This is a genomic window from Stappia indica, assembly GCF_009789575.1.
GTDB classification, from domain to species: Bacteria; Pseudomonadota; Alphaproteobacteria; order Rhizobiales; family Stappiaceae; genus Stappia; species Stappia indica_A.
The window spans coordinates 2143699-2327500 of sequence record NZ_CP046908.1; the positions used below are offsets into that span (position 1 = coordinate 2143699).

At 66.9% G+C, this 183802-nt stretch carries 163 protein-coding genes, 1 tRNA gene and 1 other RNA gene (1 of these 165 cut by a window edge); 72 read left to right on the forward strand and 93 right to left on the reverse strand.

Annotated elements, in window-relative coordinates; all coding sequences use genetic code 11:
• Positions 1-163 precede the first annotated feature (163 nt).
• From ybgC to GH266_RS10120, 11 genes are all read right to left on the reverse strand, one after another.
• Positions 164-637, reverse strand: a complete 474-nt coding sequence (gene ybgC, locus GH266_RS10070) for a tol-pal system-associated acyl-CoA thioesterase (protein WP_158193795.1) — start codon at positions 635-637, stop codon at positions 164-166.
• A complete protein-coding gene (gene ruvB / locus GH266_RS10075; protein ID WP_158193796.1) occupies positions 624-1670 on the reverse strand; it encodes a Holliday junction branch migration DNA helicase RuvB in 1047 nt (348 codons plus the stop codon). The genes ybgC and ruvB overlap by 14 nt, the downstream gene beginning before the upstream one ends.
• Complete coding sequence (ruvA, locus tag GH266_RS10080) at positions 1667-2281, reverse strand: Holliday junction branch migration protein RuvA (RefSeq protein ID WP_158193797.1); 615 nt, start codon at positions 2279-2281, stop codon at positions 1667-1669. The genes ruvB and ruvA overlap by 4 nt, the downstream gene beginning before the upstream one ends.
• Before the next feature lie 43 nt (positions 2282-2324).
• On the reverse strand, positions 2325-2843 hold the full coding sequence (gene ruvC, locus GH266_RS10085) for a crossover junction endodeoxyribonuclease RuvC (RefSeq protein WP_158193798.1): 519 nt from the start codon (positions 2841-2843) through the stop codon (positions 2325-2327).
• Between the two features lie 161 nt (positions 2844-3004).
• A complete protein-coding gene (locus tag GH266_RS10090; protein ID WP_158193799.1) occupies positions 3005-4354 on the reverse strand; it encodes a globin-coupled sensor protein in 1350 nt (449 codons plus the stop codon).
• 284 nt (positions 4355-4638) lie between these two features.
• Positions 4639-5388 (reverse strand): YebC/PmpR family DNA-binding transcriptional regulator, encoded by a 750-nt coding sequence (locus tag GH266_RS10095; RefSeq protein ID WP_158193800.1) that lies wholly within the window; start codon positions 5386-5388, stop codon positions 4639-4641.
• Between the two features lie 224 nt (positions 5389-5612).
• Complete coding sequence (locus GH266_RS10100) at positions 5613-6440, reverse strand: TIGR00282 family metallophosphoesterase (RefSeq protein ID WP_158193801.1); 828 nt, start codon at positions 6438-6440, stop codon at positions 5613-5615.
• The gene (locus GH266_RS10105) at positions 6437-7060 is read right to left on the reverse strand and encodes a 5-formyltetrahydrofolate cyclo-ligase (RefSeq protein WP_244953802.1); all 624 of its coding nucleotides are present in this window, start codon (positions 7058-7060) and stop codon (positions 6437-6439) included. The genes GH266_RS10100 and GH266_RS10105 overlap by 4 nt, the downstream gene beginning before the upstream one ends.
• A gap of 74 nt (positions 7061-7134) precedes the next feature.
• Positions 7135-7290: non-coding RNA, 6S RNA (gene ssrS / locus GH266_RS10110), on the reverse strand.
• A 94-nt stretch (positions 7291-7384) separates the two neighbouring features.
• Entirely contained in the window at positions 7385-7762 is a 378-nt protein-coding gene (locus tag GH266_RS10115) for a cell division protein ZapA (RefSeq protein WP_158193802.1), read from the reverse strand.
• Between the two features lie 12 nt (positions 7763-7774).
• Positions 7775-8125 carry a DUF4164 domain-containing protein gene (locus GH266_RS10120; protein WP_158193803.1) on the reverse strand — a complete coding sequence of 117 codons (351 nt, stop codon included), beginning with the start codon at positions 8123-8125 and terminating at the stop codon, positions 7775-7777.
• 412 nt (positions 8126-8537) lie between these two features.
• Here GH266_RS10120 and tkt point away from each other — a divergent pair, with 412 nt between their 5' ends.
• The 12 genes from tkt (at position 8538) to GH266_RS10180 (ending at position 22754) form a co-directional block, all read left to right on the forward strand.
• A complete protein-coding gene (gene tkt, locus GH266_RS10125; protein WP_158193804.1) occupies positions 8538-10520 on the forward strand; it encodes a transketolase in 1983 nt (660 codons plus the stop codon).
• A gap of 117 nt (positions 10521-10637) precedes the next feature.
• Positions 10638-12257 (forward strand): adenylate/guanylate cyclase domain-containing protein, encoded by a 1620-nt coding sequence (locus tag GH266_RS10130; protein WP_425329566.1) that lies wholly within the window; start codon positions 10638-10640, stop codon positions 12255-12257.
• A gap of 194 nt (positions 12258-12451) precedes the next feature.
• The gene (gene gap, locus GH266_RS10135) at positions 12452-13459 is read left to right on the forward strand and encodes a type I glyceraldehyde-3-phosphate dehydrogenase (protein ID WP_158193805.1); all 1008 of its coding nucleotides are present in this window, start codon (positions 12452-12454) and stop codon (positions 13457-13459) included.
• Positions 13460-13525: 66 nt separating this feature from the next.
• Entirely contained in the window at positions 13526-14719 is a 1194-nt protein-coding gene (locus GH266_RS10140; protein WP_158193806.1) for a phosphoglycerate kinase, read from the forward strand.
• Between the two features lie 109 nt (positions 14720-14828).
• Positions 14829-15860 (forward strand): class I fructose-bisphosphate aldolase, encoded by a 1032-nt coding sequence (locus GH266_RS10145; protein WP_158193807.1) that lies wholly within the window; start codon positions 14829-14831, stop codon positions 15858-15860.
• A 122-nt stretch (positions 15861-15982) separates the two neighbouring features.
• Positions 15983-16627 carry a thiamine phosphate synthase gene (locus tag GH266_RS10150; protein ID WP_158193808.1) on the forward strand — a complete coding sequence of 215 codons (645 nt, stop codon included), beginning with the start codon at positions 15983-15985 and terminating at the stop codon, positions 16625-16627.
• 254 nt (positions 16628-16881) lie between these two features.
• Complete coding sequence (locus GH266_RS10155) at positions 16882-17883, forward strand: tetratricopeptide repeat protein (RefSeq protein ID WP_158193809.1); 1002 nt, start codon at positions 16882-16884, stop codon at positions 17881-17883.
• A gap of 220 nt (positions 17884-18103) precedes the next feature.
• Positions 18104-18667 carry an elongation factor P gene (gene efp, locus GH266_RS10160; protein WP_067218707.1) on the forward strand — a complete coding sequence of 188 codons (564 nt, stop codon included), beginning with the start codon at positions 18104-18106 and terminating at the stop codon, positions 18665-18667.
• A 104-nt stretch (positions 18668-18771) separates the two neighbouring features.
• Positions 18772-19566 (forward strand): inositol monophosphatase family protein, encoded by a 795-nt coding sequence (locus GH266_RS10165; protein ID WP_158193810.1) that lies wholly within the window; start codon positions 18772-18774, stop codon positions 19564-19566.
• A gap of 104 nt (positions 19567-19670) precedes the next feature.
• Complete coding sequence (locus GH266_RS10170) at positions 19671-20672, forward strand: flagellar motor protein MotA (protein ID WP_158193811.1); 1002 nt, start codon at positions 19671-19673, stop codon at positions 20670-20672.
• Positions 20673-20758: 86 nt separating this feature from the next.
• On the forward strand, positions 20759-21790 hold the full coding sequence (locus GH266_RS10175; protein WP_158193812.1) for a peptidoglycan -binding protein: 1032 nt from the start codon (positions 20759-20761) through the stop codon (positions 21788-21790).
• Between the two features lie 103 nt (positions 21791-21893).
• Positions 21894-22754: a DUF3800 domain-containing protein gene (locus GH266_RS10180; RefSeq protein WP_158193813.1), complete on the forward strand. Its 861-nt coding sequence runs from the start codon at positions 21894-21896 to the stop codon at positions 22752-22754.
• Positions 22755-22898: 144 nt separating this feature from the next.
• Here GH266_RS10180 and GH266_RS10185 read toward each other — a convergent pair whose 3' ends face one another.
• Together GH266_RS10185 and GH266_RS10190 are read right to left on the reverse strand one after the other, a co-directional pair.
• Positions 22899-23624, reverse strand: a complete 726-nt coding sequence (locus GH266_RS10185) for a DUF1013 domain-containing protein (protein ID WP_158193814.1) — start codon at positions 23622-23624, stop codon at positions 22899-22901.
• A gap of 134 nt (positions 23625-23758) precedes the next feature.
• Positions 23759-24769 carry an NAD(P)H-quinone oxidoreductase gene (locus GH266_RS10190; RefSeq protein ID WP_158193815.1) on the reverse strand — a complete coding sequence of 337 codons (1011 nt, stop codon included), beginning with the start codon at positions 24767-24769 and terminating at the stop codon, positions 23759-23761.
• Positions 24770-24934: 165 nt separating this feature from the next.
• On the opposite strand from GH266_RS10190, the gene GH266_RS10195 reads away from it, so the two are divergent.
• Positions 24935-25129: a DUF1192 domain-containing protein gene (locus GH266_RS10195; protein WP_158193816.1), complete on the forward strand. Its 195-nt coding sequence runs from the start codon at positions 24935-24937 to the stop codon at positions 25127-25129.
• Between the two features lie 432 nt (positions 25130-25561).
• Entirely contained in the window at positions 25562-26101 is a 540-nt protein-coding gene (rcdA, locus tag GH266_RS10200) for a protease adaptor protein RcdA (RefSeq protein WP_158193817.1), read from the forward strand.
• A gap of 173 nt (positions 26102-26274) precedes the next feature.
• On the opposite strand, the gene rpmE is transcribed toward rcdA, so the two are convergent.
• Positions 26275-26499, reverse strand: coding sequence for a 50S ribosomal protein L31 (rpmE, locus tag GH266_RS10205; RefSeq protein ID WP_067218687.1), 225 nt, complete (start codon positions 26497-26499; stop codon positions 26275-26277).
• 276 nt (positions 26500-26775) lie between these two features.
• On the opposite strand from rpmE, the gene GH266_RS10210 reads away from it, so the two are divergent.
• A complete protein-coding gene (locus GH266_RS10210) occupies positions 26776-28695 on the forward strand; it encodes an ABC transporter transmembrane domain-containing protein (protein WP_158193818.1) in 1920 nt (639 codons plus the stop codon).
• Positions 28696-28783: 88 nt separating this feature from the next.
• On the opposite strand, the gene GH266_RS10215 is transcribed toward GH266_RS10210, so the two are convergent.
• From GH266_RS10215 to GH266_RS10230, 4 genes are all read right to left on the reverse strand, one after another.
• Positions 28784-29575 carry an SDR family NAD(P)-dependent oxidoreductase gene (locus GH266_RS10215; protein WP_158193819.1) on the reverse strand — a complete coding sequence of 264 codons (792 nt, stop codon included), beginning with the start codon at positions 29573-29575 and terminating at the stop codon, positions 28784-28786.
• Between the two features lie 174 nt (positions 29576-29749).
• Entirely contained in the window at positions 29750-31663 is a 1914-nt protein-coding gene (locus tag GH266_RS10220; protein ID WP_158193820.1) for a propionyl-CoA synthetase, read from the reverse strand.
• A 229-nt stretch (positions 31664-31892) separates the two neighbouring features.
• A complete protein-coding gene (locus GH266_RS10225) occupies positions 31893-33212 on the reverse strand; it encodes a type II toxin-antitoxin system HipA family toxin (RefSeq protein ID WP_158193821.1) in 1320 nt (439 codons plus the stop codon).
• Positions 33212-33472: a helix-turn-helix domain-containing protein gene (locus tag GH266_RS10230; protein WP_158193822.1), complete on the reverse strand. Its 261-nt coding sequence runs from the start codon at positions 33470-33472 to the stop codon at positions 33212-33214. Before GH266_RS10230 ends, GH266_RS10225 begins: the two co-directional genes overlap by 1 nt.
• Positions 33473-33651: 179 nt before the next feature.
• Between GH266_RS10230 and GH266_RS10235 the strand changes: the two genes are divergently transcribed.
• The gene (locus GH266_RS10235; protein WP_158193823.1) at positions 33652-34416 is read left to right on the forward strand and encodes a sulfite exporter TauE/SafE family protein; all 765 of its coding nucleotides are present in this window, start codon (positions 33652-33654) and stop codon (positions 34414-34416) included.
• Positions 34417-34526: 110 nt separating this feature from the next.
• Positions 34527-36164, forward strand: a complete 1638-nt coding sequence (locus GH266_RS10240; protein WP_158193824.1) for an acyl-CoA synthetase — start codon at positions 34527-34529, stop codon at positions 36162-36164.
• Positions 36165-36286: 122 nt separating this feature from the next.
• On the opposite strand, the gene GH266_RS10245 is transcribed toward GH266_RS10240, so the two are convergent.
• Positions 36287-36466 (reverse strand): YdcH family protein, encoded by a 180-nt coding sequence (locus GH266_RS10245; protein WP_158193825.1) that lies wholly within the window; start codon positions 36464-36466, stop codon positions 36287-36289.
• 416 nt (positions 36467-36882) lie between these two features.
• Between GH266_RS10245 and GH266_RS10250 the strand changes: the two genes are divergently transcribed.
• From GH266_RS10250 to GH266_RS10260, 3 genes are all read left to right on the forward strand, one after another.
• A complete protein-coding gene (locus tag GH266_RS10250) occupies positions 36883-37092 on the forward strand; it encodes a YdcH family protein (protein ID WP_158193826.1) in 210 nt (69 codons plus the stop codon).
• Positions 37093-37218: 126 nt separating this feature from the next.
• Positions 37219-37716, forward strand: coding sequence for a 5-(carboxyamino)imidazole ribonucleotide mutase (purE, locus tag GH266_RS10255; protein WP_158193827.1), 498 nt, complete (start codon positions 37219-37221; stop codon positions 37714-37716).
• A 19-nt stretch (positions 37717-37735) separates the two neighbouring features.
• A complete protein-coding gene (locus GH266_RS10260; RefSeq protein WP_158193828.1) occupies positions 37736-38839 on the forward strand; it encodes a 5-(carboxyamino)imidazole ribonucleotide synthase in 1104 nt (367 codons plus the stop codon).
• Between the two features lie 6 nt (positions 38840-38845).
• Here GH266_RS10260 and GH266_RS10265 read toward each other — a convergent pair whose 3' ends face one another.
• The gene (locus GH266_RS10265; RefSeq protein ID WP_158193829.1) at positions 38846-40234 is read right to left on the reverse strand and encodes an MATE family efflux transporter; all 1389 of its coding nucleotides are present in this window, start codon (positions 40232-40234) and stop codon (positions 38846-38848) included.
• 502 nt (positions 40235-40736) lie between these two features.
• On the opposite strand from GH266_RS10265, the gene rpsU reads away from it, so the two are divergent.
• Both rpsU and GH266_RS10275 read left to right on the forward strand, forming a co-directional pair.
• A complete protein-coding gene (gene rpsU / locus GH266_RS10270; RefSeq protein ID WP_029059436.1) occupies positions 40737-40964 on the forward strand; it encodes a 30S ribosomal protein S21 in 228 nt (75 codons plus the stop codon).
• 290 nt (positions 40965-41254) lie between these two features.
• Positions 41255-42106 carry a tetratricopeptide repeat protein gene (locus GH266_RS10275; RefSeq protein WP_199270497.1) on the forward strand — a complete coding sequence of 284 codons (852 nt, stop codon included), beginning with the start codon at positions 41255-41257 and terminating at the stop codon, positions 42104-42106.
• Between the two features lie 260 nt (positions 42107-42366).
• On the opposite strand, the gene mepK is transcribed toward GH266_RS10275, so the two are convergent.
• The 3 genes from mepK to GH266_RS10290 all read right to left on the reverse strand — a co-directional run bounded on the left by mepK (position 42367) and on the right by GH266_RS10290 (position 48175).
• Positions 42367-44115 (reverse strand): peptidoglycan L,D-endopeptidase MepK, encoded by a 1749-nt coding sequence (mepK, locus tag GH266_RS23605; protein WP_280524825.1) that lies wholly within the window; start codon positions 44113-44115, stop codon positions 42367-42369.
• Positions 44116-44456: 341 nt separating this feature from the next.
• Complete coding sequence (locus tag GH266_RS10285) at positions 44457-46496, reverse strand: L,D-transpeptidase family protein (RefSeq protein WP_209001574.1); 2040 nt, start codon at positions 46494-46496, stop codon at positions 44457-44459.
• A gap of 122 nt (positions 46497-46618) precedes the next feature.
• A complete protein-coding gene (locus tag GH266_RS10290) occupies positions 46619-48175 on the reverse strand; it encodes a sigma-54-dependent transcriptional regulator (protein WP_158193831.1) in 1557 nt (518 codons plus the stop codon).
• A gap of 211 nt (positions 48176-48386) precedes the next feature.
• Here GH266_RS10290 and GH266_RS10295 point away from each other — a divergent pair, with 211 nt between their 5' ends.
• The 7 genes from GH266_RS10295 to GH266_RS10325 all read left to right on the forward strand — a co-directional run bounded on the left by GH266_RS10295 (position 48387) and on the right by GH266_RS10325 (position 56261).
• The gene (locus GH266_RS10295; protein WP_158193832.1) at positions 48387-50249 is read left to right on the forward strand and encodes a M3 family oligoendopeptidase; all 1863 of its coding nucleotides are present in this window, start codon (positions 48387-48389) and stop codon (positions 50247-50249) included.
• Positions 50246-51217 (forward strand): heme-dependent oxidative N-demethylase family protein, encoded by a 972-nt coding sequence (locus GH266_RS10300; RefSeq protein WP_158193833.1) that lies wholly within the window; start codon positions 50246-50248, stop codon positions 51215-51217. The genes GH266_RS10295 and GH266_RS10300 overlap by 4 nt, the downstream gene beginning before the upstream one ends.
• 93 nt (positions 51218-51310) lie before the next feature.
• A complete protein-coding gene (locus GH266_RS10305) occupies positions 51311-52693 on the forward strand; it encodes an ABC1 kinase family protein (protein ID WP_158193834.1) in 1383 nt (460 codons plus the stop codon).
• A 176-nt stretch (positions 52694-52869) separates the two neighbouring features.
• On the forward strand, positions 52870-53154 hold the full coding sequence (locus tag GH266_RS10310; RefSeq protein ID WP_158193835.1) for an aa3-type cytochrome c oxidase subunit IV: 285 nt from the start codon (positions 52870-52872) through the stop codon (positions 53152-53154).
• A 68-nt stretch (positions 53155-53222) separates the two neighbouring features.
• Complete coding sequence (locus tag GH266_RS10315) at positions 53223-54362, forward strand: Re/Si-specific NAD(P)(+) transhydrogenase subunit alpha (RefSeq protein ID WP_158193836.1); 1140 nt, start codon at positions 53223-53225, stop codon at positions 54360-54362.
• 11 nt (positions 54363-54373) lie between these two features.
• Entirely contained in the window at positions 54374-54850 is a 477-nt protein-coding gene (locus GH266_RS10320) for a proton-translocating transhydrogenase family protein (protein WP_158193837.1), read from the forward strand.
• A 13-nt stretch (positions 54851-54863) separates the two neighbouring features.
• On the forward strand, positions 54864-56261 hold the full coding sequence (locus tag GH266_RS10325; RefSeq protein ID WP_158193838.1) for an NAD(P)(+) transhydrogenase (Re/Si-specific) subunit beta: 1398 nt from the start codon (positions 54864-54866) through the stop codon (positions 56259-56261).
• Positions 56262-56351: 90 nt separating this feature from the next.
• Here GH266_RS10325 and GH266_RS10330 read toward each other — a convergent pair whose 3' ends face one another.
• Together GH266_RS10330 and GH266_RS10335 are read right to left on the reverse strand one after the other, a co-directional pair.
• Positions 56352-58331, reverse strand: coding sequence for a putative bifunctional diguanylate cyclase/phosphodiesterase (locus GH266_RS10330; RefSeq protein WP_158193839.1), 1980 nt, complete (start codon positions 58329-58331; stop codon positions 56352-56354).
• Positions 58325-58828 (reverse strand): putative pterin-binding protein, encoded by a 504-nt coding sequence (locus tag GH266_RS10335; RefSeq protein WP_158193840.1) that lies wholly within the window; start codon positions 58826-58828, stop codon positions 58325-58327. Before GH266_RS10335 ends, GH266_RS10330 begins: the two co-directional genes overlap by 7 nt.
• Before the next feature lie 352 nt (positions 58829-59180).
• Between GH266_RS10335 and GH266_RS10340 the strand changes: the two genes are divergently transcribed.
• Complete coding sequence (locus GH266_RS10340) at positions 59181-59444, forward strand: excalibur calcium-binding domain-containing protein (protein ID WP_199270498.1); 264 nt, start codon at positions 59181-59183, stop codon at positions 59442-59444.
• Positions 59445-59551: 107 nt separating this feature from the next.
• On the opposite strand, the gene GH266_RS10345 is transcribed toward GH266_RS10340, so the two are convergent.
• The 3 genes from GH266_RS10345 to GH266_RS10355 form a co-directional block, all read right to left on the reverse strand.
• Positions 59552-59815 (reverse strand): DUF2312 domain-containing protein, encoded by a 264-nt coding sequence (locus tag GH266_RS10345; RefSeq protein WP_067218634.1) that lies wholly within the window; start codon positions 59813-59815, stop codon positions 59552-59554.
• Positions 59816-59986: 171 nt separating this feature from the next.
• Positions 59987-60292: a DUF1244 domain-containing protein gene (locus GH266_RS10350; protein WP_199270499.1), complete on the reverse strand. Its 306-nt coding sequence runs from the start codon at positions 60290-60292 to the stop codon at positions 59987-59989.
• Positions 60293-60338: 46 nt separating this feature from the next.
• The gene (locus tag GH266_RS10355; RefSeq protein ID WP_158193841.1) at positions 60339-61151 is read right to left on the reverse strand and encodes an N-formylglutamate amidohydrolase; all 813 of its coding nucleotides are present in this window, start codon (positions 61149-61151) and stop codon (positions 60339-60341) included.
• Between the two features lie 208 nt (positions 61152-61359).
• Here GH266_RS10355 and GH266_RS10360 point away from each other — a divergent pair, with 208 nt between their 5' ends.
• The 4 genes from GH266_RS10360 to pyk all read left to right on the forward strand — a co-directional run bounded on the left by GH266_RS10360 (position 61360) and on the right by pyk (position 65602).
• A complete protein-coding gene (locus GH266_RS10360; RefSeq protein ID WP_158193842.1) occupies positions 61360-62328 on the forward strand; it encodes a DMT family transporter in 969 nt (322 codons plus the stop codon).
• The gene (locus tag GH266_RS10365; protein ID WP_158193843.1) at positions 62325-63641 is read left to right on the forward strand and encodes a glycerate kinase type-2 family protein; all 1317 of its coding nucleotides are present in this window, start codon (positions 62325-62327) and stop codon (positions 63639-63641) included. The genes GH266_RS10360 and GH266_RS10365 overlap by 4 nt, the downstream gene beginning before the upstream one ends.
• Positions 63642-63752: 111 nt before the next feature.
• Positions 63753-64169, forward strand: a complete 417-nt coding sequence (locus GH266_RS10370) for a DUF1036 domain-containing protein (protein WP_158196143.1) — start codon at positions 63753-63755, stop codon at positions 64167-64169.
• On the forward strand, positions 64166-65602 hold the full coding sequence (gene pyk / locus GH266_RS10375; protein ID WP_158193844.1) for a pyruvate kinase: 1437 nt from the start codon (positions 64166-64168) through the stop codon (positions 65600-65602). The genes GH266_RS10370 and pyk overlap by 4 nt, the downstream gene beginning before the upstream one ends.
• A 49-nt stretch (positions 65603-65651) precedes the next feature.
• Here the strand turns inward: pyk and GH266_RS10380 are convergent, their stop codons facing one another.
• From GH266_RS10380 to cpdR, 5 genes are all read right to left on the reverse strand, one after another.
• A complete protein-coding gene (locus GH266_RS10380; protein WP_158193845.1) occupies positions 65652-66725 on the reverse strand; it encodes an alpha/beta fold hydrolase in 1074 nt (357 codons plus the stop codon).
• A gap of 117 nt (positions 66726-66842) precedes the next feature.
• On the reverse strand, positions 66843-67433 hold the full coding sequence (locus GH266_RS10385; RefSeq protein ID WP_209001575.1) for a tetratricopeptide repeat protein: 591 nt from the start codon (positions 67431-67433) through the stop codon (positions 66843-66845).
• Positions 67434-67598: 165 nt separating this feature from the next.
• Positions 67599-67724, reverse strand: a complete 126-nt coding sequence (gene ykgO / locus GH266_RS10390) for a type B 50S ribosomal protein L36 (protein WP_029059454.1) — start codon at positions 67722-67724, stop codon at positions 67599-67601.
• 273 nt (positions 67725-67997) lie between these two features.
• Positions 67998-68072, reverse strand: a tRNA-Val gene (locus tag GH266_RS10395).
• Between the two features lie 177 nt (positions 68073-68249).
• The gene (gene cpdR / locus GH266_RS10400) at positions 68250-68609 is read right to left on the reverse strand and encodes a cell cycle two-component system response regulator CpdR (RefSeq protein WP_067218617.1); all 360 of its coding nucleotides are present in this window, start codon (positions 68607-68609) and stop codon (positions 68250-68252) included.
• A gap of 261 nt (positions 68610-68870) precedes the next feature.
• Here cpdR and GH266_RS10405 point away from each other — a divergent pair, with 261 nt between their 5' ends.
• A complete protein-coding gene (locus tag GH266_RS10405; protein WP_158193847.1) occupies positions 68871-69761 on the forward strand; it encodes an N-formylglutamate amidohydrolase in 891 nt (296 codons plus the stop codon).
• A gap of 472 nt (positions 69762-70233) precedes the next feature.
• A complete protein-coding gene (gene hisN / locus GH266_RS10410; protein ID WP_158193848.1) occupies positions 70234-71025 on the forward strand; it encodes a histidinol-phosphatase in 792 nt (263 codons plus the stop codon).
• A 268-nt stretch (positions 71026-71293) separates the two neighbouring features.
• Here hisN and GH266_RS10415 read toward each other — a convergent pair whose 3' ends face one another.
• On the reverse strand, positions 71294-72289 hold the full coding sequence (locus GH266_RS10415) for an alpha/beta hydrolase (protein WP_244953804.1): 996 nt from the start codon (positions 72287-72289) through the stop codon (positions 71294-71296).
• Positions 72290-72411: 122 nt separating this feature from the next.
• Positions 72412-72819 carry a hypothetical protein gene (locus GH266_RS10420; RefSeq protein WP_158193849.1) on the reverse strand — a complete coding sequence of 136 codons (408 nt, stop codon included), beginning with the start codon at positions 72817-72819 and terminating at the stop codon, positions 72412-72414.
• Positions 72820-73110: 291 nt separating this feature from the next.
• Here GH266_RS10420 and GH266_RS10425 point away from each other — a divergent pair, with 291 nt between their 5' ends.
• Positions 73111-73572: an Hsp20 family protein gene (locus GH266_RS10425; RefSeq protein ID WP_158193850.1), complete on the forward strand. Its 462-nt coding sequence runs from the start codon at positions 73111-73113 to the stop codon at positions 73570-73572.
• 170 nt (positions 73573-73742) lie between these two features.
• Here the strand turns inward: GH266_RS10425 and GH266_RS10430 are convergent, their stop codons facing one another.
• A complete protein-coding gene (locus GH266_RS10430) occupies positions 73743-74201 on the reverse strand; it encodes a GyrI-like domain-containing protein (RefSeq protein ID WP_158193851.1) in 459 nt (152 codons plus the stop codon).
• Between the two features lie 145 nt (positions 74202-74346).
• Entirely contained in the window at positions 74347-75381 is a 1035-nt protein-coding gene (locus GH266_RS10435) for a threonine aldolase family protein (protein ID WP_158193852.1), read from the reverse strand.
• 673 nt (positions 75382-76054) lie between these two features.
• Here GH266_RS10435 and gltB point away from each other — a divergent pair.
• Positions 76055-80773, forward strand: a complete 4719-nt coding sequence (gene gltB / locus GH266_RS10440) for a glutamate synthase large subunit (protein ID WP_158196145.1) — start codon at positions 76055-76057, stop codon at positions 80771-80773.
• A gap of 15 nt (positions 80774-80788) precedes the next feature.
• The gene (locus tag GH266_RS10445; RefSeq protein WP_158193853.1) at positions 80789-82219 is read left to right on the forward strand and encodes a glutamate synthase subunit beta; all 1431 of its coding nucleotides are present in this window, start codon (positions 80789-80791) and stop codon (positions 82217-82219) included.
• Positions 82220-82459: 240 nt separating this feature from the next.
• On the opposite strand, the gene GH266_RS10450 is transcribed toward GH266_RS10445, so the two are convergent.
• Both GH266_RS10450 and GH266_RS10455 read right to left on the reverse strand, forming a co-directional pair.
• Positions 82460-83803 (reverse strand): methyl-accepting chemotaxis protein, encoded by a 1344-nt coding sequence (locus GH266_RS10450; RefSeq protein WP_209001576.1) that lies wholly within the window; start codon positions 83801-83803, stop codon positions 82460-82462.
• A gap of 111 nt (positions 83804-83914) precedes the next feature.
• A complete protein-coding gene (locus GH266_RS10455; protein ID WP_158193854.1) occupies positions 83915-85117 on the reverse strand; it encodes an SGNH/GDSL hydrolase family protein in 1203 nt (400 codons plus the stop codon).
• A 141-nt stretch (positions 85118-85258) separates the two neighbouring features.
• Between GH266_RS10455 and GH266_RS10460 the strand changes: the two genes are divergently transcribed.
• Positions 85259-85654, forward strand: coding sequence for a VOC family protein (locus tag GH266_RS10460; RefSeq protein ID WP_158193855.1), 396 nt, complete (start codon positions 85259-85261; stop codon positions 85652-85654).
• Here GH266_RS10460 and GH266_RS10465 read toward each other — a convergent pair.
• From GH266_RS10465 to GH266_RS10475, 3 genes are all read right to left on the reverse strand, one after another.
• Positions 85606-86295, reverse strand: coding sequence for an AraC family transcriptional regulator (locus GH266_RS10465; protein ID WP_158193856.1), 690 nt, complete (start codon positions 86293-86295; stop codon positions 85606-85608). The two genes, GH266_RS10460 and GH266_RS10465, sit on opposite strands and share 49 nt — an antisense overlap.
• Positions 86296-86299: 4 nt before the next feature.
• Entirely contained in the window at positions 86300-87535 is a 1236-nt protein-coding gene (locus GH266_RS10470) for a lytic murein transglycosylase (protein WP_158193857.1), read from the reverse strand.
• Between the two features lie 133 nt (positions 87536-87668).
• Entirely contained in the window at positions 87669-89213 is a 1545-nt protein-coding gene (locus GH266_RS10475) for an outer membrane beta-barrel protein (protein WP_158193858.1), read from the reverse strand.
• A 180-nt stretch (positions 89214-89393) separates the two neighbouring features.
• Between GH266_RS10475 and GH266_RS10480 the strand changes: the two genes are divergently transcribed.
• From GH266_RS10480 to GH266_RS10490, 3 genes are all read left to right on the forward strand, one after another.
• Positions 89394-90401 carry a KpsF/GutQ family sugar-phosphate isomerase gene (locus GH266_RS10480; protein WP_158193859.1) on the forward strand — a complete coding sequence of 336 codons (1008 nt, stop codon included), beginning with the start codon at positions 89394-89396 and terminating at the stop codon, positions 90399-90401.
• Between the two features lie 157 nt (positions 90402-90558).
• The gene (locus tag GH266_RS10485) at positions 90559-91326 is read left to right on the forward strand and encodes a motility protein A (RefSeq protein ID WP_158193860.1); all 768 of its coding nucleotides are present in this window, start codon (positions 90559-90561) and stop codon (positions 91324-91326) included.
• Between the two features lie 40 nt (positions 91327-91366).
• Positions 91367-92221, forward strand: coding sequence for an OmpA/MotB family protein (locus GH266_RS10490; RefSeq protein ID WP_158193861.1), 855 nt, complete (start codon positions 91367-91369; stop codon positions 92219-92221).
• 135 nt (positions 92222-92356) lie between these two features.
• Here the strand turns inward: GH266_RS10490 and GH266_RS10495 are convergent, their stop codons facing one another.
• From GH266_RS10495 to hemH, 3 genes are all read right to left on the reverse strand, one after another.
• On the reverse strand, positions 92357-92809 hold the full coding sequence (locus GH266_RS10495; protein WP_209001577.1) for an NfeD family protein: 453 nt from the start codon (positions 92807-92809) through the stop codon (positions 92357-92359).
• A gap of 2 nt (positions 92810-92811) precedes the next feature.
• Complete coding sequence (locus GH266_RS10500; protein WP_158193862.1) at positions 92812-93816, reverse strand: SPFH domain-containing protein; 1005 nt, start codon at positions 93814-93816, stop codon at positions 92812-92814.
• Between the two features lie 168 nt (positions 93817-93984).
• Positions 93985-95061: a ferrochelatase gene (gene hemH / locus GH266_RS10505; protein ID WP_199270501.1), complete on the reverse strand. Its 1077-nt coding sequence runs from the start codon at positions 95059-95061 to the stop codon at positions 93985-93987.
• Positions 95062-95340: 279 nt separating this feature from the next.
• Between hemH and GH266_RS10510 the strand changes: the two genes are divergently transcribed.
• On the forward strand, positions 95341-95844 hold the full coding sequence (locus tag GH266_RS10510) for a response regulator (RefSeq protein WP_158193863.1): 504 nt from the start codon (positions 95341-95343) through the stop codon (positions 95842-95844).
• A gap of 31 nt (positions 95845-95875) precedes the next feature.
• On the opposite strand, the gene GH266_RS10515 is transcribed toward GH266_RS10510, so the two are convergent.
• From GH266_RS10515 to GH266_RS10550, 8 genes are all read right to left on the reverse strand, one after another.
• Positions 95876-96328 carry a response regulator gene (locus GH266_RS10515; RefSeq protein ID WP_158193864.1) on the reverse strand — a complete coding sequence of 151 codons (453 nt, stop codon included), beginning with the start codon at positions 96326-96328 and terminating at the stop codon, positions 95876-95878.
• 149 nt (positions 96329-96477) lie between these two features.
• Positions 96478-97719 carry a phenylacetate--CoA ligase family protein gene (locus tag GH266_RS10520; RefSeq protein WP_158193865.1) on the reverse strand — a complete coding sequence of 414 codons (1242 nt, stop codon included), beginning with the start codon at positions 97717-97719 and terminating at the stop codon, positions 96478-96480.
• 112 nt (positions 97720-97831) lie between these two features.
• The gene (locus tag GH266_RS10525; protein ID WP_158193866.1) at positions 97832-98668 is read right to left on the reverse strand and encodes an ABC transporter ATP-binding protein; all 837 of its coding nucleotides are present in this window, start codon (positions 98666-98668) and stop codon (positions 97832-97834) included.
• Positions 98669-98789: 121 nt separating this feature from the next.
• On the reverse strand, positions 98790-100112 hold the full coding sequence (locus tag GH266_RS10530; RefSeq protein WP_158193867.1) for an ABC transporter substrate-binding protein: 1323 nt from the start codon (positions 100110-100112) through the stop codon (positions 98790-98792).
• 125 nt (positions 100113-100237) lie between these two features.
• Positions 100238-101314, reverse strand: coding sequence for a branched-chain amino acid ABC transporter permease (locus tag GH266_RS10535; protein ID WP_158193868.1), 1077 nt, complete (start codon positions 101312-101314; stop codon positions 100238-100240).
• Positions 101315-101324: 10 nt separating this feature from the next.
• Positions 101325-102278 carry a branched-chain amino acid ABC transporter permease gene (locus GH266_RS10540; protein WP_158193869.1) on the reverse strand — a complete coding sequence of 318 codons (954 nt, stop codon included), beginning with the start codon at positions 102276-102278 and terminating at the stop codon, positions 101325-101327.
• Between the two features lie 5 nt (positions 102279-102283).
• On the reverse strand, positions 102284-103105 hold the full coding sequence (locus GH266_RS10545) for an ABC transporter ATP-binding protein (protein WP_120269661.1): 822 nt from the start codon (positions 103103-103105) through the stop codon (positions 102284-102286).
• Entirely contained in the window at positions 103102-105090 is a 1989-nt protein-coding gene (locus GH266_RS10550; protein WP_158193870.1) for an AMP-binding protein, read from the reverse strand. The genes GH266_RS10545 and GH266_RS10550 overlap by 4 nt, the downstream gene beginning before the upstream one ends.
• 264 nt (positions 105091-105354) lie before the next feature.
• Between GH266_RS10550 and GH266_RS10555 the strand changes: the two genes are divergently transcribed.
• The gene (locus tag GH266_RS10555) at positions 105355-107295 is read left to right on the forward strand and encodes a PAS-domain containing protein (protein ID WP_158193871.1); all 1941 of its coding nucleotides are present in this window, start codon (positions 105355-105357) and stop codon (positions 107293-107295) included.
• Positions 107292-108062 (forward strand): response regulator transcription factor, encoded by a 771-nt coding sequence (locus tag GH266_RS10560; RefSeq protein WP_158193872.1) that lies wholly within the window; start codon positions 107292-107294, stop codon positions 108060-108062. The genes GH266_RS10555 and GH266_RS10560 overlap by 4 nt, the downstream gene beginning before the upstream one ends.
• A 472-nt stretch (positions 108063-108534) precedes the next feature.
• Here GH266_RS10560 and GH266_RS10565 read toward each other — a convergent pair whose 3' ends face one another.
• The gene (locus tag GH266_RS10565; protein WP_158193873.1) at positions 108535-111996 is read right to left on the reverse strand and encodes an indolepyruvate ferredoxin oxidoreductase family protein; all 3462 of its coding nucleotides are present in this window, start codon (positions 111994-111996) and stop codon (positions 108535-108537) included.
• Positions 111997-112400: 404 nt separating this feature from the next.
• Between GH266_RS10565 and GH266_RS10570 the strand changes: the two genes are divergently transcribed.
• Positions 112401-112973, forward strand: a complete 573-nt coding sequence (locus GH266_RS10570) for a TRAP transporter small permease subunit (RefSeq protein WP_158193874.1) — start codon at positions 112401-112403, stop codon at positions 112971-112973.
• Complete coding sequence (locus GH266_RS10575; RefSeq protein ID WP_158193875.1) at positions 112973-114364, forward strand: TRAP transporter large permease; 1392 nt, start codon at positions 112973-112975, stop codon at positions 114362-114364. The genes GH266_RS10570 and GH266_RS10575 overlap by 1 nt, the downstream gene beginning before the upstream one ends.
• 174 nt (positions 114365-114538) lie before the next feature.
• Here GH266_RS10575 and GH266_RS10580 read toward each other — a convergent pair whose 3' ends face one another.
• Positions 114539-115633, reverse strand: a complete 1095-nt coding sequence (locus GH266_RS10580) for a TRAP transporter substrate-binding protein (RefSeq protein ID WP_158193876.1) — start codon at positions 115631-115633, stop codon at positions 114539-114541.
• Positions 115634-116048: 415 nt separating this feature from the next.
• On the opposite strand from GH266_RS10580, the gene GH266_RS10585 reads away from it, so the two are divergent.
• The 5 genes from GH266_RS10585 to GH266_RS10605 all read left to right on the forward strand — a co-directional run bounded on the left by GH266_RS10585 (position 116049) and on the right by GH266_RS10605 (position 119666).
• Positions 116049-116810 carry a gamma-glutamyl-gamma-aminobutyrate hydrolase family protein gene (locus GH266_RS10585; RefSeq protein ID WP_158193877.1) on the forward strand — a complete coding sequence of 254 codons (762 nt, stop codon included), beginning with the start codon at positions 116049-116051 and terminating at the stop codon, positions 116808-116810.
• A gap of 44 nt (positions 116811-116854) precedes the next feature.
• The gene (gene nthA, locus GH266_RS10590; protein ID WP_158193878.1) at positions 116855-117541 is read left to right on the forward strand and encodes a nitrile hydratase subunit alpha; all 687 of its coding nucleotides are present in this window, start codon (positions 116855-116857) and stop codon (positions 117539-117541) included.
• Complete coding sequence (nthB, locus tag GH266_RS10595; RefSeq protein WP_158193879.1) at positions 117538-118197, forward strand: nitrile hydratase subunit beta; 660 nt, start codon at positions 117538-117540, stop codon at positions 118195-118197. Before nthA ends, nthB begins: the two co-directional genes overlap by 4 nt.
• Positions 118184-118582, forward strand: a complete 399-nt coding sequence (locus GH266_RS10600; protein WP_244953806.1) for a nitrile hydratase accessory protein — start codon at positions 118184-118186, stop codon at positions 118580-118582. Before nthB ends, GH266_RS10600 begins: the two co-directional genes overlap by 14 nt.
• A gap of 154 nt (positions 118583-118736) precedes the next feature.
• Positions 118737-119666: a DMT family transporter gene (locus GH266_RS10605; RefSeq protein ID WP_158193880.1), complete on the forward strand. Its 930-nt coding sequence runs from the start codon at positions 118737-118739 to the stop codon at positions 119664-119666.
• A gap of 7 nt (positions 119667-119673) precedes the next feature.
• Here GH266_RS10605 and GH266_RS10610 read toward each other — a convergent pair whose 3' ends face one another.
• Both GH266_RS10610 and GH266_RS10615 read right to left on the reverse strand, forming a co-directional pair.
• Complete coding sequence (locus tag GH266_RS10610; RefSeq protein WP_244953807.1) at positions 119674-120714, reverse strand: nickel/cobalt transporter; 1041 nt, start codon at positions 120712-120714, stop codon at positions 119674-119676.
• Positions 120715-120814: 100 nt separating this feature from the next.
• Positions 120815-121465, reverse strand: coding sequence for a DUF1007 family protein (locus GH266_RS10615; protein WP_158193882.1), 651 nt, complete (start codon positions 121463-121465; stop codon positions 120815-120817).
• A gap of 353 nt (positions 121466-121818) precedes the next feature.
• Here GH266_RS10615 and GH266_RS10620 point away from each other — a divergent pair, with 353 nt between their 5' ends.
• A complete protein-coding gene (locus GH266_RS10620) occupies positions 121819-122895 on the forward strand; it encodes a Leu/Phe/Val dehydrogenase (protein ID WP_158193883.1) in 1077 nt (358 codons plus the stop codon).
• A gap of 33 nt (positions 122896-122928) precedes the next feature.
• Here the strand turns inward: GH266_RS10620 and GH266_RS10625 are convergent, their stop codons facing one another.
• From GH266_RS10625 to GH266_RS10645, 5 genes are all read right to left on the reverse strand, one after another.
• Positions 122929-123837 carry a LysR family transcriptional regulator gene (locus tag GH266_RS10625; protein WP_158193884.1) on the reverse strand — a complete coding sequence of 303 codons (909 nt, stop codon included), beginning with the start codon at positions 123835-123837 and terminating at the stop codon, positions 122929-122931.
• A 37-nt stretch (positions 123838-123874) separates the two neighbouring features.
• Positions 123875-124372 carry a DUF2937 family protein gene (locus GH266_RS10630; protein ID WP_158193885.1) on the reverse strand — a complete coding sequence of 166 codons (498 nt, stop codon included), beginning with the start codon at positions 124370-124372 and terminating at the stop codon, positions 123875-123877.
• A 24-nt stretch (positions 124373-124396) separates the two neighbouring features.
• Entirely contained in the window at positions 124397-125371 is a 975-nt protein-coding gene (locus GH266_RS10635; RefSeq protein ID WP_158193886.1) for a WD40 repeat domain-containing protein, read from the reverse strand.
• Between the two features lie 5 nt (positions 125372-125376).
• Complete coding sequence (locus GH266_RS10640; RefSeq protein ID WP_158193887.1) at positions 125377-126453, reverse strand: CobW family GTP-binding protein; 1077 nt, start codon at positions 126451-126453, stop codon at positions 125377-125379.
• Positions 126454-126596: 143 nt separating this feature from the next.
• Positions 126597-127055, reverse strand: coding sequence for a methylated-DNA--[protein]-cysteine S-methyltransferase (locus GH266_RS10645; protein WP_158193888.1), 459 nt, complete (start codon positions 127053-127055; stop codon positions 126597-126599).
• A gap of 156 nt (positions 127056-127211) precedes the next feature.
• Here GH266_RS10645 and GH266_RS10650 point away from each other — a divergent pair, with 156 nt between their 5' ends.
• On the forward strand, positions 127212-128390 hold the full coding sequence (locus GH266_RS10650; protein ID WP_158193889.1) for a pyridoxal phosphate-dependent aminotransferase: 1179 nt from the start codon (positions 127212-127214) through the stop codon (positions 128388-128390).
• A 16-nt stretch (positions 128391-128406) separates the two neighbouring features.
• Here the strand turns inward: GH266_RS10650 and GH266_RS10655 are convergent, their stop codons facing one another.
• The 12 genes from GH266_RS10655 to GH266_RS10710 form a co-directional block, all read right to left on the reverse strand.
• Positions 128407-128847: an AprI/Inh family metalloprotease inhibitor gene (locus GH266_RS10655; protein ID WP_158193890.1), complete on the reverse strand. Its 441-nt coding sequence runs from the start codon at positions 128845-128847 to the stop codon at positions 128407-128409.
• A gap of 150 nt (positions 128848-128997) precedes the next feature.
• The gene (locus GH266_RS10660; protein WP_158193891.1) at positions 128998-129966 is read right to left on the reverse strand and encodes a 2-hydroxyacid dehydrogenase; all 969 of its coding nucleotides are present in this window, start codon (positions 129964-129966) and stop codon (positions 128998-129000) included.
• 45 nt (positions 129967-130011) lie between these two features.
• On the reverse strand, positions 130012-131127 hold the full coding sequence (locus GH266_RS10665) for a LacI family DNA-binding transcriptional regulator (RefSeq protein WP_209001579.1): 1116 nt from the start codon (positions 131125-131127) through the stop codon (positions 130012-130014).
• Positions 131128-131210: 83 nt separating this feature from the next.
• Positions 131211-132152 carry a DMT family transporter gene (locus tag GH266_RS10670; RefSeq protein WP_209001580.1) on the reverse strand — a complete coding sequence of 314 codons (942 nt, stop codon included), beginning with the start codon at positions 132150-132152 and terminating at the stop codon, positions 131211-131213.
• A 252-nt stretch (positions 132153-132404) separates the two neighbouring features.
• Entirely contained in the window at positions 132405-132875 is a 471-nt protein-coding gene (locus tag GH266_RS10675; RefSeq protein ID WP_158196152.1) for a MarR family winged helix-turn-helix transcriptional regulator, read from the reverse strand.
• A gap of 196 nt (positions 132876-133071) precedes the next feature.
• Positions 133072-133659 carry an NAD(P)H-dependent oxidoreductase gene (locus GH266_RS10680; protein ID WP_158193892.1) on the reverse strand — a complete coding sequence of 196 codons (588 nt, stop codon included), beginning with the start codon at positions 133657-133659 and terminating at the stop codon, positions 133072-133074.
• Positions 133659-134240: an NAD(P)H-dependent oxidoreductase gene (locus GH266_RS10685; protein ID WP_158193893.1), complete on the reverse strand. Its 582-nt coding sequence runs from the start codon at positions 134238-134240 to the stop codon at positions 133659-133661. Before GH266_RS10685 ends, GH266_RS10680 begins: the two co-directional genes overlap by 1 nt.
• Before the next feature lie 10 nt (positions 134241-134250).
• On the reverse strand, positions 134251-135651 hold the full coding sequence (locus GH266_RS10690; protein WP_158193894.1) for an FAD-binding oxidoreductase: 1401 nt from the start codon (positions 135649-135651) through the stop codon (positions 134251-134253).
• Positions 135652-135654: 3 nt separating this feature from the next.
• On the reverse strand, positions 135655-136974 hold the full coding sequence (locus GH266_RS10695; RefSeq protein WP_158193895.1) for a cytosine deaminase: 1320 nt from the start codon (positions 136972-136974) through the stop codon (positions 135655-135657).
• 4 nt (positions 136975-136978) lie between these two features.
• Positions 136979-137854 carry an ABC transporter permease gene (locus GH266_RS10700; RefSeq protein WP_158193896.1) on the reverse strand — a complete coding sequence of 292 codons (876 nt, stop codon included), beginning with the start codon at positions 137852-137854 and terminating at the stop codon, positions 136979-136981.
• A 62-nt stretch (positions 137855-137916) separates the two neighbouring features.
• Entirely contained in the window at positions 137917-138738 is an 822-nt protein-coding gene (locus GH266_RS10705; protein WP_158193897.1) for an ABC transporter ATP-binding protein, read from the reverse strand.
• A 62-nt stretch (positions 138739-138800) separates the two neighbouring features.
• Positions 138801-139826: an ABC transporter substrate-binding protein gene (locus tag GH266_RS10710; RefSeq protein WP_158193898.1), complete on the reverse strand. Its 1026-nt coding sequence runs from the start codon at positions 139824-139826 to the stop codon at positions 138801-138803.
• Between the two features lie 535 nt (positions 139827-140361).
• On the opposite strand from GH266_RS10710, the gene GH266_RS10715 reads away from it, so the two are divergent.
• The 3 genes from GH266_RS10715 (at position 140362) to GH266_RS10725 (ending at position 143207) form a co-directional block, all read left to right on the forward strand.
• The gene (locus tag GH266_RS10715) at positions 140362-140754 is read left to right on the forward strand and encodes a RidA family protein (RefSeq protein WP_158193899.1); all 393 of its coding nucleotides are present in this window, start codon (positions 140362-140364) and stop codon (positions 140752-140754) included.
• 180 nt (positions 140755-140934) lie between these two features.
• A complete protein-coding gene (locus tag GH266_RS10720) occupies positions 140935-142278 on the forward strand; it encodes an 8-oxoguanine deaminase (protein WP_158193900.1) in 1344 nt (447 codons plus the stop codon).
• Positions 142279-142391: 113 nt separating this feature from the next.
• Positions 142392-143207, forward strand: a complete 816-nt coding sequence (locus tag GH266_RS10725) for a creatininase family protein (protein WP_158193901.1) — start codon at positions 142392-142394, stop codon at positions 143205-143207.
• A 9-nt stretch (positions 143208-143216) separates the two neighbouring features.
• Here GH266_RS10725 and GH266_RS10730 read toward each other — a convergent pair whose 3' ends face one another.
• Positions 143217-143564 carry an ArsC family reductase gene (locus GH266_RS10730; protein ID WP_158193902.1) on the reverse strand — a complete coding sequence of 116 codons (348 nt, stop codon included), beginning with the start codon at positions 143562-143564 and terminating at the stop codon, positions 143217-143219.
• Between the two features lie 143 nt (positions 143565-143707).
• Between GH266_RS10730 and GH266_RS10735 the strand changes: the two genes are divergently transcribed.
• From GH266_RS10735 to GH266_RS10780, 10 genes are all read left to right on the forward strand, one after another.
• A complete protein-coding gene (locus GH266_RS10735) occupies positions 143708-145411 on the forward strand; it encodes an adenylate/guanylate cyclase domain-containing protein (protein ID WP_209001581.1) in 1704 nt (567 codons plus the stop codon).
• A gap of 17 nt (positions 145412-145428) precedes the next feature.
• Positions 145429-146589: an acetylornithine deacetylase gene (argE, locus tag GH266_RS10740; protein WP_158193903.1), complete on the forward strand. Its 1161-nt coding sequence runs from the start codon at positions 145429-145431 to the stop codon at positions 146587-146589.
• A gap of 288 nt (positions 146590-146877) precedes the next feature.
• On the forward strand, positions 146878-148461 hold the full coding sequence (locus GH266_RS10745; RefSeq protein WP_158193904.1) for an ABC transporter substrate-binding protein: 1584 nt from the start codon (positions 146878-146880) through the stop codon (positions 148459-148461).
• A 146-nt stretch (positions 148462-148607) separates the two neighbouring features.
• The gene (locus GH266_RS10750; protein WP_158193905.1) at positions 148608-149585 is read left to right on the forward strand and encodes an ABC transporter permease; all 978 of its coding nucleotides are present in this window, start codon (positions 148608-148610) and stop codon (positions 149583-149585) included.
• Between the two features lie 9 nt (positions 149586-149594).
• Positions 149595-150554, forward strand: a complete 960-nt coding sequence (locus tag GH266_RS10755; protein ID WP_158193906.1) for an ABC transporter permease — start codon at positions 149595-149597, stop codon at positions 150552-150554.
• 30 nt (positions 150555-150584) lie between these two features.
• A complete protein-coding gene (locus GH266_RS10760; protein ID WP_158196154.1) occupies positions 150585-151568 on the forward strand; it encodes an ABC transporter ATP-binding protein in 984 nt (327 codons plus the stop codon).
• 8 nt (positions 151569-151576) lie between these two features.
• The gene (locus GH266_RS10765) at positions 151577-152593 is read left to right on the forward strand and encodes an ABC transporter ATP-binding protein (RefSeq protein ID WP_199270580.1); all 1017 of its coding nucleotides are present in this window, start codon (positions 151577-151579) and stop codon (positions 152591-152593) included.
• 171 nt (positions 152594-152764) lie between these two features.
• Complete coding sequence (locus tag GH266_RS10770; RefSeq protein ID WP_158193908.1) at positions 152765-154969, forward strand: heavy metal translocating P-type ATPase; 2205 nt, start codon at positions 152765-152767, stop codon at positions 154967-154969.
• A gap of 65 nt (positions 154970-155034) precedes the next feature.
• Complete coding sequence (locus tag GH266_RS10775) at positions 155035-156834, forward strand: IlvD/Edd family dehydratase (RefSeq protein WP_158193909.1); 1800 nt, start codon at positions 155035-155037, stop codon at positions 156832-156834.
• A gap of 103 nt (positions 156835-156937) precedes the next feature.
• Complete coding sequence (locus GH266_RS10780; protein ID WP_158193910.1) at positions 156938-157219, forward strand: SCP2 sterol-binding domain-containing protein; 282 nt, start codon at positions 156938-156940, stop codon at positions 157217-157219.
• Positions 157220-157318: 99 nt separating this feature from the next.
• Here the strand turns inward: GH266_RS10780 and GH266_RS10785 are convergent, their stop codons facing one another.
• From GH266_RS10785 to GH266_RS10820, 8 genes are all read right to left on the reverse strand, one after another.
• Positions 157319-158725, reverse strand: a complete 1407-nt coding sequence (locus GH266_RS10785; protein WP_158193911.1) for a TRAP transporter large permease — start codon at positions 158723-158725, stop codon at positions 157319-157321.
• Positions 158726-158732: 7 nt separating this feature from the next.
• Positions 158733-159353: a TRAP transporter small permease gene (locus GH266_RS10790; protein WP_158193912.1), complete on the reverse strand. Its 621-nt coding sequence runs from the start codon at positions 159351-159353 to the stop codon at positions 158733-158735.
• Positions 159354-159510: 157 nt separating this feature from the next.
• A complete protein-coding gene (locus tag GH266_RS10795) occupies positions 159511-160512 on the reverse strand; it encodes a DctP family TRAP transporter solute-binding subunit (RefSeq protein WP_158193913.1) in 1002 nt (333 codons plus the stop codon).
• A gap of 241 nt (positions 160513-160753) precedes the next feature.
• Positions 160754-162109, reverse strand: coding sequence for a sigma-54-dependent transcriptional regulator (locus GH266_RS10800; protein WP_158193914.1), 1356 nt, complete (start codon positions 162107-162109; stop codon positions 160754-160756).
• 48 nt (positions 162110-162157) lie between these two features.
• Entirely contained in the window at positions 162158-163960 is a 1803-nt protein-coding gene (locus GH266_RS10805; RefSeq protein WP_158193915.1) for a sensor histidine kinase, read from the reverse strand.
• A gap of 76 nt (positions 163961-164036) precedes the next feature.
• Positions 164037-165644, reverse strand: a complete 1608-nt coding sequence (locus GH266_RS10810; RefSeq protein WP_158193916.1) for a GMC family oxidoreductase — start codon at positions 165642-165644, stop codon at positions 164037-164039.
• Positions 165645-165749: 105 nt separating this feature from the next.
• Positions 165750-166526 carry a tellurite resistance TerB family protein gene (locus GH266_RS10815; protein ID WP_158193917.1) on the reverse strand — a complete coding sequence of 259 codons (777 nt, stop codon included), beginning with the start codon at positions 166524-166526 and terminating at the stop codon, positions 165750-165752.
• Between the two features lie 114 nt (positions 166527-166640).
• Positions 166641-167105 (reverse strand): Lrp/AsnC family transcriptional regulator, encoded by a 465-nt coding sequence (locus GH266_RS10820; protein WP_158196155.1) that lies wholly within the window; start codon positions 167103-167105, stop codon positions 166641-166643.
• Between the two features lie 129 nt (positions 167106-167234).
• Here GH266_RS10820 and hppD point away from each other — a divergent pair, with 129 nt between their 5' ends.
• Positions 167235-168347, forward strand: coding sequence for a 4-hydroxyphenylpyruvate dioxygenase (gene hppD, locus GH266_RS10825; protein WP_158193918.1), 1113 nt, complete (start codon positions 167235-167237; stop codon positions 168345-168347).
• A 77-nt stretch (positions 168348-168424) separates the two neighbouring features.
• On the opposite strand, the gene GH266_RS10830 is transcribed toward hppD, so the two are convergent.
• The 6 genes from GH266_RS10830 to xylF form a co-directional block, all read right to left on the reverse strand.
• Positions 168425-169807 (reverse strand): alpha,alpha-trehalose-phosphate synthase (UDP-forming), encoded by a 1383-nt coding sequence (locus GH266_RS10830; protein ID WP_158193919.1) that lies wholly within the window; start codon positions 169805-169807, stop codon positions 168425-168427.
• A gap of 129 nt (positions 169808-169936) precedes the next feature.
• Positions 169937-171733: a glycoside hydrolase family 15 protein gene (locus GH266_RS10835; RefSeq protein WP_158193920.1), complete on the reverse strand. Its 1797-nt coding sequence runs from the start codon at positions 171731-171733 to the stop codon at positions 169937-169939.
• Positions 171730-172485 carry a trehalose-phosphatase gene (gene otsB / locus GH266_RS10840; protein ID WP_199270503.1) on the reverse strand — a complete coding sequence of 252 codons (756 nt, stop codon included), beginning with the start codon at positions 172483-172485 and terminating at the stop codon, positions 171730-171732. The genes GH266_RS10835 and otsB overlap by 4 nt, the downstream gene beginning before the upstream one ends.
• 83 nt (positions 172486-172568) lie before the next feature.
• Positions 172569-173333: an ATP-binding cassette domain-containing protein gene (locus GH266_RS10845; protein ID WP_158196157.1), complete on the reverse strand. Its 765-nt coding sequence runs from the start codon at positions 173331-173333 to the stop codon at positions 172569-172571.
• A gap of 24 nt (positions 173334-173357) precedes the next feature.
• Positions 173358-174653, reverse strand: coding sequence for a sugar ABC transporter permease (locus tag GH266_RS10850; protein ID WP_158193921.1), 1296 nt, complete (start codon positions 174651-174653; stop codon positions 173358-173360).
• 122 nt (positions 174654-174775) lie between these two features.
• Positions 174776-175810 (reverse strand): D-xylose ABC transporter substrate-binding protein, encoded by a 1035-nt coding sequence (xylF, locus tag GH266_RS10855; RefSeq protein ID WP_158193922.1) that lies wholly within the window; start codon positions 175808-175810, stop codon positions 174776-174778.
• A 306-nt stretch (positions 175811-176116) separates the two neighbouring features.
• Between xylF and GH266_RS10860 the strand changes: the two genes are divergently transcribed.
• Genes GH266_RS10860 through GH266_RS10870 form a run of 3 tightly spaced genes read left to right on the forward strand, consistent with a single transcriptional unit; the run spans position 176117 to position 180461 of the window.
• Positions 176117-177364, forward strand: a complete 1248-nt coding sequence (locus tag GH266_RS10860; RefSeq protein WP_158193923.1) for an ROK family transcriptional regulator — start codon at positions 176117-176119, stop codon at positions 177362-177364.
• A gap of 5 nt (positions 177365-177369) precedes the next feature.
• Positions 177370-178794 carry a cytochrome c family protein gene (locus tag GH266_RS10865; RefSeq protein WP_158193924.1) on the forward strand — a complete coding sequence of 475 codons (1425 nt, stop codon included), beginning with the start codon at positions 177370-177372 and terminating at the stop codon, positions 178792-178794.
• Positions 178791-180461 carry a CRTAC1 family protein gene (locus GH266_RS10870; RefSeq protein ID WP_158193925.1) on the forward strand — a complete coding sequence of 557 codons (1671 nt, stop codon included), beginning with the start codon at positions 178791-178793 and terminating at the stop codon, positions 180459-180461. Before GH266_RS10865 ends, GH266_RS10870 begins: the two co-directional genes overlap by 4 nt.
• Here the strand turns inward: GH266_RS10870 and GH266_RS10875 are convergent.
• The 4 genes in view from GH266_RS10875 to GH266_RS10890 are tightly spaced (at most 16 nt apart) and all read right to left on the reverse strand, a layout consistent with a single transcriptional unit that may run on beyond the window.
• Complete coding sequence (locus GH266_RS10875) at positions 180458-181588, reverse strand: thiolase family protein (RefSeq protein WP_158193926.1); 1131 nt, start codon at positions 181586-181588, stop codon at positions 180458-180460. The two genes, GH266_RS10870 and GH266_RS10875, sit on opposite strands and share 4 nt — an antisense overlap.
• Positions 181557-183005, reverse strand: a complete 1449-nt coding sequence (locus GH266_RS10880; protein WP_158193927.1) for an AMP-binding protein — start codon at positions 183003-183005, stop codon at positions 181557-181559. Before GH266_RS10880 ends, GH266_RS10875 begins: the two co-directional genes overlap by 32 nt.
• A gap of 16 nt (positions 183006-183021) precedes the next feature.
• Complete coding sequence (locus GH266_RS10885) at positions 183022-183582, reverse strand: biotin transporter BioY (RefSeq protein WP_158193928.1); 561 nt, start codon at positions 183580-183582, stop codon at positions 183022-183024.
• 2 nt (positions 183583-183584) lie between these two features.
• Positions 183585-183802, reverse strand: partial view of a CbiQ family ECF transporter T component gene (locus tag GH266_RS10890; RefSeq protein WP_158193929.1) — the end only. 421 nt of this gene lie beyond the right edge of the window; the window shows 218 of its 639 coding nt (coding positions 422-639); the start codon falls outside the window, past its right edge; the stop codon is at positions 183585-183587.

The window sequence follows — 183802 nt, forward strand, 5'->3', positions numbered from 1 at the left end:
ACCATTGGCGCACATGCCGGATCGGTTGCCGGTTGCCCGTATCGATCGGGCCAGTCGGTTTGTCCGCTGATCGACCGCCTCAATGACGAGCGATTTTGGCGAAACTGGGACTGTTTCCGCCGATAACCTGCGGCATTAAGCCAGCGTTAAGGTTACTGTCGCGTTAAGACAGCGACATGTCGCCGGCAAGGCGCGCGGCAAGCGCAGCCGGCAGGCGGCGCGGCCGCCCTTCAGGAGAAATCACGGCGACCGTCACCTCGGCGGCGAAAAGCAGCGCCCCGTCCCGGCGGATTTCCTGGGCCAGGACGATCCGCGCGCCCCGCGCCTCATCGAGGCGCGTTGCGACCTCCAGCAGGTCGTCGATGCGGGCCGGCGCATGGAAATCGATCTCCATGTGCCGCACGGCGAACGCCAGCGGTTCGCCATGCGCGCCGCTCGCCAGCTCGTTGTGGTGAATGCCGCAAAGGCGCAGGAAATCGGAGCGGCCGCGTTCGGCGAACTTCAGATAGGCGGCGTGATAGACGACGCCGGTGAAATCGGTGTCCTCGTAATAGACCCGCACCGGCAGGACATGCCGTCCGCCCTCCAGCCGGCCGGCAAGATCCGGCCAGCGCGGCGACGCCTCATGTGTCGTCATCGGTGAACAGCCCGAGCTGCGGCACGTTGGAGCCTTGCGGCGCCGCCAGGCCGAGATGCTGGAACGCCTGCGGCGTCAGGATGCGGCCGCGCGGCGTGCGCTGGATATAGCCCTGCTGGATCAGATAGGGCTCGACGATCTCCTCGATAGCGTCGCGCGGCTCCGAAAGGGCCGCGGCGATGGTCTCGATGCCGACGGGACCGCCGCCGAATTTCAGGGCGATCTGGTTCAGGTAGCGCCGGTCGAGCTGGTCGAGGCCGGCACTGTCCACCTCGAGCTGGGTCAGCGCCCGGTCGGCAATCGCCGCATCCACCGTCTCCTGTCCGCCGACCACGGCAAAGTCGCGCACCCGCCGCAGCAGGCGGCCGGCGATGCGCGGCGTGCCGCGTGCGCGCCGGGCGATCTCCCGCGCTCCGTCGTCGCTCATTCCGATGCCGAGAATGCGGGCACCGCGCCGCACGATCAGCTCCAGTTCCTCGGACGTGTAGAATTGCAGGCGGACGGGAATGCCGAACCGGTCGCGCAGCGGCGTCGTCAGGAGGCCGAGCCGCGTCGTCGCCGCAACGAGGGTGAAGCGCGCAAGATCGATCTTCACCGAGCGCGCCGCCGGACCCTCGCCGATGATCAGGTCGAGCTGGAAGTCCTCCATCGCCGGATAGAGCACTTCCTCGACGGCCGGGCTGAGACGATGGATCTCGTCGATGAACAGCACATCGCGCTCTTCCAGGTTGGTCAGCAGCGCGGCGAGATCGCCGGCCTTGGCGATGACCGGTCCGGAGGTCGCACGGAAGTTGACGCCGAGCTCACGCGCCATGATCTGGGCGAGCGTCGTCTTGCCGAGCCCCGGAGGCCCGACAAAGAGCACATGGTCGAGCGCCTCGCCGCGCGCCTTGGCCGCGCCGATGAAGACCTTGAGATTGGCGCGCGCCTGCGCCTGGCCGACGAAGTCGTCGAGCACCTGCGGGCGCATCGTCGTGTCGATCTCGTCGCCGCGCAGTTCGGGCGAGACGAGACGGCCGGCGTCCTCGCTCATCTGGCAAGCTCCTTGAGGCCGAGGCGGATCAGCGTGGCGGCCTCGGCCTCCTCGCCTGCGCTCTTGACGGCAGCGGCCACCGCCGCGCTGGCCTGCGCCTGCTGGTAGCCGAGATTGACGAGGGCAGACACTGCATCGCCCACCGCCGTCGGCACAGCGGCCGAGGCCTGCTGCGAGGCCGCGATGGTGCCGGCATCGACGCTGGCAAAGGCCGGCGCCTTGCTCTTCAGTTCGGTGACGATGCGCTCGGCGACCCGCTTGCCGATGCCCGGCGCGCGGGCGATCTGGGCCGTATCGCCCAGCGCCACCGCATTGGCGAGTTCCGACGCCTTCATCACGCCGAGGGCGGCGAGCGCGACCTTGGCCCCCACCCCCTGCACGGTCATCAGCAGCTGGAACCAGGCCTTTTCCGACGCGCTGGAAAAACCGTAGAGGCGGATCAGGTCCTCGCGCACCAGGGTCTCGATATGCAGCACCGCCGCCTCGCCGCGCCCGGGCAGCCCCTGCAGCACGCGCGCGGGCGCAAAGACCAGATAGCCGACGCCGTGCACGTCGAGGATCAGGTGATCGTCGCCGATCTCGTCGACCACACCCTTGAGCTTGCCGATCATGCCTGTCTCCCGGCTCTCTGCCTACCGGCTCCCGTCGAAGGCGTCATCGCGCCAGTTTCTCGGCAATGCGTGCGGCGGCCGGCGTCACCCGGTGCTGGGCATGGCAGATGGCGATGGCCAGCGCATCGGCCGCGTCATCCGAGTTGAACGTCGCCTTCGGCATCAGGACCTTCACCATCATGCGGATCTGGTCCTTCTCCGCGTGCCCCGTTCCCACCACCGTCTTCTTGACGAGGTTCGGCGCATATTCCGCAACCGCAAGACCGTTCAACGCCGGAACCAGCAGCGCGATGCCGCGCGCCTGGCCGAGTTTCAGCGTCGCGCCCGCATCCTTGTTGACGAAGGTCAGTTCCACCGCCGCCTCGTCCGGCGCCTGCTGCCCGAGAACCTCCTGCAGCCCGTCATGCAACTGGCGCAGCCGGTCGGACAGCGGCAGGCGGTTGTCGGAGAGGACCGTGCCGCTGGCCGCGAAGGTCATGCGGTTTCCCTCCACGACGATCACGCCCCAGCCGGTGCGGCGGAGACCGGGATCGATGCCGAGTATGCGAATCGGGAATGCCATGGAACAAATCGGTAACGCCATTCGCCGCGCCTGACCAGCGCGGACATGGCTCCAGCCACGCAAACCAGCAGAAAACCGGGCACCGGACGCGGCAAGGCCCGCCCGGAACGCCGGACGGGCTGCCGTCTATCGAAGCCGGGAAGAAGGACCGGCAGGTCGGCTCATGCGGCCCGGATCGTCGCGATGAGCTCGGTCATGCGCACCTGCAACTCGCGAATGTCCGTGTTGAGGCGGGACGACTGCTCTCCCACCGCGCCGGCCACCTCCTTGCCGCGCAGGGCGGCCTGCAGGATTCCTGCCGTAGATTCGCTGACGCGCATGGTGCCGTCCGACGCCTCGGAGATGTTGCGACTGATCTCGCCGGTGGCCGCGCTTTGCTGCTGCACGGCGGCGGCAATCGCGGTGGCGATGTTGTTCATCGTCTCGATCGTCGAGGAGACGCTGCCGATCGCCTCGGCCGAGTCGCCCGTCGCGGTCTGGATTTCGCCGATCTGCGCAGCGATGTCCGCGGTCGCCCGGGATGTCTGCTCGGCAAGTCCCTTGACCTCGGCCGCAACCACGGCAAATCCCTTGCCCGCCTCGCCGGCCCGCGCCGCCTCGATGGTCGCGTTCAGCGCCAGCAGGTTCGTCTGCCCGGCAATGTCCGAGATCAGCTTGACGATGTCGCCGATCCGCTGCGAGGCGGCCGTCAGCGAGGTGATCTTGTCGTTGGACAGCGCCGCCGCCGAGACCGCCTGCTGCGAGACCCGGCGCGCCTCGTCGGCCTGGCGCGCGATCTCGCGAATGCTCGCGGCCATCTCCTCCGATGCGGCGGCCGCTGCCTGGACGTTGTCGGACGCCTCGCCCGAGGCGCGCTCGGCAAAATGGCTGCTTTCGGCGTTCTTGCTGGAGACCGTCCCCAGCTCCCGCGAGACCTCGTCCATTGCCGCAGCGGTCTGCGCGCAGGTGTCGACCGCGGTCGCGACCGCCTGCTCGAACCGGCCGGCAATCGCATCCAGCGTCTCGCGCCGGTCGCGATGGCCCGCCTCGATATAGACGGAGATCGCAAGGTCCATGTCGAGCAAGGCCGCCGACTGGACCGCCTTCTGGATCGCGATCACCCGGGCGCGCGCATCCCTGGAGAAATAGCTTCCGCGCATTTCCCGCGCCACACCCTCGACCAGCCCGTTGAGCACGAAGTTGTAGCCGCCGATATACCAGCGCGGCTCGAGGCCGAGGCGATTGTGCGCCTCGCCGACCTTCGTCACCGAGTCCGCGTAGTCTTCGGTGAAGCGGGCATCGGCGATGATCGACCAATGCCGCAGCTGCATCTCCTTGGCATGCGCCATGTGGTCCGGCGACTTGAAGAATTTCCGGGCATCCGCAAAGCCGGAAATATGCTGGTAGAACCCATCGAGAATGTCGGGCAGCAACCGCATGATCACCGGCTTCGCCTCGCGAAGCAACGAAAGGGCAGTGTCGTCGAGCCTGTAGAATGCACGCCTTTCGGCAATCGTGTCCCTGGGAGCCATCCGATGTCCTCGCAAGCCTGGCAACGGCAGTCGCGTAAAACTACGGACGTAGAACTACCTACACGCTAATTTACGCAGGGTAAAATTGTCGCGCGACCCTACGGGATTTCCCGTAGAAAGAACGGCGCGATTTCATCTCCCCAAGGCAAAATCCGAAGGACGGGCCGCGCCGCACCGCTCGGTTCCCGGCGGCCCGCGCAGGGCATGCCGAGGCGGCCGGCACGAAAAAGCCCGGCAGGAAGCCTGCCGGGCCTATGCAAAGTGCCAAGCGGAAAAAGCGGCGCTCAGGCAGCCGTCAGGCGGGCCAGCGTTTCCTCGTCGACGTCGAAGTTCGAGTAGACGTTCTGCACGTCGTCGTCGTCTTCCAGCAGGCCGATCAGCTTCAGCATGGTCTGGGCCTTGTCGGCATCGACCGGGGTCAGCGTCTGCGGCTTCCACACGGCCTTGACGGTCTCGGCCTCGCCGAGGGTCTCTTCCAGCGCCTTGGACACATCGCCCAGGTCCTCGAAGGCGCAGGTGATCACGTGGCTGTTCTCGTCGGACTGCACGTCCTCCGCACCAGCCTCGATGGCGGCCTCGAGCATGGCATCGGCAGTGCCGGCCGCGGCCGGATAGACGATCTCGCCGATACGGTCGAACATGAAGGCGACCGAACCGGTCTCGCCCATCGAGCCGCCGCACTTGGAGAAGTAGGAGCGCACGTTGGAGGCCGAGCGGTTGCGGTTGTCGGTCAGCAGCTCGATGATCACCGCAACGCCTGCCGGACCGTAGCCCTCGTAGCGGAGCTCTTCGTAATTGTCGCCGTCACCGGCCTGCGACTTGTTGATGGCCCGCTGGATGTTGTCCTTGGGCATCGACTGGGCCTTGGCATTCTGCACGGCCAGGCGAAGGCGCGGATTGGAGTTGATGTCCGGTCCGCCCATCTTCGCCGCGACCGTGATCTCCTTCGACAGCTTGGAGAAGATCTTCGAGCGGACGGCGTCCTGACGGCCCTTCCGATGCATGATGTTCTTGAATTGGGAATGTCCGGCCATGTCGCTTCCTGGTCTTGTCGGGAACGCCGGCGGTCTCGGCCGCGATCGCGCGCGGCCCGGACACGATCTCCAGGCGCGTTCCTCCTGGATTGATGACGGGCGGGCGGAACGGATCGGTCGCCGCCGAGCCGGGTCCGCCTGCAATCTCAAAAGATCGGCGCGTTATAGGCTGCGGCCAGGAGAAAATCCAGCATCCGCTGGCGCCCCCGGCACGGCCCGTCGCCTCATCCTGCCGTCCAGAACGAGGGCAGCGCCCGGGCCAGCCGTCCGCCCAGCCGCACCGGTTCGATCGCCGTGGCCAGGCCGCTGGCATCGTCCACCTCGACGGCCACCCCGCACACCGTCGCATCGCCCATCGCCGGGGTAAAGCGCCCGGACGGGATCTTGCGCAGGAAGCGGGAGATCGGCTCGTCCTTCTCCATGCCGAGCACGGAATCGTAGTCGCCGCACATGCCGGCATCGCTCATATAGGCGGTGCCGCCCGGCAGGATCTGATGATCGGCGGTCGGCACATGCGTGTGGGTGCCCACGACCAGCGTCGCCCGGCCGTCGACGAAATGCGCCAGCGCCTGCTTCTCGCTGGTCGCCTCCGCATGCATGTCGATGACGATGGCATCCGCCACCTGGCCGAGCGGCGTTGCGTCCAGCACCCGCTCCACCGCGACGAAAGGATCGTCGAGACTGTCCATGAACACCCGGCCCATGACATTCATCACCAGCACCCTTGCGCCGTTGCGCGCGGTGAACAGGTTGGCGCCGCGCCCCGGCGCCCCTTGCGGGAAGTTGAGCGGCCGCAACAGGCGGTCCTGCCGCTCGATATAGACCAGCGTGTCGCGCTGGTCCCACACGTGATTGCCGGTGGTGACGACATCCGCCCCCGCATCCAGCACGTCCTGCAGGATCTCCTCGGTGATGCCGAAGCCGGCCGCGGAGTTCTCGCCGTTGACGATCACGAAATCGATGGAATGGCGCTCGACCAGTCCCGGCAGCATGTCGGTCGCCGCCTGCCGGCCGCTGCGGCCGACGAGATCACCCAGAAACAGCAGCCTCATGCCCGCTCGGGTCCTTCCAGTTGGATGAAGCCGCGCTCGGTCAGGATCCGGTCGAGGCGGCGGTCGTGGTTTTCCTCCGGCACGCTTTCCACTTCCTGCAGCGAAAAGGCAATACCGACAGTTGCCGGCGGCGCTCCGCGTTCCGTGCCGATGCGCGCGATGGCCCGGTCGTAATAGCCCCGGCCGTAGCCGATCCGGCCGCCGCGCCTGTCGAAGGCGGCCAGCGGCACCAGCATGCAGTCGGGCAGCAGGACATCGGCATCGGCCGGCGGTTCGGCCGTCCCGAAGCCGGCCGGCACCAGCACGGTCTCGCGGGTCAGCCGGCGGAACACCAGGTCCCCGTCGACAATGGCCGGCAGGCACAGCGCATGCCCGCGCGCCCGCAGCGCATCCATCAAGGGGCGGGGATCGATCTCGTCGCGGATCGGCCAGAAGCCGGAAACGATGGCGCCGTCAGGAAAGCCGAGCGCCTCCACAGCTTCGGCAAGGGCGAGCCCGCCCTCGATCCGCGCCTGAAAGGGCAGGCCGGCGCGGCGCCCGAGCGCCTCCTTGCGGCGCACGGACTTCAATTCGCGCAGGGCGCGGATCTCTTGCGAAATGTCGGTATCGGGAAAGATCAAGCGTCGCGCTCCCGGATGCGGCGGCCGAAGGGGCTGCCGACGCTCCGTCCAGGGCGACGGCGAACGAGAGAAATGACGTGGCCACCTCGGCCGTTGGAGGTTGCAATCCCGGGAAACCTACAGAGTAGGTGGGCGCCGTATACTCCAGCCCACGGGCCGGAGCAGGAACAGCTCCCTAGGGATGCGTAAGGCCCCGGGGATATGTCTCCTGACGCACCGCGCAGCCACGCCAACCCCGATATAGGGGCGCTTTGCCGGGAAATACAACACACGTTTTCGCATGGCCGGCCGGCGGCGCACGGAACACCCGGCGCGCGCGGCCGGTCAGGCATCGGCCGGGCGCAGCGATCTTGCCAGCCCGTCGGCCAGAGCCTCGATCCGCTCGGCCGCATTGACGATCTTGCCGGCGAGTTCCGCGTCGTTGCGCGCGGAGCTGTCGAGCGCCACGCGGCGCGCCTCGCGCAGGCTGTCGACCTCGTCCTGCAGGGCGGCGAGCCGGCGTTCGCGCTCCACCAGTTCGTCGGTGACCATGATCCCGGCCATCACCGTCAGGCGCAGATCGCCGATCTCGCCGAAACTGCCGCGCAGGCTGTCGATGGCGCTGTCGAAGCGGCGGGCGAGCGCGGTCAGCCGCTCTTCCTCGCCGTCGTCGCAGGCCATGCGAAAACTGCGTCCGTTGATCGTCACGATTATCTGAGCCATCGCCTCGTCGCCTCAGCCGCCATGCGTCTCGAGCACGGAGCGGATCGATTCCATTGCCGACACCAGCCTTCGCGAGACTTCGCGATTGGCATCCTCCAGCCGGGCGACGCGCGCCTCGGCCGTGTCCAGCGTCGCAGCCAGCGAGGAGCGGTCCTCGCCCAGCCGCTGCAACTCTTCCTGCAGCCCGCCCAGCGACATGTCGGCCTCGAGCCGGCGCTGCACCGCTGCATCCAGCCGCGACACGGCGCGGGCCAGACGCTCGAGCGCAGCATCGACGCTGCCGCCGGGCCCTGCCGCGGACGCGACCGGCCGGGTCTCGCCCCCGCCCGACTGCCCCCCGGAAAGTCCCGACGTATCGTCCATTCCAACCCCTTGTGGATTCGCTGCCGGCTTCGGTGCGCGCACCATGCCGCTCGCGGGCGGAATACCCGCTTCCGCCCTTTGCCGCTATACCATTCCTTGCCGCCCGATGCGAGATCGACGGACACACGCCCTCCCCCGGCGTCTCCCGCCATCCGCTTTGTTGACTCGCCCAAGGTTCCTGATATTTGTCGAGCCGCCTCGGCGGGGTCCGGTGAAAACCGGTCGCAACCGCCGGAAAACCGATATCGCCGGCGGCCCGGACACGATCCGCGCCCGCCCGTCCCGACCGGGCGCAGCACCTCCCCGCAGCGCCACCCAGGGACAGGCCGGACGCCGAACCCGGGGCCCGTGCGGTGCCCGCATTACGGACGAGTAGCCCGCGTGGGCCGCCGACAGGGACGAACGGAATCAGATGACCGACCTCGAAAAGCACAATCGCATGGCCAATGCGATCCGTTTCCTCGCAGCAGATGCCGTGGAAGCGGCCAAGTCCGGCCATCCCGGCCTGCCCATGGGAGCGGCCGACATCGCGACCGTGCTGTTCACCCAGGTGATGCATTACGACCCGACCCGTCCGGACTGGCCGGACCGCGACCGGTTCGTCCTGTCGGCCGGCCACGGCTCGATGCTGCTCTATGCGGTGCACTACCTGCTCGGCTCCGAGGACTTCACCCTCGACCAGCTCAAGAAGTTCCGCCAGATCGGCGCGCTGACCGCCGGTCATCCGGAATACGGCCACGGCGCCGGCATCGAGACGACCACCGGCCCGCTCGGCCAGGGTCTTGCCAATGCCGTCGGCATGGCGATCTCCGAGCGCCACCTGCGCGAGACCTTCGGCGACGCCCTCACCGACCACTACACCTATGTGCTGGCCGGCGACGGCTGCCTGATGGAGGGCATCAGCCAGGAGGCGATCTCGCTCGCCGGCCATCTGAAGCTCAACCGCCTGATCGTCATCTGGGACGACAACGGCATCTCCATCGACGGCAAGGTGTCGCTCACCGACAGCACCAACCAGCTGGAGCGCTTCGAAGCCAGCGGCTGGGCGACCGTCGCCATCGACGGGCACGATCCGGCGGCGATCGCCGCCGCCCTGACCAAGGCGCGCGACAGCGACCGCCCGACCCTGATCGCCGCGAAGACCACCATCGGCTTCGGCGCGCCGAACAAGGCCGGCTCCGAGAAGGTCCACGGCTCGCCGCTCGGCGCCGAGGAACTGGCCGCGACCCGCAAGGCGCTCGGCTGGGCCCATGAGGCCTTCGAGGTTCCCAGCGACATTCTCGACGCCTGGCGCATCGCCGGCCTGCGCTCCGGCCAGGCCCGCAAGGAGTGGGAAAAGCGCCTTGCCGCCGCCGACTCCGAACTGCGGTCCGAGTTCGAGCGTCGCCTGCGCGGCGACCTGCCCTCCGGTTTCGCCGAGGCGATGGCGAAGCTGAAAAAGCAGATCGCCCAGGACAAGCCGACCATGGCGACCCGCAAGGCCTCGGAATACGTGCTCGGCACGATCACCAAGGTGTTGCCGGAGACCATCGGCGGCTCCGCCGACCTGACCGGTTCGAACAACACCAGGACGCCCGACACCGCCCCGATCACGCCGGACGACTTCACCGGCCGCTACCTGCACTGGGGCATCCGCGAGCACGGCATGGCCGCCGCGATGAACGGCATGGCGCTGCATGGCGGCACCATCCCCTATTCCGGCACCTTCCTGGTGTTCTCCGACTATGCCCGCCCGGCCATTCGCCTTGCGGCCCTGATGCGCCAGCGCGTCATCCACGTGATGACCCATGACAGCATCGGCCTCGGCGAGGATGGCCCGACCCATCAGCCGGTCGAGCACTACGCCGCGCTGCGCGCGATCCCGAACCTCGACTTCTATCGCCCGGCCGACGTCACCGAGACGCTGGAGTGCTGGCAGCTGGCGCTGGAAACCGAGGAGACGCCGAGCATTCTTGCGCTGACGCGCCAGAACCTGCCGCCGGTGCGCACCAGCTATGAGGCCGAGAACCTGTCCGCCCGCGGCGCCTATGTGGTCGCCGACAGCGACGAGGCGCCTGAGGTCACCATCTTCGCCTCCGGCTCAGAGGTCGAGATCGCCCTCAAGGCCCGCGAGACGCTGGTCGCCGCCGGCACCGCGACCCGCGTCGTCTCCGTGCCCTGCATGGAGCGCTTCGAGCGCCAGTCGGACGACTACCGCGCCGACATCGCCGGCGGGGCGAAGGTCAAGGTCGCCATCGAGGCCGGCATCCGCATGGGCTGGGACTCGATCATCGGATCCGACGGCATCTTCATCGGCATGACCGGTTTCGGCGCCAGCGGCCCCTACCAGGAGCTCTACCGCCACTTCGGCATCACCGCCGAAGCGGTGGTCGCCGCGGTCAACGCCCGCCTGTAAGCGGCGGTTTCCGGTAAAGTCCGGACAGGGCGGCGCAGCCGCGTCGCCCTGTCCTGTCCGTTGCGCTCGCGCAGCGATCGGCTGTAAGAGGTGTCGATCCATCGGGAGATCGCCGTCGTGTCGCCCAGCTCCGGAAAGCGCCGTTCCACCCACGCCCTCTGGCGCTCCATCGCCGAGCGCCCGTGGATTCTCGCTCTCGCAGTGCTCCTGGCGCTCGTGCTGCTGCCGGTCGCCGTCTGGCTCGATCTCAGGAACCTCTCCGACGCAGGCCTGACGACGCAGGCGCGCACCCTCAATGCGATGGTGTCGGAGATCCGCGCCTATTACGGCTCCAACGTCGTCGGCCGCGTCCAGGGCTACACCGGCGATTCCGTCGCCGTTCACAACTACGAGGACGTACCTGGCGCGATCCCCATCCCGGCGACCCTGTCGCTGGAACTGGGCGGCGTGATCGCCGGCCGCGGCGGCGGCGATGTCGATTATCGCTTCGTTTCCGACCTTGCCTTCGCCAACCGGGCGCCGCACAGGCTCGATGCCTTCGAGACCGCCGCTCTGGCGAGCTTCCGCCAGAGCCGGGCGCCGGACGCGGTCGTCACGGACCTGTCGGGCTCGCTGTTCGAACGGCAGATCCGCATGGCCGTCCCGGTGGTGATGGGCCAGGCCTGCGTCTCCTGCCACAACACCCATCCCGAAAGCCCCAAGCGCGACTGGCAAGTCGGCGACGTGCGCGGTATCCAGGCCATCACGGTGCACCAGCCGATCGCCAGGAACCTCTTCTCCTTCAAATACCTGTTCCTCTACTTCGCCGGGGCCGGCGCCTTCGGCGCGGCCTTTGCCGGGTTGCAGTGGCGCCAGGCCAACGACTTCCGCCGGATGAACACGGAGCTGGAGGAGGCGAACGGCTTCCTCGCCTCCATCTCCATGAAGATCTCGAAATACCTCTCGCCGCAGATCTACAAGTCGATCTTCTCCGGCGAGAAGGACGTGGTGATCTCGACCGAGCGCAAGAAGCTGACGATCTTCTTCTCCGACATCAAGGATTTCACGGAAACGGCCGAGCACCTGCAGCCCGAAGAGCTGACCAGCCTGCTCAACGAGTATTTCACGGAAATGTCGACCATCGCCCAGGCGCATGGCGCGACCGTCGACAAGTTCATCGGCGATGCGATCCTCGCCTTCTTCGGCGATCCGGAGACGCGCGGCGCGCGCGAGGACGCCAATGCCTGCCTCGACATGGCCATCGCGATGCAAAAGCGCATGGTGGAGCTGAAGAGCCGCTGGCGCCGACGCGGGATCGAGAAGCCCTTCGAGGTCCGCATGGGCATCAACACCGGATACTGCAATGTCGGCAATTTCGGCTCGGCCGACCGCATGGACTACACGATCATCGGCGCCGAGGCGAACCTGGCCGCCCGCCTGCAGGGCATCGCCCAGCCCGGCGGCATCGTCATCTCCTACGAGACCTGGGCGCATGTGCAGGACCGGGTGCGGGTGCGCCGGCTGGAACCGATCACGCTCAAGGGCATTCCCGGCGAGATCGTGCCTTACGCCGTCGAGGGCCTGCACGAGGTGGAAACCGCCGCTCCGCAGACCATCAGCGAGGAGGACGAGGGCCTCGTCCTCCATCTCGACATCGCCAAACTCGACGCCGACGCCCGGCGCAAGGTCGAGGCCGTGCTCGAAAAGGCCCTCGGTGCGGTCCGGATGCAGGAGCACGGCAAGGGCGACAAGGCCTGAGCCATGCAGACGCATCGGCCAGATATGTTGCTTGAACCCGTTGCATCCGTGACGCGGCTTGGGTAACCAGCCATCGGGCGCCGCGCAGCGGCGCTCCAAAGACGACAGGAGCCGGACAAGACGTCCTTGGATCGGCCGGCTCGACCAGATCAATCGCCCAAGGAATGCGGTTCGCCGCCACAGGAGAGACAAGCATGACCGTGAAGGTTGCCATCAACGGGTTTGGTCGCATCGGACGCAACGTGCTGCGCGCCATCGTGGAGTCGGGCCGGACCGACATCCAGGTCGTAGCGATCAACGATCTCGGCCCGGTCGAGACCAATGCCCACCTGCTGCGCTACGACTCCGTCCATGGCCGCTTCCCGGCGAAGGTGACCGTCGACGGCGACACGATCGACGTCGGCACCGGCCCGATCAAGGTCACGGCCCTGCGCGATCCGAAGGAGCTGCCCTGGGGCGCGCTCGGCGTCGACATCGCCATGGAGTGCACCGGCATCTTCACCGACCGCGACAAGGCCGCCCTGCACCTGGAGAACGGCTCCAAGCGCGTGCTGGTCTCCGCGCCGGCCAACGGCGCCGATCTGACGGTCGTCTACGGCGTGAACCACGACCAGCTCTCCAGCGAACACAAGGTCGTCTCCAACGCCTCCTGCACCACCAACTGCCTGGCTCCCGTCGCCAAGGTCCTCAATGACGCCTTCGGCATCGAGAAGGGCTTCATGACGACGGTGCACGCCTATACCGGCGACCAGCCGACGCTCGACACCATGCACAAGGATCTCTACCGCGCCCGCGCCGCGGCCATGTCGATGATCCCGACCTCGACCGGCGCCGCCAAGGCCGTCGGCCTGGTCCTGCCGGAGCTGAACGGCAAGCTGGACGGCGTGTCGATCCGCGTCCCGACGCCCAACGTCTCGGTCATCGACTTCAAGTTCGTGCCCAGCCGCAAGGTCACGGTTGCCGAGGTCAACGCCGCACTGGTGGCGGCCGCCGACGGCGCGCTCAAGGGCATCCTCGCCTACACGGACGAGCCGCTGGTCTCCATCGACCTGAACCACAACGGGGCCTCGTCGACCTTCGCGCTCGACCAGACCAAGGTCATCGACGGCGACCTCGTCCGCGTCATGTCCTGGTACGACAACGAGTGGGGCTTCTCCAACCGCATGTCGGACACCGCGGTGGCCTTCGCGAAGACCATCTGAATTGGCAGCAGCGGCCGGCGCCCTTCGCGCCGGCCGTTTCACATGAGACATCCAGGCGAGCGATCCATGACCTTCAAGACCCTTGACGATCTCGGCAACCTGTCCGGCCGTCGCGCGCTGGTGCGCGTCGACCTGAACGTGCCGATGGACGGCAACCGGGTGACCGACACGACCCGCATCGACCGGGTGCTGCCGACCATCCGCGAGCTCTCGGACAAGGGCGCACGGGTCGTGCTGCTCGCCCATTTCGGCCGCCCCAAGGGCGCCGTGATGCCGGAGATGAGCCTGGCGCCGGTGGCCGCCGCCCTGACCGAGCGTCTCGGCCAGCCGGTGGCTTTCGCCGCCGACTGCATCGGCGATCTTGCCGCCTCGCTCATTGCCGGCCTGAAGGACGGCGACGTCGCCTTGCTTGAGAACACCCGTTTCCACGCGGGCGAAGAGAAGAACGACGGCGCCTTTGCCGATGCGCTGGCGGCGCTCGGCGATCTCTATGTCAACGACGCCTTCTCCGCCGCCCACCGCGCCCATGCCTCGACCGAAGGGCTGGCCCGCCGCCTGCCCGCCTATGCCGGCCGCACCATGCAGGCGGAGCTGGAAGCGCTCGCCTCGGCCCTGACCACACCGGTCCGCCCGGTGCTCGCCGTCGTCGGCGGCGCCAAGGTCTCCTCGAAGATCGACCTGCTCGAGAACCTCGTGAAGAAGGTCGACATGCTGGTGATCGGCGGCGGCATGGCCAACACCTTCCTCGCCGCGCAGGGCAAGGCGGTCGGCAAGTCGCTGTGCGAGCACGATCTTGCCGACACCGCGCGGCGGATCATGGATGCGGCAACCGCTGCGGGCTGCGAGATCGTCCTGCCGGTCGACGCCGTCGTCGCGCGCGAGTTCAAGGCCGGAGCGGCCAGCGAGACCGTTGCAGTCGATGCCGTGCCGACGGATGCCATGATCCTCGATGTCGGCGCTGCCTCCATCGACAATGTCCGCACCAAGATCGACGCGGCCGCCACCCTGGTGTGGAACGGCCCGCTCGGCGCCTTCGAGATCGAGCCCTTCGACGCGGCCACGGTGGCTGCGGCGCGCCATGCCGCCGAGCGCACCCGCGCCGGCACGCTGACGACGGTAGCCGGCGGCGGCGACACGGTGGCCGCGCTCAACCATGCCGGCGTTGCCGACGACTTCTCCTATGTCTCGACCGCCGGCGGCGCGTTCCTCGAATGGCTCGAGGGCAAGGCCCTGCCGGGCGTCGACGCGCTCGAGAATTAATCCTGTCGACGAAACAGCTTGCGCCGCGCCTTCAAAAGCGCGGCGCTTTTGGTAGAAAGCCGCCAACGCAACGCGGCGATGCTTGCAAGCAAGAAGAGGGTCTCATCGGATGAGTGAACGTCTCGAGGATATCGCACAGGCCATGGTGGCCACCGGTCAGGGCATCCTTGCCGCCGACGAAAGCACCGGAACGATCAAGAAGCGCTTCGACCAGATCGGCACGGAGAACACCGAAGACAACCGTCGCGCCTATCGCGAGATGCTGTTCTCCAGCACCGAGGCGATGAACGACTACATCTCCGGCGTCATCCTGTTCGACGAGACGCTGCGCCAGAAGGCGGCCGACGGCACTCCGCTCGTCGAGATGATCCGCAAGTCCGGCGCCGTGCCGGGCATCAAGGTCGACAAGGGCGCCAAGCCGCTCGCCGGCTTCCCGGGAGAGTCGATCACCGAGGGCCTCGATGGCCTGCGCGAGCGCCTTGCCGAGTATTACGAGCTGGGGGCGCGCTTCGCCAAGTGGCGTGCGGTCATCGACATCAACGAGGAAGACGGCCTGCCGTCCAGCACCTGCATCCAGGCGAACGCCCATGCGCTGGCCCGCTATGCGGCCCTGTGCCAGGAAGCCGGCATCGTGCCGATCGTCGAGCCGGAAGTGCTGATGGACGGCCCCTCCGCCGCCCACGACATCGAGACCTGCTACGAGGTCACGGAGTGGACGCTGAACACCGTGTTCTCCGAGCTGTTCCAGATGGACATCATGCTCGAAGGCATCATCCTCAAGCCGAACATGATCGTCCCGGGCAAGAACGCCCCGATCCAGGCTTCGCCCGAGGAAGTCGCCGAGCTGACCCTGCGCTGCCTGAAGGCCACCGTGCCGGCGGCCGTGCCGGGCATCGCCTTCCTGTCCGGCGGCCAGTCGGACGAGCTGGCGAGCGAGCACCTGCACCTGATGAACGCGTCCGGCCATCTTCCCTGGAAGCTGACCTTCTCCTACGGCCGCGCGCTGCAGCAGGCCGCGCTCAAGGCCTGGGGCGGCAAGTCCGAGAACGTTCCGGCCGGCCAGGCCGCGTTCCTGCACCGCGCCCGCATGAACGGCCTCGCCGCCAAGGGCGAGTGGGCAAAGTCGCTCGAGACCGCCTGACCGGGCACCATCCCGACCGGCAAGCTTGACGAGAGGGGCGGTTTCGCCCCTCTTTTGCCGTGATCGCCCCTCATTCCGGGACGGGTTCCGATTGCCCGGCCCACGAAGCGGAAGGATGCGCCGTGCACCCGCGCCTCTACCTGATTACGCCCGCGAGTTTCGAGCTCGACGGGTTCTGCAAGGATCTCGCCTCCGCCCTTGCCGGCGGCGACGTGGCCTGCCTTCTGATCACCGACGGCGGCTGGGGCGAGACCGGTTTCCAGAAGATCGCCGAGACAATCGTGCCGATCGCCCAGGCGGCAGGCACCGCCGTCCTGGTTCACAACGATTCGCGCGCTGCCGGCCGCAGCCGTGCCGACGGCATCCATGTCGACGCGTCCAGCGATGACCTGAAGCGTGCGCTGGAGAATTTCCAGCCCAAGGGCATCGTCGGTGCAGGCGGCATCCGCACCCGCCACGACGCCATGACCGCCGCCGAACTCGGCGTCGATTACGTCCTGTTCGGCCTGCTGGAGCGCGAGGAAGACGTGGAGCCGCATGCCAAGACGCTGCAGTTCTCGTCCTGGTGGTCGGAGATGTTCGAGACGCCCTGCGTCGCCCTGTGCGGCAGCGATTTCGCCGGCGTCGAGGCCTGCGCCGCGACCGGTGCCGACTTCATCGCCCTGCGCGGTGCCGTGTGGAACCACCCCGAGGGCCCGGAAGCAGCCGTTCGTGCCGCCAACGAGGTCCTGTCGCGCTTTGAGCTGACGGAGGCCGAGAGCGGATGACCGCAGGCGGCGGACGGTTGCAGGCAGGCGCAATGGCGCTGCTGCTGCTCCTTCTCGGAGCCGCGGCCACTCCCGCCCTTGCGCAGGACGGCGCTGTCCCCGCGCCTGCCGAACCGCAGGCGGACGAGCAACCGACTGCCCCTGCTCCGCAGCCTGCCTCCGCCCCCGAGGCGCCGTCCGGCGCGCCTTCGCCATCGCAAGCCCCGGCCGCGGCCGGGGCAGCGCCCGCATCCGATCTTCCCGGCGCAGGCGTCATGCCCTCGGCCGCGGAGATTTCCAAGCGCCTGTCCACCCTGCCGCAGCAGCCGGCGGGCGGCGACCAGGACATTCCCCTTCTCGTGCCGCCGACCAGCGTCGCCCCGCCCCTGCCGCTGGAGATCGACGGCGAAGTGCGCGACTACGCCTATGGCGCCTTCCAGCGCGGCTGGTACCTGACCGCCCTCTCGCTCGCCACCCCGCGCGCGGAAGCCGGCGACGCGGCCGCCCAGACGCTCCTCGGCGTGCTCTACGAGACCGGCCGCGGCCTGCCGCAGGATGCCGAGCGAGCGGCGAGCTGGTACCAGCTTGCCTCCTCTAGCGGCAATACGCGCGCGGCCCTGCGCTACGGTCTCATGCTGCTCAACGGGCTCGGCGTTCCGCAAGACAAGGTGAAGGCCGGCGACATGTTCGAGCTCGCGGCCAATGACGGGATTCCGGAGGCGATCTACAATCTCGCCGGCCTCTATCGCACCGGCGAGGGGCGCCCGCTCGATCCCGACCGGGCGCTGGAGCTGCTGGAAAAGGCCGCCGATTTCGGCGATGTCGATGCCCGCTTCCAGCTCGCCCAGTTCTATCTCGACGGTCCTGCCGACATCCGCAGCGAGACGCGCGCCGCCTTCTGGATGGGCCGCGCCGCCCGCCAGGGCCATGTCGGCGCCCAGGTCCGCTACGCCATCCTGCGCTTCAACGGCCGGGGCGTTGCCCCCGACGAGGCGGAGGCGGCCGACTGGTTCGAGCGTGCCGCCAGCGCCGGCAATCCGGTCGCGATGAACCGGCTCGCGCGGACCTATGCCTTCGGCCGCGGCCGGGATGTGGACCTGGAAAAGGCCGCCGGCTGGCACATGGCCGCCCGCGCCCTCGGCATTTCGGATCTGGAGATGGACGGGCTGCTCGGCTCGATCGACGCGGAAACCCTGGCCAAGGCGATGGCCTTTGCCGAGCGCTATGCGGCCGCAGCCGACCCGACGGTGGTGGAGAACCCCGACAACACGCCCTGAGCCGGCGAAACCGCCTTTTTGCTTGATTGGCAACCGGAAGTGTGGTGGACAGGCCGCGCACCAGACAATGTGCCCGGCCGACGCGACGGCGCCTTTTCCAGGAACCAGGTCCGGATCGGGCTCGGCGACCTCGGCGGCGCCGGACACGCCTGCGGCTGGGGCCAGCGGATGGCCCCCGCGGAGCGATTCGCCGCAGGACCTTTGGAGACGGAACGAGAACATGAAGATCAACGGAAACGAGATCAAGCCCGGCAACGTGCTGCAGCACCAGGAAACGCTCTGGGCCGTGGTCAAGGTCGAGCACGTGAAGCCGGGCAAGGGCGGCGCTTTCGCGCAGGTCGAGATGAAGAACCTCATCGACGGCCGCAAGCTCAACGAGCGCTTCCGCTCCGCCGACAAGGTCGAGCGCGTCCGTCTCGAGCAGAAGGACTTCCAGTATCTCTATCCGCAGGAAGACATGCTGGTGTTCATGAACACCGAGACCTACGAGCAGATCGAGCTGCAGGCCGACTTCGTCGGCGAGCGCGCCGCCTTCCTGCAGGACGGCATGATGGTCACGCTCGAGATGCACGAGGAGCGTCCCATCGGCATCACCCTGCCGCAGTATGTGACGCTGGAGATCACCGAGGCCGACGCCGTGGTGAAGGGCCAGACCCAGTCCTCGTCCTACAAGCCGGCCATGCTGGAGAACGGCGTGCGCGTCATGGTCCCGCCGTTCATCACCGCGGGCGAGAAGATCATCGTCGACACCGAGCTGGTCGAATACGTCCGCCGCGCCGACTGAGCTTGCCTGTTCGCCGGCGGCCCTGATGGTGCCGCCGGCCTCCCGACTTCTCCCGAAGGGCACGCCATCCGGCAGCCCCCGCCAGGAATTTTCCAGGAACCGCCATGTCCCGCTCCGCCATCCTGAATGTCATGGTCCAGGCCGCGCTGAAGGCCGGTCGCAGCCTCGCTCGCGATTTCGGCGAGGTCGAGAACCTGCAGGTCTCGCGCAAGGGCCCGAGCGACTTCGTGTCGGCTGCCGACATCGCCGCCGAGAGGATCGTGCGTGCGGAGCTGCAGAAGGCACGCCCTAGCTACGGTTTCCTGATGGAAGAGTCCGGCGTCATCGAGGGCGAGGACCCGCAGCATCGCTGGATCGTCGATCCGCTCGACGGCACCACGAACTTCCTGCACGGCATCCCGATGTTCAACGTCTCCATCGCGCTCGAGCGCGACGGGGTCATCGTCGCCGGCGTCATCTACAACCCGGCGATGGACGAGCTGTTCACCGCCGAGCGCGGCCGCGGCGCCTTCCTCAACGACCGCCGCCTGCGCGTTGCCGCCCGCAAGGCCATGCCGGATTGCGTCATCGCCACCGGCATTCCCTTCCTCGGCGTCGGCGACCATGCCCGCACCCTGAAGGAACTGCGCCACGTCATGGGCGAAGTCGCCGGCATCCGTCGCTGCGGCGCCGCCGCCCTCGACCTTGCCTGGACCGCTGCCGGCCGCTTCGACGGCTTCTGGGAGCACGGCCTGTCGCCCTGGGACATGGCGGCCGGCCTGCTGCTGGTCCGCGAGGCCGGCGGCTACGTCACCGACATCGACGGCGGCGAGAAGATGTTCGAGACCCGCTCGATCGTCGCCGGCAACGAGCAGGTCCAGGCCCAGCTGCGCGCGCTTCTGAAGAACGCCCGCAGCTGACGGCTGCCCCTGCGGCAGGACGCCCCACCGACATTACGGCTTTTCAGGCCGGTGAAAATCACGCTATCAAGGGCTTGTCCTCAACAGGGAGAAGACAAGCCGTCATGGCGCGTGCCTATGATCCGTACAGCCTGTCCAGTCCCTGGGTCTATCTGATCCGGATGATCATCTTCCTGGCGGTGGTCGCGTTCATCGCGCTGATCCTCTACCGCCAGATCGCCTCCGCCTTCATGAGCAATCCCGGTCTCAACGGGCTGATCATCGGCACCGGCCTCGTCGGCATCCTGCTCGCCATCCGCCAGGTGATCCGCCTGATGCCGGAGGTGAACTGGGTGAACGGCTTCCGGCTCGGAGACCCGGGCATCGAGGTTCGCCGCCCGCCCGTGCTGCTGGCGCCGATGGCGACGCTGCTCGGCAACCGCGCCGGCGACACGATCCTGTCGCCCGCGACGACCCGCTCGATCCTCGATTCCATCGGCATGCGCCTCGACGAGGCGCGCGAGATGGCGCGCTACCTGACCGGCCTGCTCGTCTTCCTCGGCCTGCTCGGCACCTTCTGGGGGCTGCTGCAGACCGTCGGCTCGGTCAACATCACGATCCAGAGCCTCGATGTCGGCTCGGGCGATGCCAATGTCATCTTCGAGGACCTGAAGGCCGGTCTCGAGGCCCCGCTTGCGGGCATGGGCACCGCCTTCTCGTCCTCGCTGTTCGGCCTTACCGGATCGCTGATCCTCGGCTTTCTCGACCTGCAGGCCGGCCAGGCGCAGAACCGCTTCTACAACGAGCTGGAAGACTGGCTGACCACCCTGACCGACATCGAGCCGGAAGACAGCGCTGGCGGTGGCTCCGGCCTCGTCGAGCTGCGCTTTGCCATCGACAACCTGCGCAAGGCCGTTTCCGAAGGCGGGGGCGGCGCGGGACGCAATGCCGCCGTTGCCATGGCCAATCTCGCGGAAGGCATCCAGGGCCTCGTCCAGCATGTGCGCAGCGAGCAGCAGATGATGCGCGACTGGGCCGACGAACAATCCGAGCAGCAGAAGCGCATCGAGCATCTGCTGAAGACCATGTCCACCGCCTTCGAACGGATCAAGGACGAGGCCAAATGAGCCGCCTCGCGGGGAATTGGCGCAAGATCGCCGGCGCCACCGGGCTTCCGATTGGCGGACGCCCGACGCCGAAAGGGCTCTAGACCATGGCCGGCACGCGAATGAGGCGGCGGGACGGACGGACGGACTACTGGCCCGGCTTCGTCGATGCCATGGCATCGCTGCTGCTGGTCATCATCTTCCTGCTGTCCATCTTCGTGCTCGCCCAGTTCTTCCTCGGCCAGCAGCTGTCGGGCCGCGACACCGTCCTCAACCGCCTCAATGCCCAGATCTCCGAGCTGACCGAGCTGCTGGCGCTGGAGCGGGCCGGCAGCCGCGACCTGCAGGACACCATCGCCACCCTCACCGCCAACCTCACCGACGCCGAGGCCGAGCAGCAGCGCCTGCAGGTCCTGCTCGATGCCTCCTCGGACCGCGCCAGCCAGACCGGCGGCGCCCTTGCGGGCATGGAAAGCGCGATGGAGGAAGAGCGCCGGCTCTCCCAGCGCGCCCTGTCCCAGGTCGAACTGCTGAACCAGCAGATTTCCGCCCTGCGCCGCCAGATCGCCGCGCTGGAGGATGCGCTCGATGCCTCGGAAGGGCGTGATCGCGAAAGCCAGGCCAAGATCGCCGATCTCGGCCGCCGGCTGAACGTGGCGCTGGCCCAGCGCGTGCAGGAACTGTCGCGCTACCGCTCCGACTTCTTCGGACGCCTGCGCGAGATCCTGTCCCAGCGCTCGGACATCCGCGTCGTCGGCGACCGGTTCGTGTTCCAGTCGGAAGTGCTGTTCTCCTCCGGCGCCGAGACGATCAATCCGGCGGGCGAGGAAGAGCTGCAGAAACTCGCCGACGCGATCAAGGAGCTCGCCGTCCAGATCCCGGCGGAGATCAACTGGGTCCTGCGCGTCGACGGCCACACCGATGCACGCCCCCTGTCGGGAACCGGACGTTTCCGCAACAACTGGGAGCTCTCCGCCGCGCGCGCGATCTCGGTGGTGCGCTACCTGATCGACCAGGGCGTCGATCCCAAGCGCCTGGTCGCCGCCGGCTTCGGCGAATTCCAGCCGCTGGAGGAAGGCGACAGCGACGAGGCGCTCGCCCGCAACCGGCGCATCGAGCTGAAGCTGACCGAGCGCTGACTTTCGCTGGTCGATCTATATTTGGCGCACCGGAAGTGCGGCAAATCGCGTAATCCATATTATTTTATCCAAAATTCCCGAAGTTTTAACACCGGGGCAAACAATGAGTTGGACGCTTTTTATTGATGAATCTGGACAGGATCGAAGAAGTTCTCCATACGAGGTCCTCGCCGGGGTCGCCATCGAGGACTTCAAGCTATGGCGGCTAATTAAGGCTCTATCACAAGCGCAAAAGCGGCATTTTGGAATCAACCTTTTCGAAGCATATGAGAATGAAGCGAAAGCTACAAAGTTACTCAAGAGAAAGGTATTCAAACATGCGGCACAATTAGATTTATTGCCTCAAGAGGAACGCACAAGGTTGGCTTTAGAGATACTACAGGATGGAGATCGCGCAACTCGCCTAAACCTAACAGCGCTGGCTCAAGCTAAATTAACCTACGTACATGAGGCTTTGCGCCTCACTCGCGAGGCAAATGCAGTCGCTTTCGCATCAATTGTGCCTCAAGTGGCACCTCGACCACGCTTGGATGGACTCCGAAAGGACTATGCTTACCTGTTTGAACGCTTCTTTCATTTTCTAAACACGAAAGAAGATAGGCAGATGGGGTATCTCGTCTTCGATGAATTAGACAAGAGTTCCTGTCATCTACTGCTCGAGCAGGTATCGCGCTATTTTACGCGAACACAAAATGGACGAACTCGGTCACGCCTCATCATTCCCGAGCCATTTTTCGTACACAGCGACCTAACAACCATGATTCAGGTCGCCGACCTGATCGCTTATATTATCAGTTGGGGTATCCGCTTTCAGAATATGAACGAACCATCGCGCCAAGAGCTTAGGCCATTTGCGGAGGAGGTAATGCGCTTGCGGTATACCCACCGAAGTCAGAAGGGATATGACACATTCGGCTTCAAGCTGATCAATGACCTTCGCGCGCGAAATGAGTTGCAACCATAAAAAAAGGCAATGCCGTCGCCAGCAAAGCCTCCAATGAGAAAGATAAGGTCAGGGCCTTAAAGAGTCCAGACATGAATCACGAAATCGGATGCGTGGAGCTGCCGGGGCCTGGCCGACTGCTCCACGCATCGCATTCCGAGCGACTTAATAGTCGTCCTCGTCCTCGTCGCGGGGCTTGCCCTTGAGCGAGTTGAGCTTGGCGAACACCGCGGCGGCGTCGATTTCCTCGTCCTTCGGCTGCGAGGGAGCGGGACGGGCGAAGGCGGCTGCCATCGCGTCCTCCGAGGTGGTCTCGTCGACCGGCAGCAGCGTCTCCTCGTAGTGCTCGCCCTCGGGACGCGGCGGCAGGTTCTTCGAGGCCTTCTCGACTTCCATGTCGAGCTCGATCTGGCTGCACAGGCCGAGCGTCACCGGATCCATCGGGGTCAGGTTGTTGGAGTTCCAGTGGGTGCGCTCGCGGATCGCCAGGATCGTCGGCTTGGTCGTGCCGACCATGCGCATGATCTGCGAATCCTTCAGCTCCGGGTGGTTGCGCACCAGCCACAGGATCGCGTTCGGGCGATCCTGGCGGCGCGAGACCGGCGTGTAGCGCGGTCCCTTGCGCTTGCTCTCCGGCACGCGGGTCTTCGGCTCCTGCAGCTTCAGCCGGTAACCCGTGTCGCCCTGTGCCTTCTCGATCTCCTCGCGGGTGAGCTGGCCGGTCATCACCGGATCGAGGCCCTTGATGCCCTGGGCGGCCTCGCCATCGGCAATCGCCTTCACCTCGAGCGGGTGGAGCCTGCAGAAATCGGCAATCTGGTCGAAGCTGAGAGACGTGTTGTCCACGAGCCACACGGCCGTCGCCTTGGGCATCAAGGGAGTTGTCGCCATGTGTAATGCCTCCTGTTCGCTCCGCCGGGAACCGCACTTGTGAGCGCAGGAGCCGGCAAAGCCAAAATCATCTGTCGCATGGAAGGGGAACTGCAAGGCTTATACGCGCTCCCTGCCATGAAATCAAACATGGATCACGTCGCGGCTCCCGTCAAAAGCACGATCTTTCCGATGTGTCCGGAGCTCTCCATTCGCGCATGTGCCGCAGCGGCTTCTGCGAGCGGAAAGGTGGAGTCCATCACCGGCCGCACCGTACCCGCCTCGATCAGCGGCCACACCTTTTCGCGCAGGCGGGCAGCGATCGCCGCCTTGAAAGCGGCCTCGCGCGGGCGCAGCGTCGAGCCCGTATGGACCAGCCGCTTGACCATCAATCGCGAGAAATTGACGTTTTCGGCAACCCCGTTCAGCGTCGCGATCTGGCAGATCCGTCCCTCGACGGCGGCCACTTTCCAGTTCCGCTCCACATAGTCGCCGCCGACCATGTCGAGGATCACCTCGACCCCGTGGCCGCCGGTCGCCTCCAGCACCGCCTCGACGAAATCGGTCTTGTTGTAGTTGATCGCATGGTCCGCGCCGAGCTTGCGCACGGCCTCGGCCTTTTCCTCCGAACCGACCGTCGTGAAGACCTCCGCGCCGAAGGCCTTCGCCAGCTGGATCGCCGTCGTGCCGATCCCCGACGTGCCGCCATGCACCAGGAACCGCTCGCCCGCCTTCAGCCCGACCCGGTCGAACACGTTGGTCCACACGGTGAAGAACGTCTCGGGCAGCGCCGCCGCCTCGGCCATGGTGAGGCCGGCAGGGACGGGCAGGACGCTTCCGGCAGGGGCCGCCACATACTCGGCATAGCCTCCGCCCGGCACCAGGGCGCAGACCTTGTCGCCCACCGCAATGCTCGAGACGTCGGGGCCGAGCGCCACGACCGTGCCCGCGACCTCGAGACCGGGAATGTCCGTGACGCCCGGGGGCGGGGGATAGTGGCCCATGCGCTGGATGACGTCGGGACGGTTGACGCCGGCAGCCTCGACACGGATCAGCACCTCGCCGGCGGCCGCCGCGGGAACGGGACGCTCCATCGGCACCAGCACATCCGGCCCGCCAGGTGTCTCGAACCCGATTGCCGTCATCATGCGGGGGGTGTCGCTCATCGTGCCAATCCTCCTTTGGGCCGCCCTTTCGGGTCCCGTGCTCGATCTGTCTCGAGTCCCGGTTTAAGACGTCCCGCAAGGCCTGACAATTGACGTGCACGTGCTTGGGTGCACATCCTGTCCCGGGTCGAGGCGCTGCGGGGACGCAAGAGGAGAACGCGCAAGATGCGGGACGAGTTCGATTCGAAGCCGATCACAGTGGCTGCCGTGGTGGTGGTGGGCGAAGACCTGTCGCGACTGTCTGTGGATGAATTGACGCTGCGCATTGAACGCTTGACAGAAGAGATTTCCCGCACCGAACGGGAGCGGGACGCGCGCGGCGGCGTGCTTGCAGCTGCCGACGCCCTGTTTCGCAAATGATCGCGCAACCGGCGACACCATAGTTAACCCACGATATTTACTTCAAATTTGACTTTGAGCGCCCTCGCGTCACGCAAGCAGATTCATTAAAAATTTAGCCATTTACTATTTATTAAGCTTTCTAATTCATAACTGTGGGTATCCAGTCATCTGGATTTCGAGTGGCTCCTGTCCACTCTGTTTGACGCCTCCCTGTTAATGACTTCGAGCCGCGGACACCGCGGCTCTTTTTTTGCCGGCTCCTTCGGTGTATCCCCTGTTGCGTGCTGTCCGCCTGCGCCAGACGGTCTGGCACGCCGATTGCAAGATACACTTTGACCCGACCGCAATGGCCCGATTTGGGACAATTGCTCTGCCAAGGCCTCGCAGAAGCGCCGGCAGGCACCGCGGTCGCCAGGTATTGAGACAAAGCTGGACAGGAGGCACTGGCGCATGACGGACTGGTTCTCATCCACGCGGCGAAGCACCATCGACTTCGCCGACCGGCTCGCCAATTCGGAGATGTTCTCCGCTCTCTTCCGGGACGGAATGGCCCTGGTCGAGGAGACCGCCGCCTATCTCGACGGCGAAGGGCGGGTGCAGTCGAAGTCGCTGCCGCGCGCAGGTTCCCTCGCCTATGCGACGGAATCGATGCGCCTGACGACACGGCTGATGCAGATGGCCTCCTGGCTGCTGCTCCAGCGCGCCGTCAACGAGGGCGAGATGTCGGCCGAGCAGGCCGGCAGCGAGAAGAACAAGGTACGCCTCGACACGCTCTCCTCCACGCGCGGCGGTCCCGGCTGGCAGGAACTGCCCGAGGAGCTGCGCGACCTGATCGAGCGCTCGGTGCGCCTGCAGGAGCGGATCCAGCATCTCGACAGGATGATCTACGAGAGCCGCCACGCCGAGCCGGTCCCGGTCGACAATCCCGTCGCGGTCCAGCTCGATGTGCTCAGCGCCGCCTTCGGCGGACGTCGCAACACGCTCGGCTGAGAGGCCTCTCGGCCAACGGGGCGCGCCCTCGCAAGGGGGCGCTCCTTTTTCGAAAGTTCCCGTCCGACTCATCCGCACCGAAAAACCCGCAACGAAAAAACCCCGGAGCCTGAGGCATCCGGGGTTTTTCGTGTTTGCAACCACCCGAAAGGGCGGAGCTGATTTCCGGGCAATCAGTTGCCCAGGAAACCGGCGTACTTGTTCTTGAAGCGCGAGACGCGGCCGCCGCGGTCCATGAGCTGGCGGTCGCCGCCGGTCCATGCCGGATGGGTGCGCGGATCGATGTCGAGCTGCAGCGAGTCGCCGTCCTCGCCATAGGTCGAGCGCGTGTGGAACTCGGTGCCGTCCGTCATGACCACCTTGATGGAGTGGTAGTCGGGATGAATGTCCTTCTTCATCTTCTCGTCCCCGTGCCTGCGGCTTACACCGGCCCTGGGGAGGCGCGGCGCATTCATGTTGGAGTTGTCGGCGTGTCCCCGTCCGTCCGGCAGGACAGGCGCGCCCGGTGGCGGCGTGTCGCAGCTTCTTGACGAAGTCACGGATTCTTTGGCGGGCTACGCGGGCAAACGCGCAGCACCTGAAACCTTGAGCGCGAGCCTATAGCCTATCCCCCGGCCGAAAACAAGGCCGCAAAGCCGAGTTTCCGCCCCCGCCCGTCCGAGCTGCCGCGACAAATGCGACCGCTTGCGCAGGTTGGCCTTGCCGCCTCGAACCGGTATGGTCCGCCAGGCACCCGGCAGGAACAGAGAGCAAGAACAAGCGTGTCCCGATACGGTTCCCCTTCAACGCCCGATCGCGGCGGAAAACGCGACCTCCGGCCATTGGCCACCCTTCTTCCCTACCTGGTCCGGTATCGGGGGCGTGCGCTGCTGGCGCTGCTGGCGCTCATGGGCGCGGCAGGCACGACGCTCCTCCTGCCGGTCGCCATCCGCCGGATGATCGATTTCGGCTTCGGCGCCGACGACCCGTCCCTCGTCGACAACTATTTCTCGGTGCTCATTCTCGTCGCCGCCGCGCTCGCCACCTTCTCGGCCCTGCGCTACTACATGGTCACCTCGCTCGGCGAGCGGATCGTCGCGGACCTGCGGGCCGACGTCTACAGCCACATCATCCGCCTGTCCCCCGGCTATTTCGACAGCGCCCGCTCCGGCGAGATGGTCTCGCGCCTCACGGCCGACGCCACCCAGGTCAAGTCCGCCGTCGGCGCCAGCGCCTCGATCGCCATGCGCAACCTGATGATGTTCCTCGGCGCCTCGGCGATGATGGTCGTCACCAGCCCGCGCCTGTCGATGTTCGTGCTCGGCGCCATTCCGATCATCGTCCTGCCGCTCATCGCCTTCGGCCGCAGCGTGCGCCGCCGCTCGCGCCATGCGCAGGACACGCTGGCCGACGCCTCCGCCTATGCCTCCGAGACCCTCGGCGCCGTGCGCACCCTGCAGGCCTTCACCAACGAGGCGCTTGCCAGCCTGCGTTTCGGCAGCAGCGTCGAGGAGGCCTTCCGCGCCGCACGCACGGCGATCTTCGCCCGCGCCCTGCTCACCGCCTTCGCGATGTTCGTCATCGCCGGCAGCGTCGTCACCGTGCTGTGGGTCGGCGCCAGCGACGTCTTCGTCGGCCGCATCACCGCAGGCGAGCTCGGCCAGTTCCTGCTTTACTCGATCTTCGCCGCCGGCGCCCTCGGCGAGCTCAGCCAGGTCTGGGGCGAGATCTCGCTGGCGGCCGGCGCCGCGGAGCGCCTGTCCGAGTTGCTGAAGATCGAGCCGGAAATCGCCGCGCCGGCCAATCCGGTGAAGCTGCCGCCGCGCCTGTCGGGTGCGGTCGGGCTCGACAGCGTCTCCTTCGCCTATGGTGCCGGCGGCGGGTTGCCCGTGCTCACCGATGTCAGCCTCGACGTTGCGCCCGGCGAGACCGTCGCCATCGTCGGCCCGTCGGGCGCCGGCAAGTCGACCCTCTTCCACCTGTTGATGCGCTTCTACGATCCCACCAGCGGCAGCGTGCGTGTCGATGGCGTCTCCTTGCGCGACTGCGATCCGCTCGACCTGCGCCGCCAGATCGCGCTTGTGCCGCAGGACACCACGGTCTTCGCCGCCAGCATCGCCGACAACATCGCCTTCGGCCGGCCCGATGCGACCCGCGCGGAGATCGAGGCAGCTGCCCGCTCGGCCTTTGCCGACGAGTTCATCCGTGCCCTGCCCGAGGGCTACGACACGGCTGTGGGCGAGCGCGGCATCACCCTGTCCGGCGGTCAGCGCCAGCGCATCGCCATCGCCCGCGCCATCTTGAAGGATGCGCCGATCCTGCTGCTCGACGAGGCGACCAGCGCGCTCGATGCCGAGAGCGAGACGCTGGTGCAGACGGCGCTGGAAGGATTGATGCAGGGGCGCACCACGCTGGTGATCGCCCATCGCCTTGCCACCGTGCTGAAATCCGACCGGATCATCGTGATGGAGGGGGGGCGCATCGTCGAAAGCGGCACCCACGCCGATCTCGTCTCGCGCGGCGGCCTTTATGCCAAGCTCGCCAAGCTGCAGTTCGAGAGCGGGGCGCAGGCCTTCGACAGCCCGCGCGACGGTCGCAGTTCCGCCGCCGAGTAGAGCGCCTTCAAGGCTCCCTGCGAATACGAAAAGGCCGGACGCTGCGGGCGCCCGGCCTTTTTTGTCGCATCGAACCGAAGGAGCCGGCTCAGTCCTCTTCGGCGACCGGCACCGTGTAGTTCAGCGGCAGGCGCCCGCCATCGGCATAGAGCGTCTGGCCGGTCATGTAGCTGGAATCGTCCGAGGCGAGGAAGGCCGCGACACCGGCGATCTCCGACGGCTCGCCGACCCGGCCGAGCGGGGTGCGCGAGAGCACCCGCATGCGCGCCGCCTTGTCCGAGTTCACCGAGGCCAGCATGTCGGTCATGATCGAGCCGGGGCCGATGCCGTTGACGCGGATGCCGTAGGGCGCCAGCGACAGCGCCGCGACCTTGGTCAGCTGGTTCATGCCGCCCTTGGAGATCGAATAGGGCACCTGGTTGGCGATGGCGAAGACGGCGTTCACGGACGACATGTTGATGATGACGCCGGGCGCACCGCCCGCTTCCACCTTGTCGACCATGTGGCGCGCGACCGCCTGGGTGCACAGGAACGCGCCCTTCAGGTTCACCGACAGCACGCGGTCGAAATCCGCCTCGTCGAGATCCAGGAAGTCGCCGCCGATGACGATGCCGGCATTGTTCACCAGCACGTCGATGTCGCCGAAGGCATCGAGCGTCGCCGCCACCAGGTTGCGCACGTCGAGCTTCTCCGCGACGTTGCAATGCACGTAGCGCACCTCGCCGAGGGCCTTCAGCTCCTCCTCGGCCGCCTCGCCGCGCGCATCGTCCACATCCGCGATGACCACCTTGGCGCCGTCGGAGAGAAAACGGCGCGCAATGGCGTAGCCGATACCGCCGGCCGCGCCGGTGACGATGGCAACCTTGTTTTCCAGGGACACGGGGTTCCTCGCTGCTGTCTGTTCACGCAATTTCGGGACAGGCCGCCCCGGCGGGGCAGCCATCTCAGCGGGCGAACATAGGCCGCGCCGCTGCCCCTGTCGATGCGCGAGCGGCAAAAGCGTCTGGAGAACCGGGCCGCACGCCCGCGCAGGCGGCCCGTATGCGCCCGCCGCTCAGCCGGCGCCGGGCAGGCCGCGCTCCTTCAGCGCCGCGGCGATCTCGTCGATGATCGCCGGATCGTCGATTGTCGCCGGCATCCGGTACTCCGCGCCGTCCGCGACCTGGCGCATGGTGGCGCGCAGGATCTTGCCCGACCGGGTCTTCGGCAGCCGCTCGACGGTGATCGCCAGCTTGAACGCGGCGACGGGACCGATCTTCTCGCGCACCAGGGCGACGAGTTCCTTCTCGATCTCCGAATGCGGCCGGTTGACGCCGGCCTTCAGCACGACGAAGCCGCAGGGCGCCTGGCCCTTGAGCTGGTCGGCAACGCCGATCACCGCGCATTCGGCCACGTCCTTGTGGCTCGCCAGCACCTCTTCCATGGCGCCCGTCGACAGGCGGTGGCCCGCCACGTTGATGATGTCGTCGGTGCGCGCCATGATGAAGAGATAGCCGTCCTCGTCCATCAGGCCGGCATCCGCCGTCTTGTAGTAGCCGGGAAACTCCTCCAGATAGCTGGCGTGGAACCGCTCCGGCGCGTTCCACAGCGTCGGCAGGCAGCCCGGCGGCAGCGGCAGTTTGATCACCACATTGCCGAGCGCGCCCCTGGCGACCGGGTGCCCGGCATCGTCCACCACCTGCACGTCGTAGCCGGGCATGGGCACGGTCGGCGAACCGTGCTTGACCGGCAGCATGCCGAGCCCGACCGGATTGCCGACGATCGGCCAGCCCGTCTCCGTCTGCCACCAGTGGTCGATCACCGGCACACCGAGCTTGTCCTCGGCCCAGGCGATCGTGTCCGGGTCGGCGCGCTCGCCGGCCAGGAACAGGGTGCGGAAGGAGGCAAGGTCGTACTCGCCGATCAGCTTGCCGTCCGGGTCTTCCTTCTTGATCGCACGGAAGGCGGTCGGCGCGGTGAACAGGCTCACCACGTGATGCTCGGCAATCACCCGCCAGAACACGCCGGCATCGGGCGTGCCGATGGGCTTGCCCTCGAAAACGACCGTGGTCGCCCCGTGCAGCAGCGGCGCATAGACGATGTAGGAATGCCCGACGACCCAGCCGACATCGGAGGCCGCCCAGAACACCTCGCCCGGCTCCACGCCGTAATGGTTCGCCATGGTCCATTTCAGCGCCACCATGTGGCCGCCATTGTCGCGCACCACGCCCTTCGGCTGGCCCGTCGTGCCGGAGGTGTAGAGGATATAGAGCGGATCGGTCGCCTTCACCGGGACGCAAGGCACCTCGCGCCCCTGCGCCAGCGCATCATCGGTGAGAGCGCCGAAATCGTGATCGCGTTCGCCTGCCAGCGACGCCTCGGCCTGCCCCCGCTGCAGCACGAACGTGGCCTCCGGCTTGTGCCGGGACATGTCGATGGCGGCATCCAGCAGCGGCTTGTAGGCCACCACCCGGCCCGGCTCTATGCCGCAGGACGCGGCGATGATCGCCTTCGGCGTCGCATCGTCGATGCGGGTGGCGAGTTCGCGCGCGGCAAAGCCGCCGAAGACGACCGAATGCACCGCGCCGAGCCTGGCGCAGGCCAACATCGCCATCACCGCCTCCGGGATCATCGGCATGTAGACGATGACGCGGTCGCCCTTGCCGATCCCGTGATCGGCCAGCACCGCGGCCATCGCATTGACCCGCGCCAGCGTCTCCTCATAGGTGAAGACGGCCTTGGCGCCGGTGATCGGGCTGTCATAGATGATCGCCGGCTGGCCGGGGCGTCCGCGCTCCACATGCCGGTCGAGGCAGTTGTAGCAGGTGTTGCACTCCGCACCCGCGAACCACTGGCCGTAGCCGCCCATCGACGGGTCGAAGACCTTGTCCCAGGGCTTCACCCAGTCGATCTCGGTCGCGGCCTTCGCCCAGAAGGCCTCCGGATCGCGCTGCCACGCCTCGTAGACCTCGTGATAACGGCTGGCCATCTGGATGTCTCCTCCCTGTCGCTTCCGGTCCTGCCGCCGCGCGGGGCGTGCAGGCCGGACCTTGTCCCGCCCGTCGCATGCGCAGGGACCTCCTCGCCCCCGCCCGGCTGCCGGACGTCTTCGACTGCGTATCTGCCGTCACCGAAACGGGGAAGGCAAGCCTTGCGGCCCTATACATTCGGCGAATGGGAAGTTTGCTTAGGTGGGAGGGCGTCGCCCCTCAAGCAACTCACCGTTCCTGCAACAGGCGGGAGATCGCCGCAATGCGCGGCGTGGCCGCGTCCCTGACCGAGGCATGGATCCGCTCGGGAAACCCAGGCGGCAACGCCTGTTCCACCTCTTCGAAAGCGCGCTCAAACCTGCCGGCCACGTGCTCCAGCGCACGCAACGCCGTTCTTTCGGCGACACTGGCCAATCCGGCCGTCTGCAGAAAGTGCCGTGGCTGTATCTCGTCCACATGATAGTGCCGATTGCGGCCGGCAGACATGGCGAGCTTCATCTGCCGTTGCGCGATCTGGCGGGCATCCAGCAGCGGCTGGACAGTGAGGATGTCGTAGAACGGTGTCAGACGAAACGCACCGCCCGGCCTCAGAAAGAGGCTGAAGTTCTTCGCATGCCCGTCCGTTGCCCCGATCGCCCAGAAGAAGAGCTGGGCGGCCAGGAACCGCTCCTGATCCTCAAGCGGCGTATCGCTTCCCTTGAGCAGGTCGAGCACCTCGACCATGCCCGGCCCGCCGTCGCTCTGGCACTTGAGCGTCGGGGGCACCGACAGGGCCTGGCAGCAGTCTTCCTGGGGCAGCCGCAGCAAGCGGCCGTCCCGTGTTCGCAAACGGTCGAAGCGCTCGATCACCAGCGCTTTCGTCTCTCCGAAGCGGCATATCTCCGCCGCGTTGACCGAAAGCCCGAAGGCCTCGGCCAGTTTCAGGCAGTAGAACTCGTTCTCCACGCTGTCGGTGAGGTTGATCCCGCCGGGCAACACGCCGATCTGCGTCTTGAAGATATGCGTCGTCGGCGTTGTTCCATGCGGTTTCAGCCAGCGTCCGTCATGGCGCAGGAGAGCCGTCTTTTCCTGGACGCCGGCAAGCGAGATCCGGAAATCTTCGTCCCGCTCGATACCCAGCGGTGCCCTTGTAAGGTTCTGCAGGACCCGTTCGACGGCAGCCTCGTCCAGGACTTCGCCATTCGAGGGGCTGTCCTCCTTGCGCTCTTCGTCGCCGGCAACGAACTGCAGGGCCCCGACGCAATCGCGGCCGATCCGCGACAGCATGGCGAAGGCATCGATCCCCCGAGCGCCCACCGTCTCGGCCACCCGTCGGCGCAGGGCGTCGGAATCCGGCAGCAGGTTCTCGAACACCGCAAGGACCGGCTCCCCGCGATAGGCATCTTCCCGCAGAGGCAGCGACAAGGAAACCGGGACCGCCTTGGCCCGCTCCAGCCACCCGGCGTCATAGCGGAATGCAACGCCTCCGCCCGGCTCCTTCAGCAGAAGGCCGACGAGGCCTCCGTTCTGATAGACCCGCAGGGGCGGATATGTCGGTCGGCGCCCCATTATCGAAGCAGATCTTCGAGATCGTCGGCAGATGACGTTCCGGCCTCGCGCGCACCGATCCTGAAATCGAGATCGAGCGCCGCCAGGATGGCCAGCAGCGTCTCGATACGTGCAGCCGGATTGCCGGTCTCGATGAGCGAGATCGTGCCCTGCCGAAGACCGGTTCGCTCGCTGAGATCCATCTGGCTCAGTCCCCGCTTCTTGCGGGCACGCCGGATGATGCTGCCGATCTGCTTCGGACTGCGTGCAAGGTCGCTCATGCTGGCCTCCTCGCAACTTTATACGCCAAACCCGATATCCGGTAAATATATGATACAGCGTATAATCTGATTTTATACGCCAAAACGTATATCACGAAATTATACACTTTGGCGTATAGCGTTTGCTTTTCCCGGAAGGGACCTTAGTATGCCCCGCACCCTCCTTCAGGAAGCCCCCCGTGCATCCCGTCACCGACCCCTTGTTCTACGCTTTCGCCATTCCGGCGGTGATCCTGGTCGGCCTCGCCAAGGGCGGCTTCGGCGGGCCGCTGGCGCTGCTCGGCGTACCGATGATGAGCCTGGTGATCCCGCCGGTGCAGGCCGCCGGCATCATGCTGCCGATCCTCGTCGTCATGGACATGGCCGGCCTCATCGCCTATCGCGGCAAGTATGATGGGGAGAGCCTGCGCATCCTGCTGCCGCCGGCGATCCTGGGCATCGGCGTCGGCTATTTCACCGCCGCCCATGTCAGCGATGCCCATGTGCGCCTGCTGGTCGGTGCGGTCGCGGTGCTCTTCACCCTCGACTATCTGCGCGGCGGCGCCCGGCGGAGCGAACCCCGGCCGCAGCGCCCGTGGGCCGGCCGTTTCTGGGGCGCGATCTCCGGCTTCACCAGCTTCGTCAGCCATACCGGCGGCCCGCCCTACCAGATCTACATGCTGCCGCTGCGGCTCGATCCGATCCGCTTCGCCGGCACCACCGTGCTGTTCTTCACCACGATGAACGCGATCAAGCTGGTGCCCTATGCCGCGCTCGGCCAGTTCGACGCGACGAACCTCGCCACCTCCGCGATGCTTCTGCCCCTCGCCCCGCTGGCGACGCTTGCCGGCGTCTGGCTGGTGCGCCGGGTGCAGCCAGCCCTGTTCTACCGCATCACCTATCTCGCCGTCGGCGTCATCGGCCTCAAGCTCTTGTGGGACGGTCTCAGCGCCCTTCTCGCCTGAGGCGCCCTGCCCTTTCTGCGCAGTTGATCGCAAAGGGCTTTGCGGCTTTGATGGCGGAGAAACGGCGACAGCGAAAAACGCCGGCGACAGGGCACCTTCCGGAGGAACGAATGGCCGACAACGGCACCCCCTTCACGCGCGATCTCGACAAGGTCCAGGCGAACTACACACCGCTGTCGCCCTTGAGCTTCCTGGCACGGGCCGCCGCCGTCTTCCCCGGACAGACCGCCATCGTCCACGGGCGCCAGCGCGTTTCCTATGCCGAGTTCTACGCCCGCAGCCGCAGGCTCGCCTCGGCGCTGGCCGCAAGGGGTATCGGCAAGAACGACACGGTCACCGTGATGCTCTCCAACACCCCGCCGATGCTGGAGGCCCATTACGGCGTGCCGATGACCGGCGCCGTGCTGCACTCGCTCAACACCCGGCTCGATGCCGCCATCCTCGCCTTCCAGCTCGACCACGCGGAGAGCAAGGTCGTCATCACCGACCGGGAATTCGCCCCGGTGATGAAGGAAGCGCTTCAGCTGGCGGAGGTCTCGCCGCTCGTCATCGACTACGACGACCCGGAATTTCCGCAAACCGGCGAATTGCTCGGCGAGATCGGCTATGAGGAGTTCGTCGCATCCGGCGATCCCGATTTTGCATGGCAGCTGCCGGCGGACGAGTGGGACGCGATCTCGCTGAACTACACGTCTGGCACGACCGGCAATCCGAAAGGCGTCGTCTACCATCATCGCGGCGCCTATCTGCTGGCCCAGGCCAACGTCCTGACCGCCTCCATGGTCCGGCATCCGGTCTATCTGTGGACCCTGCCGATGTTCCACTGCAACGGCTGGTGCTTCCCCTGGTCGCTCTCGCTGGTCGCCGGCACCCATGTGTGCCTGCGCTGGGTCAGGGCCAAGCAGATCTGGGACGCGCTCGCGGACGAAGGCGTCACCCATCTGTGCGGCGCGCCCATCGTCATGTCGACGGTGCTCAACGCGCCCGAGGCCGAAAAGCGCGACCTTGCCGGGCGCATCGTCGAGTTCTTCACCGCCGCAGCTCCCCCGCCCGAGGCCGTGCTTGCAGCGATGAAGGAGGCCGGCTTCAACGTCACCCATCTCTACGGCCTGACCGAGGTCTACGGTCCTGCCGTCGTCAACGACTGGAAGCGCGAATGGGATGCGCGCCCCGCCACCGAGCAGGCGGCGCTGAAGGCGCGCCAGGGCGTGCGTTACGTGGCGCTGGAGGACCTGGCGGTGCTCGATCCCCAGACCATGCAACCTGTTCCCGCCGACGGCGAGACCCTCGGCGAGGTGATGTTCCGCGGCAATGTCGTGATGAAAGGCTATCTCAAGAACCCGGCCGCGACGGCCGAGGCCTTTGCCGGCGGCTGGTTCCATTCCGGCGATCTCGGCGTCATGCACCCGGACGGCTACATCCAGCTCAAGGACCGGTCCAAGGACATCATCATCTCGGGCGGCGAGAACATCTCCTCCATCGAGGTGGAGGACGTGCTGTTCAAGCATCGCGACGTGATGGCCGCCGCCGTGGTCGCAAGACCGGACGAGAAATGGGGCGAGACCCCTTGCGCCTTCGTCGAGCTGCGCCCCGGTGCGACGGTGGAAGCGGAAGAGATCATCGAGTTCTGCCGTGAGCGGCTTGCCCGCTACAAGGTGCCCCGCCATGTGGTCTTCACCGAACTGCCGAAGACCTCGACCGGCAAGATCCAGAAATTCGTGCTGCGCGAGATGGCGAAAAAGGTCTGACGCCGCCCCCCAGCCTGCCCCCGAACCAGCCGGCCCCGAAACGGCAAAAGCCGCGGCACTGCCGCGGCTTCTGCTGTTGGTGAAGCGACCGCAAGGCCCCTTCGAATGTCAATGCAACGTCTTCAGTGCAGGGTGGAACCGGAGCTAATCCGCTCGATCTCGTCCTTGAGCTGAAGTTTCTGGCGTTTGAGGGTGGCGAGCTCCAGCGAGTCCGCGCTTGGATGGCGCATCGCCTCTTCCAGTTTTCGCTCAAGATCCGAGTGGCGCTTCTTCAACTCGACCAGATGCGACTGAAGGGACATGGATAAACCTCCTTGCCTATTCGCGTTTGACAACAGGAGTGTGACACAGCCTGCCCTGCCTGTCGAACGCTTCCGCAGCCGCCCGGCCCGATTGCGAAAACGCCGTTAGCGCCGGGTTTACGCACAATTCCCCTACGTCATTTTTGCGAGGAATTCCCGGCACTCGCCCCCTGCGACACCCTGCCCCGGCCGGCCTGCAGGCCCCCTGCCTTCACCATCCTGCTCAACGGGTCTACCGCCCGGCCCGCCATCGCGGTATCCTCGGGACGAGGAGCGGTTTTGCCTTCGGGAGGAAGCATTTCCGGGCCAGGAAAGACGATCGGCTTTTCGGAAAGGCCCGGCGTTCCGCCTTGGCTCTTCCGCTGATCTTGCGGGCGTTTGCGCCGGAAGTCTGGAGTAAAGGCATGGATGCGGGCATGGACAGCGAATTCGACGACAAGACGGTGCGCATCGAGCTTGCGCGCCTGCGTCAGGAACACCGGGATCTCGACATGGCCATCGGCGCCATGGTGGAGACCGGGCGCGCCGACGCCTTGCAGCTTCAGCGGCTGAAGAAGAAGAAGCTGTCGCTGAAGGACCGCATCTCGACGCTCGAGGATCGCCTGCTCCCCGACATCATCGCCTGAGGGCTTGCCCGGCCGGCGCCCGCCGCCGTCCCGCGCCCCGCAAGCCCCTTGCGCCCTGCCCGGCTCTGCCTATAGTGCGGGGCCTTCCGGCACGACCGGCAACAGAAACCTCAGGCAGGGGCGCGCATGGGCGAGGCAAATCCGCAAGTGGCGATCATCATGGGCAGTCAGTCCGACTGGCCGACCATGAAACACGCCGCCGACACGCTGGAGGCGCTCGGCGTCTCGCATGAGGCGCGCATCGTCTCGGCCCACCGCACGCCCCAGCGGCTCTACGACTTTGCGACCGGCGCGCGCGATGCCGGCTTCAAGGTGGTGATTGCCGGTGCCGGCGGCGCCGCCCACCTGCCCGGCATGACCGCCTCCATGACACCGCTCCCCGTGTTCGGCGTGCCGATCGAATCCCGCACGCTGAAAGGCGAGGACAGCCTCCTGTCCATCGTCCAGATGCCGGCCGGCATTCCCGTCGGCACGCTCGCCATCGGCCGGGCCGGCGCGGTCAACGCCGCCCTGCTCGCGGCCGCGGTGCTCGCCCTGACCGACAGCGGCCTTGCCGAGCGGCTCGACGCGTGGCGCCAGCGCCAGTCGGACGCCGTCGCCGAACACCCTTCCGACGACGCATGACCAGCAGGAACGACGGCAGATGATCAAGACCGGCGACCGGCCTTTGCGGCCCGGCGACACGATCGGCATTCTCGGCGGCGGCCAGCTCGGCCGCATGATCGCGCTCGCGGCAGCCCCACTCGGCCTGAAGACCCACATCTTCTGCCCCGATCCGTCCAGCCCCGCCTTCGACGTCGCCCATACCCACACCATCGCCGGCTATGACGACATCTCCGCGCTCGACATCTTCGCCGCCTCCGTCGACGTGGTGACCTACGAGTTCGAGAACGTCCCCGGCCCGACCGCCAGCCACCTGGCCGCCCGCGTGCCGGTGCGCCCCGGCCCGCGCGCCCTTGCGGTCTCGCAGGACCGGCTGGAGGAAAAGAGCTTCCTGCAGGCCGCCGGCATTCCCGTCGCCGGCTTCTGGCGCGTCGACAGCGACGACGACGCGGTCGCAGCGCTTGGCCAGGCCGGCGGCAAAGGCATCCTCAAGACACGGCGTCTCGGCTATGACGGCAAGGGCCAGATCCTGCTGCGCTCGGCGGCGGATGCGCGCGACGCCTTCACCCGGCTCGGCCGCCAGGCCGCGATCATGGAAGCCTTCGTTCCCTTCGAGCGCGAGGTTTCGGTCATCGCCGCGCGCGGGGTCGACGGCACCTTGCGCGCCTATGACGTTGCCGAGAACGTCCACCGCGACCACATCCTCAAGACCTCGACCGTCCCGGCCGCCCTGTCGCCGGAACTCGCCGCGCAGGCCCGGCAGATGGCCGAGACCATCTGCGAGCGGCTCGACTATGTCGGGGTGATCGGCGTCGAGATGTTCGTGCTGCCGGAGGAAGCCGCCGGCCCGCGCCTCGTCGTCAACGAGATCGCCCCGCGCGTGCACAATTCCGGCCACTGGACACAGGACGCCTGCCAGGTCTCGCAGTTCGAGCAGCATGTGCGCGCCGTCGCCGGCTGGCCGCTGGGCAGCGCCGAGCGCCATTCCGACGTCGTCATGGAGAACCTGATCGGCGAGGAGGCCGACCGCTGGGAAGAGATCCTCGCGGAGGCCGGCGCCTCGCTGCATCTCTACGGCAAGGCGGAAAGCCGCCCGGGCCGCAAGATGGGCCACGTCAACCGCATCCGTCCGCTGAGGGCTTGAGAGCCCTCAGAGCAGGCCGATCCTCTCGCGCAGCGCGAAGCGCCACATGACGAGGACGGAGACGAAGGCAAGGCCCGCCGCCAGTCCCAGCCAGATGCCGATGCCGCCGAGGCCCAGCGGGAAGCCGAGGACATAGGCGCTGGTCATTCCCACGCCCCAGTAGCCGACGATGGCCATGATCATCGGCACCTTGGTGTCGGACAGGCCGCGCAGCAGGCTGCCGCCGATCACCTGCGCCCCGTCGAAGACCTGGAACAGCGCGGCGACCGCCAGGAAGCCGACGCCGATGGCGAAGACATTCGCCGCATCCGGATTGTCGAAGTCGAGGAACAGGCCGACCAGGGTGCCGGGGATCACCCAGAACGCGACCGCGCAGGCGCCCATGAAGGCCATGCCGATGCCGAAGCCCGTCCATCCCGCGCGCCCGACGCCGGGCCGGTCGCCGCGTCCGGCCGCAAGGCCGATGCGGATCATCGCCGCCTGGCCGATGCCGATGGGCACCATGAAGGTGATCGAGGCGAGCTGCGTCGCGATGCCGTGGGCGGCCAGGTCGATGGTGCCGATCCAGCCCATCAGCACCGACGAGCCGGAAAACAGCGCCACCTCGACCAAGAGCGTCACGGCGATGGGCCAGCCCAGCTTGACGATCTCGGCCAGCTTCGGCCAGTCCGAGCGCCAGATCCGGCCGAACACGCCGTAGCGCCGCAGCTGCCGGTCGTACAGCACATAGCCGACGAGCAGCAGCAGCGTCACCGTCGCGGTGATCACCGAGCCGATGGCCGCGCCCACCAGCTCCAGCCGCGGGAAGCCGAAATGGCCGAAGATCAGCACATAGTTGACCATGGCGTTCAGCACCGCGCCGGCGATGGTCGCCCACAGGACCGCCTGCGCCCGCTCCATCACGGTGACGAAGCTGCGCAGCGCCATCGTCAGCAGCGAGGGCAGCAGCGTGACCATCATGATGCGGGCATAGCCGCCGGCCAGCACTGCGACTTCCGGCTTCTGGCCGAGCGCGATCAGCAGCTCCTCGGTGTGCCACATCACGGCCCAGGCCGGCACGGAATAGAAGGCGACGAACCAGAAGCCCATCCGCACGGCCCGGCGCAGCTCGCGCACCTTGCCCTGGCCGCGCGCCTGCGCCGCCAGCGGGATCACCGCCTGCAGCACGCCCATGCCGAAGAGCCACAGGACGATATAGAGGTTGAAGGCCAGAACGGCGGCGGCCAGCTCGGTCGCGCCCAGCCAGCCGATCATCAGCACATCCGCCGTGTTGACCGCCATCTGCGCCACCTGCGCTCCGGCAATCGGGGCGCCGAGCGCCAGAGTCGGCAGGATGTCGCCGCGCCAAAGGACGGAAAACCGGCCGGCCGCGCGGACCGGAGACGTATCGTTCATCCCATGCACTCCGGGAGTGCCCGGAGCTCACACCGGCGCGTCGACACCGGGCGGAGCTCGGCACGACGCAGCCAGGTCCCGCACGGGCAAAGGACTTGGACACCGGGTGACGCGTCGCCACAAAGGGGCGAAAACCGCGCCAACAACCGGGAAACCTTCCTAGTCGCTCATTACAACCCTGTCCAGAAAAACCGGCCTCTTTCTCTTGCCTCCGCCGCGCGGAAACCCTATGACGATGCGGGCCGGGAACGGCCTCTGCAAAGCCTCGAAACAGTGCATTTCGCGGGTGAATGCAGGTGGACAAGCGCGGTCGCCTCTGCTAACACAACGCCCTGACTGGCGACGCGAGGGCGGCGCAGCCTTGTCTTTGTGCAGGTTGCAGCCCCTTCCCGGATGGCAACCGGTTCCGGTTGCGGTTCGACTTCGCTTCCGCATCACATTGAGATTGCTCCGGCACAGGATGCAGGTCCGCATCCCGTGCAAACACGATGGGAAAAGACGCGTGCAGGTTCTGGTCCGCGACAACAATGTCGATCAGGCGCTCAAGGCGCTTAAGAAGAAAATGCAGCGCGAAGGCATCTTTCGCGAGATGAAGCTTCGCGGCCACTACGAGAAGCCGTCCGAGAAAAAGGCGCGCGAGAAGGCCGAGGCCGTTCGCCGCGCCCGCAAGCTGGCGCGCAAGCGTGCCCAGCGCGAAGGCCTGCTGCCGAGCAAGGCTCCCCGCCGCTAAACGGCCCGGCGCGAACCGTCTCGCGCTTTCTTCAGCCGATCCCTTCGGGTCTTTCGCCTCCTGTTCCGGGCCGACGCGTCCGGCATGGAGGCGAAGCCGTTTGAGCCGGCGAGGATCGCCTGGGAGCAGCTGCCGCCTGGGCGGCCGGCCTTGCCGCGGCAATCGGCGGATCGCCGGGTTTCCGCCCGAACCGGCTGACACCCTCACCCGGGTGGATCGCGGCGGGCGATCATGCCATTGTCCCTGCACGAACCCCGTGGCGAGGACTGGACCAACCGAGGTGGCCGGCATTGCATAAGGCGAAGTTTCGACCCGATCCCTGGAAGGGCATCATCCTTTCCGCAGCTCTGCTCGCGGCAGGCTGTCAGGCTGCTGGCCTGTCTTCCGGTGTTCCGATCGACCGCTCGGCCGGCTCCGCCGCCAATATCGATTCGCTCAACGCGGTGATCGAGGCGAACCCGCGCGATGCGGCCGCCTACAACACCCGCGGCATCGCCTATGGCCAGGCCGGGCGTTTCAAGGAATCGATGGCGGATTTCGACACGGCGCTGCAGCTGTCGCCGAACTCGTATCAGGCCTATGCCAATCGTGCGCTGGTTCATCGGCGCATGGGCAACATCAACGCCGCCGTCAACGATTACAGCGCCGCCCTGCGCATCAAGCCCGACTACGACCTTGCGCTGGTCGGGCGCGGCAATGCCTATCGCGAGCTCGGCCGCGACGACCAGGCGCTCGCCGATTTCGATGCGGCGATCCGGCTGGATTCCAGCAATGCCCGCGCCTACCACAATCGCGGGCTGATCCACCAGGCGCGCAGCAACCACCAGCGCGCCGTCGAGGATTTCGCCACCGCCATCGGTCTCGATCCCAATGCGGCCGAGCCCTATATCGCGCGCGGCATTTCCTATCTCGCCCTCAACGATCCCAAGGCGGCCCTCTCGGACCTGTCCGACGCGGTCAATCGCGACCAGCGCTCGGCCATCGCCTGGGCCAATCGCGGCATCGCCCTGGAAACGCTCGGCCAGGCCAGCGACGCGCGCCGGTCCTACAACCGGGCGCTCGGCATCGACGCGTCCAACGAGATCGCCCGCGAGGGCATCGGCCGGCTCGACCGCGGCTCGCCCAACGTTACCCACAGCTGACGCGGGCGGGCACCCGCCCGCCTCCTGCGTCCGCCGACGTTTCCCTCAAAGACCTCCCCCCAAGCCGCCCGCCCGCCTGCGCCAGCAAAGCAGGCCGTGCCTTGTGCGCGCCTTGCCTGCGCCCAGCAGCGCCGCGTCGCCGCCTCTCCCGTCCACCACCCACCAGGGCAAAACCCTCAAAGACCGCCGAACGCAAAACGGCCGGCAGCGATCTCCTCGCTGCCGGCCGTTTCGGTGTTTTTGGGGGTCCTGCCGGTCGCTCAGTTGAGCGAGACAACCGGAAGCAGCACCACTGCCGGGCCTTCGAACCGGTCCGGGCGCGGCATCTCGCCGTCACGCGCGGACACGCCGAAGCGGTTGGCATAGACCCGGCCGCCCGGTGCCATCAGCAGTTCCAGGCGACGCTGGTTCGGATGCTGCAGCTGGGCGAAGGTCCGGGTGCGGGTGTTGGTCAGGCCCGAGATGATGTCCGGGATTGCCGTGCGGTCCGGCAGCGCCGCGAAGCGGGCCAGCGGATCGCGAATCACCGGCTCGGGCAGGCGGCCGGACACGGAGGCCTGCCGTGCGGCTGGGGCCGCGGAGGCGGCCGGCGCCCGCGTCTGTGCTGCGGTGGAGGTGCCGAGCGCGGAGGCCGAAGCGGTGGCCGGCGCATAGGCCAGCGTCGCCCCGGCAATGTCCACCTGCGGCTTGCGGCCCGGCTGGACACCGGTTGCCGCAGCGATGGCCGACACGCCGTCGGCAGGTGCCGGGCGCGGACGTGCGGCGGCGAGCGGCGCGCCGGTGGCGGCCTCGATCGGGCCCTGGCGCAGCTCCGCCGGCTTGGCAGGCGGTGCAATGGAGGCAACGGTGATCGGCGCCTGCGCGGCGGGCGTCTCCTGCGCGGCGGCGACGCTGGTCGCCTCCACGGCCGGGAGACCGCCGGCCAGCCTGCGCGCCTGGGCATCCAGCGTGCCGCCATTGCCGGCGCCGGCTGCCGCGGCGACGATCGCCGGGAAGTCCTGCGGCTTGAGGCGCGGCATCACCTGGACGATGGTCACCTGTTCGCTGGCCGGGGCGGGAACCGGGGCCGGAGCGTCGGCCGACCTCACGCCCGGGGGCGCCTCGGCGGGAACGGGAGCGGCCGCTGCCGGAGCAGGAGCCGGAGTTGCGCTGGCGACCTGCGTGCGGGTCACCGGCGCCGGCGGCGTCGGCTGCGCCGAGACATCCTCGCCCTCGTCCTCGTCGCCGCCGAAGATGCGGGCAAAGAGGCTCGGACCGCCGGAGCTCGCGCCGCCGGTCGGACGCCGCGTGATGCCGCCATCCTCGATATCGCCCGAACGGCGCACCGTTCCGGGCGACGCGCTGGCCACGGCCGTCGGACGGCTGGACGCACCGCCCTTGTGGCGCGCCAGCGCCTGGGCATATCCCGGCATCTTCTTGCCGTCGGTGGGAACGTGGATGGTATCGCCGCGCGGGAACACCTTGGCCAGCTGCGAACGGGTCATGCGCGGCCAGTGGCGCACCGAGCCGGTGTCCATGTGCACGAAGGGCGTGCGCGAGGTCGGGTAGAAGCCGACGCCGCCGATCTCCTTGCGCAGGCCGATGGCGCGCAGCTTGGAAATGTTCACGCCGGGGATGAAGAAGTCCATCGCCTTGCCGCGCGTGTGCTGGCTGTTCTTGGCGACGCCGCGCGAGCGGCCGCGCAGCATGTTGTTGGTCGCCGGCGAGCGGTAGGAGGAGACGACGTGGATCGCTTCGTTCGTGCCGGCCTGCTGGTACACTTCCCAGATGAGATCGAAGAGCTGCGGATCCATCTTGGTGCTTTCGTTGCGTCGCCAGTCCCGCAGGAACCGGTTCAGCTCGCGAAGCCCCTCGGAGACGTAGCGGCCGTTGCGCTTGAACGTGATCGACACGCGCTCATGCGTATGGGTGTTGTACAGCTTCAGCGTCCGCGTCTCCGCAGACGCAGGAGACAGCGACATGGGCGACAGCAGCGCCAGGGCGAAAGCGGCAAGCGCCAATGCTGGCAACGCGCGATATCGCAGCCGGGAAAACCATGCCTCGAGCAATGTCAGTCTCGCTTGTTTGCCGGCGGTTCCGCCGAACATCGCCCCCCGTCGGACTGATGTAAGGGACCGAGGTTAAGAAGCCTTTACCGTATTCCGAAATGAGCGCAAATCGTGGCAATTGCGCATCATTGTCGAAAAAAATGCCGGTAGGCGGCCTTTTCCCTCATGTGTGGCCCGTCCGTCAAGGGCAGCAGGCCCCTGCGCACCCGCTCGAACGGCGCGCAAGGGACCATCAAGAGACGATTCAGGCGCCGCCGGAACGACTCGCCTGCACGATTTTGGCACGATTTTTTCAGATCTCGTCAGTAGTCGGAGTTCGCCCGCTGGCGACGCATGAACATGCGCTGGCGCTCCGCCGCAAGGTCGACGACCTTCTGCTTCCTGGCAGGCTCGGCCTGCGCCACCGCAGGGCGCGTCCGCTTGACCGGAACCGCCACCGCAAAGCGCTGCCAGTCTTCCCAGCCGTCGATCTCCAGCGCCTTGGTCAGCGTCGCGTTGTGGCCGTAGATGTCCGGCCGGCGCTGCAGCTTGCCGTTCTCGTCGACGAAGGCGGTGAAATAGGCAAGGTGCACCGGCACCGGCCGGGTCAGGTCCGCCCGCTTCTCCTGGCCGCCGATCATCGACTTCAGCCGCGCCGCGGTCCATTCGCCGTCCATCTGCAGCAGGGCATCGGCGAAGTCGAACGGATCCTGCACGCGCACGCAGCCATGCGAGAAGGCTCGGGCAGAGCGGGCGAACAGGCTCTTCGACGGCGTGTCGTGCAGGTAGACCGCGTGCCGGTTGGGGAACATGAACTTGATCTGCCCCAGCGCATTGCCCCCGCCCGGCCGCTGGCGGATGCGCACCTGGTTGAGGTTGACGCCAGACCAGTCGACCGAGGACGGATCGACGACGCGCCCGCCGGCCAGCACCTCGTAATTGCGCTGCGACAGATAGCTGGCATTCGACCTGATCGACGGCAGCAGCTCTTCCGAGGCGATGGAATAGGGCACGTTCCAGTAGGGATTGACGATGACGTGGTCCATCACGTCGGAAAAGACCGGCGTCTGGTTCGACGGCTTGCCGACGACGACGCGGGTCTCGTAGACCTGCGCCCCGTCGCGGAACAGCCGCGCCTTGAACTCGGGGATGTTGACGAAGATGTGGAAGGCGCCGAGGTCGCGCGGCATCCAGCGCCAGCGCTCCATGTTGGCGACGATGTCGCTCTCGGCCATGCCGTCGTCGGAGACCGCGTTCAGCGCCAGCAGCGTGCGCGGGCCGACGACGCCGTCGGCATGCAACCCGTTCTCGCGCTGAAAGGCGAGCACCGCCTCCTTCACCCGCGCATCGAACAGCTCCTCCGCCAGGACTTCGCTCTCGGCAGCCTCGCTCGCCGCGCCCTCGCCGGCAACGGTCGCATCTGCCACGGCTGCATCTGCCACGGACGCGTCCGCAACAGCGTCCTCGGCGGACACCGCATCTGCAACAGCATCCTCAGCAGACACCGCGTCCGCAACAGCATCGGCAGCCGCCTCGGCCTCTGCCGGCGCCTCGGCGGCGGTTTCCACCGCCAGCCCGAGACGGGCCCGCAGCACGGCAACGCGCGCATCGCGCATGCCTTCCTTCAGCGTCGCCCCCTCCGGCACCATCGGCGGCGTCTCGTCCTTGCCGCGCGCGCGGATCTCGGCCAGCGCCTCACGCAGCGCCGCAAAGCCCGGCTGCGGCGGGTTGTAGCCCGCAAGCGTCGCCGCCGGATCGGCGGAGGCGGCAAGGGCGGCCAGCACCTCCTGAGGCTCGGGATGCACCGGGTCCAGCGTCACGTTCCTCGACAGGGAGACCGGCTGCACGCGCCCGGCCTGCGCGTGATCGGCATAGGCAAGGGCCGCGGCCGACAGCAGCGCCTCGAACCGCGCGGCCCGCGCCTCGTCCATGCGTCCGGCCGAGCGGGCCAGATCGCCCGGCAATGCGTAGTCGGCAACCTTCAGCCCGTCGCGGTCGGCCTGCGCGAGACGCGCCACCAGCCGCCGCGCCTCCAGCGTCGGCACGCCGTCGGCGACCCACAGCGGCTCGTGGCCGCGTGCGGCGTAGAACTCGTCCAGCTGCTTGCGCCGCTCCGCGCTCATGAAGGGCAGCGCGTTGTCGGTTTCGGAAAGTCCGGCTCCGCTCTCCAGCAGCACGGCAAGCGCCGGTTCTGGCAGCGGCTCGGGCAGCGGCGCGGCAATCGCGGCCGGCGTCTCGGTATCCGTCCCCGCACCGGAGATCGCTCCGGTCGTTGCCAGCGCCGGCAGCGCGCTCGTCAGCATCAGGCCGGCAAGGGTGGCTGCGGCGATGCGGGCCGGGCGGAAACGAATGCTGCGGGCCATGAAGCTCTTCCGGTTGCCCCACACGGGCGAACCGCGCCCATGCCGAGGTGATTCTGTCGTGTGAGGGCCCAGCAAGCCGCCTGGGTTCCGTCAATGCAAGTCACGTTGCGTCACGGGCAGCGCTACTCGGCCGCCTCCGCATCAGGTGTTGCATCGAGGCCATAGTCCTTCAACTTCCGATAGAGGGTCGAGCGCCCTATCGACAACCTGCGCGCGACTTCGGTCATGCGCCCGCCATAGTGGTCGATGGCAGTGCGGATCATCTCCGCCTCCACGTCCTCCAGCTTGCGCACATGGCCATGATCGTCGAGCGAGCGCATGTAGCCGAAGGGCGTCGCCCCCCCCGCCCCGCCCTCGTTGAGGGCGACACCGGCCGTCTCCGGCGCGCGCGCGGCGGTCTCGTCTCCGCTTTCCGCTGCCGGCCCCGCCTCGTGCGAAAGGACCGGCCGTGCGATGGCGCTCCGCGATGCGGCCGGCAGGCTGCCGACGCTCGCCTGCACCTGCGGGAAGTCGTCCGCAACCAGATGGTCGCCCTCGCACAGCACCACGGCGCGGAACACCGCGTTCTCCAGCTGGCGGATGTTGCCCGGCCAGTCGTAGGCCTGCAGCATGGCGACCGCGTCCGGCGAAACGGTCGAGATGTGCGGGCGCCCCTCCTCCGCGGCAAAGCGCGCCAGGAAGTGCCGCACCAGGTCGGGAATGTCCTCCGGCCGGTCGCGCAGCGGCGGCAGCCACAGCGGAAAGACGTTGAGCCGGTAGTAGAGGTCCTCGCGGAACTGGCCGTCCTTGACCAGGTCGATCAGCCGCCGGTTGGTCGCCGAGATCAGCCGGAAGTCGACCTTCACCGGCCGCCGCGAGCCGATCGGGTCGATCTCGCCCTCCTGCAACGCGCGCAAGAGCTTCACCTGGATGTCGAGCGACAATTCGCCGACCTCGTCGAGGAACAGCGTGCCGCCATGCGCCTCCTGGAACTTGCCGACATGCTTGTCGACCGCCCCGGTGAACGCCCCCTTCTCGTGGCCGAACAGGATCGATTCCACCAGATGCTCGGGGATCGCGCCGCAATTCACGGTGATGAAAGGTTTGGCCCGCCGCTCGCTGGAGCCCTGGATGGCGCGGGCGATCAGCTCCTTGCCGACGCCCGATTCGCCCTCGATCAGCACCGGGATATGCGAGGTGGCCGCCCGCCGCCCGACGCGGATCACCCGCTCCATCGCGTCGGACCGCGTGACGATGTCGTCGAAGGAGAAGGTGCCGCTCGCCTGCTTGTGGATGCGGGTGATCTCGCCTTCCAGCGCCGACATGCGCATGAAGGTGCGGATCGCCACCTCCAGCCGCTCCGGCGACACGGGCTTCACCACGAAGTCCTGCGCCCCGGCGCGGATCGCGTTGACCGCCGCATCGATGCCGGCATGCGCCGTCTGCACGATGATCGGCACGGTCTTCTTCATCTCGCGAAGCTTGGCGATCACGCCCATGCCGTCGAGCTCGGGCATCACCAGGTCGAGGATCACGAGATCGACATCGCCGCCCTCCGCCGAGGCCATCATCGCCACGGCCTCCGCGCCGTTCTCGACGCTGCGCGCCCGGTAGCCGAAGCGCTTGACCGCTTCCTCCAGCAGGCGCCGCTGCACGGGATCGTCGTCGGCGATGAGGATGCGTCCGCCTGTGGGGATCATGCGTTCGCCTGCCTTTGTTCGGAACTGTCTCAATTCGGGTCAGGCTATCCGTGCACCGGTAAACAAAATGTCCACATTTGCCGGCGCGCGGCCTCTTCGCCCCGCCTTTAGCCGTTGCCCTTCACCGACAATCCACAATATCCAAGGGGCAGGACGATACGGTGCGAGTTGGCGCCCGGACACGAGACCACGACACGAAAGCGGAGACCTCATGACGCACGCGACAGGCTGGACACAGGCACGGGGCGCACAGGCACGCGGGGCCCGCTCGGCGGCGGAAGGCGGCAGCGCGGCGAGCGAACTGGGCACCCTGCCGGAGTGGAACCTCGCCGACCTCTATCCCGCCCATGATTCCCCGCAGGTCGCGGCCGATCTCGCCCAGGCGGCACGTGACGCGAGCGCTTTCGAAGAGCGCTACAAGGGCAAGCTCGACGAGATGGCCCGCCGCTCCGGCGCGCAGCTCGCCGGCGCCATCCGCGAGATGGAGGCCCTCGACGACCTGATGGGCCGTCTCGCCTCCTATGCCGGCCTCTTCTATTCGGGCAACACCACCGACCCGGTCCGGCAGAAGTTCTACGGCGACGTGCAGGAGAAGCTCACGACGGCCAGCACCCACCTGATCTTCTTCGCGCTGGAGCTCAACCGCATCGACGACGCCGTGCTCGACGAGGCCGCCCGCGATCCCGAGCTCGGCCACTACCGCCCCTGGCTCGACGACATCCGCAAGGCCCGCCCGCACCAGCTGGAGGACCGCATCGAACAGCTCTTCCACGAGAAGTCGGTGACCGGGGCCGGCGCCTGGAACCGGCTCTTCGACGAGACGATGGCGGGCCTGCGCTTCGATGTCGACGGCACCGAGCTGTCGCTAGAGCCGACCCTCAACCTGCTGCAGGACGCGGACGGCAGCCGGCGCGAGACCGCTGCCAAGGCGCTGAGCAAGACCTTCCGCCAGAACCTGCCGGTCTTCACGCTGATCACCAACACGCTGGCCAAGGACAAGGAGATCTCCGACCGCTGGCGCGGCTTCACGGACATCGCCGACAGCCGGCACCTGGCCAACCGGGTCGAGCGCGAGGTGGTCGACGCCCTGGTCGAGGCCGTGCGCGAGGCCTATCCGGCCCTCTCCCACCGCTACTACGCGATGAAGGCCGGCTGGCTCGGCCGCGATGTGCTCGATTTCTGGGACCGCAACGCGCCGCTCCCCTCCGCCGACAACCGCCGCATCCCCTGGGACGAGGCGCGCGACACCGTGCTTGGCGCCTATGGCCGCTTCTCTCCGAAGATGGCGGACATCGCCCGCGACTTCTTCGACAAGGGCTGGATCGACGCGCCGGCGCGCACCGGCAAGGCGCCGGGAGCCTTCGCCCACCCGACCGTGCCCAGCGCTCATCCTTACGTGCTGCTCAACTATCAGGGCCGCACCCGCGACGTCATGACCCTGGCCCATGAGCTCGGCCACGGCGTCCACCAGGTGCTGGCCGCGCCGAACGGCGCCTTGATGGCGCCGACGCCGCTGACGCTGGCCGAGACGGCGAGCGTGTTCGGCGAGATGCTGACCTTCAAGGCGCTGCTCGGCCAGGCCGAGACGCCGGAAAAGCGCAAGATCCTGCTGGCCGGCAAGGTCGAGGACATGATCAACACGGTGGTCCGGCAGATCGCCTTCTACACGTTCGAGCGCAAGGTCCATGCGGCCCGCCGCGAGGGCGAGCTGACTTCGGCCGACCTGTGCGAATTGTGGATGTCGGTGCAGACGGAGAGCCTTGGCCCGGCAATTCGCCTCGGCGAAGGCTACGAGACCTACTGGACCTACATCCCGCACTTCATCCACTCGCCGTTCTACGTCTACGCCTATGCCTTCGGCGACTGCCTGGTGAACTCGCTCTACGCGGTCTACGAGGACGCCGAGGCCGGCTTCCAGGACAAGTATTTCGCCATGCTGTCGGCCGGCGGCACCAAGCACCATTCGGAGCTGCTCGCCCCGTTCGGGTTGGACGCCACCGACCCCGCCTTCTGGCGCAAGGGCCTGTCGGTCATCGCCGGCTTCATCGACGAACTGGAACGGCTCGACGCATGAGCGGGATCACGGGCGGGGGGCGGGATCGCCCCTCCCCCGCCGGCCCGCCCTTTTCCCATACGCCCTATGACGGCTCGGCCCGGCCCTTCAGCGTCGGCCTGCAGCCGCTCGACCTTGCCGACTGGATCGAGCCCGACGCGCGACTTGCCGAACAGCTGGACGAGAAGGAACGCTTGCTCGCCGGCGGCGGCGAGGCTCCCGTCCTGCTTGCCGAGGACGGAACGCGAGACGCCCAGCAGGAAGTGCTCGACCTCCTGGCTGCGCACCTGCCGCAGCGCTTTCCGGATCTTTATCGCCGCGAGGGTGAGGCGATCCGCATCCTGCCCGCCGGGCGCACGGTTTCGTTGTCCGGCGACGACGACATCCCGCTTGGCCGCGCCGCCTCCCTGGTGCAGGAAGACCTCATTCTCATGCGCGCCTCGCCGCAGGGGTATCGCCTTGCCGCCGGCGCGCTCTGCTTTCCCTCGTCCTGGTCGCTCGCTGACAAGTTCGCCCAGCCGATGACCGCGATCCACGAGACGGTGCCCGGCTTCAACGACGGGCGCATGGGGCCGATGGTCGCACGCATCTTCGACAATCTTCCCGTCGACCGCCCCAGCTGGCGGCTCAACTGGTCGCTCTATACCGGCCCCGCGCTGCACCGCCCCTTCCCCAAGCGGATCGCCGCGGACGGCACCGATCCGCACCGGCTGGCGCGGGACGAGGCTGGCGGCCTGCATGTGCGGGTCGAGCGCCAGACCCTGCGCCGCCTGCCGCAAAGCGGCGATATCCTCTTCACCATCCGCATCCACCACGACCCGGTCGCCGCATTCGCGCGCCACCCGCACGGCGCGCAGCTGGCGCTCGGCCTGCGCCGGCAATTGCTGGAGCTCGACACCGCCCAGACCGCCTACAAGGGGCTGACCGCCGACCGCGACGCCATCGCGGAGGCGCTTGGAAGGCTTGCCGCCTCGCTCGCACCCGAATGAGGCCGCCACTGCCCCGGCCGGATCGATCCACTATATCTGTCGGAACGTAGCAGCAGTTCCGGACTTACCGTCCCGCAACCGGCCGAGGCACGAATGAGCACCCAACCACCCCGCGACCGCGAGCAGAACCGCCTGAGCGCCCGCGTCGGCCGCTATGCCCGCGTCGGCGCCAACATGAGCGGCCTTGCCGCGAAGATCGCCGGTGCGCGCGTCTTCGGCTACACCATCGACAACGAGAAGCAGGCGGCGGAGCTGGCCGCCGCCCTCGGCGGGCTGAAGGGCCCGTTGATGAAGGTCGCCCAGCTCATCTCCACCATTCCCGACGCCATCCCGCCCGAATATGCCGCCGAGCTGGCGCAGCTGCAGTCCGATGCCCCGCCGATGGGCTGGGCCTTCGTCAAGCGGCGCATGTCGGCCGAGCTCGGCCGCGACTGGCAGTCGCGCTTCGCCAGCTTCGACCGCGAGCCCTCGGCCGCTGCCTCGCTCGGCCAGGTGCACCGGGCCCGGGCGCAGGACGGCGCCGATCTTGCCTGCAAGCTGCAATATCCGGACATGGCCTCGACGGTGGAGGCGGACCTGCGCCAGCTGTCGCTGCTCTTCTCCGTCCATCGCCGCATGGGACCGGCCATCGACACCAGCGAGATCGCCCGCGAGATCGGCGACCGGGTGCGCGAGGAGCTGGATTACCGGCGCGAGGCCCGCCACATGGCCGCCTATGCGCAGATCTTCGCCGACGAGCCGCGCATCCGCGTGCCAGAGGTGCGGCAGGAGCTGTCGACCGGGCGCCTGCTCACCATGTCCTGGCTCGACGGCCGGCCGCTGCTGAGCTTCAGAGACCATCCGCTGGAGGACCGCAACCGCCTTGCCGAGGTCATGTTCCGCGCCTGGTGGCACCCGTTCAGCCATCACGGGCTGATCCATGGCGACCCGCATCTGGGCAACTACACGGTCTTCACCGACGGCGATGCGCCCGCCGGCATCAACCTGCTCGACTACGGCTGCATCCGCATCTTCCCGCCCGGCTTCGTGCGCGGCGTCGTCGATCTCTATCGCGGGCTGCTGCATGGAGACGACGATCTCGTCGTCTCCGCCTACGAGCGCTGGGGCTTCCGCGGCCTTACCCGCGAGCTGATCGACATTCTCAACATCTGGGCCCGCTTCATCTACGGCCCGCTCTTGAACGACCGGGTCCGCTCCATCGCCGACGGCATCAAGCCGGCCGAATACGGCCGCAAGGAAGCCTTCCGCGTCCATCAGGCGCTGAAGGAGAAGGGGCCGGTGACGGTGCCGCGCGAATTCGTCTTCATGGACCGGGCGGCCATCGGCCTTGGCGGCGTCTTCCTGCACCTGAAGGCCGAGCTGAACTTCTTCCGCCTGTTCAACGAGCAGATCGACAATTTCGAGCAGGAGACCGTCGCGGCCCGCCAGGCGGCCCTGCTGGAAGGGGTCGGCCTCACGCCGTCGGTCGCCGGCTGATCCGGCCCGCCCGAACCCTGCTGTGATATGGCCGCGACCGGTCTCAAGGTCGCGGCGCGACTGCCCATCCCCCAGCGTGTCCCCCAGCTTGTCCCGCAGCGCAAACTGCGCGTTGCCCGAGGGAAGCTGTCTGCTATAAGTACGCCAAACATCCACCCTGGCTACGAGAGGGATCCATGGCAGACCACAACGCTCCGTCGATGGACTACGCAGAGCACGAGCGCACCTATAACGGCTTCATCAACTTCTCGAAGGTCGGCACCATCGCCTCCCTGAACGTGATGCTGTGCCTCCTCCTCTTCACGTTCGGCGGCGGCGCCGGCACGTTCTTCGGCTGGATCGCGCTGATCGCGACGCTCGCCGCGGCGGCCGTCGGCCTTGCCACCGGCGCCAAGGGCTGGATCCCCTCCGCCGTGGTCTTTCTGATCACCGGCCTGATCGCGATCGTGACCGCCGCCTGACCGGCTTTTCGACGGTCGCAGATTTTTCGCATACTGGCCGATTTTCGTACACTGGGAGGAGACAACCGATGAAGCTGGCTGTGCCACGCGAGAGCGAGGCAGGAGAAACGCGCGTCGCCGCAACGCCGGACACCGTGAAACGGTTCGTCTCGCTCGGCTTCGAGGTCAGTGTCGAAGCCGGCGCCGGCACGTTGTCGCGCGTCGTCGATGCCGACTATCAGGCCGCCGGTGCCACCATCGCCAAGGACGCGAAGACGACGCTCGAGGGCGCCGATCTGGTCCTCAAGGTTCGCCGCCCCAGCGCGGCCGAACTCGGCCTGATGAAGAGCGGCGCCATCGTCATCGCGACCATGGACCCTTACGGTCATGACGACGCGGTCAAGGCGATGGCCGAGGCCGGCATCTCCGCCTTCGCCATGGAGTTCATGCCGCGCATCACCCGCGCCCAGGTCATGGACGTCCTGTCCTCCCAGGCCAACCTTGCCGGCTACCAGGCCGTCATCGACGGCGCCGCGGAATACGACCGCGCCATGCCGATGATGATGACTGCCGCCGGCACGGTTCCGGCCGCGCGCGTCTTCGTCATGGGCGCCGGCGTCGCCGGTCTCCAGGCGATCGCGACCGCCCGCCGCCTCGGCGCGGTGGTCAGCGCCACCGACGTTCGCCCGGCCGCCAAGGAACAGGTCGAGTCGCTCGGCGCCAAGTTCATCGCCGTGGAGGACGACGAGTTCCGCCAGGCGGAGACGGCCGGCGGCTACGCCAAGGAAATGTCGGACGAGTACAAGAAGAAGCAGGCCGAGCTGGTCGCTTCGCACATCGCCAAGCAGGACATCGTCGTCACCACCGCCCTGATCCCCGGCCGGCCCGCGCCGCGCCTGATCACCAAGGAAATGGTCGCCTCGATGAAGCCCGGCTCGGTGATCGTCGACCTCGCCGTCGAGCGCGGCGGCAATGTCGAGGGCGCTGTGCCCGGCAAGGTCGCCCAGGTGGGCGAGGTGAAGATCGTCGGCCACCTCAACGTGCCCGGCCGTCTCGCCGCTTCCGCCTCGGCGCTCTACGCCAAGAACCTGGTCGTCTTCGCCGAGACGCTGGTCGACAAGGAGGCCAAGGCCATTGCCGTGAACTGGGAGGACGAGCTGGTCAAGGCCACCGTCCTCACCCGCGACGGCAAGGTGGTTCACCCGGCCTTCGCGCCGGCAGCCGGATAAGGGGGGACGCCATGTCGGAACTCAACGCCAACGAAACGCTGGAGCGCGCCCGCGCTGCCGCGGAAGCTGCACGCGAGGCGGCCGAGACCGCCCAGGCGGCGGCCGATGCGGCCCGCGGCTATGCGGACCAGATCGCCGGCGGGGCGGGCGATTCCATCGCTCACGCCGCCTCTGCCCTCACGGGCGGGGCGATCGATCCCTTCGTCTTCCAGTTCACCATCTTCGTGCTGGCGATCTTCGTCGGCTATTACGTGGTCTGGTCGGTGACGCCGGCCCTGCACACGCCCTTGATGTCGGTCACCAACGCCATTTCGAGCGTGATCGTGGTCGGCGCGCTGCTGGCCGTGGGCGTCGACCTTGCCGCCGACGGCGCGGCTTACGCACGGGGCTTCGGCTTCCTTGCGCTGATCATGGCCAGCGTCAACATCTTCGGCGGCTTCCTGGTCACCCAGCGCATGCTCGCCATGTACAAGAAGAAGCAGAGATAGGGGGCCGGACACCATGCTTTCCGCCAATGTCACGGCCGTCCTCTATGTGATTTCGGCTGTTCTCTTCATCCTGGCGCTGCGCGGGCTGTCCAGCCCCGAGACCTCGCGCCAGGGCAACATGTTCGGCATGGTCGGCATGGCGATTGCCATCGTCACGACCCTGCTGACCGCCGCACCCGGCTTCAGCGGCCTGGTGCTCATCATCGCCGGCCTCGCCATCGGCGGCGGCGTCGGCGCGGTGATCGCCAAGCGCGTGCCGATGACCGCCATGCCGCAGCTGGTCGCCGCCTTCCACTCGCTGGTCGGCATGGCCGCGGTGCTGGTGGCCGCCGGTGCGCTCTATGCGCCCCAGGCCTTCGGCATCGGCACGGTCGGCACCATCCACGGGGCCAGCCTCGTGGAGATGTCGCTCGGCGTCGCCATCGGCGCGATCACCTTCACCGGTTCGGTCATCGCCTTCGCCAAGCTCGACGGACGCATGTCCGGCGCGCCGATCATGCTGCCCATGCGCCATGTCATCAATGGCGGCCTGGCGGCGCTGATCGTCCTCATGGTCATCGTCTTCGTCGCGACCGAGAGCCACACCGTCTTCTGGATGATCGTCGTCCTGTCGCTGATCTTCGGCGGCCTGATCATCATCCCGATCGGCGGCGCGGACATGCCGGTCGTGGTGTCCATGCTCAACTCCTATTCGGGCTGGGCGGCCGCCGGCATCGGCTTCACGCTCGGCAACATGGCGCTGATTGTCGTCGGCGCGCTGGTCGGCTCCTCGGGCGCGATCCTGTCCTACATCATGTGCAAGGGCATGAACCGCTCCTTCATCTCCGTCATTCTCGGCGGCTTCGGCGGCGAGACCGCTGCGGCCGGCGGCGGCGGGGCGGACGACCGTCCGGTCAAGCAGGGCTCGGCCGAGGACGCGGCCTTCATCATGAAGAACGCCGCCAAGGTCATCATCGTGCCGGGCTACGGCATGGCGGTGGCCCAGGCCCAGCACGCCCTGCGCGAGCTTGCCGACACGCTCAAGGAGGAGGGCGTCGAGGTCAAGTACGCCATCCACCCGGTGGCGGGCCGCATGCCCGGCCACATGAACGTGCTGCTGGCCGAGGCGCAGGTGCCGTATGACGAGGTCTTCGAGCTGGAGGACATCAACTCCGAGTTCGCCCAGGCCGACGTCGTCTACGTCATCGGCGCCAACGACGTCACCAACCCGGCGGCGCGCGACGATCCGACCTCGCCGATCTACGGCATGCCGATCCTCGACGTCGACAAGGCCGGCACGGTGCTCTTCGTCAAGCGCGGCATGGGCTCCGGCTATGCCGGCATCCAGAACGAGCTGTTCTTCCTGGACAAGACGATGATGCTGTTCGGCGACGCCAAGAAGATGACCGAGGGCATCGTCAAGGCGCTCTGAGCACGGCTCTTCGCCATTGCACGCAGTTCGCGGCGCGCTCCCCAAGGGGGCGCGCCGTTTGCGTTTCGCAGGACGAGGGACGTGCGGGGATCAGGAGCGCTGCTGCAGCAGCGGCGTTTCCAGGGCGGGCCGGTACTGCGCCTCGAGCTCCTCGCAGAAGGCCGGAATGGCGCCCGCGGCCATCGGCCGCGCGAACAGGAAGCCCTGCACGATCTGGCAGCCGGTATCGCGGACGAAGCGCAACTGCTCCGCCGTCTCGATGCCCTCGATCAGGGTCTCGGCTCCCAGCGTTTCGGCCAATTGCATGATGCCCTGGACGATGCTGGCCCGGATCCGCTCGTCGCCCTCCAGCACGAAGGAGCGGTCGATCTTCAGCACGTCCGGCTTCAGCCGCATCAGATAGGCGATGTTGGAATAGCCGGCGCCGAAATCGTCGAGCGCCAGCCGGACGCCGAGAGCGGCGAGATCGGCGAGGTTGGCGCCGACCTGGGCACAGTCGATCAGCAGCACCCCTTCGGTGATCTCGATCTCGAACTGCCGGGCCGTCAGGCCGTGGCGGGCCAGCACCGCCGCCACCCGCGCTGCAAGGCCGGGGCTCTGGAAGGTGCGCGGCGACAGGTTGACCGACACCCGCAACCGCCGTCCCTCCGCGTTCCACGCCGCCGCAGTGCGGCAGGCCTCGTCGATCACGAAGCCGTCGAGCTCCGCGATCTGGTCGCCTTCCTCAAGGATCGGGATGAACAGACCGGGCGGAATGATCGTGCCCGTTGCGGCATCGCGCCAGCGCACCAGCGCTTCGACACCGGTCACCGTGCCGCGCCCGACATGGACCTGCGGCTGGAACTCGAGGAACAGGTCGCCGGCCGCCAGCGCCTGCGGCAGCGACGTGCGCAGCGCCTCGGCGCGGTCGCGGCGTTCCGAGATCCCCGCTTCGTAGAACACCTGCCGTCCGCGGCCGCGTGCCTTCGCCTCATAGAGCGCTGCATCGGCCGCGAGCATCGTCGCATCGATGGTCGCCCCGTGCTGCGGCCACACCGCGATGCCGCAGCTGAAATGCAGCGGGATCGGCTCGCCCTTGAAGACCAGCTCCGGCGGGTCCGTCATGCGCTCACCGATCAGCGCGGCCAGGTCCGCGTGCCCGTCCGGCGGCAGTGCGAGCGTTGCCACGAATTCGTCGCCGCCCCAGCGCGCGACGATGCCGCGATCGCCGAACCGCGCCACCAGCCAGTCGGCCGCCGTCTTCAGCAGCGCATCGCCCGCCAGATGGCCGTAGCGGTCGTTGACGGCCTTGAACCGGTCGAGATCGAAGATCAGCAGGGCATGTCCCGGCACCGGCCCGGCAGCGGTTGTCGCCATCGCCCACTCGGTAAAGCCGCGCCGGTTGGCGAGGCCCGTCAGGCTGTCGCGGCCGCTGGCGAGCCGCAGTTCGGCGACCATCCGCCGGTTGCGCCACCGCAGCGCCAGCGAGATGAACGACAGGACGAGCAGCATGGTGACGCTGCCGATCACCTCGAACCAGGCGCCGGCGGAATTTTCCGCCCGTATCTTCAGTGCCTTGTCGATATCCGCCTCGACGCCGCGCATGTAGTCGCCGGTCCGGCGCGTCAGTTCGGAGCTGGTGCGGCGCAGGTCGGCGAGCGACGTCTCATCGATGGGGGTCTTTCCCGAGGCAAGTCGGTCGAGGCCGTCGAGCAGCGCCCAGGCGACCGGCGCCACCCTGGAGTCCGGCTCGACCAGCGGTCCGCGGGACAGGCCGGCCAGGACCTCGAAGCGGATGTGCAGATGGTCGGCCGCGGTCGCGATCAGCCGGCGCGCTTCCGGCGAGGCGGCATCGATGCGCATCGCCTGCAGCATGCCGTCCACCCGCGCGACCTCGGCGAAGGTGTAACGCATGTGGCGCACCATATGCTGTCCGGCATCCGGCTCCGGCTGGTTCAGCGTCGCGACGCCGCGCAGCGCCACCAGCGTCGCCACCAGGCAGGCGCAGGCCACCGCCCCCACGACCAGCCAGGGCTGCATCGGTCGGAGCAGCGCACGTTGCGCGAAGATCCGTCTGAGGCCCTTCACCATTCGATCTCGACGATCAGCCAGACGCTTCGGTCGATATAGGTGCGTCCGTCGAGTTCCGGATAGCGGTCGACGGGGTAGATGATCCGTGCCGGCCCGCGCTGGCGCAGGGTCAGCCGCTCCTGGCCGACGCGGGTCGCGACGACGATGGGCCACCGTTCCCAGTCCTCGCGCGGAATGTCGGCCGAATAGCCGTCGGAGGCGCGTACGATGAGGCCCTTGGCCTCGCCGGCGCCGATCATTTCGACGAGATCGGACAGGAGAACGCCCTGAAACGTGGTCACCGGCTCGTCGGGGCTGGCATTGCCCTGGATCTCGACCTTCGGCAGGCTCTCGATCTCCTCGATCGTCAGGTCGCGCGTCGCTCCGTCATGCCTCAGCAGGATTTGCCCGGCCGTCGCCCGATCCGAAGGCGACGCGCCCGTCGCCTGCGCCGTCACGGGTGCGGCCAGAAGAACAGCGGCGCCGAGAAGGGCTGCGAACATTCGTGCGATAGGCATGAGGTCCTCCGTCCGACGGCCGGCCAGGAAGATCCCTCCGCCTTGCACGACGCCGTATTCTGTCGATGGCGAATATAACCCGCCGCCGTGAAGGCAAGCTTAACCTCTCCGCACTTTTCGCAGGATTCAACGCGCAGCAGAGCGGGGGGGGGGCGGCGGGATCGCGTTGCGGCGCCCGGGATGCGGCAAAGCGATTCGCCCTCAACGCGTGGCGAGTGGCGCGCCTCCCCCGGGGGGCGCCGTTTTCTTGGTACGCCTTTCCACCGCCGGCCTTGCGGTCAATTTCCGGTTGCAGCGGGTTGGTGGCTTCCCCTCGCGCCGCGCGCTTTGATGGGCGCAGGGGACTGCCACGATGATACTCAAAGCACTTTGCCTGATGGGCGCGCTCGGGCCGGCCGGCCCCTATACGCCCGTCGCTCCGCCCGCCGCCACGCTCGTCCAGGCGCGGCGCGGGCTCACCTGCAAGCAGATGCCCGATTGCCGCTCGGCGGTGATCCTGTGGTGCTCCGGCTATGGCCGTGCCGATGGCGACGGCGACGGCATCCCTTGCGAGAACGTGTGCTCCTCGCGGCGCCAGGTCGAGGCGATCCTGCGGGAGATCGGCTGCGACAAGTAGCGGCACGGCACACGCACTCCCTCACCACGAAAAAACCCGGCACGCGGGGCTCGCATGCCGGGTTTCATCAGCTCTGGTGCTGCGGCCGCAAGGCCGCGCCCTGTCGGTCAGGCGTCGTTCGCCGGACCGTTCATGCCGAGCGCATGCATGTAGAGGTCGAGGATCGCGTCTTCTTCCTCGCGCTCGTGCGGCTGCTTCTTGCGCAGCGAGATCACCTTGCGCAGGATCTTGACGTCGAAGCCGGTGCCCTTGGCTTCCGCGTAGACATCCTTGATGTCGTCCGAGATCACCTTCTTCTCTTCCTCGAGACGCTCGATGCGCTCGACAAATGCACGCAGCTGGTCGCCGGCGACGCCGCCTGGATCGGACATGGGTACTCGTCTCCTTCATGGGTGCGGGCCGGGCGGCCTGCGGATCGGGGTGCTCAAACGGGGCCGGGAGGCAAAATGCCTCCCGTGATGCCGATCTGCATGCGCGGAAAATCGGGCAGATGCAAGACCGGGGAACGAAAACGGAACGATATTCACATGGGCCGCGCCGCCTTATTCTTGCGGACGGGCCTTCTCGAAGGCGGCCTGCTGATCGGCGCTCGCCTCGTTCTGGTAGAGGTCCTTCCACTGCGAATACGGCATGCCGTAGACGATCTCGCGCGCGGCTTCCTTGTCGAGGGAAACGCCCTTCTCGTTCGCCGCGTCCAGATACCAGTTGGACAGGCAGTTCCGGCAGAAGCCGGCGAGGTTCATCATGTCGATGTTCTGCACGTCCGTGCGCTTGCGCAGATGCGAGACCAGCCGGCGGAATGCGGCCGCCTCCAGTTCGGTGCGCGTTGCCTCGTCGATTTCGGCCATGTCCTTCTCCATCTCTCGCGGGCCCGATCTCTCAGGATCCGTCCGCTCAGTCGCAGCGCGATCCGTAGTGGCGGATCGTGTTGAGGTCCGGCGCTTCCCTCAGGACCTTCGCGACCAGCGGCACCAGCCGGCGCGTCCACGCGTCGATGCCGGCCGCATCGCCAATCAGGTCCTGGCGGACCTCCAGCAGCGCATGCGCCAGCCCTCGCGCCGTACCATGCCGGTACATGCAGTCGTTCTTCAAGGCCCCGTCATAGGGCTCGTTGTCGCCCACCACCAGATCGGGATCGGAGCGCAATGCGTCAAGCAGCGGCAGCGCGAAACGCGGATCGCTGTCCCACAGGATGCCCGCATGCCAGGGCCGCGGCACGCCGCGCCAGATGGCCGTATAGCTGTGGATCGACAGGATCGCCGGGGGATGGCCTTGCGCGATCGCCGCATCGATCTCGGCCGCCACCGCATCATGATAGGGCCGGTGATAGGCCGCGAGCCGGTGCTCGCGCTCGGCCGCATCGTGCGTCGCATTGCCCGGCACCACGGAGCCGTCCGACAGGCGCATCACCAGCGTCGGATCGTCCTCGCCGCGGTTCGGGTCGATCAGCAGCCGCGAATAGGTGGTCATCAAGGCCGGCACGCCGAAGGCCTGCGCCAGTCCCAGCGTCAGCTCGCGCACGCCGATGTCATAGGCGATGTGGCGCTCGAACTCGCTTTGCGGCAGGCCGAGCGAGCCATAAGCGGCCGGCAACTGGTTGCTGGCATGGTCGCAGAGCAGCAGCAGCCCGCGCGAGCGGTCGCCCTCGACCTTCTCGAACGGTGCCTCGTCGGGGGATTTCGGGGCAGCGAAAAGCGTCTCGGCCATCTCGGCTCCGTTTGCAGGATTTCAGCCCCGCTGTGCACCATATCCCGCGTCCGCTTTCAACTGCATTTTCGCCTCCAGATCGCGATAAGAGCTATCGGCGATTTCTGGCGAGACAGGCCGTCATTGGATGCCTAATCTCCGCCGGGCCTGTCCGCAGGGCCGTTGCTTGCCCTGACCATCCGAACGTTTTCCCGAAAGACCGCAAGGCATGACCACCGCCCCCGCCCCGCTCAGCGCCGCTCCCGACCAGCGTCTTCTGGTCGCCTTCCTCGCGTTGCTCGCCGGGGCCATCGCCATGGGCGTCTCGCCGGTCTTCGTGCGCCATGCCGATGTCGGCCCCTTCGCCAGCGCCTTCTGGCGCGCCGCCCTCGCCCTGCCGCTGCTGGCCGTGTGGGCGCGGATCGAACGGCCCGCCGGCACCCCCGCGCCGCGCTGGAACGCGGCGACGCTCGCCGCCGGCGTGCTCTTCGCCGGCGACCTGTTCTTCTGGCACCTGGCGATCATGAACACCACGGCGGCCAACGCGACGCTGCTGGCGACCCTCGCCCCGCTCTGGGTGATGCTGGCCTCCGGCGCCCTGCTCAAGGAGCCGGTGACCCGCGCGATGGCCCTCGGCCTTGCCGCCTGCCTCCTCGGCGCGGCCCTGCTGATCGGCAGCAGCTTCGCCTTCGCGCCCGAGCGCCTGACCGGCGATTTCTACGGCGTCGTCACCTCGATCTTCTTCGGCAGCTATTTCATCGCCATGCGCTTTGCCCGGCGCGGCAGCACCGGCATGACCCCCGGCCTCTTGGTCTATCGCAGCTCGCTCATCACCGCCGCCGTCCTGTTCGTCGTCGCCCTGATGCTGGAGGAGACCATCCTGCCGTCGTCGCTGACCGGCATCGCCATGCTGGTCGCGCTCGGCGTCGTCGCCCACGCACTCGGCCAGGGCCTGCTGGCCTTTGCCCTCGGCACCCTGTCGGCCGGCTTTTCAGCCCTGGTCATCTTCCTGGAGGCGGTTGCCGCCGCCGCCGTCGGCTATCTCTTCCTCGGCGAGAGCGTCGGCCCGGCCCAGGCGCTCGGCGGTGCCGTCATCCTCGCCGGCATCTACATCGCCCGCCCGCGCGCCGCCCCCGGTCCGGTCGCGCCGGCAGCCGCTCCCGTCCAACCCACTACCCCGACCCGCGAGGCCGAATGACCGACCTTCCCGCCATGCGCGCCCTGCTGCAGGACCTGTTCGCCGCCGCCGTCGATGCCGCCCGCGCCGAGACCTGCCTGCCGGAGCACCTTCCCGCCCCGGCCGACGGCGGCCGCATCGTGCTGCTCGGCGCCGGCAAGGCCGCCGGGGCGATGATGCAGGTCGCCGAAAACCACTACCGCGAGACCCACGGTCTCGGCCCCGACCGGCTCGTCGGCCTCGGCGTCACCCGCCACGGCTACGGGCAGGAAACGCAGCTGATCGAGATGGTCGAGGCCGGCCATCCCGTCCCCGACCAGGCCGGCATCGACGCCACCCGCCGCACCCTGGCGCTCGCGGCCGCGGCCCGTCCGGGCGATCATATCGTCGTGCTCCTGTCCGGCGGCGGCTCGGCCAACTGGATCGCTCCGGTCGAGGGCCTGTCGCTCGCCGACAAGCAGGCGCTGACCCGCGCCCTGCTGCGCTCGGGCGCCACCATCGAGCAGATCAACACCGTCCGCCGGCATCTCTCCCGCATCAAGGGCGGGCGCCTTGCCGCCGCCCGGCCGCACGGCGTGCCGATGACGACGCTCGCCGTCTCCGACGTGCCGCGCGACGAGCCCATCGCCATCGCCTCCGGCCCGACCGTCGCCGATCCGACGACGCTGGCCGATGCCCGTGCGCTGGTCGCCCGCTATGCCCCGGATGCGCCCGAAAGCGTCCATGCCGCGCTGGCCGACCCGGCCAACGAGACGCCGAAGCCCGGCGATCCGCTGTTTTCCGGCACGAGGTTCGAGATCGTCGCCCGCCCCGCCCTGTCGCTGGAGCGCGCTGCGACAATCGCCCGCGAGGCGGGCTTCGAGCCGGTGCTGCTCGGCGACAGCCTGGAAGGCGAGGCGCGCGAGGTGGCCACGGAGCATGCCCGCATGGCCCGCGAGATCGCGGAAACCGGCCGGCGCGCCGTGCTGCTGTCGGGCGGCGAACTCACCGTGACGATCCGCGGCGAGGGCCGCGGCGGTCCCAACCAGGAATATGCCCTGGCTCTTGCCCTTGCCCTCAAGGGCGCGCCCGGCATTGCCGCGGTTGCGGGCGATACGGACGGCACGGATGGCGGCTCCGGTTCGGCAGATGATCCGGCCGGCGCGCTCGTCGACGAGACGACGCTCGCACGATCCGCAAGGTCAGGTCATGATGCCGCCTCATTTCTGGCGAGAAACGACAGCACCGGTTTCTTCGATCATCTCGGGGATCTGCTGAGACCCGGACCAACCTATACCAACGTCAACGACTTCAGGGCCGTCCTCATTGACAAGGCGGAAGGCCGTCGGTCATAAGATGACGCGCATGGTCGTGGCACGAGTAATCGAATGATGAAAAAAGCCGAGAGGCAGCGGCAAACCACGGCAGTCAGAACGATCCGGCTGGGCCTTGCATCCTGCAGCGCGATGGCGCTCACCCTGACGGCCCTCAGTGTTCTCGGCGCGACGCCGGCCCATGCCGAGCTGCGCCTTTGCAACAAGACGGAAAGCCAGGTCGGCGTGGCCATCGGCTATCGCGAAGAAGCCGACTGGGTCACCGAAGGCTGGTGGAACCTGCCGGCAAATTCCTGTGAAACGTTGGTGGCGGGCTCGCTCGTGTCACGTTTCTATTATATCTATGCGGTGGATTACGATCAGTTCGGGGAATGGGGCGGCCGCGCCTTCATGTGCACCCGCGAGAAGGAATTCACCATCCGGGGTATCGAGGACTGCGTCGCCCGCGGCTTCGAGCGGACCGGATTCTTTGAAATCGATACGGGCGAGCAAGCCAGCTGGACGGTCCAGCTGACAGAGCCCGTGCAAGGGGGGACAGGCGGACAATGAAGCGTGACAGGCGGGTCAAGATTCTAGCGACACTCGGACCCTCCTCCTCGGATCCGCAAACGATCGAGAAGCTCTACACCGCCGGTGCCGACGTCTTCCGCATCAACATGAGTCACACCGACCACCCGCGCCTGCATGCGCTGGTGGCGATGATTCGCGAGATCGAGGCGAAGGTCGGCCGGCCGATCGGCATTCTCGCCGATCTCCAGGGACCCAAGCTGCGCGTCGGCACCTTCGAAGGCGATGCGGTGGTGCTGGAAAACGGCGCCAGCTTCACCCTCGACAGCGACAAGACGCCGGGCAACGCCTCGCGCGTCCACCTCCCCCATCGCGAGATCCTGCAGGCGCTCGAGCCGGGCCACCGCCTGCTGCTCGACGACGGCAAGATCCGCCTGCGCGTGACCTCCTGCACCAAGACCAGCGCCAACACGATCGTCGAGGTCGGCGGCAAGCTGTCCAACCGCAAGGGCGTCAGCGTTCCCGACACGGAGATCCCGGTCGGCGCGCTCACCGACAAGGACCGCAAGGACCTCGATGCCGCGCTGGAAGCCAATGTCGACTGGATCGCGCTGTCCTTCATCCAGCGTCCCGACGACCTTGCCGACGTGCGCAAGGTGACGCGCGGCCGCGCCGGCATCCTCGCCAAGATCGAAAAGCCCCAGGCCATCGAGCGGCTGAGCGAGATCATCGATCTCTCCGACGCGCTGATGGTTGCCCGCGGCGATCTCGGCGTCGAGATGCCGCTGGAACAGGTTCCCGGCCTGCAGAAGCAGATCGTCCGTGCCTGCCGCCGCGCCGGCAAGCCGGTGGTCGTCGCCACCCAGATGCTGGAATCGATGATCACCGCCCCGGTGCCGACCCGCGCCGAGGTGTCCGACGTCGCCACCGCCGTGTTCGAGGGTGCCGACGCGGTGATGCTCTCCGCCGAATCGGCCGCCGGCCAGTTCCCGGTCGAGGCTGTCGAGACGATGGACCGCATCGCCCGCCAGGTGGAGCGCGACCCGAACTATCGCGGCATCATCCACGCCCAGCGCCAGGAGCCGGAGCCGACCGGCGCCGATGCCATCGCCGCTGCCGCGCGCCAGATCGCCGAGACGCTGAACCTTGCCGCCGTGGTCTGCTACACGACCTCCGGCGCCACCGGCCTGCGCGCCGCGCGCGAGCGCCCGTCCGTGCCGGTCATCGTCATCTCGCCGGTCCTGTCGACCGCCCGCCGCCTGTCGCTCGCCTGGGGCCTGCACTGCGTGGTCTCGGACGACGCCCGCGACGAGAACGACATGGTCGACCGCGCCTGCCAGATCTCCTTCCAGGAGGAACTGGCAAAGCCCGGCCAGCGCATCATCACCACGGCCGGCGTGCCCTTCGGCACCCCCGGCTCGACCAACATGCTGCGCATCGCCTTCGTCGGCAGCGACGGTCGCGGCGGCCTCTGATCGTCAGCCGCTCGCAGCAGCGGCGGGCCTCTGAGCCTCGCTGCGAGCCTCACTCGCTCGCAGCAGCAGCTTTCGACGACGAGGCGGCCTTGGCCGTCTCGTTTTCGTTTCGGCTGCCCTCATCGCTCCATCCCGCGTCCGGGAAGGTCATCGCCACCACTTTCGCGATCTCCGCCAGCACCGCATCGGTGCGCGTGTGGTGCGGCATGTGGCCGGCCCGCTCCAGCGTCACCAGCCAGGCATTGGGCAGGTCCCGCACCAGCCCGTGCGAATGGATATGCGGATAGACGACGCTGTCCGTCTCGCCGGTGATCACCGCCGCCGGCTGCGTGATCTCGCCGTATCGCGGCGAGGCCGCCTCCACCTCCCCCTTCAGAAAGGCGACGTCCCGCGCATTCTCCCGGAAGGTCTGCGGGCGGAACAGCAGCGGCAGGCCCAGCCGCTCGCCATAGCCTGCCGGCGTCTCGGCCGGGCGGAAGATGCCGTTGATGGCGGAGGGAGCGACCAGCGCCGCGCCGAACGGGGCGAGCGTGTGGGAAAACACCGTGCCGGCGACCGGCAGGGCGGCGGCGTCGTAATACCAGTTGGTGCCGCCCGGCCAGGGATGGGTCGCCGGCGCCAGGAACACCAGACCGGCGAAGAGATCGGCACGCGCCAGCCCCAGCTGCGCCGCCACCGCCCCGCCCCAGGAATGGCCGACCGCGACCGCCCGCTCAATCCCGAGACTGTCGGTCAGTCCGGCGATCAGCGCCGCCTGGGCCGCCGGACGGTACATGGCGTCGCCGCCGCGCTGGGAATAGCCGTGGCCGGGCCGGTCGACGAAGACCAGTCGTGCGGCCTTGCCCTGCTCCGCCGGCCAGTCGCTCAACGGGCCGGCCAGCGCCATATGCGGGTCGCGCAGGTTGGCGCTCGCCCCGTGCACGAAGACCAGCGCCGGGTCGCCCGCCCGCCAGCCGTTGGGCCGGATATCGACATAGTGCAGCCGCACGCCGTCGATCTCGGCGAAGGTGCCGATCGGCGGATAGCGCGCCTCCGCCTCACGCCCGCGCATTTCCGCCAGCAGGGCAAGACCGGAGAGCAGCAGCGCCAGCGCCGACAGCAGGACAAGGGCAAGGGTGGGCATGGGCGGGCGGGTCCGGCTTTACAGGGAACGGTCGAGAGAACGGGAGGGCGGGCGAGTCCTGGGACTTGCCCGATCCTTGCGGCCTGCACGGCCCCGGCAGGGCGCTGAAACGACGCTTCAGATCGGCGAACCGGCGGCCGCCTTTTCCATGTCCTCGACTGCCTTACGCGCGTTTTCGCTGACCGGATGTATCTTCAGCACCTGGCGGAAGGTTTCCAGCGCCTCGTCGTCGCGCCCGATTCGCCGCAGGATGATGCCGAGGCCCGACATTGCGCCCCAGTGGCGCGGCTCCAGCGCCAGCACCCGCTCGATATCGACCATCGAGCGGCCGAAATCCTCGCGCAGGTAATTCACCGTCGCGCGCCGGTTCCAGGCTTCGGGAAAATCGGGGGCGAGCCGCACCGTCACATCGAGCAGGTCGAGCGCCAGCGCATAGTCCTTGGCCTGCATGGCAGCGGCCGCGCGGACCATCAAAAGGTCGACCGTCGGGCTGCCCGAGCGCGACCAGATGCGCTGGATGCGGCCGACCAGCGGGCGGGCCGCCTCGTCGCTCGTGACCTTGGCAAGCTCAGCGAACAGCCCGTCGAGCTCGTTCTTCGGCGTCTCGTTGTCGGTCACGGCGGGAGCCGGACCGGACGGCGGCTCGACCTCGGTGGTCGGCGCGTCGAAATCGTCGAGCGAGGGGGGCAGCGCTTCGGGAGGAAGCACGTCGGGTCTTCCCTCCTGCGCCAGCGCGGAGGCGGAAAGACACAGCAGGAAGGCCAACACCAAAAACGATCGCATCCGGGGAGTATGTCGCCCCGGATGCGATCGTCAATGCCATCGGCAAAATTTGAAAGCAACAGGCAGGCGCGCGGGGCCTGCCGCCGTGCCTCAGCCCTGGCGGGCCTTGAAGCGCGGAGCCTTCTTGTTGATGATGTAGACGCGTCCCTTGCGGCGAACCATGCGGTTGTCGCGGTGACGGCCCATCAGCGCCTTGAGCGAATTCTTGATCTTCATCGTCTCGTCTCCGTCAACGGTGCCACGTTGGCGGCGGCATCCTCATGTTGCGCCGTGCCTGCCGGCCCGGCTGTCTGCTTGCGGACGATCAAGACCGGTGAAGGATCCTTGTCGTCCTGCCGGCTGGCTCTGCCTCTTCGCGCTGGTCCGATAAGACCGCGCGCCGGGGGCGGTGCCCGATCCGCGTAAGGCAGATGCTGGGAAGCAGCTGACCTTGGCGGCCGTTTGCCGGGTTTTGCCAACTGCCTCGTGATCTCGGCAATCTGGCGAAGATGGTGGGCGTGACAGGGATTGAACCTGTGACCCCTACGATGTCAACGTAGTGCTCTCCCGCTGAGCTACACGCCCGAAACTCTTGGATCCGGCAAACTGCCGGAAGGCCGACGCCGACGGGACGGCGCGGTGGGATGCGATATAGCGGGCTTCGATTTTCGGTGCAAGCCCTTCTCGCAAACTAAATTGCCGCTGTCCCGCCCTCGCCCGGCGCGCGGTGGAAAACCTGTTGAGAGGCGGACGGCAGACCGCTCAGGCGGCCAGCATGCGCTCCACTTCCAGCACCAGATCCTTCAGGTGGAAGGGCTTGGACAGCACCTTGGCATCCTTGGGGGCCTGGGAGTCCGGGTTCAGCGCCACCGCGGCGAAGCCGGTGATGAACATCACCTTCAGGTCCGGGTCGAGCTGCGTTGCGCGCCGCGCCAGCTCGATGCCGTCCATCTCCGGCATGACGATGTCGGTCAGCAGCAGGGAGAAAGGCTCCTCGCGCAGGCGCTCATAGGCGCTCTTGCCGTTGTCGAAGGACACGACGTCGTAACCGGCCTTCTGCAGCGCCTTGGCAAGGAAGCGCCGCATGTCGTTGTCGTCTTCCGCAAGTAGGATCCGTGTCATTCGTTGCTTCGTCCCGCTTCGCTCGGCGAATCCGCTGGGCGTTTCGCATTCCGGGCGCCGGCCGCTGCATCGCGCGTCCGAAGGTCCCGTTTTGGCACATCTTTCGGATCGTTATAAGGCCGAATGACGGTAAACATCCAGTGAAAGCGGCGTCCCGCCATCCGGCCGCGCCGGTTACCCACCGCCCGTGTGGACATTAACGCCGATTCGGGGGCTAATAGGAAAATTCAACGAGGCGGCCGGCGGGCGGAGAGCGTGAATATGCAGGTGGTGAGCGGGTTCGAGGACACGAAGCCTTTCGAAGTCCTGCAGCCGGCACAGCAATCCACGCCCTTCGTGTTCAACTCGCCCCATTCCGGGCGGCACTACCCGCTTGCCTTCCTGCAGGCCTCGCGGCTCGACGCCCTGGCGATCCGCCGCTCGGAGGATGCCTTCGTCGACGAGCTGTTCTCCGGCGTCGTCGAGCTCGGCGCCCCGCTGCTCTGCGCCCGCTTCCCGCGCGCCTATCTCGACGTCAACCGCGAGCCCTACGAGCTCGACCCGAAGATGTACGAGGACCGGCTGCCGCCTTATGCCAACAGCCGCTCGATCCGGGTCGCCGGCGGGCTCGGCACCATCGCCCGCGTCGTCGGCGAGGCGCAGGAGATCTATCGCACCCGCCTCACCGTGCGCGAGGCGCTCGACCGCATCGAGACGATCTACAAGCCCTACCACCAGACCCTGCGCCGCCTGCTGGCGCGCACCCATGTCGCCTTCGGCCATGCGGTGCTGATCGACTGCCACTCGATGCCCTCGACGATCCGCAGCAGCGACAACGGCCCGCGCCCCGACTTCATCCTGGGCGATCGCTACGGCACCAGCTGCGCCCGCTCGGTGATCGACCAGGCAACGGACATCCTGCGCGGCATGGGCTACACGGTGGCGCGCAACAAGCCCTATGCCGGCGGCTTCATCACCGAGCATTACGGCCGTCCGGCCAAGGGCCTGCATGCCCTGCAGGTGGAGATCAACCGCAGCCTCTACATGGACGAGGCGCGCACGGACCGCAGCTCCGGCTTTGCCGAGCTGTCCCGCGACATGCGCCGCTTCTGCGAGGAGCTGGTGGCCGGCAGCGATGCCGATCTCGCCCCGGACGCACTGGCGGCCGAATAGCCCTCCCGGACCGTTCGAAAAGCCACGACCACACACGTCCTCAAGCGGCCAGAAAAAAGGGCCGCACTCTTGCGAGGCGGCCCGAGTCTAGGGAGGAAACGCCCAAGGAGGGCGGCGCGACACGGCAAGCCATATCGCACTGCAACAAGTTTCCATCGCGGCGCACAAAAGTCAATATGGCATCCGGATTTTTCTCGCTTTCACAGGCCCCTAGATCCACAAAACGCATATATATCAAATGGATAGTCTTTAATAAATCTTCTTGAATAATTCGCCTGACGGCCCGATTCCGGCACTCCGACCCGCTCAAAAGCGCGCCACTTCCTTATTTGCCTATAATTTCATCACAAGTCTCGCGCCGGCGCTTCGCCACCCTCAAAGATTGCCCGTTCGCCCTTCCCGCGCTATTGCGGGCGGGATCTTTCGCCTACACGCCGCCCTCTCCTCGCCCTCGCTCCGGAAGGACCCGCTCATGCCCACCTCCGACGATCTCGCCGCCTTCTCGGCCGAGCTGTGCCAGGCCTCCGCCGCCGCCATCCTTCCGCATTTCCGCGCGGCCCTGTCGGTGGAGAACAAGCTGGCCGAGGGCTTCGATCCGGTGACGGTCGCCGACCGGGCCGGCGAGGAGGCCTTGCGGGCGCTGATCGAGGCGCGCTTTCCGCAGCACGGCATCCTCGGCGAGGAGCACGGCAGTGTCCGTCTCGACGCCGAGCATGTCTGGGTGCTCGATCCCATCGACGGCACCCGCGCCTTCATCTGCGGCCTGCCGACCTGGGGCACCTTGATCGGCCTGACGCGCGGCGGCAGGCCGGTCTTCGGCGTCATGGACCAGCCCTACGTGGAGGAGCGGTTCCTCGGCGATTGCGAAAAGGCCTGGCTGATCAACCGCGAGGGCACCCGGCGGCTTGCCACCCGCTCTTGCGCGGACCTTGCGCAGGCGATCATGTGCACCACCCATCCCGGCCTCTTCCAGGGCGCGGAAGGGGAGGTCTACCGGCGGATCGAGGGCACCGTGCGCACCGCGCGCTACGGCACCGACTGCTACGGCTATGCGATGATCGCCAGCGGCCAGGTCGATCTCGTCATCGAGAGCGGCCTGCAGCCCTACGACATCGTCGCGCTGGCCCCGATCATCGAGGGCGCCGGCGGCGTGGTGACCGACTGGCGCGGCGGCTCGCCGGCGAACGGCGGCCAGATCGTCGCCTCCGGCGATCCGGCGCTGCATGAAAAGGTGCTGGAGATGCTCGCCTCCGCCGCTCAGTAGCTCTAGGTCGTGAACTCATAATTCTGCCGAGAAACGGTATGCCCGAACCCGATCGGATACAAGGAGCAAGACCGCAGGAAACCATTAGGTTTTCAAGGGCTTGCGACGCTGTTGCCGGCGGGTTCCGGCATACCCGAAGGGCGCCGTTCGAGCATCTCACTGCGGCGTCGGACCGCTCGGCCGGGGGGCCTGCCCCGGCCATCGCGCTCCTCCTGGCATATCATTGCCCGAACGGACGCCGTTTCCGGCACAATTATGAGTCCACGACCTAGGCGGCGGCCGGCTCGCCTTCCGCGACGAAGGCGTCGAAGGCGGCCAGGAACTGGTCGCGGTGGAAATCGTCTTCCATCAGCAGCTCGTGGCGCGAGCCGGCGATTTCCAGATAGCGGCAGGAGCGGGTCTGGCGGGCGAAGCGCTCGCTTGCCCGCGGCGAGACGATCTGGTCGCCGGTCGAGGCGACCAGCAGCACCGGCACCTGCAGCGAGGGGCCGAAATCGGGCTCGAAGAACCGCGTCATCGCCCGGCAGGCCGCCGCCAGCCAGTCGATGGTCGGCGCGCCGACCTCCAGGTCCGGATGGGCGGAGAGCACCGCCTCGTTGCGGCGGAAGCGGACCTCGTCGCTGGTCAGCGGATTGCCCTCGAAGGGCATGTGAAACTTCGCATTTCCGCCCGGCACGAAGGCCGTGCCGAGGCCGATGGAGGACAGCGCCGCCGACAGCGGGCAGATCACCTTTTGCGGCAGCCCCACCTTGCCGAGGCCGATCAGCGGCGCCGACAGCACCGCCCGCTCGATGCGGGTGCGCAGCCGCCCGGCCGCCAGCAGCAACACCGCCCCGCCGGTCGAATGGGCCAGCACATGGTGCGGGCCGGGCATGGCGGCGAGCGTCACCTCGCTCATCACCGTGTCGAGATCCGTGACGAAATCGGCGAAATCGTCCACATGGCCGCGGTAAGGATTGGAGAGCAGGCGCTGCGATCCGCCCTGGCCGCGCCAGTCGAAGGTGACGACGGCAAAGCCGCGCGCCCGCAGGTCGGCGACGGTCTCGAAATATTTCTCGATGAACTCGGCCCGGCCCTGCAGCAGCGTCACCGTGCCCTTGAGCGGGCTGCGGTCGGGCATCCAGCGCGCGGTGCGCAGGCGGATGCCGTCGGGCGTCGTCACCTGCTGGCAGATCGCCCCCGCCGGCACCGGGTTGTCCGGATGATCGTAGAGCTCCATTGCCACCGCGTCGTGCTCCAATCTTACCGGCGAAACCTTGCCCATATCACAGCCGGCGTCGCCGCAAATCCTGCGATCCCCGTGCCCTGACCCATACAGGAGCGGGGCCGCCGGCTCAACTCCGGCGACCCCGTTCGGGTTCCTGCAGGCGGGCAAGCCGGCTGCGGTTACAGGCGGCCGTAACCGCCACGGCCATGGCCGCCCCAGCCGTCACCGCGGCCGCGGCCGATCGGTGCGCGGCCGACGACCTGGCCCGAATAGGCGTCCACCACCAGGCGCTGCGGGATGCCGCGATAGCCGCGGGCATGGGCGACATAGACATGGCCGCGATGGCGCAGGCGGCTGATGTCGCGGAAGCCCTGGCGGTGCAGACGGTTGACGATCTGGCGCGGGCCGAGCCGGTCGAGCCGGTAGCCGCGCCGGTTGTGGCGGTGGCCGACCAGCTGCACCTCGACGCTGGCACCGCTGGAGGCGCCGGCCGGGCCGGAGCCGATGCGGAGGTCGAGCGCCTGGGCGCTGGGAACCGAAAGAACGACGCCAAGGGCGGCGACGGCGGCAAGAAGCGACTTCCTCATGGATCTGTCTCCTGTTGGGGCGCGTCAGCGCCGGTTGACGATCCAAAGATGCGCTCGCCCGCGTGAACCCTCCCGGAAGGCTCCGTTCACCTGCCGTTCAGGTCGAAAATCCGTTTGCCGCGCCGGTCCCGGGCGGCCCCTTGCCGCCCTCTTGAAAGCCGATTTCGCCCTCCCCATCTCGTAAGTCGCGGGCGCCACGAACGGGCCCGCACACGGTTCCCCTCCCGGCCATGACGGCGGGACACAACGGAACCGGCACCATCATCTGTTGCTCAACGAGAGGACACACCGATGCGTCACTTCGATTTCAGCCCGCTTTATCGTTCCACCGTCGGCTTCGACCGCCTGCTCTCCATGCTCGACAGCACCACGGGCCAGGAGACGCCGAGCTATCCGCCCTACAATATCGAGCGCACGGGCGAGAACGCCTACCGCATCACCATGGCGGTGGCGGGCTTCGGCGAGGCCGACCTGACGATCGAGGCCAAGGAGCACACGCTGTCGGTCAAGGGCGAGCGCGCCCAGGAGACCGAAGCCGGCGAAGTGCTCTATCGCGGCATCGCCTCGCGCGCTTTCGAGCGCCGCTTCCAGCTCGCCGACCATGTCGAGGTCAGGGGCGCCAGCCTGGAGAACGGCCTGCTGCATATCGACCTTGCCCGCGAGATCCCGGAGGCGATGAAGCCCCGCAAGATCGAGATCGGCAAGGCCGGCCAGAAACAGATCGAGAAGCAGATCGAGGGCAGCACCCACTAAAGATCAGGCCCTGAAGGCTCCGACACTGACACCCGGCAGGCGCGGCCCTCGCGATCCCCCCTCGGCGAGAGACACGCCTGCCCCCCGCGCCCGGCCTTTCCCAAGGTCGGGCGCTTTTCGTTCTGGCCGGCCTTTTTCAAGGCCGGGCGCTTTTCGTTCGGGACACCCCGTCAGCGCGAGAGTTCGAACTGGATCTCGATACGGTTGTAGCCGGCCTTGCCGCCGCGCCAGTCGTGATAGACTTCCCGGCTCTGACCCGACAGGTGGTGCCGCGTCTCGCCGACGGCGCGCAGCAAGGGCGCGTAGCCCTGCGTGAACAGGGTCCGGACCGGCCCCAGATGCACGGCGGACGCCACCATGATCGGCTCCAGATGCAGAACCTCCAGCGGACCGTCATAGGCACCGGCGTCCGCCACCGGCAGGCAGATGCGCCAGTCGAACGCGGTCTTGCCGTCGCGCGGCAGGTTCTGCGCGATGAAGGTCCACGGCCCCGCCGCCGCAAGGCCGGCGCGCTGGCGCTCCGCCTCGATCTCCGCCGACAGGTCGGCGGCGGCCGATGCCACCTCGGGAATGGTCAGCCTTCGGGCAATCGACAGGACATGCATGTCCTCGGTGGGATGGATCTTCATCGGCAGTCGCTCCGGTCGTCGGGATGAAACCGGCGCGAGGCTAGCCCCGTTCGGCTTTGCGCCAATCCGAAACGCGAAAACGCTTTCCAAATTTCCAGCAAGAAAAGCCGCGCGCGGAGAAAATTCTTCCCCGCAGAGCCGCCCCTTACCCCCCGGCGACCTCCAGGAAGCGCGCGACCTCCTCGGTCGTCGTCGCGAAGGACGTCACCAGCCGCACGCCGGAAAGCCCCTCGCCCGCCTCGATCTCCGGCCATTCGTAGAACGCCGCGCCTGCCTCGCGCAGCCGCGCGATGGTGGCAAGGTCGAGCACCGGAAACACCTCGTTCGCCTCGACGCGATGGGCCAGCGCATGGCCGCAGGCCGTGAGCCCGTCGGCGAGCGCGCTCGCCATCGCATTGGCGTGGCGGGCGCTATCCAGCCAGTGGCCGTTCTCCAGATAGCCGTCGAGCTGGGCCGCGACGAAGCGCGACTTGGAGAACAGGTGCCCGGCGCGCGAGCGGTGCGCGGCAAGATCGCGCAAGGCATCCTGGTTGAACACCACGATCGCCTCGGCGCACCAGCAGCCGTTCTTGGTGCCGCCGAAGGACAGGACGTCGATCCCCGCCTTCCAGGTCATCTCCGCCGGGTTGCACCCCAGATGCACCAGCGCGTTGGCGAAGCGCGCGCCGTCCATGTGGCAGACGAGATCGCGTTCCTTCGCAGCCCTCGTCAGCGCCGCCAGCTCATCCAGCGGGTAGACCGTGCCGCACTCGCTCGCCTGGGTCAGGCTCACCGCCACCGGCGTGCCGAAGCGGCTGCCGGCCGGGTGCTTGGCCAGTTCGCGCGAGAGGCCTTCAGCCGAGATCCGCCCGTTGCGCGTTTCCACCGGCACCATCTTCATGCCGTGCGAGAAGAACTCCGTCGCCCCCCACTCGTCGCACAGCACATGGGCGATATCGCTGGTCAGCACCAGCCCGCCGGGCCTTGCGCAGGCCGCCATGGTCAGCGCATTGGCCGCCGTGCCGGTTGCGGTGAACCAGACCGTGAGGTCGTCCTTCTCGAAGATCTCGCGAAACCGGTCGCGAACCTTGAGGGTGAGCGGGTCCGTGCCGTAGGCCGGCGCGGCGCCCGTGTTGTGGCGGACCATGGCATCCATTACCGGCTGCGAGGCACCCGCCCAATTGTCGCTGGCGAAGATCATGGCGCGATCTAAGACCGCCGCGCGCGGCCTTGCAAGCCCGTCCGCATGCCTCTCCTGCACCCCTCCCCCGCCCTTTGCAGGCGCGGCGGGCACCGGCAACCGACAGATTCTTTCCTTCCCGCCACAACAGCATTGCATTAATGACAAAAGCCCCCGGCCATGGCGCAAGAAATAGTTTTGCGCGGGCTTGCAAGCCGCTTGCTCCCCCACCGGAAATCTGGCATTGTGCGCCTCCGCCAGATAGGACAGGATTACTGTCCCTTTTGGCCGGAAGGGAAGCGGCCGGGGCTGGCCGGCTTCCCGCGCCGCGCCCGCGGCACCCCGTCGGACAGGGCTGAACGCATCCGACGGCTGATCGCAGGCGGCAGCGTGTGCTACAACAGGTCGCGGGATCCGCCGGCGCATTTTCCGGCGTATGACTGCGGCATGCGGGGCATACGCCCTTGCCGGTGCGAAGCACCGAAACGGATTGCCGGCGGATGTCCCGCGAGGGGACGCGAACCGCCGGAACAGGCGGACCGAAAGGGCGGGTCCGCTTCACTGGTCAGCGTCAGGGCGAACGCCCGTTCGACGGACGAGCCGGGCTCCTCGATCACGAGAGAGCGCGACCCGAACGGAGAAGGACGGTCCCGGCGCAGGATGAAAGAGGGCAGACATGAGCAAGACCGAAGCGATGATCGAGGCGCTGGACTTCGTGACCGAAACCGCACCGGCCAAAGCAACGACTGCCCGCAAAACGCTGAACGAGCGACGCGAGGAAGCCGCGCGATCGGGCCTTTACAACCCTGCGCGCGAGCATGATGCCTGCGGCGTCGGCTTCGTTGCCCATCTCAAGGGCGTTCCCTCCCACCGCATCGTCTCCGACGGGTTGCAGGTGCTGGAAAACCTCACCCATCGCGGCGCGGTCGGTGCCGATCCCCTGATGGGCGACGGCGCCGGCATGCTGGTGCAGATCCCGCACGACTTCTTCGTCGCCGAGGCGAAGGATCTCGGCATCGACCTGCCCGAGCAGGGCCGCTACGGCGTCGGCTTCCTCTTCCTGCCGCAGGACCCGGCGCTGCGCCGCGTCTGCGAGGAGATCGTCGAGCGCGTCATCAACGCGGAAGGCCAGGCATGCCTTGGCTGGCGCGATGTGCCGGTCGACAATTCCTCCCTGTCCAAGGCGCCCGACATCGCGGCGACCGAGCCCTGCTCGCGCCAGGTGTTCATCGCCTGCCGCGACTGCGAGACCGAGGACGATTTCGAGCGCCGCCTCTTCGTGCTGCGCAAGGTGATCTCCAACACCATCCGCGCCGAGACCGACGCGGTCGGCCGCGGCTTCTATATCGTCTCCCTGTCGAGCCGGACGCTGGTCTACAAGGGCATGTTCCTGGCCTACCAGCTCGGCGCCTATTACGCCGACCTGAAGGACCCGCGCTTCACCTCGGCGCTGGCGCTCGTCCACCAGCGCTTCTCGACCAACACCTTCCCGTCCTGGGATCTCGCCCATCCCTACCGGATGGTCGCCCATAACGGCGAGATCAACACCCTGCGCGGCAACGTCAACTGGATGGCCGCCCGCCAGGCGAGCGTGTCCTCGCCGCTGTTCGGCGACGACATCTCCAAGCTGTGGCCGATCTCCTACGAGGGCCAGTCCGACACCGCCTGCTTCGACAACGCGCTCGAGTTCCTGGTGCGCGGCGGCTACTCGCTCGCCCATGCGGCGATGATGCTGATTCCCGAGGCCTGGGCCGGCAACCCCTTGATGGACGAGAACCTGCGGGCCTTCTACGAGTATCACGCCGCCCTGATGGAGCCGTGGGACGGCCCGGCCGCCGTCGCCTTCACCGACGGCCGCCAGATCGGCGCGACCCTCGACCGCAACGGCCTGCGTCCGGCCCGTTACGTGGTGACCGACGACGATTTCGTCATCATGTCGTCCGAGGTCGGCGTGCTGCCGGTGCCGGAAGAGAAGATCATCCGCAAGTGGCGGCTGCAGCCGGGCAAGATGCTGTTGATCGATCTCGAGGAAGGCCGGATCATTTCCGACGACGAGATCAAGCGCCAGCTCTCCACCGCCAACCCCTACAAGGACTGGCTGCACCGCACCCAGATCGTGCTGGAGGAAATGCCGGCGGTGCGCGGCCGTGCGCCGGTCGCGGCCGAGACGCTGCTCGACCGCCAGCAGGCCTTCGGCTACACCCAGGAAGACATCAAGCTCCTGATGCATCCGATGGCGACCGTCGGCCAGGAAGCCATCGGCTCGATGGGCACCGACACGCCGATCTCCGCGCTCTCGGACAAGCCGAAGCTGCTCTACACCTATTTCAAGCAGAACTTCGCCCAGGTCACCAACCCGCCGATCGACCCGATCCGCGAGGAGCTGGTGATGAGCCTCGTCTCCTTCATCGGGCCGCGGCCGAACCTGTTCGACCTCAAGGGCCTGGCCACCTCAAAGCGTCTGGAGGTTCGCCAGCCGATCCTCACCAATGACGACCTGGAGAAGATCCGGACCATCGGCGACACCGCCGACAACCAGTTCTCGGCCAAGACGCTCGACATCACCTACGACGCCTCCAAGGGCGCGGACGGCATGCGCGAGGCGCTCGACAACCTGTGCGCCAATGCCGAGAAGGCGGTGGTCAACGGCTACAACATCGTCATCCTGTCGGACCGCCTGGTCAGCCGCGGCCGCATCGCCATCCCGGCGCTGCTGGCGACGGCCGCCGTGCACCATCACCTGATCCGCAAGGGCCTGCGCACCTCGGTCGGCCTGGTGGTGGAGACGGGCGAGGCGCGCGAGGTGCATCACTTCTGCGTGCTGGCCGGCTACGGCGCGGAGGCGATCAACCCCTATCTCGCCTTCGAGACGCTGCTGCAGCTGCATGCCGAGCTCGACTTCCCCGAAGAGGTCGACGCCGACGAGGTCGTCTACCGCTACATCAAGTCGATCGACAAGGGCATCCTCAAGGTCATGTCCAAGATGGGCATCTCGACCTACCAGTCCTATTGCGGCGCCCAGATCTTCGACGCGGTCGGCCTGTCGACCGACTTCGTCAACGAGTATTTCTTCGGCACCGCCACGATGATCGAGGGCATCGGCCTTGCCGAGGTCGCCGAGGAGACCACCCGCCGCCACGCCGTCGCCTTCGCCGACGTGCCGGTGCTGCGCCGCTCGCTCGATGTCGGCGGCGAATACGCCTACCGGGTGCGCGGCGAGAACCACCTGTGGACCCCGGAAGGCGTCGCCTTCCTGCAGCACGCGGTGCGCTCCAACCTGCCCGACCAGTATCGCGAGTTCGCCCGCGAGACCAACGAGCACAACGGCCGCTTCACCATCCGCGGGCTGTTCCGGGTCAAGACCGCCGAGGATACCGGCCGCGCGCCGATCTCCATCGACGAGGTCGAGCCGGCGGCCGAGATCGTCAAGCGCTTCTCCACCGGCGCCATGTCCTTCGGCTCGATCTCGCGCGAGGCCCACTCGACGCTGGCCGTCGCCATGAACCGGATCGGCGGCAAGTCGAACACCGGCGAGGGCGGCGAGGAGCCGGAACGCTACCGGCCGCTGCCGGACGGGTCGCAGAACCCGATGCGCTCGGCGATCAAGCAGGTCGCCTCGGGCCGCTTCGGCGTGACCACCGACTATCTCGTCAACTCGGACATGATCCAGATCAAGGTGGCCCAGGGCGCCAAGCCCGGCGAGGGCGGCCAGCTGCCCGGCCACAAGGTCGACGCGGTGATCGCCAAGGTCCGTCATTCGACGCAAGGGGTGGGCCTGATCTCGCCGCCGCCGCATCACGACATCTATTCGATCGAGGATCTGGCGCAGCTGATCTACGATCTGAAGAACGTCAACCCGGCGGCCGACATCTCGGTCAAGCTGGTGTCGGAAGTCGGCGTCGGCACGGTTGCCGCCGGCGTCGCCAAGGCGCGCGCCGACCACATCACCGTGTCCGGCTATGACGGCGGCACCGGCGCCTCGCCTCTGACCTCGATCAAGCATGCCGGCAGCCCCTGGGAGATCGGCCTTGCCGAGACCCAGCAGACCCTGGTGCTCAACGGGCTGCGCTCGCGCATCGCGCTGCAGGTCGACGGCGGCCTGAAGACCGGGCGCGACGTCATCGTCGGCGCGCTGCTGGGGGCCGACGAGTTCGGCTTCTCGACCGCGCCGCTGATCGCCGCCGGCTGCATCATGATGCGCAAGTGCCACCTGAACACCTGCCCGGTCGGCATCGCCACCCAGGATCCGGTGCTGCGCAAGCGCTTCAAGGGCGCGCCGGAGCATGTGGTCAACTACTTCTTCTTCGTCGCCGAGGAAGTGCGCGAGATCATGGCCGCGATGGGCATCGCCCGCTTCGACCAGCTGATCGGCCGCACCGACCTGCTCGACCAGGAGAAGATGATCGACCACTGGAAGGCGCGCGGCCTCGACTTCTCGCGCATCTTCCACATGCCCGAGGCCCCGGCCGAGGCGAAGCGCTGGACCGAGCGCCAGAAGCACCCGATCGACGACGTTCTCGACCGCCGCCTGATCGCGGCCGCCGAGCCGGCGCTGGAGCGCAAGGAGCCGGTCGTGATCACCGAGACCATCGGCAATGTCGACCGCTCCGCCGGTGCGATGCTGTCGGGCGAGGTGGCCAAGCGCTTCGGCCACAAGGGCCTGAAGGGCGGCACCATCGACGTGCGGCTGACCGGCACCGCCGGCCAGGCCTTCGGCGCCTTCCTGGCGCGCGGCATCACCATGACGCTCGAGGGCGACGCCAACGACTATGTCGGCAAGGGCCTGGCGGGCGGCAAGCTCGTCATCCGTCCGAACCCGAAGAGCGCCGCCGATCCGGACTACTCGATCATTGCCGGCAACACCGTGCTCTACGGTGCGACCGAGGGCGAGTGCTACATCCGCGGCATCGCCGGCGAGCGTTTCGCGGTCCGCAACTCGGGCGCCATCGCCGTCGTCGAGGGCGTGGGCGACCACGGCTGCGAATACATGACAGGCGGTGTCGTCGTCGTGCTCGGCTGGACGGGACGCAACTTCGCCGCTGGCATGTCGGGCGGCGTGGCCTATGTGCTGGACGAGGACGGCTCGTTCCGCAACCGCTGCAACCTCGCCATGGTGGACATCGAGCCGGTCCCGGAGGAGGACGACCTCCTGGAGAAGCTCCACCACCATGGTGGCGACATCGAGCACAAGGGCCGCGTGGACCTGTCTGCCGACATGACGCGGCACGACGACGAGCGGCTTCGCCAGATCATCTCCAACCACATCGCCCATACCGGCTCGGCCTGGGCGCAGGAGATCCTGGAGAAGTGGGACGAGTTCCGCCCGAAATTCGTGAAGGTGATGCCGGTCGAGTACCGCCGCGCCCTCAGGGAAATGGAAGAAAAGCGGCTCGGCCTGGTGGCGGCCGAGTAAGGGAGACGAGAGATCATGGGAAAAGTTACCGGTTTCCTGGAGATCGACCGGCAGGAACAGAAGTACCAGCCGGCCTCCGACCGCATCCGCCACTTCAGGGAGTTCACCCTGCCGCTCGAGGACAAGGAAGTCGAGCGACAGGCTGCCCGTTGCATGGATTGCGGCGTGCCCTATTGCCATGGGCCCGTCGGCTGTCCGGTCAACAACCAGATCCCGGACTGGAACGACCTGGTCTATAACGGCGACTGGGAAGAGGCGGCGCGCAACCTGCACTCGACCAACAACTTCCCGGAGTTCACCGGCCGCATCTGCCCAGCCCCGTGCGAGGAAGCCTGCACGCTGAACCTCGAGGACGTGCCGGTCGCCATCAAGACCGTGGAACAGGCGATTGCCGACAAGGCCTGGGCCGAAGGGTGGATCCGCCCCGAGCCGGCGCCGTTCCGCACCGGCAAGACGGTCGCCATCGTCGGCGCCGGTCCCGCCGGCCTTGCGGCTGCCCAGCAGCTGGCCCGCGCCGGCCACACGGTGCATGTCTACGAGCGCGAGCCGCGCGCCGGCGGGCTGATGCGCTACGGCATTCCCGACTTCAAGATGGAAAAGCACTATATCGACCGACGCGTCGAGCAGATGGAAGGCGAAGGCGTCGTCTTCCATTACGGGGCCAATGTCGGCGTCAACCTGACGGTCGACGAGCTCAAGCAGCGCCATGATGCGGTGCTGCTGACCGTCGGCGCCGAGCGTCCGCGCGATCCCGAGCTTCCGGGCATGGACCTTGCGGGCTGCATGTACGCCATGCCGTTCCTGGTCCAGCAGAACCGCCGCGTCGGCGGCGAGGACGTCTCGGCCGAGCAGCCCTACTGGGCCGGCGGCAAGCATGTCGTCGTCATTGGCGGCGGCGACACCGCCTCCGACTGCGTCGGCACCTCGTTCCGCCAGGGCGCCCTGTCGGTGACCCAGCTCGACATCCGCCCGCGTCCGCCGGAGAAGGAGGACAAGCTGACGGTCTGGCCGTACTGGCCGACCAAGATGCGCACCTCCTCCAGCCAGGCGGAAGGCGCCGACCGCGAGTTCGCGGCCGCCACCCTTGCGCTCGTCGGCGAGGACGGCCACGTCACCGGCGTCAAGTGCGCCCGCGTCGACGAAAAGCGCCGGCCGATCCCGGGCAGCGAGTTCATCCTGCGCGCCGAGCTGGTGCTGGTCGCCATCGGCTTTGCCGGGCCGATGGAAGGCACCTACCTTGCCGAGCTCGGCGACAGCATCGAGCGCGACGCCCGCACCAACGTCAAGGCGAACACCCAGGACTACAAGACGTCCATCGACGGCGTCTTCGCCGCCGGCGACGTCCGCCGGGGCCAGTCGCTGGTGGTCTGGGCGATCCGCGAGGGTCGTCAGGCCGCACGGGCCATCGACCTGCATCTGACGGGCAGCTCGAACCTGCCGCGCTGACCGGAGCGATTTTGCAAGGCTTAGGGCCGTTTAGGACGGGTTTTCGCAAGATCTCGCAAGATTTTGCAAAATCGTCTCAAAAAAAGATGAGCAATATCAAAGGGAAAGGCGCCGCTTGCGGCGCCTTTCTCAATTTCTCGAGGCGGAAAACCGCACTTGTCCCCGCCCGGCCGACGCCGCAAGGCGTCCCTTATCCCCTGCCGCGAGGCAGAGCCGGGCGCTGGTTTATCCCCGTGACGGTCAGGCCGCGCGGATGCTCGACAGGAAGCCGCCGACCTGCTCGCGCAGCGCCTCGGACAGGTGGGCAAGTTCGGAACTGGCGCCGCGGATCTCGTCCGTCGCGGCCCGGGTCGAGCCGCTGGCGCGGCCGAGCGCGTCCATGCTGGAGGCGACATTCTCCGTGCTTTGCGTGGCGAACTCGACGCTCTGGCTGATCTCGCCGGTCGCCGACATCTGCTTCTGCACCGCCTGCAGGATCGTGTCGGAGATCGAGTGGATGCGCTCCACCGTGCCGGCGATGGAGCGGATCGCCCCGACCGCCTGCTCGGAGACCTGCTGCACCGCCTCGACCTGCTGCGAGATATCCTCGGTCGCCCGCGAGGTCTGCCCCGCCAAGGTCTTGACTTCATTGGCAACCACGGCAAAGCCGCGGCCCATTTCCCCGGCCCGCGCCGCCTCGATCGTGGCGTTCAGCGCCAGGAGATTTGTCTGGTCGGCGATCTGCTTGATGAGGTCGACCACCTCGCCGATGGCCCGCCCGCTCTCCGCCAGCCGGCCGACGATGGCATCGGTCGAACGCGATTCCTCCACCGCCGCCCGCGCCATTTCCGCCGCCTGCTCCATCTCCCGGCCGATCGACAGGATCGACTGGGTCATCTCGTCGGCCGCCTCCGCCGCCGTCGAGACCGAGCTGGAGGCCTGGATCGAGGAGCCCGAGGCGTCCTCCACGGCGCTCGCGGCCATGTCGACCGCCCCGTCGAGATCCTTGGTCAGATGCGCCACGCGCCCGGCCGCATCGCCGAGCCGGTGGACGACGCCGACCACCGTCTGCTCGAATTCCGCCGCCACCTGGTTCAGCGTCTCGCCGCGCTGGCGCGCCATGCGCTCCTGCTGCTCCAGCGCCTCGCGCGCGTCCTGCTCCGCCTTTTGCGAAAGCCGCACGCGGAAATCCGCCACCGAGCGGGCGATGGCGCCGATCTCGTCGCGCCGTTCCGCACCGGCCACCGTGATGTCGAAATCGCCGTTCGACAGGGCAATGAGCCCTTCCTGAAGTGCCTTCAGCGGCCGCTGCACCCCCATCGCCAGCCAGAAGGCCAGCGCCAGGAAGGCGATGCCGACGGGCGTGCAGACCAGCGCGATCTCGACCATGTTGTCGAGGATCAGCCCGTCGAGCTTGGCGGTGGCGGCGGGGCCGAGAAACTCCTGCGCCTGCACCGGGTCGCCCAGTGCCGACAGCAGCGAATGGCGGAACACGTAGAAGGCATAGCCCGTGCCGGCCATCATGATGAGCGCCGCGGTCGCGACCATGAGCAGGAAACGGCCCGTCACGGTAAGGGACAAGAAGGCGGAGCGGGAAGATGCCATGTTCGGGACCCGGACTATATTGCGAGGTCGTCAGGCTTCCCGAAAAACGTGAAAATTTAGGTAATTACGTAAATACACGGAGGGTGACGGCCCCGTGGCGGCGGCCACCGGTCAGGGCGCGGCGCTGCGGAAGTCGTCGACCCGCCCGTTCTGCGGCGCAATCGGCGTGCCTTGCACGATCAGCTGGTATTGCGGCGTGTCGACGACCGGCGCGTTCCTGGCGTTCTCGCCGCCGGCCAGCACCGTTTCAGGCGCGCCCTGACGCCCGGTCAGCACGATGAAATTGGGATCGTCCTCGACGCCCTCGAAGGCGAAGGCTCCGGACGAGCCGAGGATGCGGGCAATCGAGCGCTCGGCGAAGAAGGCGATCTTGCGCCGGCCGTGCCAGGTGAAGCCGATGCCGTCGGCCGAGCGCAGCTGCCGGCGCGTGCCTTCGACGTCCGGACCGTAGGAGGTGTAGCCACCGTTCTCGTCGAGGAAGACGTCCCACACGTCCACATAGATGGCATTCGCGGCTTCCGCGCGCTGCTTGGCGACCGTGTTGATATGGGCGAAATCGTTGCGCCGGGCGACGCCCTTGGGCGGCGGCAGGCCGACCCAGACGACCGGCGTGCGCTGCGCCCGCGCGGCTCCGATCAGATCGCCGATCCGCTGGCCGTAAAGGGCATTCCACGCCTTGCTGCGGAACGGCGCGGTGCCGGTCTCCGTCGTGATGTCGCGCACGTCGAGCGAGCCGATCAGCACCACGATGGCCGCAACGCGCCGCCCCTGGATGATGCCGCGGACCCGGTCGCCGAGCGTTGCCGCGCCTGCGCCTGCAAGGCCGGCATCGGCGATGGACAGGCTGTCGACGCGCACCGACGGCACTTCCGAATAGGTTGCCTCCAGCCCTTCCGCCAGCTCGCCGGCCAGCCCGTCACCGACCACCAGGACCACCCGCGCATCGGCCTCCTTCGGCACCTCGACGACGACCGGCCGCGCCGGCTCGCGCGAGGGCTGCAGCCGCTGGCGCGGCTCGCGCTCCTGGATGCGGGTGCGGCGCCGGCTGTTCTCGACGCCGAACAGGCGCAGCAGCGGCGACAGCGGATGGAAGTTGGAGTTGCGCGAATCTCCCGGCTGGACGATGGGCCGGCCGTTCTGCGCCAGGGCCGAAACCGGGCCGAAATCGGCCACGTTGCCGGGCCGAAGATCCGGCAGCAGCAGGCACAGGGCCGCGACCAGCGCCACCAGCGCAGCCAGCCGGAAACGGCCGCGCGCCGAAGGGCGGGCGGGCCTGTCGGGACGGCTCCCTGAGATGGACGCGAAGATCGTCATGGTCTCGATTTTAAGGCCCTTGCAGCAGGAAGGGAACAGATTCCGATTCCCAGGTCGGAATCGCCCGCCTGTCGCGATCCTTCAAGACCGCTGCAGCCGGCCTTGCCATAGCAGGCCCGCACCCACTTTTCGGAGCAGGACATGATCTTCAGATACTCGATCCTCTATGTCGACGACGTCCCGGCGACGCTCGATTTCTACGAGCGCGCCTTCGCCCTGCCGCGCGGCTTCCTGCATGACAGCGGCGACTACGGCGAGCTCGCGACCGGCGAGACGCGCCTTGCCTTTTCCTCCAAGACCCTGATGCGCCAGCTCGGCAAGTCGCCGGCCGTGGCCGATGCGAAAGCACCGGTCTTCGAGCTCGCCTTCGAGACGGAGGACGTGCCCTCGGCCCTTGAGCGGGCGCTGGCCGCCGGCGCCACGCTGGTGCAGGACGCACGCCGCGAGGAGTGGGGACAGACCACCGCTTATGTCAGCGATCCCAACGGCTATCTGGTGGAAATCTGCTCGCCGGTCCAGTTGCCGAGCGCCGGCTGACAGGCAAGCTCCAGAAGGGCGCGATCCCGGCGCAGCCGCTCCGGGCTCGCCCCGAACCAGCGGGCGAGGTCCCGCGTCATGTGTGCCTGGTCGGCAAAGCCGCACGCCGCAGCTATCTCCGCCAGCGGAGCCGCGCCGGCCAGTTGCCCGGCCGCCCTGCGTGCCCGCCCCAGCAGGCGCCAGTGGTCGGGCGGCGGCAGGCCCCGTTCGCGGAACCGCCGCTGCAGCGTGCGCGGCGACAGGCCGAGGCCGCGCGCGGCGGAGGCAAGGGTCTCGCCCGGCAAGGCGAGCAGCACGATCGCGGCGTCCACATCGTCGTGTCCGCCGTGCCGGTCGACCAGCGCATTGCCGAGGATTTCCGCCGCGCCGTCGCCAGGTCCGAGGAGGGCATCGCGGGCGATCGCCTGCAGCACCGCCGGCCCGACGGCGGCGCCCGGCCGCAGCCGGTAACCGTCGATGCGGGTTCCGGCCGCAAGACAGGCCGTCCGCGGCCCCGCGTCGAAATCGGTCAGCACCACGTGCGGCGCCTCGCCGGGCGCCCGCAGCACCAGCACGTCGCGGCAACCGTCGGGAAGGACGGGGGAGCACTCGGCCCCCTCCGCCAGATGCTGCCAGGCGAGGAAGACGGCCCCTTCCGACACCGGCTCAGCGTCCGCTGCGGATGTGCTCCAGCAGCGCCACCGAGGCGTAGCCGTCCGGGATCAGGCCGGCCGCCGTCTGATAGGCGCGGATGCCGCGCCGGGTTGCCGGGCCGACCTGCCCGTCCGCCGTGCCGACGGAAAAGCCGCGCCGGTTGAGCAGCGTCTGCAGTTCCTCCGCCTGCGGCTTCGACAGCGGCAAGGCATCGCGCTGCCACTGGCGGGCGAACGGCTCGCCGCCGCGGATCCGGTCGGCAAGATGGCCGACGGCCAGCGCATAGGCGGTGGCGTTGTTGTAGCGCTTGATGACGAAGAAGTTCTTCAGCATCAGGAAGGCGGGACCCGAGGCGCCGGCCGGCAGCACCAGCTCGGCATTGTCGGAGGGGCGCGGGAAGTTGCGGCCGCCGGGCCGGCGCACCCCGATCCGCGCCCAGTCGCCGAGCGTGCGGTCGGTATCGGCCAGCGTATAATCGAAGCCGCGCGGCAGCTCGACCTCGTAGCCCCAGGTCTTGCCGCCCTGCCAGCCGTGCTTTTTCAGATAGTTGGCGGTGGAGGCGAGCGCATCGGGAATGTTGGTCCAGATGTCGCGCCGGCCGTCGCCGTCATAGTCGGAGGCATATTGCTTCCAGCTGGAGGGCATGAACTGGGTATGGCCCATGGCGCCGGCCCAGGAGCCTTCCATCCGGTCGGGCGAAACGTGGCCGGCATCGAGGATCTGCAGCGCCGTCACCAGCTCGCGCTGCCAGAACTCGCGCCGGCGCGGCGCGGCATAGGCCAGCGTCGCCAGCGCCCGCACCACATAGTGCTTGCCCATGAAGTTGCCGTAGTTGGTCTCCATGCCCCAGATCGCCACGACCGCGTGGCGCTCGACGCCGTAGCGGCTCTCGATCACCGCCAGCTCGCGCGCATAGGTCTGCAGCATCTGGCGACCGTTCTCGACGCGCGTGTCGGAGACCGCGCTGTCCAGGTACTCCCAGATCGGCTTCACGAATTCCGACTGCCGGTTCATGAGCCGGATCGTGTCCTCGTCCGGGGTCATGCCCTGGAACGCCCGGCGATAGGTCGCCTGCGACACGCCGGCCGACCGCGCCGTCGACCAGAATCCGTCGACCCAGCGGGTAAAGCCGGCATCGGCCATCGCCGCGCCGGCCGGCAGGCATAGCGTCAGGGCAAGTCCGAGCGCGCCGGCCAGCCGCCGCGCGGTACGGGCCGGCCCCTTTGCATGGCTCTGAAGCAAAAACATCAACACTCCTGATCGTCTCCCGGTGGAACGGCCTGCTTGCGGTGTGCAGACCCGGTTCCCTCGCCCCCCGACGCCCCGGATTTCCGGACCGGACCGACAGGCCGGCCGCACCGCCCCTGTCGGCAAGTATGCCTCAGTGGCGGAATCTCAACCCCGCCTCGATCGTGTTCGAATTGTAGCTCGATCCCGCATTGCTCGAGATGAAGCGGCGGAATGTGTAACGGCCCTGCAACGCCACGTTGGACGTCAGCGCCCAGGTCAGCGCGGTGGTCGCCCGCGCTTCCTGCTCGGTCAGCACGAGGCCGGTATAGTCGCGCCAGGTGTAGCCGACGCCGACCTCGCCGCTCAGCGCATCGCTGAAGCCGTGCGCCAGCCGCAAATCGCCCGAATAGGCGACCGAGCCCGGCGTTCCGGCCAGCGAGGACGGCGCGAAGCTGGTATTGGCCAGCGCCGTCACCGTGGTCAGCCGGGTCGGCGACCAGACGAGCGAGCCGTCCACCGTCATGCCCTCCAGCCGCGCCAGGCGGGCGTCGTCCAGCGTCTCGCTGCGCCAGCCGACGGCGATATCGCCGGAGATCTTGCCGCCATTGTCGAAGGCAAGGCCCGCCCTGAGGCCATAGCCGGAGGAATCGCGGTCCTCGCACAGCGCGAGATTGTCGCAAGCGTCCATGTAGCGGCGGGCCAGCAGGCTCGCTTCGGCAAAGGGCGTCACCGTCGCGCCGGTATTGCCGTCGACGCGCAAGGTCGCGGTGAACAGCGCATTGTCGCGGTCGCGATTGGCCGCTGCCCCGCCCGCGCCCTGGTAATAGGTCGCATCCACCTCGCCGCGCAGCTCCGCGCCGACGAGACCGAGGTCCCGGCGCAGCGCCAGTCCGCCGCCGAGCGTATGGATTTCCTGGTCGCCGCCGGCCGATTCGGCCGTGCCGCGGTCCTGCATCGACAGACCGTAGCTGCCCGAAATGTCGATCTCGCTGCGCTCGCCGACTTCCAGCCGCAGCAAGGCATCGCTCGACACGTTGGGATCGGCCTCGAGCCCGCTGTCGGGATAGCCGGTATAGCTGCCGCGGAAATTGATGCCGAGGCTGTGCCGCGACCAGTCGGACTGCACCCTGAGGCTCGGCGCGATGCGATAGGTCGCGCCGCTGTCGCCATTGGCATCGCCCGCCCGGTTGTCCGACCAGCCGAGGCCGGTGAACAGTTCCGGATAGAGCAGGAAGGAGCCGACGCGCATGCCGCGCGGCTCGTCCCGCGTCGTGTCGCCGGCATAAGCGGTGTTGGCGATGCGCCCGCCGCCGGCCAGCGCCGAGCGCCTCTGCACCGCGCGCAGCCGCTCGGAAAACGGCTGGACCGGCTCGGCCCGTCCGGTGGTTGCCAGCGCCTGCGGCTCCTCGCCCGCGCCCGGGCCGATCTCGGAAATCGTGCCGCGCGTGCCGGCCCGCCCCTGCGCGGAAACGCCGTCCTCGCGGCCCAGCGGATCGACCCCGTCCTCCGCCTCGCCGTCGAGCCCGGCATCGGTGGGCGCGCCCAGCGGCGCGGAGCCGAACAGCGAACCCGAGCCGGGCGCCGAACCGGAGCCAGAGCCGAAACCGGTGTCCTGCGCCTGGACGCGCGCGGCCATGGGCAGCTGCGCGGAAAGCAGCGCCATTACGGCTAGGGCGGAAAGGGCGGTCCGTGTCATTCTCGATCCAGAAGCGACATGCGGCCGGGCTGCGGCCTACTTTGGCCACGATAATGGTCTGTTAAGGTTAACGGAGCGTTGAGCACGCCGTGGCGGCGCTTCGCCCACCGCCCTTGCGAAAGCCCCCGGCTGGGGGGTAAGACGGGCGCAACCGAACATCGACACGGCCGGATCCGCTTCATGACCGCACCCTTAGCCCTCGACGCCTCCCCCGCCAGCGCCGGCCAGGACGCCTGTGCCTCCGCCCTGCGGACGATCGAGACCGAGGCAGCGGGACTGGCGACGCTGAAGGCGGCGCTCGGCAACGGCCTGTCGGAGCCCTTCGCCCGCGCGGTTGCGACCATCGCCGCCGCGCGCGGCCGGGTGATCGTCACCGGCATCGGCAAGAGCGGCCATGTCGGCGCCAAGATCGCCGCAACGCTCGCCTCCACCGGCACGCCGGCCTCCTTCGTCCATGCGACGGAAGCCAGCCACGGCGATCTCGGCATGATCACCGACAACGACGTTGTGCTGGCGCTATCCTGGTCCGGCGAGACGCAGGAACTGGCCGCGACCATCGCCTATACGCGCCGTTTCAAGGTGCCGCTGGTCGCCATCACCTCGCGCGCCGAAAGCGCGCTGGGAACGGCCGCCGACATCGTGCTGGCGCTGCCCAAGGTCGAGGAGGCCTGCCCGCACGGCCTGGCGCCGACCACCTCCACCATCCTGCAGATGGCGACGGGCGACGCGCTGGCCATCGCGCTTCTGGAGGCGCGCGGCTTCACCGCCCAGGATTTCAAGGTCTATCACCCCGGCGGCCGCCTCGGCGCCAGCCTGCTGCATGCCCGCGACGTGATGCACGGCGGCGAGAAACTGCCGCTCGCCACCCCGGCGACGACCATGCGCGACGCCATCGTGCTGATCACCCAGAAGGGCTTCGGCGTACTCGGCATCGTCGACGAGGCCGGACAGTTGGTCGGCATCATCACCGACGGCGACCTGCGCCGGCATCTCAGCCACGATTTCCTCGACAAGACCGCCGGCGACGTCATGACCCGCGCACCGAAGACCATTCCCGGCGACATGCTGCTGGCCTCGGCGATGGAGTTCCTCAACCGGACCTCGATCACCGCCGTCTTCGTCGTCGAGGACGGCCGCCCGGTCGGCATCATCCACCTGCACGATCTGCTGCGGCACGGTGTCGCTTGAGGCATTCTTGACGCGAAGCGGCCGTCACCCTCGCGATTTTTTCCGATTACGCAGCGAATTTCCCGTCCTCCCTTTAGGGATTGATTAGCCACGCCCTGCCTATGATCGCCTCCAGGTCCGCAACCGGACCACGGGTTTGTTCGGAGAGTGGCACGGCATGGATCTCGGTTCGATCATCGGCATCGTTGCAGCATTTGTGGTCGTCCTCATCGCCATCATGCTGGGCGGCAACCTCACGCAGTTCATCGACGTCCCCTCCATCCTGATCGTCATCGGCGGCGGTTTCGCCGCGACCCTGGTGCGCTTTCCGCTGGCCGGCATCGGCGGCGCCTTCGTGGTCGGCGGCAAGGTCGCCTTCACCCACAAGAAGTCGAGCCCGCGCGACCTGATCGAGGAGATCAGCACCCTTGCCGACATCGTCCGCAAGTCCGGCCCGCTGGGCCTGGAAAATGTCGAGGTGAGCGATCCGACGCTGGCCAAGGGCGTGCAATACATCGCAGACGGCTACGAGGGCGAGTTCATCAAGGACGCCATGGAGCGCGACCGCGATCTTTACCTCGACCGGTTGCAGGAGGGGCGCAAGGTGTTCAAGGCGCTCGGCGATTCCGCCCCCGCCTTCGGCATGATCGGCACCCTGGTCGGCCTGGTGCAGATGCTCGCGACCATGGACGATCCCTCGACCATCGGTCCGTCGATGGCCATCGCGCTGCTGACGACGCTCTACGGCGCCTTGATCGCCAACGTCATCTGCCTGCCGCTGGTCGACAAGCTCGATTCGAAATTCGAGACGGAAGAGGTCAACCAGACCCTCGTCATCGACGGCATCCTGCAGATCCGCGAGAACAAGAGCCCGGCCCTGATCCGCGACATGCTGATCGCCTACCTGCCGGAAAAGGCCCGCGCCGAGTTCGCGGAAGCCGCCTGATCCACGGCACGACACCTCACGCGACGGAGACCGGCGCATCATGGCCAGAAAGAAGAACGCAGGCGGCGGCGGTGCCCCGGAATGGCTGGTCACCTTCGCCGACCTGATGTCCCTGCTCGTGTGCTTCTTCGTGCTGATCATCTCCTTCTCGATCCAGGACAAGCAGAAGCTGCAGATCGTCGCCGGCTCGATGCGCGAGGCCTTCGGCGTCAAGGAAACCTCCCGGCGCACCGGCATCATCGAGGTCGAGGGCATCCCGGTCCGCGACTACATGAAGGACATCACCCAGGTTCCCGAAGAGCTCGATTCCGACTTCTCGCAGGAGCGCCACGAGCAGCGCCGCAAGCAGGGCCCGGAAGCCAACACCCACGACGTGCGCAAGTCGGACATCGAGCATCCGCGCCAGTTCGCCACCGCCGCGGCCTCCCTGCGCCAGGCCTGGCAGGAAATGCCCGACATCACCGAGATCTCCTCCAACATCATCCTGGAGGAGACCGAGGAGGGCCTGAACATCAGCCTCGTCGACCAGGACGGCCGCTCGATGTTCCCGGAAGGCTCGAAATATCCGTACGAGCTGACCCGCCGGCTGCTGGCGAAGATGGCCCCGGTCATCGGCCGGATGCCGAACCGCATCCAGATCACCGGCCACACCACCTCGGGCGGCATCGCGATCAACCCGAGCTACACCAACTGGGAACTCTCGGCCGACCGCGCCAATGCCGCACGCCAGATTCTCACCGAATACGGCGTGCCGGCCGACCGGTTCTACGGCGTCGTCGGCAAGTCCGACAGCGAGCCGCTGTTCCCCAACGATCCCTATCTCGCCGCCAACCGCCGCATCGGCATCCTGTTGATGCGCGAGGAACCGCCGATCCCGCTCGGCCACAATCCGTAAGGGCGAGGGCCGGACGACGGCAGGAAGACGCAGCCGAACACGACGAAGGGCCGGGAATTCCCGGCCCTTTCGCGTTGTTTGCGCTTGTTTTTTTGCGGCAGGCGGTCCGGGCGCCCGTGCCGGTCAGCTCTCGAGTCAGCTCTCGACGGGCGCGACCACCAGCGTGCTGCCGTCGACCCCGACCACGCGGATGCGCGTGCCGGCCGGGCAGTCGAGCCCGCTCACCCGCCAGACGCTGTCGTCGACCCGGACCGAGCCCTGCCCGCCGGAGATCGGCGCGGCCAGCACGAATTCGCGGCCCACCATGCGCGCGCCGCGCTGGTTGAGCCCGGCCTCCTCGCCCTCGGTGCCTTGCCGGCGCATGTAGATGCGCCCCATCACGACGGCGACCACCGACAGCAATCCGAACAGCACGATCTCGAGCTGCCAGGGCATTTCGACCAGGATCGCCAGCGTGCCGACGACGATGGCCGCAAGCCCGAACCACAGGAAGAACGTGCCCGGCGCCAGAACCTCGAGGCCGAGCAGGAGCAGACCGCCGATCCACCAGATCCACGGGCCCAGCTCCATGACCAGACGCTCGATCATGCTCATCCCCGCGGCTCGCTGCCGTCACGCGAAGGCCCGCTGGTCGTGGGCACGCTGCCGCGCGTGCGCGACGACGAGCGGTCGGTGCCGAAGGCCTCCTTGGCGATCTCGGCGATGCCCGAGAGCGAGCCAAGGATGGCGGTGGTCTCGGTCGGCAGGATCAGGAGCTTCTGGTTGGGCGAACGGGCGAACTGGCCGAGCGCCTCCACATATTTGTTGGCGACGAAATAGTTGATCGCCTGCATGTCGCCGGCGGCAATCGCCTCGCTGACCATGCGGGTCGCGTTGGCCTCGGCCTCGGCGGAGCGTTCCCGCGCCTCCGCGTCGCGGAACGCGGCCTCGCGCCGGCCTTCCGCCTCCAGGATCAGCGATTGCTTCTCGCCTTCCGCCTGCAGGATCTCCGAGGCCCGCTTGCCCTCCGCTTCCAGGATCGAGGCGCGCTTTTCGCGCTCCGCCTTCATCTGCCGGCCCATCGCCTCAACGAGGTCCCGCGGCGGGTTGATGTCCTTGATCTCGATGCGGGTCATCTTGATGCCCCAGGGCGAGGCCGCCGCATCCACCACCCGCAGCAGGCGGGCGTTGATCTCGTCGCGGTTGGACAGCAGCTCGTCCAGGTCCATCGAGCCCATGACCGAGCGGATATTGGTCATGGTCAGGTTGAGGATCGCGTTTTCCAGGCCCGAGACCTCGTAGGCCGCGCGCGCCGCGTCCAGCACCTGGTAGAAGGTGACGCCGTCGGCGCTCACCGTGGCATTGTCGCGGGTGATCACTTCCTGCGTCGGGACGTCGAGCACCTGCTCCATCATGTTGATCTGATGGCCGATGCGATCCACGAAGGGAACGATGATGTTGAGGCCTGGGTTCAGCGTCTTGCGATACCGGCCGAAGCGCTCGACGGTGTAGTTGTAGCCCTGCGGCACGGTCTTGACGCCTGCCAGGACCACAAGGACCAGCAGGACGAGCAGCACCAGCACGAGGATATCGAAACCGAAAAGGCCTTCGAGCATCTTGCGTCACCTTCACCAGGGCCGCACTGCCGTGCGGCGGAACGGATTGCAGGCCGGTCGCGCGCAGCCGGACGGCCCGCCGTTACATGTACCCGGCGGGCCCCGATCTGCAAGCGCAAGCGTCATGCGATGGTGAAGAAGACCGCTGCTAACGGCGGGTCGAACGGCTCAGATCCAGCCGGACAGCTCGCGCTGCACCAGGGTCCGGATCACGTTCATGCCGTCGTCGCTGTCGTTGAGGCACGGGATATGCGCGAAATTGTCGCCGCCATTCTCGTGGAAGATCTCCCCGGCCTCGCCGGCGATTTCCTCCAGCGTTTCCAGGCAATCGGCGACGAAACCCGGGTTCATCACCGCGATGTTGCGGGTGCCGGCCTTGGCCATCGCCTCCACGGTCTTGTCCGTGTAGGGCTGCAGCCACTCCTCGGGACCGAAACGCGACTGGAAGGTGATCTTCAGCTTGTCCTCGGACCAGCCGAGCCGCTCGCGCAGCAGCCGCGTCGTCTTGTGGCAATGGCAATGATAGGGATCGCCCTTGCGGAAATAGGACTGCGGGATGCCGTGATAGGAGGCGATCACCGTCTCGGGCTCGAAATCGAGGCCGGCAAGCGTCTTCTCGATCGAACTGGCCAGCGCGTCGATATAGACCGGGTCGTCGTGATAGGGCGGCACGGTCCGCAGCGCCGGCTGCCAGCGCAGCTTCAAAAGCTCGCGGAACACCACGTCGTTCACGGTCGCCGTGGTCGAGGCCGAATATTGCGGATAGAGCGGGAAGACCAGCAGGCGGTCGCAGCCCTCTTCGCGCAGCTTCGCCAGCTTGTCCGGGATCGAGGGCTGACCGTAGCGCATCGCCCAGTCGACCACGATGCGCTCGTCGACGCCGGCCATGGCGGCGGCGAGCTTGTCCGACTGGGAGCGGGTGATCGTGCGCAGCGGCGATTCGTCGAGCTCCCGGTTCCAGATCTCGTCGTAGGCCTTGCCGGATTTCTTCGGCCGCGTGTTGAGGACGATGCCGAAGAGGATCGGATACCACAGCGCCTTCGGCCACTCGATCACGCGCTTGTCCGTCAGGAACTCCTTCAGATAGCGGCGCATGGAGCGGAAGTCGGTGCCGTCGGGCGTGCCGAGATTGACGACGAGAACGCCGATCTTGCCCGCCTTGACGCCGGGATGGCCGGCCGGCAGCTGCACCTTGCCCATCTCGCGACGTCTCGTTTCCCGCTCGCTGTCGTCCATCACGCTCATGCTGTCCATCTCGTTCCCGATCACATTCCGGTCCGGCTGAGCGGCACATAAGGCGCAGAAGCCGGATGGTCTATATCCTAGTTGTTTGTACGCAGGCCCTGCCCGGAAGGTTCATCCGCAAGCGCGACAGGCTGACGCAGGCAAACAATCGCTCCAGCCCTACGTCCGCGTTAACGGTCCTTTCAAAACAGATCGTCAAAATTGTCGATACTACCAAGGCTCGGCCATGGCTCCCGGTTGCGGGAGGTGCCTGCAAGCCGTCTACCGGGAAGAGATGCCGTGAAGAACGAGAAGGTCCTTCTCATCGAGGACAGCGCATTCACGCGCCGGCTGTTGCGCGGCATGCTGAAGGATCTCGGTTTCCAGGCCGTCACCGAAGCCTCCGATGGCCTGGAGGCCGAAAAACTCCTGAAACTGCACCGTTTCGATGCCATGCTGATCGACTGGCGCATGCCGCGGCAGGACGGCGCCGAGTTCCTGGCACGGCTGCGCGCGCACGACAATCCGGTCACCGCCGCGACGCCGGCGATCATCATCAGCGCCCATGTCGACCTGGCGCTGCTGCAGAAGGCGGCAACGCTCGGCGCCCAGTCGGTGGTCGTGAAGCCGTTTTCGCTGCAGGTCCTCAAGTCGCATATCGACGCCGCCCTCGCCCGGCCGATCGACCGCGCGGTGCCCGACGCCAGATCCGGCGCCCGGCCGGCGGCGCAACCCGAGCCCGTTGCCGTTCCCGAGCCGGGGCCTGCCCCGGAAGACGACGCCTACGAAGTCGTCTTCCTCTAGAACCGGGCTAGGCCAGCCAAGTCAGGCCCGTTCACTCGCCGCGATAGCGCTCGGCGACGCGGAACCAGAACTCGACGATGGTGTGCAGCACCTCGCTCATGCCGGCCAGGCTGTCGGCCTTGGTGACGACGGCATTGGCGCCTGCCGCGTAGGCGCGGCGGATGGTCACCGGATCGTCGGCGGTGGTGAAGACGCAGACCGGCACCGCGCTGAGCCGGGCATGCTGGCGCAGCTTGGCCAGAAACTCGGTTCCCGTCATCACCGGCAGGTTGAGATCGAGCAGAATGAGATCCGGCGCGGGAGACCCGGCCGCGACCGCCCGGTTGAGATGGTCGAGCGCCTCGGCACCGTCCGAGGCGACTTCGAGACGCACCGGCACGCTGGAGGCCCTCAGCGACTGGCGGATGATGGTCACGTCGTCCGGATCGTCCTCGACCAGCAACACGAAAGCGCTGTCGGCAGCCTTCTCCGCTTCATCCTGCATGGTATCGCTCGTCCGCACCTGAGGCCGTCCGTCGGCCATCGCCATCGGGTCCCGTGCAACCGGGGTCCCCTTGCATAGGCCAGGGCGTTGCAACTGCGCAAGGGGCGAGGACGACGGCGCCACCTGGAGAGGCGGTCGCCGAAGGGCCTTCAGGCCTCGTAGTTGCGCTCGTCGGCGATCACCTTGCCGTCGTTCGGCAGGGCACCGGGCAGCACGCGCTCGACCTGGCCGGAGAGCTTGGTCACCTCCCGCAAGGTGGCGGAAATCGCCTGGTCGAGCCCGTCGCCATGGGCCTCGGCCTCATAGGCAAGGCGCATGACATCCTGCTCCGCCTGGCGCTCGACGATGAGCCGGGCACGGGTGATTTCCGGGTGCCGGCCGAGCAGTTCGGAAATCTGCTTGGGGTCGACGAACATGCCCTTGATCTTGGTGCGCTGGTCGGCCCGGCCCATCCAGCCCTTGAGCCGCATGTTGGTGCGACCGCACGGCGAGCGCCCCGGCAGCACGGCGGACAGGTCGCCCGTGCCGAAGCGGATGAGCGGATAGGCGCGGTTGAAGTTGGTGACCACGACCTCGCCGACCTCGCCCTCCGGCACCGGCACGCCGGAGCCCGGTCGGACGATCTCGACGATGACATCCTCGTTGACGATCATGCCCTGGTCGGCCGCCGCCTCGTAGGCGATGACGCCGGCATCGGCGGTCGCATAGGCCTGCAGCACCTCGATGCCGCGCTCGCGATACTCCGCCCGCAGGCTGGGGAACAGCGCGCCGCCGGAGACCAGCCCCCGCCGCAGCGAGGAGGCGTCGCGGCCGAGCTCGGCCGCCTTGTCGAGCAGGATCTTCAGGTAGTCGGGCGTGCCGGCATAGCCGGTCGGGCGCAGGGTGGCGATCGCCTCGACCTGCATCTCCGTATTGCCGACGCCGGCGGGAAACACCGCACAGCCGAGCGCCCGCGCGCCGTGATCGAGAATGAAGCCGCCCGGCGTCAGGTGATAGGACAGCGCGTTGTGGACGATGTCGCCGGCGCGGAAGCCGGCGGCGAAGAAGGCGCGCGCAGCCGACCAGGGATCGACCTCGCCGCCCTGCGGTTCCCAGATCGGGCCGGGCGACATGAAGATCCGCCCCATGGCGGACAGCGGTGCCGTCGCGAAGCCGCCGAAGGGCGGGGTCTGCGCCTGCGCTGCCATCAGGTCCGGCTTGCGCAGCACCGGCAGGCGGGCGAGCGCTGCCCGGTCGGCGAGCGAGGCCGGGTCGCATCCCTCGAGGTGGCGGGCCCAGCCGGGCGCCTTCGCCATCGCATCGGCCACATGGCCGGGAAGCCGCGCGAAGAGGTCGGCGTCCCGTTCGCCCGGTTCGCGGGTCTCCAGGGTGTCGAAATGCTCTGCGCTCATGACGCGCTCCTCGTGAACTCTGGGCTGGGCGAAAGGATGGACCTTCCGCGTCTCCGCCGCCGGGTTCCCTGCCCTGCGCCGGCCTGCTGCTGTGGCTGGACGCTGTGCCGGCTCAGGCGAGCCAGCGCTTGCGGCGCTTGTAGTGCTTCACATTCCGGAACGACTTGCGCCCCTCGCCGCCGACGCCGAGGTAGAATTCCTTGACGTCCTCGTTCTCGCGCAGCGCCTTGGCGGCGCCGTCCAGCACGATGCGTCCCGACTCCATGATGTAGCCGTAGGTGGCGTAGCGCAGGGCGACGTTGGTGTTCTGCTCCGCAAGCAGGAAGGACACGCCCTCCTTCTCGTTGAGCTCCTTTACGATCTCGAAGATCTCCTCGACCAACTGCGGGGCAAGGCCCATCGACGGCTCGTCGAGCAGGATCATGTTCGGCTTGCTCATCAACGCGCGGCCGATGGCGCACATCTGCTGCTCGCCGCCCGAAGTATAGCCGGCCTGGCTGCCGCGTCGCTCGCGCAGGCGCGGGAAATAGGCATAGACCTTCTCGAGGCTGGCCTTGACGGCTGCATCGCCGTCGCGCCGGGTGAAGGCGCCGGTCAGAAGGTTCTCCTCGATGGTCAGGTGGCCGAAGCAATGGCGGCCTTCCATGACCTGGATGCAGCCGCGGCGCACCAGGTCGCTCGGCGACAGCGACTGCACCTGCTCGCCCTTGAAGACGATGTTTCCCTTGGTCACGTCGCCGCGCTCGGCCTGCAGAAGGTTCGACACCGCCTTCAGCGTCGTGGTCTTGCCGGCGCCGTTGGCGCCCAGCAGGGCGACGATGCCGCCTTCCGGCACGGTCAGCGAAACGCCCTTCAGCACCAGGATGACGTGGTTGTAGATCACCTCGATGTTGTTCACCGCGAGGATGGTCGAAGCGGACGTCTCGGTCTGCCGTGCATTGGCGTCCATGTCAGTCTTCCGGCGCTGGGCGTTGGGCGGGCCGGCCCGGGCGGATGAGGCGCGGGCCGGCGGGTCTGGTGCCGGTCCGCAGCCGTGCCGCGGACCGGAGTTTTCTCGAAGGCTGCCTGGCTCAGTTGGCCGGGCAGGCGTCCGCGCGGGTCGGCCACGGGGCGTTCGACGTCGCGTAGTCCTTCGAGGCCTGCATCAGGATCGGCGTGACCTCTTCGGTCATCGGCGAGAACCAGTCGGTCGCCGGGATCCACTTCTCGCCATCCCATTCCTGGATGAACAGCGGATGGTGACCGGAGTGATTGGCGCAGGTGATCTCGATCGGCGCGATCATGCCCTTCAGGCCGATGGCCTCCAGGCGTGCCTCGTCGATCTTCAGGTTCTCCAGGCCGACGCGCATGTCCTCGGCGTTGATCACCTTCTTTCCGGTCATTTCCTGGGCGATGCGGATCGCTTCGACCATGTACACCGCATTGACGACGCCGCGGTTGTAGAGGTTCTCGCCCACCGTGCTTGCCGGGGTATGCGACTTGCCCGTATCCACGACCAGCTTCTTGATGTCCTGCAGCGCCGGATAGTCGGCACCGACATTGTTGAAGCTGACGGACTTGTAGCCCTTCGCACCCGTGCCGCCGGCCCGTGCGTCCTCGTCGCCGCCGGCCCACCACACGCCGATGAACTTCGACATGTCGAAGCGGTTCTTCACCGCTTCCTTGATGGCGGTCGGGTTCATGGCGCCCCAGCCCCACATCACGACATAGTCGGGACGGTCGCGGCGGATGGACAGCCACTGCGAGGACTGGTTCTGCATCTCCTTGCCCGGGACCGGGTACTGCAGCACCTCGAAGCCGTACTTCTGGGCAAGGTTCTCCAGCAGCGGGATCGGCTCGCGGCCGTAGCCGGCATCAAGGAAGATGTAGCCGATCTTCTTGCCCTTGAGGCCTTCCATGCCCCCTTCCTGGTCGCCGATATACTTGACGATCGCAGACAGGCCGTCCCAGTACGTGTCCGGCGGATTGAACACCCAGGGGAAGGTGTTGCCGTCGGCCGCCGCCGACAGGCCGTAGGCCATCGACAGGACCGGGATCTTGTCCACCGACGACTTGGGGATCACCTGCAGGGTAATGCCCGTCGACCACGGATTGAACACCAGCGTGTTCTTCGCCTTGGCCTGCTCGTAGCACTCCACGCCCTTCTGCGTGTCGTAGCCGGTCTCGCACTCGTCGAAGGCGATCTTGACGCCGTTCACGCCGCCGTCGCGCTCGTTGATCATCGCCAGGTAGTCGGACATGCCGTTGGCGATGTGGATGCCCGAGCCGGCATAGGGGCCGGTCCGGTAGGTCGGCAGCTGGATGTAGACGGAGTCCTCGGCGAGAGCCGGGGCGGCAAAGGACGCCGCCAGGCCCACCAGGACCGATCCCGCCAGGAGAGTTCTCATTCGCATGTCTTTCCTCCCGTTCGTGCCCCTTGTGGGGCCTTGCCAATGGAGCCTCGCCATTTGGACCGGGTCCGGCTCGCGCCCCGATGGCATGCTTGAGGGTGGCCCCCTCCTGCGCGGATCCTCCCCGATCACGCGTAAGGGAACGGCCAGACCCTGAGCTTCTCCTTGCCGATCGCCCACAGCCGGGCCAGCCCGTGCGGTTCGACGATCAGGAAGAAGATGATGAGCGCGCCGATGACCATCTGCGCGACCTGGAAAACCGTCTCTGCGGCGACATCGACGCCCAGAGCCGGCAGGCCGACGCGCAGCAGGATCGGCAGGATCCAGATGAACGCCGCGCCGAAGAACGATCCCACCAGCGAGCCGAGGCCGCCGATGATCGCCATGAACAGCACCTGGAACGACAGGGTGATCGAGAACACCGCCGGCTCGGAGGCGCCGAGATAGAAGAACACGAACATCGCGCCGGCGACGCCGCACACATAGGACGACACGGCGAAGGCCGAGAGCTTGGCGATGAGCGGGCGCACGCCCATGAGCTCCGCAGCGATGTCCATGTCGCGGATCATCATCCACTGCCGGCCGATGCGGCCACGGATCACGTTCTTGATGAGCAGGGTCATCACCACGACGATGGCCAGGACCACGTAGTAGCGGGCCGTGCCGCTGGCCGCCGGGCCGGTGATCAGCGTCCCGAAGACCTCGCGCCCGGGCACCTCGATCGCGCCGGACGAATTGTAGTTGTACAGCCACGGGATGCGGATGAAGCACCACTCGAGGAAGAACTGCGCGGCGAGCGTCGTCACGGCAAGGTACAGGCCCTTGATGCGCAGCGACGGCAGGCCGAAGACCACGCCCGCGGCCGCGGCGAAGACGCCCGACAGCAGGATGTGGACGATGACGTTCACCTCCGGGAAGATCGTCACCAGCTTGTAGCAGCTGTAGGCGCCCACCCCCATGAAGGCGCCGGTGCCCAGCGACAGCTGGCCGGCATAGCCCGTCAGGATGTTGAGGCCGATCGTGGCGAGCGCCAGGACCAGGAACGGAATGGCGACGGCCGAGAGCGTGAATTCGCTCGCCACCAGCGGCAACAGGAGGGCGACCACGATAATGACGGCAATGCCGATACGGTCCTGGCGGATCGGGAAGATCTGCTGGTCGGCGGCATAGGTCGTCTTGTACTGGCCGGCTTCACGATAGAACATGGCTGGCTCCTCAAATCCGCTCGATGATCTTTTCGCCGAACAGGCCCTGCGGACGGAACAGCAGGAAGATCAGCGCGATGACATAGGCAAGCCAGCTTTCGATACCGCCTCCCACGAGGCCGCCCCAGTAGATCTCGCCGACCTTCTCGCCGATACCGATGATCAGCCCGCCGATGATGGCGCCCGGGATGGAGGTGAAGCCGCCGAGGATCAGCACCGGCAGCGCCTTCAGCGCCACGATCTCCAGCGCGAAGGACACGTCCGAGCGCGCACCCCACATGATGCCGGTGGCCAGCGCGACGATGCCGGCGGCGAACCAGACGATCGCCCAGATCTGGTTGAGCGAGATGCCCACCGACAGGGCCGCCGTGTGGTCGTCGGCGACCGCGCGCAGGGCGCGGCCGATGCGGGTGCGGTTGAAGAACACTGCAAGGCCGCCGACCATCAGCAGCGCGATGACCGCCGCCGCGATGTCGATATGCTGCAATATCACGAGCCCGCGCTCGCCCATCTCGAAAGCCGTCGATCCCGTGGGCAGTCCGAGTTCGGAGGTGATCATCTGCTTCGGCTCGCCGCCGAAGATCACCTCGCCGAAGCCGATCAGGAAATAGGTCATGCCGATGGTCGCCATCAGCAGGATGATGTCCGGCTGGCCGACCAGCGGCCGCATGACGAATTTCTCGATGCACACGGCGAGGATCGCCATGATGCCGATTGCCAGGATCAGGGCGAGCCAGGCCGGCACCCCCTTCTCGTGCAGGCCGACCAGCGACAGGCCGGCGAACACGACCATGATGCCTTGCGCGAAGTTGAAGACACCCGACGCCTTGTAGATCAGCACGAAACCGAGCGCGATCAGGGCGTAGAGCACGCCGGCGACGAAACCTTCCCAGACCACCTGGATCAGGAAGTCCGGTGCGTCGACCATCTGCACGAAGGGGTCGATGAGGATGTTGTAGAGCATGTCCATTAGTGCGGGACCCCGAGATACGCGTCGATCACATCCTGGTTCGACTGCACCTCCTCAGGAGGCCCGTCGGCGATCTTGCGACCGTAGTCGAGCACGACGACGCGGTCGGACAGGTCCATGACCACGCCCATGTCGTGCTCGATCAGCGCAATCGTCGTGCCGAACTGCTGATTCACGTCGAGGATGAAGCGGCTCATGTCCTCCTTCTCCTCCAGGTTCATGCCCGCCATCGGCTCGTCGAGCAGCAGGAGCTCCGGCTCCATGGCAAGGGCCCGGGCCAGCTCCACCCGCTTCTGCAGGCCGTAGGGAAGGCGGCCGACCGGCGTCTTGCGGATCGCCTGGATCTCGAGGAAGTCGATGATTTCCTCGACCTTGCGGCGATGCTCGATCTCCTCGTTCAGCGCCGGCCCCCAGTGCAGGCACTGCCAGAAGAAGTTCTTGTTCATCTTCAGGCCGCGGCCGGTCATGATGTTGTCGAGCGTGGTCATGCCCTTGAACAGCGCCACGTTCTGGAACGTGCGGGCGATGCCGTGGCTCGCCGCCTCATAGGGCTTCATCTTCCGCCGGACCTGGCCGCGCCAGGTGATCGTCCCCTCCTGGGGATGGTAGAAGCCGTTGATGACGTTGAGCATCGACGTCTTGCCGGCGCCGTTCGGCCCGATGATCGCCCTCACCTCGCCCTTGAGGATGTCGAAGGAGATGTTGGTGATCGCCTTCACGCCGCCGAAGGACAACGAGACGTTGTCGACGCGCAGAAGGACTTCGCCCTTGGTCAGGCCGGAATGTCCGGCCATGCCGGCGGGATCGACAAAGGCGTTCATTCTGCCGCCTCCCTGAGGCCGCTGCCTGCGGCCGGATAGGTCTGCATGTCGCGGATCTCGACGGTCGCCTCGATCGCGCCCTTGCGGCCGTCCTCGAAGGTGACCTCGGTGCGCACATGCTTGTTGGTGGAACCGTCGTAGAGCGCCTCGATCAGCGGGGCGTAACGGTCGGCGATGAAGGAGCGCCGGACCTTCTGCGTGCGCGTCAGCTCGCCGTCGTCGGCGTCCAGCTCCTTGTGCAGCACCAGGAAGCGCTTGATCTGCGCCCCCGCCATCATCGGCTCGTTGGCCAGGTCGCGGTTCACCTCGTCGACATGGCTGCGGATCATCTCGTAGACCTGCGGATGCGCTGCCAGTTCCTGGTAGGAGGCGTAGTTGACGTTGTTGCGCTCGGCCCAGGACCCGACGGAGGTCAGGTCGATATTGACGAAGACGCCGCAGAAGTCGCGCCCGTCGCCGAAGGCCACGACCTCTTTCACGTTGGGATAGAACTTCAGCTTGTTCTCGATGTATTTCGGCGCGAACAGCGAGCCATCGGTGAGCTTGCCGACGTCCTTGGCACGGTCGATGATCTTGAGATGGCCGTTGTCGGCGATGAAGCCCGCGTCGCCCGTCAGCACCCAGCCATCCTCGGTCTTGGTGGTGCGGGTCGCCTCGTCGTTCTTGTAATAGCCGACGAAGACGCCCGGCGAGCGATAGAGCACCTCGCCGTTCTCGGCGATCTTGATCTCGACGTCCGGCGCCGGCATGCCGACCGTGTCGCCGAAGATCTCGCCGTCCGGCTGCATCGTGATGTAGACGCTGGCCTCGGTCTGGCCGTAGAGCTGCTTCAGGTTGAGGCCGAGCGAGCGGTAGAAGCGGAAGATCTCCGGGCCGATCGCCTCGCCGGCCGTGTAGCCAACGCGCAGCCGGGTGAAACCCATCTGGTTCTTCAAGGGGCCGTAGACCATGAATTCGCCGAGCTGGTAGAGCAGCCGGTCGACCAGCGACACCTTCTCGCCGTTGAGGATCGGCTCACCGACCCGGCGCGCCAACGCCATGAAGCTGTCGAACATCTTCTTCTTGAGCCGCCCGGCATCCTCCATGCGGACCATGATGAGGGTCAAAAGGCCCTCGAAGACGCGCGGCGGAGCGAAGAAGTAGGTCGGGGCGATCTCGCGCCGGTCGGACAGGACCGTGTCGAGGTTTTCCGGGCAGTTGACGCAGTATCCGGCCAGATAGGCCTGGGCCAGCGAGAACACGTGGTCGCCGATCCAGGCCATCGGCAGGTAGGCGATGGTCTCCTCGGTCTCGTTCAGCTTGTCGAAGGCATTGCCGTTGCGCGCCGAGATGACGAGATTGTCGAAGGACAGCATCACGCCCTTCGGCCGGCCGGTGGTGCCGGACGTGTAGAGCATGACCGCAAGGTCGGCGCCCTTGGCCGCGGCGATGCCCTCGAGCCAGGCCTTTTCGCGGGCGCCGTCGGCGGCGAGCGCGGCGCGGCCGTTCACCTGCAGCTGCTCGAAGGAATGAAGCCGGGTGTGGTCGTAGTCGCGCAGGCCCCGCGTATCGTCGTAGACGATATGCTCGAGCTTGGGCAGCTGCTCCGACATGGACAGGAGCTTGTCGACCTGCTCCTGGTCCTCGACGCAGGCGAAGCGGACCTCCGCATGCTCCAGGACATAGGCCATCTCTTCGGCGACCGAGTCCGAATAGAGCGGGACGGGCACGCCGCCGAGCGACTGCGCCGCGACCATCGACCAGTAGAGCCGCGGACGGTTGGCGCCGATGATGGCGATCCTGTCTCCGGGCTTGAAGCCGGCGTCCTGAAGACCGATCGAAAAGGAGCGGATTTCCTCCAGCACCTGCGACCAGGTCCAAGTCTGCCAGATTCCGAGATCCTTCTCGCGCATGGACGGCCGGTCGGCGAAGACACGGGCATTGCGCAGAAGAATCTTCGGAAAGGTGTCCTCGTCGAGGCGCTCGACGACGGGCGACCCTGCCATGCGTTTCTTCCCCTCTGGACGCCCCGTTTTCGGGGTCGTTCGTTTCAGCGTTGCCGGGACACGAATGGCCCCTGCGGCGACAACCCCTTCTCTCTTGTCGGAGACTCGGCACGGGTTGACGCGGATTTCCGCTTAAAGGCAACGCTAGGGCCCCAGCGTTGCGCCAGTATGTGCCAATTGCAACGAATTGTTTCAAAGACCGGGGAGCCGACTATCGACGAGAGACGATATCGACAGCCGCGAAGGGCCGGCTAAACTCGCCCCATGACACGCCGCGACCTGTATCGCGAGCGGCTCGACCTGTTGCAGGCGGCGCTCGACCACATCAACCAGGGGTTCTCCGTCTTCGACGCGGACCTGCGCCTTGTTGCATGGAACCGGCAGCTGTTCTCCATGCTCGAGTTTCCCTGGCATCTCGCCCGGCGCGGCACGCATCTCTCCGCCTTCCTGGAGGTGAATGCGGCGCGCGGCGAATACGGTCCGGGCGATGTCAGCGACATCGTCGCGCGCCGGGTCGAGCGGGCGAAGCTGTTCGAGCCGCACACCTTCGAGCGGGTACGCCCCGACGGGCAGGTGGTGATGGTGACCGGCGCGCCGCTTCCCGAAGGCGGCTTCGTCACGACCTATACCGACATCACCCGCGAGCGGCAGCACCAGGCCTCGCTGGAGCGCACCGTCGCCGAGCGGACCCACCAGCTGCGCCAGAGCGAGGATTGGCTGCGGCTGGTCACCGAGAACATCCCCGCGCTCGTCGCCTATATCAGCCCCGGCCCGATCTACCGCTTCGCCAACCGCCGCTATGCCAAGTGGTTCGACCAGACGGTGGAATCCATCGCCGGCCGTCACGTCGGCGACGTGCTCGGCCCCGACCTCTATGCCCGGCTCGGGCCGCATATCGAAAAGGCGTTCCAGGGCCAGGCGGTCTCCTACGAATATTCGCGCACCCGCCCCAACGGCGTGATCGCGCATATGCGCTCCACCCTCATCCCCGACCGCACGCTGGACGGGCGCGTGCTCGGCTGCTTCGTGCTATCGCTGGATGCGACCGAGCAGAAGCGCAGCGAGGCGGCCCTGGCCCAGGCCCAGCGCATGGAGGCGGTCGGCCAGTTGACCGGCGGGCTCGCCCACGACTTCAACAACCTGCTGACGATCATCATCGGCAACGTGCTGGCGCTGCGACGCAAGGTGGACATTCCGGCAATGCCCGACCTTGCCACGCATCTCGATCCCATTCACCAGGCCGCCCAGCGCGGCGCCGACCTGACCCGGCGCCTGCTCGCCTTCGCGCGGGGCGATGCCTCCGACGTGCGCCCCATGCGGCTTGCCCCGCTCACCGCGAATGTGGAAGGGCTACTCGCCGGCTCCCTGCCGAAATCGGTCGAGCTCGCGCTCGACCTTGCCGCCTGCGATGCCATCGTGCGCGTCGATCCGGCCGAGTTCGAGAACGCGCTGGTCAACCTGGTGCTCAATGCCCGCGACGCCATGCCCTCCGGCGGCACCATCGCGATCTCGCTCACCTGCTCCGATCTCACCCGGGCCGAGGCCGACAGGTTCGGCGTCGCGCCCGGACCGCATGCGCTGCTCGAAGTGCGCGACAACGGCGAGGGGATGAGCGAGGAAGTGCGCCGGCAGGCTTTCGACCCGTTCTTTTCGACCAAGCCCTTCGGAACGGGGAGCGGCCTCGGCCTGCCGACCGTCTATGGCTGCGTGCGGCGCAGCGGCGGCGGCATCCTGATCGACAGCACCCCGGGCGCCGGCACCGTCATCCGCCTCGCCTTCCCGATGATCGATGCAGAGCCCGGCCCGCAGGACAGCGCGGAGGGCGAACCGGCCGCCAACGGCAACGGCGAACTGGTGCTGGTGGTCGATGACGATACCGACGTCGCCGACGTGGTCCGCGACCAGCTCTGCGCCCTCGGCTATTCGGTGCTGGTGACCGGCAGCACGGACGACGCGCTTGACCTCGTCCGCGACGTCGAGGACATCCGGGCCGTGCTCAGCGACATCGTCATGCCGGGCCAGACCAACGGCATCGCGCTTGTTGCCGAGCTAAGAAAACGGCGGCCGGGTCTTCCGGTCGCGCTGATGACCGGTTACCGTCAGGGCCCGACGCGGGAGGCTCAGGCCCCGGACTGCCCGGTGCTGCCGAAACCCTTTTCCAGCCGCCTGCTTGCCCGGACCATGAACGAGATACTTGCTTCATGAACCACCCCGACCCGATCCAGGGAAGAGACGCTGCCGCCGGCACGGACCCGCTCGTCTTCATCATCGAGGATGAGGCGGAGATCCGGGCCCTGCTTGCGGACACGCTCTCCACCTATCGGTTTCGCACGGAGGTCTTCGCGACCGCCGACACGGCCCTGGTCGCTATCGGCCAGCGCATGCCGGCCGCGATCATCCTCGACCTCGGCCTGCCCGACATGGACGGGATGGAGATGATCAACCGCGTACGGGCGCGGGGCCCCGTGCCGATCCTCGTGCTGTCCGCCCGCGCCCATGCTTCCGACAGGATCATGGGGCTGGAATTCGGCGCCGACGACTATGTGGTGAAACCGTTCGACCCGCGCGAGATCGTGGCGCGGGTGCGCTCCTTGCTGCGCCGCGCCGCACCGGCGACGGCAGCGGGCAGCAGCGAGAGCGGCGAGCGGGTGCCGCGGGAATTCGCGCGTTTCGAGAACTGGCGGTTCGAGCCGCAAAGCCACCGCCTCGTTGATCCGGACGGCGAGGAGACCTTCCTGTCCACCGGCGAGGCGGCAATCCTGACAGCGCTGCTGAAGGCCCCCCGCCGGGTGCTCAGCCGCGACTACCTGCTGGAACATGGCGGGCGCGACGACACGCTCGACCGGGCGATCGACGTGCGCATCTCGCGCATCCGCAAGAAGCTGACCCGGCCCGACACGCCCACCCTCATTCGCACCGTCTACGGTTCGGGCTACATGCTGACCGCACAGGTGGACTGGGTCTCCGGATAGGGACGGGTCACACTCCTCAGTGACAGTGATAAGGCTGGGACCCAGCGTGGCAACACTGCCCACGCGGGCTGTCCTTGCGACATCCGCCGCCATGGGCGCTGGCGCTGACCGTCGCAAACGCAACAGCCGTCAGAATACACCCCAGAAAATATATCGTCTTCATTTCAAAAACTCCTTATTTCAACAACTCGCAATCTATACATAATGCAAGATTTATTCAATTTTATTAGATGCAACCAAGCGCAACCATAAGATTAATTAGAAAATATAGAGACGATCTTGCAACGCAGAAGCACAACATCTGAAACACGTGAAAGCGAAGTGATATCAGACTGTTGGACTCACGCTGCGGAAGGCTGGCCGAAAGCTGGCGCAACGAAGGCACAACCGGAAACGAACACGGCCGCCAGGAGGCGGCCGTGAACTGAAGATTTTTCTGGCGACACGCAAAGATCCGCTGCGGAAGCGCTGCCTACTCCGCTGCCAGCCGGGCGCTGCGCCCCTCGCGGAAGGCGGCCAGCAGATCGGGCAGCCGCGCCTCGGCCTCGTGCATCGAGGCTTCCCGCACCGGCCCGAAGCCGCGGATCGAGCGCGGGAAGGCAAGCAGCGCCTGGGCCGCCGCGACGTTGCCGGCGTCCAGCGAACCTGCCACCTCGTCGACGATCCGCTCGTACTCGTCGCGCAACCGCCGCTCGCGCCGCCGTTCCTGCGTACGCCCGAACAGATCGAGCGCACCGCCGCGCAGGCCCTTCATGCGGGCGAGCAGGCGGAAGGCCGGCATCATCCAGGGGCCGAAGCGACGCTTGGCCGGACGCCCGGTCCGCTTGTCGGTGCGCGACAGCAGCGGCGGCGCCAGATGGAACTCCAGCTTCTGGAAGCTCTCGAAGGTCTCCGACAGCTGCCGCTTGAAGCCGTCTCCGGTGAACAGGCGGGCGACCTCGTACTCGTCCTTGATCGCCATCAGGCGGAAGAGCTCGCGCGCCGCCGTCTCGCGGATCTCCTCGCCGGGCGCGCCGAGACCACTCGCCGCCTGCGACAGGCGCGCGACACGTTCGCGGTAGCGCGCCGCATAGGCAGCATTCTGATAGTCGGTGAGGAAAGCGGCGCGGCGCTCGACCATCTCCTCGACGCTTTCCGACAGGCGCCGGTGCTCGAGCTGGTCGGGACGGGATTTCACCGCCCGAACCACCGCATCCGGATCGACCGCGGCCACCCGGCCCCAGGCAAAGGCGGACAGGTTCATCTCCACCGACACCTTGTTGAGGCGGATCGCCTCTTCCAGTGCCTCGCGGGTCAGCGGCAGGGCGCCGAGCTGCCAGCCGAAACCGAGCAGGAACATGTTGGCTGCGATGGCATCGCCGAACAGCTCGGTGGCAAGCTCGGTCGCGTCGATGAAGCGGGCGCGATCGCGTCCCGCCGCCTCGCTGAGCGCCGCCACCAGCCGCCGGCCGGGCAGGCTGAAGTCCGGATTGCGGGCAAAGTCGCCCGGCAGGGTCTCGTGGGTGTTGATCACGGCGAAGCTGCGGCCCGGCGTCATCGCCGACAGGATCTTGGCCGATCCGGCGACGACGATATCGCAGCCAAGCACCAGATCCGCCGAGCCGGGACCGACACGGATCGCCGAGATTTCCTCGGGCCGCGGCGCCAGCTTGAGATGGCTGATCACCGCCCCGCCCTTCTGGGCAAGGCCGGCCATGTCGATGATGCCGCAGCCGAGCCCGTCGAGATGAGCGGCCATGCCGATCACCGCACCGATGGTGACGACGCCGGTGCCGCCGACGCCGGTAATCATCACCGAATGGGTGCCGGTAAGCGGCGCAATCGGCGGCTCGGCGACCTTGGGCGCTGCCGGCGGCATCACCGCGCGGCCCTTCAGCACGCCCCCGCGCACGCTGACGAAGGACGGGCAGAAGCCCTTCACGCAGGAGAAGTCCTTGTTGCAGGACGACTGGTCGATGGTCCGCTTGCGGCCCCACTCGGTCTCCACCGGCTGAATGGCGACGCAGTTGGACTGGACGCCGCAATCGCCGCAGCCCTCGCAGACCAGCTCGTTGACCACGACCCGCTCGTCCGGATCGGGAAAGAGGCCGCGCTTGCGCCGGCGCCGCTTCTCGGCGGCGCAGGTCTGGTCGTAGATCAGGACCGTGAGCCCCGGCTCGCCGGCCAGTTCCCGCTCCACCTCGATCAGATCGTCGCGGTGATGGATCGCGGTCCCGGACGGCCAGGCAGTCGCCGGCGGGTACTTGCCCGGCTCGTCGGTGACGATGACGACCCGCCGTGCCCCTTCGGCCGCCACCTGCCGGGCGATCTCGTCGACGCGCAGGCCCCCGTCATGGGCCTGGCCGCCGGTCATCGCCACCGCATCGTTGTAGAGGATCTTGTAGGTGATGTTGACGCCGGCCGCCTTGGCCGCGCGGATCGCCAGGGCACCGGAATGGTTGTAGGTGCCGTCGCCGAGATTCTGGAAGACGTGACCGGTGCGCGAGAAATGCGCTTCGCCCACCCAGTTGGCGCCCTCGCCGCCCATCTGCGTGTAGCCTTCGGTGTTCCGGTCCATCCACTGGACCATGTAATGGCAGCCGATGCCGGCATAGGCACGGCTGCCTTCGGGAACACGGGTCGAGGAATTGTGCGGGCAACCGGCGCAGAAATACGGGCTGCGCACGGCAACGTCCCGCGTCGCGGCAAGGCGCAGGGCGCGCTCCTCGAGATCCGCAAGGCGGGCGGAGAGCGCATCGGAGGCGCGGCGCCGCGCCACCCGTCGGCCGATCTCGCGGGCGATCTGGATCGGCTCCAGCGCGCCGGGCGCGCGGAACAGCACGGCGCCCTCCTCGTCCGCCTTGCCGATCACCGACGGGGCGTCGGTCATGCCGTAGAGGATTTCCTTGACCTGCGGCTCGATCAGGCCGCGCTTTTCCTCCACCACGATCAGAAGCTCGAGGCCTTGCGCGAAATCGCGCAACCGGCCCGGCGACAGCGGCCAGGGGCAGCCGATCTTCAGGAAGGCAACGCCGAGATCGGCCGCCGCCACCTCGTCGATGCCGAGCAGGTCGAGCGCCTCCAGCACGTCGAGATAGCTCTTGCCGGTAGAAACAATGCCGACCACCGGCCGGCGGCCGCCCGACAGCACCACCTTGTCCAGCGGATTGGCCGCGATGAACGCCCTGGCCGCCGGCAGCTTGACCTCGTGCAGGCGCGCCTCCTGCACCAGCGGATGGTCGGACGGGCGAATGTGCACACCGTCCGGCGGGAAGGGGAAGTCGGGAAGCACCGGCAGGACCCGGTCGAGCCGCCCGTCGATGGTCGCGGTCGATTCGACATTGTCCTTGACCAGCTTGAGGCCCGCCCAGATGCCGGCGTAGCGCGACAGGGCCCAGCCGTAGAGGCCGAAGTCGAGGATTTCCTGCGCGCCGGCCGGATTGAGGATCGGCATCATCGCATCCACAAGCGCAAATTCCGACTGATGCGCCGTGGTGGAGCTCTCGCAGGTGTGATCGTCGCCCATCAGCGCCAGGACGCCGCCATGGCGCGAGGTGCCGGCGAGATTGGCATGGCGGAAGGCATCGCCCGACCGGTCGACACCTGGCCCCTTGCCGTACCAGATGCCGAAGACGCCGTCGTATTTGCCCTCGCCGCGCATTTCCGCCTGCTGGGTGCCCCAGAGCGCGGTGGCGGCGAGATCCTCGTTGATCGCCGGCGAGAACACCACGTCCTGCGGCGCAAGCAGCCGCGCAGCCTTCTGGAACTGCTGGTCGAGCGCGCCGAGCGGCGAGCCGCGATAGCCGGTGACATAGCCGCCGGTATTGAGCCCGGCGCGACGGTCCCGCTCCTTCTGCATCAGCACAAGGCGGATCAGCGCCTGGGTGCCGGAGATGAAGATGCGTTCCCTCGCAAGGTCGAACTTGTCGTCGAGCGAGACCGTATTGCGTGCCATGTGAACTCCCTCCCTGCGAACGCTTGCGCATGCGCCCGCTTCGCCAAGGTTCTGTCCCAACCCCCGGCGTCGTCAAATGAAATCCGCCCCTTCCGCAAGGTGAGATTGCACCTGCCGCGGTCGGACGGGGTCGCAAGGCCGCAGCCGGCAGGCATCGGCAGGCTCGGTTGCCGCTACGTCCGGATGAACGGCCGGCTGCCCACCAGCCCCGAAACGATTTTGCCTGCAACCGGCGCAGCATTGCTTTTGCATCGGCCGCAAAGCTGCTAAGCAAACGCCCATCGTCATATGGGGAAGCGGGCTGAAATGGCGAATACGCCAGCATCCCGCGGGGGAACACCGGAGAGGGTCCGTGATGAAACTCGAGAACGCGCGCCGCCAAACGCGCGACTGGGAGTGAGCCCGTGCGCGCGCTCGCCCTGATCGTCCGCATCATCAGCGGTATCAACGCACTGGTCGGGAACGTGTTTTCCTGGCTGTCGCTGGCCATCGTCGCCGTCTGCTTCACCGTCGTGGTGCAGCGCTATGTCTTCTCGATCAGCTATGTCTGGATGCAGGATCTCTACGTCTGGCTGAACGGCGCCATGTTCACCGCCGTCGCGGGATTCGCGCTGTTGCGCAACGACCACGTCCGCGTCGACATTTTCTACCGGCCCGCCAGCATCCGCCGCAAGGCGATGGTGGACCTGATCGGCGTCTTCCTGTTCCTGCTGCCCTTCACCTATGTGGTGATCAATTTCGGCTGGAGCTTCGTCGCCCGTTCCTGGCGCCTGCACGAGGCGTCGGCGAATGTCGGCGGCATGCCGGGCCTGTTCATCCTGAAGTCCTTCATCATCGCCTTCGCCGTGCTGCTCGCCCTGCAGGGCATCGCCATGGCCGCTCGCGCCGTATTGGCGCTGGCGGACCGGGAAGACCTTCTGCCGCCGTGCCTGCGCTACGAAAGCGTTGCCGTATCCACTGGGGAGGCTGAGGCCTGATGGATCCCGTTCTTCTCGGCGAGCTCCTGTCGGGGCTCATGTTCTTCGGCATCATCGGCTTCCTGCTGCTCGGCTTCCCGGTGGCGTTCACGCTCTCCGGCGTGTCGCTGCTGTTCGGTCTCGTCGGCATGTGGCTCGGCGTCTTCGATCCGTCCAATCTCGGCAGCCTGGCCAACCGCTATATCGGCTACATGACCAACGAGGTCCTGGTCGCCGTGCCGCTGTTCATCTTCATGGGCGTCATGCTGGAGCGCTCGAAGATCGCCGAGCAGTTGCTGCTGACCATGGGCAAGCTGTTCGGCAACCTGCGCGGCGGCCTCGGCATGTCGGTGATCGTGGTGGGCGCGCTGCTCGCCGCCTCCACCGGCGTCGTCGGTGCCACGGTCGTGACGATGGGCCTGATCTCGCTGCCGGCGATGCTGCGCGCCAATTACGATCCGCGCCTTGCCACAGGCGTCATCTGCGCCTCCGGCACGCTCGGCCAGATCATCCCGCCTTCGACGGTGCTGATCTTCATGGGCGACATGCTGTCGGGCATCAACGCCCAGGTGCAGATGTCGAAGGGCAACTTCGCCCCCACCCCCGTGTCGGTCGGCGACCTGTTCGCCGGTGCGCTGCTGCCGGGCCTGCTGCTGGTCGGCCTTTATCTCGCCTGGACGATCTTCAAGGCGATCGTCGACCCTGAATCCTGCCCGGCAACGCCCGTCCCGCCGGAGGAGAAGGCTCATCTCTTACGCGAGGTGCTGACCGCCCTGCTGCCGCCGCTGCTGCTGATCCTCGCCGTTCTCGGCTCGATCCTCGGCGGCATCGCGACACCGACGGAAGCGGCTTCCGTGGGCGCGGTCGGCGCGCTGGTGCTCGCCGCCCTGCGCTGGCGCCTGTCCTTCTCGATCCTGCGGGAAACCGCGATCGCGACGGCCACCATCACCTGCATGGTGTTCATCATCCTGTTCGGCGCGGCCGTGTTCTCCATCGTCTTCCGCCTGATGGGCGGCGACAATCTGGTGCACGAGTTCCTGTCGAACCTGCCCGGCGGCACGCTGATGGCCGTTGCCGTGGTGATGTTCATCATGTTCCTGCTGGGCTTCATCCTCGACACGTTCGAGATCATCTTCATCGTGATCCCGATCACCGCGCCGATCCTGCTGGCGCTGGACGTCGATCCGGTCTGGCTCGGCATCATCGTCGGCGTGAACCTGCAGACCTCGTTCCTGACCCCGCCCTTCGGCTTCGCGCTGTTCTACCTGCGAGGCGTGGCACCGCACTCGGTGTCGACGGCGATGATCTACAAGGGCGTGCTGCCCTTCGTCTGCCTGCAGGTCGTTGCCATCGCGATCCTGTTCATCTTCCCGGAGATCGCGACCTGGCTGCCCAAGGCGATCTACAACTGAAGGCCCGGTCGCCGCGCGCATCCCCGCGCGGCGACCTCTTTCCCATGCGGACGGCAGTCTGGCGAACAGCAAAAAACCCCGGCCTTGCGGCCGGGGTTTTCTCGTTTCAGGCTTTTGCAAAGCCCCAGATGCTCCGGCCGGGCCGCCCGAAGGCAACCCGGCCGGCCTGTTGCATCAGATCTTGAAGTAGGCCTTGCGCGCCTCGATGAAGGCACCGTCGGTGCCTTCGGTGCGGGTACGCAGGATGTTGAGCGACTCGATGAAGCTCTCCGTCGTCTTCTTGACGAGAGCATCGTCGGACTCACGCAGGCTGGTCAGGATCTCGATCGCAGCCTTGGCGCCGGCTTCCATGATGTCGTCCGGGAACTGGCGGACATTGACGCCATGCTCTTCGACGAGGGTCTTCAGAGCGCGCGGGTCGTTGGCGTAGAAGTCCGAGGCGACCTGGTCGTACTCGGCCTGGCAGACGTCGCGGACGATCGCCTGCAGGTCGGCCGGCAGGGCCTGGTACTTGGACTTGTTGACGACCAGCTCGGTGGCGAGGCCCGGCTCCACGAAGCTCGGGAAGTAGTAGTTCTTCGCCACCTGGTAGAAGCCGAGGGCCAGATCGTTGTAAGGGCCGACGAACTCGGCCGCGTCCAGCGTGCCCGACTGCAGGGCCTGGAAGATCTCGCCGCCGGCCATGTTGGTGACGGTGGCGCCGAGCTTCTCCCACACGCGGCCGCCGAGGCCCGGGGTGCGGAAGCGCAGGCCCTTTACGGACTCAAGGCTCGTCAGCTCGTTGCGGAACCAGCCGCCCGCCTGGGTGCCGGTGTCGCCGGACAGGAAGCCCTGTACGCCGAACTGGTCGTAGATCTCGTCCCAGAGCTCCTGGCCGCCCATGAAGCGGACCCAGGCCGTGAGCTCGCGCGAGGTCATGCCGTAGGGCACGCCCGTGAAGAACGACAGGGCCGGGCTCTTGTTCTGCCAGTAATAGGCGGCACCGTGGCTCATCTCGGCCGAGCCGTCGATGACCGCGTCGAGCGACTGGAGCGGCGGAACCAGCTCGCCGGCCGAATAGACCTGGATGGTCAGGCGGCCGCCGGACGCGGCGGTGATGCGATCGGCCAGACGCTGCGCGCCGACACCCAGGCCCGGGAAGTTCTTCGGCCAGGTGGTGACCATGCGCCAGGTCTGGTTGCCCTGCGCGATGGCCGGAGCGGCGAGCGTCGCGGCACCGGCGCCAACGCCGGCAAGGCCGGCCTTCTTGATGAATGAACGGCGATCCATGCAGTCCCTCCCTTGGGATTTTGTCGAGATGTCGGTTCCCTCGCCCGATCTCCCGAACTCGTGTCGGCAACCGGGGTTGCCAGACGTTGCCAAGTGCCCTTCTCCTAAAGGCACTTTGACAGCGATATAAACCGCATATGCCTTTGGGACACAAGGCCGGCCGGTGCAACTGCGCGAATTTTCACCATGGCCTGCAAGCACCTGGCAAGGCGTGGCCGGAAGGTCGGCAAGCCCCGGCCGGGAGGCGGCCGACCGGGGCGAGGGACGGCGCGGGCGATGGTGGACAACCGCGCGCCTTGCGCTAATCTCGCGAAGCATGATCCGCGACCCGTTGCGGTCTCCCACAGGGCTTGCGGTCGCCCCCATGCGACCAGACCGATCCGCAGCCCCTTTTCGGAGCCTTTCAGGAGCCCACATGTCCGCCCCCGTTGTTCTCGTCAGCTGCGACGTGAAGGAACTCGACGGCTATGCCTGGCATGCCGCCCCTTCGACCTACCTGGAGGCGCTGGTTCAGGGCGCCGGTGCCATGCCGCTACTGCTGCCCTCCCTGGGCCCCGCAATCGACCTGGACGCGGTGCTCGACCGCGTCGACGGCGTGCTGCTGACCGGCTCCCGCTCCAACGTGCACCCGACGCTTTACGGCGCCGAGGCCTTTGAGAAGGACGGCCCGTTCGACAACCGCCGCGACACGACCACGCTGCCGCTGATCCGCCGCGCCATCGCCCGCGCCCTGCCGGTCTTCGCCATCTGCCGCGGGTTGCAGGAGCTGAACGTCGCGCTCGGCGGCACATTGGTCAGCGAAGTGCAGGAGATGGACGGGCGCCGCGACCACCGCGCCCCGGAAGCCGACAGCCAGGACGCCCGCTTCGCCCTCGCCCACCATGTCGAGATCGTGCCCGGCGGCAAGCTGGCCGCTGTTCTCGGCGATGCGCGCATCGATGTGAACTCCCTGCACCGCCAGGCGATCGGCCGGCTGGCGCCAGGCCTTACCGTCGAGGCCACCGCCGACGACGGCACCATCGAGGCGGTCTCCATCGACGGCGCCGCTTCTTTCGCGCTCGCCACCCAGTGGCATCCGGAATACTGGGTCGGCAGCGATGCGGCCTCCTCGCGCCTGTTCGCCGCCTTCGGCGCGGCCCTGCGGGAGAACCGAGGCGCCCGGCAGGCGGCCGAATAACGACATCGACCAGCGCGAAAAACACACAAGAAAGGCCCATCACGATGACAGGCGGCAACGGCCACCACGGCCACCACCATCACCACGGCGATCACGATCACGATCATCATCATGACCACGATCACGGTTCGCATCTGTCGCAGACCGACGCCCGGGTGCGTGCGCTGGAATCCATCCTGGTCGAGAAGGGCTATGTCGATCCGGCCGCGCTCGACGTGCTGATCGAGACCTACGAGACGCAGGTCGGCCCGCACAATGGCGCCCGTGTCGTGGCCAAGGCCTGGAGCGATCCGCAGTTCCACGACTGGCTGATGCGCGATGCGACGGCCGCCATCCATTCGCTCGGCTATATCGGCCGTCAGGGCGAGCACATGGTCGCGGTAACGAACACGCCGGACGAACACAACATGGTCGTCTGCACCCTGTGCTCCTGCTACCCGTGGCCGGTGCTCGGCCTGCCGCCGGTCTGGTACAAGTCCGCCCCCTACCGCGCCAAGGCGGTGCGCGACCCGCGCGGCGTGCTGGCGGATTTCGGCGTCACCCTGCCGGACGGCAAGGAGATCCGCGTCTGGGATTCCACCGCCGAGATCCGCTATCTGGTGCTGCCGGAGCGCCCCGCAGGCACCGACGGCTGGAGCGAGGAGGATCTTGCGCGCCTCGTCACACGCGACAGCATGATCGGCACCGGCCTCGCGCTGACGCCGGCCGAGCTGAAGGAGCAGGACGCATGAACGGGGCACAGGATCTCGGGGGCATGATGGGTTTCGGCGCCGTGGTGCCGGAACCGGTAAAGCCGCTGTTCCATGCGGACTGGGAGCCGCGCGCCTTCGCGCTGACGCTGGCGATGGGCGCGACGGGCGAATGGAACATCGACATGTCCCGCCGCGCCCGGGAAAGCATGGAGCCCGGCCGCTACCTGACGTCGAGCTACTATCAGATCTGGCTGTCGGCACTGGAAAGCCTGCTCGCCGAACGCGATCTCGTCGGGCCCGACGAGATCGCCGCCGGGCACAGCCTGCACCAGTCCCGGCCGGTGAAGCGGGTTCTCGCCGCCGGCGACGTCGCCGCCGTTCTGGCTCGTGGCGGACCCAGCGATCGCAAAAGCGATGTGCCTGCCGGCTTTGCCGTCGGCGACCGGGTCCGGGCGCGCAACATGCATCCGACCGGCCACACCCGCATCCCGCGCTACTGCCGCGGGCGCACGGGCGTGATCGAGGCCGTGCACGGCGTCCACGTCTTTCCCGATGCGAGTGCGGCCGGGGAGGGGGAGCAGCCGACCTGGCTTTACGGCGTCGTCTTCGACGGACCCGAACTGTGGGGCGAAGGCACCGATCCTTCGCTCAAGGTGCGCATCGATCTGTGGGAGCCCTATCTTGAAGCCCTCTGACCCCGCAGGCGCGCCGACGCCGCTGCCGCCGCTCGAGAACCTGCCGCAACATGACGGCGAGCCGGTGTTCCGCGCGCCCTGGGAGGCGCGAGCCTTCGCTCTGGCCGTGGAACTCAACGGACGCGGCGTCTTCACCTGGACCGAGTGGGCGGAAACCCTGTCGCAGGCGATCCGCGATGCCCAGTCGCGCGGCGATCCCGATTGCGGCGACAGCTACTACGAACACTGGCTGGTGGCGCTGGAGACCATGATCACGCGCAAGGCGCTGACCTCGGTCGATCGGATCGACGCGAGGCAGGACGCCTGGATGCGGGCCGCGGCAGCCACTCCGCATGGCGAGCCGATCGAGCTCGGCCGCGATGGGACGCCGGTTCCGCCGGCCTGAGCCGCCCGTCCCTCGGTAATATTTGCAGTATCTCTTGCAAAGCCATCTGGACTGGGTCAGGAGTGGCCACGGGATCGGCAATTTTGCCGATCTCATACAACCGACCACAACCTGAGCGCTTCCCTCGGACAGCGCGCCGGCCTAGTGTGCGACCATGACCCAGGACAAGCCCCTGAGCGGCATGCTGCTCATGACCGGTTTCTGCATTCTCGCCCCGCTCGGCGATGCCATCGCCAAGATCCTCGGCGAGACGGTGCCGCTCAGCCAGTTGCTGCTGGTGCGCTTCGCGCTGCAGGCAGCCCTGCTGGTCCCGGTCGTGTGGCTCGTCCGGGGCAACCTGCGCATGCCGATGCGGCTGCTGCATCTCACTGTCCTGCGCACCATCCTGCACATCCTCGGCATCGCCGCGATGTTCGCCTCGCTGCGCTTCCTGCCGCTGGCCGACGCCATTGCCATCGCCTTCGTGATGCCGTTCCTGATGTTGCTGCTCGGCCGTTTCGTGCTGGGCGAGGAAGTCGGGCCCTACCGGCTGATGGCCTGCATCGTCGGCTTCGCCGGCACCTTGCTGGTGATCCAGCCGAATTATGCCGCCGTCGGGGCCCCTGCCCTGCTGCCGCTCGGCGTCGCCGTCGCCTTCGCCCTGTTCATGATGGTCACCCGCAGCATCGCCAAGGCGACCGACCCGATCCGCCTGCAGGCGGTCAGCGGCCTGATCGCCACCGCCATTCTGGGCAGCGCCTGGCTAGTCTTTTCGAGCGCGGGTCTGCCCGGCCTGAACTTCGTTGCGCTGGACGGGGGAGAGATGTGGTTGCTGGCGGCGATCGGCGTGCTGGGAACCCTGTCGCATCTGCTGATGACCTGGTCCTTGCGGCTGGCTCCCGCAGCGACGCTGGCGCCGATGCAATATCTGGAACTGCCCTTCGCGACGCTGATCGGCCTTGTGATCTTTGCGGACCTGCCCGACACGCTCGCCTCGTTCGGCATCCTGCTGACGATCGGCTCCGGCCTTTATGTCATTCATCGCGAGCAGGTGGCTGCCCGTCGCCAGACAGGCACTGCGGCGCCTGCGGGAAGCAAGGCCTGAACGGCCGTCAGACGGCCCCGCCCCAGCCCAGCGCCGCGACCAGAAGCGACGTGCCCAGCAGGAAGACGACAAGCGCGGCAAAGCCCTCGATGCCGGCGTGAAGGCGCGCCGCAGCACGGCCGCCGACGCTGCGCAGCGCGACGTCCTTGGCAACCACGGCCAGCACCGCCAGCACCGAGACCGTCAACCCGGTGCCGACCGCCATGGCGAAGGTCGCAGCAACACCCGCCAGCGCCAGCCCCTGCGAGATGGCGAAGACCAGCACCACAAGCGCACCCGTGCAAGGCCGCAGGCCGATGGCGAGAATGACCGACCAGGCACGCGTCAGGGAGAACTCCCCTGTCAGCATCGACGGCGGCGGCGCATGCACATGGCCGCAACTGCCGCAAACCTCGCCCGCCTCGTGGGCGTGGTCATGGTGGTGCGCATGATCGTGGTCGTGATGGTGATGCACATGACCATGACCATGACCATGATCGTGGTGATGATGATCGTGATCGTCGGAGTGATCATGCGTGCAGGCTGCCACTGCCTGCGCACCGAGCGCAACGGGACGGCGCGGCGTCAGCATCGGCTTCAGGATCTTGCGCCAGACCAGATAGGCGCCGAGCAGGGCAACCGCTGCATAGGAGCCGATCTCGAACCAGCGGGTGGTCTCCGTGATGGCGATCGACGTCATCCGCAGCAGCACGGATGCAATGCCGATCACCGCCACCGCCGTCACCGCCTGGGCAAAGGCGGAGGCGAAGGACAGGGCAATGCCGCGGCGCAGGGTCTCGCCGTTCGCAAGCACGTAGGAGGAAATCACCGCCTTGCCGTGGCCCGGGCCGGCAGCATGGAAGACGCCATAGAGAAACGACAGGCCCATCAGCCACCAGCCGGCGCTGCCGTCCTCCTTCATCGCCTTGATCGCGGTCGTCAGCGAGGCATAGAAGGCCTTCTGCTGCTGGGCCATCCAACCGAAGAAGCCGGAAAAGATCCCGCCGGGCGCGACGGACGGCTCGACCAGGCCGACACCGAAAGGAGAGGGCGCGGCGAGCGCTGGCATGGCGACAGCAACGACAAGACAGGCAAACGCCAGAAAAACGGCAAGCCGGGACGGGAGGCGAAGGCCAGGACGGATCATCGGATGCCTCATCGGCAGGGCCTCACTTGCAGCCGATCCTTGCGGAATTCGACAGGGTCTCGGTGATCTGCACCAGGTCGGGTGGCAGTTCCCGCTCGCTCTGCGGGATCGCGGCGAGCGTGGTCGCGGTCTGCGGATCCAGCGGCGGCGGCGGCGTGAAGTCGAGCGTGCAGGTCTTGGGCGCGTCCACCATCGCGAACGGCGTATCCTGCGTCATCTCGAAGGCGACGAAATAGTTCGGATCGAAGACGTCGAGTTCCACGTTGGAGGCGTCCATGACCCTCGCCTCGCGCAGCGGCAGCGTGAAGAACAGGGTCAGCCGGCCACCATAGAAGTCGAGCCAGTATTCGCTCGGCGGTTCGAAGGCGATATCCGCGCCGTCCTGATGCAGGAAGGTGAAGAAGTCGTACTCGGCGAGCGACTCCACATTGACCTGCGCCAGCGGCTGCAGTTCCTCGCGGGACAGTTCGCCGTCGCCGTTTTCGTCGAGGCCCTGCACGGCGAAGGCGGTAAACGCCTCGTCGAAGCTCCACACATGACGCACCGCCGACAGGCGCCCCGCCTCGTCGAAGACCACCTCCGCGCGCGACTCCACGAAGACATGCGGATGGGCATTGGCCGCACCGGCAAGGCCGGCCGCCAGGGCGGCGGCAATCAGTCCGGTCTTCCACATGCAGAAAATCACTCCCACGTTCGAATCCGTGTCGCCGATATTGGCAAACTTCACGGCAACAGCAAGGCAGATGGCCTGAACGCACCGAGGCCGGCTGCATATGCCGCAGCCGCGCCAGCCGGCGAGGAATGACTATTTTAGAAAGATTATTTTCCCGGTTTTTTGCAAAGGATAGGATTATTTTTTGAGAAAAATCGAATGATAGCGAAGAGATAAAACCAAAATTCCTGAACCAGCGACTATATTTTTCTTACTCAGAGATGAGCGATGTCACGAGGACCTCCGCATCACCGCGGCGCTCCCTTTGCGGCATCCGTTGCACGCTGCCCCGACCGGGGAGGAGGAGACCCGTCATGAATGCCCCAGTGATCGGCCGCAAGCTTCAGTCGGTGGAGGACGGCATGTTCGATCATCCGGAATTCCGCGGCCACGAGCAGGTCGTCTTCGGCCACGACCGCGCAAGCGGCCTGTTTACCATCATCGCTGTCCACGACACGCGCCTGGGTCCAGCCCTTGGCGGCTGCCGCATGTGGGCCTACGCGAGCAGCGCCGAGGCGCTGACCGACGCGCTGCGCCTGTCGCGCGGCATGACCTACAAGAATGCCCTCGCCGGGCTCGATCTCGGCGGCGGCAAGGCCGTGATCATCGGCGACGCGCCCAGCGCCAAGACGCCGGACCTGCTCGCCGCGTTCGGGGCACAGGTCGACAGGCTGGGCGGAACCTACATCACCGCCGAGGATGTCGGCATCAGCGCCCCCGACATGGAGATCGTCGCCACCCGCACCCAGCATGTGCGCGGCACGCGCGCCACGGGCCTTGGCGACCCATCGCCCTACACCGCGCTCGGCGTCTTCTGCGGCATCCGTGCAGCACTCCGCCACCGCTTCGGTTCCGACAGCCTGGAGGGGCGCAGGGTCTGCGTCCAGGGCCTAGGCCATGTCGGCATGGATCTCGCCGGACAGTTGCACCGCGCGGGCGCACGCCTCGTGCTCGCCGACATCCACAAGCCTTCCCTGGAAGACGCCGTCGTCCGCTTCGGTGCCGAGGCGGTTGAGGCCGATCACGCCCATGCAGCCGATGTCGACGTCTTCGCGCCTTGCGCCCTTGGCGCCGGGCTCAACGACGACACGATCCCGCAGATCCGGGCCGGCATCGTCGCGGGTGCGGCCAACAACCAGCTCGCCGAGGAACGCCATGACGAAGCCCTGCGCGAACGCGGCATCCTCTACGCGCCGGACTATGCCATCAATGCCGGCGGCGTGATTTCCATCGCGCTGGCGACGCCGGGCGGCGACGACACCTTGGTACGGAGCAAGGTCGAGGCCATCGACGAGACGCTGACCCGCATCTTCGAGCGGGCCGAACGCCTGTCCCTGCCGACGCAGAAAGTGGCCGATACGCTGGCGGAGGAACGGCTGGCCGCCGCTTGAACGGTCAAAACGGATCGGGAGGCAGGCGCGGGATCAGCAGACCTCGCCCTGCCGCCGCCGCTCGGCGAACCATTCGCTGAGGAAATCGACGAAGGCACGCACCTTGCCCGACAGGTGACGCCGGTGCGGGTATACGACATAGATCGCCTGCCCTTCGGGGTGAAAGCCTTCGAGCAGCGGCTCGAGCCGCCCATCCGCCAGATCGCGGTAGACGAAGATATAGGGGATGCGCAGGAACCCGAGACCGGCGACGGCTGCTGCACGTGCCGCCTCGGCGCTGTTCACCTCCACACGGCCCTTCACCGGCACGCTGATCCGGTTGCCGTCGACCTGGAACTGCCAGTTGTTCCGGAAGCGATAATTGTTGTCGATGATGCAGGGCAGGCTCGCCAGGTCCTGCGGATGCTGCGGCCGCCCAAAGCGCGCGATTGCCTCCGGCGATGCGCAGACCACGCCGCGAAACGGCGCCAGCTTGCGGGCGATCAGACTGGAGTCGGTCAGTTCCGCCACGCGGATCGCCGCATCGAACCCCTCCTCGACCAGATCGACGAACCGGTCCTCCAATCGCAGGTCCACGGAAATCTGCGGCTCGGCGGCCAGGAACGCCATGATCGCCGGATTCAGGAAATCGTCGCCCATCGAACGCGGGGCGGAGATCCGCAAGGTGCCGCGCGCTTCCTGGTGGGTGTTCTGGATCGAAGCCTTGAGGTCGTCGATGCGGGTGAGGATGTCGCTTGCCTCCTTGTAGAAGGCATGGCCGACCTCGGTCATCGAGATCTGGCGGGTGGTGCGGTTGAGAAGCCGGGCGCCGAGCTCGTCCTCCAGTTCGCCGACATATTTCGAGACCAGCGCCTTGGAGCGGCCCAGCTCGCGTGCTGCGGCCGAAAATCCGCCGGCATCGACCACCTTAAGGAAGCAGCGCATCCGGCTGAGCGTGTCCATGCCGTCCCCCTTGTGCCCAGTCTGCCGCCGAAGCGGCTCAGGCGTCCCGTCGCCGGCGCAGCCGCCGCGTCGCCCTGCCGAAAAGCCCGGCTCCGAACAGCACCGTCAGGAAGCCGCCGGCAGCCGTGACCGCCCCTTCCATCGTCGCCGGCACCGCCGGCTCGAAGTCCTCGAAAGCGCGGCTGGCGATCTGCGGATCGAGATCGCGCACCATCACGGCGAGCCGGCCGAAGGAGCCGGCATCACGGAAGGCCTCCTGCTGCCGTTGAAGGCTTGCAAGGCGATCGAGCGCACGCTGCGCCCGCTCGCCCTGGGCCGCGACCAGCCGGTCGGTCGAGTCCTCCAGCCGGTCGATGGCTTCGCCAGGCGTCAGGCCATGGGCGGCGGCATCGGCGCGGAACTCCTCGACCACTTGGGTGAGCGCATCGATGGCCCCGCCGAGCCGCTGGCGATACTGCTGGGCGAATTCCGGGAGCTGGGACGTAGTGACGCCGCCGAGCAGCGCAACTGCCAGTGCCATGGTGCGAGCGATCATGGTCGTCCCTTCCCTTCCAGCGGGCTAGAGCGAGACGAGGCCCGCCTCGCCGGCTTCGGTGCCGAAGGCCAGCTGCGTGCCCTCCTCGTTCCAGGCGAGCGCACTGGCCGCCCCCTCGCCCGGACGCCTGAGCAATACCTCTTCGCCGTCCGAGAAGCGCGCCATCAGCACCAGTCCGTCCTGGTAGCCGATAGCCACGACCTCCTCGTGCGGATGGCAGGCGACACGCGTGACGATCTGGTCGCCGCGGGCACCAAGCTGCAGCGGCTGCTGTCCCATCGGCCCGCTCTTTCCGAAGAACGGCCACACGATGGCGGCATTGGCACCGGAAGTCGCAAGATAGCGCCCCTTCGCCGACCAGCTCATCGAGCGGATCTTGCCGGGATACCCGGTCATCCGCATGTCCTGTCCGTCGGACAGCCGCCAGCCATGCAGCGCGTTCTCCTGCATGGTCGTCACCAGATACTTGCCGTCCGGCGAGAATGTGACGTCCTTGTGCGCGCCCTTCCAGTCGAGCTGCTGGGGCGCTGCCGCCGTGTTGACGAATTGCAGCGTCGCGCCGTCGTACCGGGCGATCGCCAGCCGCAATCCCTTCGGAGCAAAGGCAAGCCCGCCGACGGCGCGGGGTTGCGAGAAGTCCTTCACGGTGCCGTCGGCCTGGCGAACAAAGGCGCTGCGCCCGGCGCCATAGGCGACCGCGCGCTGCGGACCGGCCGCGAGCATGTCGATCCACTTGCGCGGCATCTCGGCAAGCGTCTCGACGGTGCCGTCGGCGCCAAGGCACCGCACCGTCCCGTCATCGCCGCCGGACAGCAGCGCATCGCCCTCCAGCGTGCGGCAGGCGACGAGCAGCCCGCCGTCATGGACGGGGATGCGGCGCTCGCCCGCATCGGTGAGAAGAAGAACGGCACCGTCGCCGGAGGCAAAGGCCGGCTGCCCCCGGAGGAAGGCAGCCGCCACGACGAAACCGCCCGGATCGAGCGGAGCGACAGAGACCATCCCGCTCAGGCCTCGCACGCCTTGAACGCGACTTCGAGCGCATCGAAATCGAGCTCGCGGCCGATCACCACCAGGCGGCTGGTGCGGGCTTCCCCGTCCTTCCACTCACGCTGGTGGTCGCCCTCCAGGATCATGTGAACGCCCTGCACCACATAGCGCTGCGGATCGTCCTTGAAGGCGATGATGCCCTTGAGCCGCAGGATGTTCGGCCCGTTGACCTGGGTCATGTCGCCGATCCAGCGGAAGAAGACCTGCGGGTCGAGTTCGCCCGCCGTCATAGACACGCTCTTCACCGAATGCGGTGCGTCATGGTCGTGATGATGGTGGTGATCATGTCCGTGATCATGGTCATGATGGTGATGGTCATGGCCGTGATGGTCGTGGTCGTGGCCGCAGTCCGGCCCGCATTCGTGCGTGTGCTCGGCCTCTTCCAGGAAATGCGGATCGAGCGACAGGATCCGCTCCAGGTCGAAGGCGCCGCGGTTCAGCACCTCGTCCAGCGGAACCGCGCAGCGCTCGCTGCGGATCCGCTTGGCATAGGGATTGATCGACTGGATGCGAGTCTCGACGGCCTTCAGCTCGTCGGCGGTCACCAGGTCGGTCTTGTTGAGCAGGATCACGTCGGCGAAGGCGATCTGGTCCTCGGCCTCGTCCGTGTCCGCCAGCCGCTGCAGCACGTGGCGGCAGTCGACGACGGCAACGACCGCATCGAGCTTGGCCTTCGACCGCACGTCCTCGTCCATGAAGAAGGTCTGCGCGACCGGGGCCGGATCGGCAACGCCCGTGGTCTCGACCACGATGGCGTCGAAGCTGCCCTTGCGCTTCATCAGGTTCTCGACGGTGCGGATCAGGTCACCGCGAACGGTGCAACAGATGCAGCCGTTGTTCATCTCGAAGATTTCCTCGTCGGATTCGACGAGCAGGTCGTTGTCGATACCGATCTCGCCGAACTCGTTGACGATCACCGCATAGCGGGTGCCGTGGTTCTCGCTGAGAATGCGGTTGAGCAGCGTCGTCTTGCCGGCGCCGAGATAGCCCGTCAGCACGGTAACGGGGATCTTGCTGTCCTGGGATAGGGTCATGGCCTTGCCTGTATCTGACTTAGGCGCGGGCCCGGCGAGGATCGCCTGCCGCGCTTTCCCGTGAATATGGGGTGCGTTACCCATCGCAGTACCGAATTTTCCGCGCCTTGGCAAAATGTGGCGCGCGAGACGGGGCCCGAGCCTTAGAGCAGGAACGGAAAGCCGCCCTCGAGCTTCAAGAGCGCGATCTTGGTCTCACTGCCCCCTTCCCCCGAATACCCGCCGAGACCGCCGGCCGACAGCACCCGGTGACAGGGAATGATCACCGGGATCGGGTTGGCGCCGCACGCCTGCCCCACCGGCTGGCCAAAGGTGGAGAGCCGGGCCGCAAGGTCGCCATAAGTGCGCGTCTCGCCATAGGGAATGGCCAGCAACTCGCGAAACACCGACTGCTGGAATTCGTTGCCGGCCGGCGCCAGAGGCAAGTCGAAGCGCGTCAGGTCGCCGGCGAAATAGCGCCGCAACTGCTCGAGCGCCTCCTCCAGCAGCGGTGACGGCGACGGATCGCGCCGGCGCCCCCAGCCGACGCGCACGACGGCATCGCGCTCGGCCTCGATCTCGAGAGGGCCGACGGGAGTATCGAGATGGGCAACATCGCTCACGACAACCGCTCCGGAAAGTGCAAGGGGAGACCCCCTTCAGGGTCTGGGCACCAGTCCTCTTCCAAGGGACGTAAGCGCGCGATATCAAGGGTCTCGACGAACCTAACAGACCATGCCGTGCGGGGCGAGATCGCCTGTCCGGTCCCGGGAGGAACCATGCTGAAAACCATCGAAGGCTTCAACAGGATCGGCGAGGAGAACGCCTTCGCCGTGCTGGCGCGCGCCACCGAACTCGCCCGCACCGGCAAGGACATCATCAATCTCGGCATCGGCCAACCCGATTTCCGCACGCCCGACCACATCGTCGAGGCGGCGGTGAAGGCGCTGCGCGACGGCCATCACGGCTATACGCCGGCAACCGGTATCCTGCCCCTGCGCGAAGGCGTTGCCGCCGACATCGAGAAGCGGACCGGCGTTGCCGTCGATCCCGACAAGGTCGTCGTCGTGCCGGGCGGCAAGGTCACCATGTTCATGGCGATCCTGATGTTCGGAGAGCCCGGCGCGGAAATCCTCTATCCAGATCCCGGCTTTCCCATCTACCGCTCGATGATCGAGTTCACCGGCGCAACGCCGGTGCCGGTGCCGATCCGCGAGGAAAACGACTTCGCCTTCTCCGCGGAGGAAACGCTCGGCCTGCTGACGCCGAATACCCGCCTGATCATTCTCAACTCGCCCGCCAACCCGACCGGCGGCGTGACGCCGCGCGCCGAGATCGAGAAGCTGGTGGCCGGCCTTGCCGCACGTCCCGACATCGCCATCCTGTCGGACGAGATCTACGGCCAGATGACCTATGACGGTGCGGTCCACACCTCGCTGCTGGAGTTCGAGGCGATCCGCGACCGGCTGATCCTGCTCGACGGCTGGTCGAAGACCTATGCCATGACCGGCTGGCGCATGGGCTATGCGGTCTGGCCGCAGGTCCTGATCGACAAGGCGCGCAAGCTCGCGGTCAACTGCTGGTCCTGCGTCAACGCACCGGCCCAATATGCCGGCCTCGCCGCGCTGGAGGGGCCGCAGGATGCGGTCGCCGACATGATGCGGGAGTTCGACAAGCGCCGGAAGCTGGTGGTGGACGGTCTGAATGCCCTGCCCGGCGTCAGCGCACGCACGCCGATGGGCGCCTTCTACGCCTTTCCCAACATCTCCGCGACCGGCTGGAAGGCGAAGCCCCTGGCAAGCGCGCTGCTGGAGGAAACCGGCGTTGCCACCATCGGCGGGCCGGATTTCGGCATTCTCGGCGAGGGCTATATCCGCCTGTCCTACGCAAACTCGGCCGAAAACATCGCCCGCGCGCTGGAGCGCATGGGCGAGTTCCTGTCGGACAAGGCCAAGTAGGCCCTGAGGCGCCGGATCAGCGCGCTGTCGGAATGAGCGCCGACAGCGCGACGGCCTGCTCGGGCACGAGGAGCAGGAAAACGCCAGCCGGCGCCACCGAGGCCAGACCCTCGCTCTCGCCCACATCGAAGGCGGCAAGCACGCTGCCATTGGCGAGCACGAACTCGATGCCGCCCTCCGGCGGCACGCGCCAGCCCAGTTGCGGCAGTTCGCCGCCGGCCGGGCTCGTGCATGCGCTCATGTCGGCGCGGAAGGCGTCCTGCGGAAAGAGGCCGCCGGCCGCCTCGGCCGTCAGGTCGAGCCGGCAGACGGTCCCGGACACCTCGTCGATCAGCTGCCAGTGACCTGCGACGCGCGCCTCGACCGGCTGTGCTCCGATGAAGCCGGTGCCGAAGAACACCAGCGAGAACAGCGTGACGGCGACGAGAACGCCGATCCGTTGCATGTGAAGCGCCATGATCCCGTTCCTGCTTCTGCGAGGCGCGCGCGATGCGCAACCTGGTCCGGCAGCGGATGAGGGCGGACGGACTCAACCGCTCGTACCGTCATCACCCGGCTGCAATCGGAACAGGATCGGCCGAACCGATTAACGCTTCGTTAAGCTTGTTCAGACCTTTCGCACGAAAGGCGTCTCGGCAACCGGGGTGACCGGCTTCCCCTCCCGGAACCAGGACAGCAGGTTGTCGACGACGAGCTGGCCCATGGCGTTGCGGGTATGCTGCGAGGCCGACCCGACATGCGGCAGCAGAACCACGTGATCCATGTCGATGAGCGCCTGCGGCACGCGCGGCTCGTCCTCGAACACATCGAGACCGGCGGACAGTATCGTCCCGTCCTGCAAGGCCGTCACCAGCGCCGGCTCGTCGATGACCGTCCCGCGGCCGACATTGACGACGATGCCCTCCGGCCCGAGCGCCGTCAGCACCTCGGCATTGACGATCCCCTTTGTGGACGCGCCGCCGGGTGCCACCACCATCAGCGTGTCGCAGGCCTCGGCCATGCCGAGCAACGTCTCGTGATAGCGATAGGCGACATCGGGCTGGCGCGAGCGCCCGTGATAGTGGATCTCGAGGCCAAAGGCCTCGGCGCGCCTGGCGATCGCCTTGCCGATACGGCCGAGACCGAGAATGCCGAGCTTGCGCCCGCGCAGCGTCGCACGGGTCAGCGGGAACGGCCCCTTGGCCACCCACTGGCCGGCGCGCAGGTAGCGCTCGGCCGCCGGCAGTTCGCGCGCCGACATCAAGAGCAGGCTCATGGCGGTGTCGGCGACTTCCTCGCTCAGGACGTCGGGCGTGTTGGTGACGCAAATGCCCTTCGCCGCGCAGTAGCGGGCATCGACGGAATCGTAGCCGACACCGAAATTGGCGACGATCTCCAGCGACGGCAGCCGGTCGATCAGCGCGGCGTTGACCGGAACATGCGCCCCGCCTGCCACCGCCTGAATGCGCGCGCACAGATCGGCGGGCAATGCGGCCACATCCGCCGCCGCCACCCGGTGAACGGTGAAGTGCTTGTCGAGGCTCGTCTCCACCAGTGGCAGCATACGTCCGAGCATCAGGATTTCGGCCAGCGCCATTATGTCTTTCTCCCTTTCAGATCAAATGAAGGATTGCGCGAATCCTCACCCCGCAGCCCCTTTCGGCGGCGGAGTGCTCTCGCGGATGTTGAGGGCCGGCGCAATCATGCGACGCTCGTCGCCGACCGCTTCGCCGCCGATCTGGCGCAGGATCAGCTCCGCCGCCTCGCGGCCGATGCGACCCGGATTGTTGCCGACCGACGTGAGCGACGGCGAACCGCCAGCGGCTCCGTCGGTGTCGTCATAGCCGCCGACCGCCATCCCGCTCCCCGGCTCGACCCCGGCTCGCTTCAAAGCGTCGATCAGCCCGAAGGCGATGAGATCGTTGAAGCCGAAGACGGCCGTCGGTCGCGGCTGCGCCGCAAGAAGCGCCGGCACGGCATCGCGCCCGTCCGCCTGTGTCATCAGCTCGGGGATGTCCACCTGGGCGGCCGGATCGAGACCCGCAGCCTCCAGCGCCTGGCGCCAGCCGAGATTGCGGTCGCGTCCGGCCGAGCTGCGGCGTCTGCCGCCCACCATGGCGATGCGTTCGTGCCCTTGCGCAATCAGATGCTCGGTGAGCATCCGCCCGCCGGCGATATCGTCGCCGCGCACCACCGGGGCACGCGCTCCCTCCACATCGCGGCAGATCAGCGTCACCGGGATGCCGGTCTCGACCAGCTGGTTGATTTCCTCGGCAGTGGTGTCGACGGAGGCGCACAGAAGCAGACCATCGATCCGGTGCTGCAGCAGGCTGTCGACGAAACTGCGCTGGCGCCGCACGTCGTCCCGGTGATTGCAGATCAGGACGACCTGCTGCTCCCGCCCCAGCTCATCCTCCAGCGCGCGGAAGATCTCGGCGAAATACGGGTTGAGGATGTCGTGGACGGCAATGCCGACCATGTTGGAGCGCGCTGTGCGCAAGGCTGCAGCCGAGCGATTGTAGATATAGCCGACGCTACGGGCATGCGCCTTGATCCGTTCGCGGGTTTCCGCCGCGACAAGAGGCGAATTGCGCAGGGCGAGCGATACCGTGGCGGTCGAGACCTGAAGCTCTGCCGCCATGTCGCCGAGCGTGATGCGCCGGTGCGCGCTGCGAGAGGAGGCACGCGAGGACGAGGCTCCGGTCTCGCCTGCCGGCCTGCCGGGACGATCCCGGTTCGAGGAAGATCTGTCGCTCACGATGCGTCCTTCGCGCCGGATCGCTTGCCTGCGACCCTAATCGATTGAAAGATCGCCCATCGCACCAGAGCACACAAGGCGACCTACCCCCGCCCCAGCGATGCGGCGTCGGCCGCAACCTCTGCCTTCGAGATCTTGCGCTCGCGATAGAGGATGTAGAGGCCCGAAGCGGTGACGATGGACGCGCCGATCACCGTGTAGACGGTCGGAACATCGGCGAAGACGAGATAGCCGAGCGCCACCATCCACAGGATCTGCGTATACATGAAAGGCGCCAGCACCGGGGCCGGCGCCAGCACATGTGCACGGATCAGCGCGAAATGGCCGATGCCGCCCAGCGCGCCGGTCGCCAGCAGCAGCACCCAGTGCCAGGCACTGGACGGCATCTGCCAGGCGGAAATACCGAAGGGTGCGATTGCCGTAGCGGCAACGATGGCGGAGATCATCAGCATTCCGACCGGTGAATCGGTCTGCGTCAGCATGCGTGTTGTCAGCACGTAGATCGCATAGCAGAGCATCGAGCAGACCGAGAGCAGGGCCGCCCAGTGCATCTCGCCGAAGCCCGGCCGCGTGACGACCAGAATGCCGATGAAGCCGACGATGATCGCCATCCACCGGCGCATGCCGGCCCACTCGTTGAGCAGCGGCCCGGCCAGCGCGGTCACCACGAAGGGCGTCGCGAACATGATCGACACCGTCTCGGCCAGCTGCATGTAGCGGATCGCGAAGAAGTTGAACGCCGTCGAGCCCAACAGGCAAAGAGCCCTGAGAATCTGCAGGCCCCAGCGGCGCGTGTGCAGCACCTGCGGCGTACGCCAGAGACGGAACAGCAGGATGCCGTAGAAGATATGCGTCATGAAACGCATCCACACGACCTGCTCGGTCGGCAGATACTGGCCGAGATACTTCGCCGTCGTATCGAGGCAGGAAAAACACAGGAAGGCGAAACAGATCAGCGCAATGCCGACGAAACGCTCCGGAATGAGCTGGCGCCAGTCGCTGACCGCCCGTTGCAGGGAATCCAAGATATACCCTCACTCGTCTGCCGACCGGCGTCGGCAGGTCGACGCACGCCATCGGTCACGACCGAAATCGTGCATTTGTCCTATTAATTAGAATAGATCAGGGAATCTTGCGACTTGTCATGTCGCGGAAATGCACACCGGCTATGCGCTGGAGGCAACCCGGACCATCGCTTCGCGCAGGGCGCGCGCAAAACGGAGCGCGCCCCCGGGCGCACTCCGCTGGATGTGCCAGAAAACGCCAGAAACGTTGGCCTATTCGGGGTCGTCGACCTCGAGATCGACCTCGTCGACGGTCCGCGAGCCGAGGTTCTTCTCGACCTGCCTGAGCAGCTTGCGCAGCTTCTTGCGGTCCTTCTCGTCGAGACCGGCAAGCGCCTCCCGTTCGAGACGCTTCCATGCCCGATCGATTGTCTCGACCAGCGCCCGGCCCTCGTCGGTAAGGAAGACCCGGGCAAGGCGCCCGTCGGTTTCGGAAGCCGCGCGGCGCAGGAAACCCTGCGCCGAAAGGCGCGTCACCATCTTGGTGATGGTCGGCGGCTGTACCGAGAGTACGGCCGCAAGCTGGCTCATGGTCTGGCCGTCACCTTCCGACAGGACCTTGAGCACGGCTTCCTGGCCCGGATGAAGCCCGATCCGGGAGAGGTGGATGCCTGCGCGCGAACGATGGGCCTTGGCCGTTTGAGCCAGGCGAAACGTCACGCTCTTTTTGTAATTGAACGCCATGTTTCGCCTTCTAATGCCGGCAAATGAAAGCTTGATGACAGCGAACGAAAATCGCGTCCATCCTTCATGGCCAATCCCGGACATGCCGTCCACGTCCGCATAATGCGTCCGGAATGACACGGAATCAAAAGGGATTCGCCGCCAAGGCGAAAACACCAGCCCGGCAGTCAGGTGTCGAAGCGGACAAAAAGGCGGCTTACCACCGCGCCAGCTTGCGTTTCACTTTCTCAAGATAGCGCCTGCGACTGTCGTCGGTGGAGGTGTCCATCTTGTAGTGGGCAAGATAGCGAACCCGGCACCACGGATGGCACAGGGCCCGGATGCCACGCAACACGGTCTTGCGGCCCGGCTCGCCGATCACCTTCGACACCAGCCACGACGCGCCGCAGGTCGTGACCACCGCGATCTTGCGGATGTGCTGCATGCGCGGCCGCGTGCCGGTTGTCTCCGTGGGAATATCGAAGGTGACATGGGGGATCCAGACCCGGTCCAGATAGCCCTTGAGCATCGCCGGCAGCCCGTACCACCAGGTCGGGTAGACGAAGAGCAGCGCCTCGGCCCACAGGATGTCGTCGACATGCTCGGCGACCGGATCCCGGTTGACCGCCGGATCGGCGTAGCGCCGCCATTCGCTCTCCTGCATCACGGGATCGAACCCGCATGCATAAAGGTCGGTAAGGCGCGTCTCGTGGCCAGCGGCGCCAAGTGTTTCCACCGCCGCCTTGCACAGGGCTGCGGCAAAGCTGTCCGCAGCGGGATGGCAGAAGATCACAAGGACGCGCATCAAAGCCTCTCGAGTTCCGCAGTAACGCGCGCGACGAAAGCCTTCCGCCCGGCCTCGTCGATCCGGTTCATGTCATAGAGCGCCAGATAGGACAGCCGCCCGGTCGGCGCGATCAGCGCCCGCAGCACTCTTCGCACCAGCTTGCGCGGCGGATCGCCGACCAGGCAGGCTCGCAGCCGGCTGCCGCCATAGGTCGTCACCGCCACGAGCCTGCGAATATGCTGGAGGTTGGGCACGACCTTGCCGTCGCGCATGCGGAAGGAAACGCCGGGCAGGAACACCCGGTCGAAATAACCCTTCAGGATCGCCGGAAAGCCGAAGTTCCAGACCGGGTAGACGAGCACGATCGCCTCCGCCCGCATCAACTGCTCGACATAGTCCGCCACCGGTTCGCGGTTACGCTCCACATCGTGATAGGCGAGCCGCTCCTCCCGGCTGAGGACCGGGTCGAAGCCCTTGGCGTAAAGATCGCATTCCTCGACCGAATGCCCCGCGGCCACGAGCACCCGCAGGGCCTCGTTCTTCAGCGCGGTGGAGAAGCTTTCCTCCACCGGATGCGCATGGATGAGCAGCACGCGCAAGGGGGCCGGCCTATCGTGCGAGGCCGGGGAACAGGAATGTCTGCTCGGCCGAGAAGTCGAAATCCGGGTTTTCCCAGGCGATCATCTTCCCCGGGTTGAGCAGGCCCTTGGGGTCGGCCTCGGCCTTGAAGGCCAGTTGCACCGCATCGGTCTGCTTCATGCCGCCTTCTTCGAGCGTGTAGCGATGCGGATTGAAGATCGGGCAGCCGAGATCCTCGTGGATGCGGATGATCTCGTTGAGCCGCTCCTCGGTCGTGTAGCGCACCACCGGCAGGCCGAAGCAGGTGATCTTGCCGTCGAAGCGCACGAACTCCAGATGACCGGGAACCTCGTCGCCGAACATCTCGGCAAGCTTCACCGCCTTCTGCACATGATCGGGGAACGGATAGAGCACCTGCAGGTAGGTGATCGTGGGATCGACCCGCAGACCGCGCAGCGTTGTGTGGTTCCACGTCAGCTCATAGACCGGCGGCAGCCCCTTGCTCTCCTCCTCGCTCGCCAGATCCGAGCGATAGACGACCTCCGCTCCCTTCTGGCGGCGGGTGAACGCATCGAGGGCATCCATCGCGAAGGGCGCCACCATGAGCGCGCAGACGGACTGGTCCGAGCGCAGGAACTTGCGATGCCGCAGGAAATAGTCGTGCGGCAACGGCGCGGCGATAGGCGCGATCTCCTTGGTCAGGATGCCGTCCTGATTGGCGATCGCATCGGCATAGCGCGCCGCGCCGGCGAAATCGTCGAAGCCGACCAGCACATCGACCCAATCATAGGCTGCCGTCAGCGGCACCGTCACCTCGGTGATGATGCCGTTGGTGCCATAGGCGTGGCTGACCTTGTGCATGTCCTCGCCGGACAGCGTCAGCACGCGCGGCTCGGCCTCCATCGTCACCACCTTCAGCGAGATGATGTTGCCGAAATCCCTGAGGCCGCCCCAGTTGATCGACCCGACACCGCCCGAACCGCCGGCGATGAAGCCGCCGATGGTTGCCGTCCGGTAGGTGGACGGGTGCATGCGCAGTTCCTGCCCCGTGGGACGCACGGCCTCGTCGATGGCGTACATGATCGCGCCGGCCTCTGCCCGCACGAAGCCGCGCCCCGTCTCCAGAACCTGGTTCATCTCGGCAAGGCTCAGCACCACGCCGCCGGACAGCGGCATGGCCTGGCCATAGTTGCCCGTGCCGGCACCGCGCGTCGTGACCGGGATATTCAGCTCGTAGCAGGCCTTCAGCACGCGGATCACGTCGTCCTGGCTGCGGGCGCTGACGACGATATCGGCGGTGACGTCCTCGAGCTGGCGCTTGAGAACCGGCGAGTACCAGAAGAAATCACGGCTCTTCTGCCGCACGATCTGCGGGTTGTCCTCGATCGCCAGACCTTCCAGGGCGGTCTTGAGCGCGGCGATGTCATGCATGATTCAAGGCTCCATCAGATCGTCGAGTTCGCGATAGTCGGGCAGTGTGCGCTCAAGGGCAATGCCGTCGCGCAGCACCCGGCGGGGACCGGACGGCCGTGCGCACAGTTCGTTCCAGTTGCGGGCCCGGAACAGCACGAGGTCGGCGGCGAGCCCCGCGTCGATCCGCCCGCGCGTCGGATCTCCGAGCAAGCTCGCAGGCGTCGTCGTGACCGTGCGGATCCAGTCGCCCGAAGGATGGTCGAGATGCAAGATGCGGGTCGCCTGGGTGAACACCTCGATCATGTCGAGGTCGCCATAGGCATAGAACGGATCACGCGTATTGTCGGAGGCGACCGCGACGGGAATGCCCCGCGCCTTCATCTCGTGCAACAGCGTCACGCCGCGCCAGCGCGGCGTCCGCCCGGCCTGCCGGTCCATCAAGTACATATTACAGAGCGGCAGCGACACCACGCCGATCCCCGCCCTGGCCACTAGGTCCAGCGTGCGGTCGACCTCGTCCGGCTCCTGGCGGGCCAGCGAGCAACAATGGCCGCAGACGATCCGGCCCTCGAACCGGTTGCGCAGCGCGCCCTCGGCAATGAGCGCCAGCGAGCGGGCCTGCGGGTCGGCGGTCTCGTCCACGTGGAAATCGAGATCGAGACCGCGCTCGGCTGCGGCGCGAAACAGCGCGTCGATATGTCCTTCCAGCCCCTCGATCATGTAGGTGACCGCACCGAGCGTGCCGCCCGTCTTCAGCACCGTGTCGGCGATCCGGTCGAGAAAGCCGGGGATCAGAAGGCTTTCGACGCCGTAAAGGGCGGACGCCTGCAACTCGATCCGGTCCATCCAGTCCTGCCGGATCTCGGCGAAGAGCGGCCAGCTGATCTCGTCCTGTGGCGGAATGCTGTCGAGATGCGTGCGGATCATCACCGTGCCGTGGGCATGGGCACAGCGCAGGGCGAAATCCATCCGCCGCCGCAGGTCCGCCGCAGACCAGCGTGCCGGCCGGTCCGCCGAGACCGCTTCCAGTGCACCGGGAAAGGTGCCGTCCGGATTGGGCCGGCGCGGCCAGATATGGCCCTTGTCGAGATGCGTGTGCATGTCGACGAAGCCGGGCAGCACCAGACCGCCGTCGAGGTCGACGACCGCAACGCCTTCCCGCCGTTCCAGCAGGCCCGGCGGCGCGATGGCAGCAATCTCGCCATGCTCGATGTGGATGTCCGCCCGGCCGAGGCCGTCGCCGATATGGTTCAGCGTGCCGCCGGTGACGGCGCTCGGCACGGTGGCATTGGCCAGCAGGACCCTGCCGGTCGCGGGAATTTCGGGCACCACATATGTCATCAGGTCAAGAATCCCGCTTGATCGCGCTTTCGTGCCAATGGCGCAGCAGCAGATGCGACAGCACGCTCAGGCTGGCGAAGATGATGATGCCGGTGACCGAAATGAGCAGGATGGCCGCGAACATGCGCGGGATGTTCAGCCGGTAGCTCGCCTCGAGGATCTTGAACGCCAGCCCCGAGCCAAGGCCGCCGGTGCCGGCAACGAACTCGGCCACGATGGCACCGATCAGCGACAATCCGCCGGCGATCTTCAGCCCGCCGAGGAAGTAGGGCAGCGCCGCCGGCAGGCGCAGATAGCGCAGCGTCTGCCAGCGGGTGGCCCCATAGAGCTGGAACAGATTGCGCAGGTTGTGGTCCGCGGAGTTGAGCCCGAGCGTCGTGTTCGACAGGATCGGGAAGAACGCGACGATCCACGCGCAAATCAGGAGGCCGGCGATCTTCGAGGGAACATAGATGAAGATCAGCGGTGCGATGACGATGACCGGCGTCACCTGCAGGATCACCGCATAGGGAAAGAACGACATCTCCACCCATTTCGACTGGGCAAAGAGTACTGCGAGACCGACGCCACCGACCGTGGCGATGACCAGCGCCCCGAGTGTGATCGCGATGGTGATCAGCAGGGCCGGCCACAGCATCGACCAGTCGGTGATCAGTGCCTGCACCACCCGGTCCGGACCCGGCAGGATGTAGTGGGGCACCTTGAAGGCAACGACATACCACTGCCAAAGGGCGATGGTCGCGATCATCACCACCACCGGCAGCAGCCAGCGGGCGGTCCGGTCGATACGCTCGCGGCGCGCCTTGCGCAGTTCCGCCGGATCGACGGGCGCTGCCGCCTCGACGTTCAGGCTTGCGGTCGTGTCCAGGTTGGCCGTCATGCGGTCGTCCTCTGGGTGTTCGACGAAAAGCGGTGCAGGTCTCCTCGACCCGCCACCGCAACTCAGTGGTTGCCGTCGCCCTCTGCGGCCATCGCTGCCTGCAGCGCCTCCGATGCGCTGCGGCAATGGTCGGAATAGGCGTGCGAGGTGCGAAAGGTCTCGTCCCGCGGATACGGGGCATCCACAGAAAGGTCGGCAACGACGCGCCCGGGACGGGCCGCCATGACCACGATCCGGTTGGACAGGTAGACGCTCTCGAACACCGAGTGGGTCACGAAGATCACCGTCCAGCCGAACTCCTGCCACAGGCGCAGCAGATCGTTGTTGAGGCGGAAGCGGGTGATCTCGTCCAGCGCCGCGAAGGGCTCGTCCATCAGCAAAAGACGCGGCTTCGTCACCAGCGCCCTGGCGATGGAAACGCGCATCTTCATGCCGCCCGAAAGCTCCCGCGGGTAGCTGGCCGCGAACCGCTCCAGCCCCACCATCTCCAGCGCTTCCATCACAGCGGTGCGCGAGGCGTCGGCGGACCTGCCCTTCAGCTTGAGCGGCAGGTGCACGTTGTCGAACACCGTCGCCCAAGGCATCAGGGTCGGCTCCTGGAACACGAAGCTGATGGCGTGGTCATGGGCACCGGGTCGCTCGTCCGGCCACACCAGGCGGCCTGCCGTCGGGCTCGACAGCCCGGCGATGATCCGCAAGGCCGTCGACTTGCCGCAGCCGGAGGGGCCGAGGAGGCTGACGAACTCGCCGCTGTTGATGTCGAGCGTCATGTCCTTCAGCGCCACAGTGGCGTTGGCGAAGGTCTTCGACACCCGCTGCAGCGAGACGATGGGCTTGCGCGGGGCGGCATCGCCCCCCGCCGTCATGATCGGGGAGGCGCTCATCGCGCGCCTCCCTTTGTCGCCGGCCGGACCGGCCGGATCGCTCTGCAACTGGACAAGGCCGTTCAGTTCCCCGTCAGCTTCTTTTTCAGATCGAGGCCGACGCCCTTGTTCACGAACTGGAGCGTGTAGGTCTTCTTGATGTCGAGCCCGTCCTCGATCACGCCGGCCTTGACCATCTTCTGGTAGAAGTCGGTCATCCGCTCGTCGGTCATGGCGCCGATGCCCATCGTCTCGGAATCTCCGGAATCGACGATGCCGTACTCCTTCATCTTGTCGATGGAGAAGGCGATCTGCTCGTCCGTCATTTCCGGATTGGCCGCCTTGATCGCGTCGTTCGCAGCGGAGTTGTCGCCATAAAGGTAGTTGTTCCAGCCGATCGCCGAGCCTTCGACGAAGCACTTCACCACCTCGGGCCGATTCGCGACCGTGTCAGCCATCGTCTCGACGGTGGTGGCATAGGTGCTGAAGCCGTGGTCGGCGATCAGGTAGATGTCCGGCACGAACCCGCCCACGCGCTCGACCGCATAAGGCTCGGACGTCACGTAGCCCTGCTGGCCGGCCGCAGGATCGGCCAGGAACGGCGCCGGGTTGAATGTGTAGGGACGGCGCTGCTCGACGGTGAATCCGAACTCGGAGATCATCCACTGGTAGTAGGAGGCAAAGCCGTTGTCGCCGATCAGCAGCGGCGCAGTACCGGCCATCGCCTCGAAGCTCTCATACTTGCCGGGATGAGTGATGATGACCTGCGGCTCTTTCTGGAAGTCTGCGGCCACCACGACGACCGGAATGTCCTCGCGCAGGGCGAAGAACGTCTGCAGCATGTTGCCGCCCATCAGGAAGTCGATCTTGCCGGCCAGCATGAGCGCCCGGTTGTTCACCTGCGGGCCGCCCGGCACGATGGTGACATCGAGGCCGCACGCCTTGTAGGTGCCGTCGGCAACGGCCTGGTAGTAGCCGCCATGCTCGGCCTGGGCGAGCCAGTTGGTGCCGAACGTCACCGCCTCCTGGGCAAGCGATCCGCCCGCCGAAATCGAAACAAACGCAAATGCCGCGCCCCCAAGCAGGGCGCCCTTCGAAACTGTCCGCATGATGCTGTCCGCCTCCAGAAATGCTCCAAACCCGTTCCGGCCTTGAAAGGCCGTCCGTCCCGTTCTTGTTTGAGGGCGATCCGCGCTCCCGAGAGCGGGAACCGCCACAGCCGACCGAGTATGATCGGCCATCGAGGATCGGCCACGCTCAAATTGCAGCCATCTCCTCCCAGCACAGCAATCGACGTGCCATACGCCTTGAGATACCAGTCAATTCTGACAGTCCTGCAAGGGCTGGAACCGTTTGTGGAACCTGCGCCGAAGAGACAGTGGCAGAACCGACCAGGCAAGTCCCTTTCAGCGGCGCTTCACGACATCGTCGCGCCACACTAACCCAGCTTGTCCGCACAAAAAAGCGGCATGACGACCTACGGTTACGCCGGAAATTTCATCACACCGCATCGCTCGGATGACGGATGGCTCTTTCCCGGCATGGCCCGGTACGGCTAGCCTTGCGAACGAAAACCCTTCCCCCTGCTCCTGCTGCAATCGTTCGAAGGCCGCCGCACAGGACGGGCAACTCCGGAGAGCCTGGATGAAAACCGCGATCACGCCCGCCGATATGGCGCCGCCCTTTGCCCGCTACAGCCACGCGATCGAGGTTCCGGCGGGGCACCGTCTGGTCGTCTGCTCCGGCCAGCTCGGCATCGATTCCCAAGGCGAGGTGCCGGCCGATGTGGAGGGCCAGACGCGCCTGTGCTTCGAGAACATCCGCCGTATCCTGGCTGCTGCCGGCATGGATCTTTCGGACATCGTGCGCATCAACGCCTATGTGACGGGCCGCGAGCATCTTCCCGGCTACATGAAGACGCGCGACGAATTCACCGCCTCGCCCCCGCCCGCCTCCACCTTGATGATCGTCTCGGGCTTCGCCAGACCCGAATTCGTGGTCGAGGTGGAAGTGATCGCGGCGGCCCCGCCGAAGTGATTCGCGCGCCTCGCCGCAGGAGCCCGTTGCCGGGTATTTGCCCCCTCTGCTAGGGTCGAGTTCGCGTCCGGCACATTTCCGAGCCGGCGCCGATCATGCAACCCTTCCCTGTGCGGAACTCGGGCGGCCTCGGGCCGCTATCCAAGCCTCCAGGTCGACCCGACAACAGGACGCACCTTCATGCGCATGTGGATCAAGGACCCGCTCGCAATCCTTGCCGACAACGCCTCCCGCGGCATCGTGGTGGAGGATGGACGCATCACCGAATGCGTGCCGGCCGGACAAGAGCCTTCCAGCCCGGTGGACCAGACCTACGACGCCTCGGCCGAGGTGGTCATTCCCGGCCTCATCAACACGCACCACCACTTCTTTCAGACGCTGACGCGGGCCCATCCCAGCGCCATCAACAAGGAGCTGTTTCCCTGGCTCCAGGCGCTCTATCCGATCTGGGCCAGGAACGTCACACCGGAGACCTTTCGCCTCGGCACGCGCCTTGCGCTCACCGAATTGCTGATGTCGGGCTGCACCACCGCCTCGGACCATCACTACCTCTTCCCGGCCGGGCTCGAGAACGCCATGGACATCCAGGTGGAGGAGGCCACCCGCCTCGGCATCCGCATGACGGTAACGCGCGGCTCGATGAACCTCAGCCAGAAGGACGGTGGCCTGCCGCCGGACACGGCCGTCCAGGACGAGGACACGATCCTTGCCGACTGCGAACGGGTCCTGTCGCGCTATCACGACACGTCCGAAGGGGCGATGATCCAGGTGGCGCTCGCCCCTTGCGCGCCTTTCACCGTCACCAAGCGGCTGATGCGCGAGAGCGTGACGCTGGCCGAGCGCTTCGACTGCCGCCTGCACACGCATCTGGGCGAAACCATCGACGAGGACGATTACTGCCTGCACCACTTCCAGTGCCGGCCCGTCGATTATCTCGAGGAGTGCGGCTGGCTCAACGAGCGTGTCTGGCTGGCCCACGGCATCCATTTCAACGACGACGAGGTACGGCGCCTCGGCCATGCCTGCGTCGGCGTGTGCCATTGTCCGACGTCCAATATGACGCTGGCTTCCGGACAGTGTCGGACGAAGGAGCTGGAAGCCGCCGGCTGCCCGGTCGGCCTCGGCGTCGACGGCTCGGCCTCCAACGACAATTCCAACCTGATGGAAAGCCTGCGTCACGCCCTGATGATCAACCGGCTGACCTACGATGCGGCCTCGGTGACCCATTTCGACACCTATCGCTGGGCGACGGAAGGTTCGGCCCGCTGCCTCGGACGCAAGGATCTGGGCGCCATCGCTGTCGGCAAGCAGGCCGACCTTGCCTTCTACCGACTGGACGAGCTGCGCTTTTCCGGCGCCGGAGACCCGCTCGCCGCGCTGATCCTGTGCGGGGCGCATGCCGCGAGCCGGGTGATGGTCGCCGGTGACTGGAAGGTGATCGACGGCCGCCCCGTCCACATGGATATCGAACGCCTGCGCGCCGAGCATGGAGCTGCAGCCAAGCGCTTCCTCGAAGCGCTTTGACGACCGGCCTTGCCAGGCCCACATGACCGGAGTCCGGGCACCGCTGCCCGGTCTTTTCGCCTTCGGCCCTTCCCTGCGACATGGGTCGCCACGCCAACGAGAGCTGCAAAGACATGACCGATCTGCCCCGCCGCTTCTGGCACGAGATGACCGCCTTCGACTTCGCCAATGCCGACACCTCGTCGTGGATCGCGGTGCTGCCCGTGGCGGCGATCGAGCAGCACGGCCCTCACCTGCCGGTCTTCACCGACACCTGCATCGCCGAGGGCCAGATCTCGCGCGTTCTGGAACTGCTGCCGCGCGACGTGCCGGCGACCTTCCTGCCCGTTCAGGCCGTCGGCAAGTCCAACGAGCACATCTCCTCGCCGGGCACGCTGACGCTGTCCTGGGAGACGGCGACCCGTGCCTGGATCGAGATCGGCGAGAGCGTGTTCCGCGCCGGCGTGCGCAAGATGATCCTCGTCACCTCCCATGGCGGCAACGTGCCGCTGATCGACATCGTGGCGCGCGAGCTGCGGGTGAAGCACGACATGCTGGTCACCGCGACCGGCTGGTCGCGCTTCGGCCAGCCGCACGACCTGTTCCCGGCCGAGGAATTCACCTACGGCATCCATGGCGGCGACATCGAGACGTCGCTGATGCTCTATCTGCGCCCGGATCTGGTGCACATGCGCAAGGCGGAGGACTTCCGCTCCACCCAGCTCGACTTCCTGCGCGAGTTCAAGCACCTGCGCGGCCACGGGCCGGCCCAGTTCGGCTGGAAGGCACAGGACCTCAACCCGGCCGGAACGGTCGGCAATGCCACCGCCGCCACGGCCGCCAAGGGCGAGGCCTCGCTCGACCATGCCGCGCGCGGCTTCGTCGACCTTCTCAAGGACATGCACGCCTTCGACCTCGACCGGCTGTGGAAGCCGGGCGGCGAAGCCTGAGGCAGGACTTCAGCGCAAGGTTGCCCAGGACGCCGGGTCGAAGCCGACCAGCCAGCGGTCGCCATCGTGATAGATCGGCCGCGTGATCGCCGACGGATTGTCCATGAGCACGGCGAGCGCCCCGGCCTCGCCGGCGGCTCGAGCTTTCGCCTCGTCCGGCAGCTTGCGCCAGGTGGTCCCGCGCGTGTTGACCACCGCTTCCCATCCGAAGGCCTCGAAGAAGGCCCTCAACAGGCCTTCGTCGACGCCGGCCTTCTTGTAGTCGTGAAAGGTGTAGGCGATGCCGTTCTCGTCGAGAAAACGGCGAGCCTTCTTCACCGTGTCGCAATTGGCTATACCGTAGAGCATGGCGGCCATGGTCAGGGTTCCTGACAGGAGGGGTTGGCGAGACATCGCCAAGGGTCGCCGCAGGATGGGCGACCGGCACTTGCAGCGTCAAGGCCGGGCCCCATGAGACGTGACCTTCCCGCAAGATGCGGGACGAGCGGACGGCGGCTTGGATGGCACAGAAGAAGACGACCGCATCGACGGACGGACAGGGAATCCGGCAGCGGCTCAGGCTGGGGAGCGGGCTCGTCCTGCTCACCTTCGCGTTCAGCCACTTCCTCAACCACATGCTCGGCATCTGGTCGCTCGAGGCAATGGAGGCGGGGCGACTGGTGTTCCTCGCCGTCTGGCGTAGTCCGCCAGGCGAAGTCCTGCTGCTGTCTGCCATTCTGGTCCATGCCTCGCTCGCGCTGTGGAAGACTGCGCGCCGCCGCAGCCTGCGCCTGTCCGCCTGGCAATGGGCGCAGCTCCTGCTCGGGCTGGCCATCCCCTTCCTGCTCATTCCGCACGCCATCGGAACGGGCGGGCTTGCCCACCGGTTCGGCTATGAGGACACCTACCGCAACGTGCTCACGGTCCTGTGGCCGGGGCTGATCCTCAATCAGACCATCTTGATGCTGCTGGTCTGGCTGCACGGGATGATCGGCTTGCATTTCTGGCTGCGCCTGAAGCCGGGCTACGCCCCCTTCAAGCCGCTTCTTTTCGCTCTCGCGCTGCTGGTTCCCGTCCTTGCGTCCTGGGGCTGGACGGATGCGGCCCGCCGGCTGCGCCTGACGGAGAACCAGCCCTTCCCCCTGACGCCGGAAATGACCAGTTGGTCCGATCCGCTGGTCACGTTGCTGCGCAACGGCTTCTATGCGCTGGTCGCCCTCGTCGTCCTCGTCATCGTCCTCAGGGCCCTTGTTCGCCGCTCGCGCCGGACCATCGAGATCACCTATCCGGGCGACCGGGTGGTGAAGGTCGCGCCCGGTCCGACCTTGCTGGAAATCAGCAAGATGAACGGAATTCCCCATGCTGACGTGTGCGGCGGCCGGGCCCGCTGCTCGACATGCCGGACCCGCATTCTCGATGGTCTCGACACGCTGCCCGCCCCGTCTGCGACCGAAGCGAAGGTGCTCACCCGCATCAGCGCAGGTGAGGACATTCGCCTTGCGTGCCAGGTGCGACCGGAAGCCCCGCTGAAAGTCCAGCCCTTGGTGCCGGCAAGCGGCGCGGTGCGGGTCGCCGGATCGGACGGCGACGCCTATCACTGGGGCGTCGAGCAGCCGGCGGCGATCCTGTTCGTCGATCTGCGGAATTTCACCGGCCTTGCGGAGCACCGGCTTTCCTACGACGTCGTCTTCCTCCTCAACCGCTATCTCGGCGAGACCGCCAAGGCAGTCGAGGCCTGCGGCGGCTATGTCGACAAGTTCATCGGCGACGGTGTCATGGCGATCTTCGGCATGAAGGACGGGCTGCAGGCCGGCTGTCGCAACGCGCTCGCAGCGACAAACGCCATCGCGGAAACCATGGAGCGGCTGAATGTCGAGCTCGGGCCGCAGCTCAGCGCCCCGCTCCGGGTCGGAATGGGCCTGCATGCCGGACCGGTGATCCTGGGGCGTATCGGCGCGGTGAGCGGCAATGGCGCCAGCGCCCGGATCACCGCGCTCGGCGACGTCGTCAACACCGCAAGCCGGCTGGAAACGGCAACGAAAGAACTGGGACACAGCCTCGTCGTCTCGAGCGCCGTGCTGGAGGCTGCCGGCTACACATGCGATCAGGCAGGCAGGACCGAGATCGCGGTCAGGGGCCGGCGCGAGCCGCTCGATGTTTTCGCTCTCGACCCGCCCGCGCGGCTGGTCGATACTCTCGCCAAACCCGCCTTTCCTTCCGCCTGAACCAGGTCATTCTCCCCATGTCACGACAGTATTCTTCTCAGGAAATGCTTGCCCGTCTCGTTGCCTTCCCGACGGTTTCCGCCAACAGCAATCTCGATCTCATCGATTTCGTCGAGACCTATCTGGCAGGGCACGGCATCGCCTCTCAGCGCGTGCCGGACGCTACCGGCACCAAGGCCGCACTGCACGCCGTGATCGGCCCGCAGAAGGACGGCGGCGTTGCTCTGTCGGCCCATACCGACGTCGTGCCCGTCGAAGGGCAGGCCTGGAGCAGCGACCCGTTCACCCTGCGCGAGGCCGATGGCCGACTCTACGGCCGCGGCACCTGCGACATGAAGGGCTTTGCCGCCGTGGCACTGGCCGCCGTGCCGCAGATGATTGCCGCACCGCTGACCCGCCCCATCCACATCGCCCTGTCCTACGACGAGGAAGTGGGCTGCGTCGGCGCGCCTCCGATGATCGATTCGATGCTGCGCTCCGGCCCCAAGCCGTCGATGGTGGTGGTCGGTGAACCGAGCAACATGCGCGTCATCACCGCACATAAGGGCACTGCGGTCATCCGCGTGACCGTGCGCGGGCACACGGTTCACTCCAGCCAGTGGGATCGCGGGGTCTCGGCGATCGCCAATGCAGCCCGCATCATCACCTGGCTCGACGATCGCACCCGCGAGAACCAGCGCGCCGCCGATCCGGCCCTTGCCATGGACCCGCCCTTCACGACCCTTCATTGCGGCGTGATCGAGGGCGGCACTGCGGCCAATATCGTCTCGCGCTCGTGCTCCTTCTTCTGCGACATCCGCACCATCCCGGGCGACACGCGGGAAGCCTGGCTGAAGCGACTGGAAACCTTCATCCGCACCCAGATCGAACCGGGCATGCACGCCGTCCACGCCGACACGGGAGTGACGATCGAGAAGCTCGCCTATGCTCCCGCGCTCAGCGAGGAGCAGGACGGGCCGGCCGAAGCGCTCGCCCGCCGGCTTACCGGGGACAACGGCCGGCATATGGTCGTCTATGGCACCGAGGCCGGCCAGTTCCAGGAGCGCGGCATTTCCGCGGTCGTCTGCGGTCCGGGTTCGATCGACCAGGCCCACCAGCCAGACGAGTACATCGAGAAGACGGAGATCGTCGCAGCGGACGGGTTCGTCTCGCGGCTCATCGCCGACATGTGCCGCTAGGGCAGCACAGGCCAGCCTGCCTGCGAGGCAGGTAATCCACAGGCACCTCGCGCTTATGTGCGGGATGCCTTGCAAGCCTTCCGCTAGGAACCGTGCGGGCATGGGGCGAGACTTCCGCTACGACTTCCGCAATTCCTCTCTTTCGCGTCCAGCACATGCTGGACTGTCGCTTTCGACATTGCTTAGATGCAATCTGGTGATCCGCAAAAATGCGGCACATCGGGTCGGCACCGACCTCACAGGTCGGCGTCGGAGGAGCCCGAGACAACGATAAGTCATGAGGGGACTATGCGCATCAAATCGACAATAGCTGCGGCGGCGCTCATCACGTCGCTGCTGGGAACGACTGCATCGGCGGAAACGCTCCGCTACGCCTTTCAGGGCACGTTGAACCAGCTCGATCCCTATTCCCTGAACGAGACCTTCACGCTCGGCACGCTCGGCAATGTCTATGAGGGTCTGACCCGGCGCGCTCCCGATCTGACGATCGAACCGGCCCTGGCGGAGCGCTGGGAAGTCCTCGAGCCGACCCGCTGGCGCTTCTACCTGCGCAAGGGCGTCAAGTTCCACAACGGCAACGACTTCACGGCCGATGACGTTGTCTTCTCCGCCGAGCGTATCCGCTCCGAAGGATCGGACCTCACCACCCGCATCGGCGCGGACGTGAAGGTCGAGAAGGTCGACGACCATACGGTCGATTTCGTGCTGACCGGGCCGAACCCCATTCTCCACTACGAATGGGACACCTGGTACATCATGGACAAGGAGTGGACCGAGGCGAACAACGCCACCAAGGTGACCTCGGCCTCCGACACTGCCCCGAACTACGCATCGCTGCATGCCAATGGCACGGGCTCCTACAAGCTCGTCAGCCACGAGCCCGGCGTCAGGACCACGTTCGAGAAGAACGAGACCTGGTGGGACAAGGTCGCCGGCAACATCGACAAGGTCGAATTCACGCCGATCGGCTCCGACGCGACCCGCGTCGCGGCTCTGCTGTCCGGCGAACTCGACATGGTGTTCCCGATCCCGGTGCAGGACATCAAGCGCGTCGAGGACAGCCCGCAGACCAAAGCGCTGACCGGTCCGGAACTGCGCACGATCTTCCTCGGCTTCGACCAGAAGCGCGACGAGCTGCTCTATTCCAGCGTGAAGGGCAAGAACCCGTTCCAGGACGTGCGGGTCCGCAAGGCCTTCTACCAGGCCATCGACATGGACGCGATCCGCGACAAGGTGATGCGCGGCCTGTCGACCCCGTCGGCCCTGCTGATCTCGCCGTTCCAGTATTCGCGCTCGGACGAGTTCAAGCGTCATCCGTATGACCCGGAAGCCGCCAAGGCCCTGCTCGCCGAAGCCGGCTATGCGGACGGGTTCTCGGTCGGCATGGACTGCCCGAACGACCGCTACGTCAATGACGAGGCGATCTGCCAGGCGGTCGCCTCCTTCCTCGCCCGTGTCGGCATCAAGGTGGATCTCAACGCCCAGCCCAAGGCGCAGTACTTCGCCAAGGTGCTCGCCTCGAACGGCTACGACACCTCGTTCTACCTGCTCGGCTGGACCCCTGGCTCCTTCGACAGCTGGAACGTGCTGCACAACATCACCGGCTGCCGCGACGACAAGGGCAAGGGTGGCCCGTTCAACCTCGGCGGATACTGCAATCCGAAGGTGGACGAACTGGCGGCCCAGATCCTGGTCGAGAACGATCCGACCAAGCGCGACGAGCTGATCGCCCAGGCCTTCACCATCGTGCATGAGGACGTGTCGCACATCCCGCTGCACCAGCAGGCCCTGGCCTGGGGTGTTGCCGAGAATGTCGACGTCGTGCAGCGCGCGGACGACCAGTTCCACTATCGCTGGGTCGTGAAGAAGTAACATCGGCGTCCTGCCGGTTCTGCAGCCCGGACCTTCATGCCGGGCTGCAGCCTTTTTTCGGCACTCCCGCCCGACGGCACACGGGATCCGCCGGAGCCAAACCGGAACCGACGGCCAAAGGCCGAGGCACCTGACGCAGAGGCCCCATGCTCGCCTTCACAATCCGCCGCCTCCTGCAGGCCATCATGGTCATGCTTGTCGTAGCCCTGATCTCGTTCACCCTGTTCCGTTTCGTCGGCGATCCCGTCAACCAGATGGTTGGCGTCGAAACCACGCCGGAACAGCGCGAAGCCCTGCGCGAGCGTCTCGGTCTCAACGACCCGATCCTCGTCCAGTTCGGCCGCTTCATCACCAAGGCGGCGCAGTTCGATTTCGGCACCTCCTACCAGTTCCGCCAGCCTGTCGCCGAACTGATCGGCCGCCGCCTGCCGGCGACCCTGGAGCTCTCCTTCGTCTCGGCCGTGTTCGCCCTGCTCGTCGGCATTCCGATGGGCGTCTATACAGGCCTGCACCGAGACAGCTGGCTGTCGAAACTGTTCCTGTCGATCTCGCTGATCGGCATCTCCCTGCCCACCTTCTTCATCGGCATCCTGCTGATCTTCGTCTTCGCGGTGACCCTGCAATGGTTGCCGAGTTTCGGGCGAGGAGAGGTCGTGCAACTGGGCTGGTGGTCGACGGGGCTGCTCACCTGGAGCGGCATAAAGGCGCTGATCCTGCCTGCCATCACCCTCGGCCTGTTCCAGATGACGCTGATCATGCGCCTGGTGCGGTCGGAAATGCTGGAAGTGATCCGCACCGACTACATCAAGTTCGCCCGTGCCCGCGGCCTGCGCCAGCGCAGCATCAACTTCCGCCACGCGCTCAAGAACACCCTGGTCCCGGTCATCACCATCACCGGCCTGCAGCTCGGCTCGATCATCGCCTTCGCCATCATCACCGAGACGGTGTTCCAGTGGCCGGGCATGGGGCTGCTATTCCTGCAGTCGGTGCAGAATGTCGATATCCCGATCATGGCCGCCTACCTGATGCTGATCGCCTTCCTGTTCGTGACCATCAACCTGATCGTCGACCTGCTCTACTTCCGCGTCGACCCGCGCCTGCGGGTCGAGCGTGCAGCGCATTAGGAGGCGATCATGACCAATGCCACCGACGAGAGCACGCTCAAGCAGGATGCCGGCAGCCGCAGCAGGTGGTCGCGCATCCTCGACAGCGACATCATGCACTCCTTCCTGCGGTCGAAGGTCACCATCCTGTCCGCGATCGTGACGCTGCTGTTCCTGTTCGGCGCCGCCTTCGCGCCCTGGATCGCTCCGCACAACCCCTTCGATCTCGCGACCATCTCGATCCTCGATGCACGGCTTCCGCCGATCGGCATGGAATATTCCGATCCGAACTATCTGCTGGGCACCGACGACCAGGGCCGCGACATCTTCTCGGGGATCCTCTATGGCGCCCGCATCTCCATCGCCGTCGGTTTCCTGTCGGTCTTCTTCGCCGCCATTGTCGGTGTGCTCCTGGGGCTTATCGCCGGTTATGTCGGCGGCAAGGTCGACGCGGTGATCATGCGCGTGGCCGAGGTCCAACTGACCTTCCCGGCAATCCTGATCGCACTGCTGGTCGACGGCGTCGCCCGTGCCACGTTCGGAAATCTCGACCGGGAACGCTTCGCATTCTGGATCCTGGTCTTCTCCATCGCGCTGTCCTTCTGGGTACAGTTCGCCCGTACGGTGCGCGGCTCGACCCTGGTGGAACGCAACAAGGAATATGTCCAGGCCGCCCGGCTGATCGGCATTCCGCCCTTTTTGATCATGATCCGGCATGTGCTGCCCAACGTCATCGGGCCGGTGCTGGTGATCGCAACGATCAATCTGGGCCTTGCCATCATCACCGAGGCGACGCTGTCATTCCTTGGCGTCGGCATTCCGCCCACCCAGCCTTCGCTTGGAACGCTGGTGCGCATCGGCAACGACTTCCTGTTCTCGGGCGAATGGTGGATCGCGATGTTCCCGGGCTTTGCCCTCGCCGTGCTGGTGCTGGCGGTGAACCTGTTGGGCGACTGGCTGCGCGATGCCTTGAACCCGAAGCTGCGTTGACATGAACACGGACAGAGACGGCTGATCATGATGAGACAACCCCTGCTTTCCGTGAAGGACCTGCGGGTCGAATTTCCCACCCGTCGCGGCGTGCTGACGGCAATCGACGGAATCTCGTTCAACCTGCGCGAGGGCGAGGTACTGGGTGTCGTCGGCGAATCCGGCGCCGGAAAGTCGATCACCGGCACAGCGGTGATCGGCCTGCTAGAGCCACCGGGCCGCATTGCCGGCGGCGAGATCCGCCTCAAGGGCGAGCGCATCGACAACCTGCCGCCGGCCGCCATGCGCAAGCTGCGCGGCAAGCGCATCGGCATGGTGTTCCAGGACCCGCTGACCAGCCTCAATCCGCTCTTCACCATCGGCGACCAGATCATCGAAACGATCATGACGCACCTGCCGGTCTCCGAGCGGGAAGCCCGCGACCGGGCAGTGGCGCTGCTGGAGGAAGTCGGCATTCCGGCGGCCGGACAGCGGCTGTCCGCCTATCCGCATCAGTTTTCGGGAGGCATGCGCCAGCGCGTCGTGATCGCCCTTGCCCTGTGCGCCGAACCGGAACTGGTGATCGCGGACGAACCGACCACCGCTCTCGACGTCTCGGTGCAGTCGCAGATCATCCGCCTGCTGCAGCGCGTATGCCGCGACCACGGCACGGCGGTGATGCTGATCACACACGACATGGGCGTCATCGCCGAGACCGCCGACCGGGTGGCGGTGATGTATTCCGGCCGCATCGCCGAGATCGGGCCGGTCCGGGACGTGATCAAGTCCCCGAGCCATCCCTATACGATCGGCCTGATGGGCGCGATTCCCTCCCTCACCGGCGATCACGACCGGCTGACCCAGATCCCCGGTTCGATGCCGCGTCTCGATTCCATTCCTCAGGGCTGCGCCTTCAACCCGCGCTGCTCGCTGACGATGGACCGCTGCCGTGTCGAGCGGCCAGACCTGATGCCCGCCGGCGAAAGCCACGCCGCCTGCTGGAAACTGCTGGAAACGGAAGGGGCAGGCCGATGAACACGGTCATGCAGCACGCCACTGCGGAAAGCCGTGCCGTCGTCGAGGTCCGGTCGCTCTCGCGCACCTTCGACGTGTCCAAGCCCTGGCTGAACCGGGTGCTGGAGCGCTCGCCGAAAGCCTTCCTCAAGGCCGCGCAGGACATATCCTTCTCCATCTCGAAAGGCGAGACCTTCGCACTCGTCGGCGAAAGCGGCTCGGGCAAGTCGACCGTCGCCAAGATGGTCGTCGGCTTGCTTGAGGCGAGTGCGGGCGAAATCCGCATCGAGGGCGTCGACATGCGCTCGCGCCGCCAGTCGGGGCAGGAGATGCGCGAACTGCGCCGGCGCATCCAGATGATCTTCCAGGACCCCTATGCCAGCCTCAATCCACGCTGGCGGGTCGACCGGATCATCGCGGAGCCGATCCGCGCCTTCAAGCTGGAGAGCTCCGAAGACGCGATTTCCGCCCGTGTCGGCGAGCTGCTCGAACTGGTGCGCCTGCACCCGCGCGACGGCGCCAAATATCCGCACGAGTTCTCCGGCGGGCAACGGCAGCGCATCTGCATTGCCCGGGCACTGGCCTCCAAGCCCGAGTTCCTCGTGTGCGACGAGCCGACCTCGGCGCTGGACGTCTCCGTGCAGGCGCAGATCCTCAACCTGATGCGCGACCTGCAGGACGAGTTCGGGCTGACCTATCTGTTCATCAGCCACGACCTTGCCGTCGTCCGGCACATGGCAAAGCGCATCGGCGTGATGTATCTCGGCCGCCTGGTCGAGGTGGCGGAAAGCCGCGAACTCTTCCGCAACCCGCGCCACCCCTATACGCGGATGTTGCTGGCGGCGATCCCCGATCTGGAAATGACGGGAACCCCGCGCCGTCCGGTCGAAGGCGAAATCCCCAACCCGATCAATCCGCCGAGCGGCTGCGCCTTCCATCCGCGCTGCCCTCTCGCCAATGATCGCTGCAAGCGCGAACTGCCCTTGCTGCAGGACATCGGCGGCGCCGGGGTCGCCTGTCACGCAGTGGAGGAAGGGCGGACCTGACCTCACTCCGCCCCTCTTGACCTTCCAGCGACCGGAAGGCCTATACCCGTTGCCGACACAATCGGAGCCTGTCCCGGCCCTTGCGCCGGACAGCGCTCCTGCAACGGAGAACAGCGGATGACACAGGCCGCCCCTGAAACGCATGACGCGCTCCCGGCGTCGACACCCGGCATGCCGCCTTTCATTCATCTCGATATCGGCGGCATGACCTGTGCGGCCTGCTCGGCCCGGATCGAGAAGGTCCTCGGCCGCAAGCCCGGCGTCTTGCGCGCCACCGTCAACCTGCCCCTGGAGACAGCCGTCATCCAGACCGATGGCAGCGTGACGCCCGCCGAGATCATCTCCGCCGTCGAGGCAACCGGTTACACCGCCAGCGAACGCTCCACCGGCTGGCAGGAAGAAAGGCGCCAGCAGGACGAGACGGACGCCCGCATCCGCCGCGACGAGCGGCGCACGTTGCTGCTTCTGCTCTTTTCCGCCCTGATGTCGGCCCCCATGGTCGCCTCGATGGCGGCCGCCCCCTTCGGCGTGATGCTGATGCCGCCCGGCTGGGCGCAGGCGATCCTTGCCGGACTGGTGCAGGTTCTCGTCGGTCGCCGCTTCTATGTCGGCGCCTGGAAGGCCCTTGCCGGCGGCGGCGCCAACATGGACGTGCTCGTGGTCCTCGGCACCACTGCCGCCTATGGCTACAGCCTGGTCCTCACGGTGATGGCCTGGCCGCAGGAACCCGGCCACCTTTATTTCGAGGCGTCCTCGGTCATCCTGACGCTGATCCTGTTCGGCAAGCTGTTGGAAATGCGAGCAAAGCGCACGACAACGGCCGCCATCCGCGCCTTGAGCGACTTGAAACCCCAGGTCGCCCACAGGATCTTGGGCAAGGATATCGAGACCGTCCCGGTCGAGAGCCTGTTTCCGGGCGATGCCATTCTTGTGCGTCCCGGCGAGCGCGTGCCGGTGGACGGCACCGTGCACGACGGCGCCAGCGAAGTGGACGAGGCGCTGCTGACCGGCGAGAGCATGCCGGTTGCCAAGGCCATCGGCGACGAGGTCATCGGCGGGACGATCAACGGGTCGGGCGCCCTGACCGTCGAGGTCACCGCCGTTGCCGGCGACAGCAAGCTCGCCTCGATCATTCGCCTGGTGGAAAATGCGCAGAACTCGCGCGCACCGGTGCAGAAGCTGGTGGACAAGGTTTCCGCGATCTTCGTACCCGTCGTCGTTCTGGTCGCACTCGCCACTTTTGCGGGCTGGTGGTTCTCCGGTGCTGGCCTCGATGCCGCCATCGGCGCGACCGTGGCCGTTCTGGTCATCGCCTGCCCCTGCGCACTCGGCCTGGCAACCCCGACAGCTCTCGTTGCCGGAACCGGCGCGGCGGCGCGCGCCGGCATCCTGATCCGCGACATCGAGGCGCTGGAGACGGCCCACTCGGTCAACACGGTGGTGTTCGACAAGACCGGCACCCTCACCCGGGGCACCCCTGCGGTCACCGACATCCGCGCGTTCGACGGCAACCAGAATCGGCTGCTGCTGATCGCCGCCAGCGCCCAGTTGCCGAGCGAGCATCCTCTGGCCGGGGCCATCGTCGCAGCCGCGCGCGAGCGCGGTCTCGAGCTCTCGCGGCCCGGGAATTTCCGCGCCATCGCCGGCCAGGGGATCGTGGCCGACATTGCCGGCGAACAAGTCCTGATCGGCAACCGCCGGCTGCTCGAGACCCATTCGATCGACACCTTCCTCGTGCAGCAGATTTTCCGGGAGTTCGAGGCCCAGGGAAAGACCTGCGCCGGCATTGCCATCGCCGGCCGGGTCGTCGGCGTGATCGCAATGGCCGACACCTTGCGGGAGGAGACGCCGGTCGCCTTGCGGCGCCTGGCCGCCATGGATATCGAGACGGTGATGCTCACCGGCGATACGGAAGCCGTAGCAAGAGCGGTCGCGGCCGAGGCCGGTATCGGCCGGGTGATCGCCGGCGTCGCGCCTGAAGGAAAGGCGGAAACCATCGCCGAGCTTACGGCAGCCGGCCGGACCGTTGCCATGGTCGGCGATGGGGTCAACGATGCGCCTGCGCTCGCGGCAGCCAGCGTCGGCATCGCCATGGGCAGCGGCACGGAAGTGGCGATGGAGACCGCCGGCATCACCTTGATGCGCTCCCGCCCCGATCTCGTGGCCGATGCGATCGACATTTCCCGCGCAACGGTCCGCAAGATCCGCCAGAACCTGTTCTGGGCCTTCGTCTACAACGTCGTCGGCATCCCGCTTGCCGCACTCGGCATGCTGACACCGGCGCTTGCCGGGGCGGCGATGGCCCTGTCGTCGGTCTCCGTCGTCACCAACGCGGCATTGCTGCGCCGCTGGCGGGCGAAAGAGAGCCGGAAATGACAATGTGGCCGTTGGCTGCGCTATATTGTAATACAAATAGAACAGCCAACGGCCCGGAGACAAGAATGACCGCAAGAGACCCCAAACGCCTGCGTTCGCGCGCGTGGTTCGACAATCCCGACGATCCCGGCATGACGGCGCTCTATATCGAGCGCTACCTGAACTACGGCCTGACACGGGAGGAGCTGCAGTCCGGCAAGCCGATCATCGGCATTGCCCAGACAGGGTCCGATCTCTCGCCCTGCAATCGCCATCACATCGAGCTGGCCAAGCGGGTGCGCGAAGGCATCCGCGAGGCCGGTGGCATCTGTTTCGAGTTTCCGGTTCACCCGATCCAGGAGACAGGCAAGCGGCCGACCGCCTCGCTCGACCGGAACCTTGCCTATCTCGGCCTGGTGGAACTGCTCTACGGCTATCCCATCGACGGCGTGGTGCTGACCATCGGCTGCGACAAGACCACCCCCGCCTGCCTGATGGCGGCGGCAACCGTCAACATTCCGGCCATCGCCCTGTCGGTCGGACCGATGCTCAACGGCTGGCACCGGGGCGAGCGGACCGGCTCCGGCACCATCGTCTGGAAGGCGCGCGAGATGCTCGCGGCCGGCGAGATCGACTATGGCGGCTTCATGGATCTGGTCGCCTCCTCGGCCCCCTCCGTCGGCTATTGCAACACGATGGGCACGGCGACGACGATGAACTCGCTGGCCGAGGCGCTCGGCATGCAGTTGCCCGGCGGCGCAGCCATTCCCGCCACCTATCGCGAACGGGCGCAGGTGTCCTATCAGACAGGTCTCAGGATCGTCGACATGGTCTGGGACGACCTCAAGCCCTCCGACATCATGACCCGCGAAGCCTTCGAGAACGCCATCGTCGTCAACTCGGCCATCGGCGGCTCGACCAACGCGCCGATCCATCTCAACGCGGTCGCCCGGCATCTGGGAGTGCCGCTCGACAATGACGACTGGCAGCGCCTCGGTCACGATGTTCCGCTGATCGTCAACATGCAGCCGGCCGGCGAGTATCTCGGCGAGGACTATCACCATGCCGGCGGCGTGCCGGCCGTCATCGGTGAGTTGATGAAGGCGAACCGCCTGCCCCATCCGCAGGCGCTGACCGTCAACGGCAGGAGCCTTGGCGACAATTGCCGGGAGGCGGAGAACCTCGATACGCGGGTCATCCGGCCGGTAAGCGATCCGCTGGTCGACAAGGCGGGCTTCCTGAACCTGAAGGGCAACCTGTTCGACAGCGCGATCATGAAGACGAGCGTGATCTCGAAGGAGTTCCGCGACCGCTACCTGTCCAACCCGGATGATCCAGATGCCTTCGAGGGACGGGCCATCGTCTTCGAAGGGCCGGAGGATTATCACCACCGCATCGACGATCCGGATCTTCAGATCGACGAGCATTGCCTGCTGTTCATCCGCGGTACCGGTCCGATCGGCTATCCGGGCGGCGCGGAGGTGGTCAACATGCAGCCGCCTGCCGCTCTCATCAAACGCGGCATCCACGCCATGCCCTGCATCGGCGACGGACGCCAGTCCGGCACCTCCGGATCGGCCTCGATCCTAAACGCCTCGCCGGAGGCAGCGGCCGGAGGCGGTCTCGCCCTGCTGAAAACCGGCGACCGGGTGCGCATCGACCTGCGCAAGTGCACCGCCGACATCCTGATCCCGGATGAGGAGTTGGAACTGAGGCGCGCCGAGCTTGCCTCGAGCGGCGGCTTCGCCATCCCGGACCACCAGACGCCTTGGCAGGAGATCCAGCGCGGCATCGTCGATCAGTTCGACAAGGGCATGGTGCTGAAACCGGCGGTCGCCTATCGCGACATCGCCGCCTCCAGGGGATTGCCGCGCAACAATCATTAAGCGCGGGGCGCATGGCCGCAGACACCTGAATGAACTTGACGATTACGTAAGCGTCATGATTGGGTGCAGCCAACGAGGATCCGGCGACAGGAGGACATGGAGCATGACGATGGATGAACTGACGGAGGCCGTGCGCGGCAAGGTGGCCGGTGGCGGCATCTCCGACAGCGTGAAATTCGACTGCGGCGACGCTGGTGTCATCTATGTCGAGGGCCCCAACGTCTCCAACGAGGACAAGGACGCCGACTGCACGATCTCGATCTCGCAGAGCGACCTTGCGGACCTGCTGGCCGGCGAGCTCAACCCGACCACGGCCTTCATGACCGGCAAGATCAAGGTTGCCGGCGACATGAGCGTTGCGATGAAACTGGGCAGCATCGTCTGACTGCCAGCTGCCAAATGTGCAGCCTCAACCAAACGAAAGACCCCGGCGATGGAACCATCGCCGGGGTCTTTGCAGTTGCGGCCTTGCCGGACCTTGAGGTCAGCCCGTGCGGGTGACCAGCTCCGGCCCCATCAGCGAGTAGGGCAGCCAGGTCGACAGCGCCGGCACATAGGTCACCAGGATCAGGAAGATGAACAGGATCAGCACGAAGGGTGCTGCCGCCCGCACCACCTGAACAAGGCTCATGCCGGTTATGCCTGATGTCACGAACAGGTTGAGGCCGATGGGCGGCGTGATCATGCCGATCTCCATGTTCACCACCATGATGATGCCGAGATGGATCGGATCGACCCCGAGCGCCATGCCGATGGGGAACACCACCGGAGCGACGATCAGCAGCAGGCCCGACGGCTCCATGAACTGGCCGCCGATCAGCAGCAGGATGTTCACGGCGATCAGGAAGGTGAACCAGGTGAAGCCCGCACCGATCATCCAGTCGGTGATCGCCTGCGGAATCCGCTCGGCCGTCAGGGTGTGAGCGAAGAGCAGCGCATTGACGATGATGAACATCAGCATCACCGTCGTCTTGGATGCATCGACCAGCACCTTGCGCGTGTCGCTGTGGACGCAACCCGGCAGGAAATAGATGATCGTCAGCCAAACGTTGCGCCCCACTGCCGCGGGCAGCGACTCCCCGTCCCTGCGCATCGGGACACCCTTGAGCGGCCCCATGTCGCGATAGATAAAGATGGCGATCAGGAACGAATAGACCGCAGCCACCGCCGCAGCTTCGGTCGGCGTGAAGATGCCGCCGTAAATGCCGCCGAGGATGATGACGATCAGCAGCAGGCCGAAGCCTGCCTCGCCGGCCGCCGAGGCGACCTCTCCCAGCCCGCCGAAAGGCTGCTTGGGCATGTTCTTGATGCGCGCGTTCACGTAGATCGCCGCCATCAGCATCAGGCCGGCAACAAGGCCCGGAATGACGCCGGCAAGGAACATGCGGCCGACGGAAACGTCAGTCGCAGCCGCATAGACCACCATGACGATGGACGGCGGAATGAGAATGCCGAGCGTGCCCGCATTGGCGATGACGCCGGCGGCGAATTCCTTCGTGTAGCCGACCTGGCGCATGCCGGCGATGGCGATCGTTCCGATCGCAACCACGGTCGCCGGCGAGGAGCCGGACAGCGCGGCAAAGAGCATGCACGAGAACACCGCCGCGATCGCCATGCCGCCACGCAGATGGCCGACGCAGGCGATGGCGAAGCGGATGATGCGCCGGGCGACGCCGCCTGTCGACATGAAGGCCGAGGCGAGAATGAAGAAGGGAATCGCCAGGAGCGTGTAGTTCTGCGAGGCCGTGAACAGCTGCAGAGCGACCGAGGACATGGAGTCCTGGGAGAAGAAGGCGATCGTCAGGACGCTGGACAGGCCCAGCGCGATCGCGATCGGGACGCCGAGGAACAGCAGCCCGAGCACCATGATGAAGAGAACACCGGCTTCCATGGCGGGATCAGTCCTTCAGCACGTTTTTGTTTTCGGCAACGAGCTCTTCCGCTTCGTGCGCTGCGATCATCATCTCGCGCTTGCCGGTGACGATCTGCCAGGCGGCCTGGGCACAGCGGAAGGCGAAAAGGGCCAGTCCCACGGGCAGGATCAGATAGGCGATCCAGCGCTGCACGCGCTCCTGGGTGCCGAACATCTCCTGAACCAGCTCCGGGTAGCGCAAATCATCGAGACCGATGCCGATGCGATACATGCGCGACCAGTAGTCGATGGCCCCGCCGCGCGTGCTGATGCCGAACCATTGCAGCCAGTCGGAATGCAGCAGGATGACCGCATAGGCCACACCGCAAAGAGCACCGAAAATCGCGAAGATGCGGAAGATCGGCGCCGGGAACAGGCGAATGATGGCATCGACGCCCAGATGCGTGCCCATCTTCACCCCGTAGCTCATGCCGAAAAGGATCAGCCAGGCAAAGAGGATGCGGGTGAGTTCGAGCGCTCCGGTCCAGCCGGAGTTGAAGCCGTAGCGGGCAACCACCTGAGTGAAGGTCACGATGGTCATCGCCGCGAGCAGAAGCGCGATCACGTTCTCCTCGAAGCGCGTGACCCAGTTGTCGACGCGTTGCATCGCTTCCCCCAATGTATCTGTTTTGTCGGGAACGAGGTTCGGAAAGCTCCCGGTCCGGCGCAAGGGGCAAGGCCCTCGTCCTGCGCAACCGCCGGGAGCGATCCGATAGGCCAAACCGCCCGCGAACCCGAGGGTGCGCGGGCGGTCCGGATCAATGTCAGCTGGGGCTGTTCGAAGCCTGGGCAGCCTCGATCAGCTCTTCGCCGATATCGCCCCGGAACTTGTCCCAGACCGGCTTCATGGCATCGACCCAGGCCTTGCGCTGCTCCGGGGTAAGCACCCGGATCTCGCTGCCGGCATCCAGGATCTTCTGGCGGTTTTCGGCTTCCTGGCCGGCGACGGCCGCATTGGCGGCAACAGTGACCTCGTTGACGATGGTCAGGAACTGGTCACGCACATCCGGCTCGAGACCGTTCAGCCACTCGTCGGACGTGACGAGCAGATAGGCCAGCAGCTGGTGGTTGGTCTCGGTGATACCGTCCTGCACCTCGAAGAACTTCTGGGTGTAGATGTTGGACCAGGAGTTCTCCTGACCGTCCACGACGCCGGTCTGCAGCGCGCCGTAGACCTCCTTGAAGGCCAGCTTCTGGGCATTCGCACCCATGGCGGCGATCATGGCCTCGGCAACGTCCGACGTCTGGATACGGAACTTCAGGCCAGTGGCGTCCGTCGGCAGCAGCAGCGGCTTGTTGGCCGAGAACTGCTTCATGCCCGAGCTCCAGTAGCCGAGGCCGACGAAGCCGACGTCGGTCATCGAGTTCAGCAGCTCCTTGCCGGGCTCGCTGGCCGCGAAGCGATCGATCGACGACAGGTCGTTGAACAGGAACGGCAGGTCGAAGAGGCGGTACTTCAGCGTATAGGCCTCGAACTTCGACAGGGACGGGGCCGCGAGCTGCACGTCGCCGAGCAGCAGGGCTTCCATCACCTTGTCGTCGTCGAAGAGCTGCGAGTTCGGGAACACCTGCATGCAGGCCTTGCCGTTCATCTCCTCGTTGACGCGCTTGGCAAGCAGGGTCGCCGCGTCGCCCTTGGGGTGGCCGGAGCCGGCAACCACGTGGCTGAACTTGATGACCATCTCGCCGTCGTCGCAATCGGCGAGAGCCGGAGCGGCGAAGGTGAGGCATGCGGCGGCAACCGCAGCCGTTGCGAACTTTTTCATGGATGTCCTCCCAGACATGTTTTGCCGCGCTCGGGCGCGCGGACGGGTGATCCGGCAAGAGATGCCGGTTTATTCGCGCCCCACAATTAGCAACATGTGTGCCAAATGCCTGAGAGGCGAGCAAGTCGCCCGTTTTGCGGGCAGGGCAGGATCGCGCCCGTCCCGCTCCAAGCTGGAAATGTGCAGGAAACGACACATCATTCAGAAAGGATGTGTCGACATCGACACATCCGGCCGGACCTCAGCCGGGGAAGTCGCCTTCTGAAGCCGTGCGGTCGAGGCCGTACTTGCGGATTTTTTCGTAGAGCGCCTTTCGCGACAATCCCAGTCCTTCATAGGTCGCCTTCAGGCTGCCGCCGTTCTTGGCGAGCTCTTCCGCAATCACCGCTCGCTCATAAGCGGCAACGCGCTCGGACAGAACCGTCGCCTCGGCCGTGCCGCCCGCAGGTCCCGTACCCCCTGGCCGCTCGAGCCCGAGGACGAAACGATCGGCGACGTTCCGCAATTCCCGGACGTTCCCGGGCCAGTCGCGTGCGATCAGCTCGCTGACGAAGGCTGGCATCACGTCGGGGATTTCCCGCCGGTAGCGGGCGCGCGCCTCGCGTGTCAGGTGATGAAAGAGCAAAGGAATATCTTCCTTGCGCGCCCTGAGCGGGGGAATTTCGACGGTGACGACATTCAGCCGGTAAAACAGGTCCTTGCGGAACCGCCCCGCATTTCCGGCCGCCTCCAGATCGTCCTTGGTCGCCGCCAGGAAGCGCACGTCCAGGGGTATTGTCCGGTTGGAGCCCAGCCGCTCTATCGTGCGTGTCTCGATCACCCTGAGCAGCTTGACCTGAAGATCGAGCGGCATCGACTCGATCTCGTCGAGAAAGACAGTGCCGCCATGCGCATGCTCGAGCTTGCCGATCCGCTGGCTTGCCGCCCCCGTGAAGGCGCCTTTCTCGTGGCCGAAAAGCTCGGACTCGATGATTTCCGCCGGCAGGCCACCGCAGTTGAGCGCAACGAACGGCCCCTCCCGGCGATGCCCCTCCTCGTGAAGGGCGCGCGCCACCACTTCCTTGCCGGCCCCGGTCTCGCCGATGATCAGCACGTCGGCATCGGTGCCGGCGAGCGCTCCGACGAGCCCGCGCAGCCGCTCCATTGCGGCGGATCGGCCGACCAGCCGCCCCTCCAGGCCGGTCCTGCTGGCCAGTTGTTCGCGCAACAGGCGATTCTCGAGCACCAGGCGCCGTTTCTCCAGCGCCCGCTCGATCACCGTCGACAGCCGGCTGACCGGAAACGGCTTCTCGATGAAGTCATACGCCCCGGCCCGCATCGCCTGGACCGCGAGGGGCACGTCGCCGTGACCTGTGATGAGAATGACCGGCAGGGCGGGGTCGATCTCCAGCGCCTTGCGCATCAGATCGAAACCATCCGTCTGGGGCATGCGGATGTCCGTCACCAGCACACCGTAGAAATCCCGGCCGAGAGTCCCGAACACTCCGGACGCGCCTTCGAACGTGTCGACGCTGTGGCCGGCCAGCTCCAGTCCTTCCGCAAGCGCTTCACGCAGATCGGGCTCGTCATCGACGAGCAGCACCGTCGCCTTGTCCATCAGTGTTCCGTCTTGTCACCGCAAATGCGCCATCGGGCGAGCAACACTCTACTCCGCCGCATCGCTCAGCCCCTCGGCCAGCGGCAGCCGAACCGTGAAGACGGCACCGCCGCCCTCCGCATGGCGCACGGTCAAGCTGCCCGAGAAATCGTGGACGATCTTGTAGGCGATCGAAAGCCCGAGGCCCAGCCCCTTGCCGACCTCCTTGGTGGTGAAGAACGGATCGAACACCTTCGGCAGGAGATCGGAGGAGATGCCCGGGCCGTTGTCCCGCACCTCGATCACCGCCAGGCCTGCCTCGCTGCGGGTGGTCATAACCACCTGTCCGTCGTCACGCGCCTCCACGGCATCGAGCGCGTTGGAGACGAGGTTGAGGACCACCTGCTCCAGCCGCACATGCCCGCCCACGACCGAAAGCGGCCCATCGAGATGCGTAACAGTCAAGCGGGCGCTGCCCTGCTTGATCCGCGGCGACAGCAACATCATGGCCTCGTCGACAACCGGCTTCAGGGCTGTCGGCCGCAGGTCGGTACCGGCCCGGCGGCTGAACCCCTTCAGCACACGGGAAATCTCTGCCATCCGCTCGACCATCAGGATGATGCGGTCGAGCGCACTGCCCACCCGCTCGCCCATGCCGCGTTCGAGAAACTGCTTGGCATTGTCGGCATTCGAACGGATCGCGGCCAGCGGCTGGTTGAACTCGTGCGAAAGGGCCGCGGACATCTGGCCGAGCGTCGCCATCTTCGCGGCCTGCACCAGGTCGGCCTGCATGTTCCTGAGCTCCGCCTCCGCGGCCTCGCGCTCGGTGACCTCGCGGGCGAGCCGCGCATTCGCCTCGGAAAGGTCGCGGGTGCGCAGGCGCACTTTCCGTTCCAGGCGCAAGGCGGCGATCTTGTCTTCGCGCAGGCGGCGCAGAACGGCGACACGCCGGTCGGCCGCCACCCAGCCGACCACGCTCGCCAGCAGACAGATCAGTACGGCGATCGCTGCAACCTTCTGGCTCTGCGAGCGGGCATCGGCCGTATCGGCGAATGCCGCGACCTGCCAGTCCAGCACGGGCAGCGTCCGCGCCATCCTGAGATAGGGTCCGCGCCCGGCCGCGCCATTGAAGCGAACATATTCCGCTTCGGTGGCGGCAGCGGCCGCACCGTCTCCGGTTCGCGGCACCTCGGCCGTCCCAAGCACGGCGAAGCGCTCGCTCGCCCTTTGGCCGCGCCACGCCGGGCGGTTGGTGGCCACGATCTCTCCCCTCGTGTCGATCGCCACGATGGGCGCCGGGCTCAGGGCCCAGGCCTGCTCGATCTCAGCAAGGCTGACGCGCACGACCACGATGCCGACGACGAGACTGCCGGCGCGGACGGCCGAGGCGAAGACGTAGCTGCCCGGCTCGCTGCCGTTGCCTCGCCGATAGGCGCGACCGAGGCGGCCCTGCTGGGCCTCCGCCAATGGCAGCTGCTCCAGGCTGTTGCCGGGCGGCCGGGGCGACATATGGCTGGACGCGATCAGCGCGCCGGTCGCATCGAGAAACAGGACCTCCTGCGCTCCGGCCATGCCGGCAACCAGCGCAGCCGCCCGCTCGCCCAGCGCCGCGTCCCGGCGCAGGATGATGTCCCGCACATCTGGACGTTGCGCCAGCAGCGGCGACAGGAGGCGGAACTTGTCGAGCTGACGCTCCAGCGTTGCCGACTGCACGGACAAAAGCGCCTGCGCCCTCGTCGCCACCTCGGCGGCGAACAACCGCGAAGCGGTTTCCCATGTCACCCAGCCGATCAACACGGTCACCGGCAAGGCGCAGCACAGCACCAGGATATGTTGCGAATTGCGCCTGGCCCATCTGGCAAGCGTTGTCATGACCGTGTCTTTCCCCAGCGTTTCGGGGCGATCCTAGCGATCCGGACGGCCGGGCACAAATCGCGGGAGCACGAGTTCAGGCACGCCGGTCCGCGCGGATCATCTCCGCGGCCTTTTCGGCGATCATCATCGTTGGAACCGCCGTGTTGCCGGAGGTGATCGCCGGCATGACGGACGCATCCGCAACGCGGATGCCGGCAACGGCGCGCAGCCGCAGACGCCCATCGACGACCGAGGCATCGTCCGCACCCATCCGGCAGGTCCCCACCGGATGAAAGATCGTCGTGCCGATATCGCCCGCGGCGCGCGCCAGGTTCTCGTCGCTGCGCACCAGGGGACCGGGCAGGTGCTCGACCGGCGAAAAGCGCGCCATCGTATCCGTTGCCATGATGCGCCGGGTGAGGCGGATGCTGTCGGCAGCAACCTTGCGGTCCCCGGCCGTGGACAGGTAGTTCAGGCGGATCTCGGGATGAGCCAGCGGATCCCGGCTCGCGACATGCACGCTTCCCCGGCTTTCGGGGCGCAGATTGCACACGCTCAAGGTGATCGCCGGAAAGGAATGGAGCGGCTCGCCGAACTTGTCGAGCGACAGCGGCTGCACGTGATACTCGATATTCGCGGTCTCGAATGCCGGGTCGGATTTTGCAAAGACGCCGAGCTGCGATGGCGCCATGGACATCGGCCCGGAACGCGACAACGCATATTCCATCGCGATTCTCGCCTTGCCGAGCAGGTTCGAGGCCCGCTGGTTGAGCGTGACCGCGCCGCTGACCTTGAAGATCGTGCGGATCTGCAGGTGGTCCTGGAGATTGCTCCCCACCTGCCGGCTTTGCGCGACCGTTTCGATGCCCTGTCGCGCAAGCACCTCCGGATCGCCGATGCCCGACAGTTCCAGAATTTGCGGGGACCCGATGGCCCCTGCCGAAAGCACCAGTTCACCCGCCACTCTCGCCTGCGCGGGAGCGCCGTCGACGCGCAGCTCGACGCCGCTCACCCGGCCTTCGGCGACCGTCAGTCTGGTCACCTGCGCACCGGTAACGATCTTCAGGTTCTGGCGGTTCGCGACCGGCTTGAGAAAGCCCTTGGCAGCGGTCCAGCGGATGCCTCCGCGCTGCGTCACCTGGAAATAGGACGAGCCGAAATTGTCGCCGCGGTTGAAGTCGTCGATCTTCGGGATCCCGACCTCCTCGCAGGCATCGCGCACCGCATCGAGAATATCCCAGGACAACCGCTGCCGCTCGACGCGGCATTCGCCGCCCCGGCCATGCATGTCGTCGGAGAGCTCGTAATGGTCCTCGGCACGGCGGAACAGCGGCAGCACATCGTCCCAGCCCCAGCCCTCCAGCCCCATCTGGCGCCAGCCATCATAGTCGCGCGCCTGGCCGCGCATGTAGATCATGCCGTTGATGGCGGAGCAGCCGCCGAGCACGCGGCCGCGCGGATAGGAGAGAGAGCGCCCGTTGAGGCCGGGATCCGGAGCGGTCTTGAAGCCCCAGTCGGTTCGGGGATTGCCCATGCAATAAAGGTAGCCGACGGGAATGTGAATCCAGACGTAGTCGTCCTTGCCGCCAGCCTCCAGCAGCAGGACCTTGACCTGCGGATCGGCCGAAAGGCGGTTGGCCAGCACACAGCCGGCCGAACCCGCACCGACGATCACGTAGTCCCATTCCCCCAGGTCGCGCATGGTTCCTCCCTGCCCTGGCCCGCGTGGAGCGGAACGATGCCCGCTGCCGCCAGCAATGGCAAGGAGGGAAAGCCCGGCGCCCGGACCGGCCGGACGCCGGCCGTCTCAGAGCGAGGCTTCGGCCTCTGCGACCGCGCGATCGACCTCTTCCGCAAGTCCAGGCTCCAGCCCGAGACGGGCGGCCAGCATCTGCAGATAAGCGCGCTCCGCGGGGTGATCCGGATCGATGGCCAGACGCGAGGCGGCATAGACTTCCAGCGCCGCTTCAGGGCTCTTCGCCCCCTTCACCACCCGGTCGATGTCGAGCGGCGCGCGCAGCTCGTCCATCACGAAGGCCTTGGCCTCGCTGTCGAGGTCGAGCGTATCAAGCTTGTCGAAGATCTTGCGCTGCTCGTCCGCATCGATATGCCCGTCGGCCTTTGCCGCCGAGATCATCGCGGTCAGCAGGACGAGCGCGAACTCCTCCTCCCCGCCCGGCTGACGCGCCGGCGAAAACGGCGAATCGGAGGGAGGCGGCAGTACCGGGGCAGAAGAGGACGCGGTGTCCGGCGCACCCTGCGCAGACGCCGGGGCGGCTCCGCCACCCCCGCGATAATCGCGATAGGCCTTGTAGGCGAGACCGGCAACCAGGGCCATGCCGCCATAGGTCAGCGCCTTCTTGCCGATCTTGCGGCCACCCTTGGTGCCAAGGAGCAGGCCTGCAAGGCCGCCTGCCAGCGCGCCGCCGGCGAGTCCGCCGGAGCCGGAGGACCGCAGATAGTCCTGGCCGCGCGCCAGAAGATCGCCGGCCCCACTTCCGCCGGAACCAGTGCGTCCGGACCCTGCCGAGGAACCGCCACCCTGGCCCATGAACTCCTCAAGCAGCTTGCGTGCATCGAACATCGTTATCTGTCTCCAGTCCCTTGCGATTGGCGGCAGTCCGGGACGTGCCCGGGTCGCATTCATGACTGCAAATGGGAACAGAAAGTCGCGACCGCAAGCGCAGGGCGTCACCGCTCAGGCGAAAGGCAGGCGGTTGTCGTCCTTCAGCGTCTCCATGGCGATGGACGAGCGCACGTTGCGCACCGCCTCGTGCGGCAACAGCTCGTCATTGATGAAGCGCGACAGCGCCGCAAGATCGGCGACCGCCACCTTCAGCATGTAGTCCATGTCGCCCGTCAACACATGCGCCTCCTGGACCTCGGGCAAGGCGCGTACCAGATCGCGGAAACGGCGGGCGTTCTGGCGGCTGTGGGCATTGAGCGCGACGCCGACGAAGGCAACCACGCTGAACCCGACGGCCGCGGCATCGACATCGGCCCGGTAACGGCGGATGACGCCGGCCTCCTCCAGCCGTTGACGTCGGCGGGAGACCTGCGAGGCCGACAGTCCGATCCGCTCCCCAAGCTGCTGGTTGGTGACCGCCGCATCGTCCTGCAGGCTTGCAAGCAGGCGAATATCGAAAGGGTCGAGGTCCGTCATCTTGTGCGCGTCCAGCTCTATCAGTGCACGTTTCATGCATTGATAATCCATTACCCACCCAAAATGCACGCACCTTGCATCGATCCGGGCGCATACTGTGCGAAGTTTGGCTTTCCAGAGGAGGACAGCATGGGACCGTTTCCGCACGACGCACCGCCCGCCAAGATCGACGACACCAACCCGGCCGGCACGGACGGCTTCGAGTTCGTCGAGTTTTCCCACCCCGAGCCGGAAAAGCTCGACGCCCTGTTCCGCCGCATGGGCTATGTGCCCGTCGCCAAGCACAAGACCAAGGCAATCACCCTCTACCGCCAGGGCGACATCACCTATGTGCTGAACGCCGAGCCCGGCTCGCACGCGATGCGCTTCGTCGAGGAGCACGGCCCCTGCGCCCCCTCGATGGCCTGGCGCGTGGTCGATGCCCGTCACGCGTTCGAGCATGCGGTGAAGAAGGGGGCAACGCCCTATCACGGCGACGACAAGGCGCTGGACGTCCCCGCCATCGTCGGCATCGGCGGCTCGCTGCTCTATTTCGTCGAGACCTACGGCGCCAAGGGCTCGGCCTATGACGACGAGTTCGAGTGGTTGGGCGAGCGAGATCCGCGTCCGGCAGGGGTCGGCTTCTATTACCTCGACCACCTGACCCACAACGTCTATCGCGGCAACATGGACAAGTGGTGGGACTTCTACCGCGACCTGTTCGGGTTCAAGCAGATCCACTTCTTCGACATCGACGGCCGCATCACCGGTCTCGTCAGCCGGGCGATCACCTCGCCTTGCGGCAAGATCCGCATCCCGCTCAACGAGTCGAAGGACGACACCAGCCAGATCGCCGAGTATCTTCGCAAGTACAAGGGCGAAGGCATCCAGCATATCGCGGTCGGAACGGACAACATCTACGACGCCACCGACCTCCTGTCGGACAACGGGCTGAAGTTCATGCCGGGTCCGCCGGACACCTATTACGAGATGTCCCGCGAGCGCGTGCATGGCCATGACGAACCCATCGAGCGGATGAAGAAGCACGGCATCCTGATCGACGGCGAAGGCGTGGTGAACGGCGGGATGACCAAGATCCTGCTGCAGATCTTCTCCAAGACCGTCATCGGTCCGATCTTCTTCGAATTCATCCAGCGCAAGGGCGACGAAGGCTTCGGCGAAGGCAACTTCCGCGCCCTGTTCGAATCGATCGAGGAAGACCAGATCCGCCGCGGCGTGATCAAGGCCGACGCTGCCGAGTAAGGCAGCGCCGGGTCAACGAAGAAACCGAAGGGGAGCGGCAGGTCCGCTCCCCTTTTTGTTGCGGGTTGTGGGTTCGATCAGGTCGTGGCCCGGCCGCGCAGGGCGTCGAGGAACGAGTTCGCCCAGGACGCGGCATCGTTCTGGCAAATGCGGTCGAAGATCGCCTGCCAGCGCGACCGGCGCTCGTCGAGCGGCATGTTGAGGGCGGTCTGCAGGCTGGACGCCACACCTTCCGCCGAATGCGGGTTGACGATCAGCGCCTCCGGCATGCCTTCCGCCGCCCCGGCGAACCGCGACAGCACCACGACACCGGGATCCTCTGCCCGCTGCGCCGCAACATATTCCTTGGCGACCAGGTTCATTCCGTCGCGAAGCGGCGTGACCAGCGCCACGCGGCTGGCACGATAGAGCCCGGCAAGCGCCCGCCGGGTGAAGGATCGGGTCATGTAGCGGATCGGCGTCCAGTCGAGATCGGCGAACCGGCCGTTGATATTGCCCGACAGTTCCTCCAGCTCACGCCGGATTTCCGCGTAGGCGTCGAGATCGGCTCGTGACGGTGGGGCCACCTGCATCAGGCTCACCCTGCCCCGGTTCTCCGGATAGTCCTCCAGCAACCGGCCGAACGCCCGAAACCGCTCCGGCAATCCCTTCGAATAGTCGATACGGTCGACCCCGATGATCTGCTGGCGGCCGGTGAGCAGTTTCTCTGTCCGCATGGTGTTGCGGCGCGCTTCCGGCGTCGTCGCCTGCCGGGCGAACCCGGCCGCGTCGATGCCGATGGGAAAGGCACGCGCAATGACGGAGCCGCCGGCGACATCCAGCCGCTCGCCGTCGCGCTCGATCGCGCCCAGTTCCTCCACCGCGAACCGACGGAAGTTCGCCGCATCCCGGCGCGTCTGGAAGCCGACCACGTCATAGGCGAGCATTCTGCGAACCAGCCGTTCGGCGTTCGGCAGGCCGGCGAGCACCTCCGGCGCCGGGAACGGAATGTGCAGGAAAAAGCCGATCGGATTGCCGACCTCCATCGCCCGCAGCTCCGCCGCGAAACCGAGGAAATGGTAGTCGTGGACCCAGATCATGTCGTCGGCCTGCAGCAGCGGGCGCAGCCGCGTTGCGAAACGCTCGTTGACCCGCCGGTAGCCTTCCTCGAACCGCCGGTCGAAATCCGCAAGGTCCAGGCGGTAATGCAGCACCGGCCAGAGCGTGCGGTTGGCATAGCCGGCATAGAACTCGTCGTAATCGGCCTGGGTCATGTCGACCGTCGCCATCGCGACCTTGCGGGTGCCCCCGCCCTGCTTGAGATTGCCGAAAGTGCCTTCCTCGGAAACCTCGCCGCTCCAGCCGAACCAAAGCCCTCCCATCTCCGTCAGCGCGTCGACAAGCGCCACCGCCAGACCGCCCGCCCGCCCCGTATCCTTGAGCGGTCCGACACGATTGGAGACGACGACAAGTCTGGACATGGGTTCCTCCGGTTTGCGTGTCCGCCCGCATGGGCACAGGCCGACATCGGCCCGCAGGCCGCACCGGGCGGGCACGGGAATGATCAGGTCAGGGCCGCAGAAGACCTGCGGGCCGATTCGAGCGTCAGGTCACACGAGGCTTTCCCATCCGGCCGACAGCCGCATGGCGCCATTGATGATACCGACCATCGAATAGGTCTGGGGGAAGTTGCCCCACATCTCGCCGGTCACCGGATCGGTGTCCTCGGACAACAGGCCGACATGGTTCCGGCAGGACAGCATCGTCTCGTAGATGTCGCGTGCCTCTTCCTTCCGGCCGATCCGCGCCAGCGCGTCGATGTACCAGAAGGTGCAGATGTTGAAGGCGTTCTCCGGCGCGCCGAAATCATCGGCGGCATGATAGCGGAACAGATGCTTGCCGCGGCGAAGGGTCTCGCCGATCCGCTCCACCGTCGCGATGAAGCGCGGGTCCTGCGGCGGCAGGAAGCCGACCTCGGCGATCAGCAACAGGCTGGCATCGAGATCGCGCCCCTCGAAGCTTTCGACAAAGGCGTTGGTGTTCTGGTTCCATCCGCGCGATAGGATCACGGAGCGGATGGTATCGGCACGCTCCTGCCAGAGCAGGGCCCGCTCGTTCCGGCCGAACTGCCGCGCGATCTTGGCGAGCCGGTCGCAGGCCGCCCAACACATCAGCGAGGACGAGGTGTGGACGCGCGCACGGGTGCGCAGCTCCCACAGTCCCGCATCGGGCTGATCGTGCATGGCGAAGGCGCGCTCGCCGATCACTTCCAGCCGCTCGAAATCGTCGACGCGGGGCTGGCGAAGGAGCCTCTTGTCGAAGAAGGCCTGCGAGGCGCCGAGCACGATATTGCCGTAGACGTCGTGCTGGAAATGTTCGTACGCCTGATTGCCGACCCTGACCGGCCCCATGTTCCGGTAGCCGGGCAGGTCCACCGTCGTCTCGATCAGGCGGTCTTCCAGCGCGATGCCGTAGAGCGGCTGGACGTGGCCGCTGCCGGTCATCGAGGCGATGTTGTTGATGTAGCGGAGATAGTTCTCCATCGTCTCCATCTCGGAGAGCGAGTTGAGAGCCCGCACCACGAAGAACGCATCGCGCAGCCAGCAATAGCGATAATCCCAGTTGCGCCCGCTGTTCGCCGCTTCCGGGATCGAGGTCGTCACCGCGGCGATGATCGCACCCGTTTCCTCATAGGTGCACAGCTTCAGCGTGATCGCAGCGCGGATCACCGCTTCCTGGTAATCGAGCGGCAGGCCGAGGCGCCGGGTCCAGAGCCGCCAGTGCAGCACCGTCTCTTCCTCGAACTCGCGGCACAGCGTCTCGGGATGATGGGTCAGGCTTTCATCGGGGCCGAAATAGAACGACACCGGCCCGTCGAGCAGGAACGGCGTCTCGTCGCGCACATAGGTGATCGAGGCATTGGTCGTCAGCCGCACCGTCTGGCCGTTGCCGACGAAGCGCATGTGATTGGAGCCGTAGGTGACCTCCGGGGTGCGTGCGCCATAGTCGAACCGCGGGCGGCAGCGCACACGGATCCGCGGGTGGCCCGACAGGGGGCGGACCCGGCGGACGAGCGCCGTCGGGCGGAACATGCGCCCCTTGGTCTGGAAGCGCGGTGCGAAATCGGTGATTTCGATGGCATTGCCCGCATCATCGAAGATGCGCGTCACCACGACGGCCGTATTCTCCTGATACGACTGTTCGCTGCGGACCGCGTTCTCCAGCTCGATGGCGAACAGCCCGTCGCGTTCGTCGCTGCACGTGCCCAGAAGCCCATGAAAGACCGGGTCGCCGTCGAAGCGCGGCAGGCACAGCCAGACCACCCGCGCCATCCTGTCGACCAGCGCCGCAATCGAGCAGTTGCCGATGAGCGCGAGATCGAGGGAAGCCTTGCGGTCGAGCGTCATGAATGTGGTGTCCTTGCCAGTACCTTTGCCGGGAGGCCGAGAGCCAGCCAGTCGCGAACGCCTTTCACGTCGCTGACGCGGAAACGGGCAAGGCTGTCGGCGGTTCCGACCTTGACCCCGAAACCACCGACGGACTCGGCCGCGCGAATGCCGTCCTCGTCGGTTACGTCGTCGCCCACGAAAACCGGCGTACGGCCGCGAAAGGGATGAAGGTCCATGAAGGTCGCGACCGCCCAGCCCTTGTCGCGAAAGGCGGGCTTTGCCTCCACCACCATCTTGCCATGCACGAGATGCAGGTCGGGAAGCTCGGCGACGGCGGCCTGCATCACCTCCAGGACCGCGTGCTCGCAATCGGGCGCGATCCGGTAGTGGACGGCAATCGCCGGCCCTTTGTCCTCGATGGACACGCCGCGCCCGAGCAAGCCGCTGCCGGCAAGCGCAGCCTTCAGCTCCTCGATCTCGGGAGCCACCGGCGCGCGCACGACGTCTTCGTCCGGATGCAGCCGGGTTTCCAGCCCGTGCAGGCCGGCGCAGGGAAGCCGCAGAGGTGCGAGATAGTGGTCGATCTCATGGATCGGGCGACCGCTGACGATCGCCAGAGCCCCGCCGAGATGCTCGACGAGCCCTTCCAGGCACGCGATGGTCGCCCGGCCGGCCTCGACCGCATCGGGCGTTCGGGCGATTTCGACCAGCGTTCCGTCGAAATCGAGGAACAGGGCGATATCGTCTGTCACGGGCGGTGGCGCGTTCATGCGCAAAGCCTAAGGGAACTCACCCCCGATGAGAAGTCCCGGCCCGGAAAAAGCCTTTCTTCCTGACGCCTTGCCGCACTGCATCAAGCAGCGGATGCATCCGTGAACGCCCCGGGCCCGGGGACAGCCCCATCCGGACACTTGCCAAGGATGATCATGCCGAGAACCTCGTCCTTGGTCACGTCCTGCGTGCGGGCGGAGCCGACCAGCTTGCCGTTCTTCATCACCGCGACCCTGTCCGCCAGATCGAACACGTCATGAATGTCGTGACTGATCAGGAAGATACCGAGCCCCTGCTTTTTCAGTTCCTTGATCAGTTCGGAGACCATCTGCGTCTCCTGCACGCCGAGCGCGGCCGTCGGCTCGTCCATGATCAGGATGCGGGCGTTGAAATAGACGGCCCTGGCGATGGCAACGGACTGCCTCTGACCGCCCGACAGCGCCTTCACCGGCGCCTTGAACTTGCGGAAATTCGGGTTGAGACGGCTGAGGATCTTGCGGGTCTCGGCCTCCATCGCATCGTCGTCGACGAAACCGAGGGGCGTGACGATCTCCCGGCCGAGGAACAGGTTCGACGCCGCATCCAGATTGTCGGCCAGAGCCAGCGTCTGGTAGATCGTCTCGATATTGTAGTTGCGGGCATCCCGCGGGCTGTTGATCGTCGCGCGCTTGCCGTCGATCAGGATCTCGCCGCTGTCCGCGCGATAGGCACCGGACAAGACCTTGATCAGGGTCGACTTGCCGGCGCCGTTGTGGCCGAGCAGCCCGACCACCTCGCCGGGATGCAGGTCGACGCTGACATGGTCGACCGCATGCACGCCGCCGAAGGAGATGCAGATGTCCTGCATCTGGACGAGAGGAGTTGCCATGGCTCAGTCTCCCGTGCGCTTGCGGTAAAGGATATCGACGAGCACGGCCACCACCAGCACCACACCGACAACGATGTTCTGGAGCGGCGCGTCGACGCCGACCATCGCCATGCCCGACTGCAGCGACTGCATGATCAGCGCGCCGAGGATGGCGCCGTAGATCGTGCCGATACCGCCGGACAGCGCTGTTCCGCCGATGACCGCCGCAGCGATCACGCGCAGCTCGTCCAGCGTGCCGATGTCGTTGGTGGAGAAACCGAGGCGGGCCGAAGCAACCGCCGCCGACAGGGCGCAAAGGCCACCCATGATCGCAAAGATCTTGACCGTCAGCAGGCGCGTGTTGATGCCTGACAGCTCGGCCGCGTCCGGATTGCCGCCGGCCGCAAAGATGTAGCGACCGAGCCGCGTCCGCCGGGCGACCACCGTCATGCACACGGCGACGACGATCAGCAGCAGCACCGAGTAGGGCAGGCCGTAAGCCGCCGTGTAGCCCTCCGGCACCTCCAGCCCGCGCGCCGCGAAGTCGCGCCGCAGGACGCGAGCCGGTATTTCGTAGGCGTTGAGGATCGCGATGAAACCGACGATGGCGCCGGCAATGATGGCTCCGAGCGTGACCTCCGCCCAGATCGGCTTGACCGGAAAGCCGTGCGTCTGCTTGCGCCGCCGCGACGAGAACTGCAGCGCGACGGCCACGATCACGGCGAGACCGGCAAAGATCCACGACCACAACTCGCCCAGCGTGCCGCCAATGCCGCCGATCATCGTGAACCGCGCGTCGAGCGGCCCGATGGTCTGGCCATCGGTGATGAACCAGGCCGCGTTGCGCCAGACCAAGAGGCCGCCGAGCGTGACGATGAAGGCCGGGATGCCGAGATAGCCGATCAGCACGCCCTGGAAAGCGCCGATCAGCGTTCCGACGACGACGCCGGCAAGGATCGCCAGGATCCAGATGGCCGGATGGCCGAGTTCCAGGCCGAAGACGGCCGGCAACACCTGCGTCTGCACCATAGCCATCACGGCCGCGACGGTCGCGAGCAGCGACCCGACCGACAGGTCGATATGGCGCGTGACGATGACGAACACCATGCCCGTCGCCATGATGGCAACCGAGACCGTCTGGATCGTCAGGTTGAAGATGTTGCGCGGCGTCAGGAAGTTGCCGCCGGTGAACACGTTGAACACCAGGCACAGGACGACGAACGCGCCGATCATGCCCAGCAGGCGCGTGTCGACCTGCAGCGCAGAGAAGAACGATCTGGTCGCCGGCGGCTTCGGTCCGGTGACTACGGTCTCAGACATGGAAAAGCTCCCGCTTGGAGGGTGGCGCATTCCCTGCGCCCCCTCGCGGCCGGATGTCACCCATCAGCGGCCGCCCTGCCCCGGCCTTGGGCCGGAGCAGGGTCATCGCTTGAAGGACTGGCTCAGTTGCAGGGAGCCGGGCCGCCGCTGACGCCCTGGCACAGGGCATCCTTGGTGATCCAGCCTGCATCGACCACGACCGACAGGTTCTCACGGGTGACCGGGATCGGCGCCAGGAAACGCGCGGTCAGCTCCGCGCCGCCGGGCGAGGTCCACTTGCCCGCGCCCTCGACGCCATCCATCGTACCGCCCTTGGCGAGCGCCACGGCGATCTCGCCGGCCACCTTGCCCAGTTCGCGCGCATCCTTCCACACGGACACGGTCTGCGTGCCCTTGGCGACACGGTTGAGCGCGGCGTGATCGCCGTCCTGGCCGGAAACCGGGATGCCTTCCATACCCTGCGCGGTCAGCGCGGCAACCGCACCGCCGGCCGTGCCGTCGTTGGAGGCGACCACCGCGTCGACAGCGTTGTTGTTGGCGGTGAGGATCTGCTCCATGTTCCGCTGCGCATTGGCGGGCAGCCAGCCGTCCGTATAGGCCTCGCCGACGATCTTGACCTTGCCGGCATCGATGGCTGCCTGCAGGACTTCCTGCTGGCCGCCGCGCAGGAAGTCGGCATTGGGATCGGTGGGCGAACCCTTGATCATCACGTAATTGCCTTCCGGCGCCTGCTTCAGGACCTCGCGAGCCTGCATGCGGCCGACCTCGACATTGTCGAAGGTCAGATAGAAGGCGCGGTCGTCCTCGATCAGGCGGTCGTAGCCGACGACCGGAATGCCCTCGTTGGCAGCTGCCTGGATGGCCGGGCCGATGGCCTGGGAATCCTGCGCCAGAATGATCAGCGCATCGACGCCCTGGGCGATCAGCGCCTCGATGTCCGACAGCTGCTTGGCAGCCGAAGACTGGGCATCGGCGGACACATAGGCGGCGCCGGCGGCCTCGAGCGCGCCCTTGATGGCGGCTTCGTCCGTCTTCCAGCGCTCTTCCTGGAAATTCGACCAGCTGACGCCGACGGTGATGTCCTGCGCCTGTGCATGGATCGGCAGCGCAACGGAAACGAGAAGCGCTCCGGCCAGAAGCGGGTAGAATCTGCGCATGATGTCTTTCCTCCGATTTGTCCCCGCTCCTCCCAAATGCGGAACGAAGGATCATGTATCAGGCAAGCTGTCCCTGGCCTGTGCCTCCCCGGCCGAAGGATGCTTGCTTTGGTTCGTCGGCGTAATTTTATTTTTTTCGACGTCCGAAAAAAAGTTGCTCCAAACGAAAGCCCCTGTCAACATGGTTTCTCGACGAGGATCCGGGATCGTGACAAAAACACCCGGCGAGCGTAAACCCTGGCTACGGCCATGCCTTGCGCGCGACACAGCTCCCGTCTGGGTGGAAACGAACGCTTTGGTGTGGGCATGACGCAGAAGGCCGACCGCGACCAGATACGGCGCCAGAACCGCTCGGTTGTTCTCCAGGCCCTGCGGCGCAAGGGTCCCCAGGCGCGCATCGATCTCGGCCGCGTCACCCAGCTCAGCCCCGCCACCGTCACCTCGATCACCTCCGATCTGATCGCCGAAGGTCTCGTTGCCGGCGTCGATGACGATGCCCAGCGGGAGCGCGAGAAAGGGGCGAGAGGCCGCCCGCGCAGCCTGCTGACGCTCGACGGCTCGGCCGCCCGCGTGCTCGCCGTGAAACTCTCGGTCAACACCATAGAGATGGCACTGGCAGACTATGGCGGCCGGCTGGTCGGGCGGGACGTCGCCTCCTTCGACAGCGCCGCCGTCACCGCCGACGGGTTCGGCCAGATCCTGATCGACAGCCTGCATCGGTTTCTCGACGAACTGGGGGGCCCGCCGCCGGTGATCGTTGCCCTTGCCTCGCAAGGCGTCGTCGACGACAGCGCCGGCACGGTCGCCTGGTCGCCGGCCTTTGCCGTCCGGCATGTGGAGGTGGTGGCGCCGGTCGCGCGCGCCTTCGGCGTGCCCTGCCTGCTTTCCAACGACACCAACATGATCGCCGAGGCACTGCACCGCACGGACCCGGCGCGCTACGGCGGAACCTTTGCCGTACTCTTCGTCGATTACGGCGTCGGCATGGGGCTTTTCGTCAACAACCGGCTTTTCGTCGGTGAAACCGGTGCGGCGGCCGAGATCGGGCATGCCAACCATATTCCCGGCGGGTCTCTCTGCCGGTGCGGCCGGCGCGGCTGCCTGGAGGCCTATCTCGGCGACTATGCCCTGCTGCGGCACGCAAGGGGGCTGGACCTGCAGACGCCGCCTTCCCGCCTGCCGGTCGGGCGCGAGACGATCCGCGAGTTGATCGCTGCGGCACACGCCGGGGAGCAAGGCGCACTCGATGCCTTTCACGCCGGCGGCACTGCCCTCGGCTATGCCTTCGCCCGGGTGATCGCCACGCTCGATCCGCGGCGCATCGTCGTCACGGGAGCTGCAGCCGATGCCTATCCGCTGATGGAGGCGGCTGCACTGGCCGCCCTTGAAGAGGCGCTGGTGGCAGATCTGCGCGGCAGCGTCGAAATCGAAGCGATCCCCTGGGAGGAGGATCTCATCCTGCGCGGCACCGTCGCGCGGGCGCTGCATGCCCTCGACACGGAGGTGTTCTCCGACACCGGGTATGGCAGCCAGAAGGAGGCACAGGGAGGATAGGCCGCATGCCCTGCTGGAAGACTGCCGCCGTGGCGTCACTCGCCCTGCTGGTGCTCGGCGGATCTGCCGGGGCGGGGGGCACTCCGCCATGGAGCGAGAAGGTGCTCGGCGCGCCTCTCGACCTTGAGGCCGTTGCCCAACTGCCCATGCAGGAACGCATCATGGTGCTGCGCGATCACGGCGAGCGCCTGTTCATCGGCAAGTTTCTCGTAGAAGAAGGCGCCGGCCGGCCGATGGCGACACAGGCCATCATTCCGACCAAACGCCGCCGTCCGGTGCATCTGCGCTTCCAGCGTCTTGCAGGGCTCGATGCCAGTTCCTGTTCGTCCTGCCACCATGAGCCGGTCGTCGGCGGAGGCGCGTCCTTCACCGCCAATGTCTTCGTGTCGGAAGGGTTCGAGAGCGCCGACTTCGACACGATCGACCCGCAATTTTCCAACGAACGCGGGTCGCCGGCCCTGCAAGGAGCAGGGCTCATCGAGCTTCTCGCCCGCGAGATGACCGCCGATCTGCAATCCCTGCGCGACACGGCGCTGGAGCAGGCGCGGCATTCGGGCGCAGCGGTAACAGCCGGGCTCGAAACCAAGGGCGTTTCCTTCGGCTCGATCACCGCCCATCCGGGTGGCGGTCTGGATCTGTCGGGGATCGAGGGCATAGATGCGGATCTGGTTCTGCGCCCGTTCTCGCAGAAAGGCGTCTTCGGTTCCTTGCGGCAATTCACGGTGAACGCGCTCAACCACCATCACGGCATTCAGGCTATCGAACGCTTCGGAACCGCCTGGACCGGAACGCCCGATTTCGATGAAGACGGCATCGGGGACGAGATCGGCGCAGCCGACGTCACCGCGCTGGTGGTGTGGCAGGCGACGCTGGCCGCGCCGAGCCGCAAGCAGGATCTGCCCGATGCCTGGCAGCAGGCGGCGACACGCGGGGAGAGCCTCTTTGCGGAAAGTGGTTGCGCGTCTTGCCATATCCCGGCGCTGCCGCTGAAATCGGCCGTCTTCCGCGATCCCGGGCCGATCGAGACGGCCGGCACGCTGCGCGAGGCGGATGTCGAGGCGCCGCTCGAAATCGATCTTGCCGCGCTCGACTTCGTGAAGGCGCTGCCGCGCGATGCGGACGGCAACATTCTGGTCCCGCTCTTCGGCGACCTGAAGCGTCACCGCATCGCCGATGTGCAGGACCCCACCCTCGGCAACGAACTGCTGGGGCAACGCTTCGTCGACAGGGACGTCTTCCTGACGGCCGAACTCTGGGGCGCCGGCTCCACCGCGCCTTACGGCCACCGCGCCGACCTGACCTCCCTCGACGAGGTCATTCGCGCCCATGCCGGCGACGCCCGCACGGCGCGCAAGGCCTATGAAGCCCTGCCGGACGAGGACCGGGAAGCGATCATCGCCTTCCTTCGGAGCCTGGAGATCGCGCAATGACCGGCCGCCATCCGATCCGCCCCGCCGTGGCCCTTGCCGCGTCGGCGCTGACCGCCCTCTTCGCCGCCAACGCGAGTGCAGAAGATGCACCCGCTCCGGTGCCCCGCTTTTCGGAAGAAGCGCGGCAGGCCGGCATCGACCACACCTATTCGGGCCCTTGGGAGTATTTCGTGGGCGGCGGCACGGCGATCTTCGACTGCGACGGAGACCGCCGGCCCGACCTGTTCCTTGCAGGCGGCGAAGGACGGGCCGCCCTTTATCGCAACACCTCGCCCGCAGGCGGGAAGCTGTCGTTCGAGCCGGTCGACACCGGCCTCCCCGAGCGTCTGCTGGAGCAGGTGACGGGCGCCTATCCGCTCGACATCGACAATGACGGCCTGATGGACCTGGCCCTGCTGCGGGTCGGCGAGAACCAGCTGCTGCGAGGGGTGGGCGAGTGCCGCTTCGAGCCGGCCAACCGCCGCTTCTCGTTCAATGGCGGGCGTAGCTGGACCACCGGGTTCGCCGCCGTGTTCGAGAAGGGCCTCGCCTTTCCCACCCTCGCCTTCGGCAATTATGTCGACCGCAGCGCCCCCGGCTCGCCCTGGGGAACTTGCGACGACAATGCGCTCCACCGCCCGCGCGCCGGCAACGCCCCAGACTATTCGGACGGATTTGCCCTGACGCCCGGTTATTGCAGCCTCTCGCTCCTGTTCACCGACTGGAACCGCTCCGGCGAACCCGCGCTGCGCGTCTCCAACGACCGGCACTATTATCGCGGCGGCGAGGAGCAGCTCTGGGCATTGCCGCCCGGCCGGCCGCCGCGCCCCTATCGTCGCAGCGACGGCTGGCGCCATCTGAAGATCTGGGGAATGGGCATCGCCACGACGGATCTCGACGGCGACGGATTGCCCGAATACGCCCTCACCAGCATGGGCGATACCAAGCTGCAGACCATCGACCAGGAGAGCGACGACCTGTTGCCGGTCTATCGCGACATCGCCTTCGACAAGGGCGTGACGGCGCACCGCCCCTACGCGGGCGAGGACATGCGCCCCTCGACCGGCTGGCACGCCGAGTTCCAGGACGTCAACAACGACACGCTTCAGGATCTGTTCATTGCCAAGGGCAATGTAGAGGCGATGCCGGACTTTGCCGCCTTCGACCCGGACAACCTGCTGATCCAGCAATGGAGCGGTCGCTTCGCGGAACAGGGAGAGCGAGCCGGCATTGCGCTCGACCGCCGCGGCCGCGGCGCCGGCCTTGCCGATTTCAACATGGACGGGCTGCTCGACCTCGTGGTCGTGAACCGCTCGGCGCCCGTCAGCCTGTTCCGCAATCTCGGCCGCGACGATGGCAGCCAGAAGCCGAAGCCGCTGGGCAACTGGATCGCCATCGCGCTGTCGCAGGACGGGCCGAACCGCAATGCCGTCGGCGCAAAGCTGAGCATCCGCGTCGGCGCTCGCAGCCTCACCCGCGACCTCGGCATTGGCGGCGGCCACGCGTCCGGCCAGGCCGGCTTCGTCCATGTCGGTCTTGGCGTTGCCGAGCGGGCCGTCATCCGGGTGCGCTGGCCCGATGGCGACTGGAGCCACGGCTACCGGGTGTTCGCCAACCAGTTCGTACTGATCGAGCGCGGCGAGGAAAGTGCCCGCTACTGGTATCCGCCGCGCCAGACCGGCGATTAGATCCGTTGCAGGACCAGTGCTGAGCCGAGCCCGCCGGCACTTGCAATCGCCGCAAGCCCGAAGCTGCCCGCGGGCTCGCGCTGCAACTCGTGGAACAGCCGCACGGCAAGGATCGCTCCCGATGCGCCGATAGGATGCCCGCGGGCAAGCGCCCCTCCGCCGCGATTGACCCTGGCCGGATCAAGGCCGAGGTCGTCGATACAGGCCATCGCCTGCACCGCATAGGCCTCCATCACCTCGCTTGCCGCAAGGCGCTCCACGTCGATCCCCGAGTTGGAAAGCGCCTTTCGCGCGGCCTCGACCGGGGCAAGCCCCGGCAGGCAAGGATCTCCGCCGGCAGCCCCGCCGGCAACGATCCGGCACGCGGGCACGGATGGATTTCGCGCAAGCCAGCTGTGCGAGACCACCAGCCCGAATGCCGCCGCATCTGCCGAGACCGCCGCTGTTGCGGCGAGCACACGCTGTCCGGCCCGGCCGGCCAGCGGGCGAGACCGGCGACAGGTGGCAACGGTCAGGCTGCGGGCATAGCTGTCCCGGGCAAGCCCCGCGATCTCGACGATCTCGTCGGCAACACGCACGGTTTCGGCCGCAGCTCGCGCCGCAGCATGGCTCTTCACCGCAAAGCCGGCCTGCGCCTCTTCCGGCACCGCCCGAAGCTCTGCCAGCCGTGCCGCCGCTTCCGGCATGTCGGGATCGCGGTCGGGCCAAGGCGTGAAAGGCGGCCGGTCGTAGGCAACCGGTGGCTCGCCGGCAGATAGCGGGCGATGCATGCGCAGGGGGGCCCGAGAATAGCTTTCAAGCCCGCCGGCCAGCACACAGTCGGCCGCCCCGGCCTCGACCATGCGCGCGGCCAGAATGATCGCATCGAGACCCGAGCAGCACTGCCGGTCGAGACTGAGCGCGGGGACCTGTTCCGGAAGCCCCGCCAGCAGCGCGGCGCGCCGGGCCGGATTGCCCCCGCCATAGAGGGCGTTTCCCGCCAAGACCTCATCGACAATATCCACGCCGCCGGCGGAAAGGCAAGCGCGCATCACCGGCGCGGCGAGCGCGTCGATCTCCAGCGCCGCAAACGCCCCGCCCATCGGCGCAGCGGCGCTACGCCTCGCGGCGACCAGAAACGCCGGCATCGGCCTCCTCCTGCTCGCGGACCCAAGCCTCCAGAGCCGGCAAATCCGGCTTGCCGCCCGGCGTCAGCGGCCAGTGATCGGCAAAATGAAAATGACGGGGAACCTTGGCCCGCTCGAGCCTTGCAAGGCAATGGCGCCGCAGGTCCGCTTGCTCCGGTGCCCGCCCCGCCGGCTGCAGCGCGGCGACGATCCGCGCGCCGCGCAAGATGTCCGGCACCCCGAAAACCGCGGCCTGGGCGACGCCCGGATGCTCCAGAAGTGCGGCCTCGATTTCCTCGGCAAACACATTGAGCCCCGAGGTCACGATCATCCGCCCGCCGCGGCCTGCAAGAAAGATCCGCCCCTCATCGTCAAGATGGCCCCGGTCCCCGACGGTCAGCCAGCCCGCCGCAGCTCGCGTCATCGGTTCGTCGCCCATCACATAGCTGTCGAACAGCAGCGGACTGCGGACCCAGATCTCGCCTTCCCCTCCCGGGCCAAGAGCGCATCCTTCGGGTCCGCGCACCTCGACCTCGACGCCAGGGAACGGCCGGCCGACACCTTCGCCAAGGCTGTCGGCCGGGCCGCGATGAGAAATGAAACTGGTCTCGGACGTTCCGTAGAACTCGTGGCATTCAGCCTGCGGAAACACGGCGGCGACAAGCGCCCGGTCGCGCGCATGCCATTTCGCGCCGCTGATCAGGATCCGCCGGAGAGCGCCAAGCCGCAGCTCCTCCCTGTCGCCGGCGATCGCCAGCAGGCGCAACTGCGTCGGCGTGGTGACCAGCACGGTACTCGCCGCCTCCTGCATCCGCCGCAAGACGGCGGCGGGCTGGAAACTGCGGACGACATCCACCCGCCAGCCGCGATGCAGCGCATGGATCGCCCCGAAAAGATGCAGGGAATGCCCGAGCCCGCCCGGCACGAGGACCCGCTCGTCGGCACCAAGTCCAAAGGCCTCGTCGGCAAGACGGAAACTCTCGGTCCAGGACCGGTGCGACCGTTGAAAGGCCTTGGGATGACCGGTCGAACCTGACGTCAGGCCTATATAGAATGGCGTATCCGGCTCCGGTTTGCGCGGCAACGCCGCCGCTTCCGTCCGCATCGCGGCGCGGGGAGATGTCTCGTTCCAGTCGCTGAACAGCGGCGCGAGAGACCTTCGAAGCCTCTCGCCATGCCGTTCCAGGTGAACCGGATCGACGACGACGGCCGCCCGGCCGCTGCGTGCAGCAGCAAGGAGCCGGCAGAGCGCCGCCACCGCTGTGCCCGTCGACACGAGCACCCGGTATGGCGCACCCCTATGCGCGAGCAAGACCTCGCAGGCCTCAACATGGCCCAAGAGCTCCGCGCGTGTCAGCGTATGTCGGCCGTCGCTGAGCGCGACCCGGTCTGGCTCGCGCCCCGCCAGCAGGTCCAGCGTTGCTCCCACATACGACATGGCTGGCGCGGGGTGTCTATTGCCGGGAGAAGATCGCATCCGGGCGGCCCCGCTCGATCGCACTGGCCACCAGCGCCGTGCCGAAACACTTCAGGATGTCTCCGGGAAGAAAGACCAGCGCGCCGACCGCGGACTCCCATAGCGGCTTTCCCGCGACCAGCGAAATCCCCAGGATGCCGAGCGGGTAGAGCGCCAGAATACCTCCGACCATCGACGCGACTAACGCGGCGGGAAATACCGGGCGACGCTTCAGCGCCTGCATCACAAGTCCGCAGACGAAGGCCGCCACCGGGAAGCCGACAAGAAAACCGACCGAGGGAAGAAAAAACACGCCGATGCCGCCGCGTCCGCCGGACAGGAGGGGCATGCCGAGCGCGACGATCAGCAGGAACAGCAGCACGGCCAGGGCGCCGCGAACCGGTCCCAGCATGACGCCGGCCAGCATGATGCCGAGGGTCTGGGCGGTGATCGGCACGCTACCGGTGATCGGCGTCGTGAAGGCGGGCAGATAGTAGCCGAGCGCCGAGATCACGGCCACATGAATGGCGATATGCACCAGCGAGCGATCGGCGGTCATCGTCAAGCCTTGTCCTTTCCTCGGTCCGCGCCCTCGGGTGGGCAGCCGTCCGCTCCTCCCCGCGCCGCAAGTGCCTCCGCGACATGGTCGGCGGCATTTAGGGCGTGCAGGCAAAGCGGTGCAACAAGTTTGACATGTCCGTTTCGCCCGGACCGCGCCCGATAGGCTTCGTTGAGTTGCCGCGTGACGTCGATCAGCATGGGCGTGAACCGGATGGCAA

Coding starts and splice junctions, on each gene's coding strand:
- ybgC (WP_158193795.1), bottom strand. CDS start 637: ATGACGACACATGAGGCGTCGCCGCGCTGGCCGGATCTTGCCGGCCGG.
- ruvB (WP_158193796.1), bottom strand. CDS start 1,670: ATGAGCGAGGACGCCGGCCGTCTCGTCTCGCCCGAACTGCGCGGCGAC.
- ruvA (WP_158193797.1), bottom strand. CDS start 2,281: ATGATCGGCAAGCTCAAGGGTGTGGTCGACGAGATCGGCGACGATCAC.
- ruvC (WP_158193798.1), bottom strand. CDS start 2,843: ATGGCATTCCCGATTCGCATACTCGGCATCGATCCCGGTCTCCGCCGC.
- GH266_RS10090 (WP_158193799.1), bottom strand. CDS start 4,354: ATGGCTCCCAGGGACACGATTGCCGAAAGGCGTGCATTCTACAGGCTC.
- GH266_RS10095 (WP_158193800.1), bottom strand. CDS start 5,388: ATGGCCGGACATTCCCAATTCAAGAACATCATGCATCGGAAGGGCCGT.
- GH266_RS10100 (WP_158193801.1), bottom strand. CDS start 6,440: ATGAGGCTGCTGTTTCTGGGTGATCTCGTCGGCCGCAGCGGCCGGCAG.
- GH266_RS10115 (WP_158193802.1), bottom strand. CDS start 7,762: ATGGCTCAGATAATCGTGACGATCAACGGACGCAGTTTTCGCATGGCC.
- GH266_RS10120 (WP_158193803.1), bottom strand. CDS start 8,125: ATGGACGATACGTCGGGACTTTCCGGGGGGCAGTCGGGCGGGGGCGAG.
- tkt (WP_158193804.1), top strand. CDS start 8,538: ATGACCGACCTCGAAAAGCACAATCGCATGGCCAATGCGATCCGTTTC.
- gap (WP_158193805.1), top strand. CDS start 12,452: ATGACCGTGAAGGTTGCCATCAACGGGTTTGGTCGCATCGGACGCAAC.
- GH266_RS10140 (WP_158193806.1), top strand. CDS start 13,526: ATGACCTTCAAGACCCTTGACGATCTCGGCAACCTGTCCGGCCGTCGC.
- GH266_RS10145 (WP_158193807.1), top strand. CDS start 14,829: ATGAGTGAACGTCTCGAGGATATCGCACAGGCCATGGTGGCCACCGGT.
- GH266_RS10155 (WP_158193809.1), top strand. CDS start 16,882: ATGCCCTCGGCCGCGGAGATTTCCAAGCGCCTGTCCACCCTGCCGCAG.
- efp (WP_067218707.1), top strand. CDS start 18,104: ATGAAGATCAACGGAAACGAGATCAAGCCCGGCAACGTGCTGCAGCAC.
- GH266_RS10165 (WP_158193810.1), top strand. CDS start 18,772: ATGTCCCGCTCCGCCATCCTGAATGTCATGGTCCAGGCCGCGCTGAAG.
- GH266_RS10170 (WP_158193811.1), top strand. CDS start 19,671: ATGGCGCGTGCCTATGATCCGTACAGCCTGTCCAGTCCCTGGGTCTAT.
- GH266_RS10175 (WP_158193812.1), top strand. CDS start 20,759: ATGGCCGGCACGCGAATGAGGCGGCGGGACGGACGGACGGACTACTGG.
- GH266_RS10180 (WP_158193813.1), top strand. CDS start 21,894: ATGAGTTGGACGCTTTTTATTGATGAATCTGGACAGGATCGAAGAAGT.
- GH266_RS10185 (WP_158193814.1), bottom strand. CDS start 23,624: ATGGCGACAACTCCCTTGATGCCCAAGGCGACGGCCGTGTGGCTCGTG.
- GH266_RS10190 (WP_158193815.1), bottom strand. CDS start 24,769: ATGAGCGACACCCCCCGCATGATGACGGCAATCGGGTTCGAGACACCT.
- GH266_RS10195 (WP_158193816.1), top strand. CDS start 24,935: ATGCGGGACGAGTTCGATTCGAAGCCGATCACAGTGGCTGCCGTGGTG.
- rcdA (WP_158193817.1), top strand. CDS start 25,562: ATGACGGACTGGTTCTCATCCACGCGGCGAAGCACCATCGACTTCGCC.
- rpmE (WP_067218687.1), bottom strand. CDS start 26,499: ATGAAGAAGGACATTCATCCCGACTACCACTCCATCAAGGTGGTCATG.
- GH266_RS10210 (WP_158193818.1), top strand. CDS start 26,776: ATGCGACCGCTTGCGCAGGTTGGCCTTGCCGCCTCGAACCGGTATGGT.
- GH266_RS10220 (WP_158193820.1), bottom strand. CDS start 31,663: ATGGCCAGCCGTTATCACGAGGTCTACGAGGCGTGGCAGCGCGATCCG.
- GH266_RS10225 (WP_158193821.1), bottom strand. CDS start 33,212: ATGGGGCGCCGACCGACATATCCGCCCCTGCGGGTCTATCAGAACGGA.
- GH266_RS10230 (WP_158193822.1), bottom strand. CDS start 33,472: ATGAGCGACCTTGCACGCAGTCCGAAGCAGATCGGCAGCATCATCCGG.
- GH266_RS10240 (WP_158193824.1), top strand. CDS start 34,527: ATGGCCGACAACGGCACCCCCTTCACGCGCGATCTCGACAAGGTCCAG.
- GH266_RS10245 (WP_158193825.1), bottom strand. CDS start 36,466: ATGTCCCTTCAGTCGCATCTGGTCGAGTTGAAGAAGCGCCACTCGGAT.
- GH266_RS10250 (WP_158193826.1), top strand. CDS start 36,883: ATGGACAGCGAATTCGACGACAAGACGGTGCGCATCGAGCTTGCGCGC.
- purE (WP_158193827.1), top strand. CDS start 37,219: ATGGGCGAGGCAAATCCGCAAGTGGCGATCATCATGGGCAGTCAGTCC.
- GH266_RS10260 (WP_158193828.1), top strand. CDS start 37,736: ATGATCAAGACCGGCGACCGGCCTTTGCGGCCCGGCGACACGATCGGC.
- GH266_RS10265 (WP_158193829.1), bottom strand. CDS start 40,234: ATGAACGATACGTCTCCGGTCCGCGCGGCCGGCCGGTTTTCCGTCCTT.
- GH266_RS10285 (WP_209001574.1), bottom strand. CDS start 46,496: ATGGCCCGCAGCATTCGTTTCCGCCCGGCCCGCATCGCCGCAGCCACC.
- GH266_RS10290 (WP_158193831.1), bottom strand. CDS start 48,175: ATGATCCCCACAGGCGGACGCATCCTCATCGCCGACGACGATCCCGTG.
- GH266_RS10295 (WP_158193832.1), top strand. CDS start 48,387: ATGACGCACGCGACAGGCTGGACACAGGCACGGGGCGCACAGGCACGC.
- GH266_RS10300 (WP_158193833.1), top strand. CDS start 50,246: ATGAGCGGGATCACGGGCGGGGGGCGGGATCGCCCCTCCCCCGCCGGC.
- GH266_RS10305 (WP_158193834.1), top strand. CDS start 51,311: ATGAGCACCCAACCACCCCGCGACCGCGAGCAGAACCGCCTGAGCGCC.
- GH266_RS10310 (WP_158193835.1), top strand. CDS start 52,870: ATGGCAGACCACAACGCTCCGTCGATGGACTACGCAGAGCACGAGCGC.
- GH266_RS10315 (WP_158193836.1), top strand. CDS start 53,223: ATGAAGCTGGCTGTGCCACGCGAGAGCGAGGCAGGAGAAACGCGCGTC.
- GH266_RS10320 (WP_158193837.1), top strand. CDS start 54,374: ATGTCGGAACTCAACGCCAACGAAACGCTGGAGCGCGCCCGCGCTGCC.
- GH266_RS10325 (WP_158193838.1), top strand. CDS start 54,864: ATGCTTTCCGCCAATGTCACGGCCGTCCTCTATGTGATTTCGGCTGTT.
- GH266_RS10330 (WP_158193839.1), bottom strand. CDS start 58,331: ATGGTGAAGGGCCTCAGACGGATCTTCGCGCAACGTGCGCTGCTCCGA.
- GH266_RS10335 (WP_158193840.1), bottom strand. CDS start 58,828: ATGCCTATCGCACGAATGTTCGCAGCCCTTCTCGGCGCCGCTGTTCTT.
- GH266_RS10340 (WP_199270498.1), top strand. CDS start 59,181: ATGATACTCAAAGCACTTTGCCTGATGGGCGCGCTCGGGCCGGCCGGC.
- GH266_RS10345 (WP_067218634.1), bottom strand. CDS start 59,815: ATGTCCGATCCAGGCGGCGTCGCCGGCGACCAGCTGCGTGCATTTGTC.
- GH266_RS10350 (WP_199270499.1), bottom strand. CDS start 60,292: ATGGCCGAAATCGACGAGGCAACGCGCACCGAACTGGAGGCGGCCGCA.
- GH266_RS10355 (WP_158193841.1), bottom strand. CDS start 61,151: ATGGCCGAGACGCTTTTCGCTGCCCCGAAATCCCCCGACGAGGCACCG.
- GH266_RS10360 (WP_158193842.1), top strand. CDS start 61,360: ATGACCACCGCCCCCGCCCCGCTCAGCGCCGCTCCCGACCAGCGTCTT.
- GH266_RS10365 (WP_158193843.1), top strand. CDS start 62,325: ATGACCGACCTTCCCGCCATGCGCGCCCTGCTGCAGGACCTGTTCGCC.
- GH266_RS10370 (WP_158196143.1), top strand. CDS start 63,753: ATGGCGCTCACCCTGACGGCCCTCAGTGTTCTCGGCGCGACGCCGGCC.
- pyk (WP_158193844.1), top strand. CDS start 64,166: ATGAAGCGTGACAGGCGGGTCAAGATTCTAGCGACACTCGGACCCTCC.
- GH266_RS10380 (WP_158193845.1), bottom strand. CDS start 66,725: ATGCCCACCCTTGCCCTTGTCCTGCTGTCGGCGCTGGCGCTGCTGCTC.
- ykgO (WP_029059454.1), bottom strand. CDS start 67,724: ATGAAGATCAAGAATTCGCTCAAGGCGCTGATGGGCCGTCACCGCGAC.
- cpdR (WP_067218617.1), bottom strand. CDS start 68,609: ATGACACGGATCCTACTTGCGGAAGACGACAACGACATGCGGCGCTTC.
- GH266_RS10405 (WP_158193847.1), top strand. CDS start 68,871: ATGCAGGTGGTGAGCGGGTTCGAGGACACGAAGCCTTTCGAAGTCCTG.
- hisN (WP_158193848.1), top strand. CDS start 70,234: ATGCCCACCTCCGACGATCTCGCCGCCTTCTCGGCCGAGCTGTGCCAG.
- GH266_RS10415 (WP_244953804.1), bottom strand. CDS start 72,289: ATGGGCAAGGTTTCGCCGGTAAGATTGGAGCACGACGCGGTGGCAATG.
- GH266_RS10420 (WP_158193849.1), bottom strand. CDS start 72,819: ATGAGGAAGTCGCTTCTTGCCGCCGTCGCCGCCCTTGGCGTCGTTCTT.
- GH266_RS10425 (WP_158193850.1), top strand. CDS start 73,111: ATGCGTCACTTCGATTTCAGCCCGCTTTATCGTTCCACCGTCGGCTTC.
- GH266_RS10430 (WP_158193851.1), bottom strand. CDS start 74,201: ATGAAGATCCATCCCACCGAGGACATGCATGTCCTGTCGATTGCCCGA.
- GH266_RS10435 (WP_158193852.1), bottom strand. CDS start 75,381: ATGATCTTCGCCAGCGACAATTGGGCGGGTGCCTCGCAGCCGGTAATG.
- gltB (WP_158196145.1), top strand. CDS start 76,055: ATGATCGAGGCGCTGGACTTCGTGACCGAAACCGCACCGGCCAAAGCA.
- GH266_RS10445 (WP_158193853.1), top strand. CDS start 80,789: ATGGGAAAAGTTACCGGTTTCCTGGAGATCGACCGGCAGGAACAGAAG.
- GH266_RS10450 (WP_209001576.1), bottom strand. CDS start 83,803: ATGGCATCTTCCCGCTCCGCCTTCTTGTCCCTTACCGTGACGGGCCGT.
- GH266_RS10455 (WP_158193854.1), bottom strand. CDS start 85,117: ATGACGATCTTCGCGTCCATCTCAGGGAGCCGTCCCGACAGGCCCGCC.
- GH266_RS10460 (WP_158193855.1), top strand. CDS start 85,259: ATGATCTTCAGATACTCGATCCTCTATGTCGACGACGTCCCGGCGACG.
- GH266_RS10470 (WP_158193857.1), bottom strand. CDS start 87,535: ATGTTTTTGCTTCAGAGCCATGCAAAGGGGCCGGCCCGTACCGCGCGG.
- GH266_RS10475 (WP_158193858.1), bottom strand. CDS start 89,213: ATGACACGGACCGCCCTTTCCGCCCTAGCCGTAATGGCGCTGCTTTCC.
- GH266_RS10480 (WP_158193859.1), top strand. CDS start 89,394: ATGACCGCACCCTTAGCCCTCGACGCCTCCCCCGCCAGCGCCGGCCAG.
- GH266_RS10485 (WP_158193860.1), top strand. CDS start 90,559: ATGGATCTCGGTTCGATCATCGGCATCGTTGCAGCATTTGTGGTCGTC.
- GH266_RS10490 (WP_158193861.1), top strand. CDS start 91,367: ATGGCCAGAAAGAAGAACGCAGGCGGCGGCGGTGCCCCGGAATGGCTG.
- GH266_RS10495 (WP_209001577.1), bottom strand. CDS start 92,809: ATGATCGAGCGTCTGGTCATGGAGCTGGGCCCGTGGATCTGGTGGATC.
- GH266_RS10500 (WP_158193862.1), bottom strand. CDS start 93,816: ATGCTCGAAGGCCTTTTCGGTTTCGATATCCTCGTGCTGGTGCTGCTC.
- hemH (WP_199270501.1), bottom strand. CDS start 95,061: ATGAGCGTGATGGACGACAGCGAGCGGGAAACGAGACGTCGCGAGATG.
- GH266_RS10515 (WP_158193864.1), bottom strand. CDS start 96,328: ATGCAGGATGAAGCGGAGAAGGCTGCCGACAGCGCTTTCGTGTTGCTG.
- GH266_RS10520 (WP_158193865.1), bottom strand. CDS start 97,719: ATGAGCGCAGAGCATTTCGACACCCTGGAGACCCGCGAACCGGGCGAA.
- GH266_RS10525 (WP_158193866.1), bottom strand. CDS start 98,668: ATGGACGCCAATGCACGGCAGACCGAGACGTCCGCTTCGACCATCCTC.
- GH266_RS10530 (WP_158193867.1), bottom strand. CDS start 100,112: ATGCGAATGAGAACTCTCCTGGCGGGATCGGTCCTGGTGGGCCTGGCG.
- GH266_RS10535 (WP_158193868.1), bottom strand. CDS start 101,314: ATGTTCTATCGTGAAGCCGGCCAGTACAAGACGACCTATGCCGCCGAC.
- GH266_RS10540 (WP_158193869.1), bottom strand. CDS start 102,278: ATGCTCTACAACATCCTCATCGACCCCTTCGTGCAGATGGTCGACGCA.
- GH266_RS10545 (WP_120269661.1), bottom strand. CDS start 103,105: ATGAACGCCTTTGTCGATCCCGCCGGCATGGCCGGACATTCCGGCCTG.
- GH266_RS10550 (WP_158193870.1), bottom strand. CDS start 105,090: ATGGCAGGGTCGCCCGTCGTCGAGCGCCTCGACGAGGACACCTTTCCG.
- GH266_RS10555 (WP_158193871.1), top strand. CDS start 105,355: ATGACACGCCGCGACCTGTATCGCGAGCGGCTCGACCTGTTGCAGGCG.
- GH266_RS10560 (WP_158193872.1), top strand. CDS start 107,292: ATGAACCACCCCGACCCGATCCAGGGAAGAGACGCTGCCGCCGGCACG.
- GH266_RS10565 (WP_158193873.1), bottom strand. CDS start 111,996: ATGGCACGCAATACGGTCTCGCTCGACGACAAGTTCGACCTTGCGAGG.
- GH266_RS10575 (WP_158193875.1), top strand. CDS start 112,973: ATGGATCCCGTTCTTCTCGGCGAGCTCCTGTCGGGGCTCATGTTCTTC.
- GH266_RS10580 (WP_158193876.1), bottom strand. CDS start 115,633: ATGGATCGCCGTTCATTCATCAAGAAGGCCGGCCTTGCCGGCGTTGGC.
- GH266_RS10585 (WP_158193877.1), top strand. CDS start 116,049: ATGTCCGCCCCCGTTGTTCTCGTCAGCTGCGACGTGAAGGAACTCGAC.
- nthA (WP_158193878.1), top strand. CDS start 116,855: ATGACAGGCGGCAACGGCCACCACGGCCACCACCATCACCACGGCGAT.
- nthB (WP_158193879.1), top strand. CDS start 117,538: ATGAACGGGGCACAGGATCTCGGGGGCATGATGGGTTTCGGCGCCGTG.
- GH266_RS10605 (WP_158193880.1), top strand. CDS start 118,737: ATGACCCAGGACAAGCCCCTGAGCGGCATGCTGCTCATGACCGGTTTC.
- GH266_RS10610 (WP_244953807.1), bottom strand. CDS start 120,714: ATGCCAGCGCTCGCCGCGCCCTCTCCTTTCGGTGTCGGCCTGGTCGAG.
- GH266_RS10615 (WP_158193882.1), bottom strand. CDS start 121,465: ATGTGGAAGACCGGACTGATTGCCGCCGCCCTGGCGGCCGGCCTTGCC.
- GH266_RS10620 (WP_158193883.1), top strand. CDS start 121,819: ATGAATGCCCCAGTGATCGGCCGCAAGCTTCAGTCGGTGGAGGACGGC.
- GH266_RS10625 (WP_158193884.1), bottom strand. CDS start 123,837: ATGGACACGCTCAGCCGGATGCGCTGCTTCCTTAAGGTGGTCGATGCC.
- GH266_RS10630 (WP_158193885.1), bottom strand. CDS start 124,372: ATGATCGCTCGCACCATGGCACTGGCAGTTGCGCTGCTCGGCGGCGTC.
- GH266_RS10635 (WP_158193886.1), bottom strand. CDS start 125,371: ATGGTCTCTGTCGCTCCGCTCGATCCGGGCGGTTTCGTCGTGGCGGCT.
- GH266_RS10640 (WP_158193887.1), bottom strand. CDS start 126,453: ATGACCCTATCCCAGGACAGCAAGATCCCCGTTACCGTGCTGACGGGC.
- GH266_RS10650 (WP_158193889.1), top strand. CDS start 127,212: ATGCTGAAAACCATCGAAGGCTTCAACAGGATCGGCGAGGAGAACGCC.
- GH266_RS10655 (WP_158193890.1), bottom strand. CDS start 128,847: ATGGCGCTTCACATGCAACGGATCGGCGTTCTCGTCGCCGTCACGCTG.
- GH266_RS10660 (WP_158193891.1), bottom strand. CDS start 129,966: ATGGCGCTGGCCGAAATCCTGATGCTCGGACGTATGCTGCCACTGGTG.
- GH266_RS10675 (WP_158196152.1), bottom strand. CDS start 132,875: ATGGCGTTCAATTACAAAAAGAGCGTGACGTTTCGCCTGGCTCAAACG.
- GH266_RS10680 (WP_158193892.1), bottom strand. CDS start 133,659: ATGCGCGTCCTTGTGATCTTCTGCCATCCCGCTGCGGACAGCTTTGCC.
- GH266_RS10690 (WP_158193894.1), bottom strand. CDS start 135,651: ATGCATGACATCGCCGCGCTCAAGACCGCCCTGGAAGGTCTGGCGATC.
- GH266_RS10695 (WP_158193895.1), bottom strand. CDS start 136,974: ATGACATATGTGGTGCCCGAAATTCCCGCGACCGGCAGGGTCCTGCTG.
- GH266_RS10700 (WP_158193896.1), bottom strand. CDS start 137,854: ATGACGGCCAACCTGGACACGACCGCAAGCCTGAACGTCGAGGCGGCA.
- GH266_RS10705 (WP_158193897.1), bottom strand. CDS start 138,738: ATGAGCGCCTCCCCGATCATGACGGCGGGGGGCGATGCCGCCCCGCGC.
- GH266_RS10710 (WP_158193898.1), bottom strand. CDS start 139,826: ATGCGGACAGTTTCGAAGGGCGCCCTGCTTGGGGGCGCGGCATTTGCG.
- GH266_RS10715 (WP_158193899.1), top strand. CDS start 140,362: ATGAAAACCGCGATCACGCCCGCCGATATGGCGCCGCCCTTTGCCCGC.
- GH266_RS10720 (WP_158193900.1), top strand. CDS start 140,935: ATGCGCATGTGGATCAAGGACCCGCTCGCAATCCTTGCCGACAACGCC.
- GH266_RS10725 (WP_158193901.1), top strand. CDS start 142,392: ATGACCGATCTGCCCCGCCGCTTCTGGCACGAGATGACCGCCTTCGAC.
- GH266_RS10730 (WP_158193902.1), bottom strand. CDS start 143,564: ATGGCCGCCATGCTCTACGGTATAGCCAATTGCGACACGGTGAAGAAG.
- GH266_RS10735 (WP_209001581.1), top strand. CDS start 143,708: ATGGCACAGAAGAAGACGACCGCATCGACGGACGGACAGGGAATCCGG.
- argE (WP_158193903.1), top strand. CDS start 145,429: ATGTCACGACAGTATTCTTCTCAGGAAATGCTTGCCCGTCTCGTTGCC.
- GH266_RS10745 (WP_158193904.1), top strand. CDS start 146,878: ATGCGCATCAAATCGACAATAGCTGCGGCGGCGCTCATCACGTCGCTG.
- GH266_RS10750 (WP_158193905.1), top strand. CDS start 148,608: ATGCTCGCCTTCACAATCCGCCGCCTCCTGCAGGCCATCATGGTCATG.
- GH266_RS10755 (WP_158193906.1), top strand. CDS start 149,595: ATGACCAATGCCACCGACGAGAGCACGCTCAAGCAGGATGCCGGCAGC.
- GH266_RS10760 (WP_158196154.1), top strand. CDS start 150,585: ATGAGACAACCCCTGCTTTCCGTGAAGGACCTGCGGGTCGAATTTCCC.
- GH266_RS10765 (WP_199270580.1), top strand. CDS start 151,577: ATGCAGCACGCCACTGCGGAAAGCCGTGCCGTCGTCGAGGTCCGGTCG.
- GH266_RS10770 (WP_158193908.1), top strand. CDS start 152,765: ATGCCGCCTTTCATTCATCTCGATATCGGCGGCATGACCTGTGCGGCC.
- GH266_RS10775 (WP_158193909.1), top strand. CDS start 155,035: ATGACCGCAAGAGACCCCAAACGCCTGCGTTCGCGCGCGTGGTTCGAC.
- GH266_RS10780 (WP_158193910.1), top strand. CDS start 156,938: ATGACGATGGATGAACTGACGGAGGCCGTGCGCGGCAAGGTGGCCGGT.
- GH266_RS10785 (WP_158193911.1), bottom strand. CDS start 158,725: ATGGAAGCCGGTGTTCTCTTCATCATGGTGCTCGGGCTGCTGTTCCTC.
- GH266_RS10790 (WP_158193912.1), bottom strand. CDS start 159,353: ATGCAACGCGTCGACAACTGGGTCACGCGCTTCGAGGAGAACGTGATC.
- GH266_RS10795 (WP_158193913.1), bottom strand. CDS start 160,512: ATGAAAAAGTTCGCAACGGCTGCGGTTGCCGCCGCATGCCTCACCTTC.
- GH266_RS10800 (WP_158193914.1), bottom strand. CDS start 162,109: ATGGACAAGGCGACGGTGCTGCTCGTCGATGACGAGCCCGATCTGCGT.
- GH266_RS10805 (WP_158193915.1), bottom strand. CDS start 163,960: ATGACAACGCTTGCCAGATGGGCCAGGCGCAATTCGCAACATATCCTG.
- GH266_RS10810 (WP_158193916.1), bottom strand. CDS start 165,644: ATGCGCGACCTGGGGGAATGGGACTACGTGATCGTCGGTGCGGGTTCG.
- GH266_RS10815 (WP_158193917.1), bottom strand. CDS start 166,526: ATGTTCGATGCACGCAAGCTGCTTGAGGAGTTCATGGGCCAGGGTGGC.
- GH266_RS10820 (WP_158196155.1), bottom strand. CDS start 167,105: ATGACGGACCTCGACCCTTTCGATATTCGCCTGCTTGCAAGCCTGCAG.
- hppD (WP_158193918.1), top strand. CDS start 167,235: ATGGGACCGTTTCCGCACGACGCACCGCCCGCCAAGATCGACGACACC.
- GH266_RS10830 (WP_158193919.1), bottom strand. CDS start 169,807: ATGTCCAGACTTGTCGTCGTCTCCAATCGTGTCGGACCGCTCAAGGAT.
- GH266_RS10835 (WP_158193920.1), bottom strand. CDS start 171,733: ATGACGCTCGACCGCAAGGCTTCCCTCGATCTCGCGCTCATCGGCAAC.
- otsB (WP_199270503.1), bottom strand. CDS start 172,485: ATGAACGCGCCACCGCCCGTGACAGACGATATCGCCCTGTTCCTCGAT.
- GH266_RS10845 (WP_158196157.1), bottom strand. CDS start 173,333: ATGCAGGACATCTGCATCTCCTTCGGCGGCGTGCATGCGGTCGACCAT.
- GH266_RS10850 (WP_158193921.1), bottom strand. CDS start 174,653: ATGTCTGAGACCGTAGTCACCGGACCGAAGCCGCCGGCGACCAGATCG.
- xylF (WP_158193922.1), bottom strand. CDS start 175,810: ATGCGCAGATTCTACCCGCTTCTGGCCGGAGCGCTTCTCGTTTCCGTT.
- GH266_RS10860 (WP_158193923.1), top strand. CDS start 176,117: ATGACGCAGAAGGCCGACCGCGACCAGATACGGCGCCAGAACCGCTCG.
- GH266_RS10865 (WP_158193924.1), top strand. CDS start 177,370: ATGCCCTGCTGGAAGACTGCCGCCGTGGCGTCACTCGCCCTGCTGGTG.
- GH266_RS10870 (WP_158193925.1), top strand. CDS start 178,791: ATGACCGGCCGCCATCCGATCCGCCCCGCCGTGGCCCTTGCCGCGTCG.
- GH266_RS10875 (WP_158193926.1), bottom strand. CDS start 181,588: ATGCCGGCGTTTCTGGTCGCCGCGAGGCGTAGCGCCGCTGCGCCGATG.
- GH266_RS10880 (WP_158193927.1), bottom strand. CDS start 183,005: ATGTCGTATGTGGGAGCAACGCTGGACCTGCTGGCGGGGCGCGAGCCA.
- GH266_RS10885 (WP_158193928.1), bottom strand. CDS start 183,582: ATGACCGCCGATCGCTCGCTGGTGCATATCGCCATTCATGTGGCCGTG.